182 protein-coding genes, 3 tRNA genes, 1 rRNA gene and 3 pseudogenes are annotated in these 181,521 nt (G+C 71.1%); 112 read left to right on the forward strand and 77 right to left on the reverse strand.

Annotated features, from left to right (window positions below; genetic code table 11):
• The 11 genes from rrf to ACZ45T_RS23035 all read left to right on the forward strand — a co-directional run.
• A 5S ribosomal RNA gene (gene rrf / locus ACZ45T_RS22985) occupies positions 1 to 93 on the forward strand; the annotation flags it as partial.
• 101 nt (positions 94 to 194) lie between these two features.
• Positions 195 to 458: a hypothetical protein gene (locus tag ACZ45T_RS22990; protein ID WP_468444177.1), complete on the forward strand. Its 264-nt coding sequence runs from the start codon at positions 195 to 197 to the stop codon at positions 456 to 458.
• Positions 455 to 841 (forward strand): PIN domain-containing protein, encoded by a 387-nt coding sequence (locus ACZ45T_RS22995; protein ID WP_468444179.1) that lies wholly within the window; start codon positions 455 to 457, stop codon positions 839 to 841. Before ACZ45T_RS22990 ends, ACZ45T_RS22995 begins: the two co-directional genes overlap by 4 nt.
• Before the next feature lie 89 nt (positions 842 to 930).
• Entirely contained in the window at positions 931 to 1,596 is a 666-nt protein-coding gene (locus ACZ45T_RS23000; protein WP_468444181.1) for an HAD family hydrolase, read from the forward strand.
• Positions 1,597 to 1,639: 43 nt separating this feature from the next.
• Positions 1,640 to 2,854 (forward strand): MFS transporter, encoded by a 1,215-nt coding sequence (locus ACZ45T_RS23005; protein WP_468444183.1) that lies wholly within the window; start codon positions 1,640 to 1,642, stop codon positions 2,852 to 2,854.
• Entirely contained in the window at positions 2,805 to 3,974 is a 1,170-nt protein-coding gene (locus ACZ45T_RS23010) for an acetoin utilization protein AcuC (protein ID WP_468444185.1), read from the forward strand. The genes ACZ45T_RS23005 and ACZ45T_RS23010 overlap by 50 nt, the downstream gene beginning before the upstream one ends.
• A 98-nt stretch (positions 3,975 to 4,072) precedes the next feature.
• Positions 4,073 to 4,903, forward strand: a complete 831-nt coding sequence (locus ACZ45T_RS23015; RefSeq protein WP_468444187.1) for a phosphatase — start codon at positions 4,073 to 4,075, stop codon at positions 4,901 to 4,903.
• 114 nt (positions 4,904 to 5,017) lie between these two features.
• Entirely contained in the window at positions 5,018 to 5,227 is a 210-nt protein-coding gene (locus tag ACZ45T_RS23020) for a helix-turn-helix domain-containing protein (RefSeq protein WP_008738568.1), read from the forward strand.
• 143 nt (positions 5,228 to 5,370) lie between these two features.
• Positions 5,371 to 5,469 carry a 30S ribosomal protein bS22 gene (locus ACZ45T_RS23025; protein ID WP_003948845.1) on the forward strand — a complete coding sequence of 33 codons (99 nt, stop codon included), beginning with the start codon at positions 5,371 to 5,373 and terminating at the stop codon, positions 5,467 to 5,469.
• Between the two features lie 95 nt (positions 5,470 to 5,564).
• On the forward strand, positions 5,565 to 6,656 hold the full coding sequence (locus ACZ45T_RS23030; RefSeq protein WP_468444189.1) for an NAD-dependent epimerase/dehydratase family protein: 1,092 nt from the start codon (positions 5,565 to 5,567) through the stop codon (positions 6,654 to 6,656).
• Positions 6,656 to 7,654 carry a lysophospholipid acyltransferase family protein gene (locus ACZ45T_RS23035; RefSeq protein ID WP_468444191.1) on the forward strand — a complete coding sequence of 333 codons (999 nt, stop codon included), beginning with the start codon at positions 6,656 to 6,658 and terminating at the stop codon, positions 7,652 to 7,654. Before ACZ45T_RS23030 ends, ACZ45T_RS23035 begins: the two co-directional genes overlap by 1 nt.
• 91 nt (positions 7,655 to 7,745) lie before the next feature.
• On the opposite strand, the gene ACZ45T_RS23040 is transcribed toward ACZ45T_RS23035, so the two are convergent.
• From ACZ45T_RS23040 to ACZ45T_RS23050, 3 genes are all read right to left on the reverse strand, one after another.
• Positions 7,746 to 8,948, reverse strand: coding sequence for a DUF5667 domain-containing protein (locus tag ACZ45T_RS23040; RefSeq protein WP_468444193.1), 1,203 nt, complete (start codon positions 8,946 to 8,948; stop codon positions 7,746 to 7,748).
• A gap of 236 nt (positions 8,949 to 9,184) precedes the next feature.
• Positions 9,185 to 10,006 (reverse strand): ECF subfamily RNA polymerase sigma factor, BldN family, encoded by an 822-nt coding sequence (locus ACZ45T_RS23045; protein WP_468444195.1) that lies wholly within the window; start codon positions 10,004 to 10,006, stop codon positions 9,185 to 9,187.
• 396 nt (positions 10,007 to 10,402) lie between these two features.
• Entirely contained in the window at positions 10,403 to 11,377 is a 975-nt protein-coding gene (locus ACZ45T_RS23050; protein WP_468444197.1) for an HAD family hydrolase, read from the reverse strand.
• Between the two features lie 80 nt (positions 11,378 to 11,457).
• Between ACZ45T_RS23050 and ACZ45T_RS23055 the strand changes: the two genes are divergently transcribed.
• The 6 genes from ACZ45T_RS23055 (at position 11,458) to hemB (ending at position 18,515) form a co-directional block, all read left to right on the forward strand.
• Positions 11,458 to 11,736, forward strand: a complete 279-nt coding sequence (locus ACZ45T_RS23055) for a glutaredoxin family protein (protein ID WP_468444199.1) — start codon at positions 11,458 to 11,460, stop codon at positions 11,734 to 11,736.
• Between the two features lie 272 nt (positions 11,737 to 12,008).
• Positions 12,009 to 12,818: a redox-sensing transcriptional repressor Rex gene (locus tag ACZ45T_RS23060; RefSeq protein ID WP_468444201.1), complete on the forward strand. Its 810-nt coding sequence runs from the start codon at positions 12,009 to 12,011 to the stop codon at positions 12,816 to 12,818.
• Entirely contained in the window at positions 12,815 to 14,569 is a 1,755-nt protein-coding gene (locus ACZ45T_RS23065; RefSeq protein ID WP_468444203.1) for a glutamyl-tRNA reductase, read from the forward strand. The genes ACZ45T_RS23060 and ACZ45T_RS23065 overlap by 4 nt, the downstream gene beginning before the upstream one ends.
• Positions 14,566 to 15,534 (forward strand): hydroxymethylbilane synthase, encoded by a 969-nt coding sequence (hemC, locus tag ACZ45T_RS23070; protein WP_468444205.1) that lies wholly within the window; start codon positions 14,566 to 14,568, stop codon positions 15,532 to 15,534. The genes ACZ45T_RS23065 and hemC overlap by 4 nt, the downstream gene beginning before the upstream one ends.
• Complete coding sequence (locus ACZ45T_RS23075; RefSeq protein WP_468444207.1) at positions 15,531 to 17,198, forward strand: bifunctional uroporphyrinogen-III C-methyltransferase/uroporphyrinogen-III synthase; 1,668 nt, start codon at positions 15,531 to 15,533, stop codon at positions 17,196 to 17,198. The genes hemC and ACZ45T_RS23075 overlap by 4 nt, the downstream gene beginning before the upstream one ends.
• Positions 17,199 to 17,513: 315 nt before the next feature.
• Positions 17,514 to 18,515: a porphobilinogen synthase gene (hemB, locus tag ACZ45T_RS23080; protein ID WP_468444209.1), complete on the forward strand. Its 1,002-nt coding sequence runs from the start codon at positions 17,514 to 17,516 to the stop codon at positions 18,513 to 18,515.
• A gap of 10 nt (positions 18,516 to 18,525) precedes the next feature.
• Here the strand turns inward: hemB and ACZ45T_RS23085 are convergent, their stop codons facing one another.
• Entirely contained in the window at positions 18,526 to 18,888 is a 363-nt protein-coding gene (locus ACZ45T_RS23085; protein WP_468444211.1) for a hypothetical protein, read from the reverse strand.
• An 85-nt stretch (positions 18,889 to 18,973) separates the two neighbouring features.
• Between ACZ45T_RS23085 and ACZ45T_RS23090 the strand changes: the two genes are divergently transcribed.
• From ACZ45T_RS23090 to ACZ45T_RS23105, 4 genes are all read left to right on the forward strand, one after another.
• Entirely contained in the window at positions 18,974 to 19,558 is a 585-nt protein-coding gene (locus ACZ45T_RS23090) for a hypothetical protein (RefSeq protein WP_468444213.1), read from the forward strand.
• A gap of 19 nt (positions 19,559 to 19,577) precedes the next feature.
• Positions 19,578 to 20,153: a hypothetical protein gene (locus ACZ45T_RS23095; RefSeq protein ID WP_468444215.1), complete on the forward strand. Its 576-nt coding sequence runs from the start codon at positions 19,578 to 19,580 to the stop codon at positions 20,151 to 20,153.
• A gap of 69 nt (positions 20,154 to 20,222) precedes the next feature.
• The gene (locus tag ACZ45T_RS23100) at positions 20,223 to 20,816 is read left to right on the forward strand and encodes a TetR/AcrR family transcriptional regulator (protein ID WP_468444217.1); all 594 of its coding nucleotides are present in this window, start codon (positions 20,223 to 20,225) and stop codon (positions 20,814 to 20,816) included.
• 187 nt (positions 20,817 to 21,003) lie between these two features.
• Positions 21,004 to 21,276 carry a DUF1876 domain-containing protein gene (locus tag ACZ45T_RS23105; RefSeq protein WP_468444219.1) on the forward strand — a complete coding sequence of 91 codons (273 nt, stop codon included), beginning with the start codon at positions 21,004 to 21,006 and terminating at the stop codon, positions 21,274 to 21,276.
• A 48-nt stretch (positions 21,277 to 21,324) separates the two neighbouring features.
• On the opposite strand, the gene ACZ45T_RS23110 is transcribed toward ACZ45T_RS23105, so the two are convergent.
• Both ACZ45T_RS23110 and ACZ45T_RS23115 read right to left on the reverse strand, forming a co-directional pair.
• On the reverse strand, positions 21,325 to 22,071 hold the full coding sequence (locus ACZ45T_RS23110; protein WP_468444221.1) for an ABC transporter permease: 747 nt from the start codon (positions 22,069 to 22,071) through the stop codon (positions 21,325 to 21,327).
• Complete coding sequence (locus tag ACZ45T_RS23115; protein WP_468444224.1) at positions 22,068 to 22,994, reverse strand: ABC transporter ATP-binding protein; 927 nt, start codon at positions 22,992 to 22,994, stop codon at positions 22,068 to 22,070. The genes ACZ45T_RS23110 and ACZ45T_RS23115 overlap by 4 nt, the downstream gene beginning before the upstream one ends.
• 104 nt (positions 22,995 to 23,098) lie before the next feature.
• Here ACZ45T_RS23115 and ACZ45T_RS23120 point away from each other — a divergent pair, with 104 nt between their 5' ends.
• The gene (locus ACZ45T_RS23120) at positions 23,099 to 23,863 is read left to right on the forward strand and encodes a TetR/AcrR family transcriptional regulator (protein WP_468444226.1); all 765 of its coding nucleotides are present in this window, start codon (positions 23,099 to 23,101) and stop codon (positions 23,861 to 23,863) included.
• Here ACZ45T_RS23120 and ACZ45T_RS23125 read toward each other — a convergent pair.
• Together ACZ45T_RS23125 and ACZ45T_RS23130 are read right to left on the reverse strand one after the other, a co-directional pair.
• Positions 23,841 to 24,020, reverse strand: coding sequence for a DUF397 domain-containing protein (locus ACZ45T_RS23125; RefSeq protein WP_468444228.1), 180 nt, complete (start codon positions 24,018 to 24,020; stop codon positions 23,841 to 23,843). The genes ACZ45T_RS23120 and ACZ45T_RS23125 overlap by 23 nt on opposite strands.
• Positions 24,017 to 24,802: a helix-turn-helix domain-containing protein gene (locus ACZ45T_RS23130; protein WP_468444230.1), complete on the reverse strand. Its 786-nt coding sequence runs from the start codon at positions 24,800 to 24,802 to the stop codon at positions 24,017 to 24,019. The genes ACZ45T_RS23125 and ACZ45T_RS23130 overlap by 4 nt, the downstream gene beginning before the upstream one ends.
• 179 nt (positions 24,803 to 24,981) lie before the next feature.
• Here ACZ45T_RS23130 and ACZ45T_RS23135 point away from each other — a divergent pair, with 179 nt between their 5' ends.
• The 3 genes from ACZ45T_RS23135 to ACZ45T_RS23145 are packed head-to-tail and all read left to right on the forward strand — an operon-like array spanning position 24,982 to position 28,180.
• The gene (locus ACZ45T_RS23135) at positions 24,982 to 25,350 is read left to right on the forward strand and encodes an ATP-binding protein (RefSeq protein WP_468444501.1); all 369 of its coding nucleotides are present in this window, start codon (positions 24,982 to 24,984) and stop codon (positions 25,348 to 25,350) included.
• A 35-nt stretch (positions 25,351 to 25,385) separates the two neighbouring features.
• Positions 25,386 to 25,787, forward strand: coding sequence for a hypothetical protein (locus ACZ45T_RS23140; protein WP_468444232.1), 402 nt, complete (start codon positions 25,386 to 25,388; stop codon positions 25,785 to 25,787).
• A complete protein-coding gene (locus ACZ45T_RS23145) occupies positions 25,787 to 28,180 on the forward strand; it encodes an ATP-binding protein (RefSeq protein WP_468444234.1) in 2,394 nt (797 codons plus the stop codon). Before ACZ45T_RS23140 ends, ACZ45T_RS23145 begins: the two co-directional genes overlap by 1 nt.
• Positions 28,181 to 28,308: 128 nt before the next feature.
• Here ACZ45T_RS23145 and ACZ45T_RS23150 read toward each other — a convergent pair whose 3' ends face one another.
• The 7 genes from ACZ45T_RS23150 to argS all read right to left on the reverse strand — a co-directional run bounded on the left by ACZ45T_RS23150 (position 28,309) and on the right by argS (position 36,535).
• Positions 28,309 to 29,061, reverse strand: a complete 753-nt coding sequence (locus ACZ45T_RS23150) for a VOC family protein (protein ID WP_468444503.1) — start codon at positions 29,059 to 29,061, stop codon at positions 28,309 to 28,311.
• Positions 29,062 to 29,388: 327 nt separating this feature from the next.
• A complete protein-coding gene (locus ACZ45T_RS23155; RefSeq protein WP_468444236.1) occupies positions 29,389 to 30,864 on the reverse strand; it encodes a hypothetical protein in 1,476 nt (491 codons plus the stop codon).
• A gap of 143 nt (positions 30,865 to 31,007) precedes the next feature.
• Positions 31,008 to 31,847, reverse strand: a complete 840-nt coding sequence (locus tag ACZ45T_RS23160; RefSeq protein ID WP_468444238.1) for an ABC transporter permease — start codon at positions 31,845 to 31,847, stop codon at positions 31,008 to 31,010.
• Complete coding sequence (locus ACZ45T_RS23165) at positions 31,844 to 32,869, reverse strand: ATP-binding cassette domain-containing protein (RefSeq protein WP_468444240.1); 1,026 nt, start codon at positions 32,867 to 32,869, stop codon at positions 31,844 to 31,846. The genes ACZ45T_RS23160 and ACZ45T_RS23165 overlap by 4 nt, the downstream gene beginning before the upstream one ends.
• A 316-nt stretch (positions 32,870 to 33,185) precedes the next feature.
• Complete coding sequence (locus tag ACZ45T_RS23170; protein ID WP_468444242.1) at positions 33,186 to 34,022, reverse strand: DUF4097 family beta strand repeat-containing protein; 837 nt, start codon at positions 34,020 to 34,022, stop codon at positions 33,186 to 33,188.
• 101 nt (positions 34,023 to 34,123) lie between these two features.
• Entirely contained in the window at positions 34,124 to 34,651 is a 528-nt protein-coding gene (locus ACZ45T_RS23175) for a hypothetical protein (RefSeq protein WP_468444244.1), read from the reverse strand.
• Between the two features lie 123 nt (positions 34,652 to 34,774).
• Entirely contained in the window at positions 34,775 to 36,535 is a 1,761-nt protein-coding gene (gene argS, locus ACZ45T_RS23180) for an arginine--tRNA ligase (RefSeq protein WP_468444246.1), read from the reverse strand.
• A gap of 168 nt (positions 36,536 to 36,703) precedes the next feature.
• On the opposite strand from argS, the gene lysS reads away from it, so the two are divergent.
• Complete coding sequence (gene lysS, locus ACZ45T_RS23185) at positions 36,704 to 38,434, forward strand: lysine--tRNA ligase (protein ID WP_468444248.1); 1,731 nt, start codon at positions 36,704 to 36,706, stop codon at positions 38,432 to 38,434.
• Positions 38,435 to 38,526: 92 nt separating this feature from the next.
• On the opposite strand, the gene ACZ45T_RS23190 is transcribed toward lysS, so the two are convergent.
• The 3 genes from ACZ45T_RS23190 to ACZ45T_RS23200 form a co-directional block, all read right to left on the reverse strand.
• Positions 38,527 to 39,813: a DUF2637 domain-containing protein gene (locus ACZ45T_RS23190; RefSeq protein WP_468444505.1), complete on the reverse strand. Its 1,287-nt coding sequence runs from the start codon at positions 39,811 to 39,813 to the stop codon at positions 38,527 to 38,529.
• 149 nt (positions 39,814 to 39,962) lie between these two features.
• A complete protein-coding gene (locus ACZ45T_RS23195; RefSeq protein ID WP_468444250.1) occupies positions 39,963 to 40,727 on the reverse strand; it encodes a DUF3558 family protein in 765 nt (254 codons plus the stop codon).
• Between the two features lie 153 nt (positions 40,728 to 40,880).
• Positions 40,881 to 41,732 carry a DUF3558 domain-containing protein gene (locus ACZ45T_RS23200; protein WP_468444252.1) on the reverse strand — a complete coding sequence of 284 codons (852 nt, stop codon included), beginning with the start codon at positions 41,730 to 41,732 and terminating at the stop codon, positions 40,881 to 40,883.
• A 192-nt stretch (positions 41,733 to 41,924) separates the two neighbouring features.
• On the opposite strand from ACZ45T_RS23200, the gene ACZ45T_RS23205 reads away from it, so the two are divergent.
• Entirely contained in the window at positions 41,925 to 43,118 is a 1,194-nt protein-coding gene (locus ACZ45T_RS23205) for an RtcB family protein (RefSeq protein WP_468444254.1), read from the forward strand.
• Between the two features lie 77 nt (positions 43,119 to 43,195).
• Here ACZ45T_RS23205 and ACZ45T_RS23210 read toward each other — a convergent pair whose 3' ends face one another.
• Positions 43,196 to 43,768 carry a Uma2 family endonuclease gene (locus ACZ45T_RS23210; protein ID WP_468444256.1) on the reverse strand — a complete coding sequence of 191 codons (573 nt, stop codon included), beginning with the start codon at positions 43,766 to 43,768 and terminating at the stop codon, positions 43,196 to 43,198.
• 173 nt (positions 43,769 to 43,941) lie between these two features.
• On the opposite strand from ACZ45T_RS23210, the gene ACZ45T_RS23215 reads away from it, so the two are divergent.
• Both ACZ45T_RS23215 and ACZ45T_RS23220 read left to right on the forward strand, forming a co-directional pair.
• Positions 43,942 to 44,598 (forward strand): polysaccharide deacetylase family protein, encoded by a 657-nt coding sequence (locus ACZ45T_RS23215; RefSeq protein ID WP_468444258.1) that lies wholly within the window; start codon positions 43,942 to 43,944, stop codon positions 44,596 to 44,598.
• 259 nt (positions 44,599 to 44,857) lie between these two features.
• The gene (locus ACZ45T_RS23220) at positions 44,858 to 45,982 is read left to right on the forward strand and encodes a DUF8094 domain-containing protein (RefSeq protein WP_468444260.1); all 1,125 of its coding nucleotides are present in this window, start codon (positions 44,858 to 44,860) and stop codon (positions 45,980 to 45,982) included.
• Positions 45,983 to 45,991: 9 nt separating this feature from the next.
• On the opposite strand, the gene ACZ45T_RS23225 is transcribed toward ACZ45T_RS23220, so the two are convergent.
• A complete protein-coding gene (locus ACZ45T_RS23225; protein WP_468444262.1) occupies positions 45,992 to 46,759 on the reverse strand; it encodes an SDR family NAD(P)-dependent oxidoreductase in 768 nt (255 codons plus the stop codon).
• 197 nt (positions 46,760 to 46,956) lie between these two features.
• Between ACZ45T_RS23225 and ACZ45T_RS23230 the strand changes: the two genes are divergently transcribed.
• Complete coding sequence (locus tag ACZ45T_RS23230; RefSeq protein ID WP_468444263.1) at positions 46,957 to 47,454, forward strand: hypothetical protein; 498 nt, start codon at positions 46,957 to 46,959, stop codon at positions 47,452 to 47,454.
• 21 nt (positions 47,455 to 47,475) lie between these two features.
• On the opposite strand, the gene ACZ45T_RS23235 is transcribed toward ACZ45T_RS23230, so the two are convergent.
• Both ACZ45T_RS23235 and ACZ45T_RS23240 read right to left on the reverse strand, forming a co-directional pair.
• The gene (locus tag ACZ45T_RS23235) at positions 47,476 to 48,204 is read right to left on the reverse strand and encodes a Mut7-C RNAse domain-containing protein (RefSeq protein WP_468444264.1); all 729 of its coding nucleotides are present in this window, start codon (positions 48,202 to 48,204) and stop codon (positions 47,476 to 47,478) included.
• A 54-nt stretch (positions 48,205 to 48,258) separates the two neighbouring features.
• A complete protein-coding gene (locus ACZ45T_RS23240) occupies positions 48,259 to 48,675 on the reverse strand; it encodes a winged helix-turn-helix transcriptional regulator (RefSeq protein ID WP_468444266.1) in 417 nt (138 codons plus the stop codon).
• 167 nt (positions 48,676 to 48,842) lie between these two features.
• Between ACZ45T_RS23240 and ACZ45T_RS23245 the strand changes: the two genes are divergently transcribed.
• Entirely contained in the window at positions 48,843 to 49,742 is a 900-nt protein-coding gene (locus ACZ45T_RS23245) for an NADP-dependent oxidoreductase (RefSeq protein WP_468444507.1), read from the forward strand.
• Positions 49,743 to 49,983: 241 nt separating this feature from the next.
• Here ACZ45T_RS23245 and ACZ45T_RS23250 read toward each other — a convergent pair whose 3' ends face one another.
• Together ACZ45T_RS23250 and ACZ45T_RS23255 are read right to left on the reverse strand one after the other, a co-directional pair.
• Complete coding sequence (locus ACZ45T_RS23250; RefSeq protein WP_468444268.1) at positions 49,984 to 50,592, reverse strand: glyoxalase; 609 nt, start codon at positions 50,590 to 50,592, stop codon at positions 49,984 to 49,986.
• Between the two features lie 121 nt (positions 50,593 to 50,713).
• The gene (locus ACZ45T_RS23255; protein ID WP_362401995.1) at positions 50,714 to 51,151 is read right to left on the reverse strand and encodes a hypothetical protein; all 438 of its coding nucleotides are present in this window, start codon (positions 51,149 to 51,151) and stop codon (positions 50,714 to 50,716) included.
• Between the two features lie 304 nt (positions 51,152 to 51,455).
• On the opposite strand from ACZ45T_RS23255, the gene hemL reads away from it, so the two are divergent.
• The 8 genes from hemL (at position 51,456) to ACZ45T_RS23295 (ending at position 59,733) form a co-directional block, all read left to right on the forward strand.
• Positions 51,456 to 52,778, forward strand: a complete 1,323-nt coding sequence (hemL, locus tag ACZ45T_RS23260; RefSeq protein ID WP_468444270.1) for a glutamate-1-semialdehyde 2,1-aminomutase — start codon at positions 51,456 to 51,458, stop codon at positions 52,776 to 52,778.
• Complete coding sequence (locus tag ACZ45T_RS23265; protein WP_468444272.1) at positions 52,775 to 53,464, forward strand: histidine phosphatase family protein; 690 nt, start codon at positions 52,775 to 52,777, stop codon at positions 53,462 to 53,464. Before hemL ends, ACZ45T_RS23265 begins: the two co-directional genes overlap by 4 nt.
• Positions 53,465 to 53,620: 156 nt before the next feature.
• Entirely contained in the window at positions 53,621 to 54,856 is a 1,236-nt protein-coding gene (locus ACZ45T_RS23270) for a polysaccharide deacetylase family protein (protein WP_468444274.1), read from the forward strand.
• Between the two features lie 78 nt (positions 54,857 to 54,934).
• Positions 54,935 to 55,579: a TlpA family protein disulfide reductase gene (locus ACZ45T_RS23275; RefSeq protein WP_468444276.1), complete on the forward strand. Its 645-nt coding sequence runs from the start codon at positions 54,935 to 54,937 to the stop codon at positions 55,577 to 55,579.
• A 10-nt stretch (positions 55,580 to 55,589) separates the two neighbouring features.
• Positions 55,590 to 56,327 (forward strand): cytochrome c biogenesis CcdA family protein, encoded by a 738-nt coding sequence (locus ACZ45T_RS23280; RefSeq protein ID WP_468444278.1) that lies wholly within the window; start codon positions 55,590 to 55,592, stop codon positions 56,325 to 56,327.
• A 13-nt stretch (positions 56,328 to 56,340) separates the two neighbouring features.
• Positions 56,341 to 58,107: a cytochrome c biogenesis protein ResB gene (gene resB, locus ACZ45T_RS23285; RefSeq protein ID WP_468444280.1), complete on the forward strand. Its 1,767-nt coding sequence runs from the start codon at positions 56,341 to 56,343 to the stop codon at positions 58,105 to 58,107.
• Positions 58,104 to 59,204 (forward strand): c-type cytochrome biogenesis protein CcsB, encoded by a 1,101-nt coding sequence (gene ccsB, locus ACZ45T_RS23290; protein ID WP_468444282.1) that lies wholly within the window; start codon positions 58,104 to 58,106, stop codon positions 59,202 to 59,204. Before resB ends, ccsB begins: the two co-directional genes overlap by 4 nt.
• Positions 59,205 to 59,229: 25 nt before the next feature.
• The gene (locus tag ACZ45T_RS23295; protein ID WP_468444284.1) at positions 59,230 to 59,733 is read left to right on the forward strand and encodes an SRPBCC domain-containing protein; all 504 of its coding nucleotides are present in this window, start codon (positions 59,230 to 59,232) and stop codon (positions 59,731 to 59,733) included.
• Between the two features lie 22 nt (positions 59,734 to 59,755).
• Here ACZ45T_RS23295 and ACZ45T_RS23300 read toward each other — a convergent pair whose 3' ends face one another.
• Positions 59,756 to 60,220, reverse strand: a complete 465-nt coding sequence (locus ACZ45T_RS23300) for a MarR family winged helix-turn-helix transcriptional regulator (protein WP_468444286.1) — start codon at positions 60,218 to 60,220, stop codon at positions 59,756 to 59,758.
• Between the two features lie 96 nt (positions 60,221 to 60,316).
• Between ACZ45T_RS23300 and ACZ45T_RS23305 the strand changes: the two genes are divergently transcribed.
• On the forward strand, positions 60,317 to 60,682 hold the full coding sequence (locus ACZ45T_RS23305; protein WP_468444288.1) for a cupin domain-containing protein: 366 nt from the start codon (positions 60,317 to 60,319) through the stop codon (positions 60,680 to 60,682).
• 3 nt (positions 60,683 to 60,685) lie between these two features.
• Here ACZ45T_RS23305 and ACZ45T_RS23310 read toward each other — a convergent pair whose 3' ends face one another.
• Positions 60,686 to 61,009 carry a PLD nuclease N-terminal domain-containing protein gene (locus ACZ45T_RS23310; RefSeq protein ID WP_468444290.1) on the reverse strand — a complete coding sequence of 108 codons (324 nt, stop codon included), beginning with the start codon at positions 61,007 to 61,009 and terminating at the stop codon, positions 60,686 to 60,688.
• A 90-nt stretch (positions 61,010 to 61,099) separates the two neighbouring features.
• Between ACZ45T_RS23310 and ACZ45T_RS23315 the strand changes: the two genes are divergently transcribed.
• The 5 genes from ACZ45T_RS23315 to ACZ45T_RS23335 all read left to right on the forward strand — a co-directional run bounded on the left by ACZ45T_RS23315 (position 61,100) and on the right by ACZ45T_RS23335 (position 65,368).
• Complete coding sequence (locus ACZ45T_RS23315; RefSeq protein ID WP_360901628.1) at positions 61,100 to 62,557, forward strand: menaquinone biosynthesis decarboxylase; 1,458 nt, start codon at positions 61,100 to 61,102, stop codon at positions 62,555 to 62,557.
• Entirely contained in the window at positions 62,554 to 63,033 is a 480-nt protein-coding gene (locus tag ACZ45T_RS23320) for a hypothetical protein (RefSeq protein WP_468444293.1), read from the forward strand. The genes ACZ45T_RS23315 and ACZ45T_RS23320 overlap by 4 nt, the downstream gene beginning before the upstream one ends.
• Positions 63,030 to 63,959 carry a menaquinone biosynthesis prenyltransferase MqnP gene (gene mqnP / locus ACZ45T_RS23325; protein ID WP_468444295.1) on the forward strand — a complete coding sequence of 310 codons (930 nt, stop codon included), beginning with the start codon at positions 63,030 to 63,032 and terminating at the stop codon, positions 63,957 to 63,959. The genes ACZ45T_RS23320 and mqnP overlap by 4 nt, the downstream gene beginning before the upstream one ends.
• A 44-nt stretch (positions 63,960 to 64,003) precedes the next feature.
• Positions 64,004 to 64,570: a Uma2 family endonuclease gene (locus ACZ45T_RS23330; protein WP_468444297.1), complete on the forward strand. Its 567-nt coding sequence runs from the start codon at positions 64,004 to 64,006 to the stop codon at positions 64,568 to 64,570.
• Between the two features lie 105 nt (positions 64,571 to 64,675).
• Positions 64,676 to 65,368 carry a UbiX family flavin prenyltransferase gene (locus ACZ45T_RS23335; RefSeq protein WP_468444299.1) on the forward strand — a complete coding sequence of 231 codons (693 nt, stop codon included), beginning with the start codon at positions 64,676 to 64,678 and terminating at the stop codon, positions 65,366 to 65,368.
• Here the strand turns inward: ACZ45T_RS23335 and ACZ45T_RS23340 are convergent.
• Positions 65,365 to 65,499 (reverse strand): hypothetical protein, encoded by a 135-nt coding sequence (locus ACZ45T_RS23340; RefSeq protein WP_468444516.1) that lies wholly within the window; start codon positions 65,497 to 65,499, stop codon positions 65,365 to 65,367. The genes ACZ45T_RS23335 and ACZ45T_RS23340 overlap by 4 nt on opposite strands.
• Positions 65,500 to 65,622: 123 nt before the next feature.
• Between ACZ45T_RS23340 and ACZ45T_RS23345 the strand changes: the two genes are divergently transcribed.
• The 5 genes from ACZ45T_RS23345 (at position 65,623) to ACZ45T_RS23365 (ending at position 70,126) form a co-directional block, all read left to right on the forward strand.
• Positions 65,623 to 66,078, forward strand: coding sequence for an Lrp/AsnC family transcriptional regulator (locus ACZ45T_RS23345; RefSeq protein ID WP_030388096.1), 456 nt, complete (start codon positions 65,623 to 65,625; stop codon positions 66,076 to 66,078).
• A 70-nt stretch (positions 66,079 to 66,148) separates the two neighbouring features.
• Positions 66,149 to 67,312 (forward strand): aminofutalosine synthase MqnE, encoded by a 1,164-nt coding sequence (mqnE, locus tag ACZ45T_RS23350; RefSeq protein WP_360901644.1) that lies wholly within the window; start codon positions 66,149 to 66,151, stop codon positions 67,310 to 67,312.
• A 96-nt stretch (positions 67,313 to 67,408) separates the two neighbouring features.
• The gene (locus ACZ45T_RS23355; protein ID WP_468444302.1) at positions 67,409 to 67,933 is read left to right on the forward strand and encodes a GNAT family N-acetyltransferase; all 525 of its coding nucleotides are present in this window, start codon (positions 67,409 to 67,411) and stop codon (positions 67,931 to 67,933) included.
• Between the two features lie 146 nt (positions 67,934 to 68,079).
• Positions 68,080 to 68,352, forward strand: coding sequence for a DUF4229 domain-containing protein (locus tag ACZ45T_RS23360; protein WP_468444510.1), 273 nt, complete (start codon positions 68,080 to 68,082; stop codon positions 68,350 to 68,352).
• Between the two features lie 421 nt (positions 68,353 to 68,773).
• The gene (locus ACZ45T_RS23365) at positions 68,774 to 70,126 is read left to right on the forward strand and encodes a dicarboxylate/amino acid:cation symporter (protein ID WP_468444304.1); all 1,353 of its coding nucleotides are present in this window, start codon (positions 68,774 to 68,776) and stop codon (positions 70,124 to 70,126) included.
• Positions 70,127 to 70,185: 59 nt separating this feature from the next.
• On the opposite strand, the gene ACZ45T_RS23370 is transcribed toward ACZ45T_RS23365, so the two are convergent.
• From ACZ45T_RS23370 to ACZ45T_RS23395, 6 genes are all read right to left on the reverse strand, one after another.
• Positions 70,186 to 70,500 carry a hypothetical protein gene (locus ACZ45T_RS23370; protein WP_468444306.1) on the reverse strand — a complete coding sequence of 105 codons (315 nt, stop codon included), beginning with the start codon at positions 70,498 to 70,500 and terminating at the stop codon, positions 70,186 to 70,188.
• Positions 70,497 to 70,817 carry a hypothetical protein gene (locus ACZ45T_RS23375; protein WP_468444308.1) on the reverse strand — a complete coding sequence of 107 codons (321 nt, stop codon included), beginning with the start codon at positions 70,815 to 70,817 and terminating at the stop codon, positions 70,497 to 70,499. Before ACZ45T_RS23375 ends, ACZ45T_RS23370 begins: the two co-directional genes overlap by 4 nt.
• Entirely contained in the window at positions 70,814 to 72,184 is a 1,371-nt protein-coding gene (locus tag ACZ45T_RS23380) for a hypothetical protein (RefSeq protein WP_468444310.1), read from the reverse strand. Before ACZ45T_RS23380 ends, ACZ45T_RS23375 begins: the two co-directional genes overlap by 4 nt.
• Positions 72,181 to 72,624, reverse strand: a complete 444-nt coding sequence (locus tag ACZ45T_RS23385; RefSeq protein ID WP_468444312.1) for a hypothetical protein — start codon at positions 72,622 to 72,624, stop codon at positions 72,181 to 72,183. The genes ACZ45T_RS23380 and ACZ45T_RS23385 overlap by 4 nt, the downstream gene beginning before the upstream one ends.
• Positions 72,625 to 72,686: 62 nt before the next feature.
• Positions 72,687 to 72,878 carry a DUF397 domain-containing protein gene (locus tag ACZ45T_RS23390; protein ID WP_468444314.1) on the reverse strand — a complete coding sequence of 64 codons (192 nt, stop codon included), beginning with the start codon at positions 72,876 to 72,878 and terminating at the stop codon, positions 72,687 to 72,689.
• Positions 72,875 to 73,732, reverse strand: a complete 858-nt coding sequence (locus ACZ45T_RS23395; protein WP_468444316.1) for a helix-turn-helix domain-containing protein — start codon at positions 73,730 to 73,732, stop codon at positions 72,875 to 72,877. The genes ACZ45T_RS23390 and ACZ45T_RS23395 overlap by 4 nt, the downstream gene beginning before the upstream one ends.
• 154 nt (positions 73,733 to 73,886) lie before the next feature.
• On the opposite strand from ACZ45T_RS23395, the gene ACZ45T_RS23400 reads away from it, so the two are divergent.
• Positions 73,887 to 74,324 carry an ATP-binding protein gene (locus tag ACZ45T_RS23400; protein ID WP_468444318.1) on the forward strand — a complete coding sequence of 146 codons (438 nt, stop codon included), beginning with the start codon at positions 73,887 to 73,889 and terminating at the stop codon, positions 74,322 to 74,324.
• A gap of 325 nt (positions 74,325 to 74,649) precedes the next feature.
• Positions 74,650 to 75,402, forward strand: a complete 753-nt coding sequence (locus ACZ45T_RS23405) for a helix-turn-helix domain-containing protein (RefSeq protein WP_468444319.1) — start codon at positions 74,650 to 74,652, stop codon at positions 75,400 to 75,402.
• A gap of 107 nt (positions 75,403 to 75,509) precedes the next feature.
• Here ACZ45T_RS23405 and ACZ45T_RS23410 read toward each other — a convergent pair whose 3' ends face one another.
• On the reverse strand, positions 75,510 to 75,914 hold the full coding sequence (locus ACZ45T_RS23410) for a type II toxin-antitoxin system PemK/MazF family toxin (RefSeq protein WP_468444321.1): 405 nt from the start codon (positions 75,912 to 75,914) through the stop codon (positions 75,510 to 75,512).
• Positions 75,915 to 76,080: 166 nt separating this feature from the next.
• Here ACZ45T_RS23410 and ACZ45T_RS23415 point away from each other — a divergent pair.
• A pseudogene (locus tag ACZ45T_RS23415) lies at positions 76,081 to 76,896 on the forward strand (IS701 family transposase); the annotation flags it as partial.
• Between the two features lie 4 nt (positions 76,897 to 76,900).
• Positions 76,901 to 77,146, forward strand: coding sequence for a hypothetical protein (locus ACZ45T_RS23420; protein ID WP_468444323.1), 246 nt, complete (start codon positions 76,901 to 76,903; stop codon positions 77,144 to 77,146).
• Here the strand turns inward: ACZ45T_RS23420 and ACZ45T_RS23425 are convergent.
• Together ACZ45T_RS23425 and ACZ45T_RS23430 are read right to left on the reverse strand one after the other, a co-directional pair.
• Complete coding sequence (locus tag ACZ45T_RS23425; protein WP_468444325.1) at positions 77,125 to 77,799, reverse strand: Fic family protein; 675 nt, start codon at positions 77,797 to 77,799, stop codon at positions 77,125 to 77,127. The two genes, ACZ45T_RS23420 and ACZ45T_RS23425, sit on opposite strands and share 22 nt — an antisense overlap.
• Positions 77,786 to 78,550, reverse strand: a complete 765-nt coding sequence (locus ACZ45T_RS23430) for a hypothetical protein (RefSeq protein ID WP_468444327.1) — start codon at positions 78,548 to 78,550, stop codon at positions 77,786 to 77,788. The genes ACZ45T_RS23425 and ACZ45T_RS23430 overlap by 14 nt, the downstream gene beginning before the upstream one ends.
• Before the next feature lie 169 nt (positions 78,551 to 78,719).
• Between ACZ45T_RS23430 and ACZ45T_RS23435 the strand changes: the two genes are divergently transcribed.
• Together ACZ45T_RS23435 and ACZ45T_RS23440 are read left to right on the forward strand one after the other, a co-directional pair.
• A complete protein-coding gene (locus ACZ45T_RS23435; protein WP_468444329.1) occupies positions 78,720 to 80,591 on the forward strand; it encodes an AMP-dependent synthetase/ligase in 1,872 nt (623 codons plus the stop codon).
• Positions 80,592 to 80,968: 377 nt separating this feature from the next.
• Entirely contained in the window at positions 80,969 to 82,498 is a 1,530-nt protein-coding gene (locus ACZ45T_RS23440) for an alpha/beta hydrolase (RefSeq protein ID WP_468444331.1), read from the forward strand.
• Positions 82,499 to 82,528: 30 nt separating this feature from the next.
• Here ACZ45T_RS23440 and ACZ45T_RS23445 read toward each other — a convergent pair whose 3' ends face one another.
• The 3 genes from ACZ45T_RS23445 to ACZ45T_RS23455 all read right to left on the reverse strand — a co-directional run bounded on the left by ACZ45T_RS23445 (position 82,529) and on the right by ACZ45T_RS23455 (position 85,278).
• Entirely contained in the window at positions 82,529 to 83,680 is a 1,152-nt protein-coding gene (locus tag ACZ45T_RS23445; protein ID WP_468444333.1) for a lipase family protein, read from the reverse strand.
• 144 nt (positions 83,681 to 83,824) lie between these two features.
• Positions 83,825 to 84,619, reverse strand: coding sequence for an SDR family NAD(P)-dependent oxidoreductase (locus ACZ45T_RS23450; RefSeq protein ID WP_468444335.1), 795 nt, complete (start codon positions 84,617 to 84,619; stop codon positions 83,825 to 83,827).
• Complete coding sequence (locus tag ACZ45T_RS23455; RefSeq protein WP_468444337.1) at positions 84,616 to 85,278, reverse strand: SgcJ/EcaC family oxidoreductase; 663 nt, start codon at positions 85,276 to 85,278, stop codon at positions 84,616 to 84,618. Before ACZ45T_RS23455 ends, ACZ45T_RS23450 begins: the two co-directional genes overlap by 4 nt.
• 122 nt (positions 85,279 to 85,400) lie before the next feature.
• Between ACZ45T_RS23455 and ACZ45T_RS23460 the strand changes: the two genes are divergently transcribed.
• Positions 85,401 to 85,910 carry a MarR family transcriptional regulator gene (locus ACZ45T_RS23460; protein WP_468444339.1) on the forward strand — a complete coding sequence of 170 codons (510 nt, stop codon included), beginning with the start codon at positions 85,401 to 85,403 and terminating at the stop codon, positions 85,908 to 85,910.
• A gap of 111 nt (positions 85,911 to 86,021) precedes the next feature.
• On the opposite strand, the gene ACZ45T_RS23465 is transcribed toward ACZ45T_RS23460, so the two are convergent.
• From ACZ45T_RS23465 to ACZ45T_RS23475, 3 genes are all read right to left on the reverse strand, one after another.
• Positions 86,022 to 87,509: an MFS transporter gene (locus ACZ45T_RS23465; RefSeq protein ID WP_468444341.1), complete on the reverse strand. Its 1,488-nt coding sequence runs from the start codon at positions 87,507 to 87,509 to the stop codon at positions 86,022 to 86,024.
• 106 nt (positions 87,510 to 87,615) lie between these two features.
• Positions 87,616 to 88,077 (reverse strand): MarR family winged helix-turn-helix transcriptional regulator, encoded by a 462-nt coding sequence (locus tag ACZ45T_RS23470; RefSeq protein WP_468444343.1) that lies wholly within the window; start codon positions 88,075 to 88,077, stop codon positions 87,616 to 87,618.
• A 74-nt stretch (positions 88,078 to 88,151) separates the two neighbouring features.
• Positions 88,152 to 89,162, reverse strand: coding sequence for an AraC family transcriptional regulator (locus tag ACZ45T_RS23475; RefSeq protein WP_468444345.1), 1,011 nt, complete (start codon positions 89,160 to 89,162; stop codon positions 88,152 to 88,154).
• Between the two features lie 165 nt (positions 89,163 to 89,327).
• Here ACZ45T_RS23475 and ACZ45T_RS23480 point away from each other — a divergent pair, with 165 nt between their 5' ends.
• Entirely contained in the window at positions 89,328 to 91,085 is a 1,758-nt protein-coding gene (locus ACZ45T_RS23480; protein WP_468444348.1) for an AMP-dependent synthetase/ligase, read from the forward strand.
• Between the two features lie 13 nt (positions 91,086 to 91,098).
• Here ACZ45T_RS23480 and ACZ45T_RS23485 read toward each other — a convergent pair whose 3' ends face one another.
• Positions 91,099 to 91,518 carry a MerR family transcriptional regulator gene (locus ACZ45T_RS23485; RefSeq protein WP_468444350.1) on the reverse strand — a complete coding sequence of 140 codons (420 nt, stop codon included), beginning with the start codon at positions 91,516 to 91,518 and terminating at the stop codon, positions 91,099 to 91,101.
• Positions 91,519 to 91,654: 136 nt separating this feature from the next.
• Between ACZ45T_RS23485 and ACZ45T_RS23490 the strand changes: the two genes are divergently transcribed.
• Positions 91,655 to 92,320 carry a class II aldolase/adducin family protein gene (locus ACZ45T_RS23490; RefSeq protein WP_468444352.1) on the forward strand — a complete coding sequence of 222 codons (666 nt, stop codon included), beginning with the start codon at positions 91,655 to 91,657 and terminating at the stop codon, positions 92,318 to 92,320.
• Positions 92,317 to 92,733, forward strand: a complete 417-nt coding sequence (locus tag ACZ45T_RS23495) for a carboxymuconolactone decarboxylase family protein (protein WP_468444354.1) — start codon at positions 92,317 to 92,319, stop codon at positions 92,731 to 92,733. The genes ACZ45T_RS23490 and ACZ45T_RS23495 overlap by 4 nt, the downstream gene beginning before the upstream one ends.
• Before the next feature lie 28 nt (positions 92,734 to 92,761).
• Here ACZ45T_RS23495 and ACZ45T_RS23500 read toward each other — a convergent pair whose 3' ends face one another.
• The gene (locus tag ACZ45T_RS23500) at positions 92,762 to 93,097 is read right to left on the reverse strand and encodes a hypothetical protein (protein WP_468444356.1); all 336 of its coding nucleotides are present in this window, start codon (positions 93,095 to 93,097) and stop codon (positions 92,762 to 92,764) included.
• Between the two features lie 118 nt (positions 93,098 to 93,215).
• Here ACZ45T_RS23500 and ACZ45T_RS23505 point away from each other — a divergent pair.
• A pseudogene (locus tag ACZ45T_RS23505) lies at positions 93,216 to 94,124 on the forward strand (transcriptional regulator); the annotation flags it as partial.
• Positions 94,125 to 94,138: 14 nt separating this feature from the next.
• Positions 94,139 to 94,504 carry a hypothetical protein gene (locus tag ACZ45T_RS23510; protein WP_468444358.1) on the forward strand — a complete coding sequence of 122 codons (366 nt, stop codon included), beginning with the start codon at positions 94,139 to 94,141 and terminating at the stop codon, positions 94,502 to 94,504.
• Between the two features lie 101 nt (positions 94,505 to 94,605).
• On the opposite strand, the gene ACZ45T_RS23515 is transcribed toward ACZ45T_RS23510, so the two are convergent.
• On the reverse strand, positions 94,606 to 95,364 hold the full coding sequence (locus tag ACZ45T_RS23515; protein ID WP_468444360.1) for a hypothetical protein: 759 nt from the start codon (positions 95,362 to 95,364) through the stop codon (positions 94,606 to 94,608).
• Positions 95,365 to 96,101: 737 nt separating this feature from the next.
• On the opposite strand from ACZ45T_RS23515, the gene ACZ45T_RS23520 reads away from it, so the two are divergent.
• Positions 96,102 to 96,518: a hypothetical protein gene (locus tag ACZ45T_RS23520; protein WP_468444362.1), complete on the forward strand. Its 417-nt coding sequence runs from the start codon at positions 96,102 to 96,104 to the stop codon at positions 96,516 to 96,518.
• A 176-nt stretch (positions 96,519 to 96,694) separates the two neighbouring features.
• Positions 96,695 to 97,768 (forward strand): hypothetical protein, encoded by a 1,074-nt coding sequence (locus tag ACZ45T_RS23525; protein WP_468444364.1) that lies wholly within the window; start codon positions 96,695 to 96,697, stop codon positions 97,766 to 97,768.
• A 169-nt stretch (positions 97,769 to 97,937) separates the two neighbouring features.
• Here the strand turns inward: ACZ45T_RS23525 and ACZ45T_RS23530 are convergent, their stop codons facing one another.
• A complete protein-coding gene (locus ACZ45T_RS23530; protein ID WP_468444366.1) occupies positions 97,938 to 98,534 on the reverse strand; it encodes a dihydrofolate reductase family protein in 597 nt (198 codons plus the stop codon).
• A 270-nt stretch (positions 98,535 to 98,804) separates the two neighbouring features.
• On the opposite strand from ACZ45T_RS23530, the gene ACZ45T_RS23535 reads away from it, so the two are divergent.
• Both ACZ45T_RS23535 and ACZ45T_RS23540 read left to right on the forward strand, forming a co-directional pair.
• The gene (locus ACZ45T_RS23535) at positions 98,805 to 101,573 is read left to right on the forward strand and encodes a PKD domain-containing protein (protein ID WP_468444368.1); all 2,769 of its coding nucleotides are present in this window, start codon (positions 98,805 to 98,807) and stop codon (positions 101,571 to 101,573) included.
• A gap of 285 nt (positions 101,574 to 101,858) precedes the next feature.
• Complete coding sequence (locus ACZ45T_RS23540; RefSeq protein WP_468444370.1) at positions 101,859 to 103,511, forward strand: lytic transglycosylase domain-containing protein; 1,653 nt, start codon at positions 101,859 to 101,861, stop codon at positions 103,509 to 103,511.
• Between the two features lie 210 nt (positions 103,512 to 103,721).
• Here ACZ45T_RS23540 and ACZ45T_RS23545 read toward each other — a convergent pair whose 3' ends face one another.
• A complete protein-coding gene (locus ACZ45T_RS23545; RefSeq protein WP_030162033.1) occupies positions 103,722 to 103,925 on the reverse strand; it encodes a cold-shock protein in 204 nt (67 codons plus the stop codon).
• Between the two features lie 237 nt (positions 103,926 to 104,162).
• Here ACZ45T_RS23545 and ACZ45T_RS23550 point away from each other — a divergent pair, with 237 nt between their 5' ends.
• The 4 genes from ACZ45T_RS23550 to ACZ45T_RS23565 all read left to right on the forward strand — a co-directional run bounded on the left by ACZ45T_RS23550 (position 104,163) and on the right by ACZ45T_RS23565 (position 109,000).
• Entirely contained in the window at positions 104,163 to 105,026 is an 864-nt protein-coding gene (locus ACZ45T_RS23550) for a menaquinone biosynthetic enzyme MqnA/MqnD family protein (RefSeq protein WP_468444372.1), read from the forward strand.
• A 214-nt stretch (positions 105,027 to 105,240) separates the two neighbouring features.
• Positions 105,241 to 107,049: a serine/threonine-protein kinase gene (locus ACZ45T_RS23555; protein ID WP_468444374.1), complete on the forward strand. Its 1,809-nt coding sequence runs from the start codon at positions 105,241 to 105,243 to the stop codon at positions 107,047 to 107,049.
• 93 nt (positions 107,050 to 107,142) lie between these two features.
• Positions 107,143 to 108,342 carry a cyclic dehypoxanthinyl futalosine synthase gene (mqnC, locus tag ACZ45T_RS23560; protein WP_468444376.1) on the forward strand — a complete coding sequence of 400 codons (1,200 nt, stop codon included), beginning with the start codon at positions 107,143 to 107,145 and terminating at the stop codon, positions 108,340 to 108,342.
• 13 nt (positions 108,343 to 108,355) lie between these two features.
• Positions 108,356 to 109,000, forward strand: a complete 645-nt coding sequence (locus ACZ45T_RS23565; RefSeq protein ID WP_468444378.1) for an imidazolonepropionase-like domain-containing protein — start codon at positions 108,356 to 108,358, stop codon at positions 108,998 to 109,000.
• Here ACZ45T_RS23565 and ACZ45T_RS23570 read toward each other — a convergent pair.
• Together ACZ45T_RS23570 and ACZ45T_RS23575 are read right to left on the reverse strand one after the other, a co-directional pair.
• Positions 108,966 to 109,289 (reverse strand): response regulator transcription factor, encoded by a 324-nt coding sequence (locus ACZ45T_RS23570; protein ID WP_468444380.1) that lies wholly within the window; start codon positions 109,287 to 109,289, stop codon positions 108,966 to 108,968. The two genes, ACZ45T_RS23565 and ACZ45T_RS23570, sit on opposite strands and share 35 nt — an antisense overlap.
• A gap of 213 nt (positions 109,290 to 109,502) precedes the next feature.
• Entirely contained in the window at positions 109,503 to 110,411 is a 909-nt protein-coding gene (locus ACZ45T_RS23575; RefSeq protein ID WP_468444382.1) for a DUF3152 domain-containing protein, read from the reverse strand.
• 243 nt (positions 110,412 to 110,654) lie between these two features.
• Here ACZ45T_RS23575 and ACZ45T_RS23580 point away from each other — a divergent pair, with 243 nt between their 5' ends.
• Positions 110,655 to 111,347, forward strand: coding sequence for a demethylmenaquinone methyltransferase (locus ACZ45T_RS23580; RefSeq protein WP_468444384.1), 693 nt, complete (start codon positions 110,655 to 110,657; stop codon positions 111,345 to 111,347).
• A gap of 23 nt (positions 111,348 to 111,370) precedes the next feature.
• Positions 111,371 to 112,282 carry a glutaminase gene (locus ACZ45T_RS23585; protein ID WP_468444386.1) on the forward strand — a complete coding sequence of 304 codons (912 nt, stop codon included), beginning with the start codon at positions 111,371 to 111,373 and terminating at the stop codon, positions 112,280 to 112,282.
• Between the two features lie 37 nt (positions 112,283 to 112,319).
• On the opposite strand, the pseudogene ACZ45T_RS23590 reads toward ACZ45T_RS23585, so the two are convergent.
• Positions 112,320 to 112,580, reverse strand: a pseudogene (locus tag ACZ45T_RS23590) (UTRA domain-containing protein); the annotation flags it as partial.
• A 900-nt stretch (positions 112,581 to 113,480) separates the two neighbouring features.
• Positions 113,481 to 114,011, reverse strand: a complete 531-nt coding sequence (locus ACZ45T_RS23595; RefSeq protein WP_468444388.1) for a GNAT family N-acetyltransferase — start codon at positions 114,009 to 114,011, stop codon at positions 113,481 to 113,483.
• Between the two features lie 97 nt (positions 114,012 to 114,108).
• On the opposite strand from ACZ45T_RS23595, the gene ACZ45T_RS23600 reads away from it, so the two are divergent.
• The gene (locus ACZ45T_RS23600; RefSeq protein WP_468444390.1) at positions 114,109 to 115,392 is read left to right on the forward strand and encodes a geranylgeranyl reductase family protein; all 1,284 of its coding nucleotides are present in this window, start codon (positions 114,109 to 114,111) and stop codon (positions 115,390 to 115,392) included.
• 71 nt (positions 115,393 to 115,463) lie between these two features.
• Here the strand turns inward: ACZ45T_RS23600 and ACZ45T_RS23605 are convergent, their stop codons facing one another.
• Both ACZ45T_RS23605 and ACZ45T_RS23610 read right to left on the reverse strand, forming a co-directional pair.
• Positions 115,464 to 115,733: a hypothetical protein gene (locus tag ACZ45T_RS23605; protein WP_468444392.1), complete on the reverse strand. Its 270-nt coding sequence runs from the start codon at positions 115,731 to 115,733 to the stop codon at positions 115,464 to 115,466.
• A 186-nt stretch (positions 115,734 to 115,919) separates the two neighbouring features.
• A complete protein-coding gene (locus ACZ45T_RS23610) occupies positions 115,920 to 116,762 on the reverse strand; it encodes a C40 family peptidase (protein WP_468444394.1) in 843 nt (280 codons plus the stop codon).
• 868 nt (positions 116,763 to 117,630) lie between these two features.
• On the opposite strand from ACZ45T_RS23610, the gene ACZ45T_RS23615 reads away from it, so the two are divergent.
• Genes ACZ45T_RS23615 through nuoN form a run of 14 tightly spaced genes read left to right on the forward strand, consistent with a single transcriptional unit; the run spans position 117,631 to position 133,518 of the window.
• On the forward strand, positions 117,631 to 117,990 hold the full coding sequence (locus tag ACZ45T_RS23615) for an NADH-quinone oxidoreductase subunit A (protein WP_453286932.1): 360 nt from the start codon (positions 117,631 to 117,633) through the stop codon (positions 117,988 to 117,990).
• A 13-nt stretch (positions 117,991 to 118,003) separates the two neighbouring features.
• Positions 118,004 to 118,558, forward strand: a complete 555-nt coding sequence (locus tag ACZ45T_RS23620; protein ID WP_030010012.1) for a NuoB/complex I 20 kDa subunit family protein — start codon at positions 118,004 to 118,006, stop codon at positions 118,556 to 118,558.
• Positions 118,555 to 119,289 carry an NADH-quinone oxidoreductase subunit C gene (locus ACZ45T_RS23625; RefSeq protein WP_468444397.1) on the forward strand — a complete coding sequence of 245 codons (735 nt, stop codon included), beginning with the start codon at positions 118,555 to 118,557 and terminating at the stop codon, positions 119,287 to 119,289. Before ACZ45T_RS23620 ends, ACZ45T_RS23625 begins: the two co-directional genes overlap by 4 nt.
• Positions 119,289 to 120,623, forward strand: a complete 1,335-nt coding sequence (locus tag ACZ45T_RS23630; RefSeq protein WP_468444399.1) for an NADH-quinone oxidoreductase subunit D — start codon at positions 119,289 to 119,291, stop codon at positions 120,621 to 120,623. Before ACZ45T_RS23625 ends, ACZ45T_RS23630 begins: the two co-directional genes overlap by 1 nt.
• Positions 120,620 to 121,381 carry an NADH-quinone oxidoreductase subunit NuoE gene (gene nuoE / locus ACZ45T_RS23635; RefSeq protein WP_468444401.1) on the forward strand — a complete coding sequence of 254 codons (762 nt, stop codon included), beginning with the start codon at positions 120,620 to 120,622 and terminating at the stop codon, positions 121,379 to 121,381. Before ACZ45T_RS23630 ends, nuoE begins: the two co-directional genes overlap by 4 nt.
• Entirely contained in the window at positions 121,381 to 122,730 is a 1,350-nt protein-coding gene (gene nuoF / locus ACZ45T_RS23640; RefSeq protein WP_468444403.1) for an NADH-quinone oxidoreductase subunit NuoF, read from the forward strand. The genes nuoE and nuoF overlap by 1 nt, the downstream gene beginning before the upstream one ends.
• On the forward strand, positions 122,727 to 125,231 hold the full coding sequence (locus tag ACZ45T_RS23645; protein WP_468444405.1) for an NADH-quinone oxidoreductase subunit G: 2,505 nt from the start codon (positions 122,727 to 122,729) through the stop codon (positions 125,229 to 125,231). The genes nuoF and ACZ45T_RS23645 overlap by 4 nt, the downstream gene beginning before the upstream one ends.
• Complete coding sequence (nuoH, locus tag ACZ45T_RS23650) at positions 125,228 to 126,592, forward strand: NADH-quinone oxidoreductase subunit NuoH (protein ID WP_468444407.1); 1,365 nt, start codon at positions 125,228 to 125,230, stop codon at positions 126,590 to 126,592. Before ACZ45T_RS23645 ends, nuoH begins: the two co-directional genes overlap by 4 nt.
• Positions 126,585 to 127,184, forward strand: a complete 600-nt coding sequence (gene nuoI / locus ACZ45T_RS23655; protein ID WP_468444409.1) for an NADH-quinone oxidoreductase subunit NuoI — start codon at positions 126,585 to 126,587, stop codon at positions 127,182 to 127,184. The genes nuoH and nuoI overlap by 8 nt, the downstream gene beginning before the upstream one ends.
• Positions 127,181 to 127,999, forward strand: a complete 819-nt coding sequence (locus ACZ45T_RS23660; RefSeq protein WP_468444411.1) for an NADH-quinone oxidoreductase subunit J — start codon at positions 127,181 to 127,183, stop codon at positions 127,997 to 127,999. The genes nuoI and ACZ45T_RS23660 overlap by 4 nt, the downstream gene beginning before the upstream one ends.
• Positions 127,996 to 128,295: an NADH-quinone oxidoreductase subunit NuoK gene (gene nuoK / locus ACZ45T_RS23665; RefSeq protein ID WP_045946785.1), complete on the forward strand. Its 300-nt coding sequence runs from the start codon at positions 127,996 to 127,998 to the stop codon at positions 128,293 to 128,295. The genes ACZ45T_RS23660 and nuoK (ACZ45T_RS23665) overlap by 4 nt, the downstream gene beginning before the upstream one ends.
• 12 nt (positions 128,296 to 128,307) lie before the next feature.
• Positions 128,308 to 130,272, forward strand: coding sequence for an NADH-quinone oxidoreductase subunit L (nuoL, locus tag ACZ45T_RS23670; protein WP_468444414.1), 1,965 nt, complete (start codon positions 128,308 to 128,310; stop codon positions 130,270 to 130,272).
• 1 nt (position 130,273) lies between these two features.
• Entirely contained in the window at positions 130,274 to 131,866 is a 1,593-nt protein-coding gene (locus ACZ45T_RS23675; protein WP_468444416.1) for an NADH-quinone oxidoreductase subunit M, read from the forward strand.
• A complete protein-coding gene (nuoN, locus tag ACZ45T_RS23680; RefSeq protein ID WP_468444418.1) occupies positions 131,863 to 133,518 on the forward strand; it encodes an NADH-quinone oxidoreductase subunit NuoN in 1,656 nt (551 codons plus the stop codon). Before ACZ45T_RS23675 ends, nuoN begins: the two co-directional genes overlap by 4 nt.
• A gap of 190 nt (positions 133,519 to 133,708) precedes the next feature.
• On the opposite strand, the gene ACZ45T_RS23685 is transcribed toward nuoN, so the two are convergent.
• From ACZ45T_RS23685 to fahA, 3 genes are all read right to left on the reverse strand, one after another.
• Entirely contained in the window at positions 133,709 to 134,287 is a 579-nt protein-coding gene (locus tag ACZ45T_RS23685; RefSeq protein ID WP_468444420.1) for a hypothetical protein, read from the reverse strand.
• An 83-nt stretch (positions 134,288 to 134,370) separates the two neighbouring features.
• The gene (locus ACZ45T_RS23690) at positions 134,371 to 134,934 is read right to left on the reverse strand and encodes a hypothetical protein (protein ID WP_468444422.1); all 564 of its coding nucleotides are present in this window, start codon (positions 134,932 to 134,934) and stop codon (positions 134,371 to 134,373) included.
• Between the two features lie 219 nt (positions 134,935 to 135,153).
• Positions 135,154 to 136,377, reverse strand: a complete 1,224-nt coding sequence (fahA, locus tag ACZ45T_RS23695; RefSeq protein WP_468444424.1) for a fumarylacetoacetase — start codon at positions 136,375 to 136,377, stop codon at positions 135,154 to 135,156.
• A gap of 141 nt (positions 136,378 to 136,518) precedes the next feature.
• Here fahA and ACZ45T_RS23700 point away from each other — a divergent pair, with 141 nt between their 5' ends.
• Entirely contained in the window at positions 136,519 to 137,337 is an 819-nt protein-coding gene (locus ACZ45T_RS23700; protein WP_468444426.1) for an HAD family hydrolase, read from the forward strand.
• 9 nt (positions 137,338 to 137,346) lie between these two features.
• Here the strand turns inward: ACZ45T_RS23700 and ACZ45T_RS23705 are convergent, their stop codons facing one another.
• The 7 genes from ACZ45T_RS23705 to ACZ45T_RS23735 form a co-directional block, all read right to left on the reverse strand.
• Positions 137,347 to 137,892, reverse strand: a complete 546-nt coding sequence (locus tag ACZ45T_RS23705) for a Pycsar system effector family protein (protein WP_468444428.1) — start codon at positions 137,890 to 137,892, stop codon at positions 137,347 to 137,349.
• 5 nt (positions 137,893 to 137,897) lie between these two features.
• Positions 137,898 to 138,947, reverse strand: coding sequence for a hypothetical protein (locus ACZ45T_RS23710; RefSeq protein ID WP_468444430.1), 1,050 nt, complete (start codon positions 138,945 to 138,947; stop codon positions 137,898 to 137,900).
• Positions 138,944 to 141,100 carry a hypothetical protein gene (locus ACZ45T_RS23715; RefSeq protein WP_468444432.1) on the reverse strand — a complete coding sequence of 719 codons (2,157 nt, stop codon included), beginning with the start codon at positions 141,098 to 141,100 and terminating at the stop codon, positions 138,944 to 138,946. Before ACZ45T_RS23715 ends, ACZ45T_RS23710 begins: the two co-directional genes overlap by 4 nt.
• On the reverse strand, positions 141,097 to 141,870 hold the full coding sequence (locus ACZ45T_RS23720) for a hypothetical protein (protein ID WP_468444434.1): 774 nt from the start codon (positions 141,868 to 141,870) through the stop codon (positions 141,097 to 141,099). Before ACZ45T_RS23720 ends, ACZ45T_RS23715 begins: the two co-directional genes overlap by 4 nt.
• Positions 141,871 to 142,021: 151 nt before the next feature.
• On the reverse strand, positions 142,022 to 142,702 hold the full coding sequence (locus ACZ45T_RS23725; RefSeq protein ID WP_468444436.1) for a Crp/Fnr family transcriptional regulator: 681 nt from the start codon (positions 142,700 to 142,702) through the stop codon (positions 142,022 to 142,024).
• Positions 142,703 to 142,829: 127 nt separating this feature from the next.
• Positions 142,830 to 144,833: a CocE/NonD family hydrolase gene (locus ACZ45T_RS23730; protein ID WP_468444438.1), complete on the reverse strand. Its 2,004-nt coding sequence runs from the start codon at positions 144,831 to 144,833 to the stop codon at positions 142,830 to 142,832.
• A 52-nt stretch (positions 144,834 to 144,885) separates the two neighbouring features.
• Entirely contained in the window at positions 144,886 to 146,436 is a 1,551-nt protein-coding gene (locus ACZ45T_RS23735) for a peptide MFS transporter (protein WP_468444440.1), read from the reverse strand.
• A gap of 199 nt (positions 146,437 to 146,635) precedes the next feature.
• Here ACZ45T_RS23735 and ACZ45T_RS23740 point away from each other — a divergent pair, with 199 nt between their 5' ends.
• The 4 genes from ACZ45T_RS23740 to ACZ45T_RS23755 all read left to right on the forward strand — a co-directional run bounded on the left by ACZ45T_RS23740 (position 146,636) and on the right by ACZ45T_RS23755 (position 149,790).
• The gene (locus ACZ45T_RS23740; protein WP_468444442.1) at positions 146,636 to 147,646 is read left to right on the forward strand and encodes a polyprenyl synthetase family protein; all 1,011 of its coding nucleotides are present in this window, start codon (positions 146,636 to 146,638) and stop codon (positions 147,644 to 147,646) included.
• 219 nt (positions 147,647 to 147,865) lie between these two features.
• Positions 147,866 to 149,068, forward strand: coding sequence for a LolA family protein (locus ACZ45T_RS23745; protein WP_468444444.1), 1,203 nt, complete (start codon positions 147,866 to 147,868; stop codon positions 149,066 to 149,068).
• A gap of 105 nt (positions 149,069 to 149,173) precedes the next feature.
• A complete protein-coding gene (locus ACZ45T_RS23750; protein WP_326588561.1) occupies positions 149,174 to 149,377 on the forward strand; it encodes a hypothetical protein in 204 nt (67 codons plus the stop codon).
• Complete coding sequence (locus tag ACZ45T_RS23755) at positions 149,374 to 149,790, forward strand: hypothetical protein (RefSeq protein WP_468444447.1); 417 nt, start codon at positions 149,374 to 149,376, stop codon at positions 149,788 to 149,790. The genes ACZ45T_RS23750 and ACZ45T_RS23755 overlap by 4 nt, the downstream gene beginning before the upstream one ends.
• Here the strand turns inward: ACZ45T_RS23755 and ACZ45T_RS23760 are convergent.
• The 9 genes from ACZ45T_RS23760 to ACZ45T_RS23800 all read right to left on the reverse strand — a co-directional run bounded on the left by ACZ45T_RS23760 (position 149,764) and on the right by ACZ45T_RS23800 (position 160,736).
• Complete coding sequence (locus ACZ45T_RS23760; protein ID WP_468444449.1) at positions 149,764 to 150,153, reverse strand: hypothetical protein; 390 nt, start codon at positions 150,151 to 150,153, stop codon at positions 149,764 to 149,766. The genes ACZ45T_RS23755 and ACZ45T_RS23760 overlap by 27 nt on opposite strands.
• Positions 150,154 to 150,235: 82 nt before the next feature.
• Positions 150,236 to 151,552, reverse strand: a complete 1,317-nt coding sequence (locus ACZ45T_RS23765; protein WP_468444451.1) for a M28 family metallopeptidase — start codon at positions 151,550 to 151,552, stop codon at positions 150,236 to 150,238.
• A gap of 291 nt (positions 151,553 to 151,843) precedes the next feature.
• Positions 151,844 to 152,788: an EamA family transporter RarD gene (gene rarD / locus ACZ45T_RS23770; protein ID WP_468444453.1), complete on the reverse strand. Its 945-nt coding sequence runs from the start codon at positions 152,786 to 152,788 to the stop codon at positions 151,844 to 151,846.
• Positions 152,789 to 152,903: 115 nt separating this feature from the next.
• Entirely contained in the window at positions 152,904 to 153,758 is an 855-nt protein-coding gene (locus tag ACZ45T_RS23775; protein ID WP_468444455.1) for an SDR family oxidoreductase, read from the reverse strand.
• A 161-nt stretch (positions 153,759 to 153,919) separates the two neighbouring features.
• Positions 153,920 to 155,014, reverse strand: coding sequence for a 2-oxoacid:ferredoxin oxidoreductase subunit beta (locus tag ACZ45T_RS23780; protein ID WP_468444457.1), 1,095 nt, complete (start codon positions 155,012 to 155,014; stop codon positions 153,920 to 153,922).
• On the reverse strand, positions 155,007 to 156,950 hold the full coding sequence (locus ACZ45T_RS23785) for a 2-oxoacid:acceptor oxidoreductase subunit alpha (protein WP_468444459.1): 1,944 nt from the start codon (positions 156,948 to 156,950) through the stop codon (positions 155,007 to 155,009). The genes ACZ45T_RS23780 and ACZ45T_RS23785 overlap by 8 nt, the downstream gene beginning before the upstream one ends.
• Before the next feature lie 159 nt (positions 156,951 to 157,109).
• Positions 157,110 to 157,769, reverse strand: coding sequence for a response regulator transcription factor (locus tag ACZ45T_RS23790; protein WP_360890839.1), 660 nt, complete (start codon positions 157,767 to 157,769; stop codon positions 157,110 to 157,112).
• A gap of 219 nt (positions 157,770 to 157,988) precedes the next feature.
• Positions 157,989 to 159,302: a sensor histidine kinase gene (locus ACZ45T_RS23795; protein WP_468444461.1), complete on the reverse strand. Its 1,314-nt coding sequence runs from the start codon at positions 159,300 to 159,302 to the stop codon at positions 157,989 to 157,991.
• Between the two features lie 255 nt (positions 159,303 to 159,557).
• Positions 159,558 to 160,736: a sensor histidine kinase gene (locus tag ACZ45T_RS23800; protein WP_468444463.1), complete on the reverse strand. Its 1,179-nt coding sequence runs from the start codon at positions 160,734 to 160,736 to the stop codon at positions 159,558 to 159,560.
• Positions 160,737 to 160,883: 147 nt separating this feature from the next.
• Here ACZ45T_RS23800 and ACZ45T_RS23805 point away from each other — a divergent pair, with 147 nt between their 5' ends.
• From ACZ45T_RS23805 to ACZ45T_RS23865, 13 genes are all read left to right on the forward strand, one after another.
• Complete coding sequence (locus ACZ45T_RS23805) at positions 160,884 to 161,291, forward strand: NADH-quinone oxidoreductase subunit A (protein WP_030710243.1); 408 nt, start codon at positions 160,884 to 160,886, stop codon at positions 161,289 to 161,291.
• Positions 161,282 to 161,884, forward strand: a complete 603-nt coding sequence (locus tag ACZ45T_RS23810) for an NADH-quinone oxidoreductase subunit B (protein WP_468444466.1) — start codon at positions 161,282 to 161,284, stop codon at positions 161,882 to 161,884. Before ACZ45T_RS23805 ends, ACZ45T_RS23810 begins: the two co-directional genes overlap by 10 nt.
• Positions 161,881 to 163,248, forward strand: a complete 1,368-nt coding sequence (locus ACZ45T_RS23815) for an NADH-quinone oxidoreductase subunit C (protein ID WP_468444468.1) — start codon at positions 161,881 to 161,883, stop codon at positions 163,246 to 163,248. Before ACZ45T_RS23810 ends, ACZ45T_RS23815 begins: the two co-directional genes overlap by 4 nt.
• Positions 163,245 to 164,213 carry a complex I subunit 1/NuoH family protein gene (locus ACZ45T_RS23820; RefSeq protein WP_468444470.1) on the forward strand — a complete coding sequence of 323 codons (969 nt, stop codon included), beginning with the start codon at positions 163,245 to 163,247 and terminating at the stop codon, positions 164,211 to 164,213. The genes ACZ45T_RS23815 and ACZ45T_RS23820 overlap by 4 nt, the downstream gene beginning before the upstream one ends.
• A complete protein-coding gene (locus ACZ45T_RS23825) occupies positions 164,210 to 164,818 on the forward strand; it encodes a NuoI/complex I 23 kDa subunit family protein (protein ID WP_468444512.1) in 609 nt (202 codons plus the stop codon). Before ACZ45T_RS23820 ends, ACZ45T_RS23825 begins: the two co-directional genes overlap by 4 nt.
• Positions 164,815 to 165,417 (forward strand): NADH-quinone oxidoreductase subunit J family protein, encoded by a 603-nt coding sequence (locus ACZ45T_RS23830; RefSeq protein ID WP_468444472.1) that lies wholly within the window; start codon positions 164,815 to 164,817, stop codon positions 165,415 to 165,417. The genes ACZ45T_RS23825 and ACZ45T_RS23830 overlap by 4 nt, the downstream gene beginning before the upstream one ends.
• Complete coding sequence (gene nuoK, locus ACZ45T_RS23835; protein ID WP_468444474.1) at positions 165,417 to 165,764, forward strand: NADH-quinone oxidoreductase subunit NuoK; 348 nt, start codon at positions 165,417 to 165,419, stop codon at positions 165,762 to 165,764. The genes ACZ45T_RS23830 and nuoK (ACZ45T_RS23835) overlap by 1 nt, the downstream gene beginning before the upstream one ends.
• Positions 165,761 to 167,785, forward strand: coding sequence for an NADH-quinone oxidoreductase subunit 5 family protein (locus ACZ45T_RS23840; protein WP_468444476.1), 2,025 nt, complete (start codon positions 165,761 to 165,763; stop codon positions 167,783 to 167,785). The genes nuoK (ACZ45T_RS23835) and ACZ45T_RS23840 overlap by 4 nt, the downstream gene beginning before the upstream one ends.
• Before the next feature lie 38 nt (positions 167,786 to 167,823).
• Positions 167,824 to 169,383: a complex I subunit 4 family protein gene (locus ACZ45T_RS23845; protein WP_468444514.1), complete on the forward strand. Its 1,560-nt coding sequence runs from the start codon at positions 167,824 to 167,826 to the stop codon at positions 169,381 to 169,383.
• Positions 169,380 to 170,957 carry an NADH-quinone oxidoreductase subunit N gene (locus ACZ45T_RS23850; RefSeq protein ID WP_468444478.1) on the forward strand — a complete coding sequence of 526 codons (1,578 nt, stop codon included), beginning with the start codon at positions 169,380 to 169,382 and terminating at the stop codon, positions 170,955 to 170,957. Before ACZ45T_RS23845 ends, ACZ45T_RS23850 begins: the two co-directional genes overlap by 4 nt.
• Positions 170,958 to 171,190: 233 nt before the next feature.
• Positions 171,191 to 172,054 (forward strand): zinc metalloprotease HtpX, encoded by an 864-nt coding sequence (htpX, locus tag ACZ45T_RS23855; protein WP_468444480.1) that lies wholly within the window; start codon positions 171,191 to 171,193, stop codon positions 172,052 to 172,054.
• Complete coding sequence (locus tag ACZ45T_RS23860; RefSeq protein WP_468444482.1) at positions 172,051 to 172,443, forward strand: YccF domain-containing protein; 393 nt, start codon at positions 172,051 to 172,053, stop codon at positions 172,441 to 172,443. Before htpX ends, ACZ45T_RS23860 begins: the two co-directional genes overlap by 4 nt.
• Positions 172,444 to 172,509: 66 nt before the next feature.
• A complete protein-coding gene (locus tag ACZ45T_RS23865) occupies positions 172,510 to 173,034 on the forward strand; it encodes an SMI1/KNR4 family protein (protein ID WP_468444484.1) in 525 nt (174 codons plus the stop codon).
• Here ACZ45T_RS23865 and ACZ45T_RS23870 read toward each other — a convergent pair.
• From ACZ45T_RS23870 to ACZ45T_RS23880, 3 genes are all read right to left on the reverse strand, one after another.
• Positions 173,018 to 174,253, reverse strand: a complete 1,236-nt coding sequence (locus tag ACZ45T_RS23870) for an APC family permease (protein ID WP_468444486.1) — start codon at positions 174,251 to 174,253, stop codon at positions 173,018 to 173,020. The two genes, ACZ45T_RS23865 and ACZ45T_RS23870, sit on opposite strands and share 17 nt — an antisense overlap.
• Before the next feature lie 18 nt (positions 174,254 to 174,271).
• A complete protein-coding gene (locus ACZ45T_RS23875) occupies positions 174,272 to 175,699 on the reverse strand; it encodes a SulP family inorganic anion transporter (protein ID WP_468444488.1) in 1,428 nt (475 codons plus the stop codon).
• Positions 175,700 to 175,899: 200 nt separating this feature from the next.
• Complete coding sequence (locus tag ACZ45T_RS23880) at positions 175,900 to 176,388, reverse strand: YajQ family cyclic di-GMP-binding protein (RefSeq protein WP_030009008.1); 489 nt, start codon at positions 176,386 to 176,388, stop codon at positions 175,900 to 175,902.
• A 198-nt stretch (positions 176,389 to 176,586) separates the two neighbouring features.
• Here ACZ45T_RS23880 and ACZ45T_RS23885 point away from each other — a divergent pair.
• Positions 176,587 to 176,668 (forward strand) — tRNA-Tyr (locus ACZ45T_RS23885).
• 130 nt (positions 176,669 to 176,798) lie between these two features.
• The gene (locus tag ACZ45T_RS23890; RefSeq protein ID WP_468444491.1) at positions 176,799 to 177,239 is read left to right on the forward strand and encodes a DUF3574 domain-containing protein; all 441 of its coding nucleotides are present in this window, start codon (positions 176,799 to 176,801) and stop codon (positions 177,237 to 177,239) included.
• 28 nt (positions 177,240 to 177,267) lie between these two features.
• On the opposite strand, the gene ACZ45T_RS23895 is transcribed toward ACZ45T_RS23890, so the two are convergent.
• Positions 177,268 to 177,924 (reverse strand): SDR family oxidoreductase, encoded by a 657-nt coding sequence (locus ACZ45T_RS23895; protein ID WP_468444493.1) that lies wholly within the window; start codon positions 177,922 to 177,924, stop codon positions 177,268 to 177,270.
• 54 nt (positions 177,925 to 177,978) lie between these two features.
• Positions 177,979 to 179,247 (reverse strand): amidohydrolase family protein, encoded by a 1,269-nt coding sequence (locus ACZ45T_RS23900; RefSeq protein WP_468444495.1) that lies wholly within the window; start codon positions 179,245 to 179,247, stop codon positions 177,979 to 177,981.
• Between the two features lie 393 nt (positions 179,248 to 179,640).
• On the opposite strand from ACZ45T_RS23900, the gene ACZ45T_RS23905 reads away from it, so the two are divergent.
• The 5 genes from ACZ45T_RS23905 to ACZ45T_RS23925 all read left to right on the forward strand — a co-directional run bounded on the left by ACZ45T_RS23905 (position 179,641) and on the right by ACZ45T_RS23925 (position 181,108).
• A tRNA-Thr gene (locus ACZ45T_RS23905) sits at positions 179,641 to 179,713 on the forward strand.
• A gap of 48 nt (positions 179,714 to 179,761) precedes the next feature.
• Positions 179,762 to 179,834, forward strand: a tRNA-Met gene (locus tag ACZ45T_RS23910).
• A gap of 88 nt (positions 179,835 to 179,922) precedes the next feature.
• Positions 179,923 to 180,087, forward strand: a complete 165-nt coding sequence (gene rpmG / locus ACZ45T_RS23915) for a 50S ribosomal protein L33 (RefSeq protein ID WP_003956487.1) — start codon at positions 179,923 to 179,925, stop codon at positions 180,085 to 180,087.
• A gap of 138 nt (positions 180,088 to 180,225) precedes the next feature.
• A complete protein-coding gene (locus ACZ45T_RS23920) occupies positions 180,226 to 180,678 on the forward strand; it encodes an FAS1-like dehydratase domain-containing protein (protein WP_468444497.1) in 453 nt (150 codons plus the stop codon).
• A 1-nt stretch (position 180,679) separates the two neighbouring features.
• Positions 180,680 to 181,108 (forward strand): MaoC family dehydratase, encoded by a 429-nt coding sequence (locus ACZ45T_RS23925; protein WP_468444499.1) that lies wholly within the window; start codon positions 180,680 to 180,682, stop codon positions 181,106 to 181,108.
• The last annotated feature ends 413 nt before the right edge of the window (positions 181,109 to 181,521 follow it).

Below are 181,521 nucleotides of genomic sequence, written 5' to 3' on the forward strand. Positions count from 1 at the left end.
CGCCCGGTTTACATTCCGAACCCGGAAGCTAAGCCTTTCAGCGCCGATGGTACTGCAGGGGGGACCCTGTGGGAGAGTAGGACGCCGCCGAACAATCATTGTGGGAAAGCCCCGCACCAGCCCTTATGGGTTCGGTGCGGGGCTTTTCTGCGTTCAGGGCGCGCTGAATGTATACGCCGCTGTAGACTCGCCACATGTCTGATGCCATGATCCGTGTCCCGGCCGAGGTGAGAGACCGCCTCGCGGCCATCGCAGAGTCCCGCGGGACGTCCATCCGCGCTCTGGTGCAGGAGTTCGCGGAGACCACCCTGACCGCCGAGGAGCGGCGTGAGCGGGCAGAACGTGCCCGTGAGTACATGGCCGAGCACTTCGGGGTCCTGGTGACGGACGAGGAGAGCGAGGCCATGAGGCGGAAGATCCGCGAGGCCTTTGCGCGCCGGCAGGACGCTGCCGCGTGATCCAACACCAGTTCGTCCTTGACACGCCATCGCTGTTGGCGTTGTCGGGGAATCGGCAGATGTCTGCCCTGATCCACCAGGCTTTCCTCGACCCCGACACTCGATTGTGGGCGCCGGTCCTGTCCATCCTTGAGGCAGATCTGGAACACGCGGGGATCGCCGAGCACATCGGGCAACTCGACGTCATCCACGCGATCGATCTCGACTACCCGGCCGCGCTGGCCGTGGCACAGCTGTGCCGGGACGGCGTACCTGCGGGGATTGCGGCGGCTGTGCACGCCGTGCGGCACCTGCCCGATTGGGATGCGGGCGCGTTCGTCGCGACGGTCGAGCCCAAGGCATATGCGGGCCGCGGCGTGGCCGTATTCGACCTCAACCGCTGATATCGGGGAGCTGGGGATCTTCCGATGTTCAGCCGATCACCAGCACGCGGCTTCCGTGGACCTGAGCTGACGGCTCGTAGGGTTGGGTCATGGGCTACGACCTCGTCATCTTCGACAACGACGGCGTGCTGGTGGACAGCGAGCCGCTCGCCAACAGCATCCTCGCCGCCTACCTGACCGAGCTGGGTCACCCGACCACGTACGAGGAGTCGCTCCGCGACTACATGGGGGTCGCCGTGCACCGGGTGCACGACCTCGTCCTTGAGCGGACCGGGGAGCGGTTGCCCGAGGACTTCGAGGCGCAGCTGAACGCGCGGACCTTCGCCGCCTTCGAGCGGGAGCTGCGGCCCGTTCCCGGGGTGGAGGAGGTGCTGGGGGCGCTGACCGCGAGTGGGGTCGCGTACTGCCTGGTCTCCTCCGCGAGTCACGAGCGGATCCGTGTCGGGCATCGGGCGGCCGGGCTCGACGGGTGGTTCGAGGAGGAGTGGATCTTCAGCTCGCAGGACGTGGGTCAGGGCAAGCCGGCTCCCGATCTGTACCTGCACGCGGCCCGGCAGATGGGGGTGGAGCCCGCCCGCTGTGTGGTCGTTGAGGACAGCCCGCTCGGCATCGAGGCCGCCGTGGCCGCGGGGATGGACGTGTTCGCGTTCACCGCGATGCTGCCCGCCGACCGGCTCCCCGGGGCCACCGGGCACTTCGGGGACATGAAGCAGCTCACGGGGCTGCTGGGGCTGGAAGCCGGACTGGGTATGTGATCTCTCTACCCACGGGTAGCCCGCGGCCCTACGCTGTGCCGCCATGACGGACGATGTGCGGCTTCGGCGTGGGCGCGGCGCCCTGGGGTTCAGCTTCTTTTCGCAGGGTGTGGCCTTCGCGCTCCTCGTGACCCGGATCCCGGCCATCCAGGACCGGTACGGGATATCCGACGGGCTGCTGCCCGCCTTCCTGGCCGCCGTGCCGATCCTCGCGGGCGTGGCGAGCGTGGCCACCGAGCACCTGGTGAAGCGGGTCGCTCCCAGCGTGGTGCTGAGGTGGGCGCAGCCCCTGGTGCTGCTGTCGTTGCTGGGGGTCGGGGCCGGCAGCCGGATGTGGCACGTGGGGGTGGCCCTGGGGGCGTTCGGGCTTTCCGTCGGGGCGTTGGACGCGTCGATGAACATGCTCGGCGTCAGCCTGCAGCGGGCGTACGGGCGCAGCATCATGCTGGGTTTCCATGCCGCGTACAGCCTCGGCGGGATCGTCGGGGCGTCGGCCGCCTGGGCCGGGGCGCACTGGGATCTGGGGCTGTTCGTCTCCTATCTGCCGGCGGTGTTGGTGCTGGCGCCGCTCGTGCTGCTGGCGAGTCGCCGGTACGTCGACCACCGGCAGGAGGCGGTGGCCGAGAAGGGGCTGGGGGCCGGCGGCTTCAAGCTGCTGCTGCCGCTGTGCCTGGTGATGGCGTGCGCGTACATCGGGGACTCGACCGTCGCGAACTGGAGTGCGAAGTACCTCCAGGACGTGCTGGGCAGTTCGGAGCAGGTGGCGACCGTCCCGTACAACGTCTACATGGTGACCACCCTCATCGGGCGGGCGGTCGGCGATCTCGGGGTGCGGCGGTTCGGTGCCGTCGCCGTGGTGCGGGGCGGGACGGTGGTCGCGGCGGGCGGGTTCGCCGTCGTCGCGGCCGCGCCGGGGGCGTGGGTGGGGATGCTCGGCTTCACCCTGCTGGGGATCGGGCTCTGTGTGATCGTGCCGCAGACCTTCGCGGCCGCGGGGAGGGTGTTTCCGGGCGGGGCCTGCGACACGGCGATCGCGCGGCTCAACATCTTCAACTACGTGGGCTTCCTGATCGGGTCGCCGCTCGTCGGCGGGATCGGGGACGCCTGGAGCTATCGGGGCGCGATGCTCGTGCCGATGGTCCTGGTGCTGGTCACCCTGTTCTACGCCCGCTCGTTCGGACCGCGGGAGGCCCGATACGGTGTCGGGCATGAGCGGCCGCGGGTTGTTGATGTGGGACGAGGCGGTAACGAGGTATGACTTCGGACCGAGCCATCCGATGGACCCGGTGCGTCTGGCGCTGACCATGGGCCTGGTGCGCGCCTTCGGGCTGGACCGGGCGATGGAGGTACGGGCGGGCCGCGCGGCCGGGGACTCGACGCTGCGGCTCGTCCACCGGGAGGACTACGTCGCCGCGGTGCGCGAGGTGTCCGCCGACCCGGGGGTCGCCGACGGGTCGTACGGGCTGGGGACGGTCGACGATCCGGCCTTCCACGGGATGCACGAGGCGTCCGCGCTGATCGCCGGGCAGTCCGTGGCGGGCGCGGAGGCGCTCTGGCGCGGCGAGGCGGAACACGCCGTGAACTTCGCCGGCGGGCTGCACCACGCCATGCCGGGCGGGGCGGCCGGGTTCTGTGTCTACAACGACGCGGCGCTGGCCGTGGCGCGGCTGCTGGAGCTGGGGGCCGAGCGGGTCGCGTACGTGGACGTGGACGTCCACCACGGCGACGGCGTGCAGGCGGCCTTCTGGGACGACCCCAGGGTGCTGACGATCTCGATGCACGAGCATCCGCGGACGCTGTTCCCGCAGACCGGCTGGCCCGAGGAGACCGGTGGTCCGGCGGCCGAGGGGTCGGCGGTGAACATCGCGCTGCCCGCCGGCACCGGGGACGAGGCGTGGCTGCGGGCCTTCCACGGAGTCGTGCCGGAGCTGTTGGCCGATTTCCGGCCGCAGGTGCTGGTGACCCAGCACGGGGCCGATACGCATTTCGAGGACCCCCTCGCGCACCTGGCGGTGTCGCTGGACGCCCAGCGGGCCGTCCAGGAGGCCTGTCACCGGCTCGCGCACGAGTACGCGGACGGGCGGTGGCTCGCTCTGGGCGGTGGCGGGTACGCGGTGGTGGACGTCGTACCGCGGTCGTGGACGCACCTGGTGGCGATCGCGGCGCACCGGCCGGTGGATCCGCGGACGGCGGTCCCGGACGCGTGGCGGGACGAGGTGTACGCGCGGACGCGGCAGTTGGCGCCGGCCCGGATGACGGACGGGCGGACGCCGTCGTGGCGGGAGTGGGAGGCGGGCTACGATCCGGCCGACCGTACGGATCAGGCCGTACTGGCCACCCGGCGGGCGGTCTTTCCGCTGCGCGGCATGCTGACCTGAGGGTCGGTGCAGGTCACCGCTGAAGCATCGTTACGCCAAGTGTGGGGCTGTTCCGCGGAATTGATGCCCCGCCAGGTGGGGTGGGGCAGCATCGGAGGGTGTTGAGCACCGGCGCGTTGCGTGCGCATCTGCTGGCCGCCCGGTTGGCCGGGCCCGTCGCCACCTCACGGGAGGAGAGCCTGCGCAGTTACCGGCTGTTCGCGGCGCGCGACCCGCGGGTGCTGCTGGGGCTGGATCCGGAGGGGGGCTGGGGCGAGGGTGATCTGCTGAGGCTGATGGCGGACAAGTGCGGGGTCTCGGCGGACCCGGCGCACGTCAGCGGGCCGGACGTGATCGACCCGGAGCGGACGGTGGCGGCGCTGGAGGCCTTCGCGGGGCGGCTGCGCGAGGCGGCGCGGGCCCGTTCGCCGGTGCTGTTCGGGACCGGTCACCCGCATCGGCTCCTGGACTTCTACGCAGGTTTGGCCGAGGCGATGTCGGCGGCGGGATGTGTTGTCCTCACTCCGGCGCAGGGGGCGAGTGTCGACATGGCGACCCGGTTCGGCGTACGCACGCACCGCATCGAATACGTACGGGGGGTCGCACTGGTGCGGGAACCCGGCGTGCGGCCGCCGGGGAGTGCGACCGGCGTGCACACCCATTCGCCGCTGCCGGTTCGGATCGCGCTGGGGGCCCTCGCGGAGGCCGGCGGGCCGCTGCCGGACCTGGTGGTGGGGGACCACGGGTGGGTCTGCGGTGCAGGTCAGCTCGGTGTGGAGGCGATCGGGCTGGCGGATACGGACGATCCCGCGCTGTTCGTCGGGGAGGCCGAGGGGCGGGTCTCGGTGGCCGTTCCACTTGATGACGCGGTGCGTGCGGACTACTACCGACCGCTTGCCCGGTACGTGCTCGGCCGGGCGAGTCTGACGGGTCGGCAGGAGTGGCCGTAGCTCCTCTTCCCCACTCGTATCACGCGCCCCTACTCTGGGGAGTGAGCGTGCGACGACGAGGAGTAACCGGAGGGGAAGCCGGTGCCCGTCATGCGCGGAAGGTCAAGGTGTGTCATGGCTGCTGGCGAGAGGCCTCTCAGTGAGGTTCAGTTCCTGACCGTGGCGGAGGTTGCCTCGGTGATGCGAGTGTCGAAGATGACCGTGTACCGGCTGGTGCACAACGGTCATCTGCCCGCAATCCGGGTGGGCCGGTCCTTCCGGGTCCCCGAGAACGCGGTCCACGAGTACCTCCGAGAGTCCTATGTGGGGGTGGAGTCGGCCTGAGACTGAAGGCCGCGGATGCCCTCGTAACTCCGGGGAAGCACTCGGATTACAGGCTCAGAGCTCGGGCGGGTAGGCTAGGCCGACGTAGGTCGTGTGGGCCCAGACGCCCCGCACCAGTGAAGAAGAAGTGAGCGAGGGTAGTCGTGGGCTCTGTTATCAAGAAGCGGCGCAAGCGGATGGCCAAGAAGAAGCACCGCAAGCTGCTCAAGCGCACCCGCGTCCAGCGCCGTAACAAGAAGTAAACGGCAGCTGTACGTGTTCTCCGCAGCCCCTCCACCAGAATGGTGGGGGGGCTGCGGTGCAGCTGGGGGACTTCTTCGAGGGAGGCGCTGAGCACGTGGGGAAGGTCGTACTCGTCACCGGGGCAGCCCGGCAGCTGGGCGGCCGCTTCGTGCGCCGGATCCAGCGCGACCCGGAGGTCGAGCGGGTGATCGCGGTGGACGCGGTGACACCGCCGCACCGGCTCGGGTCGGCGGAGTTCGTCCGTACGGACATCAGGCAGTCGGCGATCGCCCGCGTGCTCGCCGAGCACGCCGTCGACACGGTGGTCCATCTGGCGGTCACCGGGGGCAGCGCGGGGGCGGGCGGCGCCCACAGCGCCGTCAAGGAAACGAACGTCATCGGGACGATGCAGCTCCTGGGAGCCTGCCAGAAGTCGCCGACGGTACGGCGGCTCGTGGTGAAGTCCAGTACGAGCGTGTACGGGGGCACCTCCCGCGACCCGGCCGTCTTCACCGAGACCACGCAGCCGAAATCGCTGCCGGCGGGCGGCTTCGCCAAGGACGCCGCCGAGGTCGAGGGGTACGTACGGGGCTTCGCGCGCCGGCGGCCCGACGTCGCGGTGTGCGTGCTGCGCTTCGCGAACATCCTGGGGCCCTTCGCGGACTCGGCGCTCGCCGAATACTTCTCGATGCCCGTGATGCCGACCGTGCTGGGATACGACCCGCGGCTGCAGTTCGTCCACGAGGACGACGTGCTCGACGTGCTGCGGCTGGCGGCGCAGGCGCCGAAGCCCGGGACGCTGAACAGCGGGACCTTCAACATCGCCGGTGACGGCGTGCTGCTGCTGTCGCAGTGCGCGCGGCGGCTGGGGCGGCCGACGCTGCCGCTGCTGCTGCCCGCGGTGACGTGGGTCGGGCAGGCGCTGCGGGCGGTCGGGGCCACCGACTTCTCGCCGGAGCAGATAAGGCTGCTCACCCACGGCAGGGTCGTGGAGACCACCCAGATGCGGGAGGTCCTCGGCTTTGAGCCCATGTACACGACCGTCGAGACCTTCGCGGACTTCGCGCGGAGCCGGGGGAACGGGCTGCTGCCGCCGGAGCGGGTCGGGCGGGCCGTCGACCGGGTGGCCGCCATGCTGGGTGCGGACGGGCACCGTGCAGACGGACCCGGTGCCGACGTCGACGAGGCTGAAGGAGCGAAGCGATAGTGGCGGACGCCAAGGTCATTCCGTTCGACGAGGACCGGCCGCGCCGGCGGGCGGCGGGACGGCGGGTGCGGGCGGTGCCCGCGCAGGCGCCCGCACCCGAACCCGGGGGCCTGGAGGGGGCGGTGGAGGCGGCCGCTCCCGCACCGGCTCCGGCGGGTGACGGCTGGGACAAGCGGATCGCCGGCGGGCTGGCGTTCCTGCGGCGGCGGATCACCGGGGAGTACGAGGTCGACGAGTTCGGCTACGACAAGGAGCTGACGGACCAGGTCCTGATGTCCCTGATGCGGCCGCTGTTCGACAAATACTTCCGGGTCGAGATCAAGGGCATCGAGAACGTCCCGAAGGAGGGTGGCGCGCTGATCGTGGCGAACCACTCGGGGACGCTGCCCCTGGACGGGCTGATGATGCAGGTCGCCGTCCACGACCACCACCCGGCGCAGCGGCACTTGCGGCTGCTGGCGGCGGACCTGGTGTTCATGCTGCCGGTGGTGAACGAGCTGGCGCGCAAGGCGGGCCACACCCTGGCGTGCGCGGAGGACGCGCAGCGGCTGCTGGAGGCCGGGGAGCTGGTCGGCGTCATGCCGGAGGGCTTCAAGGGGCTGGGGAAGCCCTTCGGGGACCGGTACAAGCTCCAGCGCTTCGGGCGGGGCGGGTTCGTGTCGACGGCGCTGCGGGCGGGCGTGCCGATCGTGCCGTGCTCGATCGTGGGGGCGGAGGAGATATACCCGATGGTCGCCAACGCGAAGACGCTCGCGCGGCTGCTGGGGATTCCGTACTTCCCGATCACGCCGACGTTCCCGTGGCTCGGGCCGCTGGGGGCGCTGCCGCTGCCGACGAAGTGGACGATCCAGTTCGGGGAGCCGATCCCGACGGACGGGTATGCGGCGGAGGCGGCGGAGGATCCGATGCTGATGTTCAACCTGACGGATCAGGTTCGGGAGCAGATTCAGCACACGCTGTACAAGTTGCTGGTGCAGCGCAGGTCTGTCTTTTTCTGACCGTTGAGTGCCGGGGCGCTGCCCCGGACCCCGCGCCTCAAACGCCGGCGGGGCTGGATCGGGGGGCCGCGCGTGCGCGGCCCCCCGACTTTTACTGCCCTGCGTCCTCCGCGTTGAGGCCTAGGCCCGGGAGGAGGCCCGGGAGGAGGGGCGGGAGGGTGATGTCCGGCTTGGGGACGTCCGGCGTGCCCGGGGAGGGCGGGGCCGACTGTCCCGCAGACGGGTTGAGCAGGTCGCCCGTACCGCCCAGGAGGCCGCCGACCGGTGGCCGGGCGCTGCCCGAGGGGGACGGCGCGGGGCTGCCCGAGGGGGCGCCCGCGGCGGGGGCGGACTGCTGCTTGCCGCTGGGGGTGTCCGGTGTGGCAGAGGTGCCGGACGAGCTGTGGCCGCGGGTCTGCTCCGGAGGCTTCGGGAGCAGGCTCTGGAGCGGCGCCACGTCTTCGTCTATGGCCTGGAAGACCGACTCCACCTGACCGCCCACGTCCGTGAGCTGCGCCGGGAGCTTCTCGCGGAGCTTGCCCCACGCATCGCGGTGCGAGCGGGAGAACGACGACAGCTTCTGGATCGGGCCCAGCGAGCCGTCCCGTTCGTACGCGGCCTGGAGGAGCCGGTGGCCCTCCCCCGCGTCGTGCTTCACCGCCGCCAGGGCGCGGCGGATCTCGCCCAGGGATTCGTGGTCCAGGACGCCCGTCCGGCCTCGCTCCATCAGCCTGCGGGCCTCGGACAGGCGGTTCGAGGCCTGGTCGAGATAGAGCTCGCCCCGGTCCGAATCCTCGTCGGCCATGCCCAGCTTCAGGTCCTCCATGCCCCGTTTCACGGGGTAGAGGTGGTCACCGGGCAGGGCGTCGGAACTGGCAGCGGCCACTCCGCTGAAGGCCCCTGCGGCCACACCCACGGTGAGGCCGCCCGCTGCGATGCCCTTGGACCAGCGGGAGCGGGGCCGCAATTTCCGGAGCGGGGTCGCCCGGTGGGCGCCGCGGCCGGTCCGCTGCTCGGGCACCAGAGGGTCCGAGGCGGCACCGCCCCCCGCCCTCTCCTCCAGCACCATGGCCTCCATGGCGGCAACGAGCTGGGCTCGCTGCACCACTTTGACCTCGGGGTCCAGCACTGGGCGCGGCATTCTTTCGCCGAGCACGCTCGCCAGGGCCAACAACCGGTCGTGGTCGGCAGGTTCGGCAGGTGCCTCGGACTGCTCGGCCGCCGGGTCCGGTTCCGAAAGATCGGACAGGGTCCGATCCTCCAGGGCCTGGGCGAAGGCGTTCGCCCGCCGGTGCGGAGTCACGTTCGCGATCACTGGCGGCACCTCCTCTCGTCATGACGATCGACTCCCCAAGGTGTCCGGAAGGTTGCCCTCCTTGAGCGCGTCCACCCTTTCGGGTGAGCGGCTTCGGGTGGGGCGTGTCCAAAGGGAGCCTGCATTCCGCACAACGAGCGTCGCGGCACTTGGGTTACGGACGAAGGATGATCGGACCACAGCGTCATCGAGGGGTCACCGAAGGTAAGGGTGTGTGGTGTCGTCTGGTCGGGGTGTCAGCGGGCGTCGTCGGGGAGGAGGCGGGCCAGCGTGCGGACCGCCCGGTACTGGAGCGTCTTGATGGCGCCCTCGTTCTTCCCCATCGCCCGGGCCGTCTCGGCGACCGAGAGGCCCTGCAGGAAGCGCAGGGTCACGCACTCCTGCTGCTGCGGATTGAGTTTCCGTACGGCCTCCAGCAGGGCCGCGTTGGAGAGGGACTCCAGGACGGAGTCCTCGGGGCTGCGCTCGACCTCGTTCGCGTCGAGCATCTCGCCGGTGGTGACCTCCAGCCGGAAGCGGCTGGACTTGAAGTGGTCCGCCACCAGGTTGCGGGCGATCGTCACGAGCCAGGCGCCGAAGTCGCGGCCCTGCCAGGTGAAGGTGGAGATGCGGCGCAGTGCGCGCAGGAAGGTCTCGCTGGTGAGATCCTCCGCGGTCGCCTTGCCGCCGACGCGGTAGTAGATGTAGCGGTAGACCGTGTCGCTGTACTGGTCGTAGAGGCGGCCGAAGGCCTCGGCCTCGCCCGCCTGGGCGCGTTCGACCAGGTCCATCATGCGGGCCTGGTCGCTGTCCGCCGTGGGGCGGCGCGGGGTGGGGGTGGCCTGGGTGCTCGTGCCGGCTGCGCCGCTCGAACTCCCGGCCGCGCGGCCTCGTCTGCCCACGGTCGCGCCGCCGTCGGTCAGGGCGTAGCAAGGTCCGGCCGGGCCGAGGCCGGCAGGTACCGCGGCGGCGAAGGCGGGGACGGCGTACGCGGTGGGGACGAAGCCACGCAGGTGGTCGAGGACCGTTGCGCGCAGCGTAGCCAGGCCCGAGGCGTCAACCCCGACAGGTGGGTACACGGGACTCCCAGAGGCAGAGCTTCCATCACGTGCAGTGCGGGACCGTTCACCCGTCGTGGCGACAGATGGCCGGTGGCATGCGTTTGAGGAGAATAACGCTTCGTACAGGCAGCGCTACACCCAGTTGCTCAAATCACCGGTTCCGACACTTCTGTTGCGTGTCGAGGGCATATTCAGTCGCTGTTGGTGATCGATTCTTGATCACTTGGATACGCGGAATGGACGCTTCCAAGGGGGCGCGCGACCGAGTCGGGCATGGCGGAGTGCCCTGCCCCGTCCGGGGGTAGGCCTGGAGGAATGCCCCTGGGGCGGCGGGCAGGGAGCCGGCCGGGCGCCGCCCGCAGGGCGTGCGAGGGCTCCGGTGCTGGCGGCGGCCGGTCGCCGGGCCGGTCGTGGCTAGCGGCGGCGACGGTGCAGGGCGATGGCGGCGGCCGCGCCGCCCGCGATCGCGCCGACCCCGGCGGCCGCCGGGACGCCGACCTTCACGGCCTTGCGACCGGTCCGATAGTCGCGCAGCCGCCAGTCGTTGGTCCGGGCATGCTTGCGCAGTTTTGTGTCGGGATTGATCGCGTACGGATGTCCGACCAGCGACAGCATCGGGATGTCGTTGTGCGAATCGCTGTACGCGGCGCAGCGCGCGAGGTCCAGACCCTCGGCGGCGGCCAGCGCGCGGACCGCCTCGGCCTTGGCGGGCCCGTGCAGCGGCTCGCCGACCAGGCGGCCGGTGTAGACCCCGTCGACGGATTCGGCGACGGTGCCCAGGGCCCCGGTCAGGCCCAGCCTGCGGGCGATGATCGTGGCCGTCTCCACGGGGGCGGCGGTGACCAGCCACACCTTCTGGCCGGCGTCGAGGTGGGCCTGGGCCAGGGCGCGGGTGCCCGGCCAGATCCGCTCGGCCATGTACTCGTCGTAGATCTCCTCGCCGATGGCCATCAGTTCGCAGACCTTGTGGCCCTTGACGATGGACAGGGCGCTGTCGCGGGCGTCCTGCATGTGCTCGGGGTCCTCGACCCCGGCGAGCCGGAACCAGGCCTGCTGCCAGGCGAATCGGGCGAGCTCGCGGCGCTGGAAGAACTCGCGCTTGTAGAGGCCGCGGCCGAAGTGGAAGATCGCGGCGCCCTGCATCACGGTGTTGTCGAGGTCGAAGAAGGCGGCGGCGAGATCGTCGCCGGCGACCGGGAACTCGGGCTCGGCCGGAGCCTGTTCCGCAAGCGCCTCGGCCTCGGTCTCGGCTTCCGCCTCGGGCTGCGAGAGCGGTGGGGCTTCGGTGAGAGCGGTCTTGCGGGCGGCCTCGGCAGAGGCCTCGCCTGCCAGCACGCTCCGCGCGGTGGCGGAGCGCCTACGGGGGGTGAGCCATCCCAGAGCGGCCATGACGCGAGCATAGCCACTGTGTTCGGGAGTTCCCGAACCGCCGGGAAACGGAGGCGTTAACACTTCGGGAGAATGGAGCCATGAGCCCTTTGTTGCGCCGTAAGGAAAAGAAGCGTCCCGGCGACCGGATGGTGACGCTCATCGGGAAGCCGGGGTGCCACCTGTGCGACGAGGCGGAGGAGGTCGTGGCGAAGGTGTGCGCCGAGACGGGTGCACAGTGGAAGAAGAAGGACATTTCGCAGGACGAGGAGCTCTACCGGCTGCACTGGGAGCAGATTCCGGTGGTGCTGGTGGATGGCGAGCAGCACACCTTCTGGCGGGTGAACCCGGACCGGCTGCGGCGGGCGTTGGAGGGCTAGCCCTCTTCGCGGTTACCATCATGGGCGATTTGTGGGGTCTGGGGGCGTATCTGTGAGGAGAGTGCACGGTTTTGCCCCCTTTGGGATTTGAACGGGTTCGGCGTCCCGCCGGTTCCGGGTTTGCGTGCCGAGGTCGCGTGACCCCGGTCACTTTGCTCGGACAAAGCGGACACAATCTTTGTGCACGCGTTCACAAAGGCATAGCCTGCTGTCGACGGGGCGGTCCTGGGACAAGTGGCCGCCTGCAGCCCCGCTCATCCCGCAGGAGCATCGTGGCAACTGGCCGAACTCACCGACCGGCGACCCGCAGCCGAGGTATTCCCGAGGCCACTGTCGCCCGGCTTCCGCTGTACTTGCGTGCCCTCACCGCGCTCTCCGAGCGATCGGTGCCCACGGTGTCCTCCGAGGAGCTCGCTGCCGCCGCCGGAGTCAACTCCGCGAAGCTGCGCAAGGACTTCTCGTACCTGGGTTCCTACGGCACCCGCGGCGTCGGCTACGACGTCGAGTACCTCGTCTACCAGATCTCCCGTGAGCTCGGCCTGACCCAGGACTGGCCGGTCGTCATCGTCGGCATCGGCAACCTCGGCGCCGCGCTCGCCAACTACGGCGGTTTCGCGTCGCGCGGCTTCCGCGTGGCCGCGCTGATCGACGCCGACCCGGCGATGGCCGGCAAGCCGGTGGCCGGGATCCCCGTGCAGCACACCGATGAGCTGGAGAAGATCATCGAGGAGAACGGCGTCTCGATCGGTGTCATCGCGACGCCGGCCGGGGCGGCGCAGCAGGTCAGCGAGCGGCTGATCGCGGCCGGTGTCACCTCCATCCTGAACTTCGCGCCGACGGTGCTCTCCGTGCCGGACGGCGTCGACGTGCGCAAGGTCGACCTGTCGATCGAGCTCCAGATCCTGGCGTTCCACGAGCAGCGCAAGGCCGGCGAGGAAGCGGCCGCGGCCGCTGCCTCCGGCGGCTCCTCCGTGGGCGGCGCCGCACCCGCCGCGGCCGTGGTGCCGCCGGCCGGTCGGGGCGCCGCCGAGGCGCGCAAGGGCGGGCCCGAGGGCGACGTGCCGGCGGTGATGCCGGCATGAGTCTGCTCGTCGTAGGGCTGAGCCATCGCAGCGCGCCCGTGAGCGTGCTGGAGCGCGCCTCGCTGTCCGCCGATGCCAAGGTCAAGCTGCTGCACGACACCCTCGCCGCCGAGCCGGCGGCGGAGGCGGCGGTGCTCGCCACGTGCAACCGGATCGAGCTGTACGCGGACGTGGACAAGTTCCACGCCGGTGTGGCCGAGCTGTCCACGCTGCTGGCACAGCACAGTGGGGTGGCTCTGGAGGAGCTCACTCCGTATCTGTACGTGCACTACGAGGACCGGGCGGTGCACCACCTGTTCTCGGTGGCGTGCGGGCTGGACTCGATGGTCGTGGGCGAGGGGCAGATCCTCGGCCAGATCAAGGACGCGCTGGCGCTGGGGCAGGAGCTGCACACCGCCGGCCGGCTGATCAACGACCTGTTCCAGCAGGCGCTGCGGGTCGGCAAGCGGGCGCACTCGGAGACCGGGATCGACCGGGCGGGCCAGTCGCTGGTGACGTTCGGGCTGGAGCAGCTCGCGGTGCGGGTGCCCGTCGGGGAGTGGGCCGCGGGTAAGCGGGCGCTGGTGATCGGTGCCGGGTCGATGTCCTCGCTGGCGGCGGCGACGCTGGCGCGGGTCGGTGTGGCCGAGATCGTGGTGGCGAACCGGACCGCGGAGCGGGCGGAGCGGCTTGCCGAGATTCTGGTTGCCTCGGGCACCGGGGTTGCGGCTTCCGCCGTTGCGATGTCCGGTGTTGCCGATGAGCTGACACGAGTCGATGTGGTCGTGTCCTGCACGGGTGCGACCGGGCTCGTGCTGACCGCCGATGACGTTCTCGCCGCCGCGTCCTGGGGCGCTGCCCCAGACCCCGCGCCTCAAACGCCGGCGGGGCTGAAAGAGCGGGGCTCTGCCCCGGACCCCGCGCCTCAAACGCCGGCGGGGCTGGATGTGGCCCCGGCGGGGCTGGCCGTGCCCCCGGCGGGGCTGGATGGGGCCGGGCTGGATTCCGCGGTGGTGGCCAAGCTTGTTGCCGCTGCCCGGGCCGGAGGGCGGCTGGCTGATGCCGGGGCTGCGCGGACGATCAGTGCGGCCGTCGAGGCCGACGGGTGTCCCGTGGGGCCCGATGGACGGGCCGCGTTGACCGGGGTGGATGCCAGCTCGCTCGAACTGCACGGGACCTGGGCCGATCAGGGCGAGGCCGCCGCGCAGCGGCAGCCCCGCAAGAGCGCCCGGAGCCAGGCCGACGGCATGCCCGTACGGCTCGCGCTGCTCGACCTGGCCATGCCCCGGGACATCGACGCCGCCGTGCACCGGATTCCCGGTGTGCGGTTGGTGGACATCGAAAGCCTGGCCGAGGCCTCCGCCGACGCGCCGATGGCTGCCGACGTGGACGCCGTACGCGGCATAGTCGCCGAGGAAGTGGCCGCCTTCGGGGCGGCCCAGCGGGCCGCGCACATCACGCCCACCGTCGTCGCCCTGCGGGCCATGGCGGCCGAGGTCGTGGCCATGGAAGTGGCGCGGCTCGACGGGCGGGTCCCCGACCTCGACGAGCGGCAGCGGGCCGAGGTCACCCAGACCGTGCGCCGCGTTGTCGACAAACTCCTCCACGCGCCGACCGTGCGCGTGAAGCAGCTCGCCAGCGAGCCCGGCGGCGCCGGGTACGCGGACGCACTGCGCGAACTCTTCGACCTCGACCCTCAGACGGTTGCTTCCGTCAGCCGGGCGGACGCGGCCGATCCGATGAACGACGACGACCCAGGACGGGCATCATGAACACACGTCCCGACCAGCCGCTGCGGCTCGGTACGCGGCGGAGCAAGCTGGCCATGTCCCAGTCGGGCCACGTCGCCGACGCGGTACGGGCGATCACCGGCCGACCCGTCGAGCTCGTGGAGATCACGACCTTCGGCGACGTCTCGCGCGAGCACCTCGCGCAGATCGGCGGGACGGGCGTGTTCGTCACGGCCCTGCGCGACGCGCTGCTGCGCGGCGAGGTCGATTTCGCCGTGCACTCGCTGAAGGACCTGCCGACGGCCCAGCCCGACGACCTCGTGATCGCGGCCATGCCGCTGCGCGAGGACCCCCGGGACGCGCTCGTCGCCCGGGACGGCCTGACCTTCGAGCAGCTGCCCGACGGCGCCCGGATCGGTACCGGGTCGCCCCGCCGGACGGCCCAGCTCAACCACCTGGCGCTCTCCCTGGGCAAGCGGATCGAGACGGTGCCGATCCGCGGCAACGTCGACACCCGGATCGGCTTCGTGCGGGACGGTGAGCTCGACGCGGTCGTGCTGGCCGCCGCCGGGCTGAACCGGATCGGCCGCGGCGACGAAGCGACCGACCTGCTGTCCGTCGACAGCGTGCTGCCGGCTCCCGGCCAGGGCGCTCTCGCCGTGGAGTGCCTCGCGTCCGATACGGACCTCATCGCCGCGCTCGGCGAACTCGACGACCCGCACACCCGGGCCGCCGTGACCGCCGAGCGTTCCCTGCTCGCCGCCCTGGAGGCCGGCTGTAGCGCACCCGTGGGCGCGTTCGCCGACCTTCTGGCCGACGGACAGACTGTCAATGAAATGCGCCTGCGCGGCGTCGTCGGAACCCTCGACGGCACCACGCTGGTTCAGCTGTCCACCACCGGTCCCGTGCCCCAGTCGTACGACGAGGCCATGGCGCTCGGCCGCGAACTCGCGGACGAGATGCTGGCCAAGGGCGCGGCCGGTCTGATGGGGGAGCGATCGCTTTGAACCCCTCAATTCCCACCACCTCCGCTTTTCCGGCCGTCGCCGCCCACGGACGCGTCACCTTCCTCGGTGCCGGCCCGGGCGACCCGGGTCTGCTGACGCTGCGCGCCGTCGAGGCGCTCGCCGCCGCGGACGTACTGATCGCGGAGCCCGAGGTGCTCGAAGTCGTACGGACGCATGCGCGCGCGGGAGTAGACACGCCGCAGCTGACGGTTGCTGACGAAGCGTCAGCAGCCGCCGGGGTCCCGGTGATCCGGGACGCGGCCAATCTTGTCATGGAGGCCGCACGCTCCGGCAGGCGGGTCGTGCGTGCCGTCACGGGCGACCCCGGGCTCGACGGCAACGCCGCCGAGGAGATGCTCGTCTGCGCCGGCGCCGGCATCCCCTTCGAGGTGGTGCCCGGTGTCGCGACCGCGGTGGGCGTACCCGCGTACGCCGGTGTCCCGCTGCGCGACAAGCAGGGCGCGGACGTGCGGTTCGTCGACGCGAAGAACGCCTCGGCGCGCTGCTGGAGCGAGGTGGGCGCGAGCGACGGGATCCTCGTCGTCTCCGCCACGCTGGAGACGGTCTCGGCCGCCGCCGCCGAGCTGGTGAGCGCCGGGCGCAAGCCCGACACCCCGCTGACCGTGACGGTCGCCGGCACCACCACGCGGCAGCGGACCTGGTCCGCGACGCTGGGCACCATCGCCCAGGTGTTCAAGCAGGGCAAGGTGCTCCCCTCGCCCGAGGGCGCCCGGCCCGTCATAGCCGTGGTCGGTGAGCACAGCGCCGCCGCGCGGCGTGAGGACCTGTCCTGGTTCGAGTCGAAGCCGCTGTTCGGCTGGCGGGTCCTCGTACCGCGCACGAAGGAGCAGGCGGCCTCGCTCTCCGACCAGCTGCGTTCCTACGGCGCGGTGCCGCACGAGGTGCCGACCATCGCCGTGGAGCCGCCGCGCACGCCGCAGCAGATGGAGCGCGCGGTGAAGGGCCTGGTGACGGGCCGCTACGAGTGGATCGCCTTCACCTCGGTCAACGCCGTGAAGGCTGTGCGGGAGAAGTTCGAGGAGTACGGGCTCGACGCGCGTGCCTTCGCGGGCATCAAGGTCGCCGCGGTGGGCGAGCAGACCGCGGCCGCGCTGGTGGAGTTCGGCGTGAAGCCGGACCTGGTGCCGAGCGGTGAGCAGTCCGCAGCCGGACTGCTGGAGGACTGGCCGCCGTACGACCCGGTCTTCGACCCGATCGACCGCGTGTTCCTGCCGCGGGCCGACATCGCGACCGAGACGCTGGTCGCCGGGCTGATCGAGCTCGGGTGGGAGGTCGACGACGTCACCGCCTACCGGACCGTGCGCGCGTCGCCGCCGCCGGCGGACACGCGCGAGGCGATCAAGGGCGGCGGCTTCGACGCCGTTCTCTTCACGTCGTCGTCGACGGTTCGGAATCTGGTGGGCATTGCCGGCAAGCCGCACAACGTGACCGTCATCGCCTGTATCGGGCCGGCGACGGCCAAGACGGCGGAGGAGCACGGGCTGCGGGTCGACGTCCTGTCGCCGGAGCCGTCGGTGTCGAAGCTGGCGGAGGCGCTGGCCGAGTACGGCGCGGCGCGCCGCGAGGCGGCCAAGGAGGCCGGCGAGACGGTCTTCCGGCCGAGCGAGCGGCGGCCGGGCGCGCGGCGGCGTCGTACGACCTAGCCGTGGGCTGAGCAGTACGAGTACGAGTACGAGGGCGGGGTCCGGCGCGAGCGTGCCGGGCCCCGCCCTCGTCGGTTGCCCGGCGGGGCGGGGCGGGGCGGGCCGGTTCCGTCGGGGCCGGGCGCGCGCCGGGGCGTCTCCTCGGGCGCCGAACGTGGCGAGGGGTCGGAGAGTGCGGCGGTATTGCGTTCGGCGCCCTGCGGGGACGCCCCGGCACACACCCGGCCCCGCCGAAACCGCCCCGGGCCGGGCTGCGAAGTGTTCGGGCCTACGCTTGTCCCGACTGTTCTCGATGCTCGAAGAGGCGACTGACGAATGAGCGCGTACGGATCCTTCCCCGGCTCGCGGCCCCGCCGGCTGCGGACCACCCCGGCGATGCGGCGGATGGTCGCGGAGAACCGGCTGCACCCCTCGGACCTGATCCTCCCGGCCTTCGTGCGGGAGGGCATCAGCGAGCCCCTGGCGATCTCCGCGATGCCGGGCGTCGTCCAGCACACCCGGGACACGCTGCGGAAGGCCGCCGTCGAGGCGGTCGAGGCCGGGGTCGCCGGGATCATGCTGTTCGGTGTCCCGGCCGACGAGAACAAGGACGGGCGGGGGACGGCGGGCACCGAGCCGGACGGGATCCTCCAGGTCGCGATCCGCGACGTGAAGGCCGAGGTGGGGGATGATCTGGTGATCATGTCCGACCTGTGTCTGGACGAGTACACGGACCACGGGCACTGCGGGGTGCTGGATGCGGATGGTCGGGTGGACAACGACGCGACGCTGGAGCGGTACGCCGAGATGGCGCAGGTCCAGGCCGACGCGGGCGTCCACGTGGTCGGGCCCAGCGGGATGATGGACGGCCAGGTCGGCGTCATCCGCGACGCGCTGGACGAGACGGGCCACGAGGACGTGTCCATCCTGGCGTACACGGCCAAGTACACGTCCGCGTTCTACGGGCCCTTCCGGGAGGCCGTGGCCTCCTCTCTGCAGGGCGACCGCAAGACGTACCAGCAGGACCCGGCGAACGCCCGGGAGTCCCTGCGGGAGCTGGCCCTCGACCTGGAGGAGGGCGCCGACATGGTGATGGTCAAGCCGGCCGGCCCCTACCTCGACATCCTGTACCGGGTCGCGCAGGCCGTGGACGTACCGGTGGCGGCGTACCAGATCAGCGGCGAGTTCGCGATGATCGAGGCGGCGGCGGAGAAGGGCTGGATCGAGCGCGACCGGGCCATCCTGGAGACCCTGCTGGGCATCAAGCGCGCGGGCGCCGACACGATCCTCACGTACTGGGCTACCGAGGTGGCCGGCTGGCTGCGCGAGGCTCGCTGACGTTCCTCCCCTACGGCCAGTCGACCAGGCCGTAGAAGACGATGTAGTTGAAGACGACGGCCGCCGGAGCGATCACGGCGAGCCACACCCTGGCGGCGGCGTTCCGCCGCTGCCAGGGCAGCGCCCAGGCGGCGACCAGCAGGACCAGGACCACCACCAGCCCGAACCCGAAGACGGGGAAGGCGACCTCGTACGAGGCGTCGAACCGGTCACTCGCGGCGTCGCCGCAGGAGTCGCAGGCCATCGGGGACAGCCCGGCGAAGAAGAGCGCGACGGCCGCCAGGGGCAGCGTGAGCAGGGTGGAGACGAGCGGCGCGACGAAGGCACGCGGATGCCGTGCGGTGTCCCTCACGGGGTCGGTGTCCGTGTTCATGGACCCAGTCAACTCGGCCGGGGGAGCGGGCACATGAGTGCGGGTACTCAGGTATCCGGCTCGACCGGGGCTTAGGTTCACGAACATGCTCATTGACCAGGCGTCCTGGGAATCGGCGGTACGGCACCTGTACGAGGACGCGTTCACATTCAGCGCCACCGGTCCGCGCAAGCACGAGGACTGGCGGGCCGACGTGCTCGCCGTCATGGAACGCGCCGTCCCCGATCCGCGCGGCTGGGCCGGGCTCGACGACACCGCGAGCGAGCGCACGAAGGAAGTGCCCGCCTTTCCCTTCCGCCCGCCCTTCAAGGCCGATCCCCGGCGTCGGCTCACCCCGGCCGACGTCGGGGAGCGGTTGCACGAGATCGACCGTGCGAGCGCCGGGAATCTACTCCTCGCACTCACCGACGGCGGCTGCACCCTGCGGAACCTCGAAAGGTTCACCGAGAGCGTCGACGAGCTGCAGGACATGGCCCGCACCATCCTCGCCCGCTACGGGGACACGTTCACCTGCCACACCAACGTCACCGTCGGTGCGCGCAAGGACGGCACGCTGGACTTCGGGGCGTCCCACTGGGGCTATACCCCGATGACCTTCTACTGGGAGGACGCCGGCCTGGTCATCGTCTCCGACACCGAGGTCGGGCTGTTCTGGACGTTCGACTGCTGAGCCCTGAGAGGAAGAATCCATGACGACCCGATCCATCGAAGCCGCCACCTGGGAAGCCGCACTGGTACGGCTCCTGGAGGACGTCTACACCTTCGCCAGGAGCGGCCCCCGGCTGCACGGGGACTGGGCCGAGGACGTCCTCGCCGTCATGGAGCGGTCGGTCGCCGACCCGCGGGGCTGGTCCGTCCGGGAATCGGAGACGTTCAAGGTGGGATGGGAGGCCGGTCACCCCTCCTACCCGTTCCATGCGATGACCGCCGAGGACCTGCGCGCCGGGGTCCGCCCGATCACGGCGGGCGCTGCCGTCGAGCTGCTCGCCTCGCTCGCGCAGGAGTGGTTCTTCGAGGGCTTCCCGGTCCGGTTGCGGGAGGACCGCGACGCGGTGCTCGCGGACGCCCGGACCGTGCTGGACCGGTTCGGCCCCGATGCGGCGTTCTGGACCTCCTCCTTCCTCGCCCGCACCTCCGACGCGCCCGACTTCCTGGCGCGGGACCTCGAAGGCGGCCACCCCTTCACCGGCTTCATGATGGATCTCGGCCTGATCGCGGTGTCCGCGGACGAGGTCGGCGTCTTCTGGTCGTTCAACGCGCTGTGAGGATGATCCGATGGGTGGAGGGATTTTCTAGAAAAATCTTGTAGTTCCATTGTGTTCTACGCTGGCGGCATGGTGAAGCAACAGCGTGGCGAGGCCACCGTCGACCTGCTCCTGACCTCCGCCCTGCGGGTGTACGCCGAGTCGGGGCAGCAGGGCTTCACCGTCCAGGCCGTGACGGCGGCCAGTGGGGTCAGTCTGGGGAGCCTCTACCACCATTTCGGGAGCTTCGACGGGCTGGCCGCCGCCCTCTACACCCGCTGCATGGGGCAGCTCTTCGAGCAGCTGACGGAGGCCGTCACCCGGACCCGGACCGCCCGTACGGGCGTGCGGGCGCTGGTGTGCACGTACCTCCGCTTCACCCAGGAGCACCGGGACGCCGCCCTGTTCATCCATGCCTCCGCCTATTCCGGTTACCTCGCGATACACGCCGAGGAGATCCGGGCGGCCAAGGAGGTCATGCTCGCGGACCTGGGCCGCTGGATGTGGACCCGTATGGAGAAGGGCGAGATCCGGCCGCTGTCGGTGCCGTTGCTGGAGGTGCTGGTGATGGGCCCGGTCGCGGAGGCGGCCCGTCGCTGGCTGGCCAGCACGTACGAACTCGATCTGGGGGAGGCCGTGAAGGTCCTGCCCGAGCGGATCTGGTGCTCGCTCAGACCAGAATGAATTTCTAGAAAAACACTCTACAAAAAGCGCTGGGCGGTGCATGCTTGCGGCACCGGCATCTGCGGCCGCCGGGGAGTCGCAGATGCCGGGGGACGGCCCCGGGCGCGGGGTGCCTCCGGCTGCGGGTGCGCCCCCGGGAGGACAGGCGCACTCTGGAGGGAAGGGTGACCCCTGGAGGTGATGCACCATGTCCACGCTCGTCGGGTGGCATGTGGAGCTCGAATTCACCGAGGAGGGCCACCGCACCAGTGCGGCGGCCCTGGTCAGGCTCGGGGACGGCTCCGAGATCAAGGCGCGGGGCTATGCCCTGCGTCACCCCTCCGACCCGGAGCAGCTGAGGGTCGGGGAAGAGATCGCGGGCGCTCGCGCGCTCATGGATCTCGCGTCGCAGATGCTGCAGAAGGCCCACTCCGAGATCGACGAGGCGACGGGCCGTCATTCCTACCCGCTCAATCGTTGAGCGGGTAGGCGCACGGCCGGCCCGCTGACCGGCTCCGCAGGGAGCCCCTCAGCGGGTCCGGCTGCGGAAGAGGACCCCTGCCAGGGTCACGGCCACCGCCGTGATGCCGGCGCACCAGGCCAGGGCCACCCAGGGGGCGTCTTGGGCGGGCTGCGCGAGGAGCAGTGCGCGCAGGGATTCGATCACGGGGGTCAGCGGCTGGTGGTCGGCGAAGCCGTGCAGCCAGCCCGGCATGGTCTTGATGGGGACGAAGGCGCTGGACGGGTAGGGCAGGAACATCATCAGGAAGGTGAAGCCGCCCGCCGCCTCCGGGGACTTGGCGAGCAGGCCCAGTACGGCGGCCAGCCACGAGATCGCCGTGATGTACGCGAACAGCAGCCCGGCCGCCGCGAGGAAGGCGAGCGGGCCCGCCTGGGGCCGGAAGCCGATGGCGAGGGCGACGGCCAGGACCAGGGTCGTGGACAGCAGGTTCCGCAGCACGGAGGCCGTGACGTGTCCGGCCAGGATCGGGATGCCGCCGATGTCCAGGGAGCGGAAGCGGTCGATGACCCCGTTCTTCATGTCGTCGGCGACGCTGACGGCGGTGCTCGCCGCGCCGAAACCCGCGCAGAGCAGCATGGCGCCGGGCACCACGTACGTCACGTACTCGGTCCCGGTGTCGATGGCACCGCCGAAGAAGTAGACGAAGATCAGCATCAGCATGACCGGCAGCATCAGCGCGGCGATCAGCGCGTCCGGGCTGCGGCGGCTGATGCGCAGGCTGCGGCCGGCCAGGGAGAGGGCGGCGGTGCTCATGGGGCGGCTCCCGTCAGGGTGAGGAACACGTCGTCGAGGGTGGCGGTGCGGACCGCGAAGCGGTCCACGGCGGTGCGGTCCGGGTCGAGCTCGTCGAGCAGCGCGCGTACGTCGGCCGCGCTGCCGTCGGTCGGCAGGCCCAGGGTGAGCTCGTCCGGGGCGAGGTGGACCGCGCGCGGGGCCAGCGCGTCGTAGGCGGCCCGGGTGGCGAGGGTGAGGTCGAGCCGGTGCCCGGCGACGCGGGACTTCAGCTCGGCGGGCGTGCCCTCGGCGGCGATCCGCCCGTCGGCCAGGACGGCGACGCGGTCGGCGAGCCGGTCGGCCTCCTCCAGGTACTGGGTGGTCAGCAGCACGGTCGTGCCGTCGGCGCGCAGTTCCCGTACGAGGTCCCACAGGTCCTGGCGGCTGCGCGGGTCCAGCCCGGTGGTCGGCTCGTCGAGGAAGATCACCTCGGGCCGGGAGACCAGGCTCGCGGCGAGGTCGAGGCGCCGTCGCATCCCGCCCGAGTACGTCTTCGCCGTGCGCGCGGCGGCCTCGGTGAGCCCGAAGCGGTCGAGCAGCTCGTCGGCGCGGGTACGGGCGTCCCGGGGGGAGAGGCCGGTCAGGCGGCCCATCATGCGGAGCATCTCGGCGCCGGTCTGGAGCTCGTCCACGGCCGCGAACTGCCCGGTGAGGCTGATGCGTTCGCGGACGCGCGAGCGGTGGTCGGTGACGTCGTACCCGGCCACGCGGGCGGCGCCCGAGTCGGCGGCGGTGAGGGTGGCGAGGATGCGGACGGTGGTGGTCTTGCCGGCGCCGTTGGGGCCGAGGAGGGCGAGGACGCTGCCGCGCGGGACGGCGAGGTCGATGCCGTCGAGGACGCGCAGGGCGCCGTAGGACTTGGTCAGGCCGGTGGCGTGGATGCCGAGGTCGCTCGTGGTCATCAGGGGCCAAACTCCCTTCTGCGTATGGGTTACGCGCTTCTGTGTAAGTAATACACAGAACTAGGATGTGGGTCAATCACGTAGCGGAGGAGGGAGGGACGGAGATGGACGACACGGACAGCGGTACGGGACTCCCGGCGAGCCTGGAAATGGCCTGGGGCCTGCGCGAACGAGCCGGCAAGGGCCCGCGCCCCACGCTCACCCTCCCGCGGATCGTGGACACGGCGGTGGCGCTCGCCGCAGGTGAGGGCGTGGACGCCGTCTCCATGGGCCGGGTGGCCAAGGAACTGGGCGTCTCGACGATGTCCCTCTACCGGTACGTCGCGGCGAAGGAAGAGCTGTTCATCCTGATGGCGGACGCGGGTGTCGGCTGCCCGCCTGAGTTGCCTCCCGGCGGGGCGGAACGCGGCTGGCGGGAGCTCCTGTCGGAGTGGGCCTACGCGCAGCGGGCCGTCCTGATGGCCAACAGCTGGATCCTGCGCATCCCGATCACCGGGGCCCCGGTCAGCCCGAACCAGCTGGCGTGGATGGAACGCGGGCTCGCGGCGCTGGCGGACACCGGCCTGAAGGAGAGCGAGAAGCTCTCCGCGATCATCCTGGTGGGCGGGCTGGTACGGAACGAGGCCACCATGGCCGCCGACATGATGGACGCCATCGTGAAGGCCGGCGTCGCGCCGGACCAGGTGGTGGGCCAGTACGTGCGCACGCTGCGGCTACTGACCGGCCCGGACAGCCACCCGGCGGTGACGCGGCTGCTGGAGTCCGACGCGTTTGCCGGGTCGGATGAGCCGGACTTTCAATTCCGCTTCGGCCTGGGCCGCCTGCTGGACGGCCTGGCCGAGCTGATCAGCGAGCGGTCCACGCCGTAAGGGCGGCCCAGGCGGTGGGTGTGAGGGCGAGGGTCGGGCCGTCCGTGACCTTGGAGTCCCGGACGTGGACCTGGGTCGTGCCGGTGGCCACTTCCAGGCAGTCGCCGCCCTCGCTGCCGCTGTAGCTGGACTTGAACCACGTGAGTTCGGTGCTCATGGATCTCCTAGCAGCCGTTTCAACAGGTCCCTGGTTTCCTCGGGGTTGAGGGCCTGGGTCCGCAGCATCGCATACTTCATGGAGAGGATGCTGACCTCGTCGAGGTCGGAGACGACCAGGCTGCCGCGTTGCGTTTCGAGGTACGCGATGTGCTGGTGCTCCGGGGTCTCCAGCAGGACGAACGGGCCGTCCAGGGCGGGATGGCTGGGGCGGTCCAGCGGCAGGATCTGGATGGATACGCCGGTCAGCTCGGAGCAGGCGAGCAGGTGTCGGAACTGTTCCCGGAGGACCTTCCGGCCGCCGATCGGACACAGGAGGACGGGCTCCCAGATGACGAAGCTGGCGCACATCGGCTTCTCGCGCCGCAGTGCGGTCTGGCGGTCGAGGCGGGCCCTCGTCTGGTCCGCGACCTCGCCGTCGGTATAGATCGGTGCGCGGCTGCGGAAGACCGCCTCTGCGTACGACTCGGTCTGGAGTAGACCCGGTACAACCTGATTCTGGTACGAGGACAGGGTGGCGGCCTTCTGCTCCAGGTTGATCAGTGGCTCCGCCCACGGTGGGATCACATCGATCTGCGGCATCTTGTGCGCCGCCACGGTGAGGAGGCCGGGCAGTCCCAGTGCCTGGTCCATCAGCTCCGCGACATTCGGCATCAGGCTGCGGCGGCCCTGCTCGATTGACGCGATGGTCTCCTCGTCCAGCCGGACCAGTTCTCCGAGTTGCTTCTGCGTCAGGTTCTTGGCGGTTCGGGCTGAGGCCACCTGCGCACCGACCATCTTCATGGTCGTCGCATTGGGCCGTGTGCGCTTCCTCGGTGGCATGACGATGAACTCCCCGCCTGTGGACAGGTCTTACCCCGTGCCAACCCGTACTCATCAATGAGTACGGGTTGGCGCTCAGCCACACGCTAGTCACGTAACGCGACGATCGGCGGGTGAATCTGCATACTCAACCCGCCCTCGTGCAGGACCGCCTCTACCTGCGCTCACCGCAAACCGTCGCAGCTGCACGCCAGTTCACACGTGACACCTTGCACGCCTGGGGGAGACCCTCCCGCCAGGACGACGTGTTGCTCTGCGTGAGCGAGCTGGCGACCAACGCGCTGCGGTACGGGGTCCCCCGCGGGCGCGGCTACCTGCTCCGGCTGCTCACCTTCGACGGGACCGTCCGCGTCGAGGTCCACGACAGCGGGCCCGGGCTGTCGCGGCTGACCGGGCAGCCGCACGGGCGGGGGCTCACGCTCGTGGCCGGTCTCGCCGACGACTGGGGGGTGCTGCCCCGGGCGCCGGGCAAGGTGGTCTGGTGCGAGTTCCGCGGGGGTGGCTGCTAGCTTCGGAGGTTCGGAGGATCCGTCAAGGGGGGCCAGTGTCACGTCCGTTGCGGTGGGCTGTCGTCATCGGGGGCACGGCGATCGTGTTCCTGCTCAGCTTCAAGCTGGGCGAGGTGGACCCCTTCGGCTGGTTGCCGGACAAGGACTCGGACAAGGTGGCGGCCGCCGCCGGTTTCGGCGGGGCCATGGCCGCGGCCTTCGGGCTGGCCGGAGCCTGGTGGGCGAGCAGCGGGCCGGGCGCCGGTGACGGCCAGACCGTCGTACGGCAGCGGGCCCGCGCCTCCGGGACCGGGCAGATCACCCAGTCCGGCGGATCCCCCGCCCCCGGCCTGCTGGACCAGTGGGCGCGGGCCGACGGCGACTCCAGGGTGCAGCAGACCAGCGGCAGCGGCGCGGGCGAGGGTAGCGGCGGCGGTGAGCCGGGCGGCGCGTCCTAGTGGCCACCGAGCAGTGGGCGCGGGCCGAGGGGAACGCGCGGATCACCCAGGTCGCCGGGGACCAGATCACCTACGGCGCCGGCGCCGGGCCCGCGCCCCGGGCGCTGCTCGGCCTGCCCGACGCGCCCGCCGCCTTGGTCGGGCGCGACGGACCGGTCAAGGAACTGGTGGCGCTGCTCGCGGAGGGCGGGTCGCCGGTCGCCGTGGTGGCCGGGCTGGCGGGCGTCGGCAAGAGCGCGCTGGCGGTGTCCACGGCCCACCGGGCCGTGGAACTGGGGTGGTTCGGCGACCGGGTGTTCTTCCTCTCGCTGCGCGGCTACGCCCCCGACGGCGGGGTGAGCGGACCGCAGGCGGTCCAGGAGATGCTGCGCCACCTGGGCGTCCGGGACACCGACATGCCGGAGTCGCCCGAGGGCCGGGTGGCGCTGTACCGGGCGAAGCTGGCGGCCTTCGCGCAGGCGGGGCAGCGCGTGCTGATCGTGGCCGACGACGCGGGTTCGGTCGCGCAGGTGCGGGACCTCGTACCGGCCGCGGGCACGCACCGGCTGTTCGTGACCTCGCGGCACCGGCTCGTGGCGCCCGGGTTTGCGGGGCGGGTGCTCCCGCTGGACGAGCTGGCTGCGGAGCCCGCGGCCGAGCTCCTCGCGGACACTTTGCTGCGCGCGTGGCCGGACGATCCCCGGCCCGCGCGGGAGCCGGGCGCGCTGACCGAGATCGCGCAGCGGTGCGGGCGGCTGCCGCTGGCCCTGACGGTGGCGGGAGCTCTGCTGGCGGGCGATCCGGGGCTCCCGGCAGGGGAGTTGGCGGGGCAGCTGGCCGAGGCCCGGAACCGGCTGGAGGCGCTGACCTTCGACGAGGAGGGCGGGGTGCCGGTGGGGGTGCGGGCCGCCTTCGACCTCTCGTACGCGCGGCTGCCCGCGGACCAGGCGCGGATCTTCCGGCTGCTGACGGTGAACCCCGGCCCGGACTGCCGCACCGAGTACGCGGGCCTGCTCACGGACGAGGGCGAGGGCGTACGGCCCAAGCTGGCCGCGCTCGTACGGGCCAGCCTGCTGACCGAGCAGCCCGTCGGTTCGGGGCGCTGGCGGATGCACGACCTGGTCCGGCTGTACGCGCTGGAACGGGGCGAGGAGTGCGCCGAGGAGGACGGGCGGGAGGAGGTGACCGACACCTTCCTGGCGAGCCTGTGCTCCGACGTGGAGTTGACCCAGGCGGTCCTGGGCGTGAGCAGCCGGCGCGGCAGCGGGCCGGGCCTGCCTTCCATGGCGCAGGCGCTGGACTGGCTCGACACGGAGCGTCCGCTGCTGGTCGCCGCCGTGGGTTTCGCCGCCGACACCGGCCGGCTGGGAACCGCCGTGGAACTGGCCGACCTCCTGGACCCCTACCTGGGGATCTACGGGCACGTGCAGGAACGCCTGCTGATGGCGCGCCACGTGCTCGCGGCCGTGCGCACGACGGTCGGTCCCGGCGACTTGGGTGTCGTGTTGTGCGACCTCGGCAGCGCACTCTGCCAGGCGGAGCAGTGGGCGGAAGCCACCGACCGGCTGACGGAGGCCCTCACCCTGTTCCGCGAGACCTCCCTCAGGGAGGGCGAGGCCAGGGCGCTGAACCTGCTCGGCAGCTCGTACAGTGCCGCGCGCCGTTTCGAGGAGGCGCGGCAGGCTCACGAAGGGGCGCTGGACATCTTCCGTGAGCTGGGGATCCGGCATGCGGAGGCCACGGTGCTGGCAGGCTTGGCCCTCGACCTCCAGCACCTGGGACGGCTGGACGAGGCGATCGTCATGCACCGGCAGGGTGTCGCCGTCATGCGGGAGATGGGCGACCGGCACCGCGAGGCTTCCGGGCTGCGCGATCTCGGTGAGGCGCTCTGGCGGGCGGGGCAGCGTGAGGAGTCCCTCGCCGTACGGGAAGAGGCACTCGCCATCGTGAGGGAGCTGGGCAACCGGGCACGAGTGGCGTGGACGCTGAACGAGATCGCGACCTCGCTGCTGTCCACCGGGCCGCCGGACGAAGTGCGGGCCCGTTTCGAGGAGGCGCTGGACCTCTTCAGGGCGGTTGGTGACCGGCGCGGCGAAGGCCTGGTGCTGATCAACCTGGGCCTGTTCCACCTGCAGGAGGGGCGGCCGGCGCAGGCGCTGGAGGCGCACGAGCGGGCATGTGCCCTCCTGGCCGGTGCGGGGGACCGCCCGAGCCAGGCCGGGGCGGTGCGGGCACTGGCGTACACCCTGACCGTGCTGGGCCGGTTGACGGAGGCCGAAGAGGCTTTCGAGCGGGCTGCGGAGGCCTTCGCCACGCTCGGCCACGCGGAGCAGGAGGCGGAGTGCAGGAAGGAGGCCGCGACCGTGCGCCAGGAGGCGCGGCGGCCCCGCGGCTGGTGGCGCCGGAAGAGGTGAGGGCGAGGCGGGTCGCCGCCCGGGCGTGGCTCACGTCGGCGGCCGGCCTTGCCGACGCCCGGGGCGTGCTGGCCCGGGCGCCGGGCAAGGCGGAGTGGTGCGACCTCCGCTGACCGGCGCGGGACGCGTCAGGCGGGCTGCTCCGGTTCGTTGACCTTGATCACGGCGAAGGGGGCGCCCTGCGGGTCGGCCAGGACGGCCATGCGGCCCACCGGGGTGTCGAACACGGGGGCCTTGACCTGGGCGCCGGCCTTGGTGGCCGACGCCAGGGTGCCGTCCAGGTCGTCGGTGTGGAAGTACGGCATCCAGTTCGGGGGCGTGCCCGGCGGGAGGCTGTCCAGGCCCATCATCCCGGCCACCGAGCGGCCGCCCACCTTGAACTCCGTGTACTTCGGGCCGCCTTCCGACTTGGCGGCGGCCGGCGTCATCGGCAGGACGGCGGAGTAGAACGCGCCCGCGGCGTCGGGGTCGCCCGTGCTGAGCTCGTTCCAGATCACCGCGCCGTGCTCGTTGACGATGCCCGCCCCGGCGAAGGTGCCCGGCTCCCACAGGCCGAAGAAGGCGCCGGTGGGGTCGGCGGCGACGGCCATCCGGCCGAGCTCCATGACGTCCATCGGGCCCATCACGACCTGGCCGCGCTCGGCGGTGACGGACTTGAGGGTGGAGTCGATGCCGTCGGTGGACAGGTACGTCGTCCACACGGTCGGCGGCATCGGGTCGGGGATGGTGCCGTCCGGGTTCATCGCCTTCATGATCCCGGCGACCGGCTTGCCCTTGAGGGTGCAGACGGAGTAGCCGCCCTGCTCGGGCGGGCCGATCTCGCCCTGCCAGCCGAAGAGGCCGCAGTAGAAGTCGAGGGCCGCCTGCTGGTCGGGGACCATCAGGTCGATCCAGCACGGGGTGCCGGGCTTGTAGGGGCCGTTCTTGTCGGGCACGGAGGTCTCCGGTGGTGGGTGGGGGAAGGACGGGCCGTCCCCTACCCGGGCTGTACGGACCGAATCGGGCCGTTCGGGTGTGCGGGCGAGCAGGCCGGCGGCCCAGCCGAAGGCCCCGCGAGGCCCGGCGGTCAGGGCGATTCCGGTGCGGCGGCGGGTGGTGGGCTGCATGGGCTGTGTGGGCGGTCTGGACTGTGTGGGCTTCATGCCCAAAAGGAGGGGGCCCACAGGGAGAACATTCCCTGTGGGCCCCCTCACGGCCGAGGTGGTGGCTCAGGCGGTGGTGCGGCGGCGACGGCCGTTGCCCGCGACCAGGGCGGCGCCCATGGCGAGGGCCACGCCCGCGCCGCCGAGGGCCCAGGTGGTGGCCGCGTCGGCGCCGGTGGCGGCGAGTTCGCCGCCGGTAGCGGTGCCGGTTCCGGTGCCGGTGGTGGTGTCGACCGGCTTGGAGCCGCCGTTCGGGCTCGGCTGGTTGCCGTTGCCGCCGGTGCTCGGGTCGGCGGCGACGATCTCCGTCAGGCGGCCCTGGGAGCGCGAGTGCGCCCACGGCTTCGGGGTCTCCGGACCGGTCTGGGAGGAGCCCCAGGCGAAGAGGCTGAGGGCGCCGACCGGGGCGTCGGCCGAAAGGCGGACGCGGACCTGGATGTCGAAGCTCTGACCGGCGGAGACCGGGCCGCCGGCGAGGGCTGCTCCGAAGAAGTAGCCCTCTTCCTCGGACCGGAGCTCGGCATCGTGCCAGCCGGCGTTGCCGTCCTTGTCCTTGCTCAGGACCTCGACCTTGATCTGGGAGCCCTTCATCTGGACCCAGTCGGGGCGGGACAGGGACAGGCCCACGTCGAATCCGTCCAGGGCCTTCTTCCCGGAGTTGTCCACGCGGATCGACAGGTTGGTCCAGTCGCCGCCCGCCTTGACGGTCTCCGGTACGCCGTTCACCGTCAGCGCGGGGCCCTCGATGAAGGGGTCCTCGGGGCCTTCGCCGGTCGCGCCCGCGATCCGGGTGTTGTACCAGGTGGTGGGGGAGTGGTTGGTGTCGCCGCCGACCCGGCTCTTGCCGTCCGAGGTCAGGTCGAAGGCCACCACCGGGCTGTCCGCGGCGAAGCTGATGCGGACGTCCACGGTGTAGGACGTGCCCTTGGCGACGTTCGGGGTGGTCCCGAGGCCGTACTGGAGGCCGGGGCCGAGCTCCACGCTCTGTTCGAGGGTGGCCGGCTTCCAGGACCCGTCGGCGGCCCGCCACTCGACCTTGATCTGCGAGGGCTTGAACCGGTCCTTCTCGTCGAACACGGTCACGTTGGGCGTGTAGTTGGGTACGGCGATGTGGCCGGAGTTGTCGACCGTGACCTTCAGCGGGGTCCAGCTGCCGTCGGCCTTGAAGCCGTCCTTCGGGATGCCGGCCACCGTGACCTCGGGGCCCATGAGGATCCCGTCGGACTGGGCGTCCTTCGTGTCCTCGGCGGGCTTGGTGTCCTTCGCCGGCTGGTCGGCGGGTGCCGTCGGCGTCGTCGGCGCGGGTGCGGGCGTCTCGACGACGGGAGCCGGGGTGGTCGGCGCGGTCGGCGTGGTCGGCGCCTCCGGTGCCGGAGCCGGCGTGGCGGGGCCGGTGGCGTCGTCCTTCGGCTCCACGTCCGGAACGATCACGGCCGGCTGGTCCGCCGCCATCGCGGGCGAGCTCATCAGGACCGTCGGACCGGCCACGGCGACCGCGGCCACGGCGGCAATGCGCTTGATCTTGCTCTTGTTCTTGTTCACTTGTATCCCCCACATGGTTTTTGAACGTGATCAGATTAATGGGGTTGGCGGGATTGTGTAGGCCTGGGAGATCACGAAATGCCAACGGCCCCGGCGGTGGTTGCCGGGGCCGTGCGCTATGTGCCGACGTGACCGAGTTGCGGTCAGCGCGTGACCTCACGGTTGAAGACGGCGCGCGACCACAGGTAGCCGACCAGGCTGAGCCCCGCGCACCAGGCGAGGGCGATCCAGCCGTCGTTGCCGATCGGGGTGCCGAGCAGCAGCCCGCGCAGGGTCTCGTTGATCGGGGTGAAGGGCTGGTACTCGGCGAACCAGCGCAGCGCGGTCGGCATGGACTCCGGGGTGACGACCGCGCTGCCGAGGAAGGGCAGGAAGGTCAGCGGCATCGGGGCGTTGGACGCGGCCTCGATGGTCTTGGAACCCAGGCCCATCGCGGCGGTCACCCAGCTCAGGCCGAAGGACAGGAAGAGCAGCAGACCGATGGCGGCGATCCACTCGACGGGCGAGGCGTCGGGACGGAAGCCCACCGCGAAGGAGGCTCCGGTGATCAGGACGAGGATCACCGCGGCCTGGACGACGCTGCCGAAGACATGGCCCGTGAGGATGGACCCGCGCGAGATCGACATCGTACGGAAGCGGTTGACGATGCCTTCCGTCATGTCGGTGCAGACGGAGATGGCGGTCGTGATGGCGCCGGAGGTCACGGCCATCATGATGATGCCGGGCACCACGTAGTTGGTGTAGTCGCTGCGACCGGCGCCCCCGATGCCGGTGCCGAGCGCGCCGCCGAAGACGTACACGAACAGCAGCAGCATCACGATCGGCATCATGACGATCATGACCGTCATCGACGGGTAGCGCAGCATGTGCTTGAGGTTGCGGCGCAGCATCGTCATCGAATCGCGCAGGGCGTACGAGCGGGTCCGCGCGGCGGGCTTGGCGGGCTTGGCGGGCTTGGCCGGGGTGAGGGTGGCGGTGCTCATCGGTTCGACTCCTTCTGCGCGGTCGCGGAGGTGGCGGAGGTGGCGGCGGGGGCGTTCTGCCGGCCGGTGAGGGTGAGGAAGACGTCGTCGAGGTCGGGGGTGTGCACGGTGAGCGACTCGGCCTGCAGCCCGGTGCTGTCGAGGACGTCGAGCACGGCACGGAGATCGGCGATGGAGCCGTCGCTGGGGACCTGCAGGGTGAGCGACTCGTCGTCGCGGGTGGCGACGCCGAAGGACTCGGCCGCCGTGGCGAGTTGCGCCTCGTCGGCGAACCGGAGGCGGACATGACCGCCGGGGATCCTGCGCTTGAGCTCGTCGGCGGTGCCCTCGGCGATCAGCTTGCCGTGGTCCAGGACCGCGATGCGGTCGGCGAGTTGGTCGGCCTCCTCCAGGTACTGCGTGGTGAGGAAGATGGTCACGCCCTGGTCCTTGACCAGGTCCCGGATGAGCTCCCACATGACGCGGCGGCTGCGCGGGTCGAGGCCGGTGGTCGGCTCGTCGAGGAAGATGATCCGCGGCCGGCCGACCAGGGTCATCGCCAGGTCGAGCTTGCGGCGCATGCCGCCGGAGAAGGTGGCGACGTTCTTGCGGGCCGCCTCCGTCAGCTCGAACCGCTCCAGGAGGTCGGCGGCGCGGCGGCGGCCCTCGCGCTTGCCCAGGTGGTGCAGGTCGGCCATGAGGAGCAGGTTCTCCTCGGCGGTGAGCAGCCCGTCGACGGCGGCGAACTGTCCGGTGACGCCGATCTGTCGGCGCACCGCGTCGGCGTCGGCGGCCACGTCGTGGCCCGCGATCCGAGCCTCGCCCCCGTCGGCGCCGATCAGCGTGGAGAGGATCTCCACGGTGGTGGTCTTGCCGGCGCCGTTCGGGCCGAGCAGGGCGAAGATCGTGCCCTCGGGGATCCGCAGGTCGATGCCGTCGAGCACCACCTTGTCGCCGTACGACTTGCGCAGGCCGATCGCGGAGATCGCGGCTGAGCGCGTGGCGGTGGCCGCTGTCGTCGTTGCCGTGGTCGCGGGGTTCATGGTGGGCGGGCCCTTCTCTTCGGGAGTCCGGGGCGGACGGGGATGGCCGGTGAGCCGGCCGTGGCGCAGGGATGGCGCAAGACTGGCGCAACGCGCTCGTTCCGTGCCGTGCTTGCATCACCATGATGGCACATCGATGGCGCCATGGCGAGCCGAAGTGGCGCCATATCTTTGGTTCGTGAGGCCATACCCCGTCTGGCCTGCATGGATCGCAGGTAACGCAAAGGCGCCCCCGTACGGCCAAGGACCGGTACGGGGGCGCCAGAGTGGTGCCATCTTGCGGGTGGGTGGCCGCCTTCGCGGGCCGGCGGGTGGCTCAGGCCCGGCGGATCACGATGTCGCCGACGCTGGTCCGGCCTCGGACCTCGACCGTCTCCTCGGAGCCCTGGGGCCCCTCCGCCGCGCCGAGCTCATTGCGCACACGCCCCGCGGTGGACCGCACGTCCAGCCAGGCCGCGGACCCCTCGGCGATCCCGATCTCAAGCCCTCCCGCCGCGGTGTCCAGGGCGATCCGCCCGCGCACCACCTCGGCGAGCCGGATGGCGCCGTTCGCGGACTTGGCCGTGACGGAGGAGGCCGCGTGCAGGACGCTGATGGGCCCGTTGGACGAGCTCACCTTCAGCTCCCCGCGGATCTCCCCGATCGCGGTCTCGCCGTTGAGGTTCTTGATGGTGGCCGTGCCGTCGGCCCGGCCGACCCGCACCCGCCCCGAGCCCTGGATCTCGACCCCGCCCGTCGTGCGGTCCACGAGGACGTCTCCGAGCGAGGTCTTCAGCCGTACGGCCGCGGCCTCCTCCAACTGGATGTCTCCGCACGCCGTCGTCAGGCGGCAGTTCCCGAACCGCCCCTCGCCGATGAAGTCGCCGAGGCCCGTGCTGCCGGTCAGGTCCGAGCCCGCGGGCAGCTCGACGGTCACGTCGACCGAGCCGATCTTGCCGAAGAGCGAGCGCTTCCTGGGGCCCTTGACCACGAGCTCCCCGCCCGTGCAGCTGACCTTGGTGTCTTCGGCGGCCTGTACGTCCTGCTTGTTGCCGGGGTCGCTCGGCTTCACCTCGACCACGGTGTCGGTGCGCTTGCCCGCGATGATCCGGACCTTCCCGATGTCGAATTCGAGGGTGGCGGAGAGGTGCTCGGGGGTGTCGAAAGTAGGCATGGCTGAGCCGTCCTTTGGCTGGTTTGTGTCGGCTGCTGTCGGTTGGCTGCTTCGGCTGCTGGGCTGCTGGGCTGGGAGTACGTGAGCAGTGCGGGGTGGCGCTAGCGCACCCAGCCGGTGAATCCCTGGCCGGCCGAGGGCGTCCGGCCCGGGCTGCCCGTGCCGCGGTCCGCCGCGGGTTCCAGGGCGGCGGCGACGGCCCGGACCAGCCAGGCGTTGACCGAGAGCCCTTCGCGGTTCGCGGCCTCCTCGACCCGGACCTTGAGCTGGGCGGGCGGACGGAAGTTGATGCGCGAGGTGGCGCCGTCTTCGACGTCCACCGGGGCCGGCGGTGTGGGCGCCGGGGGCGGCGCCGGGGCGTCGCCGACGCCGAAGGTGTCCGGGGCGGGCGGGGCCGTGACCACGAACTCGGGGTCGAGCCCCCGCAGTCGTACGTCGACCGAGCCCGGGGCCAGGTCGCGCGTGACCTCCTCCATCGCGTCGGACAGGGCGTTCAGCAGGGTGAGCCGGGCAGCCGACTCGAGCTGGGCGGTGAGCCGCTCGGCCAGGGCGCGGGCTTCGTCTCCCCCGGCTGCGGCGGCGACGCCGAGTTCGTGCCGGAGGTTGTCAACGTAGGGAGTGAGGTCCATAGCGCAATGATGGCACCATAGTGGCGCCATAACAAGTTGCGTGGCGCCATGGGGTGCGGGGGCAGGACAGCGGAAGGCCCCGCCTCCGGAGGGAGACGGGGCCTTCCGCGGAAACGCCGTAGGTCAGAGCTTCTCGGGGGTCCGGATGCCGAGGAGGGACATGCCCTTGCTGAGGGTGCGGGCCGTCAGGTCGCACAGGAACAGGCGGTTCTCGACCTGCTCGGGGGTGTCCGCCTTGAGGACCGGGCACTCCGAGTAGAAGGTCGTGTAGAACGAGGCCAGCTGGTAGAGGTACGCCGCCAGCTTGTGCGGGGCGTGCTCCGCGGCCGCCTCGGCGATCAGCTCACCGAAGTGGTCCAGGTGCAGACCCAGCGCGCGCTCGGCCGGCGCGAGGGCCAGCTCCGGGTGGGCGGCGGGCTTCGCGTCCCCGGCCTTGCGCAGGATGGACTGGATACGGGCGTACGCGTACTGGAGGTACACGGACGTGTCACCCGTCAGCGAGACCATCTGGTCCAGGTCGAACTTGTAGTCGCGCGCGGCGGAGGTGGACAGGTCCGCGTACTTCACCGCGCCGATGCCGACCTGAACGGCCCGCTCGGCGATCTCGGCCTCGGACAGGTCCTGGGCCTTCTCCCGTACGACGGCCGCCGCGCGGTCAATGGCCTCGTCGAGCAGGTCCACCAGCCGGACCGTCTCGCCCTCACGGGTCTTGAACGGCTTGCCGTCCTTGCCCAGTACGGTGCCGAAGGCCAGCTGCACGGCCTTGACGTCGTCGTTCAGCCAGCCGGCGCGGCGGGCCGTCTCGAAGACCATCTTGAAGTGCAGGGACTGCCGCGCGTCGACCACGTAGATCAGCTCGGTCGCGCCCAGCTTGCCCACCCGGTCGCGGATCGCGGAGAGGTCGGTGGCCGCGTAGCCGAAGCCGCCGTCCGACTTCTGCACGATCAGCGGGGTCGGGTTGCCGTCCGGGCCCTTGACGTCGTCGAAGAACACGCACAGCGCGCCGTTGGAGCGGACGGCGACGCCCGACTCCTCCAGCAGCTTGCAGGTCTCGACCAGCATGTCGTTGTAGCCGGACTCGCCGACCACGTCGGGGTCCTGGATGTCCATGTCCAGCTTGTTGAAGACGGAGTAGAAGTAGATCTTCGACTCGTCCACGAACCGCTGCCACAGGGCCAGGGTCTCCGGCTCGCCCGCCTGGAGGTCCACCACCCGGGCCCGGGCCCGCGTCTTGAACTCCTCGTCGGAGTCGAAGAGCCCGCGCGAGGCCTTGTAGAGGCGGTTGAGGTTGGACATGGCCTCCTCGCCGGAGACCTCCTCGTCCGACTTGTGGTCCAGCTCGTGCGGGTGCTCCAGCAGGTACTGGATGAGCATGCCGAACTGGGTGCCCCAGTCGCCGATGTGGTGGCGACGGACCACCTTCTCGCCCGTGAACTCCAGGATCTCCACCATCGCCGCGCCGATCACGGCGGAGCGGAGGTGGCCGACGTGCATCTCCTTGGCGACGTTCGGCTGGGCGTAGTCGATCACCGTGGTGCCCGGCTTCGCGGCGAGCGGGACGCCGAGACGGTCGTCGCCCGCACGCGCCGCGAGGGTCTCGATGATCGCCTTGTCGGTGATGGTGATGTTGAGGAAGCCCGGACCCGAGACCTCGATCTCCTGGATCAGGTCACCGGTGGGAATGCCCTCGACCACGGTCGTCGCCAGCTCGCGCGGGTTGGCCTTGGCCTTCTTCGCGAGCGCCAGGATGCCGTTGGCCTGGAAGTCGGCCCGGTCGCTTCGTCGCAGCAGCGGGTCCGCGCCACCGGCCTCCGGCAGGGCGGAGGCAAGGGCGTCCGCGACGCGCTGATTGACGGAAGAAGCGAGGGAAGGGACCGAGGCCATGAGCTGCCGTTCCTGTGAGGTCGTGCCGGTGGGTGCACTTGGTTGTTCCGACAAGTGCCGAGTATCCCACGTGGGGGCGACCCGTTTCGCGGGAGAAAACAACCGCGGAGCGACCGCAGACGTCTGGGAGAATGGCTGAAGCCAGCATTCGAGATAGAAGGACGTGTCGTGGCTCAGAGCAGCACCGAGACCGACTGGGTCTCCCGTTTCGCGGACGAGGTCATCGCCGAGGCGGAGCGCCGAGCACCCGGCAAACCTGTCGTCGTCGCGTCCGGACTCTCCCCCTCCGGCCCGATCCACCTGGGCAACCTCCGCGAGGTCATGACCCCGCACCTGGTCGCGGACGAGATCCGCCGCCGGGGCTTCGAGGTCCGCCACCTCATCTCCTGGGACGACTACGACCGGTACCGGAAGGTGCCCAAGGGCATCCCCGGCGTCGACGAGGAGACCTACGGCCAGTACATCGGCCGCCCGCTGACCGCCGTCCCCGCCCCGGCCGGGTCGGAGTACGGCAGCTGGGCCGAGCACTTCAAGGCCGCCATGGTCGAGGCGCTGGCCGAGCTGGGCGTCGAGTACGACCCCATCAGCCAGACCGAGCAGTACACGACCGGTGTCTACCGCGAGCAGGTCCTGCACGCGATGAAGCACCGCGGCGACATCGACGCCGTGCTCGACCAGTACCGCACCAAGCAGAAGCCCGGCGGCAAGAAGCCCCAGCAGAAGCAGGTCGACGAGGCCGAGCTGGAGGCCGCCGAGGGCTCCGGCGCCGCCGCCGAGGACGACGGCAGCACCGGCGAGGGCGGGTACTTCCCGTACAAGCCGTACTGCGGCGAGTGCGGCAAGGACTTCACCAAGGTCACCTCGTACGACGACGAGACGACCGAGATGACCTACGTCTGCACCGAGGACGAGTTCACAGAAACGGTCAAGCTCAGCGAGTTCAACCGCGGCAAGCTCGTCTGGAAGGTCGACTGGCCGATGCGCTGGGCCTACGAGGGCGTGATCTTCGAGCCCTCGGGCGTCGACCACTCCTCGCCCGGCTCGTCCTTCCAGGTCGGCGGCCAGATCGTGCACATCTTCGGCGGCGAGCAGCCGATCGGACCGATGTACGCGTTCGTCGGCATCAGCGGCATGGCGAAGATGTCCTCGTCGAAGGGCGGGGTCCCGACCCCGGCCGACGCGCTGAAGATCATGGAACCGCAGCTGCTGCGCTGGCTGTACGCGCGCCGCCGCCCGAACCAGTCCTTCAAGATCGCCTTCGACCAGGAGATCCAGCGGCTCTACGACGAGTGGGACAAGCTGGAGGCCAAGGTCGCCGACGGCTCCGTGCTGCCCGCCGACGCCGCCGCGCACACCCGCGCCGTGCGCACCGCCGCCGCCGAGCTGCCGCGCACCCCGCGGCCGATGCCGTACCGGACGCTCGCGTCCGTCGTCGACATCACCGCCGGGCACGACGAGCAGACCCTGCGCATCCTGAGCGACCTGGAGCCGGAGAAGCCGCTCACCTCGCTCGACGAGGTACGGCCCCGCCTGGACCGCGCGGAGAACTGGATCACCACCCAGGTCCCCGCCGACCAGCGGACCCTCGTACGCGAGGAGGCCGACGCAGAGCTGCTGTCGTCCCTGGACGACGAGGGGCGCGAATCGCTGCGGCTCCTGCTCGAAGGGCTGGACTCGCACTGGTCGCTCGACGGGCTGACCACGCTCGTCTACGGCGTGCCGAAGGTCATGGCCGGGCTGGAGCCCGACGCCAAGCCGACGCCGGAGCTCAAGGTCGCGCAGCGGACGTTCTTCGCGCTGCTGTACCGGCTGCTCGTGACCCGGGAGACCGGGCCGCGACTGCCCACGCTGCTGCTGGCGGTGGGCGCGGACCGGGTGCGCAAGCTCCTCGCGGTCTGAGCCGTCTCGTAGGCACGTAGGCACGCAGGCACGCGGAACATGTGAAAGGGCCCGCACCCCTCGGGGGTGCGGGCCCTTTCACATGGGGGCCGTTACGCGATGTGCTCGGCCTCGCGGTCCTTGTTGTAGCGCTGCTTGAACGCCGGGATCATCCGGCGGAGCAGGGAACCGCTGCGCGGGTGGGTCACGCCGTAACCGTCCGAGAGGTGTATGTCGAGCGCCTCGACCGACGGCCAGTCCTGCTTCTCGTCGGCCAGCGCGCAGAACACCTTGTACGCCACCTCGGCGAACTCGGCCTCGTCCGGGGTCGCCGGACCCTCTTCCACGGCCTCCTGGGGCTGCTCCTGGGGCTGCTCCTGGCGGGGCACCGGGATCGGGATGTCGGGCTGCGCCTGGTGCTGCTGCTGCTCCTCCGGGCCCATCGGGGGCAGGACCGGGGTCGGCTCCAGGCCCTCGACGTACTGGGGGTTGTAGCCGCCCTCGTACGCCGCCTGCGGCGCCAGCGGCGCCGCGAACCAGGCACTGTTGTGGGCCGCGGGCATGGCCGTCGGCTCCACCGCGAAGGGCGGCGGGGCGTGGCCGGCGGCGGCCGGGGGCTGGGCCTGGGACTGAGCCTGCCCGGGCTGCTGGGCGAGCTCCAGGGCCGGGGCGGAGGCGGAGGCGAGCGGCGCCTGCTGCCCCACCGGCGGCAGCACCGCCGGCTCGATGCCCGTCACCGCGAGCGCCTCCGGGGCCGTCTCCTTCAAGGGCACGCCGATCCGGGCCAGCTTCAGCGGCATCAGCGCCTCCACCGGAGCCTTCCGCCGCCACGAGCGCCCGTACCGCGCCTGCAGACGGGCCTGGTAGATCAGCCGGTCCTGCTCCATGCCGACCGCCTGCTCGTAACTGCGCAGCTCCCACAGCTTCATCCGGCGCCACAGCTTGAAGGTGGGGATCGGGGACAGCAGCCACCGCGTGATGCGCACGCCCTCCATGTGCCGGTCCGCGGTGATGTCCGCGATCCGGCCCACCGCGTGCCGGGCCGCCTCCACCGTCACCACGAACAGGATCGGGATCACGGCGTGCATGCCGACACCCAGCGGGTCCGGCCAGGACGCCGCACCGTTGAAGGCGATCGTCGCCGCCGTCAGCAGCCACGCCGTCTGGCGCAGCAGGGGGAAGGGGATGCGCAGCCACGTCAGCAGCAGGTCCAGGGCCAGCAGCACACAGATGCCCGCGTCGATACCGATCGGGAACACCAGCGAGAAGCTGCCGAAGCCCTTCTGCTGCGCGAGGGCGCGCACCGCGGCGTACGAGCCCGCGAAGCCGATGCCCGCGATGACCACGGCTCCCGCGACGACCACGCCGATGAGTATTCGGTGCGTACGAGTCAGCTGCATCGCGGCCACCCGCGATCCCCTCCCCTTGCCGAGTCCTGCGTGCTTACCGAGCCTTTACCAAGCTGCGGCAGGCACAGCGTACGGGTGACTGGATGTCAGCGTTCCGGGAGGCCCCGCCGTGGCGCCGCCCCGGGGCCGCCCGGCTCCCGCTACTGGGCGGGCTGCGGCGACTGCGGCTGCTCCGCAGGCTGCTTGTTGGCGGCGTCGACCGAGGCCACGACCTCCTTCGCCGCGGCGATCGCGTCCTCGAGCAGCTTGGCCTGGTCCGGAGCGCCGGCACCCTCGTAGGCCGCACCGTTGTAATCGAGCGTGATCACCACGTTCTGGGTGCGCGCCACGATCGTCGTGTTGAAGAAGTCCACGTCCTTCTTCACGGAGTAGACGACCGACGTGCCCTGATCGCCGATGCCACCTGCCGCGGCCGCCGTCGGGTTCTGCGCACCCTCGGTCGCCTTCGCCGCCTCGATCTGCTTGTTGTACTGCTCCTCGGCGCGCGTGTTGGCGCCGCCGAGCGAGGCGTGCGAGTCGTAGCGGAAGAAGGAGATCGAGAGCCAGCGGTACTGCGAGCCCTTCAGACCGTCCTCGTCCAGACCGTTCCACGAGCAGCTGGCACGGGTGGTCAGGTCGTTCGACTTCGTCGCCGAGCCGTTCTTGTCCTTCGCCTCCGGGACGAGGCTTTCTATCGTCGCCGTCTGGACCGACTTGCAGGGGTCCGGCAGCGTGGCGAAGGCCGCCTTCTCCAGCGCGGCGGAGGACTTCGCGTTGGGCTTGGCAGAAGAGGAGGAATCGGACTTCTTGCCGCCGTTCGAGCCCGAGTCCTTGCCCGAGTCGGACGAACACCCGGCGACGGTGAGGATCACCGGGACGGCTGCGCAGGCGAGAACGCGGGTGAGGCGCGAGGCTGATCGGTGCATGATTCCTTCAGTACGTTCGTGGGTCTGCTTCGGACCCTGCTTCGGGCGGTCATTCGGAGGGCGCCGTTTCGGGCGCGGGACCCTGGCAACGGTAGCCCGAGCGGGCGTCCGCGTGCTGTGCGCGCCGTCACGCCGGGGCGCGGCGCGCACCACTCACTCGTTGAAACGCTCGACCAGGGCCTGCGCCAACTGCCGTGTCTTGTCCTGGGTTTCGGCGCTCGACGGGACCGTACCGGGCAGGGCGGGCTGCACGCTGTACTCGACCGTGACGATGACATTCGAGGTACGGAACACAATCCGCACGGTGCGCGACTGCGCCGCCGTGGCCCCGGCGGGGCTCAGCTTGTCCTCGACGAAGGCCTGGGTGCCGAGGTCTTCCAGGACGCGGGATCCGAGCTCGACCGGGACGGTCGGGCTCGTACTGGGGGAGGGCGCCCCGGGGGAGGGTGCGCCTGCGGCGGGCGGGGCCGCGGGCGGCGGCGTGGTGGCAGTGGCCGGAGTGGGGGCCGGGCTCGCCGTCGGGCCGGGGAAGGGCAGGTGCGCGTCGGTGAGCCGGCGCACGTAGACCTGCTTGGCCTTGTCGTCGTCGCTGGTGGCGGCCCGGTCGTACGAGACCACGCGCTCGAAGCCGACCGACAGCAGCCGCGTCTCCTCCGGCGTCTGCGCGGTCCAGCGGCAGCCGACGTGCCGGTCGCCGTCGTACGAGGCGTCCGCGACGCCGGCGTACATCTGGTCGCGCTGCTCGGGGGCGAGGGCGTCCGCGGCCGGGAGCATGGCCTTGAGCTTCTTGCTGTCGACGCCGGCCTTGCAGGGCGCGGGCAGGCTGCGGTACTTGCCGGGCTGGGCGGGCGCGGGGGTGTTGCCGCCGGCCTTCGAGTCGCTGGGGCTCCCGCCGCCGCTCCCACTGGTGCACCCGGTCAGGCCGGCTGCGCCGGCCGCGAGCGCGACCAGCACCGCGATGCCTGGCAGGACCCGCGATCCTCGCCGTACCGCCTTGCGCTGCACGTCCACTGGCTCCCTTCGACCGGCGGGCCCCCCGACGGTCAGGAAAATGCGTTGCCGCGACTTGGGCGCGGATGGACACAATGTCTATCGCACACGCTGGTGCTGGCGCCGGTCCCCTGTCGTATTTGGGATCAAGAGCGAGGCTTTTTGCGCATTCTGACTTTTCTGTGGTTTTCGGGGGATTGATTCCGTATGTCGTATGTAGAGGTACCCGGGGCGAAGGTTCCGATCCGGATGTGGACCGACCCGGCGTCGGTCGAGGACGGCGCGATGCAGCAGCTGCGCAACGTCGCCACCCTCCCATGGATCAAGGGCCTGGCCGTCATGCCGGACGTCCACTACGGCAAGGGGGCCACGGTCGGCTCGGTGATCGCCATGAAGGACGCGGTGTGTCCGGCGGCGGTGGGCGTGGACATCGGCTGCGGCATGTCGGCGGTGAAGACGTCGCTGACGGCGAACGATCTGCCGGGGGACCTGTCCAAGCTCCGCTCGAAGATCGAGCAGGCGATTCCTGTGGGCATGGGCCTGCACAAGGAGGCCGTGGACCCGTCGCGCCTGTACGGCTTCTCGGAGGCGGGGTACGAGGACCTCTGGACGCGCTTCGACTACCTCACCGACTCGGTCAAATTCCGTCATGAACGAGCCATGAAGCAGATCGGAACCCTCGGAAGTGGCAACCATTTCATCGAGTTCTGTCTCGATGAGTCAGGTTCGGTCTGGCTGATGCTGCACTCCGGATCCCGGAACATCGGCAACGAGCTCGCCGCGCACCACATCTCCGTGGCCCGGAGCCTGGACCACAACCAGGGCCTGGTCGACCGCGACCTGGCGGTGTTCTTGGCGGCGACCCCGGAGATGGACGCGTACCGCAACGACCTCTTCTGGGCGCAGGAGTACGCCAAGTACAACCGCGCGGCGATGATGAGCCTGTTCAAGGAGGTCATCCGGAAGGGGTTCCGGAAGGCGAAGGTCTCCTTCGACCGCGAGATCAGCTGCCACCACAACTACGTGGCGGAGGAGCGGTACGACGGCATGGACCTGCTGGTCACGCGCAAGGGCGCGATCCGGGCCGGCAGCGGTGACTACGGGATCATCCCGGGCTCCATGGGTACGGGCTCGTACATCGTGAAGGGCCTCGGCAACGAGAAGTCCTTCAACTCGGCCTCGCACGGCGCGGGCCGGAAGATGAGCCGTACGGCGGCGAAGAAGAAGTTCTCGGCGCGGGACCTGGCGGAGCAGACCAAGGGCGTGGAGTGCCGCAAGGACTCGGGCGTCGTGGACGAGATCCCGGGTGCGTACAAGTCGATCGAGCAGGTCATCGATCAGCAGACCGACCTCGTGCAGGTCGTGGCGAAGCTGAAGCAGGTCATCTGCGTGAAGGGCTGATGCCCGGGCGCAGTGGTGGGGGGAGTGGAGGAGCCCGGACCGATCGTGATCGGTCCGGGCTCCTCCATGTGGATCGGTCAGTCGAGCAGCATGTCCACCGACAACTCGACGGTCACTCCGAGGTAGTCGGGAAGGGTGAGTTTCGTGCCGCGCTTGAAGGTTCTGCGCAAGCGGTAGGACGTGCCGCGAGGATCCGTATAGATCACGACTTCGTCGTGGTGCCGGTCGGCGATGACGTAGACGGGTACGTCAGCCTGGGCGTAACTCTCCACTTTGGTGCCGGTGTCGTCCGCCCAGTTCGAGGAAGTGACCTCCAGGATCATGCGGAAGACGTCGTGCCGGTAGCAGTTCTTGGCGGCCTTGTGGTCCAGGAAGTCCGCCTCGACGAGGGCGAAGTCCGGGACGGCGTAGTCGTCCTCGCCGGTGGGCAGCCAGATGCCGATGCCCTGGAGGAATTCCAGGCCCGCCTTCTCGGCCCCCGCCTCGTGGAAGGCGACGGTGAGCCGGGTCAGGGTCCGGGCGTGTCGCCCGTCGGCGGGTGGAGTCACGGTGAGCCTTCCCTGGAGAATTTCCACTCGGTGCCCGGGAAGCTCCTTGGAGAGACGATCCGCGGCCTCCGCGATCGTGGTCTCGTGCTGTATCACGGCCATAGCTTCCTCCTTTTCGTGGCTCACCCTCCCGGAGCGTAGCTGTGGCAGCCGACATTCCGTGTGCATTCACCCATACGGGCCCCGAGGTGCGTCTGAGTGCAACTTCCGCTTCAAGCGCGGGGGTTGACCGTAGAGTTGGTCTAGACCAGGGTGGCGGCATGTGGAGATCCCGCGTGGTTGTTGCCGCGCTCGCGTCGTTGTCGCTCGCCCTCGGGGTCGTCGGGTCCGCGCAGGCGGGGGTGGGGTTGCCGCCCGTCGTGGCGCATGTGCCGACTCAGGAGAAGGTCGTCTTCATCACGATCGACGACGGGTGGAACCACGATCCGGAGGCGGCCCGGATCCTGTTGGAGAAGCGGGTGCCGGTCTCGCTGTTCCTGCTGCCGGGGGCGACCTCGTACGACACCGCGTACTTCACCCGGCTCACGGAGGAGGGGCGGGCCGGTGTGGAGAACCACACCGTCAACCACCCGGATCTCACGACGCTCGACGCCGTCGGCAAGGACGCCGAGGTGTGCGGGGCCGGGGAGCGGATCGAGGCCACGTTCGGGCGCGCGCCGAAGCTGCTGCGGCCGCCGTACGGGGCCGTGAACGACGAGGTGAGGGTGGCGGCCAAGGCGTGTGGGGTGAAGGCCTTGGTGACGTGGACGCATGACTTCACCACCTGGGGGGAGACGCCGGCCACGCCGCAGCTGAAGGCCGGGGACATCGTGCTGCTGCACTTCACGCCGACGCTGGCGGCGGATCTGGAGAGGGCGCTGGGTGCGGCCAGGGCCGCGGGGCTGAAGCCCGCCGCTCTCATGCCGCACCTGAGGAGCGCCGGGCTCGTCTAGGCCGTCTCTTTCGGATCTTGTCGGGCCCGCGACGCCTGGCACCGCACCTGGCGGCGTTGTCGGGGCGCCCGAGTACGTCCAGTACGCGGCACGCCCCTCCGCCTTGCCATGCACGGCACCAGACGCCGCGGGCTCGGCCGACAAGATCCGAAAGAGACGGCCTAGCCCTGCCGCCGCGAGCTGATCGCGGGGGCGTTAAGGTCCTGGTCAGCCATGGGGGAGGGGGTCTTCCTTGTGAGCGTGTCCAGGGGGGCTTCTGGTGGGTTGGGTCAGGAAGGTGGCCGTCGGGGCGGCCGTGGTCGGCGTGGTGGCCGTGGTCGCCGGGTGTGGTGGCGGGGACGGCGGGGCGGCCGGTGCGGCCGGTGCGGCGGCGAAGCCGTCGGTGGCGCCGCCGCCGCCACTGGTGATCACGCAGGCGGAGGCCGAGAAGGTCTTCAGCCGGTACGAGTGGGAGCGCCGCAGCTCCGCGGACGGGAAGGACGCCGAGGGCATCGCCCAGGTGACGACCGGTCCGCTGATGGCCGAGCGGAAGGCGGACAGCGACCTGCGCAAGGCGAAGGGGGACCACAGCGTCGTCGTGGCCGGGCTGGTGAATCCGGCGTTCGCGATTCCCGCGGAGCGGGACCAGCCGTCGTACCCGAGGTCGTTCGCCGTGTTCAGCAAGGCGAACGGGCGGGAGGACGGTCAGGCCACGGCGGTGCACTACTTCGTGCAGGAGGCGCCGGGCGGGGAGTGGCGGGCGGCGGTGGAGACGTGGGTGCCCATGGCGGCGCCGGTGCCGCTGGACACCGGGGACGTCCGGCCGTTCGCGGGAGTGCGGGTGAAGCTGCGGAAGGCTCCGGTGGCGGCGGTCAGCCGTGACGCGGCGGGGGCGGCCGTGCTGTCGCCGACCGCGGAGGCGGACCGGGGCGTGTGCGGCCGGTTCGCGGAGTACCTGAGCTTCACGACACCGGACGGGGAGCCGAAGAGCGCGGAGTTCGCGCCGGGCCCCCTGACCGACGAGGTGGTCAAGGAGCTGAACGCGAAGGAGGACAGGCCGAAGCTCAAGGGGCTGCTCGAGTTCACGTTCACGCACGAGCCGACCGGTCCGCAGCTGCCCGTGCTGAAGCTGGACAACGGCGGGTCGCTGGTCGCCTGCCCGCTTCTGCGCACGGAGCACGCGGAGGGCAAGAGGGAGACGGTCTCGTTCACGTTCACCGACTCCTCCGACCAGAGCATATTGCTGGACGCCGAGGGCAAGAAGTGGCGCCGTACGGACGTGAAGATGAGCCTGACGGCCGTGATCGAGCTCCCGGCCGCCGGTACCGCCGGTCCTGTCGAGGTGGCGGCCTGCAACTGCAGCCGGCCGCAGCTGTTGGAGGCGACCGGGGAGCTCGCCGACTGAGCCGTGGGCTCAGAGCTCGCGGTGGACCTTGGTGTTCGAGGCCTGGGCGCGGGGGCGGACCACCAGGAGGTCGATGTTGACGTGGCTGGGGCGGGTCACCGCCCAGGTGATGGTGTCGGCCACGTCGTCGGCGGAGAGGGGGTCCGCGACGCCCGCGTAGACCTTTTCGGCCTTCTCGGTGTCGCCGCGGAAGCGGGTGGTCGCGAACTCCTCGGTCTTGACCATGCCCGGGGCGATCTCGATGACGCGTACGGGCTGGCCGACGATCTCCAGGCGGAGGGTTTCGGCGAGGACGCGGGCGCCGTTCTTGGCGGCGACGTAGCCCGCGCCGCCCTCGTACGTGGAGTGGCCCGCGGTGGAGGAGAGGACCACGACGGTGCCGTCGCCGGAGGCGGTGAGGGCGGGGAGCAGGGCCTGGGTGACGTTGAGGGTGCCGATGACGTTGACCTCGTACATCGTGCGCCAGTCGGCGGGGTCGCCGGTGGCGACGGGTTCGGCTCCGATGGCGCCGCCGGCGTTGTTGATCAGGACGTCACAGCGGTCCAGGGAGGCCGCGAAGGCGTCGACGGCGGGGCGGTCGGTGACGTCGAGGGCGTGGGCGGCCGCGGAGTGGCCGGCGCCGGTGATCTCGGCGGCGAGGGCCTCGATGCGGTCCTTGCGGCGGGCGGTGAGGACGACGTGGTAGCCGGCCGCGGCGAGCTGTCGGGCGGTGGCGGCGCCGATGCCGCTGCTCGCTCCGGTGACGACGGCGGTTTTGGTGGCCGGTGCCGTGCTCATGTGCGGGGCTCCTCGGTCGTTCGTGGGTCGTTCGTACGGGCGATTACCCGCCAGCATAGGCGGGGGTCAGCGGCCGCGCGGTGCGTGCGTGATCGCGGCCGTCCCGGCAGATGGGGGTGGGGCGCGCCCTCGTTCGTGTGATGGTCCGACCGGTCGGGGGCGCCGGTGGCTAGCGTCCGCGCGAGGAGGTGGTGTCGGTGCGCCGTGGTGCCGTACGTGGTGTGGTGGTGGCGGGAGTGCTGGCGCTCGGCGCGGGTGCGCCCGCGTGGGGGTCGCCGTCGGCCGGGGGGTCGGCGTGGGAGACGGCCGGACCGGAGGCCGATGTGGCGTACCACGGACGGGTGGCCCTGGCCGGGTCGCAGCTGCGGATCTGGATGGTCCCGGAGAACGACGGGCCGGCCGCGCTGCCGAACGCGACGGTGCGGGTGCGGCTGTCGGCCGAGCTCGCGGACCGCCAGCAGTTGGCGGAGGGCTGTGCGCGGGCGGGTCTGCGCGAGGTGGTGTGCGAGACGGGGCCGCTGCCGCTGCACGGGCGGGGCCGGCACATCGGGATGGTGCTGGAGCTGCGGGAGTGGGCGCCGGAGGTGGTGGTGCGCGTCGACACGTGGTGGAACGGCGGTGCGACGGACCGCCACCACGAGAACAACGAGCACGTGGTGCTGGCGCTGGACACGGGCGACGCCTACGCCTTCTGAGGCTCAGGCCGTTCCCGTGGCTCAGGCCGTGCCGAACTCCATGACGGCCTCGTCCACGATCCGCTCCAGGCGGGCGTGGTGGGCCCCGCGCCAGTAGACGCGCTCGCATGCGGCGCACTGGGCGAACACGTCGTAGGAGCGGTGCGTGCCGTGTTCCAGGCGGTCGCCGACGCTCTCCTTGTCGGCTTCGTGGAGCGGCCCGTTGCACGCGGTGCAGCGGGTCCAGGGCGCGAGGGTCGGCGCGAACCGGCTGAGGACGTCGCGCAGTTGCTCGTCGGGGTTGTCGCTGTAGACGTACGCGCCGGCGAAGAGCTCGCGGCGGCGCAGCAGGCCGCGGTCGCGGGAGAGCAGGACGCGCTGCTCGGCGGCGGAGCGGGTGGCGAGGGCGGGGTCGCCGATGTCCTCGTTCTCGTAGGCGGCGTCGACGCCGAGCAGGCGCAGGCGGCGGGCGAGGGTGCCGAGGTGGACGTCGAGGAGGAAGCGGAGCGGGGCTCCGGTGACCTGTTGGGGGCGCTCGACCCCGAACACCTCGACGTTCTGGCCGTCTTGGGGCACGTACGAGACGGGTACCTCGTGGCCGTCGACGAGGAGGCGGCCGACTTCGGTGAGCGGGACGCCGGCCGACTCGACGACGTGGCCGAGGCTGGAGGCGCCGTCGGTCACGGTCGGTACGCGCTCGGCGCGCCGGCTGGGCGGGGCGAAGAGGCGCAGTTCGGGGGCGAGGGTGAGCTGAATGCCGGGTCCGTTCACCCTGTCAGCATGCCATTGCCGGGGCGGTGTCCGCCCAGGGTTTAAAGGTCGCGGCTACGGGGCCTCGGTGGTCTCGTCGTAGCTCTGGCGGTGGGCGCTGACCTCGTCGAAGTGGTTCTCGGCCCAGAGCTTCACGGAGGACAGGAGGCAGCCGAGGCTGCTGCCGAGGTCGGTGAGCCGGTAGTCGACGCGGACGGGGACGGTGGGGGTGACGGTGCGGGTGACGAGGCCGTCGCGTTCGAGCGAGCGCAGGGTCTGGGTGAGCATCTTCTGGCTGACGCCGGGGATCCGGCGGCCGAGGTCGCTGTAGCGCATGGTGCGGTCCTCGGCCTGGCCGAGGGCGCTGACGATGAGGCCGACCCACTTGTCGCTGATCCGGGCCAGGAGCTGGCTGGTGGGGCACTCCTTGAGGAAGGCGTCGTAGGCGGCGCGGGCGTCCTCGCGGCGGGCTGCGGCGGTGCTGGTGGCCATCGGTGCCTACCTCCGGGTGGGGTACGCACTCCGAAGTGCGTACTTACGAAAAGATAGTAGCTCTCCCTAGGTTAGTGCTCATCAGGAACGCGGAAACACGGCAACTGACAACGGGAGACAGTGACATGAGCGTGCAGGGCGAGCAGGGCGTGCAGGGCGAGCAGACGATGCTGGCGGCAGTGGTGACGGAGTTCGGCGGCCCGGAGCGGGTCGAGCTGGCCCGGGTGCCGGTGCCCCGGCCGGCGGCGGGCCAGGTCCGCGTCCGGGTCCGCGCCGCCGGGGTCAACCCGGTGGACGGCGCGGTCCGCGCGGGCATCTTCGGCGGGGCCGGCCAGCGGCTCGGCCTCGGCTGGGACGTGGCGGGGGAGATCGACGCGGTCGGCGCGGAGGTGGCCGGCTGGGCCGCCGGGCAGCAGGTCGTCGGGCTGCACTACGGGGCGGTGAAGCCGGCCGGCTCGCACGCGCAGTACGTGGTCCTCGACGCCACCGCCATCGCCGCCGCGCCCTCCACCGTGGACGACGTGGCCGCGGCGGCGCTGCCGCTGAGCGGGCTCACGGCCGCCCGCGCCGTGGAGCAGCTGGGCCTCGCCCCCGGCTCCTCGGTGCTGGTCACCGGAGCCGCGGGCGTGGTCGGCGGCCTCGCGGTCCAGCTCGCGGCGCGGGCCGGCCTGGTGGTGACGGCCCTGGCGGGCGCGGCCGACGAGGACTTCGTACGCTCGCTGGGCGCGGCCGCCTTCGTCCCGCGCGGCGCGGCTCCGGCCGGGCCGGTGGACGGGGTCCTGGACGCGGCGGTGCTGGGGGAGCCCGCGCTGGGCTTCGTACGGGACGGCGGGGTCTACGTCGGGCTGATCCCGAACCACGCCCCGGCGGCGGAGCGCGGGATCCGGGTCGAGGAGCAGGAGGTCGCGCCGGACGGGGCGCACCTGGCCCGGCTGGTGTCCCTGGTCGACGCGGGCGAGCTCACGCTCCGGGTCGCGGACACCTTCTCGCTGGCGGACGCGTCGAAGGCCCACGAGCGGCTCGCGACTCCGGGTACGCGGGGCCGGATCGTCCTGACGACGGCCTGACAGTTCTCTGCCCGGGGGTTGGGCGGGGGTGTGGCGGCGCGGGCGTGTCGGTGCGGCGCCGCTGCCGGGGGCGCTGCCCCCCGGACCCCCGCGCCTCAAACGCCGGCGAGGCTGAAAGAGCGGGGCTCCGCCCCGGGCCCCGCGCCTCAAGCGCCGGCGGGGCTGGAGGGGCGGCGAGGCTGAAAGAGCGGGGCTCCGCCCCGGGCCCCGCGCCTCAAGCGCCGGCGGGGCTGGAGGGGCGCTACTTCTGAGCCCAGGCGAAACCGTCCGGGTCGGTGAACGGTTCGCCGGCGCCGCCGATCACGATGCGGTGCGATCCGGTGCCGTCGGGGGAGACGCCGACGTCCTTGGCAAGGGCGCGACGCTTGTACAGCGCCAGCTTGACGGGACTCGACCCGGCGGCGAACTCGACGTACTTGGGGCCGAAGCTCTTCGCCACGGCGAGGCCCTGGCCGACGTAGAACCGCTTGCTCGCGGCCATGTCCGCGACCCCCAGCAGGAGCACGATGTCGTCGACCCGCCGGGTGGCGGGGCCGGAGTCCTTCTTCGCGGAGGTCGCGATCTTCCAGATCGTTCCGTCCGGGGCCCGTACGACACCGCCGTAGCCCCAGAGCGACTTCGAGGCGGGCTTCAGCGGCGTGGCGCCGGCGTCGAGGGCGGAGCCGACGAGGCTGTCGACGTCGGCCGGCTGGGCCACCGTGAGCGCCAGCACGAACCCGCGGAAGCCGGTGCTGGGTGCCTCCGAGGCCCGCAGCTGTATCTGCGTGTCCAGTCCGAAGGCGGCGGTGTGGAAGCGGTCGGCGGCCGTGGGGTCGGCCACGTCGAGGGTGACGGATGCGATGGATGTCATGGCCCTCACGCTAGGCGCGGCCCGGCCGCCGAGGCTTCTCCATTCCTGACCGGTCCGGCCACCTGTTTCGCCACGGCTCGGCAGGCGCCGTCGAGCCGCCGGTACCCACCGGGTGGCCGGGTCAGGGCCAGACCAGGCAGTACGGCTGGTGGCCCGCCTCGTGGAGGCGGTGTGAGAAGTCCTGCCACTCGTGGAGCAGCTGGTAGACGTTGAAGGCGTCGCGCGGGCCGCCGCGGTCCGGGACCGTGGACCAGATGAATGCCGCCGCGCCCACCGATTCCTCGCCGATGCCGCGCAGCGGGTCGACCACCGTCATCGGGAGCTTGACCACCGCGTAGTCGGGGTGGAGGACGACCAGTTCCAGCGGGGGCACCTGGTGGAGCGGTATGCCCTCGATGCCGGTGAGGACCATCGCGGCCATCGTCTCCGGCTTGATCTTGGTGAAGAGGCCGCCCATGCCGAGCTCGTCGCCGCCGAGCTCCTCCGGGCGCATCGTGACCGGGACCCGGGCCGCCGTGGCGCCGTCCGGGGCGCCGAAATACTTGTACGTCACTCCCATGCCGCGGCCCCTGGGGAGGTCGTCCGCCGGTGTCGTGGGCACCGGGACGGCGTCGGCCGCCTCCGTGGAACGGCGTCGGTGCTTGCCCCGGCTGCGGGCCTCGCGGGATTCGCGGGCGCGCTGCGGATCGAGGCCGTCCGTACCCTCGCCCGGTCCACCACCGCGTTGCATATCTCCACCCGACTGGTCTTGCTTGCCCCGGCCCCGTGGCCCCCGCCACGCAGCCTGATCATCATGGCAGTGACCTCCCCCGCGGCGACGCGGTGAAACGCCCGCCCGCAAGTCTGTCGCGGCCTCTGAGACCATGGCTGGTGTGAGCTACCCGTACCCGTATGAAGCCCCAGTTTCGCAGACGCTCTTCGAGCGCGCCTCCCTCGTGACCCCCGGCGGCGTGAACTCTCCCGTGCGCGCCTTCCGCGCCGTGGGCGGTACGCCCCGGTTCATGGTGTCCGGGACCGGTCCGTACCTCACCGACGCCGACGGTCGCGAGTACGTCGACCTCGTGTGCTCGTGGGGCCCGATGATCCTCGGCCACTCCCACCCCGAGGTGATCGCGGCCGTCCAGGCGGCCGTCGCCCGCGGTACCTCCTTCGGCACGCCCGGCGAGGGCGAGGTGGCGCTCGGCGAGGAGATCGTCGCGCGCGTCACACCCGTCGAGCAGGTGCGGCTGGTCTCCTCCGGGACCGAGGCCACCATGTCGGCGATCCGCCTGGCGCGCGGTTTCACCGGCCGCGCCAAGATCGTGAAGTTCGCCGGCTGCTACCACGGTCACGTGGACGCGCTGCTGGCCGCCGCCGGTTCCGGGCTCGCGACCTTCGCGCTGCCGGACACCCCCGGTGTGACGGGCGCGCAGGCCGGCGACACGATCGTGCTCCCCTACAACGACATCGAGGCGGTACGGGCGGCCTTCGCCGCGCACCCCGGCGAGATCGCCTGTGTGATCACCGAGGCCGCGCCCGGCAACATGGGCGTGGTGCCCCCGGCCCCCGGGTTCAACCAGGGACTGGCGGACATCTGCCGGGAGAACGGCGCCCTCTACGTCTCCGACGAGGTCATGACCGGCTTCCGCACCTCGCGCGCCGGCTGGTACGGCGTCGACGGGGTCAAGCCCGACCTGATGACCTTCGGCAAGGTCATGGGCGGCGGCTTCCCGGCCGCGGCCTTCGGCGGCCGGGCCGACGTGATGGGTCACCTGGCCCCCGCCGGGCCCGTCTACCAGGCCGGCACCCTCTCCGGTAACCCGGTCGCCACCGCCGCCGGTCTCGCGCAGCTGCGCCTGCTGGACGAAGCCGCGTACGACAAGGTCGACGCGGTGTCGAAGGAGATCCAGGGGCTGGTGACGGCGGCGCTGAGCAAGGAGGGCGTGGCGCACCGGCTGCAGACCGCGTCCAACATGTTCTCCGTCTTCTTCACCGAGGACGAGGTCAGGAACTACGACGACGCCAAGAAGCAGGAGAGCTTCCGCTTCAACGGCTTCTTCCACTCGATGCTGGCGCAGGGCGTCTACCTGCCGCCGTCCGCCTTCGAGTCCTGGTTCGTCTCCACCGCCCACGACGAGAAGGCGATCGAGCGCATCGCGGCGGCACTGCCGGCCGCCGCCCGAGCCGCCGCGGAGGCCACCGCATGACCAGCAGCGAAACCCCCGAACTCACCGTCGTGCACCTGGTGCGCCACGGCGAGGTGCACAACCCGGACGGGGTCCTGTACGGGCGCCGCGAGGGCTACCACCTGTCCGAGCTGGGCCGCCAGATGGCGGACCGGGTCGCCGAGCACCTGAAGGGCCGGGACATCGCCTACGTGGTGTCCTCCCCGCTGGAGCGGGCGCAGGAGACGGCGGAGCCGATCGCCAAGGTGCACGGCCTCGACCTGGCGACGGACGCGCGGCTGCTGGAGGCGGAGAACGTCTTCGAGGGCAAGACCTTCGGCGTCGGCGACGGCGCGCTGCGCAAGCCCGCCAACTGGAAGCACCTGACGAACCCGTTCAAGCCGTCCTGGGGCGAGCCGTACGTGGAGCAGGTGGTCCGGATGATGGGCGCGCTGGAGGCGGCGCGCGACGCGGCCCGCGGCCGTGAGGCGGTGGCGGTCAGCCACCAGCTGCCGATCTGGATCGTGCGCAGCTTCGCGGAGAAGCGCCGGCTGTGGCACGACCCGCGCCGCCGCCAGTGCACGCTGGCTTCGCTGACGTCCTTCACGTTCCAGGGCGACAAGCTGGTGTCGGTGGGCTACAGCGAGCCGGCCCGGGACCTGGTCCCGGCGCACCTGCTGGCCGGGGCGAAGCCGGTGAAGGGCGCGTCCAAGGCGTTCGGCGCCTGACGGGCCGTTGATCCACGGACTGTTACGGGCCGTTACGTCCCTGCCTAATTAAATACAAGATGCGCGGGAATCACCGTGTCAGCACGCATGTCCGGTCAACTTGTCCGTTTATATGGACTTTGGGTCGGATCGCGTAACGACAGTGGGGACGGTGACATGCGCGACTTCAGTGGACTCAGTCGGAGGGCGATGCTGGGACTGGGACTTGGGGCTGCCGCCGCGGTGGGAATCGCGGGCTGCGGCTCACCGGACAAGTCCGGTCCCGGCGCCCCCGGACCCGTGAAGAACCCCAAGCCCGGCGGGAAGCCCGCGGCCAGGCCCATCGGTGACGGTTCCACCGCAGACACCGGCCCGCAGCCGAACCAGCCGGCCAAGCCCGTGCCCCTCCAGCCGGGCGAGACCCCGCCGCAGTTCGTCGTCTTCAGCTGGGACGGCGCGGGGGAGATCGGCAACGGCCTCTTCCCGCGCTTCCTCAAGCTCGCCAAGGACCACGGCGCGGCCATGACCTTCTTCCTCTCCGGCATCTACCTCCTGCCCGAGTCGAAGCGCGGTCTCTATCAGCCGCCGAACAACCCCGTCGGGGCCTCGGACATCGGCTACCTCAAGGACGAGAACATCCGCTCCACCCTGAAGTACGTCCGTGAGGCCTGGCTCGACGGGCACGAGATAGGCACCCACTTCAACGGCCACTTCTGCGCGGGCTCCGGCTCCGTCGGCAGGTGGAGCCCGGCCGACTGGCAGAGCGAGATCGACCAGGCCGTGTCGTTCGTCACCAACTGGCGCACCCACACCGGTTTCACCGACCTCGAAGCCCTGCCCTTCGACTACCGCAAGGAACTGGCCGGCGCCCGCACCCCCTGCCTCCTCGGCCAGGACAACCTGCTCGCCACCGCCCGGAAGCTGGGCTGGCGCTACGACTCCAGCTCGCCCGGCGGCCTCCAGGTCTGGCCGGTGAAGAAGGCGGGCCTCTGGGACCTGCCGCTCCAGTCCCTGCCCTTCCCCGGGCACTCCTTCGAGGTGCTGTCGATGGACTACAACATCCTCGCCAACCAGTCGAAGAGCACCACGAGGGGCGTGCCCGCCAACTACCCCGGCTGGCGCACCCAGGCCACCGCCACCTACCTCGGCGGCTTCCGGCGGGCCTACGAGACCAACCGCGCGCCGCTCTTCATCGGCAACCACTTCGAGGAGTGGAACGGCGGCATCTACATGGACGCCGTCGAGGAAGCCCTCAAGGGCATGGCGGACAAAAGGGACGTACGGCTCGTATCCTTCCGGCAGTTCGCCGACTGGCTGGACGTCCAGGACCCCAAGGTGCTCGCCAAGCTCCGCGGTCTCGGCCCGGGCCAGTCGCCGGCCGGGGGCTGGAGCGCGTACACGACCTCGGCCTGACCTGCCGCCTGACCAGGGCGGAGGCAACCCTGCGGGGGGCGCGGTAGATCCGCGAATTGCTCATGCGAAACTTTTCACATGAGCCTTAGCCGCGCCTGTGTCCGTCGAAGTAGCCGCCGCTCGACCAGCGGCCGCGCCCTCATGCTGACCGCGGTGACCCTCGCGAGCGCCCTGACCCTGACGGCGTGCAGCGACGCGGACAGCGGCAGCAAACCGAAGGGCAGCTCCGGCGGCAACTACGTCACGGGCGCGACCGGCATCTCCCGCGTCGCCCAGGGCGAGCGCGCCGAGGCCCCCAAGCTCGACGGCGAAACCGTCGACGGCAAGACCCTCGACACCACCACCTTCAAGGGCAAGGTCGTCGTCCTGAACGTGTGGGGCTCCTGGTGCCCGCCGTGCCGCCAGGAGGCCCCGTACTTCGCGAAGGTCGCCAAGGACCTCGGCGACGGCGCCAAGGACGTGGCCTTCGTCGGCATCAACACCCGCGACAACAGCAAGCAGAACGCGGCCGCCTTCGAGTCGGACTTCGGGATCACCTACCCGAGCTTCTACGACCCCGACGGCAAGCTGATGCTCCGCTTCCCCAAGGGCACGCTCAACCCGCAGGCCATCCCCTCCACGATCGTCCTCGACAAGGAGGGCAGGATCGCCGCCCGCGCCCTGGTCGCGATCGACGACGAGACGCTGCGCTCCATGATCGACCCGATCCTCGCGGAGAAGTGAGCCGACCGGCGTGAACACCACGGTCCTCAACGGCGCCCTGCTGCTCGCCCTGCCCATCTCGGTCCTCGCCGGGCTGGTCTCCTTCTTCTCGCCCTGCGTGCTCCCGCTCGTCCCCGGCTACCTCTCCTACGTGACCGGCGTCAGCGGCGCCGACCTCGCCGAGGCCCGGCGCGGGCGGATGCTCGCCGGCGCGAGCCTGTTCATCGCGGGCTTCACCGCCGTCTTCGTCTCCACCGGAGCCCTCTTCGGCTACTTCGGCGCGAGCCTCCAGGACAACAAGGCGATCATCTCCCGGGTGCTCGGCGCCCTGGTGATCGTCCTCGGCCTCTTCTTCATGGGGGCGATCCCGGGGCTGACGATGCGGGAGTTCCGCTTCCACAAGAAGCCCACGGCGGGGCTCCTCGGCGCGCCCGTGCTCGGCGTGCTCTTCGGCGTCGGCTGGACCCCCTGCATGGGCCCGACCCTCGCCGCCGTCAACACCCTCTCCATCGACCAGGCGAGCGCGGGCCGCGGGGCGCTGCTGACCGTCGCCTACTGCCTCGGCCTCGGCCTGCCCTTCATCCTCGCCGCGATCGCCTTCCGCAAGGCACTCGGGGCATTCGGCTGGGTGAAGAAGCACTATGCGTGGGTCATGCGCATCGGTGGCGGCATGCTGGTCCTCACCGGACTGCTGCTCGTCACAGGATTGTGGGACAGCATCGTCAGCGACATGCAGAGCTGGACCCAAGGCTTCACGGTGGGGATCTGAGGACTACACGGACATGAGTACGACTGACAAGGCGCCCACCGAGGCGTCGCCCGAGCCGGCGCCCGGCACCGATCCCGGCACCGATCCCGGCACCGATCCCGGCACCGAGCCCGCGGCGGCGGACCTGACCGAGGCCGCGGCCGGAGCCCAGCTCTCCACGGCCCCCGTGGAGGACAGCGCTCCCGTCGGCATCGGCGTGATCGGCTGGATCCGCTGGTTCTGGCGCCAGCTCACCTCCATGCGGGTGGCGCTGATCCTGCTCTTCCTGCTGTCCCTGGCCGCCATCCCCGGCTCCCTCATCCCGCAGACGTCCGTCGACGCGATGAAGGTCGCCCTCTGGAAGAGGGACAACCCGTCCTGGGCGACCCTCGCCGAGAAGCTCCAGCTCTTCGACGTCTACAGCTCGGTGTGGTTCTCCGCGATCTACCTGCTGCTGTTCATCTCGCTGATCGGCTGCATCGTGCCGCGCTCCTGGCAGTTCGTCGGCCAGCTCCGCGGCCGCCCGCCGGGCGCCCCCAAGCGGCTGGACCGGCTTCCCGCCCACACCACCTGGCGCACCGAGAAGACCCCGGACGAGGTCCTCTCGTACGCGAAGGCACTGCTCGGCGGGAACCGCTTCCGCACCGAGAGCGGCCGGGACCACGTCGCGGCGGAGAAGGGCTACCTCCGCGAGGCCGGGAACCTGATCTTCCACGTCTCGCTCATCGTGATGCTGGTGGCCTTCGCCTGGGGCCAGTACTTCAAGTCCGAGGGCGGCAAGCTGGTCCTGCGCGGCAACGGCTTCTCGAACACGCTGACGCAGTACGACGACTTCAAGTCCGGCGCCCTCTTCGACCCCGACGACCTGCCGCCGTTCAGCTTCACGCTGGACAAGTTCGACGCGACGTACGAGATGACCGGCCCGCAGAAGGGCACCCCGCGGGACTTCAAGGCGTACGTGACCTACAGCGACGGCGCCGACGGCACGCCGCAGAAGCGCGAGATCCAGGTCAACAAGCCCCTGGAGGTCGACGGCTCCAAGGTCTACCTGCTCGGCCACGGCTACGCGCCGGTCCTCTCGGTGACCGACCCCACCGGCAAGGTGATCTACAAGGACGCCGTGCCGATGCTCCCGCAGGACTCCAACCTCACCTCGACCGGAGCCGTCAAGGTCACCGACGGCTACAAGGACAAGGACGGCAAGAAGGAGCAGCTCGGCTTCAACGCCGTCTTCGTGCCGACGTTCGCCGGCGATGGCCAGCGCACGATGTTCTCGCAGTTCCCGGCCCTGCTCCAGCCGCGGCTCATGCTCAACGCCTGGCACGGCAGCCTCGGCGTGGACTCGGGCCTGCCGCAGAACGTGTACCAGCTGGACACGACCAAGATGGAGTCCTTCAAGGACGAGACGGGCGAGCTGTTCAAGCAGAAGCTGCAGATGGGCGACACGATGACCCTGCCGAACGGCGCGGGCACCGTGAAGTTCGAGGGCATCGAGCGGTGGGCCACCTTCTCCGTCACCCACCAGCCCGGCAGCGGCCTCGCCCTGGCGGGCGCGATCGCCGCCATCGCGGGCCTGGCCGGATCGCTGTTCATCCAGCGCCGCCGGATCTGGATCCGCGCGGTGCGCGGCGAGGACGGCGTGACCGTCGTCGAGATGGCGGGCCTCGGCCGCAGCGAGTCCGCCAGGCTCCCGCAGGAGCTTTCGGAGCTCGCGGGCACGCTGCACCAGCAGGCGCCGAGCGCGCCGACCGCACTTGTCGAACCACGTGTCGAAGAAACCCCTGAAGGAGAGCGCGGATGACGCCGCTCGCAGCCGCAGCCAACGAGAATCTGGCTGAGATCAGCAACTACCTGATCTATTCGTCGATGGCGGTCTACACGCTCGCCTTCCTCGCGCACATCGCCGAGTGGACCTTCGGCAGCCGCAGCAAGGTGGCCCGTACGGCCGCGGCCCTGACCGGCGCCAAGGGCGCCGCTGCCCAGGACGCCACGGCCGGCCCCGCCGTCCAGGTGAAGGGCAAGAACGGCGCCACCGCCGTCCTCGACCGGCCGAAGGTCACCACCCGCTCCGCCGCCGGCACCCGCGACGTACCGGACGGCCCCGGCGCCGCGGGCGGCACCGTGCAGGGCGACCTGTACGGGCGGATCGCGGTCTCGCTGACCGCGCTCGCCTTCCTCATCGAGGCGGCCGGCGTCGTCGCCCGCGCGATGTCCGTACAGCGGGCCCCCTGGGGCAACATGTACGAGTTCTCGATCACCTTCTCCACGGTGGCCGTCGGCGCGTACCTGGTCCTGCTGGCCCTGAAGAAGAACGTGCGCTGGCTCGGCCTGATCCTGGTCATCACCGTCCTGCTGGACCTCGGCATCGCCGTGACCTGGCTCTACACCGACAGCGACCAGCTCGTCCCGGCCCTGCACTCGTACTGGCTGTGGATCCACGTCTCCACCGCGATCTTCTGCGGCGCCGTCTTCTACCTCGGCGCGGCCGGAGCGGTCCTGTACCTCTTCCGGGACTCCTACGAGGGTCACCTGGAGGCCGGCCGCAAGCCCGGCAAGTTCCGCTCCTCGGTGATGGAGCGGCTGCCCTCCGCGGCCTCGCTCGACAAGTTCTCGTACCGCATCAACGCGGCCGTCTTCCCGCTGTGGACCTTCACGATCATCGCGGGCGCGATCTGGGCGGGCGACGCCTGGGGCCGCTACTGGGGCTGGGACCCCAAGGAGGTCTGGTCCTTCGTGACCTGGGTCGCGTACGCCGCCTACCTGCACGCCCGCGCCACCGCCGGCTGGAAGGGCCGCAAGGCCGCGTACCTCGCGCTCTTCGCCTTCGCCTGCTGGATCTGGAACTACTACGGCGTGAACATCCTGCTGAGCGGCAAGCACTCCTACGCGGGCGTCTGACCGCAGGGAGTGGGACGCTGGTGGCATGTCTCTCGTGAGCCATGCCACCAGCGAGCGCCGCGGCGAGAACCGCTGGCTGCTCCGCTTCGAGCTGCACCTGCCGTACTCCTACGAGACGCTCTGGCCCGCCCTGACCACGCCGGAGGGGCTGCACGGCTGGCTGGCCGCGGCGGACGTACTGGAACGCAGGCTCGGCGGGGCGGTCACGCTGCGCTGGCTGAACACCGGGACGGTGGCGACCGGCAGGGTCACCGCCTGGGACGTGGAGCGGGTCGCGGAGTACACGCTCACCGAGCACGGGCGGCTCCGCTTCCACCTGGAGGCGGTCGGGACCGACTCGACGGTGATCCGGTTCGTGAACGAGCGGGGCGGGCCGGAGGACGAGCGCCTGGACTGCCTCGCCGGCTGGCACGAGCACTTCGAACTGCTGGAATCCGCTCTGGCCGGGCGCCCGGCGAACTGGTCCGCCTGGAACGACACCCGCTGGGCGGAGCTGCGCGAGGCCTACGCGTCCTTCTCCAGGACGTAGCTCACCTGTCCAGGACCGCAGCTCACCACACGGGCCGCAGGGGCGGCAGGCCCCCTTCTCCGTGGAGCACGCGCACCAGGCGCCCGAGTTCCCCGCGCAGTGCGCCGAGGTCGACGCTGCTGCCGAGCTCGGCCTCCAGCTCGTGCAGGATCCGCCCCGCGACGGCGAGGTGCTCGGTGGCCGCCGGGGTGAGGACCACCAGCTTGCGGCGGCCGCCCTCGGGATGCGGCTCGCGGCGGACGTAGCCGCGCTTCTCCAGGTCGTCGACGATCTGTCCGGCGGCCTGTTTGGTCACCCCGAGCCGTTCGGCGAGCTCGGTGCCGGTGGCGCCGGCGCCCTTGAGGGCCTGGAAGGCCATGCCGTGCACGGGGCGCAGGTCGGCGTACCCGGCCTCGGCCACGCGCCGGGTGAACTCGCCCAGCAGCAGTTGGAAGCCCAGCCCCAGCAGGAAGCCCAGCTCGATGCCCTCGGTGTCTTCTCTCGTCACACAAATATGGTGACACGGCCGAGTCAATCTGCTTTACTCATCGCAAGTAAAGCAGCTTGACTCACTCGACCGAGAAGACGAGGACCCGCCTTGCACGTGATCACCTCTTCCCCCGAGCACGTCACCGTCACCCCGAACGCCACCATGACCGGACTCGCCGCCCCCAGCCGCGGCAGCGCCGAGCTCAGCACCTGGCACGTCGACATGCCCGCCGGAATCACCGGCCCCGAGCACTCGGTCAGCCGCGAACAGGTCTGGATGCTCACCGCCGGCTCCCTGGAGGTCACCTGCGACGGCCGCACCGAGAAGGTCTCCGCCGGCCAGACCCTGGTGCTGCCGGCCGACGTGCTCCGCCACATCCACGCCGCCGAGCGCTTCGAGGCGTACGTGGTCATGCGCTGCGACGGGGTCGCCTCCGTCCCGGGCGCCGAGGGCACCCGCGTCCTGCCCTGGGCGCAGTAACACCTAAGGCTGGTCGCCGTCCTTCTTGTCCTTGTCCGTGCCCTTGTCCTCGTCGTCGGCCCGCTCCTCGCGCAGGGACCTCAGGAACTCCGGATTGTCGTCCGGCGCCACCCACCGGGTCCTCGCGGGGCGCCCGCCGCCCACGGCGGACCGCTTCTTGCCCGCGAACAGCCAGACCACCGGGCCGACGATCGAGAAGAGCAGGATGATGATCACCCAGACCACCTTGGGGAGGTGCTTGACCTCCTCCTCCGGCGTGTTCAGGCAGTCGATGAAGGCGTAGATGGTCAGCGCGAGGATCAGCAGGAACGGCAGATAGCGCAGCACGGTGTGGGACCGACTCCCGGGCAGTGGCGGCGGGCCCGCTTCGGGCCCCGGTGACACTCCCAGGGTAGTTGTTGACGGATACTGAGCCCCATGGCTTACGACGATCTCCGCTCGCTGCTCCGGGCTCTGGAGCGGGAGGGCGACCTCAAGCGCATCAAGGCCGAAGTCGACCCGTATCTGGAAATCGGGGAGATCGTCGACAGAGTGAACAAGGCGGGGGGCCCGGCGCTCCTCTTCGAGAACGTCAAGGGCTCGGCGATGCCGCTGGCCATGAACGTCTTCGGCACCGACCGCCGCCTCCTGAAGGCCCTCGGCCTGAAGTCGTACGGCGAGATCAGCGAGAAGATCGGCGGCCTGCTCAAGCCCGAACTGCCCCAGGGCTTCATCGGGGTCCGCGAGGCCTTCGGCAAGCTCGGCTCTATGGTCCACGTGCCGCCGAAGAAGGTGAAGGGCGACTCCGCGCCCGTCCAGGAGGTCGTCCTCACCGGCGACGACGTGGACCTCGACCAGCTGCCGGCCCTCTTCACCTGGCCCAAGGACGGCGGGTCCTTCTTCAACCTGGGCCTGACCCACACCAAGCACCCCGAGACCGGCGTCCGCAACCTCGGCCTCTACCGGCTCCAGCGCCACGACAAGCGCACCATCGGCATGCACTGGCAGATCCACAAGGACAGCCGCAACCACTACGCGGTCGCCGCCAAGCGCGGCGAGCGGCTGCCGGTCGCGATCGCCTTCGGCTGCCCGCCCGCGGTGACGTACGCGTCCACCGCGCCGCTGCCGGGCGACATCGACGAGTACCTCTTCGCCGGCTTCGTCGCGGGCAAGCGGATCGAGATGGTCGACTGCAAGACGGTCCCGCTCCAGGTCCCGGCCAACGCCGAGGTCGTCATCGAGGGCTGGCTGGAGCCGGGGGAGATGCTCCCCGAGGGCCCCTTCGGTGACCACACCGGCTTCTACACCCCGCAGGAACCGTTCCCCGCGCTGAAGATCGACTGCGTGACGATGCGCAAGCGTCCGCTGCTCCAGTCGATCGTCGTCGGCCGGCCGCCGACGGAGGACGGCCCGCTGGGCCGCGCGACGGAGCGTTTCTTCCTGCCGTTGCTGAAGATCATCGTGCCGGACATCGTGGACTACCACCTGCCGGAGTCGGGCGGCTTCCACAACTGCGCGATCGTCTCGATCGACAAGAAGTACCCGAAGCACGCGCAGAAGGTCATGCACGCCATCTGGGGCGCGCACATGATGTCGCTGACCAAGCTGATCATCGTGGTCGACGCCGACTGCGACGTGCACGACCTGCACGAGGTCTCCTGGCGGGCCCTCGGCAACACGGACTACTCCCGCGACCTGACGGTGGTGGAGGGCCCGGTGGACCACCTGGACCACGCCTCGTACCAGCAGTTCTGGGGCGGCAAGGCGGGCATCGACGCCACCAAGAAGCTCCCCGAGGAGGGCTACACCCGCGACGGCGGCTGGCCCGACATGGTCGAGTCCGACCCGGCCACCGCCGCCCTCGTGGACCGCCGCTGGAAGGAGTACGGGCTGTGAGCCCCCTCCCCGTCACGGGCCCGGGCCTGTTCATCGGCAGCCTCACGGCCTACGTGACCCTCGAGCGCCCGAAGATCGACCCCACCCACCCGGACGTCCGGCAGGCCGCCGAACGGGCGGGCGTCTCGCCCGAGGAGTTCGCGGGCCCGGGCGACGTCTGGGCGCTGGTGTGGGAGGACGAGGACGGCGAGGGCGGCGGCTTCGAGCTGCCCGGCCTGCGGGACGCCGAGGCGGACCACTTCGCGGAGCAGCTGCAGACCGCCCTCGGCTCCGGCGAGGCGTTCACCGTCGAGGCGGGCCCCGTCCTGCGCCTCGACGCCCGCCCGGCCGGCGCCGACGGCTACGCCTTCACGGCGCACGTCACCCCGCCCGAGGGCGAGGACGAGGACGCGGAGCCCGTGACCCTGGACCTGGACCCGGCCGGCACGGCGCCGCTCCTGACCCACCTCGAAGAGTTCCGCAGGAGCCTCGCATGATGACCACCGCCGACGACGTCCTCGGGCCCGGATCCGGCCCCGCGCCGCAGGCCACCGGCAAGGTCAAAGCTTTCCTGCGGCTGGTGATGATCGAGCACTCGGTCTTCGCGCTGCCCTTCGCCTACATCGCCGCGCTCACCGCCATGTTCCAGCTCGACCGGAACGTGCACTGGGTCAAGCTGCTGCTCATCACCGTCTGCATGGTGGGGCTGCGCACCTTCGCGATGGCCGCCAACCGGCTCATCGACCGCGAGATCGACGCCCGCAACCCGCGCACGGCCGGCCGCGAGCTGGTCACCGGCGCGGTGTCCGTCCGCTCGGCGTGGACCGGGGCCGGGATCGCGGTCGCCGTCTTCCTCGGCTCGGCGGCGCTGCTGAATCCGCTGTGCCTGGCGCTGGCGCCCGTCGCGGTGATCCCGATGGTGGTGTACCCGTACGGCAAGCGCTTCACGAACTTCCCGCACGCCATCCTGGGCCTGGCCCAGGCGATAGGCCCGGTCGGTGCCTGGCTGGCGGTCACCGGTGAGTGGTCGTGGGACGCGGTGGTCCTGGGCCTCGCGGTGGGCGTGTGGATCGGCGGCTTCGACCTGATCTTCGGCTCCCAGGACGTGGCCGCGGACCGCATCGAGGGCGTCAAGTCCGTCCCGGCCCGCTTCGGCGTCCCGGCCGCCCTGTGGGGGGCCCGCGGCGCGCACGTCGTGACCACGGCCCTGCTGGTCTGGTACGCCCTCGCCACGGACGCGGGGATGTTCTTCTGGGCGGGCCTGCTGATCGTCGTCTGCGCGTTCTTCTACGAGCACAGCATCGTGACGCCGCACGACCTGTCCCGGCTGAACCGGGCCTTCTTCACGGTCAACGGCTTCATCGGCATTGCCCTCTTCGTGTGTGCCCTCCTCGATCTCGTGTCCCGAGGGCTGACCTTCTAGCTACCGTGCGGCCTACCATCGAGTGCAGAGAGAGGGAGGCCGACGTGACCGTCTCGGAGAGCGACCGCCTGCACTCGCAGCTCAGCCGGTTCGAGGACATGTTCCCGGGCTACCGGACGGAGATTGTCGAGGGCAACATCGTGATGAGTCCGGTGCGGGCGTTCCACGCCAAGACGATTCGACTGGTGTGGAATCAGCTGGAGCCGCAGCTGGCGCCGAATTGGGAGTGCGTGAGCGACGTCAGCTTCCCGTTCACCGATGAGTTCGAGTTCTGCCCCGATCTGGCGGTTATCCCGGCCGCGGAGGAAGCCCGCAACCTCAGCACCTACCCGCCGGATCTGATCGAGCTGGCCATCGAGGTGGTCTCGCCGAGCAGTGTCCGCAACGACTACGAGATCAAGGACGAGCAGTACGCGGCCCGCGGCATCGCCAACTACTTGATCTTCGACCCGCGGAAAGGCCACCTGGTCACCCGCTGGAACCCGAGTCCGAGTGGCTACCGGGGTACGGACACGATCGTGTACGGCCCGCTGGTGACGGTGGAGACGGCCCTGGGCAAGCTGAGCATCGACACCGCAGCCCTGCCGGTGGACCCCGGCAGCGCCAGCTGATCTACCGCCCGGCCGGCGGTGGCGGAAGCCGCCCGTCCCATCCTTCTGCAACGCCTGGACCCCTTGGCGGGTGCCCGTCCGCGGTGGCCGGATAGTCTCGGAGGTATGACTGAGCGCAAGCGCACCCCGTGGGTGGTAGGGGTTTCCGGGGCGTCCGGGACGCCGTACGCGGCGGCGGTGCTCCGCGGGCTGCTCGACGCGGGGGAGAGTGTCGACCTGGTGGTCAGCCGGGCCTCGCGGCTCACCCTGCTGGACGAGACCGGGATCGCTTTCCGCGACGGGCACTGGCGCGAGGACCTCGCGGAGTGGCTGGCGCGCGGCGCCGACGGCAAACCGGGGACGTTTCCCGGTGTCATGCGGGACGCGGACGTGCGGTACTGGGGCGCCGGGGACCTGGCGGCCGGCCCGAGCTCGGGCTCGTACCCCGTCAAGGGGATGCTGATCGTCCCCGCTTCCACGGCTTGCGTGGCGGGGGTGGCGCTCGGGCTGTCGAAGGACCTGCTCCAGCGCGTGGCGAGCGTGACGCTCAAGGAGCGGCGCCGGCTGGTGGTCGCGGTGCGGGAGACCCCGCTGAACGGGCAGACGCTGAAGCATCTGGTGACGCTGGACGAGGCGGGCGCGGTCGTGCTGCCCGCCTCTCCGGCGTTCTACGCGGGTGCGACGCACATCCAGGATCTGGTGGACTTCGTCGCGGGGCGGGTGCTGGACGCGGCAGGGGTGCCGCACCGGCTGTACCGCCGTTGGGACGGGGAGCTGGGAGGGTCCCGTTCTCCCCGGGGGGCAAGCGGCGGTGACTAGGCCTTCTTGCGGCCCAGCGGCTTGCGGGTCTTGTCGACGCGGTGGGCCGCGGCGGGCTGGTGGGCACGGGATCGGTTGGCCAGCTCCTGGAGCTGTCGCATGTGTGCGTAGGCCATCTCGATCGTGTACACGGTGAACCACTCCTGAAGATCGTCATTGATCTGATGAAAGATTTCGCAGGGCGTTGACCCTGTGTGCCTTAGATTCTACACGTAAACTTGCAGGATCGCCGAATAATGGAAGGCTCCACGTAAATGGACACGGTGGACAGGCAGCTCATCCAGGCACTCCGGGAAAACGGTCGTGCCTCGTACGCGGAGCTGGGCCGTCTCGTGGGCCTCTCCGGCCCCAGCGTCACCGACCGCATCAACCGTCTGGAGACGGCCGGTGTCATCACCGGCTACCGCGCGACGGTGGACTCGCGTTCGCTCGGCCTCGGCGTCACGGCGCTGATCGGGCTCTCCATGTCCGACGCCGCGGACCACGAGGACGTGGCGCGGCGGCTGCGCGACCTCGCGGAGATCGAGGACTGCTGGTTCATCGCGGGCGACGACTCCTTCATGCTGAAGGTGCGCGCCAACGACGTGGACGGCCTGGAGAAGATCATCCGCAGGCTCTCCGGCACCAAGGGCGTCTCGCGCACCCGCACCACCATCGTGCTCTCCACGAAGTGGGAGAACCGGGTCGGGGAACTGCCCGAGGAAGCCTGAGAGTACGGTTGGCCAGGGCTTGCAGGACAGTGCAGGACAGGTAGAGGCATCTAGAGGAGGCGACCGGTACATGGACGCTGGGCTCAAGCGTGAGCTGGAGGAGAAGGTCCGCTCCGGCGAGCGGCTGACCCGTGAGGACGGCATCGCCCTCTACGAGTCGGACGACCTGGCCTGGCTCGGTGGCCTCGCCCACGAGGTGCGCACGCGCAAGAACGGCGACGTCGTCCACTTCAACGTCAACCGCCACCTCAACATGACGAACGTGTGCACCGCCTCGTGCGCGTACTGCTCGTTCCAGCGCAAGCCGGGCGAGAAGGACGCGTACACGATGCGCATCGAGGAAGCCGTCCGCCTGGCCAAGGCCATGGAGAACGACAACCTCACCGAGCTGCACATCGTCAACGGTCTGCACCCGAACCTGCCGTGGCGCTACTACCCGCGCTCGCTGTCCGAGCTGAAGAAGGCGCTGCCGAACGTCTCGCTGAAGGCGTTCACGGCGACCGAGATCCACCACTTCGAGACGATCTCCGGGATGTCGGCCTCCGACATCCTGGACGAGCTGATCGAGGCCGGCCTGGAGTCGCTCACGGGCGGCGGCGCGGAGATCTTCGACTGGGAGGTCCGGCAGCACATCGTCGACCACCGCACCCACTGGGAAGACTGGTCGCGCATCCACCGGCTCGCGCACTCCAAGGGCCTCAAGACCCCCTCGACCATGCTGTACGGGCACATCGAGGAGCCGCGCCACCGCGTGGACCATGTGCTCCGGCTTCGGGAGCTCCAGGACGAGACCGGCGGCTTCCAGGTCTTCATCCCGCTGCGCTACCAGCACGACTTCGTGGACATGAAGGATGGCAAGGTACGCAACAAGCTCCAGGCGCGCACGACGATGGCGACCGGCGCCGAGGCGCTGAAGACCTTCGCCGTCTCGCGGCTGCTCTTCGACAACGTGCCGCACGTCAAGGTCTTCTGGGTGATGCACGGCGTGCAGACCGCCCAGCTCGCGCTGCAGCACGGCGCGGACGACATGGACGGCTCGGTCGTCGAATACAAGATCACGCACGACGCGGACAACTACGGCACCCCGAACAAGCTGGGCCGTGAGGATCTGCTGGAGCTGATCCGCGAGGCGGGCTTCCGCCCGGTCGAGCGCAACACGCGCTACGAGATCATCCGCGAGTACCCCGGTCCGGACGCGGGGTTGCGCGAGACGCCGCAGGCGATGCGGGTCTGACGCGCCGTCGGCCGCACGCCGGAGCCCCGGTCCGCTCTGCGGGCCGGGGCTCTTTTGTGTTGGCACACGGCCAAAGGTAATGGGTACTATCCGGCTGTGCCTCTTACCTTCACGCTTGACCCCGTGATCGACCCCGCTCTGCACGCGGGAATCCTCAGCCTGTGGACGGACGTGTCCAACGCCGGCGGCGCGGTGGGCTTCGTGCCGCCCGTCACCTCCGACGACATCCGCCCGTCGCTGATCAAGCAGCTCGCCGCGGTCGCCGACGGAGGCAGCCGGCTGCTCGTCGGGCACGACGAGGAGGGGGCGGTCGCCGCCACCGCCTTCCTCACCCACAATGCGCACCCCCTCATGCTCCACTGGGTGTGGGCGTACACGGTGATGGTCCATCCCCGCCACCAGGGCAAGGGCCGCGGGCGCGACCTGATGGCCGCGGTGGCGGACGCGGCCCGCTCGATCGAGGGCATCGAGGCGGTCCGCCTCGGCGCCCGCGGCGGGCAGGGGCTGGAGGGCTTCTACGCGGCCTGCGGCTACCGGGAGGTCGGCCGCGTCCCCGGCGCGATCCGGGTGGCCCCGGGCGACGACCGCGACGACATCACGATGCTGCTGCCGCTGTACTAAGGGGCGTCCGGCGGGCCCGGCGGACCCGGCGGGCCGGGGTGGGGTCCCGGCGTGCTTCACTGGACGGGAACGTATCGACACAGGACGACGAGAGAGAAGGGGTCACCGTGTCCCGCAAGCCGAGCGCAACGATCCGCTACACCGCGATGCGCCTGGGCATCTTCGTCGGATGCCTCGTCGCCGTCGCGGGCCTCGTCCGGCTCGGCTGGGTGCCCGCCGGGCTCGGGGACGCCAACTTCGCCTGGGTCGTGCTGCTCGCCCTCGTGCTCTCCGCCCCGCTCTCCTTCATCCTCCTGCGCAAGCAGCGCGACGAGATGTCCGAGCAGATCTCCGGGCGCGTCGCCGGCGCGAAGCAGAAGCTCGCCGCGAACCGCAGCCAGGAGGACCAGGCCGACGACGCGGCGCGCGTGAGCTCGTAACGCCCCTGCCGGTCACGTTTGGGCCCGGCCGGCCCCGGTCGGCTTCCTCACACATCGAACCGCCCCAGCATCGGGTAAGCCGCCCGTAACGCTGGGGCGTTCGCGTTTTCCGGGTTCGCTCAAGGGGTCTCGCGCACCCCAGCCTCAAAGCACCCCTTTGAGATTCTCAAAGGAAAAGTGTTAGCGTGTTGAACATGTCGACCTCAGCTGCGCACCCGATGACCACGAGCGTCCCGCTCGTGGCGCGCCTGCACGTCGACCTCTGCCGCCGCGTGTCCGCGGCCTGTTGCTGTTGAGCTGAATCGTCACAGCAGCGGTCCTCTCGGTCCCGGTCGGCCTTTCCAGGCTGCCGCCGCACCGCGTCACCACCGCAGAACTTCCCCCCGTTCTTTCCCCGTTCTTTGTGCGTCACCTCCGGAGAGTGTCCGTGTCCGCGACCCCCCAGGCCCCCGGCAGCCCCGCCAAGGCCTCCTTCACCTTCCCCTTCTGGGCCCAGATCGTCGCCGGTCTCGCGCTCGGTGTCCTCTTCGGGTGGATAGCCCGTAGCCAGGACGTCAGCTGGCTCGGGACCACCCTGGAGAAGACCGGCGACATCTTCATCCAGCTGCTGAAGCTCGCCATCGCCCCGCTCGTCTTCTTCGCGATCCTGGTGTCGATCACCAACCTGCGGAAGGTGAACAACGCGGCGCGCCTCGCCTCCCGCACCCTCCTCTGGTTCATGATCACGTCGCTGATCGCGGTCGGCATCGGCATCGCGATCGGCCTGCTGACCGACCCGGGCTCCGGCACCGGCCTCACCGCGGCCGACGGCAAGGACCCGAAGAAGACCGGCTCCTGGATCGACTTCCTGACCGGGATCATTCCGACGGACATCGTCACGCCGTTCACCCAGCTGAAGGTCCTTCAGATCGTCTTCCTGGCCGTCGTCGCCGGCATCGCCGCCCTCCAGCTCGGCGCCAAGGCCAAGCCGGTCCTCGACCTCGCCGAATCCGCCCTGGAGCTCCTCCAGAAGGCCCTGTGGTGGGTCATCCGCCTCGCCCCGATCGGCACCGTCGGCCTGATCGGCACCGCGATCGCCACGTACGGCTGGGACCTGATCGGCAAGTACGCGACCTTCACCGCCGACATCTACATCGGCTGCGCCCTCGTGATGTTCGTCGTCTACCCGCTGCTGCTCGCGACGGTCGCCAAGGTCAGCCCGCTGCAGTTCTTCAAGGGCGCCTGGCCGGCCATCCAGCTGGCCTTCGTCTCCCGCTCCTCGGTCGGCACGATGCCGGTCACCCAGAAGGTCACCGAACGCCTCGGCGTCCCGAAGGAGTACGCCTCCTTCGCGGTCCCGTTCGGCGCCACCACCAAGATGGACGGCTGCGCCGCGATCTACCCGGCGCTCGCCGCGATCTTCATCGCGCAGATCTTCGACGTGCAGCTGGGCATCAAGGAGTACCTGCTCATCGTCTTCGTCTCGGTCATCGGCTCGGCCGCCACGGCCGGTCTGACCGGCGCGACGGTCATGCTGACGCTGACCCTCTCCACGCTGGGCCTGCCGCTGGCGGGCGTCGGCCTGCTGATGGCGATCGACCCGATCCTGGACATGATCCGCACCGCCACCAACGTGGCCGGCCAGGCCCTGGTCCCGGTCATCGTCTCGGCCCGCGAGGGAATCCTGGACAAGGAGGCCTACGCCTCCGCCTCGGTCTCCGCCCTGGACGAGCCCGCCCCGTCGTCGGCGGCCGCCGACGCCAAGCTGCCGGAGCCGGTCGGCGCGGCCGCCTGACCTTCTGCACGCGCCGCAGCCCCCGCCCCCGCCCGGGCGGGGGCGTTCGACCCGGAGCGTCAGACCGTCTGCGCGCGGACGTACGCGACCGTCGCCAGCAGGAACGGCACGGCGAACCACCACCGGCCCATGGTCCGCCGGTACAGCGGGGTGATGGTGATCAGCAGCCCCACCAGGCACAGGAAGACCGAGACGCCGGCCATGAACCGGACGTCCTCGCGCACCTGGTCGTACGGCGACTCCGGCTGCATCTCCATCGCGGCGTAGCACGAGAACACCGCGGGGACGTAGATGAGGGCGAGCGGAACCCCGAGCACCCACTGCAGGCAGCCCCGGTCCTCGGGCAGGTCGATGCTCTCGCGGCGGAGCCTCATGCGAGCGTCGTGATACGAACCCACGCGATCACCCCCAGGACGACCGGCGGGGCGAACCACCAGCGGCCCAGGGTCCGGCGGACGGGCGGGATGAGCGTGATCAGGATCCCGATCACGCTGAGGCCGAGGGCGAGGAGGCAGACCGCCGTCGTCCCGGCGTAGCCCTGGTCGTCCCATTCGTTCTGCGGTCCGTAGCGCACCGCACCATAGACGAAGAACGCGTTCAGTAAGTGGATGAGCCCGAGGGGGACGCCGAGCACCCAGCGCAGCCATCCAGGGCTCTTGGGCAGGTCGTTGCTCTCGCCGCTGTCCCTCATCGCATCGCGTCCTTGATCTTGTCGAGGTTGTCCCTGAAGTCCCGGCCATAGAACTGCGGTCCCTGCGACTCCCAGTACGGGCCGCCGTTGTAGCGGGCTGCGATCTCCTGCATCTGGGCGTCCGTCAACTGATCCGCCGGGATGTTGGCGTATCCCGTCTCCGCCTTGATCTGGGCCAGGAAGCGGGCTGCGATGAAGGCATTCTGCGCAGGGTCCTGCAGCGACTCCTCCACCAGGTCCCGCTGGTCCTCGGTGAGGTGCGCCGGATCGTAGCCGAGTACTTCGGCGCCGCGGCGGAGCTGGATGGCGATCGGGCCGAAGGAAGTCTCGTCGGGTTTCCCGCCCAGCCGCCAGGGGAGGTTCTGCGGCGAATCGGCCCACTGGCGCACCGTGTCGGTGGCGTCGTCGAACCAGCCGGGCTGTCCTGGGATCTCCTTCCAGGCGATGCCCGCGACCAGTTCCTCGGGCAGTCCGGCGTGCTCGGCGGCGGCCCGGAGGATCCACTTGTTGGCGGAGATCCACTCGGCCTTCTCCTCGTCGCTGTCCTTCGGGTCCCAGTACATGTCCTGCGCTTCCGGCAACCCTGCGACCCTCATCCGGATGTCCCGCAGTTCCGGTGACATCTCGGCGTTGCCCACCGGCCCCGACACCTCCCGCTTCGGGCCGCTGCCCGGCAGGTGCGTCAGCGGGCTGGTGCGGGCCTCCTCGGCCTCCCTGCGGATGTCCGCCATCGCCGCGTACAGGTCAGGGCGTTCGCCGCCGCCCGGCACCTTGAACTCGGGCAGCAGCTCGTACGCCTGCTTGAGCGCGTGCACGCACGTGCTCCGCGCCTCCTGCTCGGTGGTCTTCGCAAGGTGGAAGTTGCCGCCGGCGTCGTCGTGGAGCCGATTGGCCTGGTCCCGGATGTCGTCCACATCGCCCCCGACCTCGGCCAGCCAGTCGAGGAACCCGGTCGTCGCCCGCATGTCCTCCCACTGGCGCATCGGCTCCGCCTCCTTCGCGGCCTTGGTGATCGCGATGCCCTTGGAGCCGATGAGCGCGGCGAGCGCCCGCTCCGCGCGCTTGCCGTTGCCGTAGTGGGACTTGGCGGTGGTCAGGGCCGCGGCGTAGGCGTTCAGGGCGCTGGCGGCCTTGTCGTAGCCCTCGGCCATGTGAGTCAGCAGCCTGCGGGCATCGGCCAGCCGCGAGGTGTACGTGTGGCTGCCCTCGCTCTGCCACTCGGTACGGGTCTCCGCGCGCCGGGCGGGTTCCTCGACCTGGACGAGGAGGTCGCGCAGGCGGCGGAACTCGGCGGCGTTGCGCTCGACCAGGGCCGGGTTGCACTCCTCCAGGAACTTGACGTCTTTGTGGTAGCTGAGCACGGTCACTTGCACTCCGGCGGTACGTACTGCCCCGATGCGAGGAGGTTGTCGAGGAAGGACCGGGCGGTGCCGTCGTCCACCTGGGCGAAGCCGGTGCCGGTGGTCTTCAGGCGGGTGGCCAGGCCGGCGAAGAGGGCGACGGTGTCCTTGAACTGGTCGTCGGCGAACCGGGCGAAGCGGAGGACTTCGGTCGCGACGTCGTTGTGCGCCCGGGGTACGCGCGCCATGGTGCTCGCGTCGCCGTCGGGTCGGCCCTCGTGGAGGAGCGCGGCGATCTCGATCAGGAGGTTGGCGTTTCCGTTGATGGAGGAGGCCCCGACCCCGAGGCTTCCCGCCGGGCTGCCGCCGCTCACTTCGGGCGCCACTTGGTTGAGCCGCATGGCGGGTGACTGCGGCTCGGCGCGTGCGGCAGCCTTGTGCTGCGCCCATTCCGCATCGAACGACATGGCTTCCCCCGAACTTGATCGCCATGTCCATGTTAAGGCGGGATCGGAAGCCGCTCGTGTACTCAGTGGCCGGACGCGTGCGCCACGAATCCGGCCCAGGCGTGGGGGGCGAACGAGAGGGCGGGGATCTGGATGTCCTTGGAGTCACGGACGTGGATGGTGGCGGGGGTGGTGGCCACCTCGACGCAGGAGTCGCCCTCGCTGCCATCGCTGTAGCTGCTCTTGAACCAGTCCAGCTCGGGGTAGTCGGTCATGTCTCTCCCAGCAGTTCCTCGATGAAGCCCCGCGACTCCAAGGGCGTGAGCGCTTGGGCCCGGATCATGCCATAGCGCAGCTCAAGGATCCGGAGCTGCCTCGGATCGGAGACCGGGCGCCCGCTGAACGCGCCTTCCGAGCGGCCAACCGCTGTACCGTCTCCGAACTTCAGCACTTCGATTCCGCCGTCCATGCCGGCGTGGACCTCGCGATCGGTCGGCATCACTTGGAGAGCCACATGTCGCAACTGGGCCACCTCCAACACGCGTTCGAGCTGCCGACGCCACACCATTGTGCCCCCGATACGGCGGCGCAGGGTCGCCTCTTCCTGGACGATGCTGAGCGAGGGGGCGGGTTGCCGATCGAAGAGCGATCGTCGGGCCATGCGCGCGGCCACGTACCGCTCCACCTCTTCCTGCCCGTAGGCAGGCTGGCGCATCTCGAAGAGCGCCTGGGCATAGTCCTCTGTCTGCAGAAGGCCGTGTATCCCATGGATGCGGTACGCCCCGATCTCGACGGCCCGGCCCTCCAGCTTGGCAAGGTCTCGCACCTTCCTTGGATAGCGGACCTGTTCCATGTCCGTCTTCATCGCGGCGATCTTGCCGCCCGCGCGCAGCGCCTCGTCCGCCCTGTCCAGGTATTCCGGGCGCGGGATGCGCTTGCCCGCCTCGACCTTGCGGACGAGGTCCTCGCCGTAGCGGATCGCCATGCCGAACTCGGCGGCCCGCATGCCCGCCTCCTCGCGCCACGCGCGAAGCTGGCGGCCCAGGGCGGCCAGTACCGCGACTCCCTGTTCGTCCTCGGGGTCGACGTCCCAGCCCGCGTCTTCCGTACCGTCACTGTCCACGCTCATGCGCGCCCACTTCCGACGTACCGATGTCCTCAACGCCCCCTGCCCGCAGGCCGCTCAGGACAGCCGGGACACCACCGGACAAGCACCGGACAAAGGCCGGACGCACGGGCGTTGCCGCTTCTCACGGTACGCACGCCGCACCACGCTGAGTGACGTGACTACGCAAATCTGGTACTCGGCAGGCCGATTCGGCGCCCAGCTCGCCGCCACCCCGCGCGGCGCCCGCCAAGCGCGGCAGCTCGCCGTCGAGATGATCGCCGAGTGGGGTCTGCCGACGGAAGGGCCCGCGCTCGTCGTGGCCGAGTTGGCGGCCAATGCCGTGACCCACGGCCGGGTCCCCGGGCGGGACTTCCGACTCGGCATCACCCTTGCCGACGGCACGCTCCGGATCGAGGTGGTCGACACGCGGGGTGACCGGGTCCCAGGATTCCGCGACGCGGACGGGGAGGCCGAGGGCGGTCGGGGGCTGGTACTGGTGGACGCGATCGCCGACCGGTGGGGGGTGGATCAGGGGCCCGTGCCGTGCAAGGCGGTCTGGGCGGAGCTGGACGTGCGAACCGGGTTGCGGGAGGCCGCGATCCGGCGTGCTTAGACGCATAAAGAACCAAAGAACCGGGGGAAAGTACCAACCAACCCAACCAAACCGGGCCCGCGTCGCTCGGACGGGTGAAAGGTGCCAACTGGGCTGGATTTCGGCCCGGTTGGCGGGCATATGCTCGCCCCGAAAACCGCAGACATGAGACGGCCCCCGGCGGGACTGGCATCCCGGTCGAGGGCCTGACCAACAAGGAAGAAGCACCTTCCCAATGGCTCCACAGCAGCCTAGCGTGCCGTCGCGCGCAGCGTCCCGTGTTCGAACCGGGACCCCCCGATCCGGTGTCATCCACGTCAACACGTCGCACGCGAGTCACTTCACCGTGGTCGGCAACCACCTCCTCCAGCACCCCGACCTGTCGGCGATGGCGATCGGCGTCGCGGCGTACATCCAGTCGCTGCCGGACGGCGCCCCCGTCGGCATCAGGGCCCTCACCGACCGCTTCCCGGAGGGCGAGGTCCGCATCGCCTCCGCCCTGCGGGAGCTGGAGCGGTACGGCTACCTGGAGCGGCGGCGCGAACGGCTGGACACCGGGCAGGTGGTGACCCGCACGTACTCGTACAACAGGCCGGGGGGTGGGGCGACGGACGACCCGCCGCCTCCGCCTCCGCCGCCGGACCGGGAGCCGGTACCCGAGCCGGAGCCCGTACGGGAGCCCCGGCCGGAGACGGCCCGCCTGCCCGACGAACCGCCCGCGCCCCGCCCACTGCACCCCGGCGCGGCCGATCTGCTCGCCGGGCTGCGGCGGTACGACCCACGGCTGCTGCTGGCCGAACGCGACGTACGGCGGCTCGCGCCACGCGTGTCGGACTGGCTGGAACGCGGAGCCGACCCCGAGTCGGTCGGGCGGGTGCTGTCCGGGGACCTCCCCGAGCACATGCGCCACCCCGCGTCCGTACTCGCGTACCGGCTCACCGCGCTGCTCCCGCCGCACCTGCCGCCCGCCCCGGTGGCCCGGCCCGTCAGACGGCCGGACCCGTTCCAGACCTGCGACGGCTGCGACCGCGCCTTCCGCGCCCCCGAACCGGGCCTTTGCCGCGACTGCCCGCCCGCCCTGCCGGTCGCCGCCGCCTAGTACTCCAGCCGTAGATCGTGATCTCGATGGTGAGGGGCGCCGAGGCGACAGTCGGACAGCGTCGACCATCTGGCCGAGAGCGCCCACGCCGTCGGCTCCTTCTCCCTCTACCCGAGTTCACCGAGACGGAGGGCGTCCCTTATCTCGCTGAGCTTCGCGGTCGTCGCCGGGGTCTGCTCCTGTGCTTGTTCAGCGAGTCGGAGGGCGTCGTCAATCTCGCTGAGCTTCGCCGAGGACAGGACGGCCGCCCGCGCTATCAGGTCGTCCCGGGACACAGTGGCCAGCCACGTGCACGGGGTGAAGCCTGGACGCGGGAACGCGAGCCGCAGCACGCCTTCGAACGGCAGTCCTTCACCGGCGCCGACCGTCACTTCGATGCCCAGACCGCTGATGTCGACGCCCGCCGGAGCGACGACCTGCATCACCCGGATTCCGGACGTGTCGTCTCCCGACAGCAGTACGACCAACCTCCGCTCGTCGAACTGGACCCACCAGACTTCGCCACGTTGCACAAGTCCTCCAGACACATGACGGCAGGCAGACGCTGCGCGAGCCTGACGCGCTGTGGAGACGGGTGCGGCCACCGTTGATCATCGGTGTGTGAAGACTGAAGATCATGCGGTGGCCGCAGGTCACAGCGTAAACCCTGCCCACTGGCAGGAGGCGTTCGAGGGCCTGATGGGCCGGATAGCGGGACGGTTCACGCGGGTCGAATCCCGGCGCCGAGCCCGGAAGTTGGTACTCGGCCTGCTGTCGGACCTGCCGCGCAAGAACTGCTGGACCATCGCCGAGTGGGCCGGGGGCAGGACCCCGGACGGCATGCAGCACCTGCTCGGGCGGGCCAAGTGGGACGCTGACCAGGTCCGCGACGACGTGGGTGACTACGTGGTGGAGCATCTGCACGACGACGAGGCGGTGCTGGTGGTCGACGAGACCGGCGACGTGAAGAAAGGCACCGACACTGTCGGTGTCCAGCGCCAGTACACCGGCACCGCCGGACGCGTCGAGAACAGCCAGGTAGCCGTTTACCTCGCCTACTCGACCCCGCGAGGACACGCGGCGATCGACCGGGAACTCTATGTTCCGCGTTCCTGGACCTCCGACCCCGACCGCTGCCGGGCCGCCGGACTCGGTGACAAGACGGAGTTCGCGACCAAGCCAGAGCTGGCCGCCCGCATGGTCACCCGATTCCTGGACGCCGGCGACCGGGCCGCATGGGTCGCGGGAGACGAGGTCTACGGCGGCAACCCGAGGCTGCGCGCCGCGCTGGAGGAACGCGGCACCGGCTACGTCCTAGCGGTGGCCTGCTCGCACGAAGTCACCACAGGAGCCGGGAAGTTCCGCGCGGACACGCTGGCCAGGAAGGTGCCCAAGAGGGCCTGGCAGAAGCTGTCCGCAGGGGTCGGAGCCAAGGGCCACCGCTTCTACGACTGGGCCGTCATTGAAGGGGTTCCAGGACGACGCCCTGCTCCTGACGTTCGTCCTGCCGGTCGGTGAGGTGGACGCTTTCCTCGAGCAGTTGCACGCGCAGGAGCCGGTACGGGTGCGGGCGATGCCGTTCGCAGGAGAGGCCGAGCCGGTCACGCCGTTCGCCCACCTCGGACTGCCGGAGCCGGACTCGCTGCCGGGTGTCCGCAAGGCGCAGGTGTGCGCACCGTGCAAGGACGACCTGAACGCACTACACGTCGCCGTGGCTCAGATCGGTGAGCAGGGCAGTCGCGTCTACCTCAAGGGCGTCGACTGACAGCAGAGCGGCGCACGTGGCAAAGGTCGGCGCCTCGGCGCGGCGATCAGGAGGGCCACCAGGGTGGCAAGGGCGGCCGCGCCCGCGGGGTCGTCCGCGTAGCGGGTGGTCTGGAGGGGGCCGACCTCGGTCGGTACGACGTCCTCCCGGGCCAGTACGAAGCACAGTGCGAGCAGGGCCGCGCGGGCGTTGCCGTCGGCGAAGGGGTGGAAGAAGGCCACGTCCAGGTAGGTGCGGGCGGCACGGGCGGCCAGCGGTATGTCCTTTTCCTCGCTGTCGCGCAGGCAGCGGGCGAAGTCCGCCTCGGTGTGCGCGGTCAGGCCGTACCGCTCGCGGCCCCCCTTGGCGTAGGCGTCGGCCGAGCGGAACGGGGCTTCGGCCGTCCCGAGCAGCAGGCGCTGCCAGCCGGCCAGGCGGGCGAAGGTGAGCGGGGCCCGGTGTGCGGCGTCGGTGCGGGCGGCGGCGTACGCCGACAGCAACCGCTCCGCCCGGACGGGGGAGCGGTGGCGGACCGGGCCCGTGCACCAGGTGACGAAGCCGTCCCTGGCGGGCGACGCAGTGTTCGGCCGGCCGCCGCCGGCGGGGACGGCGGCGGCCCAGTCGACCTCGCGCCGGATCCGGCACCAGTCCGCGAGTGCGTCAGGTGTGGTCATGGATCCACTCCAGGTCGTCGTACTCGCGGTGGTCGCGGTAGGGCAGGTGACCGGTGAGGGAGACGGCCAGGTCCTCGCCCACGGATTCGATCAGCGGCCTGTCGGGTCCGGTCCAGCTCTTGAACCGGCCTCCGATGGCGGCCGTCACGGCGGCGCGCGCCTCGTCCTGGTCCATGCCCGTCGAGGTGAGGAACCACTCCAGGGCCAGCGCGCACTGCCCGTACCAGCCGCTTTCCGCGCCGGTGAGGTCGAGTACCGCCGTCACCAGCCGGACCGCGGCCCGCTCCAGGTGCCAGCTGCGGTCCTCGGGGCTCGCGTCCGGAGCGGGCGCCAACGCGGCGAACTGCCGTGCCAGGTACTCCAGCCACGCACGCCACTCCAGCAGAGCGGCCATGGCGCGGGAAGCGGTCTCCTCCGGAGTGGTCACCGACTGGCTGTCGAGGAACCAGCTGCCGATGACGCCGCCCCGCGGCCCGGACCACGTCCATCCCCAGGCCCACCATCCGTACCGCTCGCGGAAGATGCCGTCTATCTGCCTCTCGCACCAGCCCTCACCCTGCCACCGGCCCGCCATGCCGGACAGCACGGGCGGCACCCACTCCTCGATCAGGGCGCGGACCAGGCGCTCCTCGGCCTCGTCCCATACGAACGGGTGCTGCTCGGGGTCGATTTCGTCCCAGGTCAGCGGACGGTACGGACGGGCGGGGGTCCGGTTCTCGGGGAGGTCGGCGATGTCCCGGATGAGCGTCATCCGCCGAGCTTCGCCGCTGCTCCCGGTGCGAGCCAGTGAATTATCCGGCCGTGTCCGGAGCGGGTGACGTGGAGCGTCCGTGAAGAACGGCTCGCAGGGCTGGCCGGGCGGGTTACCGGCACGTACATTACCGGCGGTAACGCTCGTGCTGAGCCGAGGAGAGTGTGTCGTGGAAGCCGAGTTGCAGCAGGTCAAGCGCGCGGAGCCCGCCCTGTCGGTCCTCGGCGGGGTGGTGCGCGAGGTACGGGTCCCCGCCCTCGCGGCGCCGCCCGAGCGGGGATCCCTCGGGGACATACCGTTCCAGAACGCCTGGGAGGCCCCCACCGAGGCGGTGCTCGCCCGCAAGGAGCAGGACGGGACCTGGCGCGACGTCACCGCCGCCGAGTTCGCGGCCGAGGTGCTCGCCGTCGCCAAGGGCCTGATCGCCGAGGGGCTGCGCGAGGGCGACCGGCTCGCCATCATGGCCCGTACGACCTACGAGTGGACCCTGCTCGACTTCGCCGGATGGGCCGCCGGGCTGGTCACCGTACCCATCTACCCGACCTCCTCCGCCCTCCAGGCGCGCTGGATCATCCAGGACTCCGGCGCCGTGGCCTGCGCCGTCGAGGACACCGCGCAGGCGCGGCTCATCAGCAACGAGCGGGCCCACCTGCCCTGGCTGGCGCACCTGTGGGAATTCGACACCGGCGCCGTGGCCCGGCTGGTCAAGGCCGGGGAGCACCTGCCCGACGAGGTGGTGCAGGTGCGCCGGGCCGCCCGTACGCCCGAGTCCGTCGCGACGCTCATCTACACCTCCGGAACCACCGGGCAGCCCAAGGGTTGCGTGATCACCCACGCCAACTTCTTCGCCCAGGTGGACAATTCGGTGGAGCTGCTGCACCCCGTCTTCAAGTCCGTGAGCACGGACCCGGCCTCCACCCTGCTGTTCCTGCCGCTCAGCCACGTCTTCGGGCGGATGGTCGCCATCGGGTGCATGCGGGCGCGCGTGAAGCTGGGGCACGCGCCCAGCATCCGTACCGAGGAACTGCTCGAAGACCTCGCCGGCTTCCGGCCGACCTTCCTCCTCGCCATCCCGTACGTCCTGGAGAAGGTCTACAACACCGCCCGCGCCACCGCCGAGAAGTTGGGCCGAGCCTCGTCGTTCGACCGGGCCGCGCGGATCGCGCAGCGCTTCGGGGAGCTGGTCGAGGGCAAGTCCCCCGGGCTCGGGCTGCGCGCAGCGCGCGCCCTGTACGACCCGCTCGTCTACCGGCGGATCCGGGCCGCGCTCGGCGGCCGCGTCCGCTACGTCCTCAGCGGCGGATCACCGCTGGGCCGCAGGCTCGCCGCGTTCTACACCGGCGCGGGCATCGAGGTCTTCGAGGGCTACGGCCTCACGGAGACGACCGGCGCCAGCACCGTGACCCATCCGCTGCGGCCCCGGCTCGGCACGGTGGGATGGCCGCTGCCGGGCACCGCCGTACGGATCGCGGACGACGGGGAGGTGCTGCTGGGCGGCGGGCACGTCTTCGCCGGGTACTGGAACAGCGGGCACGCGCTCCCGTACGGCAGCTGGCTGGCCACCGGCGACATCGGCGAGCTCGACGCCGAGGGGTACCTCACCATCACCGGCCGCAAGAAGGACCTGATCATCACCTCCGGCGGCAAGAACGTGGCCCCCGCGCCGCTGGAGGACTGGCTGCGGGCCCACCCGCTGGTCGGCCAGTGCATGGTGATCGGCGACAACCGGCCGTACATCGGCGCGCTGATCACCCTGGAGCCCGACGGGCTCCAGCACTGGCGCCAGATGCACAAGAAGCAGAACGTGCCGATCCGCGAGCTGGTGCGCGACGAGGAACTCCTGGCGGACCTCCAGCGGGCGGTCGACGAGGCGAACCGGCTCGTGTCGCGGGCCGAGTCCATCCGCCGCTTCGCCGTCCTGCCGGGCGATTTCACGGAGGAGCGCGGCCACCTCACCCCGTCGCTGAAGCTCAAGCGGCGCGCGATCGCCCGCGACTACGGGGACCGGATCGACGAGCTGTACCGGGGGCGGAGCGCCTAGCGGCGGGCTGGGCGGGCTTTCCGGGCTCTGCCCGGACCCGCGCCTCAAACGTCGGCGGGGCTGGGTTGTGGCTGGTGCCGTCCGCGGTGGGGCCGGTTTCGGCGGGGCCGGGCGCGCGCCGGGGCGTCTCCTCGGGCGCCGAACGTGGCGAGGGGTCGGAGCGTGCGGCGGTGTTGTGTTCGGCGCCCTGCGGGGACGCCCCGGCACACACCCGGCCCCGCCGAAACCGGACGGCGGCGTCCCGTGCGGCGGGTGGACCGGGACGCGGCCGGCCCGGGCGAAACCGGCGGGCCGGGCGGGGTCGGCTGGGCGGGCGGGGGGTCGGGAGGCGGTTTATCGTGGGCTGATGGGTCCGGGGGGCCACCCGAGGAGGCGTAGTGCCCCGTACCCCCGCCCTTGGTGTCCTTGCCGCCTGCGCTCTGCTCCTGGCCGCGCTGGGGGCCGTGCCCGCGCCCGCCGCCGATCCCCTGGCCCGGTTCCACGGGCAGCGCATTCGGTGGGGCGACTGCCCGGAGGAGCCCGTTCCCCGCGGGATGCGGTGCGGGACGGTCGAGGTGCCGCTCGACTACGCCGCCCCCGCCAAGGGCACGGTCACGCTGGCCCTGGCCCGTATACCGGCCGGCAACCCGGCGCGGCGCCTCGGCTCCCTCCTGCTGAACTACGGCGGCCCCGGCAGCCCCGGCGTGGCCGGGCTGGCCGCCGATCCCAAGACCTTCGCCACCCTCGGCGAGCGGTACGACCTCGTCGCCTTCGACCCCCGCGGGGTGGGCCGCAGCGAACCGGTCTCCTGCGGCGGCTCCCAGCAGACCGCGCAGGAGCCGGGCGACGAGGACGCCGCCGCGCAACTGGCCGCCCTGCGCGCCGTGGCCAAGCGCTGCGAGCTCGCCTCCGGCCCCGTGCTCCCGTACGTCGGCACCGTCAACGTCTCCCGCGACATGGACGTGATGCGCCGGGTCCTGGGCGACAAGAAGCTCAACTACCTGGGCTTCTCCTACGGGACCCGGCTCGGCGCCGTGTACGCCGCGCAGTTCCCCCGCAGCACCGGCCGCATGGTCCTCGACGGAGTCGACACCCTCACCGAACCGCTGGCCGAGCAGGCACTCGTATCGGCGCGCGGCCAGCAGCGGGCCCTCGACAACTTCCTGGCCTGGTGCGCCCACCAGCAGGGCTGCGTCTACGGGACCAACACCCGCACCGCCAAGGAGGAGGTGGGCGCCCTGGTGGCGCGGCTCGACAGGGAGCCGCTGATCGGCCACGACGGCTCGTTCGTGACCGGGCAGGACGCCGTCGCCTCGATCTCCGCGGCCCTGTACGCGAAGAGCAACTGGCCCGCGCTCGCCGAGGCGCTGGCGATGGCCGAGCGGGACGGCGATCCGGTGGGGCTGCTGCAGCTCGGCGGCCCGATGGAGCCTTCCGAGGGCAGCGGCGTGGGCCGCGCAGCGAGTCCCGTGCCGGTGCCCGCCGACAACGGCGAGGCCGCCCTCGTCGCCGTGAACTGCGCCGACGACCCGGACCGCTCGAACGACAAGGCCACCCCGGCCGCCGTCGAGAGGGAACTGGCCGCCCTGGAGGGCGAGTTCCTCAAGGTCTCGAAGATCTTCGGGCCGAGCCAGCTGAGGACCGTGCTCGCCTGCTACGGGCGCCCCGCCGGCACCGACTTCATCCGGAAGATCGACCGCCCGGGCGCCCCGCGGATGCTGCTGATCGGCACCCGGGGCGACCCTGCGACCCCGTACGAGTGGACGGAGGAGACGGCGGAGCGGCTGGGCTCGGCGGTGGTCGTGGACTACAAGGGCGACGGGCACACCGGCTATTCGGCCTCCCCGTGCGTACGGGAGTACGCGGACCGCTTCCTGATCGACGGGCGGCTGCCGTCCGGGACGCGGTCGTGCCCCGCCGGAGAGTGACCCGGCGGGGCGGCAACCTGCCGTGGCAGGTCAGCAGTTGGCGCGGGTCGGGCGCCCGGCGAAGCGGTCCGCGAGCCAGTTCCCGACTTCGAGGGAGTGCGTGATCACGCCGCTGACGTGCTCACCGACCCAGATGGTGTCGAATTCGACGTCCGCGCCCTTCGCGCACCAGTCGGAGCGCAGCCGGCGGCCCACCCCGTACGGGATCAGCTCGTCGCCGAGCGCGTGGTACTGGTACACCGGCGCGGCCGGGGCCGTGCCCCCGAGCCTGCTCTGGTTCAGCCGGGCCTGCCAGTCCGGCTGGGCGAGCGGGTCGCGGGTGGTCAGGTCGGAGATCCGCTTGAAGGAGCCCGCGATCGCGTCGATCGCCACGCAGTTCTCCTTCATGCCGGAGACCAGCAGCCTGCCCGCCGGGTTGAGGTAGGAGTCCAGCTTCAGCTCCGGGAAGGCCGCGTCCTGTCCGGCCGCCGCCATGAAGATGAGCCCGGAGCCGTAGGAGCCGTTGTTGAACTCGGCCACCTTCAGCAGGTCGCCGGGGACTCCGCCGGTCGCCGTGCCCTTCACCTGGAGCTCCGGGGCGTACGAGCCGTGCAGCTCGGCGGCCCAGCTGCTGGCCTGGCCGCCCTGGGAGTACCCCATGATGCCGACCGGGCCGGTCGCCGACAGCCCAGCCTCGGGCAGGCGTTGGGCGGCGCGTGCGGCGTCGAGGACGGCGTGCCCGGCGGAGGGGCCCACGGTGTAGGTGTGGACGCCCGGGGTGCCGAGGCCCTCGTAGTCGGTGACGACCACGGCCCAGCCGCGCAGGGTGAGCTGCTGGATGAGGTTGGCCTCCATGGCGGTGCCGTACGGGAGGTTGTTGCTCGGCGCGCAGGAGTCGCCGAGGCCGACCGTGCCGACGGCGTACGTGATCAGGGGGCGCGGGCCGGTACGGCCGTCCTGCGGGACGATCACGGTGCCGGAGACGACGTTCGGGGCGCCGTCGGCCGTGGTGGAGCGGTAGTGGATCTTCCAGGCCTTGGTGTTGGTGGGCTGGCCGGGAAGGGGGTGGAAGGCGGAGGGGGCGCTGCCGACGATGTCGCCGGGGCGGGCGGCGGCTTCCTCGGCCTGGGCGGGGGTCGCGGGGATCCAGGCCGAGAGGGCCAGGGCGGCCACGGCGGCGAGGGCGGTGCTTCGGAAACGCATGGGCGGCTCTCCCAAGTGCTCGTTCCGTGCGGGGGTCAGGTGAGGTGAAGGTAGTGACCGACCGGTAGGGAGGTCGCTGACCGTGCAGCTCACCTTTCCTGGCCCGGACTCGCACCCCGGCATCCCCTCCCCGCGTTCACCCGGTCAGCCGTCCGCGAGCAGGGCCAGCGCCGTCCTGCGCGGGAGGGTGCGGAGCGCCCTGGTGAAGAGGGAGTTGACCCGGCCGGGCAGGACCGTCGGCCGACGGCGCCGGCGCAGGGCGGCCAGGGCGGAGGCGGCGACCTGCTCCGGCGACCCGACCAGGGCGGACGGCAGCCCCTCGTGGAGACCGGGGCGGGTGGCGGTCGGGCCGGGGCAGAGAGCCGCCACGTGGACGCCGCGGCCCTTGTGCTCGTACCAGAGGGCCTCCGAGAAGGAGGTGACGAAGGCTTTGGTCGCGCCGTAGACGGCCTGGTCGGGGATGGGCGTGGCGGAGAGGGCGGAGGAGACGTTGAGCAGTGCGGCGCCGGGGCGGGCGGTGCGGAGGAAGGCGTGGGCGAGGGTGACGACGGCCTCGCAGTTGAGGCGCATCATGGCCAGCGACCGGTCGAGCGGGCCGTCGGCGAAGGGGCCGTGGTGGGCGAGGCCGGCGTTGTTGACCAGCAGGTCGTAGGGCGCGTGGGGGGCGTAGGGCGGGTGGGGCGCGTCGGCCATGGGCGCCGGCCGTCCCGTCAGGGCCTGCGCGACCCGGCGCAACCCGTCGGGGGTGGCGAGGTCGGCGGCGATGTGGGTGTGCCCGCCGGGGCCGAGCGCGTCCGTCAGCCCCTTCAGGTGCTGCTCGGTGCGGGCGACCGCGGTGACGCGGTACCCCTCGGCGGCCAGCGCGAGCGCGAGGGCTCGGCCGATTCCCTCGGTGGCGCCGGTCACCAGGGCGGCGCGGGGCCGTCCGCCCCCGCTCACTTCTCCGCCTGCGGGGCGGTGGCGGGCGAGTAGAGGAACGAGAAGCGCTCCATGACGTTCCGGCGCTGGGTGTTGTGGAAGGCGGCGATCCGCCACGCGCCGTCGGTGTCTCGGACCAGCGTGTACGTCTGGACCTTGGACAGCTCGGTGGGAGAGGGCTTGCTGCCGGAGTAGTCGTCGCCGCGGCCGGTCAGGATCGCCGCGTCCTTCCCGAGGAAGCGCAGGTCGAGGTAGGTCGCCGCCAGCTTGGTGTCCTTGACGAAGTCCTTGAAGAGCGCGCGGTGCCCTTCGGTGATGTCGGCGCGGCCCTCGTAGTGGCTGCCGATGTAGGTGGTGTAGGTGGCGTTCTCGGTGAACTGAAGGCCGTACGCGTCGGCGTCGCCGCGGCCCCAGGCGTCGGTGAGGGCGTCGAGGGTGGCGCAGATCGCCTCGCCGTCGGCGCGGTCGGCGCCGGCGGGGATGACCTCGGCGCAGGACTCGGTGCCGGTGCGCCGGACGTCGGAGGTGGTGTCGAGGTAGAAGTACGCGGCGCCGGCCGCGAGCGCCAGTACGGCGGCGGCGGCGAGCGCGACGCGCTTGACGGTACGGCGGCGGGAGCTGGGGGCGGTGGGGGCCGTGGCGGGGGTCTTGGTTCCCGTGCTCAGGGTCTGGGTGCTCATGGCTGTGCCTCGCATTCCGTCGGGTTGACTACAGTTGTGCAGCAACTGCATGCATGCACTGTCTGCACACATGCATTATCTGCATGCGTGCAGATAAAAGGCAAGCGGAAGAGGAGAGGGTGATGGCGGATTCCAAGCAGGGCGGCCAAGGCGGCCACGACGGTCACAGCCGGGAGCAGGAAGAGCGGCGGGCGGTGTTCCGCGACTACATCGATGCCGTGGGGCTCCACGGCATGGCGGGCGCCGAGGCGGCCGGACTTCAGGCCTCCGAGTGGTACGCGCTGAGCCGGATCACCCAGGCGGGCGGTCTGACCTCGGGTGAACTCGCCGCCGGGACCGGCCTGACGACGGGTGCCACCACCCGGCTCATCGACCGGTTGGAGCGCGCGGGATACGTACGCCGTACCGCCGACCCGGCCGACCGGCGCAAGGTGATCGTGGAGGCCGTTCCCGACGCCCTGGGTGCGGTCGAGGGCCTGGTGGGGCCTGCGCGCCGCAGCATCGCCCAGGTGCTCGCCGACTACACGCCCGAGCAACGCGACCTGCTCTTCGACTACTTCGCGCGCGCGGCGCCCGCGTTCCGTGAGGCGACGGAGGAGGTCCGGGCGGCGTCGCGGGCCCGGGGCAACTGAGTCGTACGACGACCGAGGCCGCCCCGGGAACACCGTGAGCGGTGGTCCGGGGGCGGCCTCGGGCGGGGTTGGACCGGGTCGAGCCGGGTCGAGCCGGGTCGACCCGGTGCGTCACGCGGCGGTGACGTGGGCCTCCCGCTCGGCGGTCGTGGACTGCGGGGCCGGCTCCGCAGGCCGCTGCACGCGCCGCAGGACCGTGAAGGCGACGGCCAGGGCGGCGACGATGAGGCCCGCACCGACCGCGAAGGCCAGGTGGTAGCCGCCCGTGAGGGCCTCGGCGGTGGGGCGGCCCGCGGCGGTGAGGGACTCGGTGCGGGAGGCGGCCAGGGTGGAGAGGACCGCGATGCCGAGGGCCATGCCGATCTGCTGGGTCGTGTTGAAGAGGCCGGAGGCCAGGCCCGCGTCCGCCTCCTTGGCGCCGGACATGCCCAGCGAGGTCAGGGCGGGCAGCGCGAGGCCGAAGCCGGCGGCGAGGAGCATCGCGGGGAGCAGGTCGGTGAAGTAGTCGACCTGGTCGGCCCGGCCGGGCAGTCGCGTCAGCAGGCCGAGTACGCCGACCAGCAGCACCAGACCGGTCAGCAGGATGGTGCGCTCGCCGAAGCGGGCGATCAGGCGGGCCGAGACCCCCAGGGAGACCGCGCCGATGACGGCCGCGGCGGGAAGCATCGCGAGACCGGTCCGGGCGGCGCCGTAGCCGAGCACGTTCTCCATGTAGAGCGCGACGAGGATCTGGAAGGAGAAGAGCGCGGCGATCATCAGCATCTGGACCAGGTTCGCGCCGGAGACGCTGCGGGAGCGGAAGATCCGCAGCGGCATGAGTGGGTTCTTCGCGGTGGCCTGGCGGACGAAGAACCCGGCGATCAGCGCGAGCGCGAGGGCGCCGAAGCCGAGCGTGCGGGCCGAAGTGGCCCCGTACTCCTCGATCTTGACGACCGCGTAGATGCCGAACATCAGGCCCGAGGTGACCAGCATCGCGCCGAGGGTGTCCGCGCCGGCCTTCAGGCCGAGACCGCGGTCGCCCGGCAGGGCGGGGAGGGCGAAGAGGATCGCCGCGATGCCGATGGGCAGGTTGATGAAGAAGATCCAGTTCCAGGTGAGCGCGTCGGTGAGGACACCGCCCAGCACCTGCCCGATCGAGGCGCCGGCCGCGCCGGTGAAGCTGAACACCGCGATGGCCTTGGCCCGTTCGCGCGGCTCGGTGAAGAGCGTGATGAGGATGCCGAGGCTGACGGCGGAGGCCATCGCGCTGCCTACGCCCTGGAGGAAGCGGGCGGCGATCAGGATCCCGGGTGAGGTGGCGACGCCGGCCAGCAGGGAGGCGGCGGTGAACACCCCGGTGCCGGCGAGGAACATCCGCTTGCGGCCGATCAGGTCGCCCAGGCGGCCGGCGAGGAGGAGCAGCGAGCCGAAGGCGATGAGGTAGGCGTTGACGACCCAGCTCAGTCCGGCCGGGGTGAAGCCGAGGTCGCTCTGGATGGCAGGCATGGCGACGGTCACGATGCTGCCGTCGAGGATCGTCATCAGCATGCCGGTGGCGAGGACGCCGAGGGCGAGCCGGCGGGACCGGGGGCGCGAGGAGGGTGCGGCGGTGGTGGGCATTGCGGTCTCTCCTGTCAGCGACTGGGGCAACAGGAGAGACCGTAGCAGATAGTTTTGTTACAGACTATCTTTTACGGATCGAGATGCGGGAGGGCCGTGTCGCCCGCTACCCCTTCTGGCGCGCCCGCCGGGCCGGCCGAGGGCCCTCCGCCGGAATCTCCAGATGCCCCCTGGCCAGGCGGTTCAGCGCCCGGAGCAACACCTCGCGCTCGTCGTCGGGCAGGGAGTCGAGGGTGCTCCCGTGGACGCGGTCGACGATCTTCTGGCTCTCCTTGGCGACCTTCGCCCCCTCCTCGGTCACCGCGATGATCCGCGCCCGCCGGTCCGTGCTGGACGGCCTGCGCTCGGCCAGGCCCGCCTTCTCCAGGGCGTCGACGGTCACCACCATCGTGGTCTTGTCCATGTCCCCGATCTCGGCGAGCTGCGCCTGGGTGCGCTCCTCCTCCAGGGCGTGGACGAGGACGCAGTGCATCCGCGGGGTCAGCCCGATCTCGCCGAGCTGCGCGCTCATCTGGGTCCGCAGTACGTGGCTCGTGTGGTCCAGGAGGTAGGACAGGTCCGGTGTCATGCCGCCAGGGTAGCGAAATCGATCCGTCGCGGATTATCAGGAAGCGGATGACCTGAGGGGGGGAGGAGGTCGGCTCAGCCGCCGGAAGCGATCCGGTACGCCCCCGGCGTCGTCCCCGTCCAGCGCCGGAACGCCCGGTGAAAGGCGGTGTCCTCCGAGAACCCCAGCCGCGCGGCGAGCTCGGCGATCGGCTCCCCGCTCTCCGCCAGGCCCGCGATCGCCGCATCCCGCCGCACGTGGTCCTTCAGCTCCTGGAAGGAGGTCCCCTCCTGTCGGAGCCGCCGCCGCAGCGTCGCCGGCGACACCGCCAGGCGCGCCGCCACCTCGCCGAGCGCGGGCAGCCGCGGCGACGTGCGCAGCCGCTGCGTCAGGGTCCGGCGCACCTGCTCCGCGACCGTGGTCCCGTACTCCGGGCGCGACAGCAGGTCGAAGGGGGCCCGGCGCAGCATCGCGTCGAGCGCGACCTCGTCCCGTACGAGCGGTGCGGTCAGCCAGTGCGCGGCGAAGGCGGCGCCCGTACGGTCCTCTCCGAAGCGGACCGGGCAGTCGAAGAGGACCTCGTACTCGTCCTCGTGCGGCGGCGGGGGATACGAGAAGGCGGCGTACACGAGGGGGATGCGGCGCCCCACCAGCCAGCTGCTCAGCCGGTGCCAGATGGCGAGCACGCACTCGGTGAGGAACCGGTCCTCGTCCCGCGCGAACGCGCCCAGCACGGTGAACCGGGCCTCGGTGCCCTCGACTTCGAGCGCCAGCTCGGGCCCGCCGGGAAACAGCCCGTAGAACGCTGCCGCGCGCTCCATGGCCGCGCCCAGATCGCGGCAGCCGAGCGAGGCGTGACACATCATCGCGAAGGTGCCGGGGCGGCTCGGGACCGGGCTCAGCGCGAGGAACTCGTCCTGCGTGGTCCGGTACAGCGCCCGGAAGAGGCGGGCGAACTGCGCGGGCGTGATCCGCGCCCGGTCGTCGCCCAGCAGCAGCGGTGGGATCTGCGCCTCCTGGAGCAGCGGCACGGTGTCGATGCCGCTGTCGCGGGCCCCCGCGAGCAGGGCACGCACATGGTGCACGGTGATCGTCCGCCTTCCCATGGGTTCGACGGTAGCCCCAATGAGCGCTGGGGTCAGCGGGGGTGACGCTTCCGGTCATGCCGCCGGACGGGTACGGCTGCCTAGCGTCGGGGGAGGCGAGGGTAGTCGGGGATGTCGGGGGATGTCGGGGCTAATCGGGGGTCACCAATCCCGGGAGGGCATGCGATGGACGTTCGGCCGAGCACGCTGGCGGTGTTCACCCAGTGGACGGAGGAGCAGTACGGGCCGGAGACGGCCCTCCGCTTCCGCGCGCCCGATGGCGGGGGCGGGGGCGGGGGCGGGCAGTGGCAGACGCGTACGTACGGGGAACTGGGCGCGGAGGCACGGGCCGTCGGGCGCGCGCTGATCGGCCTGGGCGTGGCCGCCGGGGAACGGGTCGCCGTACTGGCGGAGACCCGGCCGCAGTGGACGTACACGCACTTCGGAGTGGCGGCGGCCGGGGCGGTCCTCGTCCCGGTCTACCCGACGGCGGGGCAGGAGGAGGTCGCCTGGGTCCTGTCGGACTCGGAGTCGGTGGTCGTGGTCTGCGACGACGGGCGGCAGGCGGAACGGGTCGAGGCGCTGCGGGCGACGGGGAAACTGCCCGCGCTGCGGGCGGTGGTGCTGATGGACGAGCTGCCCGCCCGGCGGCAGGACGGCTCGGAGTCCGAACTCCTCGCGCGCGCGGCGGCCGTGACCCCCGACGCGGACGCGTCGATCGTCTACACCTCGGGCACGACGGGCCTGCCGAAGGGCTGCCGCCTCACCCACGGGAACCTGGGCGCGATCCTGGACGCCACCCTCCCGCTGATGACGGGCGGGCCGGGGGACCGGACGTACCTGTACCTGCCGCTGGCGCACATGCTGGCCCAGCTGATCCAGTACACGACGCTGCTCCAGGGCGGCGAGCTGTGCTACTTCGGGGGCCGGATCGAGGACGTGCTGGCGGAGGTGGCGGCGGTCGGCCCGACCCATCTCCCTTCCGTGCCACGGCTGTTCGAGAAGATGCACTCGGTGGTGCTCTCGCTGGCGGAGTCCGAGGAAGGCGGGCGGGAGCGCTTGGAGGAGGCGGTACGGGTGGGGGTGCTGGCGGCGGACGGCCGGCTGCCGGATGCGCTGCGGCCGGATTGGGAGGCGGCGGACAAGACCCTCTACTCCCTCGTCCGGGGCGCGTTCGGGGGCCGGCTGAAGTGGGCGCTCACCGGCGGCGCCCCGATCGCCCCGTCGACCCTCGACTTCCTGCGGGCCTGCGGGATCGCGGTGTTCGAGGGGTACGGGATGACCGAGTCGGGCGGCGTCATCTCCCTCAACCACCCCGGGGCGGTGCGCTACGGGTCGGTGGGCCGCCCGATCGAGGGCTGCGAGGTCCGGATCGCCGAGGACGGCGAGGTGCTGGCGCGGGGTCCGATGGTGTTCCCGGGCTACCACGCGAACGCGGCGGCGACGGCGGAGATGCTGGACGGGGAGGGCTGGCTGCACACCGGCGACCTGGGGGAGCTGGACGGTGACGGCTTCCTGCACATCACCGGGCGCAAGAAGGAACTGATCATCACGTCGTCCGGCAAGAACCTCACCCCGACCGAGGTCGAATTCGCCATCCAGCGCTCGCGCTACGTCTCCCGCGCGGTGATGATCGGCGACCACCGCCCGTACCCGGTCGCCCTGATCACCCTGGACGCGGAGGAGATCGCCGCCTGGGCGCAGCGCGAGGGCCTCGACCCGGGCCCCGCCCCGGCCACACACCCGGCGATCCACGCCCTGATCGAAGCGGCGGTCGAGCACGCCAACACCACGGTCTCCCGCCCGGCCCGCATCCGCGCCTTCCACATCCTCCCGGAGGACCTCACGATCGCGGCGGGGACACTGACCCCGACGCTGAAACTCCGGCGCAGCGCGGTGGCGAAGCGCTACGCGGAGGAGATCGCGGGGTTGTACGGGGGGTGAATGGGATCAGGATCTACGGCGAGGCCTCGGCGTCGGCGACGACTGCTTGAACGCCCGGGTCCGGCGTCTGCCATGCGGCCATCTGCTCCCGGAACTTCGGGCAACCGACGATGTCTTCCTCGCCGCACTCAAGGGCATGGGTCAGGAGCTGGTGGGCGTGGTCGAGATCGACCATGCGCTGTTCGATCTCGGCGATCTTGGCGCGGATCATCGTCTGTCGGCGCGGCTGGTCCTGTTGGAACTCGCCGATCTCGACCAGGGTCAGCCCGGCCTGCTGGCACTTGCGCAGCAGCATGATCCGTTCAGCCGCCTCCGGCGGATAGCGCCGCTGGCCGCCCTGCCGTTCGGGCGCGGGCAGCAGGCCGTGGCGTTCCCAGAACCGGATGGCCGACGCCGGCACTCCGGTGATCTCGGCGAGCCGGCCGATCGTCATGCATCGCATGCCCCGCGCCTCCTCTTCCCGTTCCGACTCGGGCGCTTGACTTGAACCTTAGTTCAAGTTGAAGAGTGGTCCGCACGTGGACAGCGGCGAACGAGCGCCGCTGGCAGCAGACTTCGGAGATGCCGGGATGACGGACACACACATGTCGAACGAGCGGGCTCACCAGCTCGTCGAAGCCGCCGAAGGGCTCTTCACCGCCGGGGTGATGTCCCGCTCCGGGCACGCGAACCTCAGTGCCAGGCTCGACGACGAGAGCTTCCTGCTGACGCCAGGGTTCGTCCGCGGCCTGCGGCCCGAACAGCTGGCGACCGTCAGTCTCGACGGGCGGGTCCTCGCGGGAGAGCTGTGGTCCGTCAGCGCCGAGATCACCGCCATGCACAGCGCCGTCTACCGCGCCCGCCCTCACGTGGGTGCGATCATCCACACCCACTCGCCCGCCGCGACGGCCTTCGCCGTGGCCAACCGCCCGCTGCCGTGCCGAACCGAGCCGATGCTGCGCTTCGGACAGGCGGAGGACGTCCCGGTGGTTCCGTGGGGGCCTCGCGGGTCGGACGTATCGGTGCGCGGTATCGCCGACGTCCTGAAACGACGCCCGACAACGGCTTCGGTCCTGCTGGCCAACCACGGCCTCCTGGTCTTCGGCCCGGACTCGGCGGCCACCGCCCACCTCGTGGTGGCGATCGAGGAGAGCGCCGAGGCGGAAATCGCCGCGGCGGCGATCGGCGGCGCCGTGGACTTCCCCGAAGGCGCCCTGGAAGCCGTACGAGCCTCGATCGCGCGGGTCTCGTCATGACGGACGACGCCCAGGACGCCCTGCCCCAACGTGCCGAGGCCATACGGGACCGCTACCGCTCCACGCTCGGAGCCGTTCCGCGCGGTGTGGAGGACCGGCTGCGCCTGGCCCAGGACTTTGGCCGGCTCCCCACCGAAGAGGCGATCGCGGCACTGCGGCACATCGTCCTGACCGACAATCCGCTGGGAGGGCGGGTGCAACAGCTGGTCCACTTCGGACAGCTCCTGGCTCTCGGCCGGGTGGACCCCGCCCGGATACACGCCCGGGGCGCACTCCACGCGGGCGCCGCCGTCACCGACCTCATCGGGGTCGCCGAGACCGCGCTGATCACCGCGGGCGTGCCGGCGTACGCGCTCGGCATCGAAATCATCGCCGAACTCCTGTCGGCCGAAGACGCGGCGGCGGCAGGCTGACGGCCTGACGGTCGGGCCCGGACAGGGCCTAGTCGCCGATGAAGGCGAGGTGGCTGCCGGGCGTCGTGGCGCACGCCTCCAGGTAGGCGGCGAGCTCCCGGATCGCTTCGGCCTGGGAGGCGTTGGTGAAGCGCGCCAAGAGCCCCGGTATCTCACGGAGTGCGGCTTCGGCCTCTTGCTCGTCGAAGAGCGTGTCGTCGTACGGATCGACCATCCAGAGCTTGCCCGAGGTGTTGACGGGGAGCGCGGCGATCACTGCGGCCAGCGCCTCGCCGTGCTCGTAGGACTCGCGGATCAGGGTCGGCTTGCCCTTCGCGCGCCAGTGCCCGGGGCGGCCGTCGTGCCACTGCAGGTTGATTCCCATGGCCCGATCCTCTCGCGGCCCGCGTTTCGTGGTCCGCAGAGGGTAAGGGCAATCGATGCCACCGTGGTGCACGAGGAAGGGTCCACCGTCCTCGTGCACCTCCGGTCTTTCGACGGCCGACGGGGTGCTGAGGGGGACGCCCGCCGACTTCGAGCGGATGAACAGCCACCTGTGGCAGGTCTACCAACTGGCACGTTCGAAAGGCTCGGTCTACCCCGTCATCCGTGACCAGCTGACGACTCTGAACGAAGCACTGGCCGCCAGCCGAGGCAGCTCCCGCCCCCTCCTGAGCGCAGCGGCCGACCTCTTCCAGATGGCCGGCGAAGTCGCCTTCGACGGGAACCGATACACCGACGCCGCAGCCTCGTACTCGCTCGCGGCCTCGGTCAGCAAGGACGCGGGCGCGTACGACCTGTGGGCCTGCGCTCTCGTACGTCACGCCTACGTGGACATGTCCGAGCAGCGCTACCGCCAAGCGGCACAGATGCTGGGCGCGGCCGAGCGTCTGGCCGGTCGGGGAGACAGCGACCTCTCGACGCGGCATTGGGTCGCATCGGTCCAAGCGGAGGCGTACGCCGGTCTTGGCGACCTCACGGCGTGCGAACGCGCACTGGACCGGGCCGAGAAGGTCAGGGACCTCACCAGGGACAGTACGAACGGCGGATGGCTCCGTTTCGACGGAACCCGCCTGGCCGAGGAGCGCGGAGCGCGGTACGTGCAGCTCGGACGCCTGGACCTGGCGGAGGCGACGTTGAAGACCGCACTGGCGCAGACGGCGCTCGCGTCGGGGCAGTCGTATCGGCGCCGGAGCGCAGTGCTGACCGGCCTGGCCGCCATCGGCGCGAAGCGGCGTGACCCCGACCAGGTTCTTGCGTACGGGCGGGAGGCCGTCAGCCTGGCCCGAGCCTCAGCATCCGGGTACGTCGCCCGTAGACTCCAAGCCCTGTGCGACGAGTTCGGTCCCTTGAGCCGTGACCACCGCGTAGCGGAGCTGGGGGCGGAGATCGCCACGCTGAGCACGCCGTGACGAGAGGGGTAGGCATGTCGCAGACCGAAGGTGCACGACTGTTCCGAGAAACCTGGATCGCGGGAGTGCATCAGCACTTCCCCGGGGAGCCGAAGGCCGGCTATGTCACTCCGTGGGAAGACACCCCGCAGTGGGAGCGCGAGGCCGCAGGGTCCGTCTACGAGCAGGTCCGACAGTTCATCGAGATCGCCGGTGGGCACACGGCCAGGCTGTCCCGGGAGCAGAAGGGCCGCTTCGTCGCGACGTGCTGGACGGCGCAGATGTTCAAGCACTTCGAGGACCCGAAGCCCGGCTACGTGGCCGACTGGCCCGACCTGCCGAAGTGGCAGCAGGAGACCGACGCCGACATCTTCGCGGCCATCGAGAAGGCCATGAGCTGATCCTCGACGGTTCTAGTGCCCAGGTCAGCGATACGGCGCGGGCACGGCGGCCGAATCGCCTGCCTACCGCCGACGAGATGTGGGAGTCGCCGCCCTGGGCACTATGAGGACTGTTTGATGCCTAGCTTCAGCAGATACATGGCGTAAGCGACGGCAATGTCTGGATTGCTGCGGAGGATGTCTTCGACGGCAGCATCGATCGCCCCCGTGGCGACTGCCGGATCCATTGCGAAGAGGTATCTCGACTTCTCCAGAAGCTCAACCTCTTCGGGGTCCACTGCGTTGGCGGCCAGGAAGATGTCCGCTGTCGTGAACTCGTGGATCCGCTTCCAGATTTCTCGATCCAGAAGTACCTTCCAGGGCTCGTTGGCCTGGACCCTGTAGCCTGCCGGAACCCTGAGGTCAGGGGGCGGTGTGATCTGCATGGACGTCAGGCGTGAGCGTTGCTCTGCAGCCTCGTCGGACGAGTCCAGCCACTCGGACCACGTGCCGCCAGCCGTCTCAGCGCGTGTCGATCGCTCTTCGGGAACAGGCTGGTCGTCACCCAACTCTTGTGCACGCAACCACAGCTGGTGGAACCGGCGAGCCTCTTCGTCGGGATTCGGCCGGGTGACGGCCTTTGCCGAGAGCACCCGCACGATGGAGTCGAGCTTTGACCAGCGAGGCAGCTGGCCCCGAAGGGCACTCGCCACGGTTTCGTGTGCCACGGTGTCTTGCAGGTCATCGTCTGCGGCAATGCTCGTGCTGATGGACCGTGTGCCAGGGGTGCCCGCGAGCCGGTAAAGATCGTGTAGGGCCATGACCAGGTTCCGTCGAGGTCCGTTCGGCAGTTCATCTTCCGGTGGCATGAGGATCGCCATGTGCGCCCATCCGTGTCAGATTCCGTCAGGACGCCTAGCTTGGCACACGGTCGCGGCTGTCAGGAAGCGTCAGTTTCCGTAGTGCTGGCGCCCAGAAGCGGACCCCCAGTGCGGCCTCCGGGGGAGCCTGATGTTGCGGGTCAGATCGCCCCGCGACAAACAGGCCAGTCGCCACAAGAGCACCTCTCAACGACTCTCTAGGGGCTGGCTGTTCCAAGGAGGAATCCGAGATGTCTGAGAACGGGGAGCAGAGGGCCGGCCGCCCCACGGCGTGGTGGTGGCCTCTCTTGATTGCAGTTGCTGGCGGCGTTGCGTCAGGCGGAGCCAGGGCCGTCGCTGAGTTCGTACTGGCCCTGTAGGGCTGGCCGGTGCCCCGCCCTGAGATCCTGGACCTGAGGCGGCGGTGGGCGCGGGGGCGTGGGCCAGGTGTGGACCGGCGAGAGCCACGGGAGGGCCGGGAGCGGGTCCAGGCGCAGGTCGACCAGGATTCATTCCATCTCGCAGCACTCTCCTGAAAGCCGTTCCCGTGCGAGCGCCGCTGTGGGGCACGGAGCCGCGTAGGCGCGCCGTGCCCTGGGTATCCGGCAGCGGGGAGAGGGGGCGTGATGCGCGCTGGTGTAAGGAAGTTGGGGCGCGGGGCGGCTGCGGTGGGGGTGGTGGTGACGCTTGGGGTGGCCGGGTGGTTGACGTGGCTGTTGCCTGGGCCCCAGATCGCTGCCGTGGTGGGGGTGGGGCCCGTGGACGGGGTCGTCTCGGTCCATGAGTGCCATGAGGGGACGGATGCCGAGGGGTACACGATCGGGACGAACTGCACCGGGTGGTACACGCCTCGGCGGGCCGGTGAGGCGGAGCGCGAGATCGTGCTGGACACCGCCGCCGAGGACTATCGGCGGGGGGCCGAGGTGGAGGTGCGAACGGCGCGGGGGAGGGCGTACGAGCTGTCCGGGACCGCCGTGGGCAACTTCGGGACCGGTGCGGGGCTGCTCCTCCTGCCGTTTATGACGCTGGCGGCCTGGCTGTTCGCCTGTGCGCGGCACGGGAGGGTCGAGAACGGCGAGGGGTACTTCTTCGCGGCGTTGGCTGGGCTGGTCGCCGTCATCGTGTTGGGGATCGTGGCGGGCATCCTCGTCGGGATCGGGACGTTCGTCTTCTGACCGGTTGGTGCGCAGGGACGTTTCTTCGCCTCTTGGTCGGGGGAAGGAGCGGTCGTCGAACCGCCCTCGCCGCCCGGGGGATCAACAGGGGTGGGCGGGTGCGTTCGGCGCCGTGTCAGTCCGAGAAGACAGGGGAGATCTTCTTGTTACCCGTGGTCCTTTCAGCGGTGTTATCCGTGATGGTGACGCCAGCCGCGTCTTCCGACGCCGGCGCGATGTACGAACTGCCGCTCCTGGCAGGCCACACCAACAGCTCGGCTCAGGCGATGAACGACGCCGGAGATGTCGTAGGGCTCTCGCTGGACGACAACGAAGACGGCCATCTCGTGCGGTGGGGCGCCGACGGCTCCCTCACACCCCTCCAGGCCATCGACGGAGGATCGGGGGGCCACGCGGTGAAGATCGTCGAGGACGGCACCGTGGCCGGCTTCACCGACACACCGGACGGTGTACGGCACGCCGCCCGATGGGACACGTCAGGCGCCCTCACCCCGCTTGAGGAGCCGTCGGGCTACACCAACGGCGAGGTCCAGGACATCAACAACTCCCACGTCGCCGTGGGACAGCTCTCGACGGACAGCAGGACGCGCCCCGTGCGCTGGGGCGCCGACGGCCGGGCCACCGAACTGCGCCTGCCCCCGCAGGCGGACGGTGGCATGGCCACCGGGATCAACGAGTGGGGAGAGATTGCCGGTTATGTGTCCGTGCCGGGCGAGAAGACCCGGGCCGTGCGCTGGGACATCTGGGGCCGCGTCCACGATCTCGGCTCGCTCGGGGGCTCGTACAGCGAGCCGACCGCGATCAACGACCGCGGTACGGTGATCGGTCGGGCGACCGACGAGGCCGGGGAGTGGTGGGGCGTCCGCGCCTCACGCGGGAAGAAGGTCAAGGCCCTGCCGTCCCAGGGCATCGGTGCGCGTTCCGTGAGCGTCAACAACGCCGACGTCGTGGTCGGGAACATCAAGGACCACGCCGTGCGATGGGACGGAGACCGCAAGACCGAATTCGCGGTGCTGCCCGGCACGGGCAGGGTCTTCGTCAAGGGCATCAACGACGCGGGAACCAGCGTCGGCACCTCCGACGAGCGCGCCGTGACCTGGGACGCGCAGGGGCGGGTCACCGCCCTTCCGCTTCCCGCAGGCGTCGACAGGACCACGCCGGTCGCGATCAACGCGACCGGGAGCGTCGCGGGCCACGTGGGCAGTTCGAGGAACTGGCCCGTCAAGTGGCGGGCCGTCATCTGGCGGTAACCGCCCTCACCGACCTTCGCCCTCACTGACCTTCGCCCTCACCGACTCCGCCTGCCGGGACCGTCCACGTGGCGGTCCCGGCCGCAGCCCTCGGGAGGCCTGGAGCCCGGCGGCCCGGCAAGACCCTGTGGGCGGAGCCCGGGAAGCCGGGCCGGGTCCCGTGCGGCTGCTAGGCCTTGGCGGCCGGCCGGTAGGTGGAGACGTGGACGCCCGTGGAGCTGGTGGTCGTGGAGACCAGTTCCAGGGTGCGCAGCCCACCGTCCTCGGGGAAGATCGACTTCCCGCCGCCGAGCAGCACCGGGATGATCATGAGGTTGAGCTCGTCGACCAGGCCCTCGGCGAGCAGGGTGCGTACGAGCGTGGGGCTGCCCATGACCGCCAGGTCGCCGCCCTCGCGCTCGCGCAGCTCGCGGATGCGGGCGACGGCCTGGTCTCCGGGGATGCGCGTGGTGTTGTTCCATGTCAGCTCGTCGTCGCCCAGGGTCTCGGTCACGACGTACTTCGGGATGGAGTTCATGTGGTCGGCGAAGGGGTCGCCGGCCCGCTCGGGCCACGCCGCGGCCATCGTCTGCCACGTGCGGCGCCCGAACAGCAGGGCCTCGGTCGTCTTCGTCGCCTCGCTGATGCGGCCGCCCATCACCTCCGGGTCGAAGAAGGGGTGCGACCAGCCGCCGTGGGCGAAGCCGCCGTCCCTGTCCTCTTCGGGACCGCCCGGGGCCTGTACGACGCCGTCGAGGCTGATGAACTCGCTGATGACGATGCGCATGTGAATCGTTCCTCTGGTTCGTTCGGTTCGTTCGGTTCGTTTCGGTGGGTACGCAAGAGAGACCGCCGCGCTCCCCGAAACTCATCGGGACTTCTCGATCCCATGGAGGTGATGTGGATCACATTGCCCCGCGTGTCAGTCGTGGCCGGTTTTCGGTGGATGATGAACGAAGTCGCCGCGGGTTCGCGGGCGCCCGACTGCCGCTGGGGGAACAGGACGTCTACCAGTCGTGTGGCGCCGCCCCTGTCGTGACTCCACGTCACTTCTGGCTTGAAGGAAACCTTCCTGTTGCGTCCCACTCGTACGACGGTCCTGCTGACCGCAGGTCTCGTCACCCTTCTCGGTGTGCCGGCCGCCGCGGCCGCCGATGCGCCGACCAGCCTCTACGTGAACCGCACCCAAGGCTCCAACTGCACGGACAGCGGCTCCGGCTCGCAGGCCGCGCCCTTCTGCACGATCTCGGCCGCGGCCAAGGTCGTGCAGCCGGGTCAGACCGTGCGGATCAAGCCGGCCGTGTACAACGAGGCCGTCACCGTCAACCGTTCCGGGCAGCCCGGCAAGCCGATCGCCTTCGTCGTCGACGGGGCGCAAGCCTCCGACAAGGCGGAGCTGGGGACGGACAAGGCCCTGACCATCAGCGGCGCCTCCCATGTGGTGGTGCGCGGGCTGCGCACCCACGCCGGCGTCAAGGTCACCGGTTCCGCCGATGTCGAGCTGGACCGGATGTTCTCTTCCGGGCCGTACATCGCCATCGCGGTCGACGGTGGAAGTACGGGCGTGCGTCTCACCCGGAGCCGGGTGACCGGTCCCGTCCAGATCGAGGGCGGGGCGCGGGACACCGTGCTGAGCCGCAACTGGCTCAACGGCTATGTCGAACCCGCTGTCACCACGTACGACGCACCCGGCACGATCGTCACGAACAACACGATCCACCTCGACTGCGTGGCGGGCGTCTCGCTCGACGGCGGGTCGTCCGGCTCCGGCGTGTTCAACAACGTGATCTCCATCCAGGCCGCGGGCGGGTGCCCGACGCCCGATGCGCGCCACGGCATCGCGGTGGCACAGAGCGCGACGGCGGGCACCCGCGTCGACTACAACCTGTACGCCGGCCGTTCCGAGGGCGACCGGACGGCCTACAAGTGGGCCGGCACCGCCTACGCGACCCAGGCGGCCTTCCTCGCCGCCACGGGCCAGGGCGCGCACGACATCCTGATCCCGACGCTCATGCAGCAGCCCGGGGAACTGCCCGGCCAGGCCCTCATCGACTCCGGCGACCCGACGGCGCCGGGCGTGCTGCCCACCGACTACAGCGGGCAGCCGATCGCGGACGACCCGCGCGTGCCCAACACCGGCAAGGACGGCGGGTACATCGACCGCGGTCACATGGAGACCCAGGACGAGCTCCGCGGGGTCCGGCTGGAGCTGGAGCAGGACTGGGCGCCGGTCGGCACCACGGTGAAGGCGAAGGCCTTCGCGGACAACACCTGGCACGCCGGGCTCACCTACCACTACGACTTCGGCGACGGCACGGCCCCGGTCGTCACCAAGGAGTGGACCGCCGACCACGTCTACAGCTCGCCGTGCGAGTGCGTGGTCAAGGTGACCGCGGTCAACGGCGTCGGGGAGAAGGTCTCCTCGGAGAAGACGACCAAGGTGACCGCGCCCGGCACGCTGACGGCGGGCTTCACGGCCACGCCGCTCCTGCCGACCTCGGACAATCCGATGGAGTTCATCGCCCCGCTGACCGTCGCGATCGACCCCCGGCCCGCCACCGCGGCGCCGTGGCCGGTGCAGCGCGTGGCAGTCGACTTCGGTGACGGTACCTACGATCACAGCGACCACATGGACCGCGCCTACTCCCACACCTACAGCCAGCCCGGCGACTACAAGGTGACGGTCTTCCTGCGGGACTCCAAGGGCGCGGAGTCGACGGTCAGCAAGACCGTACGGGTCGACTACACCGCCTCCGGGTACGTGGCCACCGAGCCGTTCCGCGTGCTGGACACCCGTACCACCGGCACGCCCCTCCAGGGCGGCAGCGCGACCCCGGTCAACCTGCCCGCCGGTGTGAACGCGCAAGGGCACATCCTGTCGGGCAGCATGGCCGCGGTCGTCCTGAACGTGACCGTCACCGAGGCGACCCAGGAGACCCACCTGAACGTCTGGCCCTCGGGCCAGCCGCGTCCGGCGACCTCGAACGTCAACGTCAAGGCGGGCGGCACCGCCTCCAACACGGTCACCGTGCCCGTCGCCGCCTACGGCAAGCTCCTGGCCCAGCTCAACGCCGGGCGCGCCCACCTCATCGTGGACTTCGTCGGCTACTACCAGCCCAACATCGGGCAGCGGTTCAGCCCGCTCACCCCGACCCGCGTCACCGACACCCGTACCGCGGGCGGCGCGCTGGGCGGCGGGCAGACCCGGACCGTCAAGGTCGCCGGCGTGAACGGCATCCCCGCCGACGCCACCGCGGTCGCGCTCAACCTGACCAGCACCGGGACCACGGCGAACACGCACGTGATCGCCTACCCGGACCCGGCGAAGCGGCCCACGACGTCGAACCTGAACCCGGAGCCGGGCAAGGACAAGTCCAACCAGGCGATCGTTCCGGTCGGCCCGGACGGGACCATCACCCTCTACAACAACTCCGGTTCCACGCATCTGGTGCTCGACGCGGTCGGCTACTACGGCAAGGGCGGCAAGGCCCTCTTCACCCCGGTCGTCCCCAACCGGCTCGCCGACACCCGCACCACCGGCAAGCTCGCCCCCGGCGCCACCACCACGGTCTCCGGTCTGCCCGCCAACGCCATCGGCGCGGCCCTGAACGTCACCGCGACCGAGACCACCGGCGCCGGCTTCCTCACCGTCCACGGCTACGGGACCCCCCGTACCGACGCGAGCAGCCTCAACACCCTGCCCGGCGCCACCGTCCCCAATCACGTCATCACCCCCGTCGGTGACGGCAAGGTCAACATCTGGAACAGCTGGGGCGGCAGCAACCACGTGATCACCGACCTGCTCGGCTACTTCACCCAGAGCTAGCCGCACGCGCAGCACACACAACGGAGCCCCGGTCACCGCGTACAGCGGCGGCCGGGGCTCCTTGTTGTGCGGGGCCAGTTCCAAATGGGTGACCATCGGGGTAATTCGGGCGGGTAGTTGGGTCCGTTGTTCGTTCTGTCATGAGACCGCGGTGAAGCCGAGACGAATGGTGCGTCACATCTGCCGGGGGGACGGCGAGTCTGGTTCGAATACCTGATAGACAGTGGATATTCACGGTCAGTCCGGCCGTACACCTTTGACGGCTCCTGGGGGGATCGCCGCACTGTGAAGCCGCTTCACCGTCACCTCGTCAACACCTCGCGCAAGGTCCTGTGCACGGCCGCGCTCGCGGCCAGCCTGACCACCGCCGCGGTCGTGACCAATCCGTCGACCGCCGACGCGGGAGAGTCCGAGCCCACCCCGGACAGTCCGCAGGCCGCCGACCGTGGTGACGCCCGGCTGGATCTGCCCGACATCGTCGCCGACCCGCCCCCCGAGGCGGGGGCGGGCGCGCAGGAGGGCGTCAGCGGGATACCCGCGACCGCCCTCGACGCCTATCACCGTGCCGAGGTGTCGGTGGCCGCCGCGCTCCCCGGCTGCAAGCTGCCCTGGCAGCTGCTCGCGGGCATCGGCCGCGTCGAGTCCGTCCACGCCTCCGGCTACGGGCTCAAGGCCGACGGCTACACCGAGAAGCCGATCCGCGGCCCCCGCCTCGACGGCAACGGCTTCGCCGAGATCCGCGACACCGACAAGGGCGAGTGGGACGCCGACGCGGTGTACGACCGGGCCGTCGGCCCGATGCAGTTCATCCCCTCCACGTGGGCGACGTGGGGCGCCGACGGCAACGGCGACGCCAAGCGCGACCCGAACAACATCTACGACGCGGCGCTGGGCGCGGGCCTCTACCTGTGCGCGGGCGACCGGGACCTGTCGAACCAGGGCAAGCTCGACGCGGCGATCCTCAGCTACAACAACTCGCGCGAGTACGTGAACACCGTGCTCGGCTACATGCGGCAGTACCAGAACGGCGGCGCGGCCGAGGTCCCGAACCCGCCCGCCGGCAACTACCCGCCCGCGCAGCCGGGCACCCGGCCCACCCCGCCGCAGACGCCGTCCACGCCGAGCTCGACGCCCAAGCCGAAGCCGACCCCGACGCCGACCCCCACTCCGACCCCGACCCCGACGCCGACTCCGACTCCGGAGAAGCCGGCCCCGCACCTGGCCGAGCTGACGCTGCTCGACGGGCCCGGGCTCACGGCCGAGGCCGGAACGGCCTTCACCGTGACCCCGCGGGTCAAGCTGGTCCTCAGCGACGGCAAGCCCGCCGCCGGCCGAGACGTGATCTTCGCGGTCGAGGAGGACGCCACGGGCACCCTCTTCGGGTCGGAGAAGTCCGTGTCGGTCAAGACGGGCGCCGACGGCATCGCGGCCGCGCCCGGCCTGAAGGCGGGCGCCACGGCGGGCACCTTCAAGCTGCGCGCCTCGGCCTACGACACCACGAGCAAGCTCACCGTGAACTTCGAGGGCAGCGTCACGGCGCCGGTCGCCGACCTGCTGTCCCGCCCCGACGGCTCGAAGCCGCTGGAGGCGGTCGCCGGTACGAGCATCACGGGCGTCGAGGTCTTCGCCACGGCCAAGGGCAAGGCGGCCGCGGTGTCCGGCGTCGTGGCCGGCCTGGGCGAGGAGAAGGACGGCAAGTGGGTGCCGGCGGACCCGGCGACCGCGAAGGGCCCGTACTTCAAGGACGAGACCGGCAAGAAGGTCTACACCATCCCGCTGGCCAAGACCGGCGCCGACGGCCGGATCGTCCTGCCGGAGCTCTTCACGGACACCGACGCCACGCCGGGCAAGTACCAGCTCCGCCTGACCACCCCGCAGGGCGTGACCCTGATCCTGTCGATCACGATCACAGCCCCCACCCCGGACGCCCCGAAGTAATCCGGAGCCCGACGCCCGACGCCCGGCCCCGGGCCGCCCGTGTACGCAGCCGCCCCGGCACCGTTTCGACGGTGCCGGGGCGGTTTGCGTGCACCCGCCACCCACCCCGGGAGGGCAAAGGCAGGAGCCCTGCTCCTCTCTGCTCGCGCAGAGAGGAGCAGGGCTCCTTGGGTACTGCTTTCCAACCCGCGATTAGGTTGGCCCAGGCGACTAGGCCGGGGTGACGTTCTCCGCCTGCGGGCCCTTCGGACCCTGCGTGACGTCGAAGTTCACCATCTGGTTCTCCTCGAGGGAGCGGAAGCCAGAGGCGTTGATCGCGGAGTAGTGGACGAAGACATCCGGGCCGCCGCCGTCCTGGGCGATGAAGCCGAAGCCCTTTTCAGCGTTGAACCACTTCACGGTTCCGGTAGCCATGAGCCCTCCTATGGGCCAAAGGGTCGCCCTGCTCCAGAACCTGCTAAGAAGTCTGAAAACTACAAAAGCCTGCGGGTCACATTCTCCGCAGGCCTCGTACTGCAAGGGAAACCAAACTGCAACTTGCGTCGAGCCTAGCACGCACCCTGCGGCCGAGACCAGAGGGAAAGATCACGTCACCCGGACGTTTGAGACCCGCCGGAAGGCTGACGGACACACGGGGACTAGTCTCGCGATGTGGACGTCTACCGCAGCCGGCCCCGCGTCGGCCACATCCAGTTCCTGAACTGCCTGCCCCTCTACTGGGGGCTCGCCCGAACCGGCACGCTGCTGGACCTGGAGCTGACCAAGGACACCCCCGAAAAGCTGAGCCAGCGCCTCGTCGAGGGTGAGCTGGACATCGCCCCGATCACCCTCGTGGAGTTCCTCCGGAACTCCGACCAGCTCGTGGCCTTCCCCGATCTCGCGGTCGGCTGCGACGGCCCCGTGATGTCCTGCGTGATCGTTTCGCAGGTGCCGCTGGACCGGCTCGACGGAGCCCGCGTCGCCCTCGGCTCGACCTCCCGCACGTCCGTACGCCTCGCTCAGCTGCTGCTTTCCGAGCAGTACGGGGTCCAGCCCGACTACTACACCTGCCCGCCCGACCTGGGGCTGATGATGCAGGAGGCGGACGCGGCCGTACTGATCGGCGACGCCGCGCTGCGTGCCTCGCTCCACGACGCACCCCGGCTCGGGCTGACCGTGCACGACCTCGGGCACATGTGGAAGGAGTGGACCGGACTGCCGTTCGTCTTCGCCGTCTGGGCCGCCCGCAAGGACTACCTCGCCCGCGAGCCCGTCGTCGTGCGCAAGGTCCACGAGGCCTTCCTCGCCTCCCGGGACGTCTCCCTGGAGGAGGTCGCCAAGGTCGCCGAGCAGGCGGCCCGCTGGGAGGCCTTCGACGCGGAGCTGCTGGAGCGGTACTTCACGACGCTCGACTTCCGCTTCGGCCCCGAGCAACTGGCCGGCGTACGGGAATTCGCCCGCCGCACGGGACCGACGACGGGCTATCCCGCGGATGTCGCCGTGGAGCTCCTGGGGGCGCTGGTTCAGGAGCGCTGACGGGGATTACCCGGCGGTAGGGCCAAAGGCCCCGGCCGGGCGATGTGCGGTTTCCCTGAATTCACGCCCTTTTCGCATTTCTGCTGGTGGAAGGGAAATGTAAAAGGGTGACCGCATCCCTTGCCTCCGGCCCTGATCCACCGCACACCCCCTAAGGTGCTGCTTGGCCGGGCGGCACAAGGCGCCTGGGATCACGGGGAATTGGGGGGACGCGATGCAGCCGCTCGAAGCCGGGGAGCCGCGGACCATCGGCGCGTACCGGCTGCTCGGCCGGCTCGGCGCGGGTGGCATGGGCCGGGTCTACCTGGGGCGCAGCGCGGGCGGCCGGACCGTCGCCGTCAAGATCGTGCACCCGCATTTCGCCTCCGACGAGGAGTTCCGAGCCCGGTTCCGCCGCGAGGTCGAGGCGGCCCGGCGGGTGGGCGGCGAGTGGACCGCGCCCGTCCTGGACGCGGATCCGGACGCATCCGTGCCGTGGGTGGCCACCGGGTACGTGGCAGGGCCCTCCCTGGACCGTGCGCTGGCCGCGCACGGGCCGCTCCCCGAGGCCTCGGTACGGGCCATCGGCGCGGGGCTGGCCCGCGCCCTGGTGGCCGTGCACGGGCTGGGACTCGTACACCGGGACGTGAAGCCGTCGAACGTGATGCTCACCCTCGACGGGCCCCGGCTGATCGACTTCGGGATCGCGCGGGCCACGGACGGCACCGCCTCCCTGACCTCCACCGGGGTATCGGTCGGCTCGCCCGGCTACATGTCGCCCGAGCAGATCCTCGGCAAGGGGGTCACCGGGGCCGCCGACGTGTTCTCGCTCGGCGCGGTCCTGGCCTTCGCGGCGACCGGCCGGCCGCCCTTCACCGGGGACAACTCGGCCACCCTCCTCTACAAGGTGGTCCACGAGCCGCCCGAGCTCGGCGCGCTCCCGGCCGGTGAGCTGCGCGAGCTGATCGCGGCCTGCCTGGCCAAGGCCGCCGCCGACCGGCCGGCTCCCGAGGCCGTCGCGGCGGCCCTCGGCGGGGCCCTGGGCGCCCCGGGCTGGCTGCCGGCCCCGCTGGTCGAGGAGGCCAGCCGCGCCGCGGTGGCCCTGCTGGACCTGGACGCCGATGCCGATGCCTCCGGGGGCGGGGCGGGGGCCGACGCCGGCCGGGCTGCCGGGTTCGGCGCGGTGGTCCCGGACGGCCCTTCGGGCCCGGTGCCGTTCACCGCCGCCTCCCTCGGGGGCCCGGCCGGCGTCGGCTTCGGGGCACCCGACCCGTCCTACGGTGGCCAGGGCCAGGCTCCGGCGGGCCCGTACGGCTCCGCCGGCGCGGGCGCCGGAACGTTCGGACCTCCGACCGAGGCGGCGGGCGGCCCGTACGGCCCGCCGGCCCCGACCGCCGGCGGGGCGCTCTCCGGGCAGCGGACCGCCTCGGGCGGGACGGGGCGGCAGGTCTCCGTCAGCGCGGCCGGCCGCCGGTTCAGCTGCACCCTGGTGCTCGCCGCGGCCGCCGTCCTGGCGGTGCTGTCCGGCGGGCTGTACGGGATGGGGCTGCTGCCCGGGCAGGGTGACAAGGAGCGGGACCTGGCCGATTCCGGCCCGCTGCCCGCTGCCTCCGGCCCCGCCTCCGCGGCGCCGAGCGCGACCCCGTCCGGGAAGGGAAGTGCCGAGCCGCCCAAGGGGACCCGTACGGACGTGCCCAAGGAACTCATCGGCACCTGGAAGGGCACCGTCACCACCGCCCGCCTCGGCCTCTCCACGGAGTTCGAGATCACCATCAAGGGCGGCAAGGTCGGCGAGGTCGTCGCCCGGGACAAGTCGGTCCTGGCGCTGCTGGGCACCGACTGCAGCGGCGACTGGAAGCTCTCCTCCGCCACCGACCGCTCGGTCGTCCTGGACACCGCCGGCGGCCCCAACCCGGCCCCGGGGGTCTGCTCCAACGGCTCCGCCGACGAGCGCTTCGCCCTCAACGCCAACGGGACCCTCCACTACAAGTCGGGCGACGCGCCCGCCGGGAACCCCGAGGGCGATCTCACCCGTAGCCCATGACGTGCCCCCTCAAACGAGCTGCCGTCGGGCCCTGGCGTAGGCTGGATCGGTCCGGACCTTGACACAGACACACCGCCGAAAGGTGACTCACCGGTGACCGACCAGGCCGTTCTCCAGTCTGTCCTCGACCGCGCCGCCGCGGGGGGCCGGATCACCAAGGAAGAGGCGCTCGACCTCTACCGCCACGCGCCGCTGCACGCGCTCGGCCAGGCGGCCGACGCGGTGCGCCGCCGCCGCTACGCCGGTACCGAGCACATCGCGACGTACATCATCGAGCGGAACATCAACTACACCAACGTGTGCGTCACGGCGTGCAAGTTCTGCGCCTTCTACGCGGCCCCCAAGGACGCGAAGAAGGGCTGGTCCCGCGACCTCGACGACATCCTGCGCCGCTGCGCGGAGACCGTGGAGCTCGGCGGCACGCAGATCATGTTCCAGGGCGGGCACCACCCGGACTACGGCGTCGAGTACTACGAGCACCACTTCGCCGCCATCAAGAAGGACTTCCCGCAGCTGGTCATCCACTCCCTCGGCGCGTCCGAGGTCGAGCACATGGCCCGCATCTCGGGCGTCTCGGCGGAGGAGGCCATCCAGCGCATCCACGCCGCGGGCCTCGACTCCTTCGCGGGCGCCGGCGCCGAACTGCTGCCGGAGCGGCCGCGCAAGGCGATCGCCCCGCTCAAGGAGTCCGGCGAGCGCTGGCTGGAGATCATGGAGATCGCCCACAAGCTGGGCGTGGAGTCCACCTCCACCATGCTGATGGGCACCGGCGAGACCAACGCCGAGCGCATCGAGCACATCGCGATGATCCGGGACACGCAGGACCGTACGGGCGGCTTCCGCGCCTTCATCCCGTACACCTACCAGCCCGAGAACAACCACCTCAAGGGCCGTACCCAGGCGACGATCTTCGAGTACCTGCGCATGATCGCGATCGCGCGCCTGTTCCTCGACAACATCGCCCACATCCAGGGCTCCTGGCTGACCGTCGGCAAGGAGGCGGGCCAGCTGTCGCTGCACTACGGCGCGGACGACCTCGGCTCGATCATGCTGGAGGAGAACGTCGTCTCCTCGGCCGGTGCCAAGCACCGCTCCAACCGCCAGGAGATCATCGACCTGATCCGCAAGGCGGGCCGCACGCCGGCGCAGCGCGCGACGACGTACGAGCACCTGCTGGTGCACGACGACCCGGCGAACGACCCGGTCGACGACCGCGTCGTCTCGCACATCTCCTCCACGGCCATCGAGGGCGGCACCGCGCACCCCGAGCTGAAGCTCATCTCCACGAACTGACGCGTCCGAACCGATGCTGACGCTTCACACCGCCGAACTCTTCGTCCCCGGCTCGGGATCCGCACCGCTCCAGGGCGGTGCGGTGCTCGTCGAGGGCGACCGGATCGCCCGCGTGGGGCCGTACGAGGAACTCGGCGCGGCCCATCCGCACGCCCGCGTCCGGCGCTGGCCCGGGGTGCTCACCCCGGGGCTGCTGGTGCGCGGGGCGGACGAGCTGCTGGAGCGGACGTACTACCCGGACGACCCGTACGAGGTCACCGAGCTCGGCGCCGACCCGATCAGCGGCGAGGACGCGCTGGAGGCCCTGAAGCTGACCGAGTCGCGGCGGGGCAACAGCGCCCGGCGGGGCACGCAGCGGCTGCTCGCCCGGGGCGTGGTGGCGGTGTGCGGCCGCTTCACGAGCGCGGCGGTGCGCACGGCGGTGGCCCGCTCGGGGCTGACGATCCTGCCGCCGGCGCCCTACGAGGGGCCGGCCGCGCTGGATCCGTTCGCCGGGCGGGACGCGGCGCGGGAGGCCTTCCACGGGGCCCTGGAGCCAGGCGTGCCGGCCCGCTTCGCGGTGTTCGCGGTGGCGGACGAGGCGGAGCTGCTGGAGCGGGGCGCGACCACGTGCGTGGCCACGGTCATCGGGGGCCGGCTGTTGCACCGCCGCCGCTGAGGCGGGCGTCCTCCTCGCGGGCGAGGGCGGCGAGCAGACAGGCCTGGAGGCGGCTGATCCCGCCCAGCTTGGCCCGTATGTTCACGACGTGGAACTTGACCGTGCTGACGGACAGTTGAAGCTCGACGGCGAGCTCCTTGTTGGAGGCGCCGGTGGCCAGGCACAGGAACACGGCCGACTCCTGTTCGGTCAACTGGGTCTCGGCCGGCCCGCTTTCGGTCAGCTGCGCCTCGGCCGGCTCCTCGTACGTGGGAAACCACGCGGGGACGCTGAAGCTGACGACGCGCACGGTTTCCACTCTCAGGGGGTGTCTTGCCGATCGGGCCGGGCTCGCGGTGTCTGGCGCCGCACCTCGCCGCGTTCTCGTCGGTCGCCGACGCTCCGCGTCGACTCGCTCCTCGGCCTTGCGATGCACGGCACCAGACACCGCTCCCTGATCCGGCCCGATCGGCAAGACACCCCCAGCCCCCCGGCCGGCACCATCTGTGACCGGCTCTCCCCCCTAAGGGACGCGCGGACCGGACAGATAAGTTCCGTTCTCGTCATACGGCCAGGCATTGGACTTGCAGCCGAGCAGGCCCTTGATCTGCTGCATCATCGCGGGCGCGGGCTTGCCGGGGCCCGGGCAGGTCTCGTGCTCGCGGCCGATCTCGTGCCCGACCTCGTGGTTGACGATCAGCGCCCGGTACTCCTCCACCGTGCCGCTGAACTGCGGCGAACCCTCCTGCCAGCGCTTGAGGTTCACCACGACGGTGTGCCCGGCACGGCAGTTGGTCTCGCCGATGAGCTCGGGCGTGACCACCTCGCACAGGCGGTCCGTGGTCGTCGGCGTCGCGATCTTGACGGTGAAGTCCACCGGCTGGCCCGCCCCGACGAGCTGGAACCCGTACGCCGGGTCCTTGGTCCAGCCGCGCGGATCCCCGAGGATCGCCTCGACCGAGCGGGCGGCGGACTCCGGGTCGACCCCGCTGCCCTCCTCGACCTCGATCCGCCAGCGCAGCGCGGACCCCTTGCCCTGCGCCTGACCGGCGGCGGTGGAGGCCGTGAAGACGCCCGGCCTGGCGGGGGTCGCGGGTGCGCCGGTGGTCGGCGCGGGCGCGGCCGGGGGCTGCTGCTGCGAGGGCGCGGCCGAGGACTTCACCGGCGCGGGGGACTTCTTGCCGCCCTGGGGCACCGGCTTGCCGGCACCGTCGGACTCCCCCTCCTGCTCCTCGGGCTGGACCGCCGTCCGGCCCCCGGCGAGCGGGGCGGCATCGTCCCGGGGCAGCAGCGCGTACGCGGTCGCCGAGACCGCGACCAGCGCCGCCGAGCCGATGAGGATGGTGCGCCGCAGCCGCTTGCGCCGCTCCGCCCGGCGCCTGGCGCGCGGGCCGCTGCGTCTGGAGCGACCGGTGGAATGGCCTGCCGGCATCGTGAAGCCCTTTGTTCCCGGCGGCCACTGCCGGACCGGCCACGACTCGGGCCCTGATCCGGCGGGTGACCCTCACCGGGCCGCACGCTGCCAGTCAACGCGCCCGCGGGGTGGCGGCGTAACTGTCCTTCGGACCAGTTCTGCGGCAGCGGTGGAGCCCCCGCCGCCGGGGGCGGCGCAGCCTGAGAGGATGGGACCGTACCCACCCGCCGATCCGCATCGCACACCGAGGGGCGAACGCCAGTGACAAGGGCATCCCTGGACAAGCAGCCGCACGAGGTCGCCTCCATGTTCGACGGGGTCGCGAAGAACTACGACCTCACCAACGACGTCCTCTCCCTCGGCCAGGCCCGGCTGTGGCGCAAGGAGGTCGCCAAGGCGGTCGGCGCGCGCCCCGGACAGCACGTCCTCGACCTGGCCGCCGGCACCGCGACCTCCTCGCTGCCCTTCGCCGCCACCGGCGCGTACGTCGTCCCCTGCGACTTCTCCCTCGGCATGCTCCGCGAGGGCAAGAAGCGCAACCCCTGGCTGCCGCTGACGGCGGGCGACGCGACCCGGCTGCCGTTCAAGGACGACGTCTTCGACACCGTGACGATCAGCTTCGGCCTGCGCAACGTCCAGGACACCGACGCCGCCCTGCGCGAGCTGTACCGGGTGACCAAGCCCGGTGGCCAGGTCGTCATCTGCGAGTTCTCGCAGCCCACCTGGGCGCCCTTCCGCACGGTGTACACGGAGTACCTGATGCGCGCCCTGCCGCCGGTGGCCCGCGCCGTCTCCTCCAACCCCGACGCGTACGTGTACCTCGCCGAGTCCATCCGCGAATGGCCCGACCAGCCCGCGCTCGCCGGCCTCCTCCAGAAGGCCGGCTGGTCCAAGGTCGCGTGGCGCAACCTCAGCGGCGGCATCGTCGCGCTGCACCGGGGCATCAAGGACTGACCGCCGTGCCCGACGCTGCGCCCGTGAACCACGGGCCACTGCTGAAGCAGATCGCGGCCGACATCGCCCCGCTGGTGGGCAGCGGCACCCCCGCCGAGTACATCCCGGCGCTGGCCTCCGTGGACCCGCGGCGGTTCGGCATGGCCATCGCCGACCTCGACGGCAACGTCTCCGGGGTGGGGGACTGGCAGGTGCCCTTCTCCGCCCAGTCCATCACCAAGGTCTTCGCGCTCGCCCTGGCGCTGGCCGAGGGCGGCGACAGCCTGTGGGAGCGGGTCGGCCGGGAGCCGTCCGGCAACCCCTTCAACTCGCTCGTGCAGCTGGAGTACGAGAACGGCATTCCGCGCAATCCGTTCATCAACGCGGGCGCGCTGGTGGTCACGGACCGGCTCCAGACTTTGACGGGCGACGCGAGCAGCGAACTGCTGGAATTCCTGCGGGCGGAGAGCCGGAACCCGGGCATCGGCTTCGACGCCGAGGTCGCGGCCTCCGAGCAGGAACACGGCGACCGCAACGCGGCCGTCGCCCACTTCATGGCCTCGTACGGCAACATCGACAACCCCGTGCCGGCCCTCCTCGAGCACTACTTCTGGCAGTGCTCGATCGAGATGAGCTGCGCCGACCTGGCCCTCGCCGGCCTCTTCCTGGCCCGCCACGGCCTCCGCGCGGACGGCTCCCGGCTGCTGACGCGCAGCGAGGCCAAGCAGATCAACGCGGTGATGCTGACGTGCGGGACGTACGACGCGGCGGGCGAGTTCGCCTACCGCGTCGGCCTGCCGGGCAAGAGCGGAGTCGGCGGCGGCATCGTGGCGGTCGTCCCGGGCCAGTGCGTGTTGGCGGTCTGGAGCCCGGGCCTGGACGCCCGGGGCAACTCGGTGGCGGGCGTGGCCGCCCTGGACCGCTTCACGACCCTGACGGGCCTGTCGGTGTTCTAGGGGGCGTACGACTGCTGATTGCCCGGCCGCCTTCGGGTCAGGCGTCGAAGTCGTACTCCAGCACGTAGGAAGCGGCGTCCAGGGTCATCTCATCGACCTCAACGGCCCGCCCGCCTTCGGCGAACGCGGTGCGGACGATCTGGATGACGGGTGTGCCCATGGAGAGCGAGAGCAGCTCGGCCTCACCGGCTGACGGCATCCGGGAGCGGATCTCCTCACGGAAGTGAACGGGCTCGTGCCCCAGCTCGGCCAGTCTCGCGTACGTGGGCGGCCTGGTGCCGTCGGCCAGATCTGCCGGTGGGGTGATTCCTCACCTCAGCCGAGCTCTACCCGCATGAGAGCGGCGTTGCCCCACAAACCCACGGGCAGACCGGGGCAATTGGGGCAAACTGACGGCCTTTCCGGCGACCCGCCCTCTCTGACCGGGGTACAGCTCGGTATGGCCGCTGTCGGACGCTTGCACTTCCCCAGACGGCCGTCAGACGCCATCTTCGAGGGCACCGATAGGTCGTGGGCGGCTTATGACCAGCCCCAGACGGCCGTTCGCCGCCGTCATCGGGAAGCGCGTAGCGATCCGTGCGGCCTATGACCAGCCCCGGACGGCCGCCGGACGCCGTCGTCGAGGAGCGCGTAGCGATGTGACGCGTCCACCCCGTCTGATTGGTCGCCGGCTCGGTCTGGGCGCCGTCTGGTGGAGCTTTGGTAGCCCCCGACCCCGGATCCGATGTGAACGGGGCCCGCTCCTGGGGATCTGCCCGCCGAACCGAGCCCGCGCATCTCCGATCTCCCCGTCCCTGAAACTGAACACCCGGCCCGTTCCTTTGGGGGTTTCCCGTCGGTCTTCGTATGTCCGTGGCGGGACGGTCGGTCAAGGGTGGCCGAAGGCCATCGCGCAGCGACGCGACGACGAAGGAGGAGCGCCCTTGAGGGACCGGCCCGACACGGAGAGACGATGAGACTGACGGGAAACCCCCAAACCCTCTCTGATCCCGCTTGAGGGGCTCCCGCCCATCGAAGCCGCCGCCCCACAGGCCGGAACCGCCCCGGCGGAGTCTCGCCGACCCCCGCCCCCGACCGGCAAGCCCTCAGCCCCCGCCCCACCGCCGACGGGGGCGGGTGGGCAACCACCGCATGCGAGCGGGGGGCCAAGGGGGCGGAAACCCCGCACGCGCGTGAACTCGTACCCCCCGCCCCTTCCTCAGTCCCGCCCGAGCGTCAGCTCGTACCGGCGGCCCCGCCGGTGTCCCCCCGGCAGGGGAAAGGTTTCAGCCAAGGTCATGCCCAGCCGCTCCGCCACCGCGATCGACCGCGCATTTGCATCGTCGATCATCGCCACCACAGACGGAACCCCCGCCTCCCGGACCCGCTCCAGCGTGGCCAGCGCAGCGGCGTACGCGTACCCCCGCCCCCACGCGGAGCGACCCAGCCGCCACCCGATCTCGATCTCCCCGACCGGCCCCCACTCCTTCTCCCGGGGCCACGGCTGCGCGCCGGTGAAGCCGATGACCGTGCCCTCCGCGTCGAGCAGGGTCCACAGGCAGTAGCCGAGCTGGGCGTCGTGCATGCGCTGGCGCGCGGTGATCTCCTCGTACGCGGACAGCTCGGCGGGACCGCCGAGGAACTCCATGACGTCGGGGTCGGCGAAGACGTGGTGCCAGGCGTGCGCGTCCTCGTCGGTGGGCACGCGGAGCTGTACGGCGGGGAGCGGCCGGGTCGGCGAGGTGGTCACAGGGGCAGCCCTTCGGTTCGCGATCTCTCTCGCTGCATAGACTGCACATGTCCGGTGCCGTTGGGCACCCTTTATCGAGCCTTCGGGAGACCCCGCAGTGACCGAGCTCCTCTCCGAACACACCGCGGACGTGATCGTCGTCGGGGCCGGGCCCGCCGGCTCGACCACCGCCTACTACCTCGCCAAGGCCGGATTGGACGTCCTGCTGCTGGAGAAGACGGCGTTCCCGCGCGAGAAGGTGTGCGGCGACGGCCTGACCCCGCGTGCCACCAAGCAGCTGGTGGCGATGGGCATCGACATCTCCGAAGAGGCCGGCTGGCTGCGCAACAAGGGCCTGCGCATCATCGGCGGCGGGCAGCGGCTCCAGCTGGATTGGCCGGAACTCGCCTCCTACCCGGACTACGGACTCGTCCGCAAGCGCGACGACTTCGACGAGACCCTGGCCCGGCAGGCGCAGAAGGCCGGCGCCCGGCTCTACGAGCGCTGCAACGTCGGCGAGCCCGTACGCGACCCGCGCACCGGCCACATCACGGGCGTGCAGGCGAAGCTGGGCGAGGAGAAGACCCCGGTCACCTTCCACGCCCCCCTCGTCGTCGCCGCCGACGGCAACTCCTCCCGCCTCTCCCTGGCGATGGGCCTGCACCGCCGCGAGGACCGCCCGATGGGCGTGGCCGTGCGCACGTACTTCACCTCGCCCCGCCACGACGACGACTACCTGGAGTCCTGGCTGGAGCTGTGGGACCGGCGCGGCGCGCAGGACCGGCTGCTGCCGGGCTACGGCTGGATCTTCGGCATGGGCGACGGTACGTCCAACGTCGGCCTCGGCATCCTCAACTCCTCCTCCGCCTTCAAGGAGCTGGACTGGCGCGAGGTCCTCAAGGCCTGGTGCGCCTCGATGCCCGAGGACTGGGGCTACACGCCCGAGAACATGACGCAGCCGATCCGCGGCGCGGCCCTGCCGATGGCCTTCAACCGGCAGCCGCACTACACCAAGGGCCTGCTGCTGGTCGGTGACGCGGGCGGCCTCGTCAACCCGTTCAACGGCGAGGGCATCGCGTACGCCATGGAGTCGGGCCAGATCGCGGCCGACGTCATCGTGCAGGCGCACGCCCGGGCCACCCCGGCGCAGCGCGAGCTGGCGCTGCACAACTACCCGAAGGTCCTCAAGGAGACCTACGGCGGCTACTACACGCTGGGCCGCGCCTTCGTGAAGCTGATCGGCAACCCGAAGGTCATGAAGGTCGCCACGCAGCGCGGCCTGACCCACCCGGTGCTGATGAAGTTCACGCTGAAGATGCTGGCCAACCTGACCGACCCGACGGGCGGCGACGCGATGGACCGCATCATCAACGGCCTGTCGAAGGTGGCCCCGAAGGCCTGATCGAGCCGCAGGGCGGCGGCGCCCCTCGTGGGCGCCGCGCGCTCAGCCGCCGCGCGCTCAGTCGTCGGCGCTCAGCCGTCGGCGTTCGTGCTCGGCTCCGTGTCCGGGGTGCCGTGCACGGTGCGCACGCATCTGGCCAGCAGCACCAGCCCGCACACCAGGAGCGCCCCCGAGGCGGTCCAGCCGAGGCCCAGCGTGAGCGGGTGGCCCGGCTTCTGCCAGGGGCGGGCGGTGGTCAGCAGCCAGCCGCCGACGGCGAGCAGGGCGAGCCCGAGCGCGGCCGGAACCGCGGTGGGGTCGTCGGCGCCGTGGTACTCGTACGACTTCGGCATCGGCGTCACGGGACCACCACCTCCAGGGTCGAACGATCAAATCGCGCCACGGCCCATCTTCGCAGGGCCGAGGCCGGTTCGATACGGGTCGCCCACCAGGCGGTCCGTCAGGCGGGCATGACGAAGGGCCGGTACTCCACCCCCGAGCGGGGGAGTACCGGCCCTTCGTGATGCGCTGACGACTCAGAGGACGACTCAGAGGACGCGGACGGCGCCCGTCGGCTTGTCGTAGCTCAGGCTGCGCTCGACGATGCCCGTGCTGGAGTTCTGCGCGCCGACGAACTTGCCGCCGCCGACGTAGATGGCGACGTGGTACGCGCTGCCGCGGGAGCCCCAGTACAGGATGTCGCCGGGCTGGAGGGCGCTCAGCGAGACCGAGGTGCCGGACGAGGACTGCGCCTGGGACATGCGCGGCAGGGAGATGCCGGCCTGGCGGTAGGCGGCCTGGACGAGGCCGGAGCAGTCGAAGGAGTTCGGACCGGTTCCGCCCGAAACGTACGCCTTGCCGACCTGCGCGCGGGCGAAGTTGACGATCGCGGCGGCGGAGCCGGTGGCCGGGGCGGTGACGGTGCCGGAGCCCTGGGCGGTGGAGCCGGAGCCGGAGGCGGAGGTGCTCTGGAGCTTGGTGCGGTCGGAGCTGCGGTTCGCGCGCTCGGCCTCGGCCTTGCGCTCCGCCTCGTCCTTGGCCTTCTTCTCCTCGTCGGCCTTCTTCTGAGCCTCTTCCTTGGCCTGCTTCGCCTCGGCGGCGGCGCCGGTACGGGCGCTCTCCTCCTGGGCGTTCAGCTCGCCCTCGACGGCCGCGAGGCGGGTGTTCTCGGCGGCCTGGGTGACGGCGGAGGAGACCTCGGCGCCCAGGTCCAGGTTCAGGACCGGCATTTCGAGCGTCGTCTCGGCCACGGGCTCGGCGGGGGACGCGCTCGCGGTGCCGGCCATGGCCAGGGTGCTGAGGACGCCACCGGCAACTCCGGCGCGGACCGCGAGCTTCGAGGCGCTGCGGCGGGGCTTCCGGTGGCTGGGTATGTGAGCGGTGTGGGACATGAGTACAACCGCTATCAGGGGGTCAGGGTTCCCTTCAAGAAACGTGGCTTGCGCCACAGTTGCGCGCGAAGGCCGCTAACCGGGCGCGTCTCGACCCTTATTGACGCCGTAACGGGCGAAACGGACAGGGCTCCGCAGGGCTGTGATCATGGGGTTTCCGCAATAAGTCCGAATTGATCCTCGACCTACCATCCCTCCGCACAGATGGCCAAGCCCTGTTTCGGAACCGCTGATTCAGAGTGGCGCAGGTCACAGGAGCGTCACATGATGCGGACGTTGTGGGCCGGCCGTGACCTTCCTGTGAACCGGCCGAGAGCTTGCCGTGAAGTTCCCGGTGGGATTCGCCGTGGAGTGAGCCTCGGGATGAGCCGTGGGGTGAGCCGTGGAGTGCGCCGCGATCTTCGCCGTGATCTTCACCGTGATCTTCGCCGGAGGTTCGTGAACGGATGCACGCGCCCGGGCCGCCGTCGCACCCCGTATACCCCGCGTCCACCTCCGTACGCACGGGCTCCCCCGACCGGGCGACGCCGATCCCTTTATCATCACAGCGGCCGAGTCGCCAATTTGCCTGCAATGGCCATCATTTGATAGAGCGGCCCGCCCTCTACCTGCGGTAACGAGGCCGGATGTCACCTTTGGTGATCATGTGGATGCTTCGCGTACGAAGATCACCACTCATCGGGCTTCATGATCGTTCGTCAGGTGGTGGAGATCACAAACTCGGTGTTGTAACCCGTGTCGCAGATCACAGACGGGCGGGCATAAGATGCGCAGCAGTCCGGCTTGTGAACTGCCTCACATGCAGAGGCGGGGCACTCGGCGCCGGCAGCGGTCCAACGGTCAAGGACGACTGGAAGGAGCGAGGAGCGTGAATGCGTACGCGCCCATCCTCGTGCTCGGCGCCCTCGGCGCAGGGTTTGCGATCTTCTCCGTGGTCATGGCCACGCTGATCGGCCCAAAACGGTACAACCGGGCGAAGCTCGAGGCGTACGAGTGCGGCATCGAGCCGACTCCCACGCCGGCCGGCGGCGGCCGCTTCCCCATCAAGTACTACCTGACGGCGATGCTCTTCATCATCTTCGATATCGAGGTCGTCTTCCTCTACCCCTGGGCCGTCACCTTCGACTCCCTGGGGATCTTCGGGCTCGTCGAGATGCTGCTCTTCGTGCTCACCGTCTTCGTCGCCTACGCCTACGTCTGGCGCCGCGGCGGCCTGGAATGGGACTGAGGGGCTGAATTCCATGGGACTGGAAGAGAAGCTGCCGAGCGGCTTTCTGCTGACCACCGTCGAACAGGCCGCGGGCTGGGTGCGCAAGTCATCCGTCTTCCCTGCGACCTTCGGCCTCGCCTGCTGCGCCATCGAGATGATGACCACCGGAGCGGGCCGGTACGACCTGGCCCGCTTCGGCATGGAGGTCTTCCGCGGTTCCCCGCGCCAGGCCGATCTGATGATCGTGGCCGGCCGGGTCAGCCAGAAGATGGCGCCCGTGCTGCGGCAGGTGTACGACCAGATGCCCGCTCCCAAATGGGTCATCTCCATGGGGGTTTGTGCATCTTCGGGCGGAATGTTCAACAACTACGCGATCGTCCAGGGCGTGGACCACATCGTCCCGGTGGACATCTACCTGCCCGGCTGCCCACCGCGCCCCGAGATGCTGATGGACGCGATCCTCAAGCTCCACCAGAAGATCCAGGGCTCCAAGCTCGGCGTGAACCGGGAAGAGGCGGCCCGTGAGGCGGAGGAGGCGGCCCTCAAGGCCCTCCCCATCATCGAGATGAAGGGGCTGCTCCGGTGAGTGAGACCCGCGAACCCAACCCCGACAAGGAACTCAGCCGCGAGAACCTCCCCGGCCAGCGCGGGGACCACGGCGAGGAGGTCCGCGTCCAGCGCGGCATGTTCGGCGCCCGCAACGGCGGCGACACCTCCGGCTATGGCGGCCTCGTGCGCTCCGTGCGCCTGCCCGGCCCGGCCGTCCGCCCGTACGGCTCCTACTTCGACGAGGTGGCCGACGAGCTCGAAGGCGCCCTGGAGGAGCAGGACCTGGTCCCGGAGAACGCCATCGAGAAGACGGTCGTCGACCGGGGCGAGCTCACCTTCCACATCGCCCGCGAGCACCTCGTCCGGGTCGCGAGCACCCTGCGCGACGACCCGGCCCTGCGCTTCGAACTCTGCACGGGCGTATCCGGGGTGCACTACCCCGGGGACAAGGGCCGCGAGCTGCACGCCGTCTACCACCTGCGCTCGCTCACCCACGGCCGGATCCTGCGGCTGGAGGTGTCCGTCCCGGACAGCGACCCGCACGTCCCGTCGCTCGTCTCCCTCTACCCGACCAACGACTGGCACGAGCGCGAGACGTACGACTTCTTCGGCCTGATCTTCGACGGGCACCCGGCCCTCACCCGGATCATGATGCCGGACGACTGGCAGGGCTTCCCGCAGCGCAAGGACTACCCGCTCGGCGGCATCGCCATCGAGTACAAGGGCGCCCAGATCCCGGCTCCCGACCAGCGGAGGTCGTACAGCTGATGTCCACGTCAAACCACGCCTCCCACGCCTCCTCCCGCGAGACGACCGAAGGCCTCGTCTACACCGTCACCGGCGGCGACTGGGACGAGGTCGTCCAGTCCGCGGCCAAGGCCGACGACGAGCGGATCGTCGTCAACATGGGCCCCCAGCACCCGTCCACCCACGGAGTGCTCCGCCTGATCCTGGAGATCGACGGCGAGACGGTCACCGAAGCCCGCTGCGGCATCGGCTACCTGCACACCGGCATCGAGAAGAACCTCGAGTACCGGAACTGGACGCAGGGCACCACCTTCGTCACGCGCATGGACTACCTGACGCCGTTCTTCAACGAGACGGCGTACTGCCTCGGCGTCGAGAAGCTGCTCGGCATCACCGACCAGATCCCGGACCGCGCCACCGTCATCCGCGTCCTGCTGATGGAACTCAACCGGCTCTCCTCCCACCTGGTGTGCATCGCCACCGGCGGCATGGAGCTGGGCGCGACCACGATCATGATCTACGGCTTCCGCGACCGCGAGCTGATCCTCGACATCTTCGAGCTGATCACCGGGCTGCGCATGAACCACGCGTTCGTCCGCCCCGGCGGCCTCGCGCAGGACCTGCCCCCGGGCGCCGTCGACCAGCTGCGCGAGTTCGTCAAGACCATGAAGAAGAACCTGCCGGAGTACGACAAGCTCGCCACCGGCAACCCCATCTTCAAGGCCCGCATGCAGGACGTCGGCTACCTCGACCTCACCGGAGCCATGGCGCTCGGCGCCACCGGCCCGATCCTGCGCTCCGCCGGCCTGCCGCACGACCTGCGCAAGTCGGACCCGTACTGCGGTTACGAGAACTACGAGTTCGACGTGCCGACCACCGAGACCTGCGACTCCTACGGGCGGTTCCTGATCCGCCTGGAGGAGATGCGCCAGTCGCTGCGGATCGTCGAGCAGTGCCTGGAGCGGCTGGAGCCGGGCCCGGTGATGGTCGCCGACAAGAAGATCGCCTGGCCGGCGCAGCTCGCGATGGGCCCGGACGGCCTCGGCAACTCGCTCGACCACATCCGGAACATCATGGGCACCTCCATGGAGGCCCTCATCCACCACTTCAAGCTGGTGACCGAGGGCTTCCGGGTACCGGCCGGACAGGCGTACGCGGCCGTCGAGTCGCCCAAGGGCGAGCTCGGCGTCCACGTGGTCTCCGACGGCGGAACCCGCCCCTACCGGGTCCACTTCCGCGACCCGTCCTTCACCAACCTGCAGGCCATGGCCGCGATGTGCGAGGGCGGCCAGGTCGCCGACGTCATCGTCGCCGTCGCCTCCATCGACCCCGTGATGGGAGGCGTCGACCGATGACAGACATTTCTCTGGGCATGCCGCAGCTGCCGGCCCCCGACTTCCCGGCGGAGGTGCGCGAGCGCCTCGCCGCGGACGCCGCCGAGGTCATCGCCCGCTACCCCGACAGCCGCTCCGCGCTGCTGCCGCTGCTGCACCTGTGCCAGTCCGAGGAGGGCTACGTCTCGCGCACCGGCGTCCGCTTCTGCGCCGAGGTGCTGGGCCTGACCACCGCCGAGGTGACGGCGGTGGCGACCTTCTACACGATGTACCGGCGCAGGCCCTCCGGGGACTACCAGGTAGGCGTCTGCACGAACACGCTGTGCGCGGTCATGGGCGGCGACGCCATCTTCGAGGAGCTCAAGGAGCACCTCGGGGTCGGCAACAACGAGACCACCGCCGACGGCAAGGTCACCCTCGAACACATCGAGTGCAACGCGGCCTGCGACTACGCCCCCGTGGTGATGGTCAACTGGGAGTTCTTCGACAACCAGACCCCCGAGTCCGCCAAGGCCATGGTGGACGACCTGCTGGCCGGCCGCGAGGTCGCGCCGACCCGGGGCGCGCCGCTGTGCACGTACAAGGAGACCGCCCGGATCCTGGCCGGGTTCCCGGACGAGCGCGAGGGTGCGGTCGGGGCGAGCGGCGGGGCCGGCGCCGCCTCCCTGATCGGACTGCGCATCGCCCGCGGCGAGTCCCCGCACACCCCGATCGTCCACCCGCGGGGCGAATCGCGTGGCGAGTCCCGTGGCGAGAGCACCACCGAGGGAGGGGAGTGATGTCCGTGTCTACCGAACTCAGCAAGAACGGAACGAGCCCGGAGAAGCTTCTCGCCCCCGTCCTGTCGGCCTTCTGGGACGAGCCGCAGTCGTGGACGCTGGAGACCTACCGGCGCCACGAGGGCTACGAGGGCCTGCGCAAGGCCCTCGCGATGACCCCGGACGACCTGATCGCCTATGTGAAGGACTCGGGCCTGCGCGGCCGCGGCGGCGCGGGCTTCCCCACCGGAATGAAGTGGCAGTTCATTCCGCAGGGCGACGGAAAGCCGCACTACCTCGTGGTGAACGCGGACGAGTCGGAGCCGGGAACCTGCAAGGACATCCCCCTCCTCTTCGCCAACCCGCACTCCCTCATCGAGGGAATGATCATCGCCTGCTACGCGATCCGCTCGCAGCACGCCTTCATCTACCTGCGCGGTGAGGTGGTGCCGGTCCTGCGGCGCCTGCACGAGGCGGTGCGCGAGGCGTACGAGGCCGGTTACCTCGGGAAGGACATCCTCGGGAGCGGGCTCGACCTTGACATCACGGTGCACGCGGGGGCGGGCGCGTACATCTGCGGCGAGGAGACGGCGCTGCTCGACTCCCTCGAAGGCCGGCGCGGTCAGCCCCGGCTGCGTCCTCCCTTCCCTGCCGTCGAGGGGCTCTACGCGTGCCCCACTGTCGTGAACAACGTCGAGTCCATCGCCTCGGTTCCCGCGATCCTGAACAAGGGCAAGGACTGGTTCAAGGCGATGGGGACCGAGAAGTCCCCCGGCTTCACCCTGTATTCGCTCTCCGGGCACGTCGCCGGCCCCGGCCAGTACGAGGCCCCGCTCGGCATCACCCTGCGCCAGCTCCTCGACATGAGCGGCGGCATGCGGCCCGGGCACCGGCTGAAGTTCTGGACCCCGGGCGGCTCCTCCACCCCGATGTTCACGGACGAGCACCTCGACGTCCCGCTCGACTACGAGGGCGTGGGCGCGGCCGGCTCGATGCTCGGCACCAAGGCGCTCCAGTGCTTCGACGAGACGACCTGCGTGGTGCGGGCCGTCACCCGGTGGACCGAGTTCTACGCCCACGAGTCCTGCGGCAAGTGCACCCCCTGCCGCGAAGGCACGTACTGGCTGGTCCAGTTGCTCCGCGACATCGAAGCCGGCAAGGGCGTCATGTCCGACCTCGACAAGCTGAACGACATCGCCGACAACATCAACGGCAAGTCCTTCTGCGCGCTCGGCGACGGCGCCGCCAGCCCGATCTTCTCCTCGCTCAAGTACTTCCGCGCGGAGTACGAGCAGCACATCACGGGCAGGGGCTGCCCCTTCGACCCCAAGAAGTCGACCCTCTGGGCTGACACGGAGGTGAACGCATGACCGTCACCAGTAACGCTCCCGCCGGTGGCGGAGGAGCGGTACCGCCGGAGAACCTGGTGTCCCTCACCATCGACGGCGCAGAGCTGTCGGTCCCCAAGGGCACCCTCGTCATCCGGGCCGCCGAACAGCTCGGCATCGAGATCCCGCGGTTCTGCGACCACCCCCTCCTCTCCCCGGCCGGCGCCTGCCGCCAGTGCATCGTCGAGGTCGAGGGCCAGCGCAAGCCGATGGCCTCCTGCACCATCACCTGCACCGACGGCATGGTCGTCAAGACCCAGCTGACGTCGGAGGTCGCCGACAAGGCCCAGCGCGGGGTGATGGAGCTGCTGCTCATCAACCACCCGCTGGACTGCCCGGTCTGCGACAAGGGCGGCGAGTGCCCCCTGCAGAACCAGGCGATGTCGCACGGCAACGCCGAATCGCGTTTCGAGGGCAAGAAGCGCACCTACGAGAAGCCCGTCGCGATCTCCACGCAGGTGCTGCTGGACCGCGAGCGGTGCGTGCTCTGCGCCCGCTGCACCCGCTTCTCCAACGAGATCGCCGGCGACCCGATGATCGAGCTGCTGGAGCGCGGCGCGCTCCAGCAGGTCGGCACCGGCGAGGGCGACCCCTTCGAGTCGTACTTCTCCGGCAACACCATCCAGATCTGCCCCGTCGGCGCGCTGACCTCGGCCGCCTACCGGTTCCGCTCCCGCCCCTTCGACCTCGTCTCCTCCCCGAGCGTGTGCGAGCACTGCGCGGGCGGCTGCGCGACCCGCACCGACCACCGCCGCGGCAAGGTGCTGCGGCGCCTCGCCGCGGACGACCCCGAGGTCAACGAGGAGTGGGTCTGCGACAAGGGCCGCTTCGGGTTCCGCTACGCGCAGCGCCCGGACCGGCTCACCACCCCGCTGGTGCGCGGCGCCGACGGGATCCTCGCCCCCGCGAGCTGGCCCGAGGCCCTGGAGGCCGCGGCGGGCGGGCTCGCCGCCGCGCGCGGCCGGGCCGGGGTGCTCACGGGCGGCCGGCTCACCGTCGAGGACGCCTACGCGTACGCCAAGTTCGCCCGGGTGGTGCTGGACACCAACGACATCGACTTCCGGGCCCGCGTGCACAGCGCGGAGGAGGCCGAGTTCCTGGCCGCCACCGTGGCCGGCACCGGCAAGGACCTCGACGGGTCGGGGGTCACGTACACCTCGCTGGAGGCGGCGCCGGCCGTCCTGCTCGCCGGCATCGAGGCGGAGGAGGAGGCCCCCGGCGTCTTCCTGCGGCTGCGCAAGGCCCACCGCAAGCACAAGCAGCGGACCTTCGCCCTCGCCCCCTTCGCCACCCGCGGCCTGGCGAAGGCGGGCGGCACGCTGCTGGCCGCCGCCCCCGGCACCGAGCCCGAGTGGCTGGAGGCGCTCGCCTCCCGGACCGGCCTGGAGGCGGGCGGCGCGGAAGCCTCCGAGGCGCTGCGCCGGCCCGGCGCGGTCATCGTCGTCGGGGAGCGGCTCGCCGGGGTGCCCGGCGCGCTGAGCGCCGCCGTACGGGCCGCCGCCGCGACCGGGGCCACGCTGGTGTGGATCCCGCGCCGGGCCGGGGAGCGGGCCGCCGTCGAGGCGGGCGCGCTGCCGTCCCTGCTGCCCGGCGGCCGCCCGGCCACCGACCCGCGGGCCCGCGACGAGGTCGCCACCGCCTGGGGCCTGGACGAACTCCCGCACCGCTACGGCCGCGACACCGGCCAGATCGTCGAGGCCGCCGCGACCCGGGAGCTCTCGGCGCTGCTGGTCGCGGGCGTGGAGGTCGGCGACCTGCCGGACCCGGCCCGCGCGCGGGCCGCCCTCCAGGAGGCCTTCGTGGTCTCGCTGGAACTGCGGCCGAGCGAGGTCACCGACCACGCGGACGTGGTCCTCCCGGTCGCCGCGGTGGCCGAGAAGGCGGGCGCGTTCATCAACTGGGAGGGCAGGGTCCGGCCGTTCGAGGCCGCGCTGAAGCCCGACCAGATGACCCGCCGCCTCGCCCCGGCCGACGCCCGCGTGCTGCACATGCTGGCCGACGCCGCCGACCGGCCGATCGCGCTGCCCGACGTACACGCCGTACGCCGGGAGCTCGACCGGCTCGGCGCGTGGGCCGGGGAGCGGGCCGCCGAGCAGTCCGCGGACACCGCGCCGCTGCCCCGCCCGGGCAGTGGCGAGGCGGTCCTCGCGGGCCACCGGCTCCTCCTCGACCTGGGCAGGCTCCAGGAGGGCGACGACGCCCTGGCCGGGACCCGGCACGAGGCGAGCGCCCGGCTGTCGGCCGCCACGGCCGCCGAGACGGGCGTCAAGAACGGCGACGTCCTCGCGGTCACCGGCCCCGCCGGATCCGTGGAACTGCCGCTGCGGATCACCGAGATGCCCGACCGTGTGGTCTGGCTCCCGCTGAACTCGGTGGGCGGTGGCGTGCTCGCCGACACGGGCGCCCGCCCGGGCACCCTCGTACGGATCGGTCCGGCGACCCCGGCCGACAGCAGCGACGCCACTGCGGAGGTGGGCGCGTGAACACCGTTCAGATCGCTGCCGAAGACCTCTCCTTGTTCGGCAAGGACGTCTGGTGGCTCGTCGTCGTCAAGGCGGTGTTCTGCTTCGCCTTCCTGATGGTGACCGTGCTCTTCTCCATCGTGTGGGAGCGCAAGGTCGTCGCCTGGATGCAGCTGCGCATCGGCCCGAACCGGCACGGCCCCTGGGGCATGCTCCAGTCGCTCGCCGACGGCGTGAAGCTGATGCTCAAGGAAGACATCATCGTCAAGCGGGCCGACAAGGTCGTCTACGTCCTGGCCCCGATCATCGCGGCGATCCCGGCCTTCATGGCCATCGCGGTGATCCCCTTCGGCCCCTCGGGCAACGAGGTCTCCATCTTCGGCCAGCGCACCACGATGCAGCTGACCGACCTGCCCATCGCGATGCTCTACATCCTCGCGGTGGCCTCGGTCGGCATCTACGGCATCGTCCTGGCGGGCTGGTCCTCCGGCTCCACCTACCCGCTCCTCGGCGGACTGCGCTCCTGCGCGCAGATGATCTCCTACGAGATCGCGATGGGCGCGGCCTTCGCCTCGGTCTTCCTCTACTCCGGGTCGATGTCGACCTCGGCGATCGTGGAGGCCCAGGCCGACCGCTGGTACATCGTCCTGCTGCCGGTCTCCTTCATCATCTACGTCATCACGATGGTCGGCGAGACGAACCGCGCCCCCTTCGACATGCCGGAGTCCGAGGGCGACCTGGTCGGCGGCTTCAACACCGAGTACTCGTCCATCAAGTTCGCGCTGTTCATGCTCGCCGAGTACGTCAACATGGTCACCGTCTCGGCGGTCTCCGTCACCCTCTTCCTGGGCGGCTGGCGGGCCCCGGCGCCGATCTCCACGTACTGGGAGGGCGCGAACCACGGCTGGTGGCCGATGCTCTGGTTCGTCCTCAAGGTGCAGCTGCTGCTGTTCTTCTTCATCTGGCTGCGCGGCACGCTGCCGCGCGTGCGCTACGACCAGCTGATGAAGCTCGGCTGGAAGGTCCTGATCCCGGTCTCCGTGGTCTGGCTGATGCTGGTGGCCACCGTCCGGGCGCTGCGCAACGAGCGGTACGACTTCAGCGAGATCGTCCTCTACGTCGGCGGCGGCGTCGTGGCGATCCTGCTGCTCTCCTTCGTGGCGGACGTCTTCCGCGACAAGCGGGAGAAGGAGGCGGCCGTGGAGGCCGTGCGGGACGCCGAGCCCTTCGACCCGCTGGCGGGCGGATTCCCCGTACCGCCCAAGCCCGGCCAGCACCTGGCACCCGTACCGCGCAGGCGGCCTCGCAGTGAGCGGGAGCTGATTGTCAGTGGCGGGACGAATACTGACAGTGACCGAGAGGAGGGTGCTGAGAATGTCTGACGCTGACCAGAGCGAGAAGTGGCAGAACCCGGTGGCGGGCTTCGGCGTGACCTTCAAGGCCATGTTCAAGAAGCGCCTCACCGAGCAGTACCCGGAGCAGCAGAAGACGACCGCCCCGCGCTTCCACGGACGGCACCAGCTCAACCGGCACCCGGACGGTCTGGAGAAGTGCATCGGGTGCGAGCTGTGCGCCTGGGCCTGTCCCGCCGACGCCATCTACGTGGAGGGCGCGGACAACACCGAGGAGGAGCGCTACTCCCCGGGCGAGCGGTACGGCGCGGTCTACCAGATCAACTACGCCCGCTGCATCCTGTGCGGGCTGTGCGTCGAGGCGTGCCCGACGAGGGCGCTGACCATGACGAACGAGTTCGAACTGGCCGACTCCAGCCGCGAATCGCTCATCTACACCAAGGAGCAGCTGCTCGCCGGCCTCACCGAGGGCATGGTCGAGGCACCGCACTCGGTCTTCCCCGGCACGGACGAGCAGGACTACTACCGCGGACTGGTGACGGGGGCCGCCCCCGGCACCGTCCGGCAGGTGGCCGTCTCCAAGGGCGAGGTCCCGGCGGACGCCGAGGAGGTGGAGGCATGAGCGCCCTCGCAGCCGCCTCCGTGACCTCCACGGGAGAGGCCGTCCAGTTCTGGATCCTCGGCACGGTCGCCGTCATCGGCGCGCTGGCCACGATCCTGATGAAGAAGGCCGTGCACAGCGCCCTCAGCCTGGCCGGGACGATGATCATCCTGGCGGTCTTCTACCTCGCGAACGGGGCGTACTTCCTGGGCGTCGTCCAGGTCATCGTCTACACCGGCGCGATCATGATGCTCTTCCTTTTCGTGGTCATGCTCGTCGGCGTCACCGCCGCCGACTCCCTGAAGGAGACCATCAAGGGACAGCGCTGGCTGGCCGTCCTGTGCGGACTCGGCTTCGGCATCCTGCTGATCGCCGGCATCGGCAACGCCAAGCTCGACCACTTCAACGGGCTCGGCCGGGTCAACTCCGCCGGACACGTCGAGGGCCTGGCCCAGCTGATCTTCACCAAGTACGTCTTCGCCTTCGAGATCACCGGCGCGCTGCTGATCACCGCGGCCGTCGGCGCGATGGTGCTCACCCACCGCGAGCGCACCGAACGGGCCGCCACCCAGCGCGAGCTGTCCGAGCGGCGCGTGCGCGAGGGCGTGCAGCTCCCGCCGCTGCCCGCGCCCGGCGTCTACGCCCGGCACAACGCGGTGGACGTCCCCGGCCTGCTCCCGGACGGCACCCCGTCCGAGCTCACGGTCAGCCAGACACTGCGCGCCCGCGGCCAGATCCGGGACGTCTCCAGCGAGGCGCTCTCCGACCTCAAGGCGCTGGAGCAGCGCTCCTCGGAGCGCCTCGGCCGTGACTCGCGTGAGGAGGCCTCGAAGTGAATCCGGTCAACTACCTGTACCTGGCGGCCCTGCTGTTCACCATCGGCGCGGCCGGAGTGCTGATCCGCAGGAACGCGATCGTGCTGTTCATGTGCGTCGAGCTGATGCTCAACGCCTGCAACCTCGCTTTCGTCGCCTTTTCCCGGATGCACGGCAACCTCGACGGCCAGATCATCGCGTTCTTCACGATGGTCGTCGCCGCCGCGGAGGTCGTGGTCGGCCTGGCGATCATCGTGTCGCTGTTCCGTACCCGCCACTCGGCCTCGGTCGACGACGCCAGCCTGATGAAGCTGTAAGGGGCGTTCACAGTGGAGAATCTGATTGCGCTGCTGGTGGCAGCGCCCCTGCTCGGAGCGGCGGTGCTGCTGTGCGGCGGCCGGCGCCTCGACAAGTCCGGCCACTGGATCGGCACCCTGCTCGCGGCCGTCTCCTTCGGGATCGGCGCCGTCCTGTTCGCCGACATGCTGGGGCGCGGCGCCGAGGACCGGGCCATGCACCAGCGGCTGTTCAGCTGGGTGCCCGTGGAGGGCTTCCAGGCGGACATCGCCTTCCAGCTCGACCAGCTGTCGATGACCTTCGTCCTGCTGATCTCCGGGGTGGGCACGCTCATCCACGTGTACTCGATCGGGTACATGGAGCACGACGAGCGCCGCCGCCGCTTCTTCGGCTACCTGAACCTGTTCGTCGCGGCCATGCTGCTGCTGGTCGTCGCCGACAACTACCTGCTGCTGTACTTCGGCTGGGAGGGCGTGGGCCTCGCCTCGTACCTCCTGATCGGCTTCTGGCAGCACAAGCCCAGCGCGGCCACGGCCGCGAAGAAGGCCTTCCTGGTCAACCGGGTCGGCGACATGGGCCTGTCGATCGCGATCATGCTGATGTTCACCACCTTCGGGACCTTCGCCTTCGGGCCGGTGCTGGGCGCGGCGGGCACGGGGACATCAGTCGCTACCGCTCCGGTCTCCGAGGGCAAGCTGACGGCGATCGGCCTGATGCTGCTGCTGGCCGCCTGCGGCAAGTCGGCGCAGGTCCCGCTCCAGTCCTGGCTCGGTGACGCGATGGAGGGCCCGACCCCGGTCTCGGCCCTGATCCACGCGGCCACCATGGTGACGGCGGGTGTGTATCTGATCGTCCGCTCGGGCGCCATCTTCAACGGGGCGCCGGACGCGCAGCTCGCGGTCACCGTCGTGGGCGCGGTCACGCTGCTCTTCGGTGCGATCGTCGGTTGTGCGAAGGACGACATCAAGAAGGCCCTGGCGGGCTCGACGATGTCGCAGATCGGCTACATGATCCTCGCCGCGGGCCTCGGCCCGATCGGCTACGTCTTCGCGATCATGCACCTGGTCACCCACGGCTTCTTCAAGGCGGGCCTCTTCCTCGGCGCGGGTTCCGTGATGCACGGGATGAACGACGAGGTCGACATGCGCAAGTACGGGGGGCTGCGGAAGTACATGCCGGTCACCTTCGTGACCTTCGGACTCGGGTACCTGGCCATCATCGGCTTCCCGGGCCTGTCGGGCTTCTTCTCCAAGGACAAGATCATCGAGGCGGCCTTCGCGAAGGGCGGCACCGAGGGCTGGATCCTGGGATCGGTGGCCCTGCTGGGCGCGGCCATCACCGCGTTCTACATGACCCGCGTCATGCTCCTCACCTTCTTCGGTGAGAAGCGCTGGCAGCCGGCGCCCGACCCGGACACGACGCCCGGCGTGGAGCCCGGCATCGACGTGCACCCGGGAGAGCTGCCGCACCCGCACGAGTCCCCGAAGTCCATGACCATCCCGATGATCGTGCTGGCCTTCGGGTCGGTCTTCGCGGGCGGTCTGTTCGGTGTCGGCGACCGGTTCCTGAAGTGGCTGGAGCCCGTCACCGGGCACACGCACGGCCACCCGCCGGTCAGCGCCATGACGGTCACGCTGGCCACGATGGTGGTCCTCGTCATCGGCGTCGCCGTCGCCTGGGCGATGTACGGCCGGCGCCCCGTCCCCGTGGTCGCCCCGCGCGGGAGCTGGATCACCCGGGCGGCCCGACGGGACCTGCTCCAGGACGACTTCAACCACGTGGTGCTGGTGCGCGGCGGCGAGCACCTGACCCGCTCGCTCGTGTACGTCGACCACAGCCTGGTCGACGGGGTGGTCAACGGGACGGCCGCCTCGGTCGGCGGGCTCTCGGGCCGGCTGCGCAAGCTGCAGAACGGCTACGCCCGCAGCTACGCGGTCTCGATGTTCGGGGGCACGGCGATCCTGATCGCCGCGACCCTGCTGATGAGGGCGGTGTGAAATGAGTTTCCCGCTTCTGACGGTGACGGCCGCGGTCCCCGCGGTCGGCGCGATCCTGACGGCGGCCGTCCCGGCCGCCCGCAGGACCGCCGCCAAGTGGCTCGCGCTGCTCTTCTCGCTGGCGACACTGGCCCTGGCCGTGCTCGTCGCGGTCCGTTTCGAGCCCGGTGGCGACCGCTACCAGCTCACCGAATCCCGCCCCTGGATCGCCGACTTCGGCGTCCGCTACGAGTTGGGCGTGGACGGGATCGGGGTGGCGCTGATCGCGCTCACCGCGCTCCTGATCCCCTTCGTGATCGGGGCCGGCTGGCACGACGCCGACCCCCTGGAGACGCACTCTTCACGGTGGCGGCCGACGCAGGGCTTCTTCGCCCTGATCCTGCTGGTCGAGGCGATGGTGATCATCTCCTTCGAGGCCACCGACGTCTTCCTCTTCTACATCTTCTTCGAAGCCATGCTGATCCCGATGTACTTCCTCATCGGCGGCTTCGGGGACCGGGCACACTCCGGGACCGACGAGAACGCGGCCGCGCAGCGCTCGTACGCGGCGGTCAAGTTCCTCCTCTACAACCTGGTCGGCGGCCTGATCATGCTGGCCGCCGTCATCGGGCTGTACGTGGTCGCCGGGAACTTCTCGCTCCAGGAGATCGCCGCCGCCCGCGCCGCGGGCACGCTCGACATGGCGACCAACACCGAGCGGCTGCTGTTCCTCGGCTTCTTCTTCGCCTTCGCGGTGAAGGCCCCGCTGTGGCCGCTGCACACCTGGCTGCCGAACGCGATGGGCGAGGCCACGGCCCCGGTCGCCGTGCTGATCACCGCGGTCGTCGACAAGGTCGGCACCTTCGCGATGCTCCGCTTCTGCCTCGGGCTCTTCCCGGAGGCCAGCAAGTGGGCCACGCCGGTGATCCTCGTCCTGGCACTGATCAGCATCGTCTACGGCGCGCTGGTCGCGGTCGGGCAGCGCGACATCAAGCGGCTGGTGGCGTACGCCTCCATCTCGCACTTCGGCTTCATCATCCTGGGCATCTTCGCGATGACCTCCCAGGGCCAGTCGGGTGCGACGCTCTACATGGTCAACCACGGGATCTCGACGGCGGCGCTGATGCTGGTCGCCGGCTTCCTGATCTCGCGGCGCGGCTCGCGCCTCATCGCCGACTACGGCGGCGTCCAGAAGGTCGCCCCGGTCCTCGCCGGCACCTTCCTGATCGGCGGACTCGCGACCCTCTCGCTGCCGGGCCTCGCGCCCTTCGTCAGTGAGTTCCTGGTCCTGGTCGGCACGTTCGCCCGGTACCCGGTCGTCGGCATCATCGCCACCATCGGCATCGTGCTCGCCGCGCTCTACACGCTGGTGCTCTACCAGCGCACGATGACCGGCCCCGTGAAGGAGGAGGTCCGCACCATGCCGGACCTGCGCCTGCGGGAGATGCTGGTGGTCGCCCCGCTGATCGCGCTGCTGATCGGGCTGGGCGTCTACCCGAAGGTGCTCACCGACATCGTCAACCCGGCGGTGGAGCACACCATGTCGGATGTTCAGCAGACGGACCCGAAGCCCGAGGTCGCCGTCGAAGCCAAGAACGGGGAGGCGGCGAAGTGAGCGCATCGACTTCCGCCCACAGCCTGTGGACGCTGGCGGCCGACGGACCCGTCGACCGGATCCCGGCACCGACCATCGAGTACGCGCAGCTCGCGCCCACGCTGATCGTGGTGGGCGCGGCGGTCCTCGGGATCCTCGTCGAGGCCTTCGTGCCCCGCAAGTCCCGTTACTACGTGCAGGTGTTCCTCGCCGTCGCCGCGCTGGCCTCGGCCTTCGCGGCGGTCGTCGGCCTCGCGGCCGGCGGGTACGGCTCCACCAAGGCCCACATCGCCGCCATGGGTGCCATCGCGGTGGACGGCCCGGCGCTCTTCCTCCAGGGCACCATCCTGCTGGCGTCGATCGTCGCGATCTTCACCTTCGCCGAGCGGCGCCTGGACCCGGCCGCGCACGGCAACCGGGTGGACTCCTTCGCCGCCCAGGCGGCGTCCGTACCGGGCAGCGAGAGCGAGAAGGCCGCCGTCAAGGCGGGCTTCAGCACCACCGAGGTCTTCCCGCTGGCCCTGTTCGCGATCGCCGGAATGCTGATCTTCCCGGCGGCCAACGACCTGCTGACGCTGTTCATCGCGCTGGAGGTCTTCTCCCTCCCGCTCTACCTGCTCTGCGCCGTCGCCCGCCGCCAGCGGCTGATGTCGCAGGAGGCCGCGGTGAAGTACTTCCTGCTGGGCGCCTTCTCCTCCGCCTTCCTCCTCTTCGGCATCGCGCTGCTCTACGGGTACGCGGGCTCGGTCTCGTACGCGGTGATCGCCGACGTGGTCGACGGCACGGTCACGAAGATCGACCCGGCGCTCGCCTCCACCATGGGCAATGACGCGCTGCTGCTGATCGGCGGCGCGCTGATCCTGATGGGCCTGCTGTTCAAGGTCGGTGCGGTCCCCTTCCACATGTGGACCCCGGACGTCTACCAGGGCGCCCCGACCCCGGTCACCGGCTTCATGGCGGCCGCGACGAAGGTGGCCGCCTTCGGCGCCCTCCTGCGGCTGCTCTACGTGGTGCTGCCGGGCCTGCGGTGGGACTGGCGGCCGGTGATGTGGGGGGTGGCCATCGTCACCATGCTGGCCGGTGCGGTGATCGCCGTGACCCAGACCGACGTCAAGCGGCTCCTCGCCTACTCCTCGATCGCGCACGCGGGCTTCATCCTGGCCGGTGTGATCGCGACCTCGGAGGAGGGCGTCAAGTCCGTCCTCTTCTACCTGGCCGCGTACTCCTTCGTGACGATCGGCGCCTTCGCGGTGGTCACGCTGGTGCGCGACGCGGGCGGTGAGGCCACGCACCTGTCCAAGTGGGCGGGGCTGGGCCGCCGTTCGCCGCTCACGGCGGCCGTCTTCGCGGTGTTCCTGCTGGCCTTCGCCGGCATCCCGCTGACCTCGGGCTTCGCGGGCAAGTTCGCCGTGTTCAAGGCGGCGGCGGAGGGCGGCGCGGGGGCGCTGGTCGTGGTCGGTGTCATCTCGTCCGCGATCGCCGCGTTCTTCTACATCCGGGTGATCGTCCTGATGTTCTTCAGCGAGCCGAAGGCCGACGGTCCGACGGTGGCCGTCCCCTCGCCGCTGACGATGACGACCATCGCGGTGGGCGTCGCGGTCACGCTGGTCCTGGGCGTGGCCCCGCAGTACTTCCTGGACCTGGCGGGGCAGGCGAGCACGTTCGTCCGCTGACCGGCTGGTGCATGGCCGAGGGCCCGGCTCCCCTTGGGGGGAGCCGGGCCCTTTGCCGCGCCCTACCGCGCGTTGCGCCGGCCGAGCACGATCTGGCCGAGGTCCAGATCGATGGGGAAGGGGTCGGAGACCCGCCGGAGTCTCGCGAGTGCGTTCAGCTTATCGCCGGAGTTCTCGCGAAAAGCCGCCCTTACGGGTGAGTCATATGCCCGGCGCACTTGAGGGACGGGTTCCAGTTGTGGAAGCGGCCGGCCGGGTTCTTCTCGTACGCCCACATGTGGAGGTCGTAGTGCTTGGGCATGCCCGCCCAGTGGCCGGGCATGGGCCCGTCGAAGGGCAGCCCGAACATGCTCGGCCGGTCGTCGGTGGTCTTCAGGTTCTGGTCGCGGTCGGTGGACATCCATTCCACGGTCTGCAGCTTGCGACGGCCGCTGCGGTCCTTCTCGGCGCTGTAGAGGAGGGCGGTCGGCCTGCTCGGGTCCAGCGAGCCCCAGTTGGCCTCCTTGACGTAGTGGTAGCCCATGGAGCCCACCCCGAACGGGTTGGTCATGCACTCCTTGCCGTGCGGGACGTACCCGTCCTTGAGCGCCTGCTGCTCGTCCACGTACTTGGCCGTCACCCGGATCGCCGTCGCCATGTCCGCCATGGCCCTGGGGTTGCGCGGGTCGGGTGCGGGTCCTTCGACGCCGTGCGCCGGGGCCATGGCGGCCAGGCCGATCGACGCGGCGACCGCACAGGTCAGGGCAGCCTTGCGAATACGGGCGGACATCGGGACTCCTGCCGTTCGGGGGCTTTCGTCCACCTTCCCGGCGCCCTGCGGCCGGTGCACGCGGCGCGCCTCCGAACGGGGGTTCAGGGCCGGGTCGTGCCGGGGAGGCAGCGCACCTCCGGGTTGTACGTCGCATACATGCCGGCGGGGTTGGGCTTCCACAGCCAGACGTGCAGGGCGTAGTGGACCTTCTGGCCCTTGAAGCGGCCCGGCAGCGGCCCCTTGAAGGGCTGCCCGAAGAGCCGCGGGCGGTCGTCGTCCGTCTCGAGCTTCCCGTCCCGGTCCATGACGACCCATTCGAGGGCGACCAGCCTGCGGCGGCCCGACGGGTCGTCCTCGTAGAGCAGGGCGGCCGGCTTCTCGGGGTCGAGGGAGTCGTCGTACGCGTGGTTGAAGTGCGGGTAGCCCAGGGCCCCGCCGCCCGCCGGGTCGGCCACGCAGTACCGGTCGGGGACGTACCCGGCCGCGGTCGCCACCGGCTCCCGTACGTACCGGGAGCTCGCCAGGACGGCCCGGGTGAGGGCCGCCCAGGCCGCCGGGCCCTGCTCGGGGCCGGGACGGGCGGCGGCGGGTCCCGCCGGGGCGGTGAGGGCCGCCGCGGCGGCGAGGGCCAGGGCCAGGGCGAGCATGCCGGTACGAGAGGCCATACGGGGACTCCTGGTTCGAGGGGCCGAAGCCCCAGGAGCATCACCCGCGAGCCGCCCTGCGGCCAGGCGGCGGGCCGGGCGGGGCCGTCAGGCCGCCCGGGCGGCGTACGCGCGGACGTCCGCCCGGCCGGTGCCCTGGCGCTCCACCAGCTGCTCGCCGCGCAGCAGGTCTCGGCGGGGCGGCGGAAAGATCCGCCACCCCGCCGACCAAAGGAGGGACTAGCGCGATCCCACGATGCGGCCGGTGACCTCGCCGAGGCCGACGCGCGTGGCGTCCGGGCCGGGGGCCCAGGCGGTGAGGGTGACGGTGTCCCCGTCCTCCAGGAAGGTGCGCTTGCCGTCGGCGAGCTCGATGGCGTCGCGGCCGTTCCAGGTGAGCTCCAGCAGCGAGCCGCGCTGGCCGGCCTCGGGGCCGCTGACGGTGCCGGAGCCGTAGACGTCGCCCGTGCGCAGGGAGGCGCCGTTGACGGTCATGTGCGCGAGCTGCTGGGCGGCGGTCCAGTACATCGACGCGAACGGCGGCTGCGCGACCTCCTGACCGTTGATGGAGACGCTGATGTGCAGGTCGAAGCCGCCGGGGCGGTCGAGGGCGGCGTCGTCGAGGTAGGGCAGGAGCGGGAAGTCCCGGGCCGGCGGGGTCACGCGGGCTGCGTCCAGGGCCTCCAGCGGGGTGACCCAGGCGGAGACGGAGGTCGCGAAGGACTTGCCGAGGAAGGGGCCGAGCGGCACGTACTCCCAGGCCTGGATGTCCCGCGCCGACCAGTCGTTGAGCAGGAACAGCCCGAAGACGTGGTCCTCGAAGGCGCCCAGCGGCACCGGGCTGCCGAGCTCGGACGGGGCGCCGACGACGAAGCCGACCTCGGCCTCGATGTCGAGCTTGACGGACGGGCCGAAGACGGGCGCCGGGTCGGTGGGGGCCTTGCGCTGCCCGGAGGGCCGTACGACGTCGGTCCCGGAGACCACGATGGTGCCGGAGCGGCCGTGGTAACCGATGGGCAGGTGCTTCCAGTTCGGGGTCAGCGCGTCGCCGTCCGGGCGGAAGATCCGCCCGACGTTGGTGGCGTGGTGCTCGCTCGCGTAGAAGTCGACGTAGTCGGCGACCTCGTACGGCAGGTGCAGCGTGACCTCGTCCAGCGCCAGCAGGTGCGGCTCCACGGCGGGGCGGTGGCCGGGGTCGGTCACCCAGGCGGTCAGCGCGCGGCGCACGTCGCGCCAGGCGGTGCGCCCGGCGGCCAGCAGCGGGTTCAGGGAGGGCTGCCCGAGCAGCCCGGCGTACGGGGATCCGAGCGCGGCCGCGGCCGCCCCCGCGTCGAGGACGTACCCGCCGATGCGCACACCGATCCGGCGGCGGTCCTCCTCGGCGGTCGAGAAGACGCCGTAGGGGAGGTTGTGCGGCCCGAACGGGTCGCCCTCGGGAACATCGAGGGGGCTCTGCTGGGGCATGGGGTGCTGCCTCGCTTTCGACGCGGTCCGGGGGTGTCCCGGGGGGCTGTTGACACGTTACGTGGCTGGTGGTGTCGGCGGGAGGCCGGATTCGGGCGCTATTTGTAGGACTTGTCCAAAGGGGTCCGTATCCTTGGCGCCGTGACTTCCGCCCCGCCTCCGGCCCTCCCCTATGCCTTGATCGCCACTGACCTGGACGGGACTCTGCTGCGCGCCGGGGACACCGTCTCCGCCCGCTCGTACGAGGCGCTCGCGAAAGCCCGTGCGGCCGGCGCCCGGCACATCATCGTCACCGGCCGCCCCGTCCCACAGGTCCGACACGTCCTGGACGGGCTCGGTTACACAGGGCTCGCGGTGTGCGGGCAGGGCGCGCAGGTGTACGACGCGGCGCGCGGACGCCTGCTGCACTCCGTGTCCATGGACCGGGAACTGGCCGAGGTGGCCCTCGGCAAGATCGAGGCGGAGATCGGCGAGGTCTACGCGGCGGTCAACCAGGAGAGTGTGGACGCGGAGATGCTGATAGGGCCCGGCTACCGGATGTGGCATCCGCACCTGCCGACGGTGTCGGTGCCGCGGCGGTCGGACCTGTGGGCCTCGCCGATCAACAAGGTGCTGCTGCAGCATCCGGAGCTGGACGACGACGAGCTGACGCGGGTGGCGCGGGCGGTGGTCGGGGACCTGGTGAACGTCACGATGGCGGGGGAGCACACGGTGGAGCTCCAGCCGCCGGGGATCGACAAGGCCAGCGGGCTGGCGCGGGCGGCGGAAGTCCTGGGTGCGTCCCCCGCCGGGACGATCGCCTTCGGGGACATGCCGAACGACATCCCGATGTTCGCCTGGGCCGCGCACGGGGTGGCCATGGCCAACGCCCACCGCGAGCTGGTCGCGGTGGCCGACGAGCTGACGCTGTCGAACGAGGCGGACGGCATCGCGGTGGTCCTGGAACGGCTCTACGGCTGACACCGCGGTTCAGAGCAGCCGCGCCGCCGTGTGGCCGGCCACCGCCACCAGGGCCGCGGCCAGGAAGCACACGCCCCACCGGATGAACCGGTACTTGCGCGCCAGGATGCCGCTCAGGTCGCGCAGTTGGGTCAGCAGCCAGGGCACGCGGGCGGCGCCGGCCCGGGCGACCTGCGCCAGCAGGAGTTCCGGTGCCGTGCCGGGCAGCGCGTCGCCGTGGTACGTCAGGCCCGCTCCCGCCCGCAGCGTCCCGGTGCGCGGGAGCACGGCCCCGATCAGCAGGAGCACCCCGGCCGGCCACAGCACCCCCGCCGCGGCGAGGAGCACCAGCCCGGCCGTCCCGGTGCCGTCCGCCGGGAGCCGGGCCAGCGCGAGGACCGGCAGGGCGAGGGCGCCGGAGAGCAGGATGGCGGCCTTGGTGTCGGCGCGGCCGATGTCCTCGCGCACCTGCGCCACGAGGCGCTCGGCCACGTACCGGGCGGGCTCGTCGTCGTCGGTGCCGGTGCCGGTGCCGGTGCCGGTGTTGTCGGTGCTGGTGTCGGTGCCGTTGTCCACGGAGCTCAGCCTCCGTCGGAAGGCGGGGCCTTCGGGGCCTTCGGGGTCTTCGGGTCCGGTGGGACCGGTGGGACCGGTGGGACAGGCGGCAGCGGCGGGGGCATCGGCAGCGCGCCCGACTCGGGCGGCAGCAGGTTCGCGTCGGCGAGCCGGCCGGCGGTGTCCTTCGCGTAGTCCAGCAGCCGCTGCGTCTGCTCGTCGATCTGGTGGCGCTGGACGACACCCTGGTCCACGAGCCGGTTGAGCATGGCCAGGGCTCCGGTGCGCTGCTCCTTGACCTGTGCCTGGAGGTACAGGACGATCTGGGCCGCCTCCGCGGGGTTCTGCGCCACCAGCCCGGCCAGCTGCTCCGTGTGGCCCGCGTGGATCAGTTCCCGCGCGTACTCCATGTTCTGCGCGGCCCGCACCCGCAGGGTCTCGTCCTCGGTGAGCACCTTGGACCGCATGCGCGCGGCTTCGCCCAGGTCGATGCGCAGGAACACCCGGGTGGTCAGGCCCAGGTCGGCGCCGAGGTCCGCCCAGTGCCCCTGCGCCAGCGCCGACTGGATCGCCTCGTCGGCGGCCTGCGCCTGGTCGAGGGTGAAGCGGCGGCTGACCGGGCGCAGCCGCTCGTGGAGTTCCGGCAGCAGCATCTGCGCCACGTCGGTGACCCGCTTGCGCGCGGCGACGAGGAAGTCGCGCACCTCCCACTTCACATCCGCCTCGGCAACAAAGTCCGCCTGGTCGCCGAAGGAGGGCAGCGACAGCCTGAAGGAGGACTGGTGGAGGCCTCCCGCGATGAGGCAGACCGCCGACGGACGTCCCCAGAAGGGCTTGTCGACGTGGCGGACCTCGCCGAGCGAGACCACGCTGTGGCCGCCGTTGCGGTAGAAGAGGACGGCGGTGAACTGACTGCTGCTGTGCCGGTAGGCCGCACCCGGCTGGATCTCGCGGAAGAAGGGGCCTGCAAGCTGCGCGGGAAGCATGTCGGAGTAGTTGTGCGGGAAACCCGGGCCGCCGGGCGCGCCCGGCGGGCGCCACGGGGGCTGCGGCTGGAACGGGGTGGGGTACGTCATCGTGCTCCCTCTCGAAGAACGGCCGTCAGGAGCGCGCGCGCATGCTCCTGGGGCAGTGGGCGGTGCGGGTCCTCGCTCAGCTCCTCGATGACCGCGGTGATCCGCCGGCGGTCGTCGTCGGTACGGATGAGCAGGGGGAGGAATTCGGCCAGTTCCCGGTCCCAGGGCCGGCCCGCCGAATCACGGCACCACTCCTGTACGCACCGCAGCGCCATGCGGTAGGAACGCCCGGTCATCAGCGCGGTCCACAGCAGGCCGGCGAGATCGGGGGCGAGCTCCGGCCGTACCTGGGCCACGGCGATCATCAGGGGCCGGCCCGGCCAGGAATCGAGCTCCGGCGACCGGTTCCACAGGTCGTCCACCACCGTGCTCGCCAGGAAGGCCGACGCCATCAGTCCCAGGTCCTGCGTGTGGGTCCGCTTGTCGCCGAGCCAGGCGCGCACGCGCCGTACGGCCAGGGGGTCGAGCGTGGTGCCGAGCAGTTCCGCCACCGCCGCGCCGGCGTCGACGGCCGGTTCGGGGTCCTTCCCGGCGCCGATGGAGGCCAGCAGGTCCAGGGACTCCGCGAGGGAGGCCGTGACCACTCCCTTTCCCACGGCGAGTGCCGCGGTGGACCGCAGGTACCGGTTGTCGACGTGCGCCCAGTGCCCGACCACCGAGCGGACGGCGGCGCCCGTCTCCGGGTGGGCCGAGGGGAGTCCGAGGGCGGTGGCCGCCGCCCGGCGCAGCCGGAACTCCTCCGAGCCGGCGAGTACGTGGATCAGGCGCGGGATGGTGTCGGCGCAGTCGAGCCGGCAGAGCATTCCGGCCGCGAGCGCCGCCCGCACCCAGACGGTGGAGCTGAGGTCGTCGCACAGGGCCGTCAGCCAGCGCATGACGGGCCCGCGCAGGTTGTGGTGGTGCTCCCACAGCTGGCCCAGCACGGCCGCTGTCAGCCGCTGCCCCCGGAATCGCACCGTCCGGACCGGGACCTCCTCCTGGCCCAGCAGGACGATGCCGGGCTCGGCCACCGCGCGCGCGGAGTCCAGGCGGGCCTCCAGCAGTCCGTCCGCGAACAGGGGCCGGCCCGGGGCGGATTCGGGGTCGGCGGTCACCGCAAGCTCCCAGGCCAGCAGCTCCGATGCCTCGGCGACGGCGCTCAGGGGGGCGCCCCCCAGCACCGCGACGGCGATCCGGAACGCGCACTCCCGCAGCCCGGCCGGGGTCTGGGAGCCCTCGCCGAACCACTCGGCCGCCTGCTCGGCCGCGATGGCCTCGCAGGCGACGAGCAGTTCGGGCAGCGGCAGTTCACCCGTCACGTGCCGCTCCAGCAGACCGGCGAGCCGCGCCGCCTCCGAGGGGCGCAGTTCGTCCAGCCCGAGGGCGTCGGCCACCTCGGGGCTCCCGGAGACGCCCCGGGCCAGGGAGAGGAGTTCGGGGCGCACCGCGAAGGCGGCCTCCAGGTGAGCGTCGCGGATCAGCACGTCGGCCGGCGGCCGGTGGGGCTGGAGGTACCGGGCGGAGGAGTTCCGGGCGGCGCCGGGGTCGGCCGAGGCGATGAGGACCGCGTACGCCTCCTTCGCGTGCAGCAGGTCGCGCAGCCGGTCCAGCCACATTCCGTCGGGCAGCCCGCCGACCGGCTCCAGCACGTAGCCGTGCCCGGCGCGGATGTGCTCGGCGTCGAGGGTGTCCAAACCGGTCTGGGGGGCCAGTCGGGAGACCCGGCCCCGGGTGAGGTCGTCGAGGAGGGAGACGGCGGTGAAGGCGCGTCCGGTGCCGGGCCGGGCGTCGAGCACGATCAGCCGGTCCGTGCCGAGCCTGAGCTTGTACGTGGCGTACGCGGGGGGTTCGCGGAAGGTGCTCCGTACGGTCCGCAGCTCCTCCTCGGGGACCGGCCCGGCCAGGACCCGGCGCGCGGTGCCGGCGCCGATGTGGACCGTGCCGACCCGGCCCATGGAGACGTAGCTGCTCGCGCCGTGCAGGCTGAAGGCCGCACGGGCCTGGCGGTAGGTGTGGGCGGCGGCCGCGTCGTCGCCCGGCAGGGCGGCCTCCTCGCCCGTCGCCGCGAAGAGGTCTGGCTCCGGCGCGCCGTGCGGTGGCGCGTCCTGGGGCTGCGGGCCCTGCGGCTGTGGGTGCTGGGGCTGCGGCTCCGGCGGGGGCTGCTCGTGGTTCACCGTTCACCGCCGGCCAGGTCGCCGAAGTGGAAGGTGTCGACGCGCTCGATGTGGCCGATGGCCCGTCCGTGGTCGTGCACGGAAATGGTCGTCCCGCCGGTGCCGGTGCCGGTGACGGTGCTGGTGCTGGCGTCCTGCCGCCCGGGGTCGGCCGGGCCGCCGCCCGCCGCCGGCGCGGCCGGGCGCGCGGGGGCCGGCGGGGTCGTCAGGCCCGGGACCGTGATCCACGCGGTCGTCTCGCCCTCCTTGATCCTGACCGTGTGCCGCCGGTAGCGCTCCGGTTCCACCCACCGGCCGCCGCCGCGCACCACGTCCTCGTAGAAGGCGTCCGAGGTGACCACGACCAGGTGGGCGGGGTCGGCCGCGGCGAGGACGCCCTTCGCCGCCTCGCAGTCGGCCAGCCGGACGGCGAGGTCGACCGAGCGGCCGGACCAGCCGTGGGCGTCCCGGGTCACCGGCCCGCTGTTCAGCCCGACGCGCAGGCGCAGCGGCCGGCGCAGCGGGCGGTTGGCCGCGCGCAGGTTCTCCCGCAGGTACTCGACCCACTCCCCGGCGATCCGCCCGGCCGGGACGCTGCCGTCCATGACGGCCAGTACCCCGTCACCCCGGTCCTCCTGGGTGAGCAGCCCGGCCACCCGGGCCTCCTCGAAGGCCTTGCCGGTCACCTCGTAGACGAGGGCCCGCAGCGCGGGCCGGTCCGCGTCCGGTACCGCGCCGGACCGCTGGGCGTCGATGCTGATGGTCAGCCGGTGCAGGGTTTCGCCGTCCATGACAACTCCCGTGAAGGGGCGGGTGGGTTGGTGCCACGATCCCGTGCGGGCCGACGGCGCGCTGTGGCCGTTTACACAGCGCTGCCGTTCACACGGGGGGCAGTTCACCCGGCCGACGGCGTGCGGCCGCGGACGGGGATCGGGGATCGGTTCACACCGTGGCCGCGAGCAGCCGCAGCGGCTCCAGGTCGCCGAGGGTGAGCGCGTTCGGGCCGGTCCGCACCAGCCCCTGGTCGCGCAGCAGCCGCAGCGCCTTGGCCACCGCCTCCCGCCCCGAGCCCACCGCGGCTGCCAGCTCGTGCTGGGCCAGCGGGAGCAGGATCACGGTGGAGCCCCGCTCCTCCCGCCCCGCCCGGTCGGCGAGTTCGACGAGCGTCCCGCACAGTCGCTGGAGCACGGTCAGCGAGGCGAGGGAGCGCCGCTCGCCGTCGGAGCTGCGCAGCCGGGCGGTCAGCTGTGTCATGACCAGTCCGGAGGCGTGCGGGCTGCCGGCGAGGAACCGGCGGAACCGGCTCCCGTCGACGGTCAGCGCCTCCACCGGGCCCAGGGCGCTCACCGAGGCGCTGCGCGGATGCCCGTCGAGTGCGGCCATCTCGCCGATCAGCTCGCCGGCCGTCCGCAGTCCGAGGATCAGCCGGCCGCCGCGCTCGGTGGGCAGCCAGACCACGCACCAGCCGTTGAGGATCACCACGAGGTGGTCGCCGGGGCTGCCCTCGCTCATCAGCGTGTGCCGGTCGGCGTAGGAGCGGCGGGCGCCGAGGCCGAGGAGCGTGGCGCGGTCGTGCGGGCCCAGACGCTGGAGCAGTGCGTGTCGCTCACCGAACAGCCCCATGGGCCCCTCCCGGTGCGGTGACGGTGGGGGCTCAGGCTAACTTGCCGTCCGGAGCCCGCAAGTGCCTTTCCAGAAAGGGTTGTTGGTCGGTGTGGTCTGGGGTTGTTGGTCCGTGTGGTCTGGGTGCCTAACCCGCCGTCCGGGGCAGGCGGCGTTCCCACGTGCGGTGGAAGAGCACCTCGTCGCCCTCCCGGCACACCACCTCGTTGGAGGTGACGAAGCCGCCCTCGTCGCACGTGATCTCCGACCGGGTCTCCACCCGCGCGTCCCAGCCCAGTTCGGGCCGGTGGAGCCGGATGCGCCACCGCGACCGCGTCCGCGCCGACAGCGCGTCGGCCTCCTGGATCTCGTACGTCTCCTCCGCGTCCTCGCTGAACTCCAGGCCGTCGGGATACACCCGGGTGCCCCCGTACCGGGGGTCCACCTCCAGCCGCCAGGTCCCGCGCGCGACGTCCCGTACGACCAGCCGTTCCGGGCGCGGTTCGTCCAGCGTGGCGGGGAAGGCCACACCCAGCGGCGGCGACTGCTCCGGCGCCTCGAAGACGATGCCCCCGTCGGCGGCGGACGCGGCCCGCACCGGGAGGGTCAGCGAGCTGCCCGCCGGGTCCAGGGTCCAGCCGGCCTCCGACCCGGCCCGCGGCCAGATCCACGGCCAGTACGCCGAGGACACGGCGAGCCGGATCCGGTGCCCCGGCGGGAAGGCGTGCCCGATGCCGTTCAGCTCGAAGGTGACGTCCTCGTACGAGCCCGCGGGCCAGGGGAGCGCCCGGTCCCGGCCCCGGCGGGCGGAGAGGTTCAGCGCGCCCCGCGTGACCAGCGTCGAGGAGCCGTCGGGGGCGACGTCGCACAGCCGGGCCACGACCTGCCCGTACGGCACGTCCAGGCGCAGCCGCAGGGTCACCGACGGCCGTCCCAGGATCTCCACCGGCTCCCCGTCCGCCACGGGGAACTCGAAGCAGGCCGACTTCGCGTCCTCCTCCCGCTGGTCCGGCGGCAGGTCGGCGTCGTTGCCGAAGGGGAAGAACCGGCCCGCGTCCATCCCGGTGTGCTGCGGGGAGGCGACGGCCACCGGCGCGCCCTGGAACACGTACGGGACGGGGATCACGGACGGCGAGGGCCAGGCCCTCTCGGCGACCCAGCGGCCCGGGAGCTCCTCGTAGACGGTCGCCGGCGGGTGCGAGTCGCTGATCCAGGCGCGGAGCAGGGGCTCGTCCATCACCCCGGTCGCGGCGCCCTTCAGCCAGTGGTCCCACCAGCGCAGGGTCTCCTGGAGGAAGCCGATCGCCGGACCGGGCGGAAGCCCGCGGTCCGGGTACTGGTGAGACCAGGGCCCGATCAGGCCCCGTACGCGCGAGGGCGGCAGGTGCTCGACCAGCCGCAGCACCGTGTCCCGGTACGGGTCGTGCCAGCCGCCGACCGCGAGCACGGCCGCGCCGATCGCCGAGTAGTCCTCGCAGACGCTGCCGTGGCGCCAGTAGCCGTCGCGGGTCTGGTGCGACAGCCAGGTGTGGATCAGGGGTTCGACCGAATCCAGCCGGTCCAGCCACTGCTGCCGCCAGCCGTCGCCGGCGAACTTCGGGTCCGGCGGCCGGGAGGCGAAGGCCAGCATGGTCGCCGCCCACGCGTGCATGTCCACGGCCAGCACCGAGCCGCCCATGTAGTGCACGTCGTTGTCGTACCGGTCGTCCGTCGAGCAGACCGTGACGATCGCCTTCAGCGGCTCGGGGGCCAGGGCGGCGATCTGGAGGGAGTTGAATCCGCCCCACGAGATCCCGAACATCCCCACCGACCCCGTGCACCACGGCTGCGCCGCCAGCCACTCCACCACCGCGACCCCGTCGGCCAGCTCGCGGGCGTCGTACTCGTCGCCGGGACGGCCCCCGCTGCAGCCGTGGCCGCGTACGTCCACCCGTACCGAGGCGTAGCCGTGGCCCGCGTACCAGGGGTGGCGCTGCCAGTCGCGCGGCGCGGTCCAGTCGGTGAGCCGGTACGGGAGGTACTCCAGCAGCGCCGGAACCGGCTCGTCCGTGACCGGGCGCCAGATCCGCGCGTACAGCTCCACGCCGTCGGCCATCGGGATCCGGACATCCTCGTGGGTGGTCTCGTACGGGAAATCGGTACGGATGATCATGCCGTAGCCACCTCGGCGAACCTCATCAGACCTCATCGGACCTCATCGAACCTCAGTGGACGGGGTGCATCGTGCGCCGGAGCCAGGGCGCCAGCGCGATCATCGCCAGCCCCGCGGCCACCGCGATGGCGCCGTTGACGCCGAAGTACACGGGGGTGGACACCTGGCCGTAGAGCTTCACGACCTGGGCCTGGATGCCGTTGGCCAGCGCCAGGGAGAGGAACCACAGCGCCATCGTCTGGCTGCTGAAGGCCTTGGGGGCCAGCTTGGTGGTGGCCGACATGCCCGAGGTCTCCAGCAGGATGTCGCCGAGGCCCAGCAGCAGGTAGGAGCCGACGATCCACCAGGCGGCCATCTTGTAGGTGTCCCCGCCGTGCCCCGAGGTCGGGATCATCATGACCAGGAAGGACAGGCCGCCGAGGATCACACCGAGGGCGATCTTGTTGGAGGAGTGCGGCTGGCGGCGGCCCATCCGGACCCACAGCGCGGCGACGACCGGGGCCAGCGCCACCTCGAAGGCGCCGAGCGCGGAGGCGTACCAGCTCGCCGGGAAGTCGAAGCCCAGGATCGTGGTCCGGGCGTTGGTCGAGGCCAGCAGCATCATCGTCGAGTAGGCCTGGAAGAGGATGAAGTTGAAGGCGACCGAGCCCAGGAAGAGGACCGCGTACGGGCGCAGTCGCCCGCGCTCCTCGTTCGTCACCCGGGGGCTGCGGAACATGACGGCGAAGTAGACGACCGGGGCGATCACCGAGACGAGGGTGAGCAGGTCGACGAAGCGGCCCATCGTCAGCCAGCCGGCGACCCCCAGAAGGGTGGCGAGGACGGCGAAGGCGAGACAGCCCGCGATGATCTTCGTCACTGGGGGTCCCCCCGGACGGAGTCTGGGGGAGGAGCGCATCGCGTCGGGCGCGAGGGCGGAAGCATCATTTACAAGCGTGGCGGAGTGCTTGCGTCCGGCCAGGTGGCGGCGGCCGAGGACGTACTGGACCAGGCCCGCGGTCATGCCGACGGCGGCGGCGGAGAAGCCCCAGTGCCAGCCCTTGTGCTCGCCGAGCCAGCCGGTGATCAGCGGTCCGGCGAAGGCGCCGATGTTGATGCCCATGTAGTAGAGGGCGAAGCCCGCGTCGCGCCGCTCGTCGTCCGTCCGGTACAGCTTGCCGACCATGCTGGCCACGTTCGGCTTGAGCAGACCGGTGCCCGCGCTGATCAGGCCGAGGCCCACCCAGGTCATGGCGGCGGTGGGCACGGCCATGGCGTAGTGGCCGCAGGCGATGAGGATGCCGCCCCAGAGCACGGCCCGGTACGAGCCCAGGATGCGGTCGGCGAGCCAGCCGCCGGCGACCGAGACGAGGTAGACCATGGTCCCGTAGGCCGCCGAGACGGAGGCCGCGGTGCCCGGGTTCATCCCCAGGCCGCCGCTCGCCACCGCGTCCGCGAAGTAGAGGACGAGGATGGCCTGCATGCCCAGGAACGAGAAGCGCTCCCAGACCTCCAGCCCGGAGAGCGTGGCGAGGCCCCGGGGGTGGCCGAGGAAGGCGTCGTCGTCGCGGGCCGGCGGCTGGTCGGCCGCCGGTTCCGTAGGCTCGTCTATATCGGTCGTCATCCTGGACAAAACGTACTCTCCGGTTGTTTCGGCTCCTCAAGAACATACCGGTGCGCATCGGGCAGTGCGCGGGTGGTGGCCGGGAAGGCGCTCTCGGTGATCGAAAACGGACCCGATACGCTGGCTTGAGTGATGGCAGCGACACATCGACAATCCATGTGATCGTCAGCGTGATCGTCAGCAGACAGGAGTACCCCTCGTGACCGTCGTCGGGCCGTTCGGACTGAGCGTGCGGGACCAGGCTCTTGAAACCGATGTCCAGGCCGGACTGGCCGCCGTCGAGGCGGGTCTGCTGGAAGCCACCAAGAGCGAAGTCCCCTTCATCACCGAGGCAGCGCAGCACCTGGTCCGGGCCGGAGGCAAGCGGTTCCGGCCCCTGCTGGTGATGCTCGCGTCCCGGTTCGGGGACCCGTACGCGCCCGGCATCGTGCCGTCCGCCGTGGTCGTCGAGCTCACGCATCTGGCGACGCTCTACCACGACGACGTCATGGACGAGGCGGACGTGCGCCGCGGGGTGGAGAGCGCCAACGCCCGCTGGGGCAACTCGGTGGCAGTCCTGACGGGTGACTTCCTGTTCGCCCGCGCCTCGCACATCCTGGCCGATCTCGGGCCCGAGGCCGTACGCATCCAGGCCGAGGCCTTCGAGCGCCTGGTGACGGGTCAGATCCTGGAGACGGCCGGGCCGCGCGACGGCCGCGACCCCGTCGCCCACTACCTCGACGTCATCGCCGGCAAGACCGGCTCGCTGATCGCCGTCTCCGGCCGCTTCGGCGCGCTGATGTCCGGCGCCGACGAGGCGGTCGTCGACATCCTGACCCAGTACGGCGAGCGGCTCGGCACCGCCTTCCAGCTCGCCGACGACGTCCTCGACATCGCCTCCGACGCCCACGAGTCCGGCAAGACCCCGGGCACCGACCTGCGTGAGGGCATCCCGACGCTGCCGGTGCTGCGGCTGCGCGAGATGGCGGAGCAGGGCGGCGACCCGGACGACCTGGAGCTCGTACGGCTCCTGGACGGCGACCTGACGGACGACGCCCGGCACGCCGAGGTGCTGACCCGGCTGCGGGCGCACCCGGCGCTGGAGCAGGCCCGCCGCGACACCGTCCGGTACGCGGAGGAGGCGCGGGCCGCGCTCGCGCCGCTGCCCGACTGCTTCGCGAAGTCGGCGCTGGAGGAGCTCTGCGACGCGGTGGTGCACCGCGCCGGCTAGTCCGGAACACCGGAACGGGCCCTTCCGTCTCATCGACCCCTACGGGTCGGGGGAGAAGGGCCCTTTCCATGTCATCCCACGGTCGTACGCGCAGTTGCGTCCGGGGACTGACGACCCCGCGCCGCCCTTTTGGTCAGATGGAGTCATCAACCCCACCAGATCGGGTGAGCGCGGCGACACGGGGGTCGCCGCCGTCGACACAGAGGGCAGGGCACTGACATGGCAGCGAACACGAAGACTTCTCGCAAGGTCGCCCGGTACGCCGTACCGGTAGCGGTGGCGGGTGTGGCCGCGGCGACCGTGGCGATGGTCCCGGCCTTCGCCAACGCCGGCGGGCCCGACCTGCCGAAGGTGACGGCGCAGCAGCTCATCGAGAAGGTCGCCGCCTCGGACGTGGAGCAGATGTCGGGCACGGCCAAGATCAGCACCGACCTGGGCCTGCCGAAGATCGCGAGCGGGCTGCTCGGCGGCGGCGGCATCGCAGGCGGCTCCGCCAACCCGGAGGACAAGGTCGCGCAGCTGGCGAACGGCACGCACACCTTCCGCGTCGCGGCCGACGGCCCGGACCGCCAGAAGCTCACGTTCCTGGACGGCAAGGACGAGTACAGCCTCATCCACAACGGCGACGACGTGTGGGGCTACGACTCCAAGTCGAACGAGGTCTTCCACGAGAAGAACCCCCAGGCGGGCAAGGACGCCGGCAAGGACCACAAGACGGCCGACCGGCTCGCCGCCTCGCCCCAGAAGATGGCCGAGGAGATCCTGAAGGCCGCCGGCCCGACCACGGACGTCAGCGTGGGCGACACCGCGCAGGTGGCCGGGCGGGACGCCTACCAGCTCGTGCTCAAGCCCAAGCAGAGCGGCTCCACGGTCGGCTCGGTCCAGATCGCGGTCGACGCGAAGAACGGCGTGCCGCTGCGCGTGCAGCTGCTCGCCGCCCAGGGCGGCAAGCCGATCGTGGACGCGGGCTTCACGAAGGTGGACTTCGCCAAGCCGTCCGCCGACACCTTCGCCTTCACCCCGCCCAAGGGCGCCAAGCTGACCGAGGGCACGGACGGGGCGGTCAAGGGCGACAAGGAGCACGGCTTCAAGGCGCTGGACTCCTTCCCCGGCCTGGACGGCCTGATGGGCGGGGCGAACGGCAAGGGCGACGTGAAGGTGCTCGGCGAGGGCTGGGCCACCATCGCGCGGATCGACTCGGGTGCGGGCAAGAGCCTGAAGGACATCGAGAACGACAAGAACGCGCCGAAGGAGGCCAAGCAGTTCCTCGACTCCCTCGGGGGCAAGGTCTCCGGGAAGTTCGGTGAGGGCCGTGTCCTGTCGACCCGCCTGGTCAACGCCCTCGTCACGGACGACGGCAAGGTCTACGTCGGTGCGGTCACCAAGGACGAGCTGGTGAAGGCGGCCGACGCCAACAAGTAGTCACCACGCACGAGAGCGACTCGAGGGTGGGCGGGGACTGTGTCCCTGCCCACCCTTGCGGCATTCCTGCTGCCCGTACAGCACACCCGCTGTACGGTGTTGGGCATGTCGAGACACGTCACCATCCGCCTGGACGAGGACTTCCACGAACGCCTGAAGGCGCGAGCGGCGGCGCTGGGTACGACGGTCACCGCGCTGATCACCGAGGTCACGGAGCGCGAACTCGACGAGGACCGGAAGAACTTCCTTTCCGGCATAGAGGAGTTCGCCGACCACTGGGGCTACTTCCAGGAGCGGTTCGGCAATTGAAGATCACCATGGAGTGGGCCTGGACCGCTCTGGCCCACCATCTCCCGTCCGATCCCGCCGTGTGGGACCCCTCCGGGGTGGCCGCCGCGGTCGCCCGGCACCAGAACGACCTCGTCCTGGTACCCGAACAGCCCGCCCCGGACACCGCGTGGCGGGCCGCCGCGTTTCTGCACACCCTCGCGGTGTGCCCGGCGCTGGAATCCCCCATGAACGAGTTCTACGCGGCCGCCGCGACCCGCTCGTACCTGCGGGTGGCCGGGGCCAGCCAACTGCCCTCGCCCGAGGAGCTCGGCGATCTGGTCGAGGCGGCGAAGCTGGGCCGCGCGGACATCGCCGCGGTGGCCGAGGAGCTGCGCGCCCGCATCCAGGAGCCGCAGTCGGCGTCGCTACAGGCCCGCACCGAGGACGCGTAGGACCATCGGCGCCTCGTCGGGGTGCAGCCGTAGCTCGGTGGCCCCGTCCGCGGAGCGGAAGGCGACGCTGAGTTCGTCGGCGGAGACCGGTTCCAGCGGCGGGAAGTCCACGGGGTGGGCCGTCGTGGCGCCTCTCGCGGTCCAGCGTGCGGGCCCGCCGGGCGGCAGCGCCAGGTGACCTTCGGTCCACTGGCCGGCGGTCAGCTCCCGGGCGCGCAGATCGCAGGGGACCCGGACGGTGCGGCCCTGCGCGTGGTCCGACAGACGCCGGAGCCGCCGCCGCTTCCGCACCAGCAGGGCGGGGTTCACGGCGGCGGCGGCCTGGGCGAGCAGGCTGAACAGGGCGGCGATGATCTCCGGCATGATCCGATCAGACCACGCCGGACCCTTGGAGGTCTAGACCATTAAGCCGTGGTTCGGGTGGGGGTGCGGGTGCCGGGAAGGTCTAGAAGGTGATCTTCCAGCTGTTGATGTAGCCGACGTCCTGCCCGGCGACGTCCTTGACCTGGAGCTTCCAGATGCCGTTGGCCACCTCGCTCGACGCGTTCACCGTGTACGAGGTGATGAGGTTGTCGGCGGAGTCCGAGCTGGAGTTCTTCAGCCGGTACGCCGTGCCGTCGGGCGCCAGGAGGTCGATCACCAGGTCACCGCGGTAGGTGTGGACGATGTTCACGTCGACCTTGGTGGTGGCGGGCGCGTTGCCCGTGACGCCGGACACCGTGATCGGCGAGGTCACCGCGGCCGCGGGGGAGTCCGGGATGTTCACGTCCGTCGTGTTCTCGAAGGACGGGCCGGGCGGGACCGCAACGGCCGCGCCGAGGGTCCAGATCGCGTAGGCGACGGCGTCCGAGTTGCGGTCCAGGGCGGTGTCGTTGATGTTCGTCAGGCTGTCGCACGAGGAGTGGTAGCAGCGGTCGAAGGCCTGACCGGAGGTGCCGCCCCACTTCTGCGCCTGCGCCGCCGTCTTGGTGTAGTCGGCGCCGGAGAACAGGCCGCCGACCGGGATGCCCGCGCTCTTGAAGGGGGCGTGGTCGGAGCGGCCGTCGCCCTCGGTCTCGATCTCGGTCGGGATGCCGAGGCCCGCGTAGTAGTTCTTGAAGGTCTGCTCGATCGTCGGGTCGTCGTCGTAGACGAAGTAGCCCGGGTTCGGCGAGCCGATCATGTCGAAGTTCAGGTAGCCGGCGAACTTCGCCTTCTCGGTGGCCGGCAGGCTGTTCACGTAGTACTTCGAGCCGATCAGGCCCAGCTCCTCCGCGCCCCACCAGCCGAAGCGCAGGTGCTTCGTGGGCTGGAGGCCGGCCCGGGAGACGGCGAGGGCCGTTTCGAGGACGGCCGCACTGCCGGAGCCGTTGTCGTTGATGCCCGCGCCCGAGGTCACCGAGTCCAGGTGCGAGCCGGCCATCAGGACCGAGTTCGGGTCGCCGCCCGGCCAGTCGGCGATCAGGTTGTAGCCGGTGGCGCCGCTGGAGGTGAAGGTCTGCAGGGTGGTGGTGAAGCCGGCGGCGTCGAGCTTGGCCTTGACGTAGTCGATCGAGGCCTTGTAGCCGGTCCTGCCATGGGCGCGGTTGCCGCCGTTGTTGGCGGCGATGGTGGAGAGCTGCGACAGGTGGGCCTTGACGTTGGCCAGCGGTATGTCGGGTGGGGTCGGCGCCGCGGTGGCCGCCGTCGGGGCGGCGAGTGCGGCGGGGGCGGTGGCGGCGAACAGGCCCGCGACCGCGAACGCGGTCACGGCAGCAAGGCGCCGGGAGACGGACAGGCTCATGTGGGGGCTCCGGGATTCCGCGGGGATGAGACGGAACGAGTGGGGATAGAGCTGAGCGTTCGTGCGTCAGTGCGAGCCTGATGTTCAGCGAGAGCATGACTGTCCGTCAAGACCATAATTCGGTCAGGGTAGTTCGGAAAACGGACGATCCCCGGTACGGGTGGCCCGTACCGGGGATCGTGAGGGTGGAGTGTTTGCTGGTGTATCGCCTGTGGCGGGTGCCTTCCCGGTGCCTTCCCGGTGCCTTCCCGGTGCCTTCCGCGGGCCCGCCGGATGCCTTCCGGGTGGCCGTTACGCGGGCTCGGGGGCCGGTGCCGGCACCGCGGCCGGCGCCACTTCCAGCCGGGCCCGGGACCGTCGCGCGGTGCGCAGGGCCTCCCAGGTCAGGATGGCGAGCGCGGCCCACACCAGGGAGAAGCCGGCCCAGCGCTCGGGCGGCATGGCCTCGTGGAAGTACAGGACGCCGAGCCCGAACTGGAACACCGGGGCCAGGTACTGGAGCAGCCCGAGGGTGGACAGCGGGACCCGGATCGCGGCCGCCCCGAAGAACACCAGGGGGACCGCGGTGACCAGGCCGGTGGAGGCCAGCAGGAGCGAGTGGCCGACGCCGTGCGAGGCGAAGGTGGACTGGCCCTGTGCGCCCAGCCACAGCACGTACCCGAGGGCGGGCAGGAACAGCACGGCCGTCTCGGCGGTCAGCGACTCCAGCCCGCCCATGTTGAGCTTCTTCTTGATCAGCCCGTACGTCGCGAAGGAGAAGGCCAGGATCAGCGAGATCCACGGCGGCCGCCCGTAGCCGATGGCGAGCACCAGTACGGCGGCGAAGCTGAGCCCGACCGCCGTCCACTGCGCGCGGCGCAGCCGCTCGCCGAGCACCAGCACGCCGATGGCGATGCTGACCAGCGGGTTGATGAAGTAACCGAGGCTCGCCTCGACGACCTGCCCGTTGTTCACGGACCAGATGTAGACGCCCCAGTTCACCGTGATGAGCAGGGCGGCGAGCGCGGTCAGGCCGAGCTTGCGGGGCTGGCGGACCAGCTCCCGTATCCAGCCCCAGCGGCGCAGTGCGAGCAGCGCCAGCCCGACCGCGGCCAGGGACCACACCATGCGGTGGGCGAGGATCTCGACGGCCCCGGAAGGCTTGAGGAGCGGCCAGAAGAGGGGGACGAGCCCCCACATCCCGTATGCGCCGAATCCGTAGAGCAAACCCGTGCGCTGCTCGTTCTCTGCCTTCACGGGGCCTCCTGTACGACTTCCAGCCAACTTCACGACGGTATCGCCGTACGGCCCGGATGTCATGCGTGTCATCGCGAGATGCTCATGACACCGTCAGGGGCTTGCGGTGCTGGGCTCAGGCCAGGGCGGCCGTGATCGCCACGGCGACCGGCGTCGTCGGCCGCCCGATCAGCCGGGCCAGGTCCCCGCTGGTGCCCGCCAGCCGGCCGCGCGCGATCGCCGCGTCCACGTCGACGAGGATGGCCGCGAAGTCCTCGGGCACCCCGGCGCCGGTCAGGATCGACAGGTACTCGTCGGCCGGGACCTCGGTGTACACGACCTCCTTGCCGCTCTGCGCCGACACCTCGGCCGTGTACTCCGTGAGGCTCCAGGCGGTGTCGCCGGAGAGCTCGTAGACCTGGTTCAGGTGGCCCTCGCCGGTGAGCACCTCGGCCGCGGCGGCCGCGTAGTCGGCGCGCGCCGCCGAGGCGACCCGGCCCTCGCCCGAGCTGGCGACGACCGCGCCGTGCCCGAGGACGGTGGGCAGGTTCCGGGTGTAGTTCTCGTGGTACCAGCCGTTGCGCAGGAAGGTGTACGGGATCCCGGAGTCGAGGATGGCCTGCTCGGTGGCGGTGTGCTCGGCGGCCAGGTCGAAGTCCGCCTCGGGGCCGCCGAGGATGCCGGTGTACGCCAGCTGCGCCACGCCCGCCGCCTGCGCGGCCTCCAGTACGGCGGTGTGCTGGGCGACGCGGCGCCCGATCTCGTTGCCGGAGATCAGCAGGACCCGGTCACCGGCCCGGAAGGCGGCGGCCAGGGCCGCCGGGTCGTCGTAGTCGGCGACGCGGACGTCGACACCGCGCCCGGCCAGGTCGGCGGCCTTCTCCTCGTCGCGTACGACGACGGCGACGCGGTCGGCGGGGACCCGCTCCAGCAGCTCCTCGACGACGAGACGGCCGAGGGCTCCGGTGGCTGCGGTGACGACGATGCTCATGATTGCTCTCCTCGTTCGGGCGATGACACCACCCTACGGGAAGCGCTAACTTTTAGAAAGTGTTCGACGGTGCTCGGTGTGCCGCCTGCCGTGCCGAGCAAAGCCGAAGCCCGGATCCCCTGGGGGATCCGGGCTTCGCTACGGCGGCCGCGTCGGCGAGGTCAGCCGACGACCGTCCAGGTGTCGTTGCCGCTCAGCAGGGCGCCGAGGTCGCCCTTGCCCTTCAGGTCGATCGCCGTGTCCAGCTGATCGGCCATGAGCGTGTCGTAGACGGGCCGCTCGACGCTGCGGAACACCCCGATGGGAGTGCGGTGCAGGGTGTCGGGGTCGGCGAGGCGGGAGAGCGCGAACGCGGTCGTGGGGCTGGCCGCCTTCGCGTCGTGGATCAGGATCCGTCCTTCGTTGGCCGGGGTGACCTCGACGACCTCCAGGTCGCCGGTGACCGGGTTGCGCACGACGCCCTTCGCGTCGTCCGCGCCGAAGCGGATCGGCCGGCCGTCCTCCAGCCTGATCACGGCCTCCAGCGCCTGGTCCTTGTCCTTGAGGACCTCGAAGGCGCCGTCGTTGAAGATGTTGCAGTTCTGGTAGATCTCCACGAGCGCCGTGCCCTGGTGGTCGGCCGCCTGGCGCAGCACCTCGGTGAGGTGCTTGCGGTCGGAGTCGACGGTGCGGGCGACGAAGGAGGCCTCGGCGCCGATGGCCAGCGACACCGGGTTGAAGGGCGCGTCCAGCGAGCCCATGGGCGTCGACTTGGTGATCTTGCCGACCTCGGAGGTGGGGGAGTACTGCCCCTTGGTCAGCCCGTAGATCCGGTTGTTGAAGAGCAGGATCTTGAGGTTGACGTTCCGGCGGAGGGCGTGGATGAGGTGGTTGCCGCCGATGGAGAGCGCGTCGCCGTCCCCGGTGACGACCCAGACGGACAGGTCGCGGCGGGAGGTGGCGAGGCCTGTGGCGATGGCGGGGGCGCGGCCGTGGATCGAGTGCATCCCGTACGTGTTCATGTAGTACGGGAAGCGGGAGGAGCAGCCGATGCCGGAGACGAAGACGATGTTCTCCTTCGCCAGCCCGAGCTCGGGCATGAAGCCCTGCACGGCGGCGAGCACGGCGTAGTCACCGCAGCCGGGGCACCAGCGGACCTCCTGGTCCGACTTGAAGTCCTTCATCGACTGCTTGGCCTCGGCCTTGGGCACGAGCGAGAGGAGCGTGCGCGCCCCTTCGGTCGCCCCGTCGGCCACCGCTTCGGTCACCTCAGTCATCGATGGCCTCCTTGAGGACCGTGGCGAGCTGCTCCGCCTTGAACGGCATTCCGTTGACCTGGTTGTACGACTGGGCGTCGACCAGGTATTTCGCCCGGATCAGGGTGGCGAGCTGCCCGAGGTTCATCTCCGGCACCACTACCTTCTCGTAACGCTTCAGAACCTCGCCGAGATTCCTCGGGAAGGGGTTGAGGTGGCGCAGGTGGGCCTGGGCGATGGGGGTTCCGGCGAGCCGCAGCCGGCGGACGGCGGCGGTGATGGGGCCGTAGGTGGAGCCCCAGCCGATGACCAGGGTGGTGGCGCCGTCCGGGTCGTCGACCTCCAGGTCCGGCACCTCGATGCCGTCGATCTTGGCCTGGCGGGTGCGGACCATGAGCTCGTGGTTGGCCGGGTCGTAGGAGATGTTTCCGGTGCCGTCCTGCTTCTCGATGCCGCCGATGCGGTGTTCGAGACCGGGGGTGCCGGGGACGGCCCAGGGGCGGGCGAGGGTTTCCGGGTCCCGCTTGTAGGGCCAGAACACCTCGGTGCCGTCGGCGAGGGTGTGGTTCGTGCCGGTGGCGAACTTGACCTTCAGGTCGGGCAGGTCCGTGACCTCGGGGATCCGCCACGGTTCGGATCCGTTGGCGAGGTAGCCGTCGGACAGCAGGAAGACCGGCGTCCGGTACGTGAGCGCGATCCGGGCCGCGTCGATGGCGGCGTCGAAGCAGTCCGCGGGCGTCTTCGGGGCCACGATCGGGACGGGCGCCTCGCCGTTGCGGCCGTACATGGCCTGGAGGAGGTCCGCCTGCTCCGTCTTCGTCGGAAGGCCGGTGGACGGGCCGCCGCGCTGGATGTCCACGATGAGCAGCGGAAGCTCCAGCGACACCGCGAGACCGATCGTCTCCGACTTCAGCGCCACACCGGGCCCGGACGTGGTGGTCACGCCGAGCGCCCCGCCGAAGGCCGCGCCGAGCGCCGCGCCGATGCCGGCGATCTCGTCCTCGGCCTGGAAGGTCCGCACGCCGAAGTTCTTGTGCTTCGACAGCTCGTGCAGGATGTCCGAGGCCGGGGTGATCGGGTAGGAGCCCAGGTAGAGGGGCAGGTCCGCCTGCTGGCTCGCGGCGATGAGGCCGTAGGAGAGGGCCAGGTTCCCGGAGATGTTGCGGTAGGTGCCCGTGGGGAAGGCCCGGGTGGCGGGGGCGACCTCGTAGGAGACCGCGAAGTCCTCCGTCGTCTCCCCGAAGTTCCAGCCGGCCCGGAAGGCGACGATGTTCGCCTCGGCGATCTCCGGCTTCTTCGCGAACTTCTGGCGCAGGAAGGCCTCGGTGCCCTCGGTGGGCCGGTGGTACATCCACGACAGCAGGCCCAGCGCGAACATGTTCTTGCTGCGCTCGGCCTCCTTGCGGGAGAGGCCGAAGTCCTTCAGCGCCTCGACCGTCAGCGTCGTCAGCGGCACCGGGTGGAGGCTGTAGGCCGCCAGTGTGCCGTCCTCCAGCGGCGAGGTCTCGTAGCCGACCTTGGCCATGGGGCGCTTGGTGAACTCATCGGTGTTGATGATGATCTCCGCGCCGCGCGGTACGTCCGCGATGTTGGCCTTCAGCGCCGCCGGGTTCATGGCCACCAGCACGTTCGGGGCGTCGCCCGGCGTGAGGATGTCGTGGTCGGCGAAGTGGAGCTGGAAGGAAGAGACACCCGGGAGGGTTCCGGCAGGGGCGCGGATCTCGGCGGGGAAGTTCGGCAGCGTCGACAGGTCGTTACCGAACGACGCCGTCTCCGATGTGAAGCGGTCACCGGTGAGCTGCATGCCGTCACCGGAGTCACCCGCGAATCGGATGATCACACGATCGAGACGGCGTACTTCCTTGCCGCCCGGGCTCGCCGGGGTGCGCTGTCCACCGACAACCGCACCCCCGGCCCCGTCGGCCTGCTCGGCTGGGCTGCTGACCTGGCTGGTCACTGAACTGGACCTCCTTCGAGGCGTGAGCACCCCCAGAACCAACCCTACGTCGGTAGGAATCAGGTCCCCAGGGGCGACCACATTCTGGACCGTCTGACCGCACCTTGAGACGGCCTACGGGTATGCCATGTGTGCCATAGCTGACAGAGTGTCAGTCGATCAAGATTTCAGGTAGGTGAGCACGGCCAGTACACGCCGGTGATCCCCGTCGCTGGGCGAGAGGCCAAGTTTCATGAAAATATTGCTGACGTGCTTTTCCACCGCGCCGTCGCTCACGACGAGCTGCTTGGCGACGGCGGAATTGGTGCGTCCTTCGGCCATCAGCCCGAGCACCTCGCGCTCGCGCGGCGTCAGACCGGCCAGAACGTCCTGCTTGCGGCTGCGGCCGAGCAGCTGCTGGACGACCTCGGGGTCCAGGGCCGTACCGCCCCGGGCCACCCGTACCACCGCGTCCAGGAACTCGCGCACCTCGGCCACCCGGTCCTTGAGCAGGTACCCCACCCCGGTGCTGGAACCGGCCAGGAGCTCGGTGGCGTACTGCTCCTCCACGTACTGCGACAGCACGAGCACCCCTATCCCGGGGTGATCGCGGCGCAGCCGTACGGCGGCCCGTACGCCCTCGTCGGTGTGGGTCGGCGGCATGCGCACATCGGCCACCACCACATCCGGCAGCGCATCCTCGGCGGCGAGCTCCGCCACCGTCTTGAGCAGGGCTTCCGCGTCCCCGACGCCCGCCACGACGTCATGCCCCCGGTCGGTGAGCAGCCGGGTCAGGCCCTCACGGAGCAGCACTGAATCCTCGGCGATGACGACCCGCACCCTGTCTTCCACGACTTTGCAGCTCCCGCGTCCACTCGTTTCCCGCATCAACCGAACTCAGCCAAGCATCCCAGCCTTAAGTCCGGGTGAAGGCAAAGCCAGCACAACACGTGGGCGTATGGGGGGAGTTTTCGGATGGTGGACGCCGGATGCGGCGGTCGGCGGCCCTGCGGGGGCGGTCCTGCGGTGCGGTCCTACGTAGGGTCCTGCGGGGCGGCCCTACGGGCGCCAGGGCAGCTCGGCGGTGACCGTCGTACCGCCACCGGCGGGGGAGTCGACGACCAGCACCCCGTCCACCGCGTCCAGCCGCTCGGTCAGCCCGGCCAGTCCCGTACCGGCCCCGGCGCTCGCCCCGCCCCGGCCGTCGTCGGCGACCTGGATCAGCAGCCGGTCCCCGGACTTCCACACATCCACCGAGGCCAGCCGGGCCGCGGCGTGCTTGCTGACGTTCTGCAGCAGCTCCGAGACCGTGAAGTACGCGATCCCCTCGATCGCCTGCGCCGGCCGGGCCGGAAGATCCACCGCCACCCGCACCGGCACCGCGCACCGCGAGGCCACCGAGGACAGCGCCGCGTCCAGCCCGCGGTCGGTCAGTACGGCCGGGTGGATCCCGCGGGCCAGGTCGCGCAGCTCCTGGAGGGCGATCTTCACCTCGCCGTGCGCCTCGTCCACCATCCGGGCCGCGGCCGCCGGGTCCTCCGTCGCCTTCTCCTTCGCCAGCCCGAGATCCATCGCGAGGGCCACCAGGCGGGCCTGCGCCCCGTCGTGCAGGTCCCGCTCGATGCGCCGCAGGTCGGCGGCGGCGGTGTCCACGACCACCCCGCGGTCGGACTCCAGCTCGGTCACGCGGGTGGCCAGCCGGGACGGCCCGAGCAGCCCGCCGACCAGGACCCGGTCGACCGTGGTCAGGGCCCGGATCACCCACGGGGTGGCGAGGGTGAAGGCCAGTCCGACGAGCGAGGTGAGGGCGATGTCGGCGGGCGAGTCGAGGAAGAAGGAGTAGTCGTCGTTCTGGAAGAGCTGAAGGCCGGGCTGGTCGGTGTAGGCCGGGAAGACCCAGAACCAGACCGGGTACAGGAGGTAGGACCACCCCGCCGCCCAGAACGTCAGTGCCAGGCAGAAGCTGAACACCGCCCACGGGAAGTGGATCACGGAGTACAGCACGTGCCGCCAGGCGCTCCCGCTCTTGAGCAGCGCCCCCATGGTGGCGAGGGCCCCCGGCTTCGCGGCCCGGATCGGCGCGGGATCGGCGAGGTCCACCCCGAGCAGCGTGCGCACGCGGGCCCGCTCCAGGTGTCCGAACCCGCGGCACATGGCGAGCACGGCGGCGAGGACCGGAACGCCGAGGAAGGTGACGAGCAGCCCGGCGCCGAGGCTCACTCCGGCGATGGCGAGCGAGAAGTACAGCGTGCTCAGCGGCAGCCCGATCAGCAGATATCCGAGCTCCCGCCAGGTCCGCCCCTCGACCGGAGCCCGCAACACCGCGCGCAGCCCCCCGCCCGTGCCCGTACCGGTGCCCGTGCCGTTGTCCATGATCCCGCCCCACCCTTCCCGTCTTCTCTCCACGCCCCCACCCTGCCGCCCCCCACCCCGCCCGACCATCCGGCGAGTCGGCCTCCCGAAAGGGGGGTTAACCCCACCCAGCCAGCCCAGCTCGCCAATCCAGCCCCGCCGGCGTTTGAGGCGCGGGGTCCGGTGCGGAGCCCCAGGAAGCGGCGCCGCACCGGACACACGAACGGGACCCCCACCCACCCGGACGGGAGTCCCGCTGACAAGGGCCCCGGGGGGCTACCCCCGGTCCCGCCACGGCAGCTCCGCCGTGACCACCGTCCCCGCCCCCTCGGGGGAGACGACGACCAGCACCCCGTCCACCGCGCCCAGCCGCTCCGCCAGCCCCGCCAGCCCAGTCCCGCCGGAGGCCACGGCTCCGCCCCGCCCGTCGTCCGACACCCGGATCATCAGCCGCGCCCCCGCCCGCCACACCTCCACGCTCGCGCCCCGCGCCCCCGGACCCGCGTGCTTGCTCACGTTCTGCAGCAGCTCCGACACCACGAAGTACGCGATCCCCTCGATCGCCTCCGCCGGCCGCGCCTCCGGCAGATCCACCGCCACCTTCACCGGCACCACGCACCGCGCCGCCACCGACGACAGCGCCGCGTCCAGCCCCCGGTCCGTCAGGACCGCCGGATGGATCCCGCGCGCGAGGTCCCGTAGCTCCTGGAGTGCCAGCTTCACCTCCCCGTGGGCCTCGTCGACCATCGCCGCCGCGCCCTCCGGGTCCTCCAGCAGTTTCTCCTTCGCCAGGCCCAGCCCCATCGCCAGCGCCACCAGCCGCGCCTGCGCCCCGTCGTGCAGGTCGCGCTCGATGCGCCGCAGGTCCGCCGCCGCGGTGTCGACGACCACGCCCCGGTCGGATTCCAGCTCCGCGATCCGCCGCTCCAGGTCGTCGGAGGGCGACAGCAGCCCCCGTACCATCGCCCGGTCCGCGTTCGCCAGCAGCCGTACCAGATACGGCAGCACCGGCCACAGCACGAACAGCCCGGTCAGCGCTACCGTGAAGGTGAGAACCCCCCACGGCAGCCGGATCAGCTGGTACAGCACGGTCCGCCAGCCGACCGGGTCCTTGATGCTCGTCCACAGCCAGGGAAAGAATCCGCCGGACCGCTTCGGACCGGGGATCGGGGTCGGCTCGTCCACCCGTACGCCCAGCAGCACGCGGGCGCGTGACCGGTCCAGCCGTCCCAACTGCCGAGACAGATACAGACCGCATGCGAGCAGCGGAAGCCCGATCGCGGTCACGGAGAGACCGCCCGTGGTGGAAACCATGACAACCGCGTAAACAAAACCGACGACCGCCACCGGCAGGTTGGTCACGAGATGGGCGATCTCCTTCCACGTCACGGCGCTGAACACGGCGCGTACGGGAGGAGGCCGATCGTTGTCGGTGATGGCATGGCTCGTCGTCATGCGGCACAGCCTGTCAAGCACGCGCGGCTGATGCCATGGGGTGGCCGGGGTGCTGTGAACGGGGGATAACCCCACCCCGTGTGAGGCAGGCCCTAGACTCCCGTCCGTACGAGATCGTCGACAGTGACCTAGGAGCGAGGAACGGACGTGCCCGAACCAACGGTATCGACCGTAACCGTGCTCGCTGCGGACTACTTCCGGAGTTATTCGGTCGTCGGTCTGCTGGCCGCGCTGGGTGTGCTCTTCGTGGCCGTGGCCTTCGGCGCCGGCCGCCTGCTGCGGCCCGTGGTCCCGACCCACGAGAAGCTGCTGACGTACGAATGCGGCGTGGACCCGGTCGGCGAGGGCTGGGCGCACACCCAGGTCCGCTACTACGTCTACGCCTTCCTCTACGTCATCTTCGCCGTCGACTCGATCTTCCTGTTCCCGTGGGCGACGGTGTTCGCCGCCGCCGGTTACGGCGCCACGACCCTGGTGGAGATGTTCATCTTCCTGGGCTTCCTGGCCGTCGGCCTGCTCTATGCGTACAAGAAGGGCGTCCTCGAATGGACGTGACACCGGCTGTGACGCCGACCGAGGGCGTGCTGCTCCCGGAGCCCAAGCGCCTCGGGGTTCTCTCCCGCCTGGCTCCGGAACCGATGAAGGTGGTCCTGAACTGGGGCCGCCGGTACAGCCTGTGGGTCTTCAACTTCGGACTGGCCTGCTGCGCGATCGAGTTCATCGCCGCGTCCATGGCCCGGCACGACTTCATCCGCCTCGGCGTGATCCCCTTCGCGCCCGGGCCCCGCCAGGCCGACCTCATGATCGTCTCGGGCACCGTCACGGACAAGATGGCCCCGGCCGTGAAGCGGCTCTACGAGCAGATGCCGGAGCCGAAGTACGTCATCTCCTTCGGCGCCTGCTCCAACTGCGGCGGCCCGTACTGGGACTCGTACTCGGTGACGAAGGGCGTCGACCAGATCATCCCCGTCGACGTCTACGTGCCCGGCTGCCCGCCGCGCCCCGAAGCGCTCCTCCAGGGCATCCTCAAGCTCCAGGAGAAGATCGCCCGCGAGTCGCTGGCCGAGCGCTACGCCCAGGGCCCGTCCGTCGCACAGCTCACGAGCGGGCTGGTCACGCCCCCGCCGGCGCCGGGAGCCCAGGCATGAACCTCTACGACTCCCTTCCGGACGCGGCGCCGACGGTCTTCGGTGCGGAGGCCGTGGGCTCGTACGCGTACGAGCTCCTGACGGTCGACGTACCGGTCGGATCCTGGATCTCCGCCCTGGAGATCGCCCGGGACAAGCTGGGCTGCACGTACTTCGACTGGCTGAGCGCGGTCGACGAGCCGGGAACCGGCTTCCGGATCTGCGCGCACGTCGTCTCGTTGGAGAACCACCGCGTACGCCGCCTCCTGCTGCGCACGACGGTCCCGCACGCCGCTCCCTCCCTCCCGTCGGCGGTCGCGGTCTACGCGGGCGCCGAATGGCACGAGCGCGAAACGTTCGAGATGTTCGGCGTCGTCTTCACCGACCACCCGCACCTGGTCCACCTCCTGCTCCCGGAGAACTTCGAGGGCCACCCGCTGCGCAAGGACTTCGTCCTGGCGGCGCGCGTCGCCAAGGCCTGGCCGGGCGCCAAGGAGCCGGGCGAGGCCCACGATCCGGATGCCCCCAAGCGCCGCCAGATGCTCCCGCCGGGCGTCCCGGACCCCAACGACTGGGGCCCGATGAAGGGCCAGCTCCCGCCGGCCCCCGCCCGCCCGGCCCGCACCCCGCGCGCCGCCGGCGAGGGCGCCCCGGCCCGCCGCCCCCGCGCGGCCGCGGCGGACGCCGCGCCCACACCGGAGACCGAAGCCCCGGCCCGCCCGCCCCGCCGCACCCGCTCGGTATCGGAGGGCTCGGCCAGCCAGGCCAGCCAAGCCGTCCCGGCCGCCGCCGGCCCGGAGGCCGAGGCCCCGGCCCGGCCGCCCCGCCGTACCCGCTCGGTATCGGACGGCTCCGCGAGCCAGGCCGTCCCGCCGACGGCAGCAGAGCCCTCGACCGCCCCCGGCCCGGAAGCCGAGGCCCCGGCGAGCCCGGCCACCCCGGCGGGCCCGGCCACTCCGGCCACCCCGGCCACTCCGGCCACCCCGGCGGGCCCGGCCACGGACACCGCGGGCCCGGAGGCCGAGGCCACGCGCCCGCCCCGCCGTACCCGCTCCGCGAGCGACGGCTCCGCGAGCCAGGCCACCCCGCCGGAGGCAACGCGCCGCGCGGCCCCCCGCAGCGCCGACGCCCCCTGGCACAACCCGAAGCCCGCCTTCGAGGAGCCGCAGGCCGAGCGTGCGTCGACCGCGCCGGAGGCGGCCCCGCACAACCCGAAGCCCGCCTTCGAGGAGCCGCAGGCCGAGCGTGCGTCGACCGCGCCGGAGGCGGCCCCGCCGAAGACCCCGGCGACCCCGCCGGAGGCAGACGAACCGGGCACGGGCCAGACCCGCACCGACACCGACACCGACCCCACCCCCACCCCCGACAACGGAGGCGACGCGTGAACGACGTCCTCGACGTCGCCCTGCGGCTGATCGTCGTCTTCGCCGTCTTCCTCGTGCTCCCGCTCGTCGTCGGGCAGACCGAGCACAAGGTGATGGCCCACATGCAGGGCCGCCTCGGCCCCATGTACGCCGGCGGATTCCACGGCTGGGCCCAGCTCGTCGCCGACGGCGTGAAGTTCGCGCAGAAGGAAGACATCGTCCCGGCCAACGCCGACCGCCGGATCTTCCAGCTCGCCCCCGCCGTCGCCCTGCTCCCGTACCTCCTCGTCCTCATCGCCATCCCGATCGGCCCGGGCGAGGGCGCGATCGGCCAGGTCATCGACGCCGGCATCTTCTACGTGCTCGCCGTCATGGGCGTCGGAGTCCTCGGCTCGCTCATGGCCGGCTGGGCCTCCGCCAACAAGTTCTCCATGCTCGGCGGCCTGCGCACCGCCGCCCAGCTGCTCGCCTACGAGCTCCCCATGCTGCTCGCCGCCGCCTCCGTGGCGATGGCCGCCGGGACGGTCTCCCTCCCCGGCATCGTCGAGAGCTTCGAGTGGTGGTGGCTGCCCTGGCAGATCGTCGGCGCGCTCGTCTTCTTCACCGCCGGCCTCGCCGAACTGCAGCGGCCCCCCTTCGACATGCCCGTCGCCGACTCCGAGATCATCTTCGGCGCGTACACCGAGTACACGGGCCTGCGCTTCGCGCTGTTCCTGCTCGCCGAGTACGCCGGCATCGTCGTCCTCTGCGCCCTCACCACCGTCCTCTTCCTCGGCGGCTGGCAGGGCCCCTTCGGCGGCGACGGCCTCGGCTGGGTCTGGACCCTGCTCAAGACCGCGATCCTCGCCTTCGTCGTGATCTGGCTCCGCGTGAGCTACCCGCGCCTGCGCGAGGACCAGCTCCAGAAGCTCGCCTGGACCACACTCATCCCGCTCGCGCTCGCCCAGATCGCGCTCACCGGCATCGTGAAGGTGGCGATCAACTGATGCCCATCCCCGGATCCGGCCTCGCCAAGGGCCTGGCGGTCACGCTGCGCACGATGACGAAGCGCTCGCACACGGCCCAGTACCCCGAGGTCCAGCCCGCACTCCCGCCCCGCTCCCGCGGGGTCATCGGCCTGTTCGAGGAGAACTGCACGGTCTGCATGCTCTGCGCCCGTGAGTGCCCCGACTGGTGCATCTACATCGACTCCCACAAGGAGACGGTCCCCGCGTCCACCCCCGGTGGCCGCGAGCGCAGCCGCAACGTCCTCGACCGCTTCGCCATCGACTTCTCCCTCTGCATGTACTGCGGTATCTGCATCGAGGTGTGTCCCTTCGACGCCCTGTTCTGGTCGCCGGAGTTCGAGTACGCGGAGACCGACATCCACGAACTCACCCACGAGCGCGACAAGCTCCGCGAGTGGATGTGGACCGTCCCGGCCCCGCCCGCCCTGGACCCGGCCGCCGAGGAGCCCAAGGAAATCGCCGCCGCCCGCAAGGCGGTGGAGAAGGCCGAAGCCGCCGCTGCCGCCGCCGCTGCGGCAGCCGCCGCCGAGGCCGCCGCCGAGACCGAACCGCCGACCACCCCGACCCCGGAGGGAGACGCGTGACCCCCGCCGCCACCCTGGCCGCAGCCGAGGCCGCCGCCACCGGGCCCGGTTTCCTCTCCCCGACCGGCGTCGAGATCGCCTTCGTCCTCGTCGGCCTCGCCACTCTCGGCGCGGCCCTCGTCACGGTCACCACCAGGCAGCTCGTGCACGCCGCCCTCTGGCTGGTCGTCGCACTCGGCGGCATCGCCGTCGAGTACCTGCTGCTGACCGCCGAGTTCATCGCCTGGGTCCAGGTCCTGATCTACCTCGGTTCCGTGGTCGTCCTCCTCCTCTTCGGGCTGATGCTCACCAAGGCGCCCATCGGCCGCTCCCCGGACGCCGACTCCGGCAACCGCTGGATCGCACTCGGCGTCGCCGTCGTCGCCGCGGTGGCGCTGGTCTGGGTCGTCGTCGACGCCTTCCGTACGACCTGGATCGACCTCGACGGCCCCGTCCAGGGCTCCACGAAGGTCTCCGGCGAGATCCTCTTCCAGCACTGGGTGCTGCCCTTCGAGGCGCTCTCCGTCCTCCTCCTCGCGGCCCTGATCGGCGCCATCGTGCTGTCACGCAGGAACACCCCCGCCGAAGACGCCGTCGCCAATGACAAGGGGCAGCGCTGATGCACCTCGCCTACCCCGCCGTCCTCGCGGCGCTCCTCTTCTGCACGGGCCTGTACGGAGTGCTGGCCCGCCGCAACGCCATCCTGGTCCTGATGTCCGTCGAGCTGATGCTCAACGCCGTCAACCTCAACCTGGTGGCCTTCGACGTCTGGCTGCGCGATGCCCTGCACGCCGGCCAGGCCCTCACCCTCTTCACCATCGCCATCGCCGCAGCCGAGATCGGCATCGGCCTCGCGATCGTGCTGATGGTGTACCGCAACCGCGGCACCTCCGACGTCGACCGGCTGCGCGACACCGCCGAGGGCCACGAGCCCGCCCCGAACCACCAGAGCGAGGTCACCGCGTGAGCACCACGACCCTCGCCGTCCTCGTCCCGCTGCTCCCCTTCCTGGGTGCGGTCGCGGGACTGCTGTTCGGCCGCACCGCCCCCGGATTCGTCCGGCCGCTCGCGATCCTGCCGACGCTCGGCGCCGCCGTACTGGCGGTGCTCGTCGCCGTCCGCCACGGCGGCGGCACGGCGATCGACACCGCGACCGAGCTGACCCCGACCGGCTCGGTGCCGATCGAGCTCTCGCTCCACTTGGACGGCTTCGCCGTGCTGGTCGCCGTCCTGGTCGGGGTCGTCGCCACCTGCGTACAGCTCTACTCGACGGCGTACCTCCGTGAGGACCCGCGCTACCCGTCGTATGCCGCTCTCGTCTCACTGTTCACCTCCGCCATGCTGCTCGTCGTCTACTCCGGCGACCTGATGGTGCTGCTGGTCGGCTGGGAGATCATGGGCATCTGCTCGTACTTCCTGGTCGGCCACTACTGGGAGACCGAGGCGGCCCGCTCCGCCTCCCTGAAGGCCTTCCTCGTCACCAAGCTCGGTGACGTCCCCTTCCTGATCGGCCTGTTCGCGCTCGCCGCCGACGCCGGCTCCTTCCGGATCACGAAGATCCTCGGGACCGTCGCCGCGGGCGGACTCGACCACCCGACGCTGATCGCGCTGCTCCTGCTCGCCGGAGTCGCGGGCAAGTCCGCGCAGTTCCCGCTGCACACCTGGCTCCCGGACGCCATGGCGGGCCCCACCCCGGTCTCCGCGCTGATCCACGCCGCGACGATGGTCGCCGCCGGTGTCTACTTCATCGCCCGTCTCCTCCCCGTCTTCGCGGCCTCCCGCGCCGCGCTGGTGGTCATGGCCGTCATGGCGGCCGTCACGATGGTCGGCTCCGCCCTCGCCGCCCTCGCCCAGGACGACATCAAGCGGGTGCTCGCCTACTCCACGGTCGGCCAGCTCGGCTACATGACCGGCGCCCTGGCCGTCGGCGACCGCGGCGCCGCCGTCTTCCACCTCCTGTCCCACGGCGCCTTCAAGGCGCTCCTCTTCCTCGGCGCGGGCGTGATCATCCACGCCGCCGGTACGAACTCCCTGGCCGCCATGTCCCGTATGGACGGCCTGGCCAAGCGCATCCCCGACGCCTTCTGGACGATGTCGATCGCCCTGCTCGCGCTCGCCGCGATCCCGCCCTTCGCCGGCTTCTTCTCCAAGGAAGCCGTCCTCGTCGCCGCCGAGCACACCGCGACCGGCCACTCGGACCTCGCTCCCAGCGCCGCCGGCTGGGTGGTGCTGGTCGCCGGCGTGCTGACCGCCCTGCTCACCGCCGCCTACGCCACCCGGCTGTGGCTGATGGCCTTCCGCGGCCGGGGCGCCGCCGCCCCCGACCACGGCAAGGAGCCCGTCGCCATGACCGGCGTGCTGTGGCTGCTGGCGATCCCGTCGATCGGCTTCGGCCTCGCGGCGGGCCCCCTCGCCGACTGGTTCGACGGCAAGGAGCTCACCCCGACCCTGACCACCTCGGTCCTGGGCACGGGCGCCGCGGCCATCGGCGCCATGCTCACCTACGCCCTGTGGCAGCGCGCCACGGTCCGAGCCGCCGCCATCGCGGCCGCCACCGCGCCCGGCAACGGCCTCGCGGCCGCCGCCGCCGTGGCCGCAACCGTCGCCGAATCCGAGGCCGAGACCCCCGAGGTCGCCGAGGTCACCCACGACCACCCGGCCGTCCCGACCACCCCCGCCGCCGACCCCGGCAAGGCGCTCCTCGGCCCGCTGCACCGCCACGCGGCCAACGGCTTCCACCTCGACGCCGTCTACGACCGGCTCTTCGTCCGCCCCGTCCGCGCGGCCGCGAGCCTCGTCCGCTTCCTCGACCGCGAGGTCGTGGACACGTACGTCCGTGGCGCGGGCACCGGCCCCCGGCTGCTCGGCAGCCTCGTCCGCCGTGCCCAGACCGGCAACGTGCAGAGCTACCTGAGCGCCCTGCTCGCCGGCGCCGTGGTCCTGGCGATCGCCACCGCCGTCCTCGCCAACGTCAACGCCGGATCGTGAGCCGTGAGTCAGCCGTGATTGATATCAGCCCGTCCGTGATGCAGTTCCTTCTGGCGTTCATCGTGGCCGCACCGCTCCTCGGCGCGGCCGCGGCCCTCCTGCCGGCCCCGCCCGGCCTCAAGGGCCGCGGCCCCGAACAGGCCGTGCTCCGCCACGGCGTGACCGTGACCGGCGTGATCCTCGCCGCGGCGATCGCCCTCACCCTGGGCTTCGACCACGACGCCCCGTCCCGCTTCCAGGCGACGACGGACATCAGCTGGATCCAGGCGCTGAACGTCCGGATCCACCTCGGCATCGACGGCATCTCGCTCCCCCTCCTCCTGATGACCGCGCTGCTGTTCTTCCTCTGCGCGCTCTACAGCTACTTCAAGCTCCCGGCGGGCCCCTCCCCGAAGGCCTTCGTCGCGCTGCTCCTCGTCCTCGAGTCCGGCACCCTCGCGACCTTCGCCGTCCTCGACCTGCTGCTCTTCTTCCTCGCCTTCGAGATGGTCCTCATCCCGATGTACTTCCTCATCGCCCGCTGGGGCGGTGCTCAGCGGCAGGCCGCCGCCTGGAAGTTCATCCTCTACACCCTCCTCGGCTCCGTCGTCATGCTGCTCGGTCTGCTGCTGATCGGGCTGAAAAGCGGCACTTTCGACATGGTGGCACTCGCCACTGACAACGGCCGCGAACTGACCCACACCACCCAGCTGCTGGCCGTCCTCGCCATCGGAATCGGCCTCGCGGTGAAGACCCCCATGTGGCCCCTGCACAGCTGGCTGCCCGACGCCCACACCGCCGCGCCCACCGTCGGCTCCGTCCTGCTGGCCGGCGTCCTGCTCAAGATGGGCACGTACGGGTTCGTCCGCATCCTGCTCCCCGTCACCCCCGACGGCATGCAGACCCTCGCCCCCTACCTGGGCGCCTTCGCCGCCGTCGGCATCGTCTACGGATCGCTCGCCTGCCTCGCGCTGGCCCGCAAGGGGAACAAGGGCGACCTCAAGCGCCTCATCGCGTACTCCTCGGTCGGCCACATGGGCTTCGTCCTCCTCGGCATCGCGAGCATGACCCCGACCGGCGTCAACGGCGCGCTCTTCGCCAACATCGCCCACGGCCTGATCACCGGCCTCCTCTTCTTCCTGGTCGGCGCCCTCAAAGACCGCTACGGCACCGCCGACCTCGACACCCTCGCCGGGGCCACCGGCGCCGCCCTCTACGGCCGCGCCCCCCGCCTCGGCGCGTTCCTCGCCTTCGCCGCCGTCGCCTCCCTCGGCCTCCCGGGCCTGGCCGGCTTCTGGGGCGAGATGCTGGCCCTCTTCGGTGCCTTCGACCCCGCCGAGGGCCTCTCCCGCCCCGCGTTCCTCACGTTCATGGCCGTCGGCGCGTTCGGCACCCTGCTCACCGCCGCCTACCTCCTGATCGTCGTACGGCGCGTCTGCATGGGAGACCCGAAGGCCGAGAGCGCCGCCCCGGCCGCCCTCGCGGACATCCAGCGCTACGAGTTCGCCGCCTGGACCCCGCTCGTCGCCCTCACCGTCCTCGCCGGCCTGTGGCCCGCGGTCCTCCTCGGCCTCACCGATCCGGCCGTCCAGAAGCTCCTCGCAGGAGGCAAGTCATGACGGCCCTGACGGTCCTCGCAGCCGATCTCGCCACCGATCTCTCCGCCGACCTCGCCGCCGAGACCCCCAGCCTGGTCCAGACCGTCGACTGGCTCGCCCTCGCGCCCGTCGTCATCACGGCCGCCGTCGGCCTGGTCGTACTCATCGCCGACCTCTTCGTCGCCGAGCGCCACAAGCCGCTCCTCGGCTGGATCTCGGTGGCCGGCCTGGCCGCCGCGACCGCGAGCCTGCTGCCGCTGCGCGCCGGCGACCGCACCACCTTCTGCCTCACCGGCGACCCGGCCGCCTGCAGCTACGCCGCCGACCACTTCGCGCTCGTCGTCCAGTTCCTGGTGCTGGCCGGCGCCCTGGTCACCGCCCTGCTGTCGGTCACAGCCGTCCGCGACACGCGCATGCCGGCCGGCGAGTACTGGTTCCTGCTGCTCTCCTCCGCGGCCGGCGCGGCCCTCCTGCCCGCCTCCCGCGACCTCGCCACCCTGATCGTCGCCCTCGAAGTGGCCTCGCTGCCCGCCTTCGCCCTGGTCGGCATGCGCCGCGGCGACCGCCTCTCCTCCGAGGCCGCCCTCAAGTTCTTCCTGTCCTCCGTCACGGCCACCGCCGTGTCGCTGATGGGCGTCAGCTTCGTCTACGCCGCGACCGGCTCGCTGCACCTGACCCAGGTCGCCGACCGGCTCGAACACGTCCCCGGACAGCTCGACACCGTCGCCATGGCCGGCGTCGCGCTCACCCTCGTCGGCTTCGCCTTCAAGACCGCGGCCGTCCCCTTCCACTTCTGGGTCCCCGACACCTACGTCGGCGCCCCCCTGCCCATCGCCGGCTACCTCTCGGTGATCGGCAAGGCCGTCGGCTTCACCGGCCTCATCCTCGTCACCGTGATCGCCTTCCCGGCGTACTCGGAGATCTGGGGCCCGGCCCTCGCCGTCCTCGCCGCCCTCACCATGACCCTCGGCAACGCCGCCGCACTGCGCCAGTCCGCGGACCGCCCGAACAGCGCCGTACGGCTGCTCGCCTGGTCCTCGGTCGGCCAGGCCGGCTACCTGCTGGTCCCGATCGCCGCCGCCGCGTACTCCGAGCGCGACCAGATCGGCTCCACCGTCGCCTACGCGCTCATGTACGCCGCCGTGAACCTCGGCGCCTTCGCCGTGGCCGCGCTCGTCGCCCGTACGAAGCCGCTCCACCGAATCAGCGACTACCGCGGCCTGTACGCCGAGCGCCCCCTGGCCGCCCTCTCGCTGGCCTTCTTCCTGCTCTGCCTGGCCGGCCTGCCGCCGGGCATCATCGGGCTCTTCGCCAAGGTCACCGTCTTCCGGTCCGCGGTCGACGCGGGCCTGGGCTGGCTGGCCGTGATCATGGCGATCAACGTCGTCATCGCCCTCTACTACTACCTGCGCTGGACGGCCCTGCTCTTCCGTGTGCCGGAGGGCTCCGAGGGCGTGGAGGGCGCGGAGGCCCGTACGAAGGCCCCCTGGCCGGTGACGGCGGCCATCGTCCTCACCGCGATCACGGCGGTCGTCCTCTCGGGCGCCCCGCAGCTGGTCCTGCGCGTCGCCTCGGGCAGCCTCTTCCCGCAATAGCCCCTACGCCCGTACGCCCCTACGCCCGTACGCGCAACCCGTATGGAGTAACGCCCGTCGCGGCCCCGCCGCCCCTCCGGCAGGGGCGGCGGCAGGCGGCCGCCCCGGCGCGCCCTGGGAACCTGACGCCCTCACCTCGCGTTGACCAGGAAGGGAGGGTCCACTGGACCGTAGACCCTCAGATCTTCAGATCCTGGACGGGTTCCCCTGCCGCACCACTTGGAGGGCGTACCGTGCACCGCCGGCACAACGGGCTGAAGACCGCCGTACTCCTCGGCGGGCTGTCCGCACTCATCATCGTCATCGGAAGCTTCTTCGGACGGGGCGGCCTGATCGTCGCCGTCGTCATCGCCCTCGGGACGAACGCGTACGCGTACTGGAACAGCGACAAGCTGGCTCTACGCGCGATGCGCGCCCGCCCCGTCAGCGAGTTCGAGGCCCCGCAGCTCTACCGCATGGTGCGCGAACTCTCCACGTCCGCGCGCCAGCCCATGCCACGCCTCTACATCTCACCCACCGAGGCACCCAACGCCTTCGCCACCGGCCGCAATCCGCGCAACGCCGCGGTCTGCTGCACCGAGGGGATCCTGCGGATACTCGACGAACGCGAGCTGCGCGGGGTCATCGGCCACGAGCTCAGCCACGTCTACAACCGCGACATCCTGATCTCCTCGGTCGCCGGAGCCCTCGCCTCCGTGATCATGTTCCTGGTTCAGTTCGCCTGGCTGATCCCGGTCGGTCGGTCGAACGACGACGAGGGACCGGGCCTCTTCGGCATGCTGCTGATCATGATTCTGGGCCCCGTGGCCGCCTCCGTGATCCGGCTGGCCATCAGCCGCTCGCGCGAATACGAGGCGGACGCGTCCGGTGCCCAGCTCACCGGGGACCCACTCGCCCTGGCCAGCGCCCTGCGCAAGCTCGACGCGGGCACCAAGCAGCTCCCGCTGCCACCGGAGCCCCGGCTGGAGACCGCGAGCCACATGATGATCGCGAATCCCTTCCGTCCGGGCGAGGGATTGTCCAAGATGTTCTCGACACACCCTCCAATGGCCGAGCGAATCGCCCGGCTCGAACAGATGGCAGGCCGCCAGCAGTGAAGACAATCCTGAACATCATTTGGCTCATCCTCAGCGGCATCTGGCTGTTCCTCGGCTACGTCCTCGCGGGTGTGCTGCTCTGCATCACCATCATCGGAATCCCCTTCGGCATCGCGGCCTTCCGCATCGCCGTCTACGCCCTCTGGCCCTTCGGCTACACCACGGTCGAGCGCCGCGACGCGGGCGCGGGATCCGCCATCGGCAATGTCCTGTGGCTGATCCTGGCGGGCTGGTGGCTCGCCCTGGGCCACATCTTCACCGGCATCGTGCTGTGCATCACGATCATCGGCATCCCGTTCGGCATCGCCAACTTCAAGATGGTCCCGCTCTCCCTGCTCCCCCTGGGCCGCGAAATCGTCCCGACGGACGCCCCGTTCGCCTCTCGTTGATCTAGTCCTCGACTGACTTGTCCACAGGCCGAGCGGGCTGTCAGTGGGGTGCGTCACCATGAACGCATGAACGAGACCGAGCAGTTGCTGGAGCAAGTCGCAGCCCGCGTGCGCAACTCCGCGCGCGGGCACGGAAAGCCCCTGCCCACACCGCTGGACGCCGGGGAGATCGCCCGAGCCGAGGGCATACTCGGCTTCTCCCTGCCGCCGCTGCTCACCGCGCTCTACACCCACGTCGGAGACGGCGGATTCGGCCCGGAGTACGGCTTGCTGTCGCTGCGCCAGGCCGTCGGGACCTACGAGGCGCAGCGGACCTCCGGCTGGCGCTGGCCCGAGGGCGTCCTGCCGATAGCCGACTTCGGCTGCGCCATGTACGCCTGTGTGGACTGCCGCTCCGATACCGCCCAGGTCCTGCTGTTCGACCCGAATCCCGGGGAGCCCGACCTCGCCTGGTCCATCGACACCCCGAGCCTGGCGGGCTGGCTGCGCGGCTGGCTCGACGGCACCGCCTGGTTCTGCGAGGAGTCCGGCCTGGGGGAGGAGTGCGACCTGGAGCTGGCGCCCTGGGCGGAGTTCAGATCCCGGATCTGAGCCGGCCCCGCACCCCGTAGGCCGCCGCGCCGAGGGCCAGTACCGCCGCCCCCGTGACCATCGACGCGACGGGCAACGTGCAGGCCAGCACCACACAGCCGGACAGCCCGACCGCTGCCACGGCCCGACCCTTGACAACTGCATCGAGAGTCCACGCGGAGGCGTTCGCGATCGCGTAGTAGACGAGCACCCCGAAGGAGGAGAAACCGATCGCGCCCCGCAGATCGGCGGTGGCCGCGAGCACCGCCACGACCGCACCCACTGCCAGCTCCGCATGGTGCGGCACCTGATACCGGGGATGTACGGCGGCCAGCGCGCGCGGGAGATGGCCGTCCCGGGCCATCGCCAGCGTGGTCCGTGAAACCCCGAGCACGAGGGCCAGGAGCGAGCCCAGCGCGGCCAGCGCCGCGCCCACCCGGACGACCGGGGCCAGTTCGGGCCGGCCGGCCGCCCGGACCGCGTCGGCGAGCGGCGCCGACGACTGCGCCAGCCCGTCGGCTCCCAGCACCGACAGCGCCGCCACCGCCACCGCGGCGTACACCAGCAGGGCGATCCCCAGCGCGAGCGGCACCGCCCGCGGGATCGTCCGTTCCGGGTCGCGCACCTCCTCGCCCAGGGTGGTGATCCGGGCGTAGCCCGCGAAGGCGAAGAACAGCAGACCCGCGCCCTGCAACAGGCCGGCGGCATCCCAGTCCGAGCCGCTCAGCCGCCCCGGTTCGGCCGCGCCGGAGGACAGGCACACCACGACGACCCCGGCGAGCACCGCCAGTACCGCCGCCACGATCAGCCGGCCGATCCGGGCGGACTTCTGAACCCCGCCGTAGCTCGCGGCGGTCAGCGCCACCACCGCCGCGACGGCCACGGCGTGCTGTTGGCCGGGCCAGACGTAGGCCCCCACGGTGAGGGCCATCGCCGCGCAGGACGCGGTCTTGCCGATCACGAATCCCCAGCCGGCCAGATATCCCCAGAAGGGCCCGAGCCGCTCGCGCCCGTAGACGTAGGTGCCGCCGGACGACGGGTACCGCGCGGCCAGCCGCGCCGAGGAGTGCGCGTTGCAGTAGGCCACGAGAGCCGCAAGGGCGAGGGCGGCCAGGAGCGCGCCGCCCGCCGCGCGCGCCGCCGGGGCGAGGGCGGCGAAGATTCCGGCGCCGACCATCGCGCCGAGCCCGACGACGACGGCGTCGGAGACCCCCAGGGTGCGCTTCAACTCGTGTTCCACGGGCGGAGGGTAACCCGCCTAGATGACGCCCTCCCGGCCGGGAAGCGGCGTCCGCTTGCGCTCCCACCCCTCCAGGGCGGTCAGACAGGCGTGGTCGAGGTGGCGCAGCCCGCTCAGGTCGAGCCGCACCGGCTGCCCGTGCGGCAGCGCGTCCAGCGCGTCGAGCAGCTTGGGCAGCCGCAGGAAGCTGGCGTTCCCCACGACCCGGACGCACAGCTCCTCGTCCTCCCACACCTCCTCGATGTGCACGTGGGAGGTCTCCCAGGCCGCCTTGGCGACGGCGAGCCCCAGCCCGACCAGCACCCCTTCGAAGAGGTTGGTCACCACGATCGCGGTGGCCGTGGCCAGCAGCACCACCGCCTCGCCCCGGTGCGTGCGCCAGAGCGCGGCCACTGCCCTGGCCGGCAGCAGCTTCCAGCCCGCGTGCAGCAGCACCCCGGCCAGTGCGGCGAGCGGCACGCTCTCCAGCACCTGGGGGAACGCCACGGCGAAGAGCAACAGCCAGCCACCGTGCATCACCCTGGCCGCCCGGGTGCGGGCTCCGGCCTCCACATTGGCGGCGCTGCGCACGATCACGGCGGTCATCGGCAGCGCCCCGAGCAGCCCGCACACACTGTTGCCCACCCCTTGGGCGATCAGCTCCTGGTCGTACTCCGTCCGCGGCCCGTCGTGCATGCGGTCCACGGCGGCGGCGCTGAACAACGTCTCGGCGGAGGCGATCAGCGCCAGCGCGACCACCGTCCCCACCGCCCCGACGGAGGCCAGTACCGCGAAATCGCCCCAGGCGGGCGGGGACACGGCCGCCAGCACCCCCGTCACCCGCACCTTCTCGACGGGCAGCCGCAGCAGGGCGGCCACGGCGGTGGCGCCGGCCACCCCGACGAGCGCCCCGGGTACGAGCCGCACCCGGGCGGGCATCCGGCGCCAGGCGACCATGGCGACGATGGTCGCGGCCCCGAGCAGCACGGCGGCCCAGTCGGCCTGAGCCCCGAGCTCGTGCAGCCCGCGCAGCTTCGACAGGGTCTGCCCCGGAGCTTCCACGCCGACCAGGGCGTAGAGCTGCCCGGAGATCAGCACCAGCCCGATCCCGGCCAGCATCCCGTGTACGACGGCGACGGAGATCGCCCGGAACCACCGTCCGAGCCGCAGCACCCCCATGCCCAGCTGCACCACCCCCGCGGCCACGACGAGCACCCCGAGCGCGGGCAGACCGTACGCCTGCACCGCCTCGTAGACGAGCACGGTGAGCCCGGCTGCGGGCCCGCTCACCTGGAGCGAGCTCCCGCGGAACCACCCGGTGACGAGCCCGCCCAACACCCCGGTGACGATCCCCAGCTCGGCCGGCACCCCGGAGGCGACCGCCACCCCCACGCACAGGGGCAACGCGACCAGCGCGACGACGACGGATGCCCCGAAGTCTTCGCGGAACGTGCCGGCCCCAGGCATGCGAGAACCCCCTGCCACGCGGTGATGTGATGCCACCCAGCGTGGTGGGCGCACTGATCGCGGCCCAAGTGCCCATGGAAGCTCGCGGTGGCGCGTGCGCCGCACACGCCCCGCACACACCCCGCACCCCCGTGAACCGCCGCGGCCCGGCGGTCGGTGAAGACCGCCGGGCCGGCGTGGTGGCAGGTCGGAGACCTGGGTCAGCGGTAGTTCACGAACTGGATCGCGAAGTCCAGGTCCTTGCCCTTGAGCAGCGCCTGGACTTCCTGGAGGTCGTCACGGCTCTTGGAGCTGACGCGCAGCTCCTCGCCCTGGACCTGGGCCTTGACGCCCTTGGGACCCTCGTCCCGGATGATCTTCGCGACCTTCTTGGCGTTCTCCTGGGAGATGCCTTCCTCGATCGTGGCGAAGATCTTGTACTCCTTGCCGGACAGCTGCGGCTCGCCGGCGTCCAGCGCCTTGAGCGAGATCCCGCGCTTGACCAGCTTGGTCTCGAAGACGTCGAGGACGGCCTTGACGCGCTCCTCGGAGTTCGCCTCCATCAGGATCTTCTCGCCGGACCAGGCGATCGTGGCGCCGGTGCCCTTGAAGTCGTAGCGCTGCGAGAGCTCCTTGGCGGCCTGGTTGAGGGCGTTGTCGACCTCCTGCCGCTCGACCTTCGAGACGATGTCGAAACTGGAGTCGGCCATGTGCTGTGGCTCCTTGAAATCGGTTGTGATCGCCCCGGAGGGCGCGGCCGGACATCCCCGGCCCGCTCCGCAAAGCCTAGCCACCGCACCCACCCCCAGCGCTGATCAATCCGGTGGCGAAGCACCCCCGGTCATCAGGTATCGTTTACGTCGTTGCCAGGGAGCGCCGCCGCAAGGCGGAAAAATGGCAGCGATCATGGCGGTGTGCCCGAGTGGCCAAAGGGAGCAGACTGTAAATCTGCCGGCTCAGCCTACCCAGGTTCGAACCCTGGCGCCGCCACGCGATGTGAGACCCCCGTACTGCGGAAACGCAGGACGGGGGTCTTCTCGTATGCGTCAACTCCCGCACCCGCAGGAAACCGGGCCGGTCATCAGCCGCAACGTCGGCGGCTCCCGTTCGTTCACCTGGGGTGAAGTGGACATCTGACACACGGGGGAAGATCGGTGGCGGGGTGCTCATCGCCCTGCTCGGCGCCGGGATTCCGGCTCTGATGGGAGCGGCGCTCCACACGGACGTGGGGAAGCCGTACCAGGAGACCCGGCTGTATTTCGGCACCGACCGCCCCGACGGCCGAGGCCCCATCGAGAAGCCGGATTTCATGCGGTTCCTGGACCGGGAGATCACCCCCGCCTTCCCCGAGGGGCTGACCGTCCACGACGGGTACGGCCAGTGGCGTGGGCAGGACGGCAAGGTCATCCGCGAGACCTCGTACGAGGTGGTGCTGCTGTACCCCGAGAAGGAGGCTGGTGAGCGCAGCGTACGCATCGAGCGGATCCGGAAGGCCTACGAGGACCAGTACCAGCAGGACTCGGTCGGACGGTCCGACGACAAGTTGAGCGCCGAGTTCTGAGCCGCCGGACGGGGCGCGCAACGGTCCGTCAGTTGCCCGCCACGTCCTTGACGGCCACCTGCACCGGGGTCGAACCGGAGGTCAGCTCCAGGGTCAGACCCGCCGTCGCCGGGGTCTCGACCAACTCGGCCAGCACCGCCGCCACGTCGTCGCGCGGGACGGCCCCGTGGCCCGTCCGCGCCTCCAGGCGGACCAGGCCCGTCCCGGCGTCGTCGATGAGCGAGCCCGGGCGCAGGACCGTCCACTCCAGCCCCAGCCGGGTACGGACGTGGTCGTCGGCCTCGCCCTTCGCCCGCAGATAGACGTCGAAGACCTCGTCGCCCTCGTGGTGCGCGTCCGCGCCCATCGAAGAGACCATCAGGAAGCGGCGTACGCGGGCCCGTTCGGCCGCGTCGGCGAACAGCACCGCCGCGCCCCGGTCCACGGTGTCCTTGCGTCCGATGCCGCTGCCAGGACCGGCGCCGGCCGCGAACACCGCCACGTCCGCGCCCTGCAGGATCCCGGCCACGTGTTCGACCGAGGCCGACTCCAGATCGCAGAGCACCGGCTCGGCGCCCGCCGCCCTGAGGTCGTCGCCCTGTGCCGGGTCGCGGATGACGCCCGCGACCTCGTACCCGCGCGCGGCGAGCAGGCGCTCCAGCCGCAGCGCGATCTGACCGTGTCCACCCGCGATGACGATGCGCATGACCCGACCGTACGACGAGCCGGGCGCCCACGCCCGCGAACGCACGGCGAACCTTCAGGGTCCCGCCTCCGTACGGCCCTGCCGGGGCAGGTCCAGAGCCACCGCGACGGCTGAGTCGCAGTACTCCCGTACGGCACTCGTACGGGCTACCACCCGCCCGCGGTGGATCACGATCCGGCTGTACGCGAGCGACAGCACGCTCGCGATCCGGTCCCCGCGCACGGCGAGCAGCTCCGCCGGGAAACCGGCCTCCACCCGCACCTCCGGCAGGCCCATCGCCTCACGGGCGCAGGCGCTGACCGACTCGTAGGACTCGCCCGCCCGGAGCCCGCCCTGGGAGGCCAGCAGGTAGGCGGCCTCCAGGGGGTCGCCGCGGCCGACCGGGTTCCCGGCGTCCCGCAGGGCCCCGCTGCCGGCCGCGACCCGTACGCCGGCGGCCCGCAGCAGGCGTACGGGTGCGGTGCGCAGGCCGCGGCGCTCCAGGGCCGCACAGTCGCCCTGGGGCAGGCAGGTGACCCGTACGCCGGCTGCGGCCAGCTGGTCGGCGGCGCGGGCCGCCACGTCCAGCGGGATCCGGGACAGACCGCCGCAGGGGCCGATGGTCACCCCGGGGCGCAGCCCGCCGGCCATCGCCGCGAGCCGGGAGAGGCGGCCCGGGTCGTCACCGTCCGTGTGCAGGTCCACGGGGCAGCCGTGCTCGTCGGCGAGTTCCAGGACGGCTTCGAGGAAGCCCGTCGGGTCGGGGTCCAGGTCCGGGCAGCCGCCGATCACGGAGGCGCCCATCTTCACCGCGTCCCGCAGCATGGCGAGCCCGTCCGCACCGGCCACCCCGGTCAGCAGCCGGGGGACCGCCACGGTGGTGAGGTCGGTCAGCCCGCGCAGGGAGCGGCGGGCCTGGAGCACGGCCTCCAGGGGGCCGAGGCCGTGGACGTCGCCGATCCGTACGTGCGAGCGCACGGCGGTGGCGCCGTGCCCGAGCTGGAGGAGAGCCGCTTCCGTGGCCCGGCGCTGGACCTCGTCGGGGGTGTACGAGACGGGGCCCTCGCCGTCCGCGGTCAGGGCGGTGTCCCCGTGGGCGTGCGGCTCGGCGGGGGCGGGGAGGAGCAGATAGCCGCTCAGGTCCACCCGGGACAGCGCGGGGGAGGGGAGGCTGCCCGTGGTGCCGACGGCCTGGATCCGGCCGCCGCCGAGGCGGACGTCGACGGTACGGCCGTCGGTGAGGCGGGCCCCGGTGAGCAGCAGGGTGGTGGCCTCGGCTGCGGCCGCGTTGCCGGTGCCGCTGCGGGGGGAGTGGAACGGCTGCTGCGGCTGGCTGTCGGACATCGCGCTCCTGCGGTGGCTCGGGCGGTTCCTGGGCCCGTGGCCGCGGCCCGCGGCCCAAGATCACGCAGCGTGCTCAGAGCCTAGGGCGCGGCGCACCCCGCTTCACGGAAGAGCGCAATAGTCGTACCGGTGTGGTGCCCCTGCGCTGTGGCGCTCGCGCGTGCGCCCCACGGGCCCCAAAAGCTCCGATCGACCCGCGCCGGAGGTGCGGCGGGGACGAGATGGGGGTGAGGTGGGGGTGACATGGATGTGAGCCCGCACACAATCTGCCCCAGAAGTGGGTCGGGAGTGGCTGGTGGGTTGATCGAGAAGAGTGTCCGAACCCCCTCGGAGCCCTGTTCCCGCAAAGGATTTGGGCGATGGGCGGGCAACCGTGTAATGTCTTCATCGCTCGCCCCAATAGCTCAGTCGGTAGAGCGTCTCCATGGTAAGGAGAAGGTCTGCGGTTCGATTCCGCATTGGGGCTCTGGTGAGAGAGGTTCCCCACCCTCGGGTGGGGAGTCGATCACATCAAAGCGGCGTAGCTCAGTCGGTAGAGCAAGCGGCTCATAATCGCTGTGTCACCGGTTCAAGTCCGGTCGCCGCTACACACAGTAGCCGATTGCGGGGTCGGTCTCCCGATCGGCTACTCTTTTATGCGTTCATCCGTCCTATAGTCCGTCAAGGAGCACTCACGTGGCTGCCACCGACGTCCGCCCGAAGATCACGCTGGCCTGCGTGGAGTGCAAGGAGCGGAACTACATCACCAAGAAGAACCGGCGTAACAACCCGGACCGTCTTGAGATGAAGAAGCACTGCCCGCGCTGCAACTCGCACACCGCGCACCGCGAGACCCGCTGACCCCAGCGAAGTCTCAAATAACAGGCACCGTCATGAGGTCGTCCCCTTCATTGGGGGGCGGCCTTGTGTCGTTTCTGTCTCCGGGCCTGTCTTTGTTCTTGTCGTCTTTCGTGTCCCTTCATCAGGAGGTAGTGAGTCATGGCTCTCGACCAGTCCTTCGTGGGGCGGAGCTACCCGCCCACCGAGCCGTACGAGGTCGGCCGCGAGAAGATCCGCGAATTCGCGGTTGCGGTGGGTGACATCAATCCCGTCTACACCGACGCCGAAGCCGCCAAGTCGTACGGCTACTCCGATGTGATCGCTCCGCCGACTTTTGTGTTTGCCATCACTTTCAAGGCGGCCGGCCAGGTCATCGAGGACCCGCAGTTGGGGCTGGACTACAGCCGCGTCGTACACGGCGACCAGAAGTTCGCGTACTCGCGCCCGGTGCGCGCCGGTGACCGTCTGTCAGTGACCTCCACCATCGAGGCCGTGAAGTCGCTCGCGGGCAACGACATCATCGACATCCGCGGCGAGGTCCACGACGAGACCGGCGAGCACGTGGTGACGGCGTGGACGAAGCTCGTCTCCCGCGCCCCCGAGGAGGCCTGACATGGCAGCGAAGATCCAGTACGCCGACGTCGAGGTCGGCACCGAGCTGCCGTCGGCGTCCTTCCCCGTGACGCGCGCCACGCTCGTGCAGTACGCGGGCGCCTCGGGCGACTTCAACCCGATCCACTGGAACGAGAAGTTCGCCAAGGAGGTCGGACTGCCGGACGTCATCGCGCACGGCATGTTCACCATGGCCGAGGCGATCCGCGTGGTCACCGACTGGGTGGGCGACCCCGGTGCGGTGGTCGAGTACGGCGTGCGCTTCACCAAGCCCGTCGTGGTCCCGAACGACGACCAGGGCGGCCTGATCGAGGTCACCGCCAAGGTCGCGGCAAAGCTGGACGACAACCGCGTCCGGGTCGACCTGACGGCCATGAGCGCGGGCCAGAAGGTCCTGGGCATGTCCCGCGCGGTGGTCGCACTGGCCTGAGGCCGGGAGGGCTGTTAGGCGGGTGCGGTGGCGGGGGCGCGGTCGGGGTCGGGTCGTGCGGCGGTGGCTTCGGCGGGCGGGAGCCCGGCGGATGCCATCGGGCCGTACGGCGGTGGTGCCGGTGGGCAGAGCTCGGCGGACGGCATGAGTCTGTGCGGCGGTGGTGCCGGTGGGCGGGAGCTCGACGGACGCCATCAGTCTGTGCGGCGGTGGCTGCGAGTCGCGGGGGCCCCTCGACCGGGGTCAGAGAGGGTTTGGGGGTTTCCCGGCAGTCTTCGTATGTCCGTGTCGGGCCGGTCCCTCAAGGGCGCTCCCGTTGGTCGCGTCGCTTCGCGATGGCCTTCGGCCACCCTTGACCGACCGTCCCGCCACGGACATACGAAGACTGCCGGGAAACCCCCAAAGGAACGGGC

The sequence above is a fragment of the Streptomyces sp. NPDC030995 genome, from assembly GCF_055571215.1.

Bases quoted from the DNA above. Each gene is read 5' to 3' on its own strand.
- ACZ45T_RS23345 (WP_030388096.1), top strand. From the start codon at position 65,623: ATGGACACGGTGGACAGGCAGCTCATCCAGGCACTCCGGGAAAACGGT.
- ACZ45T_RS23875 (WP_468444488.1), bottom strand. From the start codon at position 175,699: ATGCCTGGGGCCGGCACGTTCCGCGAAGACTTCGGGGCATCCGTCGTC.
- ACZ45T_RS23360 (WP_468444510.1), top strand. From the start codon at position 68,080: ATGCGCCTGGGCATCTTCGTCGGATGCCTCGTCGCCGTCGCGGGCCTC.
- ACZ45T_RS23370 (WP_468444306.1), bottom strand. From the start codon at position 70,500: ATGAGGCTCCGCCGCGAGAGCATCGACCTGCCCGAGGACCGGGGCTGC.
- ACZ45T_RS23920 (WP_468444497.1), top strand. From the start codon at position 180,226: ATGGCTCTCGACCAGTCCTTCGTGGGGCGGAGCTACCCGCCCACCGAG.
- ACZ45T_RS23660 (WP_468444411.1), top strand. From the start codon at position 127,181: ATGAGCGCCCTCGCAGCCGCCTCCGTGACCTCCACGGGAGAGGCCGTC.
- ACZ45T_RS23775 (WP_468444455.1), bottom strand. From the start codon at position 153,758: ATGAGCATCGTCGTCACCGCAGCCACCGGAGCCCTCGGCCGTCTCGTC.
- ACZ45T_RS23275 (WP_468444276.1), top strand. From the start codon at position 54,935: ATGAGCCTTAGCCGCGCCTGTGTCCGTCGAAGTAGCCGCCGCTCGACC.
- ACZ45T_RS23225 (WP_468444262.1), bottom strand. From the start codon at position 46,759: ATGAGCACGGCACCGGCCACCAAAACCGCCGTCGTCACCGGAGCGAGC.
- ACZ45T_RS23565 (WP_468444378.1), top strand. From the start codon at position 108,356: ATGCTGACGCTTCACACCGCCGAACTCTTCGTCCCCGGCTCGGGATCC.
- nuoE (WP_468444401.1), top strand. From the start codon at position 120,620: ATGACAGACATTTCTCTGGGCATGCCGCAGCTGCCGGCCCCCGACTTC.
- ACZ45T_RS23240 (WP_468444266.1), bottom strand. From the start codon at position 48,675: ATGGCCACCAGCACCGCCGCAGCCCGCCGCGAGGACGCCCGCGCCGCC.
- ACZ45T_RS23480 (WP_468444348.1), top strand. From the start codon at position 89,328: ATGGACGTTCGGCCGAGCACGCTGGCGGTGTTCACCCAGTGGACGGAG.
- ACZ45T_RS23255 (WP_362401995.1), bottom strand. From the start codon at position 51,151: ATGGGAGTGACGTACAAGTATTTCGGCGCCCCGGACGGCGCCACGGCG.
- ACZ45T_RS23295 (WP_468444284.1), top strand. From the start codon at position 59,230: ATGTCTCTCGTGAGCCATGCCACCAGCGAGCGCCGCGGCGAGAACCGC.
- ACZ45T_RS23390 (WP_468444314.1), bottom strand. From the start codon at position 72,878: ATGACCGACTACCCCGAGCTGGACTGGTTCAAGAGCAGCTACAGCGAT.
- ACZ45T_RS23630 (WP_468444399.1), top strand. From the start codon at position 119,289: ATGTCCACGTCAAACCACGCCTCCCACGCCTCCTCCCGCGAGACGACC.
- argS (WP_468444246.1), bottom strand. From the start codon at position 36,535: ATGGCCTCGGTCCCTTCCCTCGCTTCTTCCGTCAATCAGCGCGTCGCG.
- ACZ45T_RS23745 (WP_468444444.1), top strand. From the start codon at position 147,866: ATGGCAGCGAACACGAAGACTTCTCGCAAGGTCGCCCGGTACGCCGTA.
- ACZ45T_RS23085 (WP_468444211.1), bottom strand. From the start codon at position 18,888: ATGAACACGGACACCGACCCCGTGAGGGACACCGCACGGCATCCGCGT.
- hemL (WP_468444270.1), top strand. From the start codon at position 51,456: ATGGCTGGTGTGAGCTACCCGTACCCGTATGAAGCCCCAGTTTCGCAG.
- ACZ45T_RS23005 (WP_468444183.1), top strand. From the start codon at position 1,640: ATGACGGACGATGTGCGGCTTCGGCGTGGGCGCGGCGCCCTGGGGTTC.
- ACZ45T_RS23725 (WP_468444436.1), bottom strand. From the start codon at position 142,702: ATGGGGCTGTTCGGTGAGCGACACGCACTGCTCCAGCGTCTGGGCCCG.
- ACZ45T_RS23050 (WP_468444197.1), bottom strand. From the start codon at position 11,377: ATGGCCGCTCTGGGATGGCTCACCCCCCGTAGGCGCTCCGCCACCGCG.
- ACZ45T_RS23690 (WP_468444422.1), bottom strand. From the start codon at position 134,934: ATGGCCTCTCGTACCGGCATGCTCGCCCTGGCCCTGGCCCTCGCCGCC.
- ACZ45T_RS23730 (WP_468444438.1), bottom strand. From the start codon at position 144,833: ATGATCATCCGTACCGATTTCCCGTACGAGACCACCCACGAGGATGTC.
- ACZ45T_RS23760 (WP_468444449.1), bottom strand. From the start codon at position 150,153: ATGCCGGAGATCATCGCCGCCCTGTTCAGCCTGCTCGCCCAGGCCGCC.
- ACZ45T_RS23000 (WP_468444181.1), top strand. From the start codon at position 931: ATGGGCTACGACCTCGTCATCTTCGACAACGACGGCGTGCTGGTGGAC.
- ACZ45T_RS23010 (WP_468444185.1), top strand. From the start codon at position 2,805: ATGAGCGGCCGCGGGTTGTTGATGTGGGACGAGGCGGTAACGAGGTAT.
- ACZ45T_RS23495 (WP_468444354.1), top strand. From the start codon at position 92,317: ATGACGGACGACGCCCAGGACGCCCTGCCCCAACGTGCCGAGGCCATA.
- ACZ45T_RS23110 (WP_468444221.1), bottom strand. From the start codon at position 22,071: ATGAGCACCGCCGCCCTCTCCCTGGCCGGCCGCAGCCTGCGCATCAGC.
- ACZ45T_RS23375 (WP_468444308.1), bottom strand. From the start codon at position 70,817: ATGAGGGACAGCGGCGAGAGCAACGACCTGCCCAAGAGCCCTGGATGG.
- ACZ45T_RS23250 (WP_468444268.1), bottom strand. From the start codon at position 50,592: ATGACATCCATCGCATCCGTCACCCTCGACGTGGCCGACCCCACGGCC.
- ACZ45T_RS23270 (WP_468444274.1), top strand. From the start codon at position 53,621: ATGCGCGACTTCAGTGGACTCAGTCGGAGGGCGATGCTGGGACTGGGA.
- ACZ45T_RS23530 (WP_468444366.1), bottom strand. From the start codon at position 98,534: ATGCGCATCGTCATCAGCGAGTTCATCAGCCTCGACGGCGTCGTACAG.
- ACZ45T_RS23685 (WP_468444420.1), bottom strand. From the start codon at position 134,287: ATGTCCGCCCGTATTCGCAAGGCTGCCCTGACCTGTGCGGTCGCCGCG.
- ACZ45T_RS23780 (WP_468444457.1), bottom strand. From the start codon at position 155,014: ATGACTGAGGTGACCGAAGCGGTGGCCGACGGGGCGACCGAAGGGGCG.
- ACZ45T_RS23485 (WP_468444350.1), bottom strand. From the start codon at position 91,518: ATGACGATCGGCCGGCTCGCCGAGATCACCGGAGTGCCGGCGTCGGCC.
- ACZ45T_RS23385 (WP_468444312.1), bottom strand. From the start codon at position 72,624: ATGTCGTTCGATGCGGAATGGGCGCAGCACAAGGCTGCCGCACGCGCC.
- ACZ45T_RS23130 (WP_468444230.1), bottom strand. From the start codon at position 24,802: ATGAAGATGGTCGGTGCGCAGGTGGCCTCAGCCCGAACCGCCAAGAAC.
- ACZ45T_RS23115 (WP_468444224.1), bottom strand. From the start codon at position 22,994: ATGACCACGAGCGACCTCGGCATCCACGCCACCGGCCTGACCAAGTCC.
- ACZ45T_RS23795 (WP_468444461.1), bottom strand. From the start codon at position 159,302: ATGGACAACGGCACGGGCACCGGTACGGGCACGGGCGGGGGGCTGCGC.
- ACZ45T_RS23055 (WP_468444199.1), top strand. From the start codon at position 11,458: ATGAGCCCTTTGTTGCGCCGTAAGGAAAAGAAGCGTCCCGGCGACCGG.
- ACZ45T_RS23445 (WP_468444333.1), bottom strand. From the start codon at position 83,680: ATGCGTTTCCGAAGCACCGCCCTCGCCGCCGTGGCCGCCCTGGCCCTC.
- ACZ45T_RS23455 (WP_468444337.1), bottom strand. From the start codon at position 85,278: ATGAGCACCCAGACCCTGAGCACGGGAACCAAGACCCCCGCCACGGCC.
- ACZ45T_RS23865 (WP_468444484.1), top strand. From the start codon at position 172,510: ATGAACGAGACCGAGCAGTTGCTGGAGCAAGTCGCAGCCCGCGTGCGC.
- ACZ45T_RS23460 (WP_468444339.1), top strand. From the start codon at position 85,401: ATGGCGGATTCCAAGCAGGGCGGCCAAGGCGGCCACGACGGTCACAGC.
- ACZ45T_RS23150 (WP_468444503.1), bottom strand. From the start codon at position 29,061: ATGGTCCCCGACCAGCAGGCGGCCCTCGACTTCTACTGCGGCCTCTTC.
- hemC (WP_468444205.1), top strand. From the start codon at position 14,566: ATGAACACACGTCCCGACCAGCCGCTGCGGCTCGGTACGCGGCGGAGC.
- ACZ45T_RS23425 (WP_468444325.1), bottom strand. From the start codon at position 77,799: ATGACCACACCTGACGCACTCGCGGACTGGTGCCGGATCCGGCGCGAG.
- ACZ45T_RS23925 (WP_468444499.1), top strand. From the start codon at position 180,680: ATGGCAGCGAAGATCCAGTACGCCGACGTCGAGGTCGGCACCGAGCTG.
- ACZ45T_RS23880 (WP_030009008.1), bottom strand. From the start codon at position 176,388: ATGGCCGACTCCAGTTTCGACATCGTCTCGAAGGTCGAGCGGCAGGAG.
- ACZ45T_RS23810 (WP_468444466.1), top strand. From the start codon at position 161,282: ATGGACGTGACACCGGCTGTGACGCCGACCGAGGGCGTGCTGCTCCCG.
- ACZ45T_RS23430 (WP_468444327.1), bottom strand. From the start codon at position 78,550: ATGACGCTCATCCGGGACATCGCCGACCTCCCCGAGAACCGGACCCCC.
- ACZ45T_RS23675 (WP_468444416.1), top strand. From the start codon at position 130,274: ATGAGTTTCCCGCTTCTGACGGTGACGGCCGCGGTCCCCGCGGTCGGC.
- ACZ45T_RS23895 (WP_468444493.1), bottom strand. From the start codon at position 177,924: ATGCGCATCGTCATCGCGGGTGGACACGGTCAGATCGCGCTGCGGCTG.
- ACZ45T_RS23020 (WP_008738568.1), top strand. From the start codon at position 5,018: ATGGCTGCTGGCGAGAGGCCTCTCAGTGAGGTTCAGTTCCTGACCGTG.
- nuoI (WP_468444409.1), top strand. From the start codon at position 126,585: ATGTCTGACGCTGACCAGAGCGAGAAGTGGCAGAACCCGGTGGCGGGC.
- resB (WP_468444280.1), top strand. From the start codon at position 56,341: ATGAGTACGACTGACAAGGCGCCCACCGAGGCGTCGCCCGAGCCGGCG.
- ACZ45T_RS23095 (WP_468444215.1), top strand. From the start codon at position 19,578: ATGACGACCCGATCCATCGAAGCCGCCACCTGGGAAGCCGCACTGGTA.
- ACZ45T_RS23720 (WP_468444434.1), bottom strand. From the start codon at position 141,870: ATGGACGGCGAAACCCTGCACCGGCTGACCATCAGCATCGACGCCCAG.
- nuoF (WP_468444403.1), top strand. From the start codon at position 121,381: ATGTCCGTGTCTACCGAACTCAGCAAGAACGGAACGAGCCCGGAGAAG.
- ACZ45T_RS23125 (WP_468444228.1), bottom strand. From the start codon at position 24,020: ATGAGCACCGAACTCACGTGGTTCAAGTCCAGCTACAGCGGCAGCGAG.
- ACZ45T_RS23710 (WP_468444430.1), bottom strand. From the start codon at position 138,947: ATGACGTACCCCACCCCGTTCCAGCCGCAGCCCCCGTGGCGCCCGCCG.
- ACZ45T_RS22990 (WP_468444177.1), top strand. From the start codon at position 195: ATGTCTGATGCCATGATCCGTGTCCCGGCCGAGGTGAGAGACCGCCTC.
- ACZ45T_RS23190 (WP_468444505.1), bottom strand. From the start codon at position 39,813: ATGCAGCTGACTCGTACGCACCGAATACTCATCGGCGTGGTCGTCGCG.
- ACZ45T_RS23245 (WP_468444507.1), top strand. From the start codon at position 48,843: ATGCTGGCGGCAGTGGTGACGGAGTTCGGCGGCCCGGAGCGGGTCGAG.
- ACZ45T_RS23475 (WP_468444345.1), bottom strand. From the start codon at position 89,162: ATGGGAAGGCGGACGATCACCGTGCACCATGTGCGTGCCCTGCTCGCG.
- ACZ45T_RS23515 (WP_468444360.1), bottom strand. From the start codon at position 95,364: ATGGCGATCCTCATGCCACCGGAAGATGAACTGCCGAACGGACCTCGA.
- ACZ45T_RS23205 (WP_468444254.1), top strand. From the start codon at position 41,925: ATGTCGTATGTAGAGGTACCCGGGGCGAAGGTTCCGATCCGGATGTGG.
- ACZ45T_RS23470 (WP_468444343.1), bottom strand. From the start codon at position 88,077: ATGACACCGGACCTGTCCTACCTCCTGGACCACACGAGCCACGTACTG.
- ACZ45T_RS23170 (WP_468444242.1), bottom strand. From the start codon at position 34,022: ATGCCTACTTTCGACACCCCCGAGCACCTCTCCGCCACCCTCGAATTC.
- ACZ45T_RS23065 (WP_468444203.1), top strand. From the start codon at position 12,815: ATGAGTCTGCTCGTCGTAGGGCTGAGCCATCGCAGCGCGCCCGTGAGC.
- ACZ45T_RS23620 (WP_030010012.1), top strand. From the start codon at position 118,004: ATGGGACTGGAAGAGAAGCTGCCGAGCGGCTTTCTGCTGACCACCGTC.
- ACZ45T_RS23610 (WP_468444394.1), bottom strand. From the start codon at position 116,762: ATGTCCCACACCGCTCACATACCCAGCCACCGGAAGCCCCGCCGCAGC.
- ACZ45T_RS23105 (WP_468444219.1), top strand. From the start codon at position 21,004: ATGTCCACGCTCGTCGGGTGGCATGTGGAGCTCGAATTCACCGAGGAG.
- ACZ45T_RS23335 (WP_468444299.1), top strand. From the start codon at position 64,676: ATGACTGAGCGCAAGCGCACCCCGTGGGTGGTAGGGGTTTCCGGGGCG.
- ACZ45T_RS23100 (WP_468444217.1), top strand. From the start codon at position 20,223: ATGGTGAAGCAACAGCGTGGCGAGGCCACCGTCGACCTGCTCCTGACC.
- ACZ45T_RS23500 (WP_468444356.1), bottom strand. From the start codon at position 93,097: ATGGGAATCAACCTGCAGTGGCACGACGGCCGCCCCGGGCACTGGCGC.
- ACZ45T_RS23750 (WP_326588561.1), top strand. From the start codon at position 149,174: ATGTCGAGACACGTCACCATCCGCCTGGACGAGGACTTCCACGAACGC.
- ACZ45T_RS23800 (WP_468444463.1), bottom strand. From the start codon at position 160,736: ATGACGACGAGCCATGCCATCACCGACAACGATCGGCCTCCTCCCGTA.
- ACZ45T_RS23815 (WP_468444468.1), top strand. From the start codon at position 161,881: ATGAACCTCTACGACTCCCTTCCGGACGCGGCGCCGACGGTCTTCGGT.
- ACZ45T_RS23510 (WP_468444358.1), top strand. From the start codon at position 94,139: ATGTCGCAGACCGAAGGTGCACGACTGTTCCGAGAAACCTGGATCGCG.
- ACZ45T_RS23735 (WP_468444440.1), bottom strand. From the start codon at position 146,436: ATGACGACCGATATAGACGAGCCTACGGAACCGGCGGCCGACCAGCCG.
- ACZ45T_RS23165 (WP_468444240.1), bottom strand. From the start codon at position 32,869: ATGAACCCCGCGACCACGGCAACGACGACAGCGGCCACCGCCACGCGC.
- ACZ45T_RS23545 (WP_030162033.1), bottom strand. From the start codon at position 103,925: ATGGCTACCGGAACCGTGAAGTGGTTCAACGCTGAAAAGGGCTTCGGC.
- ACZ45T_RS23850 (WP_468444478.1), top strand. From the start codon at position 169,380: ATGACGGCCCTGACGGTCCTCGCAGCCGATCTCGCCACCGATCTCTCC.
- ACZ45T_RS23175 (WP_468444244.1), bottom strand. From the start codon at position 34,651: ATGGACCTCACTCCCTACGTTGACAACCTCCGGCACGAACTCGGCGTC.
- mqnP (WP_468444295.1), top strand. From the start codon at position 63,030: ATGATGACCACCGCCGACGACGTCCTCGGGCCCGGATCCGGCCCCGCG.
- ACZ45T_RS23160 (WP_468444238.1), bottom strand. From the start codon at position 31,847: ATGAGCACCGCCACCCTCACCCCGGCCAAGCCCGCCAAGCCCGCCAAG.
- ACZ45T_RS23210 (WP_468444256.1), bottom strand. From the start codon at position 43,768: ATGGCCGTGATACAGCACGAGACCACGATCGCGGAGGCCGCGGATCGT.
- ACZ45T_RS23315 (WP_360901628.1), top strand. From the start codon at position 61,100: ATGGCTTACGACGATCTCCGCTCGCTGCTCCGGGCTCTGGAGCGGGAG.
- ccsB (WP_468444282.1), top strand. From the start codon at position 58,104: ATGACGCCGCTCGCAGCCGCAGCCAACGAGAATCTGGCTGAGATCAGC.
- ACZ45T_RS23090 (WP_468444213.1), top strand. From the start codon at position 18,974: ATGCTCATTGACCAGGCGTCCTGGGAATCGGCGGTACGGCACCTGTAC.
- ACZ45T_RS23555 (WP_468444374.1), top strand. From the start codon at position 105,241: ATGCAGCCGCTCGAAGCCGGGGAGCCGCGGACCATCGGCGCGTACCGG.
- ACZ45T_RS23765 (WP_468444451.1), bottom strand. From the start codon at position 151,552: ATGAGCCTGTCCGTCTCCCGGCGCCTTGCTGCCGTGACCGCGTTCGCG.
- ACZ45T_RS23490 (WP_468444352.1), top strand. From the start codon at position 91,655: ATGACGGACACACACATGTCGAACGAGCGGGCTCACCAGCTCGTCGAA.
- ACZ45T_RS23465 (WP_468444341.1), bottom strand. From the start codon at position 87,509: ATGCCCACCACCGCCGCACCCTCCTCGCGCCCCCGGTCCCGCCGGCTC.
- fahA (WP_468444424.1), bottom strand. From the start codon at position 136,377: ATGCCCCAGCAGAGCCCCCTCGATGTTCCCGAGGGCGACCCGTTCGGG.
- ACZ45T_RS23395 (WP_468444316.1), bottom strand. From the start codon at position 73,732: ATGAGCGTGGACAGTGACGGTACGGAAGACGCGGGCTGGGACGTCGAC.
- ACZ45T_RS23195 (WP_468444250.1), bottom strand. From the start codon at position 40,727: ATGCACCGATCAGCCTCGCGCCTCACCCGCGTTCTCGCCTGCGCAGCC.
- ACZ45T_RS23845 (WP_468444514.1), top strand. From the start codon at position 167,824: ATGCAGTTCCTTCTGGCGTTCATCGTGGCCGCACCGCTCCTCGGCGCG.
- ACZ45T_RS23575 (WP_468444382.1), bottom strand. From the start codon at position 110,411: ATGCCGGCAGGCCATTCCACCGGTCGCTCCAGACGCAGCGGCCCGCGC.
- hemB (WP_468444209.1), top strand. From the start codon at position 17,514: ATGAGCGCGTACGGATCCTTCCCCGGCTCGCGGCCCCGCCGGCTGCGG.
- nuoK (WP_468444474.1), top strand. From the start codon at position 165,417: ATGCACCTCGCCTACCCCGCCGTCCTCGCGGCGCTCCTCTTCTGCACG.
- ACZ45T_RS23900 (WP_468444495.1), bottom strand. From the start codon at position 179,247: ATGTCCGACAGCCAGCCGCAGCAGCCGTTCCACTCCCCCCGCAGCGGC.
- ACZ45T_RS23120 (WP_468444226.1), top strand. From the start codon at position 23,099: ATGGACGACACGGACAGCGGTACGGGACTCCCGGCGAGCCTGGAAATG.
- ACZ45T_RS23265 (WP_468444272.1), top strand. From the start codon at position 52,775: ATGACCAGCAGCGAAACCCCCGAACTCACCGTCGTGCACCTGGTGCGC.
- ACZ45T_RS23645 (WP_468444405.1), top strand. From the start codon at position 122,727: ATGACCGTCACCAGTAACGCTCCCGCCGGTGGCGGAGGAGCGGTACCG.
- mqnE (WP_360901644.1), top strand. From the start codon at position 66,149: ATGGACGCTGGGCTCAAGCGTGAGCTGGAGGAGAAGGTCCGCTCCGGC.